The sequence below is a fragment of the Actinobacillus porcinus genome (genome assembly GCF_901764995.1).
Taxonomy (GTDB): Bacteria; Pseudomonadota; Gammaproteobacteria; order Enterobacterales; family Pasteurellaceae; genus Exercitatus; species Exercitatus porcinus.
Genome location: NZ_CABFKI010000001.1, coordinates 57,672 through 288,357 on the forward strand (window position 1 = coordinate 57,672; position 230,686 = coordinate 288,357).

The 230,686-nt window shown below is 41.5% G+C and carries 210 protein-coding genes, 3 tRNA genes, 2 pseudogenes and 1 riboswitch (2 of these 216 only partly in view); of the genes and pseudogenes, 113 read left to right on the plus strand and 102 right to left on the minus strand.

Annotated features, from left to right (window positions below; genetic code table 11):
- Nucleotides 1-605: the 3' portion of a 23S rRNA pseudouridine(1911/1915/1917) synthase RluD gene (gene rluD, locus E7T07_RS00250; protein ID WP_135708939.1), read on the plus strand. 370 nt of this gene lie to the left of the window's left edge; only the last 605 of its 975 coding nucleotides appear in the window; its start codon lies beyond the left edge, outside the window; its stop codon occupies nt 603-605.
- A 70-nt stretch (nt 606-675) separates the two neighbouring features.
- Here rluD and E7T07_RS00255 read toward each other — a convergent pair whose 3' ends face one another.
- The 18 genes from E7T07_RS00255 to E7T07_RS00340 all read right to left on the minus strand — a co-directional run bounded on the left by E7T07_RS00255 (nt 676) and on the right by E7T07_RS00340 (nt 12,131).
- Nucleotides 676-1,350 (minus strand): hypothetical protein, encoded by a 675-nt coding sequence (locus E7T07_RS00255; RefSeq protein WP_135708940.1) that lies wholly within the window; start codon nt 1,348-1,350, stop codon nt 676-678.
- 89 nt (nt 1,351-1,439) lie between these two features.
- Nucleotides 1,440-1,976, minus strand: coding sequence for a hypothetical protein (locus E7T07_RS00260; protein WP_135708941.1), 537 nt, complete (start codon nt 1,974-1,976; stop codon nt 1,440-1,442).
- Nucleotides 1,977-2,139: 163 nt separating this feature from the next.
- Entirely contained in the window at nt 2,140-2,397 is a 258-nt protein-coding gene (gene rpsQ, locus E7T07_RS00265; RefSeq protein WP_135708942.1) for a 30S ribosomal protein S17, read from the minus strand.
- Nucleotides 2,397-2,588 carry a 50S ribosomal protein L29 gene (gene rpmC / locus E7T07_RS00270; RefSeq protein WP_135708943.1) on the minus strand — a complete coding sequence of 64 codons (192 nt, stop codon included), beginning with the start codon at nt 2,586-2,588 and terminating at the stop codon, nt 2,397-2,399. Before rpmC ends, rpsQ begins: the two co-directional genes overlap by 1 nt.
- Nucleotides 2,588-2,998 carry a 50S ribosomal protein L16 gene (rplP, locus tag E7T07_RS00275; RefSeq protein WP_100289144.1) on the minus strand — a complete coding sequence of 137 codons (411 nt, stop codon included), beginning with the start codon at nt 2,996-2,998 and terminating at the stop codon, nt 2,588-2,590. The genes rpmC and rplP overlap by 1 nt, the downstream gene beginning before the upstream one ends.
- 13 nt (nt 2,999-3,011) lie before the next feature.
- Nucleotides 3,012-3,719: a 30S ribosomal protein S3 gene (rpsC, locus tag E7T07_RS00280; RefSeq protein WP_135708944.1), complete on the minus strand. Its 708-nt coding sequence runs from the start codon at nt 3,717-3,719 to the stop codon at nt 3,012-3,014.
- Nucleotides 3,720-3,739: 20 nt separating this feature from the next.
- Nucleotides 3,740-4,072, minus strand: coding sequence for a 50S ribosomal protein L22 (rplV, locus tag E7T07_RS00285; RefSeq protein ID WP_005754962.1), 333 nt, complete (start codon nt 4,070-4,072; stop codon nt 3,740-3,742).
- 11 nt (nt 4,073-4,083) lie between these two features.
- Nucleotides 4,084-4,359 carry a 30S ribosomal protein S19 gene (rpsS, locus tag E7T07_RS00290; RefSeq protein WP_005539416.1) on the minus strand — a complete coding sequence of 92 codons (276 nt, stop codon included), beginning with the start codon at nt 4,357-4,359 and terminating at the stop codon, nt 4,084-4,086.
- Between the two features lie 24 nt (nt 4,360-4,383).
- A complete protein-coding gene (gene rplB / locus E7T07_RS00295) occupies nt 4,384-5,205 on the minus strand; it encodes a 50S ribosomal protein L2 (protein WP_115636987.1) in 822 nt (273 codons plus the stop codon).
- A gap of 20 nt (nt 5,206-5,225) precedes the next feature.
- Entirely contained in the window at nt 5,226-5,528 is a 303-nt protein-coding gene (gene rplW / locus E7T07_RS00300; protein ID WP_174221922.1) for a 50S ribosomal protein L23, read from the minus strand.
- The gene (gene rplD, locus E7T07_RS00305) at nt 5,528-6,130 is read right to left on the minus strand and encodes a 50S ribosomal protein L4 (RefSeq protein WP_135708945.1); all 603 of its coding nucleotides are present in this window, start codon (nt 6,128-6,130) and stop codon (nt 5,528-5,530) included. The genes rplW and rplD overlap by 1 nt, the downstream gene beginning before the upstream one ends.
- A 15-nt stretch (nt 6,131-6,145) precedes the next feature.
- Nucleotides 6,146-6,772, minus strand: coding sequence for a 50S ribosomal protein L3 (gene rplC, locus E7T07_RS00310; RefSeq protein WP_135708946.1), 627 nt, complete (start codon nt 6,770-6,772; stop codon nt 6,146-6,148).
- A 16-nt stretch (nt 6,773-6,788) separates the two neighbouring features.
- Entirely contained in the window at nt 6,789-7,100 is a 312-nt protein-coding gene (gene rpsJ, locus E7T07_RS00315; RefSeq protein WP_001181005.1) for a 30S ribosomal protein S10, read from the minus strand.
- Nucleotides 7,101-7,507: 407 nt separating this feature from the next.
- Nucleotides 7,508-8,023, minus strand: coding sequence for an MltR family transcriptional regulator (locus E7T07_RS00320; RefSeq protein ID WP_135708947.1), 516 nt, complete (start codon nt 8,021-8,023; stop codon nt 7,508-7,510).
- Between the two features lie 74 nt (nt 8,024-8,097).
- Nucleotides 8,098-9,243 carry a mannitol-1-phosphate 5-dehydrogenase gene (locus E7T07_RS00325; RefSeq protein ID WP_135708948.1) on the minus strand — a complete coding sequence of 382 codons (1,146 nt, stop codon included), beginning with the start codon at nt 9,241-9,243 and terminating at the stop codon, nt 8,098-8,100.
- 52 nt (nt 9,244-9,295) lie between these two features.
- Nucleotides 9,296-11,170 (minus strand): PTS mannitol transporter subunit IICBA, encoded by a 1,875-nt coding sequence (locus E7T07_RS00330; RefSeq protein ID WP_135708949.1) that lies wholly within the window; start codon nt 11,168-11,170, stop codon nt 9,296-9,298.
- A gap of 323 nt (nt 11,171-11,493) precedes the next feature.
- Nucleotides 11,494-11,790, minus strand: coding sequence for an Arm DNA-binding domain-containing protein (locus tag E7T07_RS11230; protein ID WP_135708950.1), 297 nt, complete (start codon nt 11,788-11,790; stop codon nt 11,494-11,496).
- Nucleotides 11,791-12,036: 246 nt separating this feature from the next.
- Nucleotides 12,037-12,131, minus strand: a tRNA-Sec gene (locus E7T07_RS00340).
- A 98-nt stretch (nt 12,132-12,229) separates the two neighbouring features.
- Here E7T07_RS00340 and selA point away from each other — a divergent pair.
- From selA to E7T07_RS00355, 3 genes are all read left to right on the plus strand, one after another.
- Nucleotides 12,230-13,612, plus strand: a complete 1,383-nt coding sequence (gene selA / locus E7T07_RS00345) for an L-seryl-tRNA(Sec) selenium transferase (protein WP_135708951.1) — start codon at nt 12,230-12,232, stop codon at nt 13,610-13,612.
- On the plus strand, nt 13,609-15,465 hold the full coding sequence (gene selB / locus E7T07_RS00350; protein WP_135708952.1) for a selenocysteine-specific translation elongation factor: 1,857 nt from the start codon (nt 13,609-13,611) through the stop codon (nt 15,463-15,465). Before selA ends, selB begins: the two co-directional genes overlap by 4 nt.
- A gap of 182 nt (nt 15,466-15,647) precedes the next feature.
- On the plus strand, nt 15,648-16,247 hold the full coding sequence (locus tag E7T07_RS00355; protein ID WP_135708953.1) for a YagU family protein: 600 nt from the start codon (nt 15,648-15,650) through the stop codon (nt 16,245-16,247).
- A gap of 124 nt (nt 16,248-16,371) precedes the next feature.
- Here the strand turns inward: E7T07_RS00355 and E7T07_RS00360 are convergent, their stop codons facing one another.
- The 4 genes from E7T07_RS00360 to E7T07_RS00375 form a co-directional block, all read right to left on the minus strand.
- Nucleotides 16,372-17,676: a sodium ion-translocating decarboxylase subunit beta gene (locus E7T07_RS00360; RefSeq protein ID WP_135708954.1), complete on the minus strand. Its 1,305-nt coding sequence runs from the start codon at nt 17,674-17,676 to the stop codon at nt 16,372-16,374.
- Nucleotides 17,677-17,686: 10 nt separating this feature from the next.
- Nucleotides 17,687-19,498, minus strand: coding sequence for a sodium-extruding oxaloacetate decarboxylase subunit alpha (gene oadA, locus E7T07_RS00365; RefSeq protein ID WP_135708955.1), 1,812 nt, complete (start codon nt 19,496-19,498; stop codon nt 17,687-17,689).
- Nucleotides 19,499-19,512: 14 nt separating this feature from the next.
- Nucleotides 19,513-19,779 (minus strand): oxaloacetate decarboxylase subunit gamma, encoded by a 267-nt coding sequence (locus E7T07_RS00370; protein ID WP_135708956.1) that lies wholly within the window; start codon nt 19,777-19,779, stop codon nt 19,513-19,515.
- A gap of 121 nt (nt 19,780-19,900) precedes the next feature.
- Entirely contained in the window at nt 19,901-20,743 is an 843-nt protein-coding gene (locus E7T07_RS00375) for a DUF5718 family protein (protein ID WP_135708957.1), read from the minus strand.
- Between the two features lie 343 nt (nt 20,744-21,086).
- Between E7T07_RS00375 and E7T07_RS00380 the strand changes: the two genes are divergently transcribed.
- Complete coding sequence (locus tag E7T07_RS00380; RefSeq protein WP_135708958.1) at nt 21,087-21,341, plus strand: DinI-like family protein; 255 nt, start codon at nt 21,087-21,089, stop codon at nt 21,339-21,341.
- Between the two features lie 44 nt (nt 21,342-21,385).
- Here the strand turns inward: E7T07_RS00380 and glpX are convergent, their stop codons facing one another.
- On the minus strand, nt 21,386-22,399 hold the full coding sequence (gene glpX / locus E7T07_RS00385; RefSeq protein WP_135708959.1) for a class II fructose-bisphosphatase: 1,014 nt from the start codon (nt 22,397-22,399) through the stop codon (nt 21,386-21,388).
- A gap of 159 nt (nt 22,400-22,558) precedes the next feature.
- Between glpX and zapB the strand changes: the two genes are divergently transcribed.
- On the plus strand, nt 22,559-22,777 hold the full coding sequence (gene zapB / locus E7T07_RS00390; RefSeq protein WP_135708960.1) for a cell division protein ZapB: 219 nt from the start codon (nt 22,559-22,561) through the stop codon (nt 22,775-22,777).
- A gap of 64 nt (nt 22,778-22,841) precedes the next feature.
- Here zapB and tpx read toward each other — a convergent pair whose 3' ends face one another.
- The 13 genes from tpx to cysQ all read right to left on the minus strand — a co-directional run bounded on the left by tpx (nt 22,842) and on the right by cysQ (nt 35,609).
- A complete protein-coding gene (gene tpx / locus E7T07_RS00395; RefSeq protein ID WP_135708961.1) occupies nt 22,842-23,342 on the minus strand; it encodes a thiol peroxidase in 501 nt (166 codons plus the stop codon).
- An 86-nt stretch (nt 23,343-23,428) separates the two neighbouring features.
- Nucleotides 23,429-24,337 (minus strand): cation diffusion facilitator family transporter, encoded by a 909-nt coding sequence (locus tag E7T07_RS00400; protein ID WP_135708962.1) that lies wholly within the window; start codon nt 24,335-24,337, stop codon nt 23,429-23,431.
- A gap of 41 nt (nt 24,338-24,378) precedes the next feature.
- On the minus strand, nt 24,379-25,917 hold the full coding sequence (gene ilvA / locus E7T07_RS00405; RefSeq protein ID WP_135708963.1) for a threonine ammonia-lyase, biosynthetic: 1,539 nt from the start codon (nt 25,915-25,917) through the stop codon (nt 24,379-24,381).
- Between the two features lie 5 nt (nt 25,918-25,922).
- Nucleotides 25,923-26,756 (minus strand): ZIP family metal transporter, encoded by an 834-nt coding sequence (locus E7T07_RS00410; RefSeq protein ID WP_135708964.1) that lies wholly within the window; start codon nt 26,754-26,756, stop codon nt 25,923-25,925.
- Between the two features lie 63 nt (nt 26,757-26,819).
- The gene (ilvD, locus tag E7T07_RS00415; protein WP_135708965.1) at nt 26,820-28,664 is read right to left on the minus strand and encodes a dihydroxy-acid dehydratase; all 1,845 of its coding nucleotides are present in this window, start codon (nt 28,662-28,664) and stop codon (nt 26,820-26,822) included.
- 167 nt (nt 28,665-28,831) lie between these two features.
- On the minus strand, nt 28,832-30,286 hold the full coding sequence (gene gnd / locus E7T07_RS00420) for a decarboxylating NADP(+)-dependent phosphogluconate dehydrogenase (RefSeq protein WP_135708966.1): 1,455 nt from the start codon (nt 30,284-30,286) through the stop codon (nt 28,832-28,834).
- A gap of 56 nt (nt 30,287-30,342) precedes the next feature.
- Nucleotides 30,343-30,675 (minus strand): avidin-fold protein, encoded by a 333-nt coding sequence (locus E7T07_RS00425; protein WP_135708967.1) that lies wholly within the window; start codon nt 30,673-30,675, stop codon nt 30,343-30,345.
- A 5-nt stretch (nt 30,676-30,680) separates the two neighbouring features.
- Nucleotides 30,681-30,812, minus strand: a complete 132-nt coding sequence (locus tag E7T07_RS00430; protein WP_273404384.1) for a DUF1304 family protein — start codon at nt 30,810-30,812, stop codon at nt 30,681-30,683.
- Between the two features lie 8 nt (nt 30,813-30,820).
- Entirely contained in the window at nt 30,821-31,840 is a 1,020-nt protein-coding gene (locus E7T07_RS00435; protein ID WP_135708969.1) for a PDDEXK nuclease domain-containing protein, read from the minus strand.
- Between the two features lie 45 nt (nt 31,841-31,885).
- Nucleotides 31,886-32,494, minus strand: a complete 609-nt coding sequence (locus E7T07_RS00440) for a glutathione S-transferase family protein (RefSeq protein WP_135708970.1) — start codon at nt 32,492-32,494, stop codon at nt 31,886-31,888.
- A 41-nt stretch (nt 32,495-32,535) separates the two neighbouring features.
- Nucleotides 32,536-33,234 carry a 6-phosphogluconolactonase gene (gene pgl / locus E7T07_RS00445; RefSeq protein WP_135708971.1) on the minus strand — a complete coding sequence of 233 codons (699 nt, stop codon included), beginning with the start codon at nt 33,232-33,234 and terminating at the stop codon, nt 32,536-32,538.
- A 17-nt stretch (nt 33,235-33,251) separates the two neighbouring features.
- Complete coding sequence (gene zwf / locus E7T07_RS00450) at nt 33,252-34,739, minus strand: glucose-6-phosphate dehydrogenase (protein ID WP_135708972.1); 1,488 nt, start codon at nt 34,737-34,739, stop codon at nt 33,252-33,254.
- 54 nt (nt 34,740-34,793) lie between these two features.
- A complete protein-coding gene (gene cysQ, locus E7T07_RS00455) occupies nt 34,794-35,609 on the minus strand; it encodes a 3'(2'),5'-bisphosphate nucleotidase CysQ (RefSeq protein WP_135708973.1) in 816 nt (271 codons plus the stop codon).
- A gap of 155 nt (nt 35,610-35,764) precedes the next feature.
- Between cysQ and E7T07_RS00460 the strand changes: the two genes are divergently transcribed.
- A complete protein-coding gene (locus tag E7T07_RS00460; RefSeq protein ID WP_135708974.1) occupies nt 35,765-36,517 on the plus strand; it encodes an SDR family oxidoreductase in 753 nt (250 codons plus the stop codon).
- A gap of 136 nt (nt 36,518-36,653) precedes the next feature.
- Here the strand turns inward: E7T07_RS00460 and nudE are convergent, their stop codons facing one another.
- Entirely contained in the window at nt 36,654-37,250 is a 597-nt protein-coding gene (gene nudE / locus E7T07_RS00465; RefSeq protein WP_135708975.1) for an ADP compounds hydrolase NudE, read from the minus strand.
- 28 nt (nt 37,251-37,278) lie between these two features.
- Here nudE and hslR point away from each other — a divergent pair, with 28 nt between their 5' ends.
- The 13 genes from hslR (at nt 37,279) to purL (ending at nt 52,961) form a co-directional block, all read left to right on the plus strand.
- Nucleotides 37,279-37,692 carry a ribosome-associated heat shock protein Hsp15 gene (gene hslR / locus E7T07_RS00470; protein ID WP_135708976.1) on the plus strand — a complete coding sequence of 138 codons (414 nt, stop codon included), beginning with the start codon at nt 37,279-37,281 and terminating at the stop codon, nt 37,690-37,692.
- A gap of 58 nt (nt 37,693-37,750) precedes the next feature.
- Complete coding sequence (gene hslO, locus E7T07_RS00475) at nt 37,751-38,623, plus strand: Hsp33 family molecular chaperone HslO (RefSeq protein WP_135708977.1); 873 nt, start codon at nt 37,751-37,753, stop codon at nt 38,621-38,623.
- Nucleotides 38,624-38,824: 201 nt separating this feature from the next.
- On the plus strand, nt 38,825-40,438 hold the full coding sequence (gene pckA / locus E7T07_RS00480) for a phosphoenolpyruvate carboxykinase (ATP) (protein WP_135708978.1): 1,614 nt from the start codon (nt 38,825-38,827) through the stop codon (nt 40,436-40,438).
- Nucleotides 40,439-40,633: 195 nt separating this feature from the next.
- On the plus strand, nt 40,634-40,924 hold the full coding sequence (locus E7T07_RS00485; RefSeq protein WP_135708979.1) for a YfcZ/YiiS family protein: 291 nt from the start codon (nt 40,634-40,636) through the stop codon (nt 40,922-40,924).
- Between the two features lie 119 nt (nt 40,925-41,043).
- On the plus strand, nt 41,044-41,952 hold the full coding sequence (gene glyQ / locus E7T07_RS00490; RefSeq protein WP_135708980.1) for a glycine--tRNA ligase subunit alpha: 909 nt from the start codon (nt 41,044-41,046) through the stop codon (nt 41,950-41,952).
- Nucleotides 41,953-41,967: 15 nt separating this feature from the next.
- On the plus strand, nt 41,968-43,299 hold the full coding sequence (locus E7T07_RS00495; protein ID WP_425455024.1) for a histidine-type phosphatase: 1,332 nt from the start codon (nt 41,968-41,970) through the stop codon (nt 43,297-43,299).
- An 11-nt stretch (nt 43,300-43,310) separates the two neighbouring features.
- Nucleotides 43,311-43,577 (plus strand): hypothetical protein, encoded by a 267-nt coding sequence (locus E7T07_RS00500; protein WP_135708981.1) that lies wholly within the window; start codon nt 43,311-43,313, stop codon nt 43,575-43,577.
- A 138-nt stretch (nt 43,578-43,715) separates the two neighbouring features.
- Nucleotides 43,716-44,750: a PDDEXK nuclease domain-containing protein gene (locus E7T07_RS00505; protein WP_135708982.1), complete on the plus strand. Its 1,035-nt coding sequence runs from the start codon at nt 43,716-43,718 to the stop codon at nt 44,748-44,750.
- Complete coding sequence (locus tag E7T07_RS00510; protein ID WP_135708983.1) at nt 44,747-45,814, plus strand: PDDEXK nuclease domain-containing protein; 1,068 nt, start codon at nt 44,747-44,749, stop codon at nt 45,812-45,814. The genes E7T07_RS00505 and E7T07_RS00510 overlap by 4 nt, the downstream gene beginning before the upstream one ends.
- Before the next feature lie 100 nt (nt 45,815-45,914).
- A complete protein-coding gene (locus tag E7T07_RS00515) occupies nt 45,915-46,319 on the plus strand; it encodes a hypothetical protein (protein ID WP_135708984.1) in 405 nt (134 codons plus the stop codon).
- Nucleotides 46,320-46,336: 17 nt separating this feature from the next.
- Entirely contained in the window at nt 46,337-46,816 is a 480-nt protein-coding gene (locus tag E7T07_RS00520; RefSeq protein ID WP_135708985.1) for a hypothetical protein, read from the plus strand.
- 13 nt (nt 46,817-46,829) lie between these two features.
- Nucleotides 46,830-48,899, plus strand: coding sequence for a glycine--tRNA ligase subunit beta (gene glyS, locus E7T07_RS00525; protein ID WP_135708986.1), 2,070 nt, complete (start codon nt 46,830-46,832; stop codon nt 48,897-48,899).
- 168 nt (nt 48,900-49,067) lie between these two features.
- On the plus strand, nt 49,068-52,961 hold the full coding sequence (gene purL / locus E7T07_RS00530; RefSeq protein WP_135708987.1) for a phosphoribosylformylglycinamidine synthase: 3,894 nt from the start codon (nt 49,068-49,070) through the stop codon (nt 52,959-52,961).
- Nucleotides 52,962-53,023: 62 nt separating this feature from the next.
- Here the strand turns inward: purL and nhaA are convergent, their stop codons facing one another.
- The 7 genes from nhaA to E7T07_RS00565 all read right to left on the minus strand — a co-directional run bounded on the left by nhaA (nt 53,024) and on the right by E7T07_RS00565 (nt 60,861).
- Complete coding sequence (gene nhaA, locus E7T07_RS00535; RefSeq protein ID WP_135708988.1) at nt 53,024-54,190, minus strand: Na+/H+ antiporter NhaA; 1,167 nt, start codon at nt 54,188-54,190, stop codon at nt 53,024-53,026.
- Nucleotides 54,191-54,418: 228 nt separating this feature from the next.
- Nucleotides 54,419-55,321: an N-acetylmuramic acid 6-phosphate etherase gene (murQ, locus tag E7T07_RS00540; RefSeq protein ID WP_135708989.1), complete on the minus strand. Its 903-nt coding sequence runs from the start codon at nt 55,319-55,321 to the stop codon at nt 54,419-54,421.
- 3 nt (nt 55,322-55,324) lie between these two features.
- Complete coding sequence (locus tag E7T07_RS00545) at nt 55,325-56,437, minus strand: anhydro-N-acetylmuramic acid kinase (RefSeq protein ID WP_135708990.1); 1,113 nt, start codon at nt 56,435-56,437, stop codon at nt 55,325-55,327.
- Nucleotides 56,438-56,440: 3 nt separating this feature from the next.
- Nucleotides 56,441-58,285 (minus strand): ABC transporter ATP-binding protein, encoded by a 1,845-nt coding sequence (locus E7T07_RS00550; RefSeq protein ID WP_135708991.1) that lies wholly within the window; start codon nt 58,283-58,285, stop codon nt 56,441-56,443.
- A gap of 238 nt (nt 58,286-58,523) precedes the next feature.
- Entirely contained in the window at nt 58,524-58,994 is a 471-nt protein-coding gene (recX, locus tag E7T07_RS00555) for a recombination regulator RecX (RefSeq protein ID WP_135708992.1), read from the minus strand.
- A 95-nt stretch (nt 58,995-59,089) separates the two neighbouring features.
- On the minus strand, nt 59,090-60,163 hold the full coding sequence (recA, locus tag E7T07_RS00560; RefSeq protein WP_135708993.1) for a recombinase RecA: 1,074 nt from the start codon (nt 60,161-60,163) through the stop codon (nt 59,090-59,092).
- A gap of 101 nt (nt 60,164-60,264) precedes the next feature.
- Nucleotides 60,265-60,861, minus strand: a complete 597-nt coding sequence (locus E7T07_RS00565; protein ID WP_135708994.1) for an anthranilate synthase component II — start codon at nt 60,859-60,861, stop codon at nt 60,265-60,267.
- A gap of 96 nt (nt 60,862-60,957) precedes the next feature.
- Here E7T07_RS00565 and E7T07_RS00570 point away from each other — a divergent pair, with 96 nt between their 5' ends.
- A complete protein-coding gene (locus tag E7T07_RS00570) occupies nt 60,958-61,938 on the plus strand; it encodes an aminodeoxychorismate synthase component I (protein WP_135708995.1) in 981 nt (326 codons plus the stop codon).
- Nucleotides 61,935-62,516, plus strand: a complete 582-nt coding sequence (locus E7T07_RS00575; RefSeq protein ID WP_135708996.1) for an aminotransferase class IV family protein — start codon at nt 61,935-61,937, stop codon at nt 62,514-62,516. Before E7T07_RS00570 ends, E7T07_RS00575 begins: the two co-directional genes overlap by 4 nt.
- Here the strand turns inward: E7T07_RS00575 and E7T07_RS00580 are convergent.
- The 4 genes from E7T07_RS00580 to E7T07_RS00595 all read right to left on the minus strand — a co-directional run bounded on the left by E7T07_RS00580 (nt 62,491) and on the right by E7T07_RS00595 (nt 66,524).
- Nucleotides 62,491-63,339 (minus strand): Dam family site-specific DNA-(adenine-N6)-methyltransferase, encoded by an 849-nt coding sequence (locus E7T07_RS00580; RefSeq protein WP_135708997.1) that lies wholly within the window; start codon nt 63,337-63,339, stop codon nt 62,491-62,493. The genes E7T07_RS00575 and E7T07_RS00580 overlap by 26 nt on opposite strands.
- A 5-nt stretch (nt 63,340-63,344) precedes the next feature.
- Entirely contained in the window at nt 63,345-64,433 is a 1,089-nt protein-coding gene (aroB, locus tag E7T07_RS00585; protein WP_135708998.1) for a 3-dehydroquinate synthase, read from the minus strand.
- 20 nt (nt 64,434-64,453) lie between these two features.
- A complete protein-coding gene (gene aroK / locus E7T07_RS00590; protein WP_135708999.1) occupies nt 64,454-64,981 on the minus strand; it encodes a shikimate kinase AroK in 528 nt (175 codons plus the stop codon).
- Between the two features lie 190 nt (nt 64,982-65,171).
- Complete coding sequence (locus E7T07_RS00595; protein ID WP_135709000.1) at nt 65,172-66,524, minus strand: MFS transporter; 1,353 nt, start codon at nt 66,522-66,524, stop codon at nt 65,172-65,174.
- A gap of 283 nt (nt 66,525-66,807) precedes the next feature.
- On the opposite strand from E7T07_RS00595, the gene E7T07_RS00600 reads away from it, so the two are divergent.
- Genes E7T07_RS00600 through E7T07_RS11055 form a run of 4 tightly spaced genes read left to right on the plus strand, consistent with a single transcriptional unit; the run spans nt 66,808 to nt 71,213 of the window.
- A complete protein-coding gene (locus E7T07_RS00600) occupies nt 66,808-68,034 on the plus strand; it encodes an ABC transporter substrate-binding protein (RefSeq protein ID WP_135709001.1) in 1,227 nt (408 codons plus the stop codon).
- Between the two features lie 47 nt (nt 68,035-68,081).
- A complete protein-coding gene (locus E7T07_RS00605) occupies nt 68,082-69,968 on the plus strand; it encodes a sensor histidine kinase (RefSeq protein WP_246046045.1) in 1,887 nt (628 codons plus the stop codon).
- The gene (locus E7T07_RS00610; protein ID WP_246046048.1) at nt 69,958-71,061 is read left to right on the plus strand and encodes a sigma-54-dependent transcriptional regulator; all 1,104 of its coding nucleotides are present in this window, start codon (nt 69,958-69,960) and stop codon (nt 71,059-71,061) included. Before E7T07_RS00605 ends, E7T07_RS00610 begins: the two co-directional genes overlap by 11 nt.
- A gap of 32 nt (nt 71,062-71,093) precedes the next feature.
- On the plus strand, nt 71,094-71,213 hold the full coding sequence (locus E7T07_RS11055) for a helix-turn-helix domain-containing protein (protein ID WP_246046055.1): 120 nt from the start codon (nt 71,094-71,096) through the stop codon (nt 71,211-71,213).
- A gap of 125 nt (nt 71,214-71,338) precedes the next feature.
- On the opposite strand, the gene uhpT is transcribed toward E7T07_RS11055, so the two are convergent.
- Nucleotides 71,339-72,724 carry a hexose-6-phosphate:phosphate antiporter UhpT gene (gene uhpT / locus E7T07_RS00615; RefSeq protein WP_135709003.1) on the minus strand — a complete coding sequence of 462 codons (1,386 nt, stop codon included), beginning with the start codon at nt 72,722-72,724 and terminating at the stop codon, nt 71,339-71,341.
- Between the two features lie 270 nt (nt 72,725-72,994).
- Here uhpT and napF point away from each other — a divergent pair, with 270 nt between their 5' ends.
- The 7 genes from napF to E7T07_RS00650 all read left to right on the plus strand — a co-directional run bounded on the left by napF (nt 72,995) and on the right by E7T07_RS00650 (nt 79,537).
- Nucleotides 72,995-73,540 (plus strand): ferredoxin-type protein NapF, encoded by a 546-nt coding sequence (gene napF / locus E7T07_RS00620; RefSeq protein ID WP_135709004.1) that lies wholly within the window; start codon nt 72,995-72,997, stop codon nt 73,538-73,540.
- Nucleotides 73,540-73,803, plus strand: a complete 264-nt coding sequence (locus E7T07_RS00625; protein WP_135709148.1) for a chaperone NapD — start codon at nt 73,540-73,542, stop codon at nt 73,801-73,803. The genes napF and E7T07_RS00625 overlap by 1 nt, the downstream gene beginning before the upstream one ends.
- Before the next feature lie 93 nt (nt 73,804-73,896).
- Nucleotides 73,897-76,404: a nitrate reductase catalytic subunit NapA gene (napA, locus tag E7T07_RS00630; RefSeq protein ID WP_135709005.1), complete on the plus strand. Its 2,508-nt coding sequence runs from the start codon at nt 73,897-73,899 to the stop codon at nt 76,402-76,404.
- A gap of 127 nt (nt 76,405-76,531) precedes the next feature.
- The gene (napG, locus tag E7T07_RS00635) at nt 76,532-77,437 is read left to right on the plus strand and encodes a ferredoxin-type protein NapG (protein ID WP_135709006.1); all 906 of its coding nucleotides are present in this window, start codon (nt 76,532-76,534) and stop codon (nt 77,435-77,437) included.
- Nucleotides 77,438-78,331, plus strand: coding sequence for a quinol dehydrogenase ferredoxin subunit NapH (napH, locus tag E7T07_RS00640; protein ID WP_135709007.1), 894 nt, complete (start codon nt 77,438-77,440; stop codon nt 78,329-78,331).
- Nucleotides 78,332-78,488: 157 nt separating this feature from the next.
- Entirely contained in the window at nt 78,489-78,914 is a 426-nt protein-coding gene (locus tag E7T07_RS00645) for a nitrate reductase cytochrome c-type subunit (RefSeq protein ID WP_135709008.1), read from the plus strand.
- Between the two features lie 11 nt (nt 78,915-78,925).
- Nucleotides 78,926-79,537, plus strand: coding sequence for a cytochrome c3 family protein (locus E7T07_RS00650; RefSeq protein WP_108922577.1), 612 nt, complete (start codon nt 78,926-78,928; stop codon nt 79,535-79,537).
- A gap of 84 nt (nt 79,538-79,621) precedes the next feature.
- On the opposite strand, the gene E7T07_RS00655 is transcribed toward E7T07_RS00650, so the two are convergent.
- Nucleotides 79,622-80,542: a mechanosensitive ion channel family protein gene (locus E7T07_RS00655; RefSeq protein WP_135709009.1), complete on the minus strand. Its 921-nt coding sequence runs from the start codon at nt 80,540-80,542 to the stop codon at nt 79,622-79,624.
- 87 nt (nt 80,543-80,629) lie between these two features.
- Here E7T07_RS00655 and rluC point away from each other — a divergent pair.
- The 5 genes and pseudogenes from rluC to ispF form a co-directional block, all read left to right on the plus strand.
- Nucleotides 80,630-81,250 (plus strand): annotated as a pseudogene (gene rluC / locus E7T07_RS00660) (23S rRNA pseudouridine(955/2504/2580) synthase RluC); the annotation flags it as partial.
- Nucleotides 81,251-81,391: 141 nt separating this feature from the next.
- Nucleotides 81,392-81,526, plus strand: a pseudogene (locus E7T07_RS00665) (NapC/NirT family cytochrome c); the annotation flags it as partial.
- 119 nt (nt 81,527-81,645) lie between these two features.
- Entirely contained in the window at nt 81,646-81,924 is a 279-nt protein-coding gene (ftsB, locus tag E7T07_RS00670) for a cell division protein FtsB (protein WP_135709010.1), read from the plus strand.
- Nucleotides 81,924-82,619: a 2-C-methyl-D-erythritol 4-phosphate cytidylyltransferase gene (gene ispD / locus E7T07_RS00675; RefSeq protein WP_135709011.1), complete on the plus strand. Its 696-nt coding sequence runs from the start codon at nt 81,924-81,926 to the stop codon at nt 82,617-82,619. The genes ftsB and ispD overlap by 1 nt, the downstream gene beginning before the upstream one ends.
- Nucleotides 82,616-83,092 carry a 2-C-methyl-D-erythritol 2,4-cyclodiphosphate synthase gene (ispF, locus tag E7T07_RS00680; RefSeq protein ID WP_135709012.1) on the plus strand — a complete coding sequence of 159 codons (477 nt, stop codon included), beginning with the start codon at nt 82,616-82,618 and terminating at the stop codon, nt 83,090-83,092. Before ispD ends, ispF begins: the two co-directional genes overlap by 4 nt.
- 67 nt (nt 83,093-83,159) lie before the next feature.
- Here the strand turns inward: ispF and hslU are convergent, their stop codons facing one another.
- The 3 genes from hslU to aspA form a co-directional block, all read right to left on the minus strand.
- Nucleotides 83,160-84,485, minus strand: a complete 1,326-nt coding sequence (gene hslU, locus E7T07_RS00685) for an ATP-dependent protease ATPase subunit HslU (RefSeq protein ID WP_180338705.1) — start codon at nt 84,483-84,485, stop codon at nt 83,160-83,162.
- Between the two features lie 55 nt (nt 84,486-84,540).
- Nucleotides 84,541-85,062: an ATP-dependent protease subunit HslV gene (hslV, locus tag E7T07_RS00690; protein WP_135709014.1), complete on the minus strand. Its 522-nt coding sequence runs from the start codon at nt 85,060-85,062 to the stop codon at nt 84,541-84,543.
- A 149-nt stretch (nt 85,063-85,211) separates the two neighbouring features.
- Nucleotides 85,212-86,639, minus strand: coding sequence for an aspartate ammonia-lyase (gene aspA / locus E7T07_RS00695; RefSeq protein ID WP_135709015.1), 1,428 nt, complete (start codon nt 86,637-86,639; stop codon nt 85,212-85,214).
- A gap of 323 nt (nt 86,640-86,962) precedes the next feature.
- Between aspA and E7T07_RS00700 the strand changes: the two genes are divergently transcribed.
- Together E7T07_RS00700 and E7T07_RS00705 are read left to right on the plus strand one after the other, a co-directional pair.
- Nucleotides 86,963-88,285, plus strand: a complete 1,323-nt coding sequence (locus tag E7T07_RS00700; protein ID WP_135709016.1) for an anaerobic C4-dicarboxylate transporter — start codon at nt 86,963-86,965, stop codon at nt 88,283-88,285.
- Nucleotides 88,286-88,389: 104 nt separating this feature from the next.
- Nucleotides 88,390-88,536 (plus strand): hypothetical protein, encoded by a 147-nt coding sequence (locus E7T07_RS00705; RefSeq protein WP_180338704.1) that lies wholly within the window; start codon nt 88,390-88,392, stop codon nt 88,534-88,536.
- A gap of 69 nt (nt 88,537-88,605) precedes the next feature.
- Here the strand turns inward: E7T07_RS00705 and E7T07_RS00710 are convergent, their stop codons facing one another.
- On the minus strand, nt 88,606-88,947 hold the full coding sequence (locus tag E7T07_RS00710) for a YggL family protein (RefSeq protein WP_135709017.1): 342 nt from the start codon (nt 88,945-88,947) through the stop codon (nt 88,606-88,608).
- Nucleotides 88,948-88,970: 23 nt separating this feature from the next.
- Nucleotides 88,971-89,729, minus strand: a complete 759-nt coding sequence (gene trmB, locus E7T07_RS00715; RefSeq protein WP_135709018.1) for a tRNA (guanosine(46)-N7)-methyltransferase TrmB — start codon at nt 89,727-89,729, stop codon at nt 88,971-88,973.
- 90 nt (nt 89,730-89,819) lie between these two features.
- Here trmB and mutY point away from each other — a divergent pair, with 90 nt between their 5' ends.
- The 5 genes from mutY to E7T07_RS00740 all read left to right on the plus strand — a co-directional run bounded on the left by mutY (nt 89,820) and on the right by E7T07_RS00740 (nt 92,665).
- On the plus strand, nt 89,820-90,941 hold the full coding sequence (gene mutY, locus E7T07_RS00720) for an A/G-specific adenine glycosylase (RefSeq protein ID WP_135709019.1): 1,122 nt from the start codon (nt 89,820-89,822) through the stop codon (nt 90,939-90,941).
- Nucleotides 90,934-91,206 carry an oxidative damage protection protein gene (locus E7T07_RS00725; protein WP_135709020.1) on the plus strand — a complete coding sequence of 91 codons (273 nt, stop codon included), beginning with the start codon at nt 90,934-90,936 and terminating at the stop codon, nt 91,204-91,206. The genes mutY and E7T07_RS00725 overlap by 8 nt, the downstream gene beginning before the upstream one ends.
- A 12-nt stretch (nt 91,207-91,218) precedes the next feature.
- The gene (mltC, locus tag E7T07_RS00730) at nt 91,219-92,295 is read left to right on the plus strand and encodes a membrane-bound lytic murein transglycosylase MltC (protein ID WP_135709021.1); all 1,077 of its coding nucleotides are present in this window, start codon (nt 91,219-91,221) and stop codon (nt 92,293-92,295) included.
- Between the two features lie 214 nt (nt 92,296-92,509).
- Nucleotides 92,510-92,585, plus strand: a tRNA-Phe gene (locus E7T07_RS00735).
- A gap of 4 nt (nt 92,586-92,589) precedes the next feature.
- Nucleotides 92,590-92,665, plus strand: a tRNA-Asn gene (locus E7T07_RS00740).
- Nucleotides 92,666-92,772: 107 nt separating this feature from the next.
- On the opposite strand, the gene E7T07_RS00745 is transcribed toward E7T07_RS00740, so the two are convergent.
- Together E7T07_RS00745 and E7T07_RS00750 are read right to left on the minus strand one after the other, a co-directional pair.
- Nucleotides 92,773-93,066: a DUF5377 domain-containing protein gene (locus E7T07_RS00745; RefSeq protein ID WP_135709022.1), complete on the minus strand. Its 294-nt coding sequence runs from the start codon at nt 93,064-93,066 to the stop codon at nt 92,773-92,775.
- An 8-nt stretch (nt 93,067-93,074) separates the two neighbouring features.
- On the minus strand, nt 93,075-93,350 hold the full coding sequence (locus E7T07_RS00750) for an alternative ribosome-rescue factor A (RefSeq protein ID WP_135709023.1): 276 nt from the start codon (nt 93,348-93,350) through the stop codon (nt 93,075-93,077).
- A 93-nt stretch (nt 93,351-93,443) separates the two neighbouring features.
- Here E7T07_RS00750 and E7T07_RS00755 point away from each other — a divergent pair, with 93 nt between their 5' ends.
- From E7T07_RS00755 to fucO, 8 genes are all read left to right on the plus strand, one after another.
- Complete coding sequence (locus E7T07_RS00755; RefSeq protein WP_135709024.1) at nt 93,444-94,511, plus strand: AI-2E family transporter; 1,068 nt, start codon at nt 93,444-93,446, stop codon at nt 94,509-94,511.
- Between the two features lie 144 nt (nt 94,512-94,655).
- A complete protein-coding gene (locus tag E7T07_RS00760; RefSeq protein WP_135709025.1) occupies nt 94,656-95,408 on the plus strand; it encodes a DeoR/GlpR family DNA-binding transcription regulator in 753 nt (250 codons plus the stop codon).
- Between the two features lie 221 nt (nt 95,409-95,629).
- A complete protein-coding gene (fucI, locus tag E7T07_RS00765) occupies nt 95,630-97,390 on the plus strand; it encodes an L-fucose isomerase (protein WP_135709026.1) in 1,761 nt (586 codons plus the stop codon).
- Between the two features lie 87 nt (nt 97,391-97,477).
- Nucleotides 97,478-98,935 (plus strand): L-fuculokinase, encoded by a 1,458-nt coding sequence (fucK, locus tag E7T07_RS00770; RefSeq protein WP_135709027.1) that lies wholly within the window; start codon nt 97,478-97,480, stop codon nt 98,933-98,935.
- A gap of 13 nt (nt 98,936-98,948) precedes the next feature.
- Nucleotides 98,949-99,383: an L-fucose mutarotase gene (gene fucU / locus E7T07_RS00775; protein WP_135709028.1), complete on the plus strand. Its 435-nt coding sequence runs from the start codon at nt 98,949-98,951 to the stop codon at nt 99,381-99,383.
- A 10-nt stretch (nt 99,384-99,393) separates the two neighbouring features.
- Nucleotides 99,394-100,044 carry an L-fuculose-phosphate aldolase gene (locus E7T07_RS00780; protein WP_135709029.1) on the plus strand — a complete coding sequence of 217 codons (651 nt, stop codon included), beginning with the start codon at nt 99,394-99,396 and terminating at the stop codon, nt 100,042-100,044.
- A 45-nt stretch (nt 100,045-100,089) separates the two neighbouring features.
- Nucleotides 100,090-101,376, plus strand: coding sequence for an L-fucose:H+ symporter permease (gene fucP / locus E7T07_RS00785; protein ID WP_135709030.1), 1,287 nt, complete (start codon nt 100,090-100,092; stop codon nt 101,374-101,376).
- A 70-nt stretch (nt 101,377-101,446) separates the two neighbouring features.
- Complete coding sequence (fucO, locus tag E7T07_RS00790) at nt 101,447-102,598, plus strand: lactaldehyde reductase (RefSeq protein ID WP_135709031.1); 1,152 nt, start codon at nt 101,447-101,449, stop codon at nt 102,596-102,598.
- 77 nt (nt 102,599-102,675) lie between these two features.
- On the opposite strand, the gene E7T07_RS00795 is transcribed toward fucO, so the two are convergent.
- From E7T07_RS00795 to E7T07_RS00805, 3 genes are all read right to left on the minus strand, one after another.
- Nucleotides 102,676-103,083: a DUF2251 domain-containing protein gene (locus E7T07_RS00795; protein WP_135709032.1), complete on the minus strand. Its 408-nt coding sequence runs from the start codon at nt 103,081-103,083 to the stop codon at nt 102,676-102,678.
- Between the two features lie 73 nt (nt 103,084-103,156).
- Complete coding sequence (locus E7T07_RS00800) at nt 103,157-104,452, minus strand: surface lipoprotein assembly modifier (protein WP_135709033.1); 1,296 nt, start codon at nt 104,450-104,452, stop codon at nt 103,157-103,159.
- Nucleotides 104,453-104,518: 66 nt separating this feature from the next.
- The gene (locus E7T07_RS00805; protein ID WP_135709034.1) at nt 104,519-105,121 is read right to left on the minus strand and encodes a transferrin-binding protein-like solute binding protein; all 603 of its coding nucleotides are present in this window, start codon (nt 105,119-105,121) and stop codon (nt 104,519-104,521) included.
- 157 nt (nt 105,122-105,278) lie between these two features.
- On the opposite strand from E7T07_RS00805, the gene E7T07_RS00810 reads away from it, so the two are divergent.
- On the plus strand, nt 105,279-105,620 hold the full coding sequence (locus E7T07_RS00810) for a helix-turn-helix domain-containing protein (RefSeq protein ID WP_005824557.1): 342 nt from the start codon (nt 105,279-105,281) through the stop codon (nt 105,618-105,620).
- An 86-nt stretch (nt 105,621-105,706) separates the two neighbouring features.
- Here E7T07_RS00810 and eno read toward each other — a convergent pair whose 3' ends face one another.
- From eno to pyrG, 6 genes are all read right to left on the minus strand, one after another.
- Nucleotides 105,707-107,017 carry a phosphopyruvate hydratase gene (gene eno / locus E7T07_RS00815; RefSeq protein ID WP_135709035.1) on the minus strand — a complete coding sequence of 437 codons (1,311 nt, stop codon included), beginning with the start codon at nt 107,015-107,017 and terminating at the stop codon, nt 105,707-105,709.
- A gap of 152 nt (nt 107,018-107,169) precedes the next feature.
- Entirely contained in the window at nt 107,170-107,541 is a 372-nt protein-coding gene (locus tag E7T07_RS00820) for a YbaN family protein (RefSeq protein WP_135709036.1), read from the minus strand.
- 21 nt (nt 107,542-107,562) lie between these two features.
- Nucleotides 107,563-109,221 (minus strand): ABC transporter ATP-binding protein, encoded by a 1,659-nt coding sequence (locus E7T07_RS00825; RefSeq protein WP_135709037.1) that lies wholly within the window; start codon nt 109,219-109,221, stop codon nt 107,563-107,565.
- On the minus strand, nt 109,214-110,983 hold the full coding sequence (locus E7T07_RS00830; protein WP_135709038.1) for an ABC transporter ATP-binding protein/permease: 1,770 nt from the start codon (nt 110,981-110,983) through the stop codon (nt 109,214-109,216). Before E7T07_RS00830 ends, E7T07_RS00825 begins: the two co-directional genes overlap by 8 nt.
- A 79-nt stretch (nt 110,984-111,062) precedes the next feature.
- Entirely contained in the window at nt 111,063-113,420 is a 2,358-nt protein-coding gene (locus tag E7T07_RS00835) for a TonB-dependent hemoglobin/transferrin/lactoferrin family receptor (RefSeq protein WP_135709039.1), read from the minus strand.
- Between the two features lie 194 nt (nt 113,421-113,614).
- Entirely contained in the window at nt 113,615-115,246 is a 1,632-nt protein-coding gene (gene pyrG, locus E7T07_RS00840; protein WP_135709040.1) for a glutamine hydrolyzing CTP synthase, read from the minus strand.
- Nucleotides 115,247-115,403: 157 nt separating this feature from the next.
- Between pyrG and truD the strand changes: the two genes are divergently transcribed.
- Entirely contained in the window at nt 115,404-116,411 is a 1,008-nt protein-coding gene (truD, locus tag E7T07_RS00845) for a tRNA pseudouridine(13) synthase TruD (protein WP_135709041.1), read from the plus strand.
- 6 nt (nt 116,412-116,417) lie between these two features.
- On the opposite strand, the gene E7T07_RS00850 is transcribed toward truD, so the two are convergent.
- The 4 genes from E7T07_RS00850 to xylF all read right to left on the minus strand — a co-directional run bounded on the left by E7T07_RS00850 (nt 116,418) and on the right by xylF (nt 121,409).
- On the minus strand, nt 116,418-117,584 hold the full coding sequence (locus E7T07_RS00850; RefSeq protein WP_135709042.1) for a XylR family transcriptional regulator: 1,167 nt from the start codon (nt 117,582-117,584) through the stop codon (nt 116,418-116,420).
- Between the two features lie 99 nt (nt 117,585-117,683).
- On the minus strand, nt 117,684-118,811 hold the full coding sequence (locus E7T07_RS00855) for a sugar ABC transporter permease (RefSeq protein WP_135709043.1): 1,128 nt from the start codon (nt 118,809-118,811) through the stop codon (nt 117,684-117,686).
- 3 nt (nt 118,812-118,814) lie between these two features.
- Nucleotides 118,815-120,329 carry a D-xylose ABC transporter ATP-binding protein gene (xylG, locus tag E7T07_RS00860; RefSeq protein WP_135709044.1) on the minus strand — a complete coding sequence of 505 codons (1,515 nt, stop codon included), beginning with the start codon at nt 120,327-120,329 and terminating at the stop codon, nt 118,815-118,817.
- A gap of 81 nt (nt 120,330-120,410) precedes the next feature.
- On the minus strand, nt 120,411-121,409 hold the full coding sequence (gene xylF / locus E7T07_RS00865) for a D-xylose ABC transporter substrate-binding protein (RefSeq protein ID WP_135709045.1): 999 nt from the start codon (nt 121,407-121,409) through the stop codon (nt 120,411-120,413).
- A 248-nt stretch (nt 121,410-121,657) separates the two neighbouring features.
- On the opposite strand from xylF, the gene xylA reads away from it, so the two are divergent.
- Nucleotides 121,658-122,971 carry a xylose isomerase gene (xylA, locus tag E7T07_RS00870; protein WP_135709046.1) on the plus strand — a complete coding sequence of 438 codons (1,314 nt, stop codon included), beginning with the start codon at nt 121,658-121,660 and terminating at the stop codon, nt 122,969-122,971.
- Nucleotides 122,972-123,030: 59 nt separating this feature from the next.
- Nucleotides 123,031-124,479, plus strand: a complete 1,449-nt coding sequence (gene xylB / locus E7T07_RS00875) for a xylulokinase (RefSeq protein WP_135709047.1) — start codon at nt 123,031-123,033, stop codon at nt 124,477-124,479.
- A gap of 149 nt (nt 124,480-124,628) precedes the next feature.
- Here the strand turns inward: xylB and glgP (E7T07_RS00880) are convergent, their stop codons facing one another.
- Nucleotides 124,629-127,013 (minus strand): glycogen/starch/alpha-glucan family phosphorylase, encoded by a 2,385-nt coding sequence (gene glgP, locus E7T07_RS00880; protein ID WP_135709048.1) that lies wholly within the window; start codon nt 127,011-127,013, stop codon nt 124,629-124,631.
- Nucleotides 127,014-127,184: 171 nt separating this feature from the next.
- On the opposite strand from glgP (E7T07_RS00880), the gene malT reads away from it, so the two are divergent.
- A complete protein-coding gene (malT, locus tag E7T07_RS00885) occupies nt 127,185-129,848 on the plus strand; it encodes an HTH-type transcriptional regulator MalT (protein ID WP_135709049.1) in 2,664 nt (887 codons plus the stop codon).
- Nucleotides 129,849-130,006: 158 nt separating this feature from the next.
- On the opposite strand, the gene E7T07_RS00890 is transcribed toward malT, so the two are convergent.
- The 4 genes from E7T07_RS00890 to malE all read right to left on the minus strand — a co-directional run bounded on the left by E7T07_RS00890 (nt 130,007) and on the right by malE (nt 135,994).
- Nucleotides 130,007-132,061, minus strand: coding sequence for an alpha-amylase (locus tag E7T07_RS00890; RefSeq protein WP_135709050.1), 2,055 nt, complete (start codon nt 132,059-132,061; stop codon nt 130,007-130,009).
- 200 nt (nt 132,062-132,261) lie between these two features.
- Nucleotides 132,262-133,152, minus strand: coding sequence for a maltose ABC transporter permease MalG (gene malG, locus E7T07_RS00895; protein WP_135709051.1), 891 nt, complete (start codon nt 133,150-133,152; stop codon nt 132,262-132,264).
- Nucleotides 133,153-133,190: 38 nt separating this feature from the next.
- On the minus strand, nt 133,191-134,720 hold the full coding sequence (gene malF / locus E7T07_RS00900) for a maltose ABC transporter permease MalF (RefSeq protein ID WP_135709052.1): 1,530 nt from the start codon (nt 134,718-134,720) through the stop codon (nt 133,191-133,193).
- Between the two features lie 86 nt (nt 134,721-134,806).
- Nucleotides 134,807-135,994, minus strand: coding sequence for a maltose/maltodextrin ABC transporter substrate-binding protein MalE (gene malE, locus E7T07_RS00905; RefSeq protein WP_135709053.1), 1,188 nt, complete (start codon nt 135,992-135,994; stop codon nt 134,807-134,809).
- 338 nt (nt 135,995-136,332) lie between these two features.
- Between malE and malK the strand changes: the two genes are divergently transcribed.
- From malK to nlpD, 7 genes are all read left to right on the plus strand, one after another.
- The gene (malK, locus tag E7T07_RS00910) at nt 136,333-137,475 is read left to right on the plus strand and encodes a maltose/maltodextrin ABC transporter ATP-binding protein MalK (RefSeq protein WP_135709054.1); all 1,143 of its coding nucleotides are present in this window, start codon (nt 136,333-136,335) and stop codon (nt 137,473-137,475) included.
- Between the two features lie 65 nt (nt 137,476-137,540).
- Complete coding sequence (locus E7T07_RS00915; protein ID WP_135709055.1) at nt 137,541-138,836, plus strand: maltoporin; 1,296 nt, start codon at nt 137,541-137,543, stop codon at nt 138,834-138,836.
- 93 nt (nt 138,837-138,929) lie between these two features.
- Complete coding sequence (gene malM / locus E7T07_RS00920) at nt 138,930-139,826, plus strand: maltose operon protein MalM (RefSeq protein ID WP_135709056.1); 897 nt, start codon at nt 138,930-138,932, stop codon at nt 139,824-139,826.
- 253 nt (nt 139,827-140,079) lie between these two features.
- Entirely contained in the window at nt 140,080-140,820 is a 741-nt protein-coding gene (gene surE / locus E7T07_RS00925) for a 5'/3'-nucleotidase SurE (protein WP_135709057.1), read from the plus strand.
- A gap of 207 nt (nt 140,821-141,027) precedes the next feature.
- The gene (locus E7T07_RS00930) at nt 141,028-141,603 is read left to right on the plus strand and encodes a YqaA family protein (protein ID WP_135709058.1); all 576 of its coding nucleotides are present in this window, start codon (nt 141,028-141,030) and stop codon (nt 141,601-141,603) included.
- Nucleotides 141,604-141,613: 10 nt separating this feature from the next.
- On the plus strand, nt 141,614-141,799 hold the full coding sequence (locus E7T07_RS00935; RefSeq protein WP_135709059.1) for a lipoprotein: 186 nt from the start codon (nt 141,614-141,616) through the stop codon (nt 141,797-141,799).
- Nucleotides 141,800-141,814: 15 nt separating this feature from the next.
- Entirely contained in the window at nt 141,815-143,050 is a 1,236-nt protein-coding gene (nlpD, locus tag E7T07_RS00940; RefSeq protein WP_135709060.1) for a murein hydrolase activator NlpD, read from the plus strand.
- A gap of 274 nt (nt 143,051-143,324) precedes the next feature.
- Here the strand turns inward: nlpD and E7T07_RS11060 are convergent, their stop codons facing one another.
- Nucleotides 143,325-146,003, minus strand: coding sequence for an autotransporter outer membrane beta-barrel domain-containing protein (locus E7T07_RS11060; protein ID WP_246046056.1), 2,679 nt, complete (start codon nt 146,001-146,003; stop codon nt 143,325-143,327).
- Nucleotides 146,004-146,074: 71 nt separating this feature from the next.
- Nucleotides 146,075-147,556, minus strand: a complete 1,482-nt coding sequence (gene ilvC / locus E7T07_RS00950) for a ketol-acid reductoisomerase (RefSeq protein ID WP_135709061.1) — start codon at nt 147,554-147,556, stop codon at nt 146,075-146,077.
- A 138-nt stretch (nt 147,557-147,694) separates the two neighbouring features.
- On the opposite strand from ilvC, the gene ilvY reads away from it, so the two are divergent.
- The 4 genes from ilvY to ribB all read left to right on the plus strand — a co-directional run bounded on the left by ilvY (nt 147,695) and on the right by ribB (nt 151,757).
- The gene (ilvY, locus tag E7T07_RS00955; RefSeq protein WP_135709062.1) at nt 147,695-148,576 is read left to right on the plus strand and encodes an HTH-type transcriptional activator IlvY; all 882 of its coding nucleotides are present in this window, start codon (nt 147,695-147,697) and stop codon (nt 148,574-148,576) included.
- A gap of 105 nt (nt 148,577-148,681) precedes the next feature.
- Complete coding sequence (gene dprA, locus E7T07_RS00960) at nt 148,682-149,824, plus strand: DNA-processing protein DprA (RefSeq protein WP_135709063.1); 1,143 nt, start codon at nt 148,682-148,684, stop codon at nt 149,822-149,824.
- Between the two features lie 90 nt (nt 149,825-149,914).
- Nucleotides 149,915-150,655, plus strand: coding sequence for a pyruvate formate lyase 1-activating protein (gene pflA / locus E7T07_RS00965; RefSeq protein WP_135709064.1), 741 nt, complete (start codon nt 149,915-149,917; stop codon nt 150,653-150,655).
- Between the two features lie 79 nt (nt 150,656-150,734).
- Nucleotides 150,735-150,871: riboswitch (FMN riboswitch) on the plus strand.
- A gap of 241 nt (nt 150,872-151,112) precedes the next feature.
- On the plus strand, nt 151,113-151,757 hold the full coding sequence (ribB, locus tag E7T07_RS00970) for a 3,4-dihydroxy-2-butanone-4-phosphate synthase (RefSeq protein WP_135709065.1): 645 nt from the start codon (nt 151,113-151,115) through the stop codon (nt 151,755-151,757).
- Nucleotides 151,758-151,911: 154 nt separating this feature from the next.
- On the opposite strand, the gene E7T07_RS00975 is transcribed toward ribB, so the two are convergent.
- Entirely contained in the window at nt 151,912-152,664 is a 753-nt protein-coding gene (locus E7T07_RS00975) for a M48 family metallopeptidase (RefSeq protein WP_135709066.1), read from the minus strand.
- A 111-nt stretch (nt 152,665-152,775) separates the two neighbouring features.
- Here E7T07_RS00975 and E7T07_RS00980 point away from each other — a divergent pair, with 111 nt between their 5' ends.
- The 6 genes from E7T07_RS00980 to E7T07_RS01005 all read left to right on the plus strand — a co-directional run bounded on the left by E7T07_RS00980 (nt 152,776) and on the right by E7T07_RS01005 (nt 158,011).
- Entirely contained in the window at nt 152,776-154,338 is a 1,563-nt protein-coding gene (locus E7T07_RS00980; protein WP_135709067.1) for a glycosyltransferase family 2 protein, read from the plus strand.
- Nucleotides 154,339-154,512: 174 nt separating this feature from the next.
- Nucleotides 154,513-154,758: a 30S ribosomal protein S16 gene (rpsP, locus tag E7T07_RS00985; RefSeq protein WP_135709068.1), complete on the plus strand. Its 246-nt coding sequence runs from the start codon at nt 154,513-154,515 to the stop codon at nt 154,756-154,758.
- Between the two features lie 30 nt (nt 154,759-154,788).
- Nucleotides 154,789-155,316 carry a ribosome maturation factor RimM gene (gene rimM / locus E7T07_RS00990; protein WP_135709069.1) on the plus strand — a complete coding sequence of 176 codons (528 nt, stop codon included), beginning with the start codon at nt 154,789-154,791 and terminating at the stop codon, nt 155,314-155,316.
- Nucleotides 155,317-155,365: 49 nt separating this feature from the next.
- Nucleotides 155,366-156,103, plus strand: coding sequence for a tRNA (guanosine(37)-N1)-methyltransferase TrmD (gene trmD / locus E7T07_RS00995; protein WP_135709150.1), 738 nt, complete (start codon nt 155,366-155,368; stop codon nt 156,101-156,103).
- A gap of 36 nt (nt 156,104-156,139) precedes the next feature.
- The gene (gene rplS, locus E7T07_RS01000; RefSeq protein WP_115637077.1) at nt 156,140-156,490 is read left to right on the plus strand and encodes a 50S ribosomal protein L19; all 351 of its coding nucleotides are present in this window, start codon (nt 156,140-156,142) and stop codon (nt 156,488-156,490) included.
- Nucleotides 156,491-156,634: 144 nt separating this feature from the next.
- The gene (locus E7T07_RS01005) at nt 156,635-158,011 is read left to right on the plus strand and encodes a GntP family permease (RefSeq protein ID WP_135709070.1); all 1,377 of its coding nucleotides are present in this window, start codon (nt 156,635-156,637) and stop codon (nt 158,009-158,011) included.
- 76 nt (nt 158,012-158,087) lie between these two features.
- Here E7T07_RS01005 and rraA read toward each other — a convergent pair whose 3' ends face one another.
- Both rraA and E7T07_RS01015 read right to left on the minus strand, forming a co-directional pair.
- Nucleotides 158,088-158,588 carry a ribonuclease E activity regulator RraA gene (rraA, locus tag E7T07_RS01010; RefSeq protein WP_135709071.1) on the minus strand — a complete coding sequence of 167 codons (501 nt, stop codon included), beginning with the start codon at nt 158,586-158,588 and terminating at the stop codon, nt 158,088-158,090.
- Between the two features lie 132 nt (nt 158,589-158,720).
- Nucleotides 158,721-159,626, minus strand: a complete 906-nt coding sequence (locus tag E7T07_RS01015) for a 1,4-dihydroxy-2-naphthoate polyprenyltransferase (protein WP_135709072.1) — start codon at nt 159,624-159,626, stop codon at nt 158,721-158,723.
- 80 nt (nt 159,627-159,706) lie between these two features.
- Between E7T07_RS01015 and tsaA the strand changes: the two genes are divergently transcribed.
- The 3 genes from tsaA (at nt 159,707) to purB (ending at nt 162,476) form a co-directional block, all read left to right on the plus strand.
- Nucleotides 159,707-160,417 (plus strand): tRNA (N6-threonylcarbamoyladenosine(37)-N6)-methyltransferase TrmO, encoded by a 711-nt coding sequence (tsaA, locus tag E7T07_RS01020; RefSeq protein WP_135709073.1) that lies wholly within the window; start codon nt 159,707-159,709, stop codon nt 160,415-160,417.
- Nucleotides 160,418-160,478: 61 nt separating this feature from the next.
- Nucleotides 160,479-161,093, plus strand: coding sequence for a high frequency lysogenization protein HflD (gene hflD, locus E7T07_RS01025; protein WP_135709074.1), 615 nt, complete (start codon nt 160,479-160,481; stop codon nt 161,091-161,093).
- Nucleotides 161,094-161,108: 15 nt separating this feature from the next.
- Nucleotides 161,109-162,476, plus strand: a complete 1,368-nt coding sequence (gene purB / locus E7T07_RS01030; RefSeq protein WP_135709075.1) for an adenylosuccinate lyase — start codon at nt 161,109-161,111, stop codon at nt 162,474-162,476.
- A gap of 35 nt (nt 162,477-162,511) precedes the next feature.
- On the opposite strand, the gene E7T07_RS01035 is transcribed toward purB, so the two are convergent.
- The 3 genes from E7T07_RS01035 to E7T07_RS01045 all read right to left on the minus strand — a co-directional run bounded on the left by E7T07_RS01035 (nt 162,512) and on the right by E7T07_RS01045 (nt 166,114).
- A complete protein-coding gene (locus E7T07_RS01035) occupies nt 162,512-162,760 on the minus strand; it encodes a helix-turn-helix domain-containing protein (protein ID WP_135709076.1) in 249 nt (82 codons plus the stop codon).
- Between the two features lie 80 nt (nt 162,761-162,840).
- On the minus strand, nt 162,841-164,166 hold the full coding sequence (gene srmB / locus E7T07_RS01040) for an ATP-dependent RNA helicase SrmB (RefSeq protein WP_135709151.1): 1,326 nt from the start codon (nt 164,164-164,166) through the stop codon (nt 162,841-162,843).
- 283 nt (nt 164,167-164,449) lie between these two features.
- The gene (locus E7T07_RS01045) at nt 164,450-166,114 is read right to left on the minus strand and encodes a putative transporter (RefSeq protein WP_135709077.1); all 1,665 of its coding nucleotides are present in this window, start codon (nt 166,112-166,114) and stop codon (nt 164,450-164,452) included.
- Between the two features lie 165 nt (nt 166,115-166,279).
- Between E7T07_RS01045 and E7T07_RS01050 the strand changes: the two genes are divergently transcribed.
- A complete protein-coding gene (locus E7T07_RS01050) occupies nt 166,280-168,064 on the plus strand; it encodes an ABC transporter ATP-binding protein/permease (protein ID WP_135709078.1) in 1,785 nt (594 codons plus the stop codon).
- Between the two features lie 128 nt (nt 168,065-168,192).
- Entirely contained in the window at nt 168,193-168,471 is a 279-nt protein-coding gene (locus tag E7T07_RS01055; RefSeq protein ID WP_135709079.1) for a hypothetical protein, read from the plus strand.
- A gap of 154 nt (nt 168,472-168,625) precedes the next feature.
- On the opposite strand, the gene E7T07_RS01060 is transcribed toward E7T07_RS01055, so the two are convergent.
- On the minus strand, nt 168,626-168,883 hold the full coding sequence (locus E7T07_RS01060; protein WP_135709080.1) for a SemiSWEET family transporter: 258 nt from the start codon (nt 168,881-168,883) through the stop codon (nt 168,626-168,628).
- A 262-nt stretch (nt 168,884-169,145) separates the two neighbouring features.
- Between E7T07_RS01060 and polA the strand changes: the two genes are divergently transcribed.
- Entirely contained in the window at nt 169,146-172,016 is a 2,871-nt protein-coding gene (gene polA / locus E7T07_RS01065) for a DNA polymerase I (RefSeq protein WP_135709081.1), read from the plus strand.
- Between the two features lie 54 nt (nt 172,017-172,070).
- Here polA and ppx read toward each other — a convergent pair whose 3' ends face one another.
- The 5 genes from ppx to E7T07_RS01090 all read right to left on the minus strand — a co-directional run bounded on the left by ppx (nt 172,071) and on the right by E7T07_RS01090 (nt 182,839).
- Nucleotides 172,071-173,612, minus strand: coding sequence for an exopolyphosphatase (ppx, locus tag E7T07_RS01070; protein ID WP_135709082.1), 1,542 nt, complete (start codon nt 173,610-173,612; stop codon nt 172,071-172,073).
- Between the two features lie 13 nt (nt 173,613-173,625).
- Complete coding sequence (gene tamB / locus E7T07_RS01075) at nt 173,626-177,579, minus strand: autotransporter assembly complex protein TamB (protein WP_135709083.1); 3,954 nt, start codon at nt 177,577-177,579, stop codon at nt 173,626-173,628.
- Nucleotides 177,580-177,588: 9 nt separating this feature from the next.
- Nucleotides 177,589-179,499, minus strand: a complete 1,911-nt coding sequence (tamA, locus tag E7T07_RS01080; protein ID WP_246046059.1) for an autotransporter assembly complex protein TamA — start codon at nt 179,497-179,499, stop codon at nt 177,589-177,591.
- A gap of 104 nt (nt 179,500-179,603) precedes the next feature.
- Entirely contained in the window at nt 179,604-180,230 is a 627-nt protein-coding gene (locus tag E7T07_RS01085; RefSeq protein ID WP_135709084.1) for a response regulator, read from the minus strand.
- A 92-nt stretch (nt 180,231-180,322) separates the two neighbouring features.
- Entirely contained in the window at nt 180,323-182,839 is a 2,517-nt protein-coding gene (locus tag E7T07_RS01090) for a class I adenylate cyclase (protein ID WP_135709085.1), read from the minus strand.
- 165 nt (nt 182,840-183,004) lie between these two features.
- On the opposite strand from E7T07_RS01090, the gene hemC reads away from it, so the two are divergent.
- The 10 genes from hemC (at nt 183,005) to E7T07_RS01140 (ending at nt 194,122) form a co-directional block, all read left to right on the plus strand.
- Nucleotides 183,005-183,931, plus strand: a complete 927-nt coding sequence (gene hemC, locus E7T07_RS01095; protein ID WP_135709086.1) for a hydroxymethylbilane synthase — start codon at nt 183,005-183,007, stop codon at nt 183,929-183,931.
- A gap of 3 nt (nt 183,932-183,934) precedes the next feature.
- Nucleotides 183,935-184,690: a uroporphyrinogen-III synthase gene (locus E7T07_RS01100; RefSeq protein ID WP_135709087.1), complete on the plus strand. Its 756-nt coding sequence runs from the start codon at nt 183,935-183,937 to the stop codon at nt 184,688-184,690.
- A 13-nt stretch (nt 184,691-184,703) separates the two neighbouring features.
- Nucleotides 184,704-186,068: a uroporphyrinogen-III C-methyltransferase gene (locus E7T07_RS01105; RefSeq protein ID WP_135709088.1), complete on the plus strand. Its 1,365-nt coding sequence runs from the start codon at nt 184,704-184,706 to the stop codon at nt 186,066-186,068.
- A gap of 10 nt (nt 186,069-186,078) precedes the next feature.
- Nucleotides 186,079-187,323: a heme biosynthesis protein HemY gene (locus tag E7T07_RS01110; RefSeq protein WP_135709089.1), complete on the plus strand. Its 1,245-nt coding sequence runs from the start codon at nt 186,079-186,081 to the stop codon at nt 187,321-187,323.
- 266 nt (nt 187,324-187,589) lie between these two features.
- A complete protein-coding gene (gdhA, locus tag E7T07_RS01115; RefSeq protein ID WP_135709090.1) occupies nt 187,590-188,939 on the plus strand; it encodes an NADP-specific glutamate dehydrogenase in 1,350 nt (449 codons plus the stop codon).
- An 85-nt stretch (nt 188,940-189,024) separates the two neighbouring features.
- A complete protein-coding gene (locus tag E7T07_RS01120; protein ID WP_135709091.1) occupies nt 189,025-189,744 on the plus strand; it encodes a tRNA1(Val) (adenine(37)-N6)-methyltransferase in 720 nt (239 codons plus the stop codon).
- A gap of 212 nt (nt 189,745-189,956) precedes the next feature.
- A complete protein-coding gene (locus E7T07_RS01125; RefSeq protein ID WP_135709092.1) occupies nt 189,957-190,961 on the plus strand; it encodes an ornithine carbamoyltransferase in 1,005 nt (334 codons plus the stop codon).
- A gap of 8 nt (nt 190,962-190,969) precedes the next feature.
- Nucleotides 190,970-191,902: a carbamate kinase gene (arcC, locus tag E7T07_RS01130; RefSeq protein ID WP_135709093.1), complete on the plus strand. Its 933-nt coding sequence runs from the start codon at nt 190,970-190,972 to the stop codon at nt 191,900-191,902.
- A gap of 64 nt (nt 191,903-191,966) precedes the next feature.
- Nucleotides 191,967-193,484 (plus strand): YfcC family protein, encoded by a 1,518-nt coding sequence (locus E7T07_RS01135; protein WP_135709094.1) that lies wholly within the window; start codon nt 191,967-191,969, stop codon nt 193,482-193,484.
- Between the two features lie 170 nt (nt 193,485-193,654).
- The gene (locus E7T07_RS01140) at nt 193,655-194,122 is read left to right on the plus strand and encodes an Lrp/AsnC family transcriptional regulator (RefSeq protein WP_135709095.1); all 468 of its coding nucleotides are present in this window, start codon (nt 193,655-193,657) and stop codon (nt 194,120-194,122) included.
- A gap of 95 nt (nt 194,123-194,217) precedes the next feature.
- Here the strand turns inward: E7T07_RS01140 and bamC are convergent, their stop codons facing one another.
- Together bamC and dapA are read right to left on the minus strand one after the other, a co-directional pair.
- On the minus strand, nt 194,218-195,222 hold the full coding sequence (bamC, locus tag E7T07_RS01145) for an NlpB/DapX family lipoprotein (protein WP_135709096.1): 1,005 nt from the start codon (nt 195,220-195,222) through the stop codon (nt 194,218-194,220).
- Nucleotides 195,223-195,342: 120 nt separating this feature from the next.
- On the minus strand, nt 195,343-196,239 hold the full coding sequence (dapA, locus tag E7T07_RS01150) for a 4-hydroxy-tetrahydrodipicolinate synthase (protein WP_135709097.1): 897 nt from the start codon (nt 196,237-196,239) through the stop codon (nt 195,343-195,345).
- 121 nt (nt 196,240-196,360) lie between these two features.
- Here dapA and bcp point away from each other — a divergent pair, with 121 nt between their 5' ends.
- Nucleotides 196,361-196,828: a thioredoxin-dependent thiol peroxidase gene (gene bcp, locus E7T07_RS01155; RefSeq protein ID WP_135709153.1), complete on the plus strand. Its 468-nt coding sequence runs from the start codon at nt 196,361-196,363 to the stop codon at nt 196,826-196,828.
- 189 nt (nt 196,829-197,017) lie between these two features.
- On the opposite strand, the gene E7T07_RS01160 is transcribed toward bcp, so the two are convergent.
- Nucleotides 197,018-199,285, minus strand: coding sequence for an NADP-dependent malic enzyme (locus E7T07_RS01160; RefSeq protein WP_135709098.1), 2,268 nt, complete (start codon nt 199,283-199,285; stop codon nt 197,018-197,020).
- Between the two features lie 213 nt (nt 199,286-199,498).
- Here E7T07_RS01160 and rsuA point away from each other — a divergent pair, with 213 nt between their 5' ends.
- Together rsuA and E7T07_RS01170 are read left to right on the plus strand one after the other, a co-directional pair.
- The gene (gene rsuA / locus E7T07_RS01165; protein ID WP_135709099.1) at nt 199,499-200,194 is read left to right on the plus strand and encodes a 16S rRNA pseudouridine(516) synthase RsuA; all 696 of its coding nucleotides are present in this window, start codon (nt 199,499-199,501) and stop codon (nt 200,192-200,194) included.
- Nucleotides 200,191-201,402 carry a Bcr/CflA family multidrug efflux MFS transporter gene (locus E7T07_RS01170; protein ID WP_135709100.1) on the plus strand — a complete coding sequence of 404 codons (1,212 nt, stop codon included), beginning with the start codon at nt 200,191-200,193 and terminating at the stop codon, nt 201,400-201,402. The genes rsuA and E7T07_RS01170 overlap by 4 nt, the downstream gene beginning before the upstream one ends.
- 203 nt (nt 201,403-201,605) lie before the next feature.
- Here E7T07_RS01170 and E7T07_RS01175 read toward each other — a convergent pair whose 3' ends face one another.
- Genes E7T07_RS01175 through malQ form a run of 4 tightly spaced genes read right to left on the minus strand, consistent with a single transcriptional unit; the run spans nt 201,606 to nt 207,862 of the window.
- Nucleotides 201,606-203,273, minus strand: a complete 1,668-nt coding sequence (locus tag E7T07_RS01175) for a PTS transporter subunit IIBC (RefSeq protein WP_135709101.1) — start codon at nt 203,271-203,273, stop codon at nt 201,606-201,608.
- 10 nt (nt 203,274-203,283) lie between these two features.
- A complete protein-coding gene (locus E7T07_RS01180) occupies nt 203,284-204,075 on the minus strand; it encodes an endonuclease/exonuclease/phosphatase family protein (RefSeq protein WP_135709102.1) in 792 nt (263 codons plus the stop codon).
- A 9-nt stretch (nt 204,076-204,084) separates the two neighbouring features.
- Nucleotides 204,085-206,352 (minus strand): glycogen/starch/alpha-glucan family phosphorylase, encoded by a 2,268-nt coding sequence (gene glgP, locus E7T07_RS01185; RefSeq protein WP_135709103.1) that lies wholly within the window; start codon nt 206,350-206,352, stop codon nt 204,085-204,087.
- Nucleotides 206,339-207,862, minus strand: coding sequence for a 4-alpha-glucanotransferase (gene malQ / locus E7T07_RS01190; RefSeq protein WP_135709104.1), 1,524 nt, complete (start codon nt 207,860-207,862; stop codon nt 206,339-206,341). The genes glgP (E7T07_RS01185) and malQ overlap by 14 nt, the downstream gene beginning before the upstream one ends.
- 195 nt (nt 207,863-208,057) lie before the next feature.
- Between malQ and E7T07_RS01195 the strand changes: the two genes are divergently transcribed.
- Entirely contained in the window at nt 208,058-208,774 is a 717-nt protein-coding gene (locus E7T07_RS01195) for a GntR family transcriptional regulator (RefSeq protein WP_135709105.1), read from the plus strand.
- 194 nt (nt 208,775-208,968) lie between these two features.
- Nucleotides 208,969-210,159 (plus strand): ATP-binding protein, encoded by a 1,191-nt coding sequence (locus E7T07_RS01200; protein WP_135709106.1) that lies wholly within the window; start codon nt 208,969-208,971, stop codon nt 210,157-210,159.
- 125 nt (nt 210,160-210,284) lie between these two features.
- Here E7T07_RS01200 and folA read toward each other — a convergent pair whose 3' ends face one another.
- From folA to E7T07_RS01215, 3 genes are read right to left on the minus strand one after another with little or no spacing between them, the layout of a single operon-like run.
- Nucleotides 210,285-210,779, minus strand: a complete 495-nt coding sequence (gene folA, locus E7T07_RS01205; protein WP_135709107.1) for a type 3 dihydrofolate reductase — start codon at nt 210,777-210,779, stop codon at nt 210,285-210,287.
- Nucleotides 210,780-210,799: 20 nt separating this feature from the next.
- Nucleotides 210,800-211,264, minus strand: coding sequence for an Asuc_0715 family succinic acid exporter (locus E7T07_RS01210; RefSeq protein ID WP_135709108.1), 465 nt, complete (start codon nt 211,262-211,264; stop codon nt 210,800-210,802).
- A 1-nt stretch (nt 211,265) separates the two neighbouring features.
- Nucleotides 211,266-212,054, minus strand: a complete 789-nt coding sequence (locus tag E7T07_RS01215; protein WP_135709109.1) for a threonine/serine exporter family protein — start codon at nt 212,052-212,054, stop codon at nt 211,266-211,268.
- 137 nt (nt 212,055-212,191) lie between these two features.
- On the opposite strand from E7T07_RS01215, the gene proB reads away from it, so the two are divergent.
- Both proB and bioB read left to right on the plus strand, forming a co-directional pair.
- Nucleotides 212,192-213,298, plus strand: a complete 1,107-nt coding sequence (gene proB, locus E7T07_RS01220; protein WP_135709110.1) for a glutamate 5-kinase — start codon at nt 212,192-212,194, stop codon at nt 213,296-213,298.
- A 97-nt stretch (nt 213,299-213,395) separates the two neighbouring features.
- Nucleotides 213,396-214,406 (plus strand): biotin synthase BioB, encoded by a 1,011-nt coding sequence (gene bioB, locus E7T07_RS01225; RefSeq protein ID WP_135709111.1) that lies wholly within the window; start codon nt 213,396-213,398, stop codon nt 214,404-214,406.
- A gap of 196 nt (nt 214,407-214,602) precedes the next feature.
- On the opposite strand, the gene bamJ is transcribed toward bioB, so the two are convergent.
- Together bamJ and asd are read right to left on the minus strand one after the other, a co-directional pair.
- A complete protein-coding gene (gene bamJ, locus E7T07_RS01230; RefSeq protein ID WP_135709112.1) occupies nt 214,603-215,229 on the minus strand; it encodes a BamJ family beta-barrel-assembly machinery protein in 627 nt (208 codons plus the stop codon).
- A 20-nt stretch (nt 215,230-215,249) separates the two neighbouring features.
- Nucleotides 215,250-216,134 carry an archaetidylserine decarboxylase gene (asd, locus tag E7T07_RS01235; RefSeq protein WP_135709113.1) on the minus strand — a complete coding sequence of 295 codons (885 nt, stop codon included), beginning with the start codon at nt 216,132-216,134 and terminating at the stop codon, nt 215,250-215,252.
- A 71-nt stretch (nt 216,135-216,205) separates the two neighbouring features.
- On the opposite strand from asd, the gene bioA reads away from it, so the two are divergent.
- From bioA to E7T07_RS01305, 14 genes are all read left to right on the plus strand, one after another.
- Entirely contained in the window at nt 216,206-217,495 is a 1,290-nt protein-coding gene (gene bioA / locus E7T07_RS01240) for an adenosylmethionine--8-amino-7-oxononanoate transaminase (RefSeq protein ID WP_135709114.1), read from the plus strand.
- Nucleotides 217,485-218,651, plus strand: a complete 1,167-nt coding sequence (bioF, locus tag E7T07_RS01245) for an 8-amino-7-oxononanoate synthase (RefSeq protein ID WP_135709115.1) — start codon at nt 217,485-217,487, stop codon at nt 218,649-218,651. Before bioA ends, bioF begins: the two co-directional genes overlap by 11 nt.
- Nucleotides 218,648-219,316 carry a DUF452 family protein gene (locus E7T07_RS01250; RefSeq protein WP_135709116.1) on the plus strand — a complete coding sequence of 223 codons (669 nt, stop codon included), beginning with the start codon at nt 218,648-218,650 and terminating at the stop codon, nt 219,314-219,316. Before bioF ends, E7T07_RS01250 begins: the two co-directional genes overlap by 4 nt.
- On the plus strand, nt 219,313-220,062 hold the full coding sequence (gene bioC, locus E7T07_RS01255) for a malonyl-ACP O-methyltransferase BioC (protein ID WP_135709117.1): 750 nt from the start codon (nt 219,313-219,315) through the stop codon (nt 220,060-220,062). Before E7T07_RS01250 ends, bioC begins: the two co-directional genes overlap by 4 nt.
- 2 nt (nt 220,063-220,064) lie before the next feature.
- Entirely contained in the window at nt 220,065-220,706 is a 642-nt protein-coding gene (bioD, locus tag E7T07_RS01260; protein WP_135709118.1) for a dethiobiotin synthase, read from the plus strand.
- A gap of 84 nt (nt 220,707-220,790) precedes the next feature.
- Entirely contained in the window at nt 220,791-221,315 is a 525-nt protein-coding gene (yceD, locus tag E7T07_RS01265; protein WP_135709119.1) for a 23S rRNA accumulation protein YceD, read from the plus strand.
- Between the two features lie 16 nt (nt 221,316-221,331).
- Nucleotides 221,332-221,502 (plus strand): 50S ribosomal protein L32, encoded by a 171-nt coding sequence (gene rpmF, locus E7T07_RS01270; protein WP_005544470.1) that lies wholly within the window; start codon nt 221,332-221,334, stop codon nt 221,500-221,502.
- A gap of 21 nt (nt 221,503-221,523) precedes the next feature.
- Nucleotides 221,524-222,555 (plus strand): phosphate acyltransferase PlsX, encoded by a 1,032-nt coding sequence (plsX, locus tag E7T07_RS01275; protein WP_135709120.1) that lies wholly within the window; start codon nt 221,524-221,526, stop codon nt 222,553-222,555.
- 16 nt (nt 222,556-222,571) lie between these two features.
- Nucleotides 222,572-223,522, plus strand: coding sequence for a beta-ketoacyl-ACP synthase III (locus E7T07_RS01280; RefSeq protein ID WP_135709121.1), 951 nt, complete (start codon nt 222,572-222,574; stop codon nt 223,520-223,522).
- Between the two features lie 81 nt (nt 223,523-223,603).
- Nucleotides 223,604-224,542 carry an ACP S-malonyltransferase gene (gene fabD, locus E7T07_RS01285; RefSeq protein ID WP_135709122.1) on the plus strand — a complete coding sequence of 313 codons (939 nt, stop codon included), beginning with the start codon at nt 223,604-223,606 and terminating at the stop codon, nt 224,540-224,542.
- Between the two features lie 63 nt (nt 224,543-224,605).
- Nucleotides 224,606-225,331: a 3-oxoacyl-ACP reductase FabG gene (gene fabG, locus E7T07_RS01290; protein WP_135709123.1), complete on the plus strand. Its 726-nt coding sequence runs from the start codon at nt 224,606-224,608 to the stop codon at nt 225,329-225,331.
- A 214-nt stretch (nt 225,332-225,545) separates the two neighbouring features.
- Nucleotides 225,546-225,776 carry an acyl carrier protein gene (gene acpP / locus E7T07_RS01295; protein WP_115637124.1) on the plus strand — a complete coding sequence of 77 codons (231 nt, stop codon included), beginning with the start codon at nt 225,546-225,548 and terminating at the stop codon, nt 225,774-225,776.
- 241 nt (nt 225,777-226,017) lie between these two features.
- The gene (locus E7T07_RS01300) at nt 226,018-227,367 is read left to right on the plus strand and encodes an anaerobic C4-dicarboxylate transporter (protein ID WP_135709124.1); all 1,350 of its coding nucleotides are present in this window, start codon (nt 226,018-226,020) and stop codon (nt 227,365-227,367) included.
- A 121-nt stretch (nt 227,368-227,488) separates the two neighbouring features.
- Nucleotides 227,489-228,052 carry a manganese efflux pump MntP gene (locus E7T07_RS01305; RefSeq protein ID WP_135709125.1) on the plus strand — a complete coding sequence of 188 codons (564 nt, stop codon included), beginning with the start codon at nt 227,489-227,491 and terminating at the stop codon, nt 228,050-228,052.
- Between the two features lie 51 nt (nt 228,053-228,103).
- Here E7T07_RS01305 and pnuC read toward each other — a convergent pair whose 3' ends face one another.
- Nucleotides 228,104-228,784, minus strand: coding sequence for a nicotinamide riboside transporter PnuC (gene pnuC, locus E7T07_RS01310; protein ID WP_135709126.1), 681 nt, complete (start codon nt 228,782-228,784; stop codon nt 228,104-228,106).
- Nucleotides 228,785-228,974: 190 nt separating this feature from the next.
- Between pnuC and rapA the strand changes: the two genes are divergently transcribed.
- Nucleotides 228,975-230,686: the 5' portion of an RNA polymerase-associated protein RapA gene (rapA, locus tag E7T07_RS01315; protein ID WP_135709127.1), read on the plus strand. The gene runs 1,189 nt beyond the window's last position; 1,712 of the gene's 2,901 nt are visible here — the first part of the coding sequence; it begins with the start codon at nt 228,975-228,977; its stop codon lies beyond the right edge, outside the window.

Consider the following 230,686-nt stretch of genomic DNA (forward strand, 5'->3'; position numbering starts at 1 on the left):
AAATCGCCGAAGTGCCACGCGCCGGAATTGTGCATCGTTTAGATAAAGATACCACGGGTTTAATGGTGGTCGCCAAAACCATTCCCGCACAAACCCAGTTAGTGCGTGATTTGCAAAAACGTAAAATTACGCGCGAATACGAAGCGGTAGCCTTTGGCGTGATGACCAAAGGGGGGAAAGTGGACGAACCGATGGCGCGCCATCCGACCAAACGTACCGCCATGGCAGTTCATCCTATGGGGAAACCTGCTGTAACCCATTATCGCATTATGGAACATTTCCGTAATTACACCCGTTTGCGTTTACGTTTAGAAACAGGGCGCACGCACCAAATTCGTGTCCATATGGCACATATTGCCCATCCTTTACTTGGCGATCAAACCTATGGCGGCCGTCCGCGCCCGCCCAAACATGCCACAGAACATTTCGCGGAAGTGTTGCGTAACTTCCAACGTCAAGCATTACACGCCATTATGTTACGTTTAGAACATCCTATTACGGGGGAATTGATGGAATGGCACGCACCATTACCGGATGATTTCCGAGAACTTATTGCGGCACTGAAAGAAGATTATCAGTTGCATAAGGATGAGTTAGATTATTAAAAATAATGACCGCACTTAAAAAGCCCTAGCACAACGGCTAGGGCTTAACTTTATCTCAAGATGAAGGTTTTTAGGTATTCTTAGAAACTTTATCACGCCCAACCTGGAAACCATACATATCTATGATTTTAGCTTTTGAATAAGGGTAATTTGTTCGTTTTCCATCAAAACTAACCACATAATGTGATTGGCTTAAGGCATCAATTTCTGCCTTATTGGCTTGGTAAAATTGCGCAATAATGTCTAAAGATGTTTCATTAGGTCTAGTGAAACCACATGCTTCTCCCGCTATTTCGCTAAAGGTTTCCTTAAAGAAACGATCATAAGCAGGAATAATGGCAAAAACGCCTAATAACACTTTCGTCACGAGAGTCACCGCTTGATGGCTTTTCTCACCGATAAGATATGATTTGACTTGAGTATATAAAGATAAGATTTCCTTTTTCTTATCCGTGTAATCGTCAACATCAATAAGCCAAGTCGCTTGGGGTTGTTCATAGATCCATTTAACAAGCTCCGTTAAATAAGCAGGATTTTTCTGCATTAAGAAACTAGAACCACGCAACATTCCCCAGCTTGCTAAATAACTCCACAATACAAAGCAACTTTTTTCGATATCAATATTTCCGGTTTCTTTAGAATGACGGAAATGGGAATAGCAGAAATCGAAGCTGTAGTAGCGATGTTTTGCATCTTTTATCTCATTATCAAATTTTTTGATAACTTCACTAATATGTCTTATCACTAATGTTTTCCTTCATATAAATCAACATTGTCATACTTAATTTAGAGAAGAAACTATAACCCTATTTGATAACTTAGAGTAAATCCTAGTTAATTCGCTGTGGCACTACTTTTTGCATCTCTAATAAGTTCAGCCTTAAATTCCTCAAAAGATTGTCCTTCGTCTTTGCAATCCTCCTTATCATCCTCTGATAAGTTAGGAGTAGAAATAACTAAATCACATAATTTTTTTGATTTTTCGACATATTCTGTAGCTAATTTTTTCACAAAACATTCACGTTCTAAAACTTGTTCAATAGTGCTTCCAGCTTCTATAAGATCATAATATGCTTTCATTATTTCGCGATTTTTCTTCATATCACTAGATATGTCTTGTTTTAATTCTGGTCTAAGACTCGGAGCAATTGCACACATTGTCTCCATTTGTTCTTTTTGTTGGGGATTTTGATTTATTGATTGTTTTAATAACCATAACTGTTCTGCAGATATAGTAGGTGGATAGTCACTAGGATTTTCATACATATCAAGTAAATACTTACTGAATATTACTCCTTTAGGCTCACCCCATACAGAACCAGAAAGAAGTAAAAAACCTGCTGTTAGCGATAAGAATCTTTTTAATTTCATAGGTAATCCTTTTTTGTTTAACAATACATTTAACTTATTCTGTCAAGAATAAGTTAAAGGAGTATACTCCTTTGAAAATTGGCTATTTTTTCTTTAGTTGAGAGAAAACAAAAAAGCCCTAGCATTTCTGCTAGGGCTTAAGGTTTTAGATTAAATGTAGCGATTAAGCGATAGTTGCTTTTTCTACTACACGAACTAAAGTCCAAGATTTAGTTTTTGAAACAGGACGACATTCCTTAATTTCAACTACATCACCTTGTTTAGCTTCGTTGTTCTCATCGTGAACGTGTAATTTCGTTGTACGGCGGATAAATTTACCTAAAAGTGGGTGTTTCACTTTACGCTCGATGGCGATTGTGAAAGATTTATCCATTTTGTCGCTAATTACACGACCTTGAACAGTACGAATTTTATCAGTCATTACTCACCCGCCTTTTGATTTAATACAGTTTTTACTCGTGCAATATTACGGCGCACTTGTTTTAACTGGTGGGTTTGTTGAAGCTGACCGGTGGCTGCTTGCATACGCAATTTGAATTGCTCACCTAAAAGGTTTGCTAACTCAGCATTCAGCTCTTCAACATTTTTGTTACGTAGTTCTTGAGCTTTCATTACATCACCGTCTTAGTTACGAACGTTGTTTTAATCGGAAGTTTCGCCGCCGCTAATGCGAATGCATTACGTGCGATTTCTTCTGAAACTCCGTCCATTTCATAAAGTACTTTACCTGGTTGGATAAGTGCTACCCAGTATTCCACGTTACCTTTACCTTTACCCATACGAACTTCTAATGGTTTTTCAGTAATTGGTTTGTCCGGGAATACACGAATCCAGATTTTACCTTGACGTTTAACTGCACGAGTCATCGCACGGCGAGCCGCTTCGATTTGGCGAGCTGTTAAACGACCGCGACCAACCGCTTTTAAGCCGAATGTACCGAAGCTAACTTCTGTACCACCGGCGATACCACGGTTACGTCCTTTGTGGACTTTACGGAATTTTGTACGTTTTGGTTGCAACATCTAGCAGTTCTCCTTACTTACGACCTTTGCCGCGTGGTGCCTTTTTAGGCGCAGCCGGTTGTTGTTCTGGTTGTTGTGCAATTGCAGCCATTCCACCGAGAATTTCACCTTTGAAGATCCATACTTTAATACCGATTACACCGTATGTTGTATGTGCTTCTGCAGTGTTATAGTCGATGTCCGCACGTAACGTATGTAATGGAACGCGACCTTCACGATACCATTCAGAACGTGCAATCTCTGCACCACCTAAACGACCGCTCACTTCAACTTTGATACCTTTCGCACCAAGTTTCATCGCGCTTTGTACTGCACGTTTCATTGCACGGCGGAACATCACACGACGTTCTAATTGTGAAGCGATGCTATCTGCAACTAATTTTGCATCTAATTCAGGTTTTTTCACTTCAGCGATATTGATTTGTGCCGGAACGCCTGCGATTTTCGCGACTGCGTTGCGTAATTTTTCAACATCTTCGCCTTTTTTACCGATAACGATACCCGGGCGCGCTGTGTGGATTGTAACGCGAATGCTTTTAGCCGGACGTTCAATAGTGATACGTGAAACTGAAGCGTTCGCTAATTCTTTATTCAAGAATTTACGTACTTTGAAATCGCCGTCAAGATTATCAGCGAAATCTTGTGTATTCGCAAACCATGTAGAGCTCCAAGGCTTAACAATACCAAGGCGAATACCATGTGGATGGACTTTTTGACCCATTTTCTGTTATTCCTCTACGATTAACGATCTGACACAACCACTGTGATGTGGCTTGTACGTTTTAAAATGCGATCTGCACGACCTTTAGCACGTGGCATAACACGTTTCATGCTAGGACCTTCATCAACGAAAATCTTAGCGACTTTAAGATCATCGATATCTGCACCGTCATTGTGCTCTGCGTTAGCAATAGCTGACTCTAATACTTTCTTAACTAAAGCTGCTGCTTTTTTGTTTGTAAACGTTAAGATTTCTAAAGCTGCCGCTACTTTTTTACCACGGATTAAATCCGCAACTAAGCGAGCTTTTTGAGCTGAAGTGCGAGCGTAACGATGTTTAGCGATTGTTTCCATCTATTTACCTCTTACTTCTTAGCTTTCTTATCCGCAGCGTGACCGCGGTATGTACGAGTCGGTGCAAATTCACCTAATTTATGTCCGATCATTTCGTCTGAAACATAAACTGGAACGTGCTGACGACCATTATGGACTGCGATGGTCAAACCAATCATTGATGGAATGATCATTGAACGACGGGACCAAGTTTTAATTGGCTTTTTATCCCCGCTTTCCACCGCCTTCTCTACCTTCTTCAACAAGTGTAGGTCAAGGAAAGGACCTTTCTTGAGAGAACGTGGCATGGCTAATCCTCTTAATTAAATCTATTATTTGCCACGACGACGTACGATGTATTTATCAGTACGTTTGTTGTGACGAGTTTTCTTACCTTTAGTTTGAACGCCCCAAGGAGTTACCGGGTGTTTACCAAAGTTACGACCTTCACCACCACCGTGCGGGTGATCAACCGGGTTCATTGCTGTACCACGAACTGTAGGACGGATACCTCTCCAACGGCTTGCACCGGCTTTACCCAGTACACGCAACATGTGTTCAGAGTTACCTACTTCACCGATAGTAGCAACACACTCAGCTAATACTTTACGCATTTCGCCTGAACGTAAACGTAAAGTTACATAGTTACCTTCACGAGCAATGATTTGTACATACGCACCGGCAGAACGCGCGATTTGACCGCCTTTACCTGGTTTTAATTCAACGTTATGTACAGTCGAACCAACTGGGATGTTACGCATTGGTAAAGAGTTACCAACTTTAATTGGCGAGTTTGCACCAGCTTGGATTTGATCGCCTACAGACAGACCTTTAGGTGCTAAGATATAACGGCGTTCACCATCTTTATAAAGCACTAAAGCGATATTTGCAGAACGATTTGGATCATATTCAAGACGCTCAACAACCGCTGGGATATCTAACTTGTTACGTTTGAAATCGATTAAACGGTAATGTTGTTTATGACCACCACCGATATGACGAGTAGTGATACGTCCTAAATTATTACGACCACCAGTTTTAGATTTAGTATCTAATAATGGTGCGTAAGGTTTGCCCTTGTGTAATTCAGGGTTCACGATTTTAACAACGTGACGACGACCAGCGGAGGTCGGCTTACATTTAACGATAGCCATAATTCTTTATTCCTCCGTAATTACTCTGCCGCACCTTCAACGAAGTCAAGTGATTGACCTTCTTGAAGAGTAACATAAGCTTTTTTCCAGTCACTGCGGCGACCCATTTTATTACCGCGGCGTTTGGTTTTACCTTTAACAACAACTGTACGAACTGAATCTACTTTCACTTCAAAAAGTTGTTCAACTGCGTTAGCAATTTCAACTTTATTTGCATCTAATGCAACTTTGAATACGATAGTATTTGAGCTCTCTGCGTTGTTAGTTGCTTTCTCAGAGATATGTGGTGCTTTAAGCACTTTTAGCAAACGTTCTTGTTGAATCACGCTAACATCTCCTCAATTTGTTTCACTGCATCAACAGTAACAACCACTTTATCGAAAGCGATTAAGCTTACCGGGTCGATACCTTGCACATCACGTACATCAACTTTGTATAAGTTACGTGCTGCTAAGAATAGATTTTCATCTAAGCTTGCAGTGATGATAAGAGCGTCATTTAACGCCATATCTTTTAATTTTTGTGCTAATACTTTAGTTTTTGGTGCGTCAATTTCGAATTTCTCAACAACCACTAAGCGGTCTTGACGAACTAATTCAGAAAGAATGCTTTTGATTGCACCACGGTACATTTTTTTGTTTACTTTTTGGCTGTGATCTTGTGGTTTCGCAGCAAAAGTAACACCACCCGAACGCCAGATTGGTGATTTGATATCACCGGAACGCGCGCGGCCTGTACCTTTTTGACGCCAAGGTTTTTTACCTGAACCAGACACTTCAGCACGAGTTTTTTGTGCGCGTGAACCTTGACGAGCACCTGCTGCGTATGCAACAACTACTTGGTGGATTAACGCTTCGTTAAACTCACGTCCGAAGGTAGTTTCAGAAACAGTTAGTGCGTTTGCACCTACAACTTGTAATTCCATCTCTATCTCCTAGACTTATGCTTTAACTGCTGGTTTCACGATAACATCACTATTAGTTGCGCCCGGAACGGCACCTTTAACTAATAATAATTTACGCTCAGCATCTACACGAACAACTTCAAGTGATTGAACAGTTACACGCTCAGCACCTAAGTGTCCAGCCATTTTTTTACCTTTAAACACACGACCCGGAGTTTGGTTTTGACCAATAGAACCAAGTACACGATGTGATAAAGAGTTACCATGTGTAGCATCTTGAGTACGGAAGTTCCAACGTTTAACACCACCTTGGAAACCTTTACCTTTAGACGTACCGGTAACATCAACTTTTTTAACATCTGTAAAGATGTCAACATTAATTTCTTGACCTAAAGTGAATTCTTCACCTTCAGTACGAAATTCCCATAAACCGCGACCAGCTTCAACACCTGCTTTCACGAAATGACCTGCTTCAGGCTTAGTTACACGACTTGCTTTTTTTGAGCCAGTTGTAACTTGAACTGCAGTATAGCCATCGTTTTCAAGAGTTTTAACTTGAGTTACGCGGTTGGCTTCGATTTCGATAACGGTAACTGGAATTGACACGCCGTCTTCAGTGAAAACGCGGGTCATACCAACTTTACGACCGACTAAACCAATCATTGTAATAACCTCTTAATTAACCTAGGCTGATCTGCACGTCAACGCCGGCAGCCAAATCTAAACGCATTAATGCATCAACAGTTTTTTCTGTTGGCTCAACGATATCAACTAAACGTTTGTGAGTACGAATTTCATATTGGTCACGCGCGTCTTTGTTAACGTGTGGTGAAATCAATACAGTAAAACGTTCTTTACGAGTTGGTAAAGGAATTGGGCCACGAACTTGTGCACCAGTACGTTTAGCTGTTTCTACGATCTCCGCAGTAGATTGATCGATCAAGCGATGATCAAATGCTTTTAAGCGGATACGGATTCTTTGGTTCTGCATTAGACCAGAGCTCCAATAAAAATTTAGCTATAAAAAAACTGACACCATCACCTTTAACTTCTTAAATAAAGGGAAGTGCAGCAGACCTATGTAGTTCCCAAATCGGGAACATTTTATCTATTACATATCGTAATAGTGCGTTTAATAAATGATTACATTAAACGGCTTTCGTATTGAAAGCTTGTGAATTATACTCATCTCGGCATAAATTGCAAGCTTTTATAATAAAAATTTAAAGATGAAATGGCGGTTGGTGAGCTTGTCGAACCACGGTTAGTGAGCCTGTCGAACTATAAGACATTTCAGCGTTTACTGCACAAGACTTACGTTTCGACAAGCTCAACGACCGTCTTGCACAACTGTTATATAATCAAAAACCGGCTAAAAATAACCGCACTTTTTGCTGTTTACAGCGGACTTTCAATCGCCAACTGACGATAAATCTCAGTAATCGTCAAAATTAAACAAGAACGCACTAAATTTTCTTTACGTTGCTGTTTCATTTTGCCCACTAATGTCGAAAGATCCTCCACCATTTCTTCTGTCGGCAACAATGCTTTATCTTTAAAAGATTGTAGCTCGTGCGTAAAACTCAAAATCAGTTCATCGGCAAAATAATGCTCATCCACATCATTGTTAAGCTGTTCTTTTAATTGCAAAAATGCCGTAATATCTTCAAAGATATCCTGAGAAATAACACCCAACCCCAGCAACACTTTTAACCGAATACTCAAGGCTGCCAAAGGGCCGGAGGTTTCAAACAAGCTGTCCACCACAGACTTCACCGCAAAATCATTTTTGCGAAACACTTTATTGATCAGGCAATCCACCGCTTCATCAAACAATGCCACCGCTGCGGTCACAAAACCACGGATTGACGCTGCATCGTTGAGTTTTTCGTAAATAAGATCATCTGATAGCACAATAAAATCCTTTGAAAAAATGAAGATAAAGCGCGGTCAAAATCTCTTATATTTTTAACCGCGCTTTTTATTAGTTACGCATTATATGCCGCGGCAATACGCTCAATCACCGCATTATCTTGTAATTCCGTGTATTTTTTCACCGTTTCTACCACACCATTATCCGCCAAGGATTGTGCCAGTTCAATCGCTTGCGGATCATTTTCGTTACGATATTTTAATGCTGTTGCGATGGCGCGCACTAAATTATCATTCGGTAAACCATATTCCAAGGTTCCACGTAATGGCTTGATCAAACGATCGTTATAGCTTAATTTGCGTAATGGTTCACGCCCCACACGATCCACATCATCCACCAAATACGGATTAGCAAAACGTTTTAAGATCTTCTCGATATAAGCGGCATGTGCTTGTGGATCAAAACCATAACGTTTGATCAAAACAGCACCGCTTTCTTGCATCACCGATTTCACAAAAGCTTTTACATCCGCATCTTCAATACTCTCTTTGACGAACTGATAACCTTTTGATTTTCCATAATAAGAAGTCACCGCATGACCTGTATTTAAGGTAAATAATTTACGCTCAACAAAAGCCATTAAGTTATCCGTTTGCTCCATCCCGTTAATAGCGGGAATGTCCCCTTTAAACTGGGTTTTATCCACAATCCATTCGCTAAATTCTTCCACTGTCACCAATAAAGGATCGTTCTCATCAGGTTGCACAGGCGGCACAATACGGTCAACGGCACTATCCACAAAGCCAATTAAAGCATCAACTTGCTCTTTGATAGCCGGGTTTAAATGGGTGAAAACCTGCTCTTTTAAGAAAGTCGTGCCGCGCACCATATTTTCACAGGCAATAATATTTAAGGGTTTGGTATTGCCACTTGCCAAACGTGCTTCTAAGGCTTTTGCAACGGTGCCGGCAATAATTTTTAATACGTTTGGACCAACCGCCGTTGTCACCAAATCCACTTCATTAAATAACGCAATAATCGCCGCTTCATCTTTAGAATTAACTCCCGTGACATTTTTTACTTGCTCAACGGTATTCACACTGTCGCCGACAATTTTCACGCCATAAGTGCGGTTCGTTTTGAGCAAGTTTATAACGCTTTCGTTCACATCGGCAAAAATGACTTCTACGTTACTGTCCGCTAATAATTTTCCAATAAAGCCACGACCGATATTACCCGCGCCGAAATGTAATGCTTTCATTTAAATCTTCTCCGAAATTATGCGTAGGGCAAATTACATTTGCCCTAGCATCTTATGCTTTTAACAACTCAAGTACTTTATTCACATCATTGGTTGAGGTGAGTAATTCAATCGCTTCTTCGCTGTCTAATGCGTTTGTAATCGCTGATACGACTTGGATATGCTCATTGTTACGTGCCGCAATACCAATCACCAATTTCGCTACGCCGTCTTCATCATCGGTAAAACGTACACCGGCCGGATATTGGCAAACGACTACACCGGTTTTAAGCACCGCATCTTTGGCTTCAATAGTACCGTGTGGCACAGCGACCCCTTCGCCAAGGTAAGTCGAAACCAATTTTTCGCGCTCAAACATGGCATCCACATAGCTTGGTTGCACAAAACCGGCTTTAACAAGTTGCTCACCGGCAAAGCGAATGGCATCAAATTTGTCCGTTGCTTCTAAGCCCAAGAAGATTTGCTCAGGTTTCAAACTAAAGGTTGTGCCATTAACCGAAATTTCATCCGCTTTGGCTTCTGTCGCAGGGGCTTTTTCATCAAAATTCGCTTTTAAATCATTCACTAAACTGTCATAGAATTTGTTATCTAAGAAGTTTGTTAATGATAAATGCATGGCGTTTGGTACTTGTTTTTTCGCACGTAAGGTTAAGTCTTGATGGGTAATCACTAAACGCGCATCTTCAGGTAAATCGTTGATCGCACAGTTTGCTACTTCAATTGGTAAACCTGCATCTTTCACTTTTTTACGCAACATACTTGCGCCCATTGCGCTTGAACCCATACCCGCATCACAAGAAACGAAGATTTTTTTCAAGCCGTTGTAATCGGTCACTTGTTGTTGGCTCGCACCGCCTTTCATCGCTTTTGATGCCGCTTGTGCTTCTTCTAATTTGCCGGCATCTTCTTCTTTTTGTAATTTCACAAAGAATGAAGCAATCACAAAAGACACCGCAGTTGCCGCAATAACAGAGAGAATCACCCCCATGAAAGACGCTTTTGGTGTCATCGCTAATACCGCAATGATTGAACCTGGTGAAGCGGGTGCCTGTAAACCGGCATTGAATAACACTAATGTGAATACGCCTGTCGCACCACCTGCAATCACTGCAAGGATTAAGCGCGGGTTCATTAACACATAAGGGAAATAAATTTCGTGGATACCACCGAAGAAGTGGATAATCGCTGCACCGCCTGATGTTTGTTTAGCTGAACCTTTACCGAATAACATATAGGCTAACAACACACCTAGACCCGGGCCTGGGTTCGCTTCAATTAAGAAGAAGACAGATTGACCAAATTCTTGTGCTTGTTGGATACCTAACGGCGAGAAAATACCGTGGTTAATGGCGTTATTTAAGAATAGGATTTTCGCAGGTTCCACGAAGATTGAGGTTAACGGCAATAAGCCTGCGTTAACTAAGACATCCACACCGGCCGCTAACCAGCTAGAGATCACTTTTACTGCCGGTCCCACAACCCAGAAGAACAAAATAGCTAAAATCATCCCAATGATACCTGATGAGAAGTTATTCACTAACATCTCAAAACCACTTTTGATTTTGCCATCTGCCCATTTGTCAAAATGTTTGATTGCCCAACCGCCAGTCGGACCTGCAATCATTGCGCCTAGGAACATTGGGATATCCGTTCCCACAATCACACCTGCAGTGGTAATCGCGCCCACAACCGCACCGCGATCGCCGCCCACTAATTTACCACCGGTATAACCAATTAAAAGGGGTAATAAATACGTAATCATCGGCCCAACGAGTTTTGCCAATTGCTCATTCGGCAACCAACCTGTTGGAATAAAAAGCGCGGTGATAAACCCCCACGCAATAAATGCACCGATATTCGGCATCACCATATTTGATAGGAAACGTCCAAAACTTTGGATTTTCACTTTAGCACTTGCTGATAACATTTGATTTCTCCAATAAATAAGAAAACGGATTTTTGATGTGCTGAAAATAGCATAAGGAAAATCAAAGCCGAAATTGTTTTGATGAGATCTGTGATCCTGATCACAAAATATTTTTTGGTCTCTTTTTTAAAAATGTGACGAAGATCACAGTTTTAAATGATTAGCGAAAATTTTGTGATCTACATCACAAAAAAGCGCGGTGAAAAAACATTATTTTTCTACCGCGCTTTAAATGGTTAATAATATTCATATTTAAGAAATCCCTAGCAGGAATCGTGCTAGGTTCATTAAGCCCAGCCTCGCTGAGGCCGAAAAAAACACTATTATGTGACATTTGCACAAAGCTTAAATGACGGTTGGTGAGCTTGTTGAACTATAAGCCATTTGCCTAGCTTTTCATTCATTGCGCCCTGAAATGCGTCTTTAAATGCGTTATCCTGTTCTCGGTGTTGAACTGGGTCTATATTTTGCGCCAGTAAGGCGCGCGCCTGTGCGTGTCGTTCTCTTGCTTGCTTTAGGGATATTTCCGGATAAGCCCCCAAAGTAATGTTATTTTTCTTTTTGGTGTAAGGTCTGTTGTAGTTAAAAACAAAGACCTTTGAACCAGTTAGAACGCACAATTAAACGCAACCCGCCACCATCAGTAAGGGGATAATCTTTATCCTTGCTCTTGGCTTGCTTGATTTTTGTATCTGTTAGCTTGTATTGCATTGTGTTTTCTCATTGAAAAAGTAACAAGGATTTCAATATCAGCTCGTAAAAATTAACGTACTCTGAAGCCTGTTTGTAAAAGGGTCTATCCAAAAATAAGTAACAAGGAATTTTGCTATTTTTGTTGATTTCTGTTTACGTTAGGAAAGGTTTAGTGGCGGAAGGGAATGGGAGTCGAACCCACCCGAGAACGCTGGCGTCCTCAACAGGATTTGAAGTCCTGCCACCTCACCGGAGATGACGCCCTTCCGAAAGGTGACGTTACTCTAACCGATTATTTAAGTGCGGTCAAATTTTGCGATATAATGACATCCATTTTCAACACAAGATCAAAAAACGAGAGCCATGATGACCGCACTTTTTCGCCAACTGCCTTCTGTGGATAAATTACTCAAACTGCCGCAAGGCGAACAACTTATTGCTGAATTTGGGCATAGTGCCGTGGTCAATGTGTGTCGAAAACTCATTGAACAAGGTCGCGAAGCCATTAAATCAACGCAGCAACTTCCACCCTATTTTGCTGAAATTGACCGCACTTTGGCGGAAATTCAACGCCAATTAACCCAACAAAGCCAAGTTCAAATTCAAGCGGTACATAATTTAACCGGTACTGTATTGCATACCAACCTTGGGCGTGCTTTATGGGCAGAAAGCGCACAGCAGGCGGCATTGCAGGCAATGGGCGGCAATGTGGCACTGGAATATGATTTAGAAGACGGTCGCCGCAGTCATCGGGATAATTATATTAGCGATTTGATTTTTGCGTTGACGGGAGCGGAAGCGGCTTGTGTGGTGAATAACAATGCGGCTGCGGTTTTGCTGATGTTAGCGACCTTTGCGAAAGGCAAGGAAGTGATTATTTCTCGTGGCGAGCTCATTGAAATCGGCGGTGCATTTCGTATTCCCGATATTATGGCACAAGCAGGTTGTACGCTGGTGGAAGTGGGAACAACCAATCGTACCCATTTAAAAGATTATCGCAACGCAATCAACGAAAATACTGCCTTTTTAATGAAAGTTCATAGCAGTAACTACCAAATTTGTGGTTTTACTTCTGCGGTAGAAGAGGCGGAACTTGTCGCTTTGGGGCAAGAATTCAATATTCCCGTCATCAGTGATTTAGGCAGTGGCGCATTGGTTGATTTAAGCCAATATCACCTTCCCAAAGAGCCAACCGTACAAGAAAAACTCGTACAAGGCGTGGATTTAATTTCGTTTTCGGGGGATAAATTATTGGGTGGCGTGCAAGCCGGTATTATTGTCGGTAAAAAAGCATTAATAGATCAACTCCAAGCACATCCGTTAAAACGCGTTTTGCGCTGTGATAAAGCAATTTTAGCGGGTTTAGAAGCGACTTTACGTTTATATCTTCAACCCGAAAAACTCGCGGAAAAATTGCCTACTTTGCGTTTACTCACACAATCTCTTGATACATTGCAATATAAAGCGGAACAGGTTAAAGCGCGGTTAGAAAAACAATTAAATTCGGCGTATTCCTTGCAAATCGAAGCTAGTTCGGCACAAATCGGTAGCGGTTCGCAACCTATGGCGCAAATTCCCTCTCTTGCGGTAACCATTGCCGAAAAGAGTGGAAAATTAACCGCACTTTTAGCTCGCTTTAAAACCTTAACTACGCCAATGATTGCGCGAGTTGAACAGGGTAAAATTTGGTTAGATATGCGTTCTGTTGCGGATACAGATGCTTTATTTAAAACGTTGGAAGAACTATGATTATTGTCACAAGCGGTCACGTTGACCACGGAAAAACAGCCTTATTGCAAGCCCTAACCGGCACAAACACCGCCCATTTGCCCGAAGAAAAAAAGCGGGGAATGACCATTGATTTAGGTTATGCCTACTTACCCGTGGGCGACAACGTGCTGGGCTTTATTGACGTTCCGGGGCATGAAAAATTCTTGGCAAATATGTTAGCGGGGCTTGGGGGAATTCATTATGCGATGTTAATTGTGGCTGCGGATGAAGGGATTCAAGCGCAAACCCAAGAGCATTTAGCCATTTTGCGCCAATTGCAATTAGCACAAATTCTCGTGGTGATCACTAAGTCAGATCGCGCTGATTCGCAACAAATCGAAGATCTTAAAGCAAAGATCACGACAAATTATCCTTTTTTAGCGCATTCACCGTTCTTTGTTACTTCTGCCACCACACAACAAGGCATTGCGGAATTACGTGAATTTTTGACCGCACTACCAAATTTAGCGGATAGTACCAAACCTTTCCGTTATGCCATTGATCGAATTTTTACGCTCAAAGGCGCAGGCACGGTGGTCACAGGCACGGCATTTAGTGGCAAGGTTTGCGTGAATGACGAACTTTATTTATCCACAGGCGAAAAAGTCCGCATCAAAGCCATTCACGCTCAAAATCAACCCAATGAGCAAGGCATAGCGGGTCAACGGTTAGCCTTAAATATTCACGGAGAATTGGAGCGGGCAAGCATTGAACGCGGTGATTGGTTATTGGCAGAACAGCCGCCCGAACCTACGGATCGCATTACCGTTCAGCTCACCGCAGAAACCCCATTAAGCGAAAATCAGTCTGTGCATATTTATCACGCGGCTTCACGCTGTGTAGGAAAATTAGGCTTGCTCAATGTGAAATCAGCCCAACCGAATGAACAGGTTTACGCCGAAATAATATTAGAAAAACCCTTCTTTTTGACGGTAGGCGATAAAGTCATTTTGCGCAGTGGCGACAATAAACATCTCATTGCCGGCGGTCGTGTGTTGGAAATCCATTCACCGAAACGCCATAAACGTAGCGAAGTGCGGTTAAATTTTGTAACGAATTTAGCCCAAACCAACAATGCGGCAGAACGGATTGCGTTGTATTTGCAAGATCAAGCGGTCAGCGCGACCTATTTGCGTTGGGTTGAACAATTAACGGATCAGCAATTAAGCGAAATTCTTACGCAGAACCAACAAATACGTTTCCAAGATTGGTGTTTTAATCAAGATTATCAAACCCAACAAAACCGGAAAATGTTGACCGCACTAGGCTTTTATCACGCGCAACATCCTGATCAAATCGGTGTGGCTAAAGCGCGTTTGTATCGCATGAGTGCGCTAAATCAACCCGAAAAATTAATTTACTATTTTGTGGATGAATTATTGGCAACAGGCAAATTAGCCCAAAGTCGCGGTTGGTTACATTTGCCCGAACATCAATTGGCGTTTTCTGCGGAAGAACGTGAACATTGGAAAGCGGTTTTACGGGAATTTATTCAAGCCAACGGACAGCCATTGTGGGTGCGCGATATTGCCACCGCCTTAGCAATGGACGAAACGCAAATGCGTAATTTCTTATACAAAGCGGGCAAGTTGGGCTATTTAATGCCCATTGTAAAAGATCGTTTCTTTTTAACGGAGACGGTTTATGCCTATGCTAAACGCGTGAAAGAAATGCTCAAGGCACAAGGTGAAATCAGCGTTAACCAATTACGTGATGAACTTCAATTTGGTCGAAAACTCACCGTTCAATTGATGGAATATTACGATCGATGTGGCTTTTTACGCCGCAAAGGCAATGCCCATATTTTGCGTGATGGCGATATTTTTGACTAATAACGCATCAATTAATCTACCCCTTTGGGGGATGTTTTTCTTGACTATTTTGCTCAAGAGCATAAAATCTGCCCACTTCACCCGATTTGGGTAAGGAAAGGTGCCGTGTTTTACAGGATTGACTTTGAAGCAATTGAAAAAGCGCGGTTAAATTTTTAAATATTTTTACTTCGGAGCCAAAAATGGCATTATTTACAGAAACATCTCGCCGCCGTTATGGTGTTGCAGTTTTCGTTGGTATCATCGCCGGTATCATTTCAGCTTTCGTAAAATGGGGTGCTGAACACCCATTTCCACCACGTAGCCCATTAGATTTATTCGTTGCGGCATGCCAAGATCCATCACAAGCATTAGAAGTGTGTTCTCGCGCGGTATTAAACCCACCGGCTGTTTTTTTACGTGATTACCTTGGTCTTGATCCTTACCAAACTATCGCATTCACTTTTGCCGATCATCCGTTTAACTCAATCGGTGTAACACACATGATTTTCTCATTAGTGTTTGCGATCGGTTACTGTATCGTGGCTGAAATCTTCCCGAAAATTAAATTTTGGCAAGGTATCGGCGCAGGTATTATCGCGAACATCTGTGTTCACTACATCACATTCCCAGCCTTAGGTTTAACCCCACCGGTTGCAGAATGGCCATTATACGAACACATTTCTGAATTAGTAGGTCACATCTTCTGGTTCTGGTCAATTGAAATGATCCGCCGTGACTTACGCAACCGCATCACAAAACAACCGGATGCGGAAATTCCTTTAGATCAACCATACCGTTAATTTTTTAATTAACACAAGATATAAAGAAAAATAAAAAAACTGAGCTTGAGTCATATCAGCTCAGTTTTTTGTTTTTGCCTACTTATCGCTTTGATTTGATCGATCAGCTAAAGGGTAATGGGGGTTACATCATTGCTGTCACATATTTCAACATTACCCCTGCCGCGATAGCAGAGCCAATTACGCCGGCCACATTTGGGCCCATGGCGTGCATGAGTAAGAAGTTTTGGTTATCGGCTTCTAAGCCCACTTTATTTGATACACGTGCTGCCATTGGGACGGCAGAGACACCTGCAGAACCGATAAGCGGGTTGATTTTGTTTTTGCTGAATTTGTTCATCAATTTCGCCATTAACACACCGCTACCTGTACCGATCCCAAAGGCAATCACACCAAGTAATAAAATCCCTAAGGTTTGCGGTTGTAGGAATTTATCTGCAATCAGTTTGGAGCCTACAGATAAGCCCAACACAATGGTGGTAATATTAATGAGCGCGTTTTGTGTGGTATCGCTTAAACGATCGACCACGCCGCTGACTTTCATTAAATTACCAAAACAGAACATCCCCAATAACGGCGCGGCGTCAGGCAATAATAAACCAACGAGTAAAAGCAAAATAATCGGGAAGCAGATTTTTTCTGTTTGGCTGACGTTACGTAATTGCGTCATCCGAATTTTGCGCTCTTCTTCTGTGGTCAAGGCTTTCATAATCGGCGGTTGGATTAACGGTACTAACGCCATATAAGAATAAGCCGCCACCGCAATCGCTCCTAATAACTCAGGGGCCAGTTTGCTGGTTAAATAAATTGCCGTTGGGCCGTCTGCGCCCCCGATAATCCCGATGGATGCCGCTTGCGGTAACGTAAATTCGATAATCCCGAAATAATTTAACGCTAACGCACCCAATACGGTGGCGAAAATCCCGAACTGTGCCGCTGCACCAAGTAATAAGGTTTTGGGATTGGCAAGCAAAGGACCAAAGTCGGTCATCGCGCCCACGCCCATAAAAATCACCAACGGAGCTACGCCATAACTAATGGCGACTTTATAGAACAAGGCTAAAATCCCTGCGTTATAACCCATATCCACAGACATGGTTTCCAATTGGTTCATCACCGAAGCAGGTACGCTGGTCAGTGCGGTCTTAATGGCCGCGGGATCTGCTGCTACCCCCAAATGCGCCGCAATCGCGCCAATTTGCTCAGGCGAACCTAAATGCAACAGGTTTTCCAAGGCGGTCATCGCCAATCCGGCTTCAGGAATATTGGACAGCAATCCGCCGAAACCGATAGGCAATAACAAAAGGGGCTCAAATTTTTTGGAAATGGCAAGCCACAGCAACAGCACACTGATGGCAAGCATTACGGCTTGCCCCCATTCTATGTGCATAATGCCCATCCCTTGAATTAAAGCAATAATACTCTCCATGCTTTACTCCTTAAGCCAGGGTCATCACAGTGTCGCCCACCGCAACCGCATCGCCTGCTTTCACTTGAATACCGCGTACCACACCTGCTTGTGCAGCTTTCACTTCCGTTTCCATTTTCATGGCTTCGAGAATAAATAACACATCGCCCGCTGCAACAGATTGCCCTTCTGTGGCCACCACTTTCCAAATGTTACCGGCCATCGGTGCCGTTACCGGCACACCACCTGCACTTGGTGCCGGTGCCGCCGTTGGTTGTGCAGCTGCTGTTGTAGCTGGTGCAGTAGTTGGCGCAATATGGGTAATATCACCGCCTTCCGTCACTTTCACCACAAAGGCTTTGCCTTCTAATTCCACGGTATAAACAGCCGAACCTGACGCTTGCGTTGGTTTAGAAACAGCTTTATTTTCCACCGCACTTTTCGCAGGTTCTTCTGCCGTAGGTGCAGGTTCAAAAGCGGCAGGGTTGTCGCGATTTTCTAAGAATTTCCACGCAATTTGTGGGAATAACGCCACAATTAAGGCATCATCCACGGTGTTTTCAGCTAATTTCACACCTTTTTCTTTTGCTTGCGCCACCACATCTGCTTCAATTTTTGCCATTTCAGGGGCAATATGATCCGCCGGGCGGTCAGTGATAGGTTGTGCACCTTCCAATACGCGCGCTTGTAATGCGGCATCAACAGGCGCAGGAGTTTTACCGTATTCGCCTTTTAAAATGCCTGCGGTTTCTTTGGCAATGGTTTTATAACGTTCGCCCATTAACACATTGATCACCGCTTGGGTTCCCACAATTTGTGATGTTGGCGTTACCAATGGAATATAGCCCAAATCTTTACGTACACGTGGAATTTCTTCTAACACCAAATCCAATTTGTCGGTTGCATTTTGTTGTTTGAGTTGGCTTTCCAAATTGGTTAACATACCACCCGGTACTTGCGCAACTAAAATGCGACTATCCACGCCACGTAATTGCCCCTCAAATTTCGCATATTTTTTACGCACATTACGGAAATACGCGGCAATTTTCTCTAAACGCGGAATATCTAAACCGGTATCAAATTCGGTGCCTTGCAAGGTTGCTACAATAGCTTCTGTAGCAGGGTGCCCATAGGTGCCGGACATCGAAGAAATCGCCGTATCCACACCGTCTACGCCGGCTTCAATGGCTTTCAATAATGCCATTTCAGACATCCCCGTAGTGGCGTGGCAATGTAAATGTAGTTGAACATCAAAACGTTTTTTGATTTCACCGACCAACTCAGCCGCCGCCATTGGGTTTAAAATCCCCGACATATCTTTAATCACAAGGCTATCTACGCCAATTTCCAATAACTGTTCTGTGGTATCCAACCAAGTTTGCAAGGTATGCACCGGGCTTGTGGTATAACTTAATGTCCCTTGCGCATGCCCACCGTGTTTTTTCACCGCTTGCAATGCCGCTTTCATATTGCGAGGGTCGTTTAAGGCATCAAACACACGGAACACATCCATCCCATTTGCCACGCAACGTTCCACAAAACGCTCCACCACGTCATCGGCATAATGGCGATAACCTAATAAATTTTGACCGCGCAACAGCATTTGCAAAGGCGTTTTCGGACAGGCTTTTTTCAACTCACGCAAACGCACCCAAGGGTCTTCCCCTAAAAAGCGAATACAGCTATCAAAGGTTGCACCGCCCCAAGCTTCTAACGACCAATACCCAATATCATCTAATTCCGCTGCAATGGGCAACATATCATCTAAACGCATACGTGTTGCAAAAAGAGATTGGTGGGCATCACGTAAAACCACATCAGTAATTTTAATTTTTTTAGTCATAATACAATCCTTTATTAATTTAAGCCTTGAGAACGGCGATGATGAGCAATAGCCGCCACAATCACAGGGCGAAGACGCTCTAAATCAGACACAGAATCCGCAGAAAGTGCGGTGGATTTTGGTTGTGTTTTTGGAGTGGGAAGCGGTTCGGGGAAAAAACGGTTAATCAGTTTTGAACTCGCGCGAATTGCCCAAATTAAAATCAACAAAAAGAGCAGTACAAAGCCCATCCCTGACAACATCAGATTAATCCCTTCGCCAAACAACGCTGCTGGGGTCATATTTCATTTCCTTTATTACAAAATAACGTCCTTATTCTACTGAATTCGTTTCAGCAAAACTGTGAGCAAGATCACAATAAACAATAAAAAACGCAGTCAAATTTGACCGCGCTTTAGGATGTTATTTTACTTTTTGAACTAACGCTGAAACATCAGGCGAAAATTGTCCTTTTTCTGCCATTTCAACAATTTGAGCATGTTGATATTGTTTGCCGTTGTAAACCACAACCATTGAGGTGTCGCCCACTTGCAAGAAGTTTTTTTCACCAAATTCAGTATAACGCGTAGCACCAATACTAATAATGGCTTTGCTTGGGTAATCGGCTTGTTTCAGTAAAGTGGCAATATCATTCATTGGGCCTTCGTCAGGTTGATGATTCATTCTATCCACAATCCAATTCAGCAATTTTTCGTGGAAATAGCTGTAACCTAACGCTTGGCTATCAATGCCGTATTCCTTTAATTGCCCCTGACGTTGATGGAAACAAGCAATATGATAATCATCGATATTGCCCCCCAGTGTAAAGCGATCTAATGCAATCCAATGGGCAGACAACCCTTTTGAATTTGCGCCCCAATTCTTTTTCTCTGAAATTTTACGGGCGTTCGGACGGCGAATGGAACAATCGTTATAAGCCGCAAAATGAGTCGGTAAAAGTGCGGTCACTTTTTTCGGGGTTTCTTCGCTATATTGAATATCACAAATTAATGCAATTTCAGGCTCAATCTGCAAATTATCCGCATTCTGCGGAAAATTTAAGGTATCGGATGAAATAGGAAATTCGCTTAAAAATTGAGTGAGTGGGTCTAATTTTTCACCGGGTACATAAAACGGAAAAATAGCCTTTGGCTGCACCGCTTCTTGCGTTTTGACATTCACGAAATCCGCCGCTTCGCCCGCTTGCTCTAAATGCCCGGCAAAATTGCCGGCCACGCCTAAACCAATAAAGTGTTTGTTTTGCATGTGTTTTTCCTATTTGAATGAGTGATATCAAGAGAGTGGAAAATCTTATACTTGTGAAATTCTCGGTATTCTGTAGTACTTGCACAAAGCTGAAATGGCGGTTGGTGAGCTTGTCGAACCATAAGGCATTTCAGCAATCGCACAAGACTGAGGTTTCGACAGGCTCAACGATCGTCTTGTGCAACTACTACATAATATCGGAAATTCTAGCATAATACCAACCTCGTCATGTGTATATGAATAAATACAGTAAAACTGATATTTTTATCACTATTTATATTGACAGTATTTAATTTTGGATAATATAATAACTGTATATAAAATCAATTAAATGAGGTGATATATGAAACAAATTGACATTCGTTTTACCCAAGAAAAAGATCGAAAAAAAGCAGAGTATCAAGCGGCAATGATCGCTGTTTTGCAAGACCGTTTGCCGAAGCGTATTGCAGAGAAATTTGCCGATGTACAGGTTCGGATTCGCTTTTCGAGTTCTGCCGGGGTGGAAGTGACGGGCTTTAAAGATAAAGACGAAAAAAGTAAATTTATGGAATATTTGGAAGAATTGTGGGCAGATGATTCCTTAGTTGAGATTTAAAAGAGTGCGGTCAAAACACTTGATTTTTTGACCGCACTAGCATCTTATTCGCTTAATAACTCATAAATCTCAGCATCTTTTCGATCTAAATAATGCATCGATTGAATACGTCTAATAGTGCGAGATTTACCGCGGATGAGTAAGGTTTCCGTGGTGGCCAAATTATCTTTGCGTTGAATACCTTTTAGTAAGTCTCCGTTGGTAATTCCCGTTGCAACGAATACGAGATTATCATCTTTCACTAAATGTTCTAATGGCAGAACCGTATTGACTTCCACGCCGTTCTCTTTGCAACGTTGGATTTCCTGTTCTGCAATTTGACGATTTTCAGGGGTATCGCCTTTTACTAAATGACGTGGCAATAAACGCGCTTGCATATCACCGCCCAAGGCTCGGATTGCCGCCGCAGCGACCACACCTTCCGGTGCGCCACCAATACCATATAACATATCTACATCACTATCGGGTAAACAACATAAAACAGATCCCGCTACATCACCGTCAGGGATACAAATAACGCGTGCACCCAGTTGTTGAATTTGTTTAATTACATCATCGTGGCGCGGTTTGGCAAGTACCATCACCGTTAATTGACTAATAGATTTCCCAAGTCGGGATGCCACACGGCGGCAGTTTTGTTCAATATCTAAATTGAGGTCAATCATGCCTTTTAATTCCGGGCCTACGACTAATTTTTCCATGTACATATCCGGCGCGCGTAAGAATGTTTCGGCACCACCGGCGGCGAGTACCGAAATCGCATTGGCTTGCCCCATGGCAGTCATTCGTGTGCCGTCAATAGGATCGACTGCAATCGACACTTTCTCACCTTTTCCCGTACCGAGTTTTTCACCAATATACAGCATAGGTGCTTCATCAATTTCACCTTCACCAATCACAATCTCCGCATCCATATTGATGTTATTTAGCATAAAACGCATGGCCGTGACGGCAGCATTATCTGCTGCATTTTTATCGCCACGTCCTAACCAAGTAAAGCCGGCGAGCGCAGCGGCTTCAGTGATACGAGAGAATTCAATTGCTAATGATCTATCCATTTGATTGTCCTTATTTGGCTAAAATTTTCCGCATTTTAGCACTAGCGAAAACGATTGCGAAAAAATATTTTGCCATCAAATAAAAAATCTTTTTTAGGATTTTAAATTCCATGCAATCTAGGGTAGAATGATCACACATTTTTATTAAAGGAAATTATTATGTCATTAGAAATTTTAGATCAATTAGAAGGCAAAATTCGCCAAGCTGTTGAAACTATTCAATTACTTCAATTAGAAGTGGAAGAATTAAAAGAGAAAAATACTCAGGTGAACGCGGCAAACGAAACCCTTCGTAATGAAAATGAACAATTAAAAGCAGAACACAATAACTGGCAAGATCGTTTACGTTCATTATTAGGTCAAATTGATAACGTGTAATTGGTGTAGTCATCAAATTTCACTTCCAAAAAAAGCGACTTCCAAGTCGCTTTTTTAGTATCTCTTAGCTTAATACAGCCAATGCCGCATCATAATTAGGTTCATCTTTTAATTCTGACACCAGCTCACTGTGTAAGACGTTATTGTGCTCATCTAAGACAATCACAGCGCGAGCGGTTAACCCCGCTAACACACCATAAGTAATATCTACGCCCAATTGACGATGTAATTCTTTATGGCGGAAAGTAGAAAGGGTTTTCACATTTTCAATCCCTTCTGCACCACAGAAACGGGCTTGTGCGAAAGGTAAATCTGCTGAAATGCAAAGCACAACGGTATTGGCTAAGTTGGCGGCTTTTTCATTAAATTTACGTACTGATGTGGCACAAGTGCCCGTATCAATGCTTGGGAAGATATTTAAAACCTTGCGAACGCCTGAAAATTCAACTAATGACACATCATTTAACTCTTTTCCGGTTAGAACGAAATCACCGATGATATCGCCGACTTTCGGGAAGGTTCCTGCTAATTCAATGGGGTTGCCCATCATGGTTATTTGGCTCATTTGATCTCCTTTTTTGAGTGACTAAAATATTTGATATGATGTCATCATTACATAAGATTTACCTTTCCACAAGCTCAAGGGGCATTTTATTCAAGGATTTCATGGCGATGGCTATTTTCTTTTGCCACAACAGACTTTGGTTCTTGATGAACAACAATTTTGGCAGTCGGGAATTGGCTTAAAATAGCCTGTTCCACCTTATCAGCAATATCGTGTGCGGTAATTAATGGAAGATCATCATCCAGCTCCAAATGCAACTGAATAAATTTAATGTTCCCCACTTGGCGGGTGCCAATATCATGTACGCCTAATACCTTTTCTTGTGCTTCTGCCAGTTGAATCATTTGCTGGATTTCTTCATCGGGTAAGGCGCGATCTAGTAAGGTTTGAACCGCTTCCCAACTCATTTTTAATGCACTTATGAAAATATAGAGCGCAATAAGAATAGCAAAAATCCCATCGGCATAAATCATCCCATACATGTTTAACAGCATGGCAACGAGAATGGCGCTGTTCATCAGTAAATCTGTTTGGTAATGCAATTTATCTGCTTCAATGGCAGGGCTTTGGGTCAATCTAATGACCTTTCGTTGATACATTAACAAAGCCAAGGTCAATAAGATAGAGACCAAACTGACCGCAACGCCTAGGCCGTTATTTTCGATGTTTTCAGGATTAGCAATACGTTGACTGCCTTGTAGTAACAGAAACAATGCGGAACCTGTAATAAAGGCACTTTGCGCGAGTGCGGCAAGCGATTCGGCTTTGCCATGGCCAAAGTAATGATTTTTATCCGCAGGTTGTAACGCATAGCGTAACACCAGCATATTGGTGCAAGAAGCGAATAAATCCACAAGGCTGTCTGTCATCGCCGCTAAAATCGCCACCGAATCCGTGTACCACCAAGCAATACCTTTGATGATAATCAGCAATGTTGAGACCACAATTGCCAACATTGCTGCACGTTTAACATATTTGGAATATTGTTGTTCCATTCGCAAAACCTAAAGCATTTTCACCGCACTTTAATAGATGCTTAACTCAAGAAGTACTGATAAGCCGGGCTATTTGTCACATCTTGATAGGCGTAACCCAACGCTTCTAAATGTTGATTAAAGGCAGGCAAATCTTTTTCTTCAATTTGGAAACCCGCCAGTACATCGCCATAGTCTGCGCCGTGTCCACGATAATGGAATAGCGAAATATTGGCTTGTGTTGTGCCAAGGGTTTCTAAGAATTTTAACAACGCGCCTTTTTGCTCAGGGAATTCAAAACTATACAAACGTTCGTTTAATTGACTGCTTGAACGCCCGCCAATCATATAGCGAATGTGAGTTTTCGCGATTTCATCATCGGACAAATCTTCCACATCATAGCCACCTTGTTTAAGCTGTGTCAAAATGGCTACCTTTTCTTCCGCACCTGTAATACGAACGCCCACGAAAATACGTGCTTGTTTTTCATCGGCATAGCGGTAATTAAATTCTGTCACCGCATTTTGTCCTAAGATTTGGCAGAACGTTAAGAAGCTGCCGCGTTGCTCTGGGATGGTTACCGCAAAGACCGCTTCATTTTGTTCACCAATTTCACAGCGTTCGGACACATAGCGTAGTGTATGGAAATTCAAGTTCGCCCCAGACAGAATGTTAACCAAGGTTTCCCCTTTGATATTGTGTTCTTTCACATATTTTTTCAAACCCGCCAAGGATAACGCACCCGATGGTTCCGAAACCGCACGCACGTTTTCAAACATATCTTTCATCGCAGCACAAATTTCATCACCATCTACGGTAATCACTTCATCAATATATTGTTGGCAAACGCGGAACGTTTCATCGCCGATACGCTTCACCGCCACACCATCTGCAAATAAGCCAACACGTGCTAAATCAACAGGTCCACCGGCTTTTAATGCGGCAAATAAACAGGCGCTGTCTTTGCTTTCCACCCCAATTACTTTGATTTCCGGCATTAATTGTTTAATTAAAACCGCAACGCCGGCGGCTAAACCGCCACCGCCCACAGGGACAAAAACGCGATCAATATGGGTATTTTGCTGCAATAATTCCAAACCAATAGAACCTTGCCCCGCGATGACTGCAGGATGATCAAAGGGCGGAATAAAGGTCATATTTTGGCTTTTTGATAACTCGATAGCTTTGGCTTTGGCTTCATCAAAATTAGCGCCGTGTAATAACACTTCGCCCCCAAAACCACGCACAGCATCCACTTTAATGCTCGGTGTATTTTGTGGCATCACGATTAAGGCACGAATGCCCGCATTTTTCGCGGATAAAGCAACGCCTTGGGCGTGGTTGCCTGCGGAAGCTGTAATAACGCCGGCGTCTTTTTGCGCTTGGGTTAAGCCTGCAATCATGGCGTAAGCACCACGCAATTTAAAACTATGTACAGGTTGGCGATCTTCGCGTTTTACAAAAATTTGATTGCCGAGTTTGTCTGAAAGCTTCGTCATTGGCTGCAATGGTGTCACCATCGCTAATTCGTAAACTTTAGAGCTTAATACGGCACGGAGATATTCCGCACCTGTTGGTTGAGTTGGAAGAGTATGTGTCATGTTATTTATCCTAAAGCCACATCTAAAATCATCATTACCACAAACCCAAGTAATAAACCAAGGGTTGCACTATCGCTGTTTCCACCGCTTTGTGATTCAGGAATTAATTCTTCAACCACAACGAAAATCATTGCACCGGCCGCAAAGGCAAGGGCGTAGGGCAAAATATTAGTCATAGACATAACAAAAGCCGCCCCCATTACCGCGCCGATAGGTTCCACAATGGCAGACATTGCACCGTAGGCAAAGGCTTTTGTGCGACTTTTTCCTTCTGCACGGATAGGCAAAGAAAGTGCTGCCCCTTCGGGAATATTCTGCAAACCAATACCGAGAGCTAAGCTAATTGCCGCCATGACTGAAATATCCACATTGGGAACTTGTGAAGCTAATGCGCCAAAAGTGACACCCACAGCAAGACCTTCGGGGAAATTATGAATCGTGATCGCTAAAAAAAGTAAGGTAGATTTGGACAGTTTCTTTTTGTTGTAAAGCGCGCCACCTTCTGCTTCTGTAATGGGTTTGCTTAAATGCAGATGCGGCACAATATGGTCAATAAAACGTAAGAAAAATCCGCCGAACAAGAAACCGATGGTGACAGGTGCCCACGCAAATTTGCCATAATCCGCTTCCGCATAATCCAGCGCAGGGGATAGCAACGACCAAAAGGACGCGGCAATCATCACACCTGCGGCGGCACCCATTAAGATATCGAGTAACTTACGGTTAACATTTTTAAAGAAAAAAACGAATGCGGCACCAAAGGCTGTTAATGCCCAAGTAAATAATCCTGCGGCAAAGGCTTGGCAAACAGGATTAAGAGATAAGAAATAATCTACCATACGCGATCCTTAATATGGAAAGCGCGGTCAAAAAAGACAATATTTTTAACCGCGCTTTATGGATTACAGTTTGGTTTTATCGCGCACCGCACCTTTATCTGCGGATGTGGCAAAGTGACCAAACACTTTTAACGCGAAGGAAACTTCACGTTCGCGGCTAACGGGTTGCCACGCTTTATCACCACGCGCTTCCATTTCCCCTTGGCGAGCTGCCATTTCTTCATCGGAAATCGCAAGATGAATAGAGCGGTTAGGAATGTCGATTTCAATGGTATCGCCGTCTTGTACTAAGGCAATGGCACCGCCTGATGCCGCTTCCGGTGAAGCATGACCGATGGATAAGCCTGAAGTACCGCCTGAGAAACGACCGTCTGTTAATAACGCACATTTTTTGCCCAAGCCCATGGATTTTAAGTAGCTGGTTGGGTAAAGCATTTCTTGCATACCCGGGCCGCCTTTCGGGCCTTCGTAACGGATAACCACCACGTGACCTTCTTTCACTTTACCACCTAAAATGCCGGCTACCGCGTCTTCTTGGCTTTCAAACACAATGGCTTTACCGGTAAATTTCCAAATGGATTCATCTACGCCTGCGGTTTTCACGATACAACCGTCTTTGGCAATATTGCCGAATAATACCGCTAAACCGCCTTCTTCGGTCACGGCGTGCGCGCGATCACGGATACAACCCGTTGCACGGTCATCATCTACCGAATCCCAACGGCAATCTTGTGAAAAGGCTTCTGTGGTGCGAATACCGGCAGGGCCTGCGCGGAAGAATTTATGTAAATCCGCGTCTTTGTTGCGCATAATATCGTATTGGTTTAACTGTTCTTCCATGGTTAAACCCAGAATGGTTTTCACATTGCGGTGGATTAAACCGGCGCGATCCAATTCCCCTAAAATGCCCATAATCCCACCTGCGCGGTGAACATCTTCCATATGGTATTTATTGGTGTTTGGCGCGATTTTGCTTAAGCAAGGCACAATGCGTGATAAACGGTCAATATCCGCCATTTTGAAATCCACGCCGGCTTCTTGTGCGGTGGCAAGTAAGTGTAAAACGGTGTTACTTGAGCCGCCCATGGCAATATCCAAGCTCATGGCATTTTCAAAGGCATCAAAGGTCGCGATTGAGCGTGGTAATACGCTGTAATCGTCTTCTTGATAATGACGTTTGCATAAATCCACAATGCGGCGACCTGCTTCTAAAAAGAGTTCTTTGCGGTCTGCATGCGTGGCAAGCATCGAACCGTTACCCGGCAAAGATAAGCCTAATGCTTCCGTTAAACAGTTCATTGAGTTGGCGGTAAACATTCCTGAGCAAGAGCCACAAGTTGGGCAAGCGGCTTTCTCAATAGCGTCCACGTCTGAATCGGACACATTGCAGTCCGCACTTTGAATCATCGCATCGATTAAGTCTAAACGGATTAATTGGTCAGATAATTTGGTTTTCCCCGCTTCCATTGGACCGCCTGAAACGAAAATGGTTGGAATGTTCAAACGCATTGCTGCCATTAACATCCCCGGGGTGATTTTGTCGCAGTTTGAAATACACACCATCGCATCTGCGCAATGGGCATTGACCATATATTCCACGCTGTCGGCAATTAAATCGCGGCTTGGTAAAGAATAAAGCATACCGCCGTGACCCATCGCGATCCCATCATCCACTGCAATGGTATTAAATTCTTTTGCCACGCCGCCTGCTTTTTCGATTTCTTCCGCGACTAATTTGCCCACATCACGTAAATGCACGTGACCCGGCACGAACTGGGTAAATGAGTTCACTACGGCAATAATCGGTTTGCCGAAGTCGTTTTCTTTCATTCCTGTTGCACGCCATAACGCACGTGCGCCTGCCATATTGCGACCTTGAGTTGATGTCGCTGAACGTAAAACTGGCATAAGATTCTCCAAGTCAAATAAGGTTGTGTTTGATGCGCGATATTCTAGCACAGCTCGCGCGAAATAATAAAAAACTGTCGTGAGAAATTACGGATTATTTCGTTTAATAAAAGACCGCACTGGTTTAAAAGTGCGGTCAGTTTTGATGTTATTTAGATGACAAGAAACTACACATCATACGTAGTCGATGCTGTATTCCCGCCACGTCCCGTCCAGTTTGTATGGAAGAATTCGCCACGAGGTTTGTCGGTACGCTCATAAGTATGCGCGCCGAAGTAGTCACGTTGTGCTTGCAGTAAGTTTGCAGGCACTCGCTCAGAGGTATAACCGTCTAAGAACGTGATCGCACTTGCCATACAAGGCATTGGGATACCGACTTCAATCGATTTCGCTACCACTTTACGCCAGTCGCTTAATGCGTTTTCTAAAATGCCTTTGAAGTACGCATCTGACCCTAAGAAGATTAAATCCGGGTTCGCTTCGTAAGCATCTCGAATGTTGCCTAAGAAACGGCTACGAATGATACAACCTTCACGCCATAATAACGCCGTTGCACCGTAGTTGATGTCCCAACCGAAGTTTTCAGACGCTTCACGAATCAGCATAAAGCCTTGTGCGTAAGAGATAATTTTTGATGCCAATAACGCTTTACGCACCGCTTCGATCCAAACTTGTTTGTCGCCTTCAACTTTACCGATAGTTTTGTTGAATAATTTAGAGGCAGCAACACGTTGATCTTTGAATGAAGATACGCAACGAGCAAACACTGACTCAGTGATTAAAGTTAATGGAATACCGAAATCTAATGCGTTGATCCCTGTCCATTTACCTGTACCTTTTTGACCTGCGGTATCAAGGATTTTTTCCACTAACGGTGTGCCGTCTGTGTCTTTGTAGCCTAAAATATCGGTCGTAATGTCGATTAAATAGCTATCTAATTCAGTGTTTTTCCATTCAGCAAAGATCGCCTGCATTTCATCATAGCTTAAACCTAAACCGTCTTTTAAGAACTGGTAGGCTTCACAGATTAACTGCATATCGCCGTATTCGATACCGTTGTGTACCATTTTCACGAAGTGGCCAGCACCTTCTTTGCCCACCCAGTCACAGCAAGGCTCGCCTTTGTCGGTTTTCGCTGAAATTGCTTGGAAAATCGGCTTCACATATTGCCACGCCTCTTCATTACCGCCCGGCATAATAGAAGGCCCGTGACGTGCGCCTTCTTCACCGCCCGATACACCCGAGCCGATAAAGCGAATGCCTTTTTCCGCTAATGCTTTCACACGGCGGTTGGTATCTGGGTAGTTTGAGTTACCGCCATCAATGATGATGTCGCCCTCTTCTAAGTGCGGTAATAGTGCATCAATAAATTGATCAACCACTTCACCTGCACGCACCATTAACATTACTTTGCGTGGTTTTTCTAATTTCGCAGCTAAATCTTCTAACGAATACGCCCCGATAATGTTCGTGCCTTTCGCCGCTCCTGCTAAAAACTCGTCCACTTTTGACGTAGTACGGTTATACGCCACGACTTTAAAGCCGTTGTCGTTCATATTTAAAATAAGGTTCTGACCCATTACCGCTAAACCGATAACGCCGATATCGCCTTTTACTGACATTTTTTGCTCCTGTTGGATTGTTAAACTTATTTGCGGAAAATTAACCGCACTTTAAATTAAATTTCTTTAATTAACGAAGAACCTTGCTCAAGGGTATCTAACCATTGCCAATGTTCTGTCCCTATTAATTTGCCATTCTCTACTTCAAATGTTGTGACACAACGTCCAAGTCGATTTTCTAGTTTTTGGTTTAAATGTTGGTAAGTAAACTCAATTTGTGAGGCATTTATCCATTTTCCGATTAAAAAACCTTTTAAAATTTCACCACCCGAATATTCAGCCCAAATCATTTTATCTTGTTGATAATAATGAAATTGGGTTTGGTTGCTCACTTCACCTGTTTCACAATTTTGAAGTGCTGTAAAAACTTTTTGGTTTAAGTTCATTATTACCTCTATGTGAGTAAATTTGCCACTAACGCCAACATCGCCGGCAATCCCTGTTTAATCAAAATCCCTTTATTCTTCGCACTGATTGCCCCATAAACCGCCGCCATAATCACGCAACTTAAAAAGAATATTGACATCATTTTTCCTAACTATGATTTTGCTCAAAAATCATTTTCTGATTTTCAATTTCTCGTACCAACTCTTCTTCTGATGGTAAATATGCCATATATTTGCTGGCAAAAAGCTGCGAGCTATCGTTCAATACCGAATATTTCGCCACCACGCTATCGGTTTCGGTGCAAAGTAACAAGCCGATAGTGGGGTTATCATCAGGGCGTTTTTGCAAATCATCGTACATTCGCACATACATATCCAGTTGCCCAATGTCTTGATGTGTGAGTTTTTCTGTTTTCAACTCAACGATCACAAAGCATTTTAAAATGTAATTGTAAAAGACCAAATCAATAAAGAAATCGGACGTTTCGGTACGGATACATTGTTGGCGAGCTACGAAAGCAAAGCCTTTGCCCAGTTCCAACATAAATTGTTGCAGATTATCAATTAACGCTTTTTCTAGCTCTGCTTCGGTGTATGCCAAGTTGGTAGGCAAATTTAAAAACTCCAAAACAGTGGGCGATTTAATCAAATCACTGGCTTGTAATGGCACAGATTTTTCCAACATCTCCGCTTTGACGATGCTTTGATCTTGGCTTGCCAACAAGCGGTCGTAATACAGCGTAGAAATGTTGCGATCAAGGGTTCTTACCGACCAATTATTTTCAGCCGCTTCTTTTAGATAATAAAGACGAGCTTTGTCGTTACTGATTTTTAAAGTGCGTTGAATATGTGTCCACGTCAATTTGGAAATCACTGATTTCCAAATCTCTAAATCTTGGAACATCAAATAAAACTGGCGGAAATTTCGGATATTACGTTCTCCAAAACCAGCTCCAAATTCATTCGTTAATTCAAGGGAAAGATTTTTAATAATCTCTTTCCCATAAGCCGCTCGATCAGCGCCATTTTGTTCTTCCAAAACAATGCGTTCGCCAATTTTCCAATAGGCTTCAACCATTGCTGAATTGACTGCGGTATAAGCCTTTTGGCGTGCATTGGCGAGAATTTGTTTAATTTCTAAAAGATAACTGCTGTTGATTAAATCCATAGTTTACCCTGACAGTCGTTTGTTAGTTAAAACTTAATGCTACCTTTAGCTTTCCAACCACATTTTTAATGTTTCTAATGATAAAATTCTGTCTTGATATTTCAGTACTTGTGGACTGAAGTAACGATGTAAATCATAGGTTCTTATACGTAGCATAACAGGCACAAAAAAAGCATCCACAGCAGTAAAACGTTCACCAGCTAAAAAGTTGCCGCCAAATTGTATTAATCCCTGCTGTAATAATTCATTTAATCTTTCCAACTCTAATTCTAGTACCCGTGGTACTTCAGTGAGTGGGGTATGCGCTAGCGGATCAAAATTACAAATATTCCGTAAATGCTCAAACCCCGAATGCATTTCTGCACATGCCGATCTCGACCATGCTCGTACTATTTTATCTTCTGCCCAAATTTGCGGATAACTTTCCGCTAAAAATTCCGTAATGGCAAGACTATCCCAAATGATGACGCCATTTGCATGTAAAACAGGAATTTTGGCTGTTGGCGAAAAATTTTTAAATTGCTTATGTTGTTCATTCAAATCATCTAAATAACGCACAATTTTAGGTTCAAAGGAAATATTTAATTCTTTAAGCAAAATCCATATGCGTAATGACCATGAGGATTTGGGTGGATTAAAATAGAGTTGATACATTTGATTTCCTTTTAAAAATTGCTGATAAATTTAATTGTTTGTTACAACAACTTCGCCGCATCCTTATCCAAATACCATTCCGTTACGCCATTTTTCGCTTTAATTCTTGCCGCCGGGTAAGGCAGGTTTTCTGCCGGGGTGGTTTGGATTTCTTTGAGAATTTCCGCTTTGCTTGCCCCGGTGACTAAATAAGTAATGCGTTTTGCTTGTTCAATCAATTTAGCGGTTTTGGAAATGCGGATTTGCCCTGTTTCAGGGTGTTTGGCAATCACAGCTAAATTCGGATCATTGAAATCCGTTTGTTGTGGGAATAAAGACGCCGTATGTCCGTCTGTGCCCATCCCTAAAATAATCCAATCAAAAACACCATTCGAAACGACCGCACTTAGCTCTTGCTCAAAACGTTTAAGCTCTGATTCAACAGGTTCTTCGCCACGAATACGGTGGATATTTTCCGCCGGGATTTGGATATGATCGAACAGTAATTTTTGCACTTCGCCGTAATTACTTTCAGGATCTTGTGGTGGAACCATACGATCATCGCCCCACCAAAAATGGAGATTTTGCCATTGAATTTGGCTTTTATACGGCTCTTGAGCAAGGGTTTTAAACAGCAGTTTTGGCGTACTTCCGCCTGATAAAGAAATATGCACAGGGCGGTTTAATTGACTATATAACGCAAATTCTTGTGCGATTTTTTCCACCGCACTTTGTGCTGTTGGGAATGTGATGTAGTTCATATTTTTTTCTCCTGCGCTTACACTTTTTTCTTCATCATGCCTGAAGGTTTGCGCCATACGCGACCTTCGCGCGCAATGAGTTTATCTGCTTCTTTTGGCCCCCATGTGCCAGCTTCGTATTCGTAAACGCGACCATTTGCCGCTTTGTAATCCAAAATGGGTTGTACAAATTTCCAACAAGCGTGAACCGCATCTGTACGAGAGAAGAGAGTCGCATCTCCTTTCATCGCATCTAACAATAAGCGTTCGTATGCGGTCATTAAGTTTGCCGCCGTGCTTAAGTCAGAATAACGGAAATCCATGGAGACCTCTTTTGCCTCAAAGCCTGCGCCAGGTTGTTTTAATCCAAAACGCATAGAAATACCTTCATCAGGCTGAATGCGGATAATTAATTTATTTTCAGGCGCATTTTGGCTAAATACAGGGTGTGGCGTAGTTTTAAAATGAATCACCACTTCTGTGACGCGCGTTGGTAAGCGTTTTCCTGTACGCACATAAAATGGTACGCCCGCCCAACGCCAGTTATCGATTTCACAACGTAATGCCATATAGGTTTCTGTATTAGAATCGGCTGGTACACCTGTTTCTTGCAAATAACCATTGACCTGTTTACCGTCAATTTCTGCACCAATATATTGTCCCAACACAAGGTTATGTTTTAAATCATCTTCGCTTAATGGGTGTAAACAATGCAACACTTTTGCGACCTCATCACGCATAGAGTCCGCATTGATAATCGCAGGTGGTTCCATGGCTACCATCGCTAGCACTTGCAATAAATGGTTTTGGAACATATCACGCATTGCCCCTGAGCCATCATAATAACCACCGCGTTGTTCCACGCCTAAGGATTCTGCCCCTGTGATTTCAATATAATCAATAAAATTACGGTTCCATAATGGTTCAAATAACCCGTTAGAAAAGCGCAAGACGAGTAAATTTTGAACGGTTTCTTTACCTAAATAATGGTCGATACGATAAATTTGATGTTCTTCAAAGAAACGGTGAATTTGTACATCGAGTGCTTTTGCGGTTTTGATATCATAACCAAAAGGTTTTTCCACAATTAGGCGTTTCCAACCATATTCTTCCGTATTTAAACCATGAGCGGCTAAACATTCAGGAATGACACCGTATAGGCTTGGTGGCGTTGAAAGGTAGTAAAGCGTGTTGCCTGCCGTGTGATATTTATCATGTAAATCATCTAAACGCGGTAATAATTTTACGTAATCGGCTGCATTGGATGTGTTTACTGATTGGTAATAAAGATGTGAACAGAAATTCTCAAGGGTTTCACCTTCCGCTTTTTCATGTTCAATTAATGCCGCTCGCATCTTCTCACGAAAAATCTCGTCCGTCATATCCGTACGTGCCACACCCAGCACAGAAAAATGTTCTGATAAACGACCGATTTTGTACAGGTTGTACAACGCAGGAATGAGTTTGCGGTGCGTTAAATCGCCTGAGGCACCGAAAATCACGATACAATTATTTTCTGTTTGCATTCTTATTATCTCTGTTGTTTTTAAAATTCCGAGTTTGCGTATAATGCCTGAGTTTTATGGCTTTTGAAAGATTTTTTGCCAATTGATGCTATCGTCAGCACACATCATAAAATCGGGGTTAGTAAACACTTCTCGTTGATTATAGGTTAAGGGTGAAAAGGTGCGGTCAAAAATAATACCATTTGTTTCGCTCAAAATAACTTGCGCCGCCGCAGTATCCCATTCTCCTGTTTTGCCTAAGCGCACATAACAATCGGCAACCCCTTCCGCAACCTGTGCCCCTTTTAATCCACTGGAACCAAACACTTGAAATTCATAGTCAAAATTCGGATTTAAAAATGACCGCACTTGCTCTATTTTTTTGGCACTACCCACGGTAATTTTGATTGTTTTTGTTAAATCCAGCACTCGTTTAGGCAACGCGCTGTGGATTTTTGCCGTTTGTTTAAACGCGCCAAAACCTTTCATTGCGTAATAGGTGCAATCTAACATTGGCGCACAAATCACACCTAATACCGGTTGATTATGCTCAACTAAGGCGATCATCACGGAAAATTGCCCTGTTCGGTCAATAAATTGTTGCGTGCCATCTAAGGGATCAATGAGCCAATATTGCGACCATTTCACTCGTTCCTCCAAAGGAATATCACAGTTTTCTTCGGAGAGAACAGGGGTGTTTGGTGTGAGCAAGGTGAGTTGTTCTGTCACAAATTGACTTACAAATAAATCTGCTTCTGTCACGGGTGTATTATCTGATTTTTGATGAATTTCCACGGAATTAGCGTAAAATCGGCGGATGTGTTCGCCGGCTTGTTGAGCAATGGCAAGCACGGATTTGAGTAAAGCTTCGGAAAGGATAATTTGGGGCATAAAAGATCCTAAAATGGCGCAAAAGTGCGGTCAAGTTTAGCAAAATTTCACTAAAAAGGCGAATATGGATTTTTGCGATAGATTTATAAAATCCCACTTGACGCAAACGTTTGCGTATTGCTATTTTAATAAAACAAAATGACAAGGAGGAGATTATGGCGATTTTAGTTACAGGTGCATCAGCAGGGTTTGGTAAGGCTATTTGCCGTGCTTTTGTACAAGCAGGTTTTTCCGTCATTGGCGCGGCACGCCGTTTAGACAAATTGGAGACATTGAAAACAGAACTGGGAGAAAATTTTTATCCCTTGCAAATGGATGTGTCGGATACGGCAAAGGTAGATGCGGCGCTGGCAACCTTACCCACGGATTGGGCGCAAATTGATTTGCTTGTCAATAATGCGGGCTTGGCATTGGGGTTGGAACCTGCCCATAAAGCGAATTTCGATGATTGGTTAACCATGATCCAAACTAACGTTATCGGCTTGGCTTATTTAACACGTCAAATTTTACCGCAAATGGTCGCGCGCAATCAGGGGCATATCATTAATTTAGGCTCTATTGCGGGCACCTATCCTTACCCGGGCGGCAATGTTTACGGTGCCACAAAAGCCTTTGTGGAACAATTTAGTTTGAACTTACGGGCAGATTTAGCCGGCACCGCCATTCGCGTCACCAATGTGGAACCGGGCTTATGTGGTGGCACAGAATTTTCCAATGTCCGTTTTAAAGGAGATGATGAAAAAGCCGCAAGTGTTTATGCGGGCACACAAGCAATTCAGCCGGAAGACATTGCCAATACGATTTTGTGGATCTATCAACAGCCTGCTCATGTGAATATCAACCGCATTGAAATCATGCCTGTGTCACAAAGTTTTTCTGCGTTGAATGTTGCGCGTCATAGTGCGTGAATTTGACCACTCTACAAAGCTGAAATGACGGTTGGTGAGCCTGTCGAACCATAAGGCATTTCAGCATGTTACATAAGTCAGACAAAATATTCCCCAAAGGGGAATTTCCCTTTAATGTTCAAAATAAACGATATTTTCACCGCACTTTCAGACTACTCAAATAATCTCTCAGCGCATATAACGCCACCAAATTGCGCGCTTCCATAAAATCACTGTCTGCAAGCAATTTATCAATGTCGCTCAGGGGAACACGCACCGGTTCCAATGGCTCAGGTTCATCGCCTTCCAGTTGAGAAGGATAAAAATCACGCGCCACTAAAATATGCATTTGAGCATTCATAAAGGTTAAATTGGAATTAACGGTACGTAAAAAGGTAAATTCTTTCGCGCCTAAGCCCAATTCTTCTTGCATTTCGCGGTTGGCACTTTGCGCCATACTTTCGCCTTGTTCCATTAAACCTTTGCAAAAGCCTAGTTCATACCGTTCTGTGCCAACGGCATATTCGCGTACCATTAGCAAATCATCGCCATCAATAGGCAAAACCATCACCGCCGCACGCGTGGCAGGTCGAAAACGTTCATAGGTTCGCAATGCACCATTGGAAAATTTAAGATCAACAGATTGAATTTCAAAAATACGGCTTTTTGCCGCCACCGAGATATTCAAAATTTCGGGTAATTGTTTGCTCATTGATGTTCTCTTATTTGACAAAATTAGGAATAACGATACCATAAGCGACATTCTGCGTTAAGGAAAAGTTATGGCGAAAAACTCGAAAAATCTACAGGACGAAAAAGACGATGACGTCCGTTTAGATAAATGGCTTTGGGCAGCACGTTTTTACAAAACCCGAACTCTTTGCAAAGAAATGATTGACGGCGGCAAGGTGCATTACAACGGACAACGCACTAAACCAAACAAAACCGTAGAAATTGGCGCTACCATTAAATTACGCCAAGGCAATGATGAAAAAGAAATAAAAGTCACCGCACTTTCAACCCAACGCCGCGGCGCGCCTGAAGCACAATTGCTTTATGAAGAAACCGCACAAAGTATCGAAAATCGAGAAAAACTTGCCTTAGCCAGAAAAATGAACACCATGCCACACCCGGACCGCCGCCCGAATAAAAAAGAAAGACGGGATTTATTGCGGTTTAAGGAGTGGGGAGAGTAGTTTTTATTGGGTTTTGCCCGATGAACAAAAAACAGATTTACATTAGGAACAAACAAAAATGACTTATAAACAAGACAACGACAAACTTTACCGTTACCTATTCCAAAACCGCGCGGTGCGTGGTGAATGGGTGCGTTTAAATCAAACTTTTACCGATACACTGAATACGCATCATTATCCAAAACCTGTGCAAAATTTATTGGGCGAGATGATGGTGGCGACAAATTTATTAACAGCGACTTTGAAATTCAACGGTCATATCACCGTACAAATTCAAGGGGATGGTCCGTTAAAGTTAGCCTTGGTTAATGGAACTGATAAGCAAGAAATTCGGGCTTTAGCACGTGTTGATGGTGAAATTACAGAAGCAATGACCTTGCACCAAATGATAGGCAAAGGTGTGCTTGTTATTACTATTGCACCAAATGAAGGCGAGCGTTATCAAGGTGTAGTGGCTTTAGATAAACCAACTATTACAGAATGTTTAGAAGAATATTTTGTTCGTTCTGAGCAACTTCAAACTCAGCTGATTATTCGTACGGGGGAATTTGAAGGACAGCCTGTTGCCGCAGGGATGTTGTTACAAATTATGCCAGATGGACAGGGAACGCCTGAAGATTTTGAACATTTAGCTACTTTAACTGCAACAGTAAAAGATGAGGAAATTTTTGGTTTAACCGCTGAAGAAATGCTTTATCGTTTATATCACGAAGAAACGGTTGAAATTTATCCACCACAAGAGGTGAAATTCCATTGTGGTTGTTCTGCTGAACGTTCGGGGGCCGCATTAATGTTGATTTCTGATGATGAACTTGATGAAATTCTTGCAGAACATAAAGGCAGTATTGATATGCAATGCGAATGTTGTGGAACGCATTATTTCTTTAATAAAGAGGCTATTAATAAGCTAAAAGCACAAACGGAAGCGTAGGATATTGTCATTTCCCAAAGTGCGGTGATTTCAACCGCACTTTTCTTTTTATTTGAACAGAATTTATTCAAATCCACTCAAAAATTTTTTATTTCTTTTCAAAAATGAGATCTAGTTAACATTTTTTAGGTAGAAAACTCTATAGAATAGCACCCAGTTTCACAATTTAAATTTCAAACTTTTTAACTATAGAGGTGATGTATGACTGACCTAAACAAATTAATTAAAGAACTTGGTGACTTGGGCATTTATGATGTGAAAGAAGTAGTACACAACCCATCGTACGAATTTCTTTTTGAAGAAGAAACAAAACCTGAATTAGAAGGCTTTGAGAAAGGTGTTGTGACTACTCAAGGTGCTGTTGCGGTGAATACAGGAATCTTCACCGGTCGTTCGCCAAAAGATAAATATATCGTGTTAGACGAAAAAACCAAAGATACTGTTTGGTGGACGAGCGATGCAGCGAAAAATGACAATAAACCAATGAATCAAGCAACATGGCAAAGCTTGAAAGAGTTAGTCACAAAACAACTTTCAAGCAAACGCTTGTTTGTGGTGGATGCGTTCTGTGGTGCTAATGAAGACACTCGTTTAGCGGTTCGTATCGTTACTGAAGTAGCGTGGCAAGCACATTTTGTAACCAATATGTTTATTCGTCCAACCGCAGCTGAATTAGAAAACTTTAAACCTGACTTTGTGGTAATGAACGGAGCGAAATGCACAAATCCGAATTGGAAAGAGCAAGGTCTAAACAGCGAAAACTTTGTGGCATTCAATATTACAGAAGGTATTCAATTAATCGGTGGTACTTGGTACGGTGGTGAGATGAAAAAAGGGATGTTCTCGATGATGAACTACTTCTTACCATTAAAAGGTATTGCGTCAATGCACTGTTCTGCAAACGTAGGTGAAGACGGTGATGTAGCAGTATTCTTCGGTTTATCAGGTACAGGTAAAACCACACTTTCAACGGATCCAAAACGTAAATTAATTGGTGACGATGAACACGGTTGGGACGATCACGGTGTGTTCAACTTTGAAGGGGGTTGCTACGCGAAAACCATTAAACTTTCAGCTGAAAATGAACCTGATATTTATGGTGCGATCAAACGTGATGCCTTATTAGAAAACGTAGTGGTTCGCCCAGATGGTAGCGTTGATTATGACGATGGTTCAAAAACTGAAAATACACGTGTTTCATACCCAATTAACCATATTCAAAATATCGTGGTTCCATCAAAAGCAGGTCATGCAACAAAAGTGATTTTCTTATCGGCTGACGCATTTGGGGTATTACCGCCTGTGTCTAAATTAACGCCGGAACAAACCAAATATTATTTCTTATCCGGTTTCACAGCGAAATTAGCAGGTACAGAACGTGGTATTACCGAACCAACACCAACTTTCTCAGCGTGTTTCGGTGCGGCATTCTTAAGCTTACACCCAACCCAATATGCGGAAGTGTTAGTGAAACGTATGCAAGCTGCCGGTGCGGAAGCCTACTTAGTGAACACAGGTTGGAACGGCACAGGTAAACGTATTTCAATCAAAGATACACGCGGTATTATTGATGCCATCTTAGACGGTTCAATTGACAAAGCTGAAATGGGTTCATTACCAATCTTTGACTTTGCAATTCCAAAAGCGTTACCAGGTGTTGACCCGGCAATTTTAGACCCACGCGATACTTATGCAGATAAAGCGCAATGGGAAGAAAAAGCGAAAGACTTAGCAGGACGTTTCGCGAAAAACTTCGAGAAATATACCGTTACTGATGAAGGTAAAGCATTAGTGGCTGCAGGTCCTAAAGCGTAAAGATTTATGCACTATCTTTTATAAAAAAAGATAATTAAGGTGAACCGCACTGTCAAAGGGATTTGAGAGTGCGGTTATTTTTTTGTGTGATTTGCGAAAAAGTTTCGCTGAGTTAGGGCGTACAGGTAACAACTTGATCGCGAGCCATTTTCGGAGTAAAGTTAAGCCCTTAATTGAAAATAGGGTAGGAAAAATATGAAAAACGAAACTCCAATTGAATGCGTAGGTTGCAACACTTTTGATGTAGGCTCAATTTTAGATAACAGCGAAGTGGTCGCACCTTTTGAGCGTGTTTTTGAAACTCAAGCTGAAGCGGAAGAAGCGTTAGCAAAATTAACGCAAAAAGCCCGCGATACAGAAAGTGAGCCTTGCCAAATTGAAAGCGAAATTAGCCCGGTTGATGGCGGCTTCTTATTGAAAGCTACTTTCACATTCAGCTGCCAAGCGGAAGTGGTGATTTTCCAATTGGGTACGCGTAGTATTTAAGTGGAAAGTTAAATTTTTAAAGTGCGGTGAGAAAATATCTCTTTTTCTCACCGCACTTTTTGTTTGATTTAAGCTATAATAATCCACATTTTTTATAGCCTTTAGAAGATAAGAAGATTATGAGTACAAAATTTAACGTTAAAACTTTCCAAGGTATGATTTTAGCCCTACAAGATTACTGGGCAAACCAAGGTTGCACTGTGGTTCAACCATTCGATATGGAAGTCGGTGCGGGGACATCTCACCCAATGACTTGTTTGCGTGCGCTTGGCCCTGAGCCGATGGCGTTTGCTTACGTTCAGCCTTCACGCCGTCCAACTGACGGTCGCTATGGCGAAAACCCGAACCGTTTACAACACTATTATCAATTCCAAGTGGTAATCAAACCGTCACCGGATAACATTCAAGAACTCTATTTAGACAGCCTGAAAATGTTAGGTTTCGACCCAACGCAAAACGACATTCGTTTTGTGGAAGACAACTGGGAAAACCCAACACTAGGTGCGTGGGGCTTAGGTTGGGAAGTGTGGCTAAACGGTATGGAAGTGACCCAATTTACCTACTTCCAACAAGTGGGTGGTTTAGAATGTAAACCAGTAACCGGCGAAATCACTTACGGCTTAGAGCGTTTAGCGATGTATATTCAAGGCGTGGACAGCGTGTACGATCTTGTTTGGTCGGACGGCCCGCTTGGCAAGACCACTTACGGCGATGTGTTCCATCAAAACGAAGTGGAACAATCTACTTACAACTTTGAATATGCCAACACAGATTTCTTATTCTACTGTTTCGATCAATACGAAAAAGAAGCCCAAGAATTATTGGCATTAGAAAAACCATTACCATTACCGGCTTACGAACGTATCTTAAAAGCGGCACACAGCTTCAACTTACTTGACGCTCGCAAAGCGATCTCTGTAACCGAACGCCAACGCTACATTTTACGTATTCGCACCTTAACCAAAGGCGTGGCGGAAGCGTACTATGCAAGCCGTGAAGCGTTGGGATTCCCAGGTTGTAAAAAATAAGGAAGGGGGGAGAAAATGAAACTTTGGTACTCAACAACCAGCTCGTTCGCACGAAAGGCGGTGGCGACATTGAAATATCATCAACTAAAAGTATTTCCATATTTGACCGCTCTTTTCTGCACATCTGTGTTTGCAAATAGTGTCGTAGCCGAACAGCTAAATGATTTATCATTAGATGAATATGAGCTGGATAAAGTGTTGATCTTTAGCCGACACGGATTGCGTTCTCCAGTAGAAAAAGATCCTAAAGAAATGGAGAAGTATTCTCCTTATTCCTGGGCTAAATGGGATGTACCTTCGGGCTATTTAACGGCTAAAGGAACCATTTTAGAAACTTACTTTGGGCAATATATTGGACAATGGCTAGCTCAACAAGCATTACTGACAACAGAACGCTGTGCAACGGGTAAAGGAATTTGGGCTTATGCTAATAGCGTGCAACGTACTGTTGCGACTGGGCAAGCTATTATTGCTGGAGCGTTTTCAGGTTGTTCTGTTAATTTACAACATCAAGGTGAAGTGGGGACAGAAAAAGATCCCATTTTTGATGCTGTGGCTCATCAACCAGATGAAATACTTATTGAACAAGCTAAGAGTAATATTGATTTAACAGCATTACAACAGCAACTGAAACCACATTATGCCTTATTAAGTGAACTGATTGATTACCGCCATTCAACGAATTGTCTCCAAAAAAATCAGTGTGATTTAGGCGAAAAATCCGGTGAATATAGTATCAAAGATAATAAATCGGTAAAAATTACAGGGTCAATTAGTACCGCAAAGAAAATTGTGAGTGCATTGCTTCTTGCTCATTATGTTGGTAAACCTAGCTCTGATATTGCCCATGGAAAGATCGATACTCAAGAGAAATGGCAAGCAATTAACGAAATCAAAAATGCTTATTATCGAACTTTATTTAAAGGAAATCAGGCTCTAGCACAAAATGTTTCTCAGCCACTTTTACAACTTATTCAGCAACAATTAAACAGCGAGAATAAAATTATTTTACTGGTGGGACATGACTCTAATATAGTGGCTTTGCTCGCAGCGCTAAATGTAAAACCCTATGAATTAGAAAACTCGTTAGAAAATATTCCAATCGGAGGAAAATTGTTCTTTGAAGTTTGGAAACATAAGAATAGTGGACAGAGACAATTTCGCTTAGAGTACGTTTATCAAACAACAGAACAGCTAATAAACCTTACTCCGTTAAGTTTATCTACACCTCCTTATCGAGCAAGATTAGAATTAACGGATTGTTCATTGGATAGTAAAGGATTATGTGAATATGACCGCTTCCAACAAATTTTGCAGAACAGTTTAAAGGCTAAAGTGGAAAAATAATGGAGTTCAAGATGACCAAACCCGTTTTATATTTCGCCCATTGGTGCCCAGACACAGCCCCGTTTGTCGCTGAATTACAACGTTTAGGCGTGGACTACGAAGCGGTGGATATTACCCAAAGCGGTGCAAATTTTAAACCGTTTCTCAGATTGCGTGACCGCCACCCTGCTTTTGATCACGCCAAAGCAAATGGCTATATCGGTATTCCTGCTTTGGTGTTGGAAGATGAGAGAGTGGTGTTGGAGTTGGGGGAGCTAGCCCTAGCACTGACGTACTAGGTTAAGCATAGTGTTGTCGTTCTGCGACAAACAAAATAGGTTGCGGAGCAACCGCACTATGCATAACCCCATACGTCAGTATGGGGAAAAGAACAAGCGGTATAGTTTCATAGATATTTTGCAAATATAAATAACAAAATGAACGATCTTCAACTGACAAATGATCATTTAATTAGCAATATTGCTCAAATTATTCATCAAGCCCGTAGCCAAGTTCGCCAGACGGTAAATAGTGTTATGGTGCAAAGTTATTGGGAAATTGGACGGTTATTGGTTGAAGATGAGCAACAAGGTGAAGAACGGGCAAAATATGGTAAGTATGTTCTGAAAGACATTTCGGAACGTTTAACGGCTATGTTTGGTAAAGGGGTTGATGAAAGCAATTTACGCCGTATGCGCTTGTTTTATAAGGCGTTTCCAATTCGTGACACACTGTGCCACGAATTGAGTTGGTCGCATTACAGACGTTTAATTCAAGTAGAAAATTCTCAAGCAAGAGCGTGGTATTTGCGTGAAACTGTTGAACAAAATTGGTCTGTACGAGCCTTAGATCGCCAAATTTCGGTATTATATTATGAGCGTTTACTGGCAAGTCAAAACAAGGCGGTGGTTGTTCAAGAAGCTCAAGAGAAAACAGAGCCATTAAAAGAGAGTATTCAAGATTATTTGCGTGATCCTTATATTTTAGATTTCCTCAACTTGCAGGATAAAACTTATCAAGAAAACAATGTTGAGCAAGCGATTATCGGCAATTTGCAACAATTTTTACTGGAATTAGGCAAAGGCTTTGCCTTTGTTGAGCGACAAAAACGTATTCGTTTTGATGATGAAGATTTTTATATCGACCTTGTGTTTTATAACTTTAAGCTGAAATGTTTTTTACTTATCGATCTCAAAATCGGTAAACTGAAACATCAGGATATCGGGCAAATGGACACTTATGTTCGCTTGTTTGACGAACAATTTAAGGAAGAGAACGATAACCCAACCATCGGTTTAGTGTTATGTAGTGAACAAAGCGAAGCGGTGGCAAAATATTCGGTACTTGCGGATAGAAAACAGATTTTTAGTGCGAAGTACCTGCCTTATTTGCCAACGGAGTTGGAGTTGAAAGAGCAGGTGGAAAGGGCGAGGGAAAGATTGACGTTAAGCTCTAGTAAGGAAACGATATGACAGAAAAGCAGTTAATTACACAAGCTGAACATTCAAAAGCATTTATCAGTGAAATCAGCCAGTTAATTCATTCGTCTAAACAACGAATGGCAGTGGCTGTAAATGCAGAATTGACGTTACTCTACTGGCATATTGGCAAGCGGATTAATGACTATATTTTGCAGGGTGAGCGTGCAAAATATGGGGAAGATATTATTCCTAAATTATCTACCCATTTAACCAAACAGTTTGGGAAAGGTTGGAGTAAAAGAAACTTGGCTCAAATGGTGAAGTTTTCATCAACTTTTTCTGATATTCAAATTTTGCAGACACTGTCTGCAAAATTGAGTTGGAGCCATTTTGTTCAACTTTCTTATATTGATGAACCAATTAAACGTGATTTCTACGCCACAATGGCAGCACAGGAAAGATGGTCGGTAAGAACACTTGATGATCGTATCGGCTCACTGTTATTTGAACGTACAGCAATTTCCAAAAAACCTGATGAAACTATTGTGCAAGAGCTAGCGTTATTAAGAGAAAAAGGCGAATATAATCAATCATTAGTGTTAAAAGATCCCTATATTTTGGATTTTCTTGACCTTAATGATCGTTATATGGAAAAAGATCTGGAAGATGCGATTTTACGAGAGATCGAACAGTTTTTATTAGAATTGGGAGCAGGCTTTACTTTCATCGCTCGTCAAAAGCGTATTCAGATCGACAATGATGATTTTTATATCGACTTGCTGTTTTATAATCGTAAACTCAAACGCTTGATTGCCATTGAACTGAAAACCGAAGCCTTTAAACACGCCCATAAAAGCCAAATGGAATTATATTTGGCGTGGTTAGCAAAATATGAGCAAGAAGCCGATGAAAATCCACCGCTTGGGATTATTCTTTGCACATCGAAAAAGCAAGAGCAAGTGGAGTTGTTGGATTTAAAACAGTCAGATATTCATATTGCCGAATACACCACCGTCTTGCCAAGTAAAGAAGTGCTGGAACAACGGTTACATTTGGCGGTGGAAAGGGCGAAGCAGAGATTTACGGTACAACCTAGCACTGACGTACTAGGTTAAGCATAATGTTGTCGCTCTGCGACAAACAAAATAGGTTGCGGAGCAACCACACTATGCGTAACCCCATACGTCAGTATGGGGAAATAGTGGAGAAAATAAAATGCAAATTTCTAAAAATAAGATTAATGCAACAGGTTTAATTTTAGTCGTTAAAATTAAAAATGCTTTAGAATTATCTAAAAATGATAGCCTTAATTTTACATTGCAGAATTTTGATGACACTAATTTAAAATCTAGAACATTAGGAAATTGGATTTTAGCGAAAGAAAAAGCAGATAAAATTCAATATATTATCGGTGTAAATACAGGTGGCGAGAATTTAGTCGTATCTGCCTACAAAGTTACCCGCTATGAAAGGTTTCAGACAAAGAATGGTAGATGGAGATATCGTTTCCATTCTACTTCTAATAGTGATTCATTATTAAAAGAGTTAGGAATATATCACAAGAAAATCTATGATTTGAATTTTGGTCACGGAGCCGAAAAGACTTACATTGAAAATTAGGTATTATAGATATCAAAATGGTCATTCATTCATACGGAAAACTTACTTTTAGTGCTGATGATACATATGAATATAGAATATGGAATCGTCATATATTTAATCCAGAGAATTATGGATTTATTCTATCTCAACACCGTAGTAGAACTGATAGTTTTTTCTGCTTTTATACTGTATTAAATGATCAACTTTATCTTAGACATTTGATTATTGATTCAGAGAATTATCCAACTCTTAATAATGTGGTAGCTAAAGAGTCTTTCTTAATATATCAATATGATTGGATAAACTTAGATATTGGTGCCCAATGTGGATATTTTAATTTGAATCTAAAACTAGATTTCACTGGAACAATAGATGTATCTGATGAATTATCTGTTGAACCGAAGTATGAATTATTCTTTAAAAATGGAATATTTCAAAAAAAGAAAAAGCATAAAATAAATTTATACCCCTTAAATTTAAATAAATTAAAAAATTTTTTAATAAGACAGCTTTAATGAGAAATTAACAATGACAACACAAAACTTCCTCGCCGAGATCGGCACAGAAGAGTTGCCACCGAAGGCACTCAAAAAATTAGCGACCGCATTTGCGGAGAATGTTGAAGCGGAATTAAACCAAGCTGGTTTGAGCTTTGACAAAGTGGAATGGTTTGCGGCACCACGCCGTTTAGCGGTGAAAGTATTGGGGCTTGCGACTAGTCAGCCAAGCAAAGAAGTGGAAAAACGTGGTCCGGCGGTGTCGGTAGCGTTTGATGCGGAAGGTAAGCCGACCAAAGCAGCGGAAGGCTGGGCGAAAGGCTGTGGCATTACCGTTGAGCAAGCGGAGCGTATTGCTACCGATAAAGGCGAATGGCTGGTTCATCGTGCGGTGATTGAAGGTCAGCCGACCAAAAACTTGTTAGTCGGTATGATTAGCAATGCGTTGGCGAAATTGCCTATCCCGAAAACAATGCGTTGGGGCGATAAAACCGAGCAGTTCGTGCGTCCGGTTCACACGGTGACCTTATTGTTGGGCGATGAGCTGATTGAAGGCGAAATTTTAGGTATTGCAAGTGGCACGACTATTCGTGGTCACCGTTTCTTAGGCGAGCGTGAGTTCCAAATCAGCCACGCCGATCAATACCCTGCTTTGTTGAAAGAAAAAGGCTCAGTGGTTGCGGACTTCAACGAGCGTAAAGCGTTAATTCTTGCAAAAGCACAGGAAAAAGCGACCGCTTTAGGTGGCGTGGCGGATATTGAAGAAGATTTGTTAGACGAAGTGACTTCTTTGGTGGAATATCCGAACGTGTTAGCGGCGAAGTTTGAAGAGCGTTTCCTTGCCGTGCCTGCGGAAGCCTTGGTTTACACAATGAAAGGCGACCAAAAATACTTCCCGATTTATGATAAAGACGGAAAACTTTTACCGCACTTTATCTTTGTGTCGAACATCAACCCTGAAGATCCAAGCAAAATCATTGAAGGGAATGAAAAAGTGGTGCGTCCACGTTTGACCGATGCGGAATTCTTCTTCAAAACCGACTTAAAACAACGTTTGGAAGATCAGTTACCACGTTTAGAAACCGTGTTGTTCCAACAACAACTTGGCACGTTGCGTGACAAAACCGCTCGCATTGAACAACTGGCAGGCGAAATTGCAAAACAAATCGGTGCTGATGAAACCAAAGCGAAACGTGCCGGCTTGTTGTCGAAATGTGATTTAATGACCAATATGGTGTTTGAATTTACCGATACGCAAGGCGTAATGGGTATGCACTATGCTCGTCACGATGGCGAAGATGAAGAAGTGGCGGTAGCGTTGAACGAACAATATATGCCACGCTTTGCAGGCGATGAATTACCGAAATCACTGGTGGCAAGTTCTGTTGCATTGGCGGATAAATTCGATACGCTCACGGGGATTTTTGGTATCGGTCAGCAACCAAAAGGCAGTGCCGACCCATTTGCTTTACGCCGTGCGGCACTCGGTGCGTTACGCATTATTGTTGAGAAAAACTTACCGCTTGATCTGAGCGATTTAGTGGCGACTTCTGCGAAATTATTTGGCGACAAGCTCACCAACACGAATGTTGTGGAAGAAGTGGTAGACTTTATGCTCGGTCGTTTCCGTGCGTGGTATCAAGATGAAGGCATTGCGGTGGACGTTATCCAAGCGGTACTCGCTCGCCGTCCAACTCGTCCTGCAGACTTTGATGCCCGTGTGCGTGCGGTGTCGCATTTCCGTACTTTAGACAGTGCAGAAGCATTGGCAGCAGCGAATAAGCGTGTGAGCAACATTTTAGCGAAAGTAGAAGGCGAAATCTCATCAGAAATCGACCGCACTTTATTAGTGGAAGCGGAAGAAAAAGCCCTTGCAGAACAAGTAATTGCATTACAAGCAGAGCTTGCGCCACTATTTGAAAAAGGCGAATATCAAACCGCACTTGACCGCTTAGCCGGTTTACGTGAAGTGGTGGATAACTTCTTTGATAAAGTGATGGTTAATGCCGAAGATCCAAAACTTCGTCAAAACCGTCAAGCAATTCTGAACAACTTACGTAACTTGTTCTTACAAGTGGCGGATATTTCGTTGTTGCAGTAATCGATTGATTATTCAAATTTAGCCCTGTTTTTGCAGGGCTTTTTTCTTGTAAAATCAACCTACGCAAACGTTTCCCTTTATTCCAAATTTCCTTTATAATACGCGCGATTAAAAGGCGATAAGCCTTCCCAGTTTCTTATGAATTCTCAATTAAACAAGGAAATTCCTATGTTCCAAATCTTTCGTGGCTCTGCCGCTTTGTCTGACTTCCGTTTAAACCAACTTGCAACGCGTTTTCAAAATGCCAATTTGCCGGTGAAATCTTGCTATGCAGAATATATGCATTTTGCGAATTTATCCGCAGCATTATCTGCAGAAGAAACCCAAGAACTTGAAGAATTATTACATTACGGCCCAACCTTGGCGCAACATGAACCGAAAGGGGAATGTTTTGTGGTGATTCCACGTGTTGGCACCATTTCATCTTGGTCATCAAAAGCAACGGATATTGCGCACAACTGTGGTTTGGAAAAAGTGATTCGCCTTGAGCGCGGTTTAGCATTCTACTTTGAATTTGACCGCACTTTGACTGCAGATGAAGAAGATAAACTACGTTCGCATATTCATGACCGCATGATGGAAAGCGTAGTGCGTAAAGCAGAAGACGCAGCGAAATTATTTGAACAGCAAGAGCCAAAACCATTTACTACTGTTGATGTGTTGAATGGTGGTCGCAAAGCATTAGAAACGGCGAATGTGAATTTAGGTTTGGCGTTGGCGGATGATGAAATTGATTATTTAGTGGAAAATTTCACCGCACTTGGTCGCAATCCTGTGGATATTGAACTTTATATGTTTGCCCAAGCCAACTCAGAACACTGCCGTCATAAAATCTTTAATGCAGACTGGGTAATTGACGGTGAAAAACAAGAAAAATCTTTGTTCAAAATGATCAAAAACACCTTCGAGAAAACGCCTGAATATGTATTGTCCGCTTATAAAGACAACGCTGCGGTTATGGAAGGTTCAAAAGTAGGGCGTTTCTTCCCTGATCAAGATGGTCAATATCGTTATCACAACGAAGACGCGCATATTTTAATGAAAGTGGAAACTCACAACCACCCAACAGCCATTTCGCCATTCCCAGGCGCGGCAACGGGGTCGGGCGGTGAAATTCGTGATGAAGGTGCAACAGGTCGTGGTGCAAAACCAAAAGCAGGTTTAGTCGGTTTCTCCGTGTCTAACTTAGTGATTCCAGGATTTGAGCAACCTTGGGAAGCACCGCTCTCTAAACCAAGTCGTATTGCCTCTGCATTAGATATTATGATCGAAGGTCCACTAGGCGGCGCCGCATTTAATAACGAATTTGGTCGCCCGGCATTATTAGGTTATTTCCGTACTTATGAAGAAAAAGTCAACAGTTTTGGTGGCGAGGAAGTTCGTGGTTACCATAAACCAATTATGTTGGCAGGCGGCATCGGTAATATTCGCGCAGAACATGTGCAAAAAGGCGAAATCCCGGTTGGTGCTAAATTGATCGTATTAGGCGGTCCTGCCATGAACATCGGTTTAGGCGGTGGTGCGGCGTCATCAATGACTTCAGGTAAATCAAAAGAAGATTTAGATTTTGCGTCTGTACAACGTGATAACCCGGAAATGGAACGCCGTTGTCAAGAGGTTATCGACCGTTGTTGGCAAATGGGCGCAGACAACCCGATTTTATTTATTCACGATGTTGGCGCAGGCGGTTTATCTAATGCAATGCCTGAGTTAGTTCATGATGGCGGTCGTGGCGGTAAATTTGAATTACGCAACATTTTAAGTGATGAGCGCGGTATGTCGCCATTGGAAATTTGGTGTAATGAATCACAAGAACGTTATGTCTTAGCGGTTTCACCGGAAAAATTGCCATTATTTGAAGAACTTTGCCAGCGTGAACGCGCGCCTTATGCAGTAATTGGCGAAGCCACACAAGAAGAGCATTTAACCCTAAGCGATGCGCATTTTGGTAACAATCCCATTGATTTACCGATGAACGTATTATTGGGTAAAACACCGAAAATGACCCGAAATGTGGCATCAAGTGCGGTGGAAAATGCGCCGGTTTCACAAGATGGCATTAGCATTAAAGACGCTTTACATCGCGTGTTGCGTTTGCCTGTGGTGGCAGAAAAAACTTTCTTAATTACCATTGGCGACCGTTCCGTCACAGGGATGGTGGCGCGTGATCAAATGGTGGGGCCATGGCAAATTCCGGTTTCGGATGTGGCAGTGACCACGGCGTCTTTGGATAGCTATCACGGTGAAGCCATGTCAATGGGCGAGCGTGCCCCTGTGGCGTTGTTAGATTTCGGTGCGTCAGCGCGTTTAGCGGTAGCCGAGTCAATTACCAATATTGCCGCAACCAATATTGGCGATATTAAACGCATTAAATTATCGGCGAACTGGATGTCTGCGGCAGGTCACAAAGGCGAAGATGCAGGACTTTATGAAGCGGTGAAAGCGGTGGGTGAAGAACTTTGCCCAGCCTTAGGTTTAACTATTCCTGTGGGCAAAGACTCGATGTCAATGAAAACCACGTGGAATGAAAATGGCGAACAAAAAACCGTAACTGCGCCGTTGTCATTGGTTATTTCCGCCTTTGCCCGCGTAGAAGATGTACGCAAAACCGTTACCCCACAATTGCGCACCGACAAAGGCGACAGCCGTTTATTGTTAATTGACTTGGGCGAAGGCAAAAATCGTCTTGGCGCGACCGCACTTGCACAAGTTTATAAACAACTAGGGGATAAACCGGCGGATGTAGTGAATGTGGTGAACTTAAAAGGTTTCTTTGACGCTATGCAAACCTTGGTTCAACAAGAAAAATTATTGGCTTACCACGACCGCTCAGACGGTGGTTTAATTGCCACATTGGCTGAAATGGCATTCGCGGGGCATTGCGGTGTTTCTGTAGACATTAGTGCGTTGGGCGATAATGATTTGGCCGTGTTGTTCAATGAAGAATTAGGTGCGGTTATCCAAGTTCGCGAAAGCGATCTCAATACTGTGCGTGCGGTATTGGAACAACATGGTTTACTTGGCTTAACCAAAGAATTAGGTTCGGTACAAGCGAATGATGCTTTCGAAATTAAACGTGGCACACAGGTATTACTCAGCGAAAAACGTTCTGAGTTGCGTGGAATTTGGGCAGAGTTAACTCACCAAATGCAACGTTTACGCGATAACCCGGCTTGTGCAGATCAAGAATTTGCCGCGAAAAAAGAACCGAATGACAAAGGGTTCAGCGCGCATTTAACTTACGATATCAACGAAGATATTGCGGCACCATATATCGCCAAAGGCGTTAAACCGCGCATTGCAATTTTACGTGAACAAGGTGTGAACAGCCATGTGGAAATGGCAGCTGCCTTTGACCGCGCAGGTTTTGAAGCGATTGACGTACATATGAGCGACTTACACGCCGCTCGCCGTAACTTAAAAGATTTCAATGCCTTAGTAGCTTGTGGCGGTTTTTCTTACGGTGACGTGCTTGGCGCAGGTGGCGGTTGGGCAAAATCGGTGTTATTTAACACCGCACTTCGCGATCAATTTGAAACCTTCTTCAATCGTGAAGATACGCTAGCGATTGGTATTTGTAACGGTTGCCAAATGTTATCGAACCTAGCGGAAATTATCCCGGGGACAGAAAACTGGCCGCGCTTTGTGCGTAATACGTCAGAACGCTTTGAAGCGCGAGCAGCCTTGGTGCGTATTAACGAGAGCAATTCTGTATGGTTCCAAGGGATGGCCGGATCCCATATGCCAATCGCAGTGTCTCACGGTGAAGGTCGTGTAGAATTTAAACATGATGCTCAACTTCAAGGCTTACGTGAGCAAGGTTTAATCGTGGCGCAATTTGTGGATAACAATATCCAACCGACAGAAATGTACCCGGCGAACCCGAACGGCTCGGTGGATGGTATCACTGCATTGAGTAACGCCAACGGACGTGTAGCCATTATGATGCCACACCCGGAACGCGTATTCCGTACGGTCAGCAACTCATGGCACCCTGAAGATTGGAATGAAGATGGTGCTTGGATGCGATTATTCCGCAATGCACGTGTTGCGTTGAAATAATCAATATCGCTAATAAAAACACCGCACTTTAATTCGAAGTGCGGTGTTTTTTTACATCGTTTTTAAGCTTGTTTGGTAGAGGCTTTTAAAAGAATATAACCCAAGACTGCAGAGACGCAAGACCCCATTAAAATGCCAAGTCTTGATAATGTCGTCATGGTGCTATCTGATTCACCACCAAATGCCAGTCCTGAAAGGAACATAGACATGGTAAATCCAATTCCGCACAAGACTGCAATGGCAAAAATTTGTTTGAAATTAATACCATCCGGCAGTTTGGCAATACCGAGTTTTACCGCAAGATAGCAGAAACTAAATACCCCAAGTGGTTTGCCTAAGAATAAACCTAAGGCAATACCTAAAGGTAAGGCGGACATTATGGTGTCTGCGTTAATATTGCCTAGAGACACCCCCGCATTTCCGAAAGCAAATAATGGCAAAATAAAGAAGGCACTCCAAGGGGCAAGAGCGTGTTCAAATTGATGCAATGGACTTTCGCCGGTGCGATCTTTGAGCGGAATACTAAAGCCGATGATCACGCCCGCAAGGGTGGCGTGAACGCCTGATTTTAATACGGATGCCCATAAAATCGACCCTACAACAAAATAAGGGGCAATATGTCCGATTTTGAAACGATTTAGAGTGAATAAGCCGACAATGGCGATGGCGGCAAACATCAGCGCTTGCAGACTCAATTCTTCGGAAAAGAATAGCGCAATCACCACGATAGCCCCCAAGTCATCAATAATCGCTAATGCCAACAAAAAAACTTTCAGCGCCGTAGGAACTTGCTTGCTTAATAAGGCCACAATCCCTAAGGCAAAGGCGATATCCGTTGCCATCGGAATTGCCCAACCATTGTGCAGTTCAGGGTTGTTTTGTGTCATTAACCAATAAACGCCTGCAGGGATTAACATTCCTCCTAGAGCAGCAATGGCGGGGAAAACCGCTTTTTGTACGCTGGAAAGAGAACCTTCAAAGATCTCACGTTTTACTTCCATGCCCACCAGAACAAAGAACACCGCCATAAAGCCATCGTTGATCCAGTGGATTAAGGTTTTATGAATAATGAATGAGCCAAATTGAATGGCAACAGGAATATCGAGAAAATTAAAGTAAGTGGTTTGCAATCCTGAGTTGGCGAACACCATTGCCAATAGGGCAAAAGCAAGCAGTAAAATACCGCTAGCGGATTCCATTTTGAAAAAATCTTGGATGAACTTCAGCATAAAAATAACTCTCCTAAAAATATCATGTAAAAGGATACTATCACAAGTAGGGGGGGATTTGTTAAAAGTTTGTGATAGCCATTGTTGATAGCCATTAGTTGAATGGCAGGCGGAAATGGTCCATGGTTCGACAAGCTCACCAACCGTGGTTCGACAAGCTCACCAACCGTGGTTCGACAAGCTCACCCAATGCCATTTCTGCTTTATGGAATGATGAAATACGCAAGGTTACAGCAATAATTTACCCTGATTTTCTTGTAAGATTTTCACCGCACGTTCTTTATCTAAATTCCCCAAAATCATCATGATGGCTAATTTAGCGTTACCCTCTGCCGTTTGTAGCATTTTTTCCGCGGTTTCTTTTGAACATTCTGTGGCTTGCATAACAATTCGAATGGCGCGCGCGCGTAGCTTTTCATTGCTGGCTTGTACATCGACCATTAAATTTTGGTAGCATTTTCCCATTAGTATCATGCTGGCTGTTGTGAGCATATTGAGTACTAATTTTTGCGCTGTGCCTGATTTCATGCGGCTTGAGCCGGTTAGCACTTCCGCGCCCACTAGGGTTTCAATGGCAATATCGGCGATATTTGCCATAGCAGAATTCGGGTTGCTGGCAATGGAAATTGTGACTGCGCCCAATTCTTTCGCATAGTCCAAACCGCTCAAAACATAAGGCGTGCGTCCGCTGGCGGCAATGCCCACTAATACGTCTTTAGCACTAAATTCAATGGCTTGTAAATCTAGCTTGCCTTGTTCGCGGTTGTCTTCTGCGCCTTCAATGGGATGGCGCAAGGCACGTTCACCGCCTGCAATTAAGCCAACGACCATTTCCGGCGACACGCCATAGGTGGGTGGGCATTCAGAGGCATCAAGCACCCCCAAGCGACCACTGGTACCGGCACCCATATAAACCAAGCGTCCCCCTTGTTGAAAGGCAGCGACAATTTTCTCTACCGCTTGAGCAATCTGTGGTAAGCATTTTTCAATCGCGAGCGGAACTAATTTGTCTTCATTATTAATGAGTTGCACAATTTCTAAGGCGGAAGCGCGGTCAATCTGCATTGAGTTTGGATTGCGTTGTTCCGTGATCATTTGCCCTAGTGCTTGCAATAAATTCTGTTCTGTCATGATTTATTCCTTTGGATAAATTACCCCTAAACTCACCGCACTTTTTGCCCCTGTTACCGTTGGGGCGTTGCTAGGCAGATTGTGCATACGCTGATAAGCAAGCCAAGCAAAAGCCGCGGCTTCCACAAAATCCACATGCAAACCGAATTCTGTGGTGGTTGAAACTTGCCACGAAGGCAACAGCGCGCGTAGGCGTTCCATTAAAAGTGCATTATGTGCACCGCCACCACAAACTAATAATCGGCAAGGTAACGGCTGAGTGTGAAAGCTATGCAATTCATTGGCAATGCTGACTGCCGTAAATTCAAGCAAGGTCCGTTGGACATCTTGCGCTAAAAGTGCGGTGTGTTTTGCTAATTTTTTTGTTAACCAAGTTAAATTAAAGAGTTCTCGCCCGGTGCTTTTCGGTGCGGACTGTTGGAAAAAAGGCTCATCTAATAAGTCTGCCAATAATGACGTATTCACATTGCCCGAACGCGCCCAATCGCCATTTTTGTCGTAACGCTGACCTTGATGTTGCTCAATCCAGCTGTCCATTAGTGTATTTCCCGCCCCCACATCATAACCAATAAGCGGCTGATTGGGACTGAGAACGGAAATATTGCTGATCCCCCCAATATTTAACACCACGGTAAAATGCTGATGATCCGCCAAAATGGCTTGATGAAAAGCCGGAACAAGCGGCGCGCCTTGCCCACCCATTGCCATATCCTTGCGGCGAAAATCCCCAATAGTCGTAATACCTGTTTTAGCCGCCACCAAATTCATATCGCCGATTTGCATGGTGAACGGAAAAGTGGAATTGGGGGAATGCCAAATGGTTTGTCCGTGGCAACCAACGGCTTGAATTTGCTGTGCGGAAAGGGACTGAGTAGCAAGAAAACGATTGATGGCATCCGCATAAAGTAGCCCTAACTGATGATCAATTTCCCCTAAATGCTGTAAACGGGTTTCCCCGGAATGTAAAAGTGCGGTCAATTTTTGGCGTAAATTTTCAGGCATTGGGGTAAAATCGCTCGCCACAATTTTAGCGGGCGAACAATCAAAATCCACCAGTGCCAAATCTACGCCGTCCAGACTGGTGCCGGACATAATGCCGATATATAAATTCGTCATTTGTTATTCCGCCTGTTCACTCAAAAAGCCGCCGCTTTGATGTTGCCATAATTTCGCGTATAACCCATTGCGAGCCAGCAATTCTGCATGCGTCCCTTGTTCCACAATTTGCCCTTTATCCAGCACAATTAAGCGATCCATCGCGGCAATAGTGGACAGTCGATGGGCGATGGCAATCACCGTTTTATTTTCCATCATTTTATCGAGACTTTCTTGAATTGCCGCTTCCACTTCGCTATCTAATGCACTGGTCGCTTCATCAAGTAGCAAAATCGGTGCATCTTTTAACATCACGCGTGCAATCGCGATACGTTGACGCTGACCGCCCGATAATTTCACCCCACGTTCTCCCACGTGCGCATCATAGCCACGGCGACCTGCCGCATCGCTTAAAAGCGGAATAAAATCTGCCGCTTCCGCGCGTTTGGCGGCGTTAATCATTTCTTCTTCGGTAGCATTGGGACGACCGTAAATAATATTGTCGCGAACGGAACGATGCAGTAATGAAGTATCTTGAGTCACTAACCCAATTTGGCTGCGCAAACTTTCTTGTTGCACATCAAGCACGTTTTGCCCATCAATGGTAATGGTTCCTGCTTGGGCTTCATAAAAACGCAAAAGTAGGTTTACAATCGTGGATTTGCCCGCCCCTGAACGACCGATTAAGCCGACTTTTTCCCCTGCTTTAATGGTCAAATTAAAATCATTCAACAAGGTTTTTTCAGGGGAATAAGCGAAATGAATATGTTCAAATTTAATTTCTCCTTTGCTGACGCGCATGGGAACCGCATTGGGTTTATCCACAATGGTGTGCGGTTTGGATAGGGTTTGCATCCCGTCATTGACCGTACCGATATTTTCAAATAAACGCGCGGATTCCCACATAATCCAATGGGAAAGCCCGTTTACCCGCAACGCCATGGCGGTTGCCGTAGCAATTGCCCCAACACCAATGGCACCTTGATGCCATAAATAAATGCCCAGCCCCGCGGTAGATAAAGTCAGGAAAATATTGCTCGCATAGGTCAGTACATCCAATCCTGTGGCTAAACGCATTTGAGCGTGAACCGTGATCATAAATTCTTCCATGGAGCGTTTGGCATAGGCGGCTTCACGTTCACCGTGAGAGAATAATTTTACGGTGGTAATATTAGAATAAGCATCTGTTACGCGCCCCGTCATTAAAGAGCGCGCGTCTGCTTGGCGTTCTGCGGTTTTGGCTAATTTAGGAATTAACACATAGAGAATGCCGGCAAAAACAAACATCCACAAAATAAACGGCACCAGCAACCAGCCATCAAAGGCGACTAAGACCATGCCCGAAGTGATAAAGTAAACGCTAACATAAACAACCATATTGGCAACGGTTAATACCGTATCCCGCACGGCAAGTGCTGTTTGCATCACTTTTGCCGATACGCGCCCTGCAAATTCGTCTTGGTAAAAACTCAGGCTTTGCCCTAACATCAAGCGATGGAAATTCCAACGTAAACGCATAGGGAATATCCCTTGCAAGGTTTGTAAGCGCACGGCAGAGGTTAAAAATGTCCAGCCGATACTTAGCAAAAGGACAATAACCATACCGATCAAGTAATGCCCTTTTTCCGCCCAAAGTGTGGCAGGGGAATACGCCCCTAACCAATCAACGATTTTTCCCATAAACTGGAATAACATTGCTTCGATAACACCGACACCAATGGTTAAAAAAGCAAAAAATGCAATCCAAGCTTTAAGCCCATCTAAACTAGACCAAATAAAGCCCCAAAGTCCTTTTGATGGTGTTTGAGGTTCATCATCAGGATAGGCATCAATACGCGCTTCAAACCAAGAAAAAATTTTATTTAACATATGTCTCACATCTCAAGAAATAAAAAAGGCAACGTAAGCAATCTCTCTTAGTTGCCTAAAAGTGCGGTCATTATATCGTTTATTTTCGATATTATGTAGCAGTTGCATAAGACGGTCGTTGAGCCTGTCGAAACGTAAGTCTTGTGCAGTAAACGCTGAAATAGCTTATGGTTCGACAAGCTCACCAACCGCCATTTCAGCTTTGTGTAGGTGTAACATAATACTGTTTATTTTCTATCTAAAAATCATTCCCCGCACCAACAAAATCCGCAAAATCATCAGTATGAAACCCATGAGACATCATATAACGCCAGATTTTTTGTTTGGATTTGGGATCTTGTTTTTGCTGATAGTCAGGGAATTTTTTTCGCAAGACGGACAGCGCAATTTCTGACCAATCTATCTCACTTTCCAACAGCACATCTTCAATCACTTCCGATTGAATACCTTTTAATTGGCGTAATTCTTGTTTAATACGCGCCAAGCCATAGCCACGTTGTGCACGAAAATTAAGATAATTTTCCGTAAAACGATGATCATTTTGCCAATTTTTTTGTTGGCAATGAAGAATGGTTTTTTCTATATCTTCTTCACAAAAGGCTTTTTCTTGCATTTTGCAACGTATTTCAAATTCGCTGTACTCACGGCGTGCCAGTAGGTTGACCACATAACCGAGCGCGAGCGATGAATTTGCATTTTCGGACATCATAAGGTTGTTTAATCAAAGGGATGGATGAATAAAAGTGGTGTTAAGTTGTTGTGTAAAGCAAAAGTGCGGTGAAAAATTACCGCACTTTGGTTTGTTTATTCAAAATCTTCGCCGGCAAAATCATCTTCGGCATCGTCTTTCGCGCCTTCTAAATCGGCGATTAATGCTTTTTCCGGATTGGCTTGGAATTCAGCACGAATACGCGCTTCAAGTTCAGCGGCTTTGGCTGGATTTTCAGATAACCATTTCATAGCATTCGCTTTACCTTGACCGATTTTCTCACCTTCGTAAGAGAACCATGCGCCGGCTTTTTGAACCAATTTTTGTTTTACACCCAGCTCAATGAGTTCACCATTTTTTGAAATCCCTTCACCGTACATAATTTGGAAATCAACGGTACGGAATGGTGCAGCAAGTTTATTTTTCACCACTTTAACGCGCGTTTCGTTACCAATGATTTCATCACCATTTTTCACTGCGCCAACACGGCGGATATCTAAACGAACGGAAGAATAGAATTTTAATGCGTTACCACCTGTTGTGGTTTCAGGGTTACCGAACATCACACCGATCTTCATACGAATTTGGTTGATAAATACCACTAAGCAATTTGATGATTTGATTTGACCTGTCAATTTACGTAATGCCTGTGACATTAAACGCGCTTGTAAACCTACGTGAGAGTCACCCATGTCACCTTCAATTTCTGCTTTTGGCGTCAACGCTGCCACAGAGTCCACGATAATGACATCAATAGCCCCTGAACGAACTAAGGCATCACAGATTTCTAATGCTTGTTCGCCGTTATCGGGTTGCGAAATAAATAATTCTTTAACATCTACACCTAATTTAGCGGCATAAATAGGATCCAGTGCATGTTCCGCATCGATAAAGGCACAGACTTTTCCAGCTTTTTGAGCTTGTGCAATAACGGATAAGGTTAACGTTGTTTTACCTGATGATTCAGGACCGTAGATTTCCACAATACGCCCCATTGGTAAACCGCCGATACCTAAGGCAACGTCTAACCCGATAGATCCTGTTGAAATAGATTCCACATCCAAAGTTTGGGTATCACCCAATTTCATAATTGCGCCTTTACCAAATTGTTTTTCGATTTGACCTAATGCTGCGGCAAGTGCTTTTGCTTTATCGTCTTGAGATGCCATAATAAATTCCTTTATAAATGTCAGAGAGTTGAATGACTGTAAATTTGCGCATATATTATCTGTTATAAAAAACAGTATCAAGTATTTTTTGATCTTTTTTGTTAAATCGTGATCTCAGTTCCAAATTTAGGGAATTGATTGAGAAAATTCTGCAAAATTTGCTCACCATATTCAGAAATATAAGATTCAGGGTGGAATTGCACACCGTAAATAGGCAAGGTACGATGTTGAAACGCCATGATAATCTCATCTTCACAGGTTGCGGTAATTTGCAGCTCTGCGGGGAAATTCACCTCTGAAACCGCCCAAGAATGATATAAACCGATGCGGAATGTGGTGGGTAGCTGCGAAAATAACGGTGACATTGACCGCACTTTCAATTGACGCGCATAACCGTGGCGCACGTCCGTGAGATTGTACAGCGTGGCACCAAAAAATTCGCATAGGGTTTGATGACCAAGACATACCCCTAAAATGCATTTTGTACAGTGATATTGTTCCAGCATGGCAAAGAGTTGCGGGTACGCACGGGGGACATCAGGCCCAGGGGAAATTAAAAGGTGGCTAAAGTTTTCGACCTTATGAAGATTCAGTTGTTCCACATCCACCACATCAAATTCCACATTCAGGCGGCGAATTAAATCCACTAAATTGTAGGTAAAGGAATCGTGGTTATTAATAATAAGTAGGCGTTTCATGGCTTTTCCTAGAAGAACTTTGCGCTCAATTATAAATGATCTTTCCCGAAATTTCGGCTACACTGTGGCATTATTTTGTCCATTTTTCAGTTTAGTATGCGGTTACAACAATTCATTGAACAAGCCAATGCGTGGGGAAAGTCGCGCACGCCCTTTTTCTTTTTAATTGATTTTGAACAACAAAACCCGGTGATTTGCGCTTTTGCACAGGCAGCGGCATCAGGCATTTATTTTGATATCCAAGGAGAGAAAAATGCTTCGCTTTCTGTGGCAAAAAATACCGCACTTTTTCAGCTAAATCCGCAGCCTTTGCCCTTTGCTATTTATAAAAAAGGCTTTGAGTTAGTGCAAACGGCGTTACAAAAAGGGAATTCTTATTTACTGAATTTAACCTATTCTACCCCTATTTCTATCAATTATAATTTGGCGCAAATATATCAATCTTGCCAAGCAAAATATAAATTATTGTATGACAACAAATTTGTCTGTTTTTCCCCGGAATCCTTTGTGCAAATTCGCCATAATCAGATATTGACTTACCCGATGAAAGGAACCATTCGCGCGAATATCACCAATGCCGAACAGTCATTGCTGAATTCAGAAAAAGAGCAATGTGAGCATTATACAATTGTGGATTTAATGCGGAATGATTTAGCCATGGTGGCGCAAAATATTCAGGTTCACCGTTTTCGTTATGTGGAAAAAGTGGGCAATGATGAAAAAGCTGTTTTACAGACAAGTTCGGAAATTGTCGGTGATCTTACAGAAAATTGGCAGGAAAATATTGGATCGATGCTGATTAAGTTATTACCCGCAGGATCGATTAGTGGCGCGCCCAAAGAGAAAACCGTTGAAACTATTCAACAAGCAGAAGGGCAGCCACGTGGCTATTATACGGGGATCTTCGGTATTTTTACGGGCGATAGCTTAGATAGCGCAGTGGCCATTCGTTTTATTGAGCAGCAAGGGGCGCAATTTTATTTTCGTAGTGGCGGCGGTATTACGCGCCATAGTGTGTTGGAAGATGAGTACTTGGAACTACAACAAAAAATCTATGTTCCGATGGAGACACCATGACGAATTTCCCTTTTTTTGAAACCCTTTGCATTGAACAGCAGCAAATAAAAAATTGTGCGTATCATCAACAGCGTTATGAACAGACGTTGCGTCAATTTTACGGTGAAAGTGCGGTTAAAATTCACGATCTTTTTGACATTATTCATCATCAAGCCGATTTCTCAACGCTCTTGGAATTAACACGTTGCCGTGTTGATTACAATGCAACGACCTTTCAAATTCAATTTTTCCCTTATCAACGCCGTAAAATCGCTCGGTTTCAACCGGTGATTTGTGATGAAATTGATTATTCCTTGAAATATTCTGACCGCACTTTGTTAAACCAACTTTTGGCTCAACGGGGCGATTGCGATGAAATTATGATTATCAAGCAAGGCAAAGTGACGGATTGTAGCATTGGTAATTTGGCTTTTCGCTTGGGGGAGCATTGGTTTACCCCGGATAGCCCTTTATTGGCAGGCACACAACGCTGCGCTCTTTTGGAACAGGGTATTTTGCAAGAAATCCCTATTTTTGCCGAAGATGTGCTTAAGTTTGATGAAATTCGCGTGATTAACGCGATGAATGGGTTGGTTTAAAAACCGCAATCAATTCGCTGACTTTATGACGTTTTTTCGGGCTATGACTAATCGAACGTTGCACGCGAATTTTGCGGCATTTTGCGCCACGATAAATTTCACGGGTGAATTTCGTGTCGTGATTTGATATGAGTACCGTTTCGCAGCAATTTTTCGCCAATTCTGCTAACGCCTTTTGATCTTCCGCCGAAAATTCATTGCCTGCGTAGCTGGTAAAATTGCTGTCTTGAATTAATGGCGCGTAAGGCGGATCGCAATAGACCACGCAATCTTGTTCCACTTGTTCAAAAGTGCGGTGAAAATCTTGGCAAATAAAGACCGCACTTTGCGCTTTTTCTGCAAAGAAACGCAGTTCATCTTCAGGGAAATAATGGGTTTTGTATGAACCAAAAGGCACGTTAAATTCTCTTTTGGCATTGTAACGGCATAGTCCGTTGAAGCCAAAACGGTTGAGATAAACAAACAAAACAGAACGCTCAAAAATATCTTGCGACTGATTGAATTCATCGCGGCGTGCATAATAATAAGCGGCACTGTTGGCTTCAGGATGAAAGAAAATGGGTTTTAAGGCGGCAATATAAGCCTCAACATCCTGTTTGACGGTGTTGAATAAATTAATCAAATCCGGGTTGATGTCCGCCAAAATATAACGTTTAAACCGGGTGTTTAAAAAAACGGAACCCGCACCGACAAAGGGTTCAATAAGACAGGACTTGCGTTTGGGCAATAAACGGTTAATTTCGTCCACCACACGTAGCTTACCGCCCGCCCATTTCAAAAATGAGCGGTGTTTTTCAGTTTTCGTTTGGGGACGCTTTGCCATTGAGATTAGTCAAATTGCGTACAAGCGCGGATTGCATCAAGTACGAGGGATTTATCCGTATCGGTTGCCACATAGGCTTGACCGAGGGATTTGAGAAGGACTAAACGTAATTTACCTGCCAATACTTTTTTATCACGCATCATATGTGGCAAATAATCTTCAGGTTGCATCGTATCTGGGCTGACAGTCGGCAAATTCGCACGCGCCAATAATTTTTCTAAACGACCCACATCATTTTTGGATAAATCACCGAGCATTTCTGACAGTGCGGCAGCCATCATGGAACCAGCCGCCACCGCTTCGCCGTGCAACCAGTTGCCGTAACCAAGATGGGTTTCAATGGCGTGACCAAAAGTGTGTCCTAAATTCAGCAATGCGCGGTCGCCTTTTTCTGTTTCATCACGCGCCACCACATCCGCCTTGATTTGGCAACAACGCGCAATGCAATATTGCAATGGGGATTGTTCCAACGCAACCAGTTCATCAATATGTTGTTCCAGCCATTCAAAGAACGGTAAATCTAAAATAGCACCATATTTGATCACTTCTGCCAAACCTGCATTAACTTCGCGTTTTGGCAGGGTATTTAAGGTGGTGGTATCAATAATGACGGTAATTGGTTGATAAAATGCGCCAATCATATTTTTACCCAATTCGTGATTCACGGCGGTTTTGCCCCCTACCGAAGAATCGACTTGTGACAGCAAGGTTGTTGGGATTTGGATAAATTTGATACCGCGTTGGTAACTGGCGGCAGCGTAACCCGCGACATCACCAATTACACCGCCACCGAGCGCAATGAGCGTTGTATCACGTCCGTGATTTTCGCGTAAAAGTGCGGTGAAAATGTCGTTTAAAGAATCGAGGGTTTTATATTTTTCACCATCTTTGAGTTGAACGCTGCTAACTTGGCACCCTAGAGATTCAAGGGTTGCAGTGACAGTGGATAAATACAAGGGAGCAATGGTTTCATTTGTCACGATCATCACTTTATCGCCCGATTTCAGCGGATAAACAGCAGGATTTTTGAGCAAATTTTCACCGATATAAATTGGGTAACGGCGTTCTTTTAATTCCACATTTACACACAACATATTTTGCTCCTTGCTTTATGTTAGATTTGCGTATTATCAATTAAATCAATAATTTGATTTGCCATTACCTTGGCGCTTTGTTCATCTGTCGGCAAAGTAATGTCTGCCACTTCTTCATAAAGTGGATTGCGAATTTTAGCCAATTCTTCTAACACTTGACGCGGATCTTCCACATCTTGTAATAAAGGACGTTTTTTATCGCGTTGCGTACGTTCAAATTGTTTATCCACAGTGGTTTCTAAGTAAATAACAATACCACGTGCGGATAAATGATTGCGGTTATCCTTTGATAAGACCGCACCACCACCCGTTGAAAGAACAATGCCTTGTTTTTGTGTTAATTCATTGATGATACGTTCTTCACGCTTACGGAAACCTTCTTCACCTTCGATATCAAAAATCCAGCCAATATCTGCGCCCGCACGTTCTTCGATAACGCTATCGGAATCCACGAATTCCATTCCTAATTGTTGCGCCAATTGACGGCCAATTGTGCTTTTACCTGCCCCCATTGGACCGACTAAGAAAATATTACGTTTTTCTGCCATTGTTATTTTTCTGCTTTCACAATCATTAAAAATAGATCCTAATTTGCCAAAATCAGGTAGCAAAATAGAGATCACCTAAACTGAAGAATTATCGGCTAAAAGCCCCTTTTTTTCAAGTTTATTCGGGATTTTATCTGTAGATAAAATAAAAAATGCACGGTGGTCGTGCATTTTTAAACTTTATTTCAATTTATTTGATACTAACAATTTTTCTTTTCTTCTCTAGGCGTAATACACCCAAATGAGTCATATAACAACAGAAAATACAGCCACATACGGCGAATAATAGAAGATAGAAACCAGCATCCCAACCAAATTTTTCTGCTAAAATACCGAATAATGCTGTACCGGAAAAACTACCTAAAATATAACTTAATAAGCCACGCAAACCTGTAGCTGAACCGGCTGCAAACGATGGAACTAATTCAATGGTTTGTAGTGAAGATAGAAACATTGGTACATAAATCAAACAACCGATAATCCCTGCGCCGATAGTAACGGTTAACAGATCGTTACCTCCCCAATACACAAACATTGCGATACCGACCCCCGTTAACGTAATAATAGCTAACGGCATGCGTCGCCCTTTAAAGTAAGTGTCAGTCAACCAGCCAGCCAATAATGTGGATGGAATCGCAGCCCACTCGAAAATAGCAAATGCCGTTGCCATTTGTCCTTTAGAAAAACCTTTGGTTTCTAATAAGTAAAGTGGTAACCAAGTCAATACGCCGAAACGAATCATGTAGGTGAATACATCGATAAAAGAAACAAACCATACATTAATGTCTTTCACAATGTAATCGCGAAAAATTTCCCATGTGGTTAATTTTACTTCTTCAGATTTGGTTACAACTAATTCATCTTGTTCTGTACCAAGAATTTGAGCTGTTGGTGGTAAACCTTCATTATAAGTACGACCCGCACCATAAATATAAAAGATAAGCGCAATCACAGTAGCAATAGCTGTTGGTACAATAAAGTGTGCGGCTTGCCAATGTTCACTACCTAACCACGCAATACTTGCTCCAGCAATTGGTGCTACTAGACCACCGCCCACATTATGAGAAACATTAAATATCGCTGTGATTACCCCTCGGGATTTACGCGGAAACCAGTTTGCTAACACTACATAAGCAGGCCCTGCCCCCATTCCTTGGAAAATTCCGTTCAAAATACATAAAAACAAGAATACCCAAAAAGATGCACTGAAGCCCATCATTAGGTTAACCAATCCTGACATAACCAGACCAAAAATCATGAAATGTTTTGGGTTGGAGTTATCTGCAAAGGCTGACATAAAACCTTTACTTAAACCGTAAACCACCAGCATTGTTCCGGAAATAAATCCAATATCTTTTTTGGTAAATCCGAAATCGCTGATTAATTCAGGAGATGAGAGTAAAAAGTTATTGCGTAGAATATAATACGCAGTATAACCAATAAAAATACCAAATAGTGCCTGCCAACGTAATCGGTTATAACGTTGACGAATTTCTTCATTTGGCACAGGTTGGCCTGGCTTCGAGGCTAAAAAGGAAATCATAATATTACTCCATAAATAAATTATTGATTAAAGATTTGTATTTCTAATGTTAGAAATTAGATGGTATGTTAATATGGGTTAGAGCAAAGTCAATATATTGATTTTTAAGTCAAAATTGTCTCATTTATTAAGATTGCGTGTCAAAAATGACACAAGTTAGAATATTTTAAATCCATAAGTATTAATTCTTAATTAATTGGGGCAAAATTGGGGTAATAATAGATTTGTAAATTTTTAGAAAATTTTTATTTTGTGATCGGAATCACATAAAAAGGCGACAAAAATGAAGAAATTTTGTTTAATACTTATTTTTCTTTTAAATATATTCTTTCCAGTCAAGGCAAAAGAGTTAGTCATTGCAACTTCATTTTCCCCTGATACCAGTGAATACTTAGCTCAACAATGGCAAGCTATCTATCCTGATAAAAAGATTAGATTAATAAATCGAACGGTGAATTCATTAACACAGTTATTAACGCGATCCAATGTGGAAGATGTAGATCTTATTATGAGTTCTTCACCTTTCCTATTTCAGCGATTACAGGATTCTCAACGTTTATTGATTTTACCGGAAAAATTACAGAAAAATCATCACTGGGTGCCTAAAAGCCTGGCAACCACCACGACCACTGTCGCCTTTTCCGGTTATGGCATTTTTTACCACAAAGAACTCTTAAAAACACTGAATTTACCCGCACCGACGGACTGGGACAGCCTGATGAATTCAAACTATTTCAATAAGTTATTAATCAGCTCGCCCTCTCGTTCAGGAACTAATCACATCATGTTGGAAATGTTGCTACAACAACGCGGTTGGCAGCAGGGATGGCAGGATTTTCTCACGCTGGCAAGTAATGTTTCTTTAATTTCATCCCGGAGTTTTAACGTGGCGGAAAAAATTCAAATGGGATTAGCCGCGGCAGGATTAAGTATCGACACCTATACGACTTATACTCACGACGATCCCCAGGTCGGATTTGTTTATTTTCCGCGTTCCGTTATTTCGCCGACATTTATTGCTATCCATAAAAACAGCCGAAATATTGAAGATGCACAAAACTTCATTAGCTATCTGCTTTCGGACAAAGGACAAAAAATCGTGGCCGAACACCGTTTCGCCAAATTTCCCGTTGTGGATTTACCGAAAAATGACCGTTTATATGCGCAACAACAGAAATTATTGGCGGAACCTTTATTGGATTATGATTTATTACTGGCCCGCCAATATTTAGTCGAAAAATTATTCGATATCGCCATTACTTTCCGCTTAACTCAATTAAAAGAAGCCTGGGCGGTAATTTATGCAAAAGAGAAAAAAACAAACAAAAAACTGACCGCACTTCGTCAAATTTTAACAGCGATTCCCGTTGACGAAAAACAAGCCAATGACGAAATTTACTTATCCCGATTAAAAAATGATCGCAGTTTTGCCGTTCAACAGGAAAAGCAATGGGCAATATTCTTTCAGCAACAAATTAATCGGGTATTAAGCCAAATTGAGGAAGAATAACAGTGAATAAATCCGGTATTATTAAAACTCTAAAAAATGCTTTAAATATGGGGTTATTATTTACCTGCATTATCGGCACCGTCAGTTTAATTTCATGGTATCAGCAGCATAAACAGGTGAATTACATTTTAAATGATTATTTTCCTAAAACGAACCTAGCATTAAAGTTAGATGACAATGTCAATTCTTTTATCAACGAATTGGATCGTTTTTCCGCCGTGAAAAATAATCCGGTTCGTCAGACTATGTTTAAACAACTTAATCTGCAATTAATCGAAATTGAAAAAAACGCTTTAGCGTTAACAGAACCTGATAACCAAACAATACTTTCCCAAAACATATCCGATTTGAAATCATTAATCGGTCAAATAGACAATAATATTTCGCAATATTTTTATATTGAACAAAAGAAACAGGAATTATTTACTAAAATTCAATGGCTGCATGACGATTTTAATAATGAAATTGTGGCGTTAGGGCAAGAATTAAACTGGCAGCAAATCAACTTTACCGAGCCGGGCGAACGCGCACGAAAGACCTTAATGCTGAATCTACAAGATGAATTACAAAGCATGACCAAATTAAAAAATATGGAAGAACAAATAAAAAATGAAATCACACAATTTATTTATTCATTGGAACAACAAAATATTAGTGAAGGATATCAAAATCTAAAAAACATCATTCTGAATATTTATTTAAACGAACAAAAGAAACCGAATAAAGCCAGTCTGGCGACTTTACAACAAATGGTAGAAACGCTGGTTAATATTACTAAACCGGGAGAAGAATTAGATCTGTTAATTACCAATATAAATAACCATCAGCAATCTCTGAATAATATTGCTTCGCATCAGGAAAAAATATTGTATGCTATCCGTAATTTGACCGATAAAATCTTATCGAAAACAAAAGATAAATTCAGCATGCTGAATGGTCAGCTGAAAACTCAAACGGAAATCAGCGGAATGATTATTTTGATGTCCTTAATGATTATTTTATTATTTATTTGGCTGTTTAATCGTTTTTATTTACAAAAACATTTAACCAAACGTTTTGAAGAATTAATTGAATCCGTCAAATTATTAAACCAAGGAAAAGAAGATCCGCCTATTCAAATCATCGGTAACGACGAAATTTCAGAAATTAATCGACTATTAAAGAAACATACCGAAATTTTGCAGGAACGACGGATTATTCAACAAAATTTACAGGATACGCAAAACGAATTAATTCAAACGGCAAAACTCGCGGTGGTCGGGCAAACCATGACCATGCTGGCGCATGAAATTAATCAGCCGTTAAATGCGATGTCTATTTATCTGTTCAATCTGAAAAAAATGCTGCAACAACAAGATTACCACCAAGTGGCGGATTATACGGCAAAAATTACCGGACTAACGGAACGAATAGGACGCATTGTAAAAGGCCTGCGCCAATTTACCAAGCGGACTAATCAAATGGAACCTTTGCAACCCATCGATCTGCATACGGTGATTAACGAAGCCTGGTCATTACTTGAATTGCGTCATCAACCGCTGCACGCGATCTTATCCGTTCAGGGAAATGCGACGATATTGGGTAATAACCTGCTGTTGGAACAGATTTTTGTCAATTTATTCAACAATGCGTTGGAAGCGTGTAAAAGCCGACCGCATATTTCGGTGAAAATCACCTCCGAGCGACAAAAAACTTATGTTTATGTGGAAGATAACGGTATCGGTTGGCAAACCGATAATATCAATAAATTGTTACAACCTTTTTACAGCAGTAAAGAAGTCGGTTTGGGCTTAGGATTAACAATCTGTCGCCATATTATGAACCAATTCAACGGAAACCTTTATATCGCTTCCAGTTTTCAACAAAGTGCGGTCATTATTTTAGAATTTCCGCAACTATATCAAAAAATTACGGGTAACCATCATGAAAAATAAAAGCCAAGTGTTGTTAATCGACGACGATCCGGATGTATTGCAGGCTTATCAGGCATTGCTGGCTTTAGAGAGCGACGAAAAAGGCTATGAAATTATCGCACTGAATAATCCGTTAGACGCTGAATCCATCATTACGGAAGACTGGCAAGGCGTGGTGGTGAGCGATATTTATATGCCGCAATTGTCCGGCTGGCAGTTGCTTGAACGGTTGCACGAAAAGGATAAAAATCTCCCCGTCATTTTAATTACCGGACACGGCGACGTACCAATGGCGATCGACGCCATGCAAAAAGGCGCGTTTTATTTTATCGAAAAACCGGTGGATCCCGAACGTTTGCTGCAACAAATCGATCTGGCGTTAACCCAGCGTCAGGCGCAATTGGCGTTAAAACATTGGCAACAACAAGAGCTGGAAACTCATCTTATCGGGCAAAGTAAATGGATAAAAAATTTACGCCGGCGTTTACAGCAATTATCGCAAACGGATTTACCCATTTTTATTTTCGGCGAAATCGGCACGGGAAAAACCTTGACCGCACATTATCTGCACGAATTGGCTAAAACGCGTTTTCCGCAAAAACAAAGTCTCGAACTTCTCGGCGAATGCGATACCGAAGAATTGCAATCTCAATTAAACGCCGCGCAAAATACGACGTTCATTATCAAAAATATTGAATATTTGACCAATGCAGCGCAAAAATTACTGGCTCAGTTTATTTTACGCAACCCCAATGCCAGAATTATTGCCCTCAGCCAATATTCCCCGCAACAATTATTGGCGCAGGCCAAATTGTTGCCCGAATTGTTTTATTCGTTTTCCCTGACCCAAATCGAATGCCTGCCGTTATCTCATCGCACGTCGGACATTGAGCCCTTGTTCCGTCATTATCTCGCCGTCACCTGCGATAAACTGAATAAGAAAAAGCCCGCCATAACGGAAGCATTCATCAAGCAATTATTGTCCCAACAATGGCTGGGAAATATCAGCCAACTGATTCATACGGCGGAACTTTACGCGGTGGGCATCACCGTACAGAACGATAATTTGCATTTCACGCAAGATAAGAAAGCGAATTATCGCTCGACAGTTTAATTGAAGAGTATGAAAAAAATATTATCGCCGACGTGTTAGACCGCTTTCAGGGCAAAATTAACGATGCCGCCGCTTATTTGCAGATTCCCCGCAAAAAACTCTATTTGCGCATGAAAAAATACGATCTCAACAAAGAAGATTATAAAGAATAGAGATTACCTATCTTTAATGGTTTTTACTGCTTGTCAGATAAACTTTTCTTGTTATAACGGTAGAAAATACCCCAGTATCTTATGATTAGCTAAAATACTGGGGCATTACGAGAGAATATAGAGAATTAAGCTTGTGCTTTTAATCTTTTTTCGCGGCGGATTTTTTTCTCTTCTGCGATGGCGACAAAGCCCAATAAAATTAAACAGGCAATCACAGAAATATCTAATGCCGCAAAGGTGCCCGCCCATCCTGTTAAACCGAAAATTGGTGTACCGTCAGCGATCATGCCTAAACCTAATTTTGCGAAGCTATCGCCGATTAAGTAAGCGAACGTGCCTTTAACGCCATCAGCGACAGCGATACCACGTTTTGGTACGAAGCCTACCGCGGCTACGCCGATAAGTAATTGAGGGCCGAACACTAAGAAACCTAAGATGAATAATGCACCTAAATACATATATTCATTGGTCGCGTGTTGGTAGAACTCAAGCATAAAAATGATTAATCCTAAGGCGATACAAGCCGTTAAGCCACGGCGACCATTCGCTAAATCTGACAAATAACCCCATAAGAATGTGCCTACTAAGGCGCCCACTTCAAATAAGGCGAAGCCTGAGATGGCTGCTTCTTTGGTGAAACCCAGTTGTTCGTAAGCATAAACAGGTGACCATTGGTCGATACCGATACGCACGATATAAAGGAAAACGTTGGCAAAACAAAGTAACCAAATGACTTTATTTTTTAATACGTAATTCACAAAGATTTGCCATTTGGTGAGCTGTTCTTTTTCCGCATGAAGATCTTCTTCAGAAATTTCTTCGCCGAATAATTCTTCTGCTTTACCTAAGCCGTAGGCTTCTGGTGAATCGCTTCCGTAACGTAAGCCAATAAAGCCGATAATCAATGCCACAATCGATGGGAAGATGAACATACCGATAACATGACCATTAAAGACCACATTCGCACCAAATAACGCCACACCTGCCGCTGCCGCACCACCTACGTTGTGCGATAAGTTCCAGAAACCAAGGAAGGTTCCGCGTTTTTTGCGTGGTGTCCATTTGGTAATGGTCGAGTAGCTTGATGAGCCGCCTGTGGATTGGAAGAAACCACTTAACGCATAGAACGCCACCATTAAGAATAATGATACGCTGCCATGCCCCATGCTCGCGCTAAAGCCAAGCATACAAAGTGCGGATAAAATGAGCATAAACGGCACAAATTGTTTCGTATTTTTACCGTCTGCATAGTAAGAAACAACGGTTTTACCCACACCGTAAGTAATTGAAAAACCTAAACCAATTAAACCTAAGTCGGTTTTTGTTAACCCGTAGGTTTCAATCATATCATTTTGTGCAATGTTGAAATTTTTACGAATTAAATACATTGCCATATAACCGAAAAATACCACCAAATAAGATTGCATAAACGGTTTAAACCACATTTTACGGCGTTCTTCCACAGGAAGATCCAGCGTTGGTTTTCTTACTTCTTCAAGAAATTTAAGCATAAGAGAATCCTAAAATAATAGTTGTTTTATTGTCTTATATAAAGCCATCTATAAAGGATAGATAGACCCTAAAAGAGCGCGAATGATCTACTAATTTTGTTTGCTTTGCAATAGGGGCGGTTTATATTTATCAAAAATCTGAATGTCTTTTTTGATTTAGCGCAAGGAAAGTTTTAATGATTTCCGAAATACCTAAAACAGGGTAATAAAAACTAACCATTCCTATTTTATAATTTAAGTCAGTAAAAAAGCCTTTCAGCAGGAGCTAATTTGACGGAGAAACACCTACCGCGCCGCCGGTTTTTACGTGGGGAATTTTTCACTGCGTTGCAATCAGACAGCGTTAAAACCCAGGGTTTTCAAGGTATTCGCCCCCCTTGGTCGAAATCGGAAGAAGACTTTGTGGCAGGTTGTACACGCTGTGGTGATTGCATTGCTGTTTGTGAAACACAAATTTTGGTTAAAGGCGATGGGGGTTTTCCTGAAGTTAAATTTGCGCTGGGTGAATGTACTTTTTGTCAGAAATGCGTAGAAGTTTGTAAACAACCTATTTTTCGACCGCACTTTTCTCAACCAAACTTGGGCGAGCAAGCAGAGCAACCTTGGTCACATAAAATTGAGATACAAAGTCGCTGTTTGGCATTTCATGCGGTGGAATGTCGGGCTTGTGAAGATAACTGTGAAAGCCGCGCGATTCGATTTAAGCGTGAAATAGGTGGGGTAGCCAAACCGCAGGTCGATTTAGACCGTTGCAACGGCTGTGGTGCCTGTATAGGTGTTTGCCCTGTCAGTGCGGTGAGAATATTGAGAGAATGATGAGTAATTTTGATTTAAACAAAAGCTGGTATGTGTGCAGCCTTGTGGTGCAAGCTAAACCTGCAAAACTTGAGCAAGTTCAAGCAGATATTTTGAACATTCCGCACAGTGAAATTCACGGTGTGAAAGAAGAGGAAGGCAAGATTATCGTGACCATTGAAAGCGATAGACAACTTGCGCTAGCAGATAGAATTGATGAAGTAAAAGAAATTGATGGAGTGATTGTCGTTTCGTTAATTTCGAACTATCTCGATGAGAAATAATTGTGGGGATTTCGATCCTCCACTGCTATCAAAACGGACACACGCAGTGTGTCCCTACAAGCGGTTTAATTTTTAACTTAAGTGGGAAACATTATGGAACTTAATCGTAGAGATTTTATGAAAGCTAATGCGGCGATTGCAGCTGCTGCGGCTGCTGGTATGACGATCCCTGTGAAAAACGTCTATGCGGCTGATGATATGGGGATTAAGTGGGATAAAGCACCGTGCCGTTTCTGTGGTACGGGCTGTAGCGTATTAGTGGGTACAAAAGATGGGCGTGTTGTGGCAACCCAAGGCGACCCGGATGCAGAAGTAAACCGTGGTTTAAACTGTATTAAAGGCTATTTCTTATCCAAAATTATGTATGGTGCTGACCGTGTTCAAACGCCATTACTACGTATGAAAGACGGTAAATTCCACAAAGAAGGGGACTTTACGCCGGTTTCGTGGGATCAAGCCTTTAGCATTATGGCAGATAAAATCAAAACGATTTTAAAAGAGAAAAAAGATCCAAATGCAATCGGTATGTTCTCTTCTGGTCAAACAACGATTTTTGAAGGCTATGCCAAAGTGAAACTTTGGAAAGGTGGTTTACGTTCAAATACCATTGACCCGAATGCGCGTCACTGTATGGCTTCGGCAGCGGTTGCCTTTATGCGTACTTTTGGTATGGACGAGCCAATGGGCTGTTATAACGACATTGAAAAAACCAATGCTTTCGTGCTTTGGGGTTCAAATATGGCGGAAATGCACCCAATTTTATGGAGCCGTATTTCTGACCGCCGTTTATCTGATGACAAAGTGAAAGTTGTGGTAATGTCCACTTTTGAGCATCGTTCTTTTGAACTTGCGGATACACCAATTATTTTTAAACCGCACTCAGATTTAGCGATTCTCAACTATATCGCCAACTACATTATCCAAAACGATAAAGTGAATTGGGATTTTGTGAATAAGCACACCAAATTCAAACGTGGCGAAACCGATATTGGCTACGGCTTACGTCCGGAACATCCGTTACAAAAAGCGGCGAAAAATGTGAAAACAGCGGGCAAAATGCACGATTCTGATTTTGAAGAATTCAAGAAAATCGTTGCACCTTATACCTTAGAAAAAGCCCACGAAATTTCAGGCGTGCCAAAAGATCAGCTTGAAGCGTTAGCAAAAATGTATGCGGATCCAAACCAAACAATGGTTTCTTTCTGGACAATGGGCTTTAACCAGCACACTCGTGGCGTATGGGTAAACCATATGATTTACAACGTGCATTTATTAACCGGTAAAATCTCAACCCCGGGTTGTGGCCCGTTCTCATTGACCGGTCAGCCGTCCGCTTGTGGTACTGCACGTGAGGTGGGGACTTTCGTACACCGTTTACCGGCGGATATGGTGGTAACTAATCCGAAACACGTAGAAATCGTAGAAAAAGCGTGGAAATTACCGAAAGGTGCGATCCCAACCGTACCAGGTTACCCTGCGGTGATGCAAAGCCGTATGTTAAAAGACAGTAAGATGAATTTCTTATGGCAACTTTGTACTAACAATATGCAAGGCGGCCCGAATATCAATGAAGAAATTTTCCCGGGCTGGCGTAATCCGGACAACTTTATTGTGGTATCAGACCCTTATCCGTCTGTAAGTGCGGTCGCTGCGGACTTAATTTTACCAACCTGTATGTGGGTGGAAAAAGAAGGGGCTTATGGTAACGCAGAACGCCGTACTCAATTCTGGCGTCAGCAAGTGAAAGGCCCGGGCGACTCTCGTTCAGATTTATGGCAAATTGTCGAATTTTCAAAATACTTCAAAACAGAAGACGTTTGGAGCGAAGAGCTATTAGCACAAATGCCTGAATATCGCGGCAAAACCCTTTACCAAGTGCTGTATGAAAATGGCGAAGTGAATAAATTTGAAACGCCGAAAAATGTTCCAGGCTATTTAAATGATGAAGCAGAGCACTTCGGTTATTACCTACAAAAAGGCTTGTTTGAAGAATACGCACAATTTGGGCGTGGACACGGACACGACTTAGCGTCATTTGATACTTATCATCAAGTGCGTGGTTTACGTTGGCCGGTGGTAAAAGATGAAAAAACGGGCGAGTTCAAAGAGACACTTTGGCGTTACCGTGAAGGTTTCGACCCTTATGTAAAAGAAGGGGAAGGCGTGGCATTCTACGGTTATCCGGATAAGAAAGCGATTATTTTAGGCGTGCCTTATGAAGGTCCGGCAGAAAGTCCTGATGAAGAATATCCGTTATGGTTATGTACCGGTCGTGTGCTTGAACATTGGCATACAGGGACAATGACACGCCGTGTACCTGAATTACACCGTGCATTCCCAAATAACCTCTGCTGGATGCACCCTGCGGATGCGAAGAAATACGGCTTACGACACGGCGATAAAGTGAAATTAATTACCCGCCGTGGTGAAATGATTACTCACTTAGACACCCGTGGTCGTAATAAATGTCCGGAAGGTTTAATTTACACCACCTTCTTTGATGCAGGGCAGTTAGCTAATAAATTAACGCTAGATGCAACGGATCCAATTTCAGGCGAAACCGATTTCAAAAAATGTGCGGTTAAAGTGGTGAAGGCGTAATAAAGTGCGGTCAAAATTGGCAAAATTTTTTGAAAATTTGACCGCTTGTAGGGGCAAATTACATTTGCCCCAATAAGGAAAGGGCGAAAAATATTTCGCCCCTACAAAAATTACGCAGGATATGACTATGAAATTAGATCCAAATCGCCGTCAGTTTCTCAAAAATGCCACCAGAACGGCGGCGGGTGTTTGTGGTGTTGGAGTGATCTTAGGGTTACAACAACACCAAGCGAATGCCAAAGAGGGCGTGGCACTTCGTCCACCGGGGGCGTTGCCTGAAAGTGAGTTTTTAGCCGCTTGTACCCGTTGTGGGCAATGCGTGCAGGCTTGTCCTTACGATATGTTGCATTTGGCGAGTTTGCTTTCGCCAATGGAAGCGGGCACACCTTATTTTGTGGCACGGGATAAACCTTGTGAAATGTGTCCGGATATTCCTTGTATGAAGGCTTGTCCAAGCGGTGCGTTAAGCGAAGAGTTGAAAAACATTAATGACGCAAGAATGGGGCTGGCTGTATTGCTCGACCACGAAACTTGCTTGAACTGGCAAGGCTTGCGTTGTGATGTGTGCTATCGTGTTTGTCCGTTGGTGGATAAGGCGATTACCCTTGAGCGTATTCATAATGATCGCACCGGTATCCACGCCAAATTAATTCCAACCGTACATTCCGATGCTTGTACAGGTTGTGGAAAATGTGAGCAGGCTTGTGTGTTGGAAGAAGCTGCCATTAAGGTGCTTCCAATGGATTTAGCTAAAGGCTTACTCGGTCGTCATTACCGATTGGGTTGGAAAGAAAAACAAAATGCTGGCAAAGCGTTGTTGGAAGACCAACACCCTGACGGCTTACGCCCAGCCTTTGAAGCACGTATGCCGGAAGGTATGAATGAGCCGGTTTATCAGCCGATGCAAGTTCAGCCAAATCTTAAAGTGGCGACACCGAGCCGAGCAACGCAAGATTATGTGCCGAAATCGACAACGGTACCTGATGCCGAGCATTTCCCTAATTTAGACTTAAATATCAAAGGGGTGAAATAAATGGTTGAAGTCAAAACAACACCGAATCGCCCACAAGATGCAGGCTTAGAAGCCCGTCAGAAATTAGGTTGGTGGAGAGCTTATCGCTTTCTTATTTTACGCCGTTTAAGCCAACTGGCGATTATTGCAATGTTTTTAAGCGGTCCATTTTGGAATGTTTGGGTTTTGAAAGGGAATTACAGTGCAAGTTTATTATTTGACGTTATTCCCTTAACGGATCCGCTCATTACCGCCGAAAGCCTTGCAACAGGCTATTTGCCGGAATGGAGCACGATTTTAGGGGCGTTAATTATCATCGCTTTTTATGCGCTGGTGGCGACCAAAGCCTTTTGTAGCTGGGTTTGCCCAATGAATATGGTAACCGATGCAGCGGCGTGGTTACGCCGAAAATTGGGTATTCGTCAGAGTGCAAAATTACCAAGAGGGCTACGTTATGCCATTCTTGCGATGATTTTGGTGGGAAGTGCTATTTCCGGCACGCTTTTGTGGGAATGGATCAATCCTGTTGCAGCACTCGGTCGGGTCTTTGTATTCGGTTTAGGTGCAACGTTATGGTTGGTGGCAATCGTGTTCTTCTTTGATCTTTTAGTGGTCGAACACGGCTGGTGTGGACATCTTTGCCCAATCGGGGCAACTTATGCCTTAATTGGTCGTAAAGCACTGATTAAAGTAAATGTGGTTGATCGCAATCGCTGCGACCGTTGTATGGATTGCTACAATGTGTGCCCTGAACCACAAGTGTTACGCTTACCATTGCACGGCAAACCCGAAGATAGCCAAATTGTGTTATCCCAAGATTGCATCAGTTGCGGACGTTGCATTGACGTCTGCCCTGAAAAGGTTTTTGCCTTTGGGAGCCGATTTGAGAAAGGGATTGATGTGAAAAATATATAAACCGTAATAATATTTGCGTAGGGGCGGGTCCTGTGCCCGCCCGAATATACAGGACCCACCCCTACAAAAAATTTTATAAATTAACCGCACTTTATGTTCATTTTTATGGTGCGTTAGCAAACGCACCCTACTAAAATTAAAAACGGAGTGAATTCCAATGAGAAAAATTTTAACCCTAATTTTGACCGCACTTGCAGGTGTTGCGGTGGCAAATACGCAAGTTGCAACGGATATAAACAACACGGCAGAAAGTGTTGCGCCGGCATTTACGAACCCTTATAAAGATGCAGGGAACATCCCGATTACCTTCCCTCATCAACCACCGCTTGTGCCTCATAGCATTCGTGGTTTGCAAGTCACCAAAAATACCAACCAATGTTTAGGTTGCCATTCTCCAGAAGTGGCGCAAACGACAGGTGCAACACGTATTCCTGAAAGTCATTTTATGGATCGTGATGGCAAACGCACAGAGGGCGCATCGCCTCGCCGTTACTTCTGTTTACAATGCCACGTGCAACAAACAGATGTAAACCCGATTATTCAAAACAAATTTGACACAATTCGCCAAACGCAAGGTAAATAAGGAGCAAAACAATGTTTAAAAAATTTTGGAATTGGTTTCGTACACCAAGCAAAATGGCGGCAGGAACAATTATTTTAATTTCAGCCATCGGCGGTATTTTAGCCTGGGGTGGTTTCAACAAAGGCTTAGAATATACCAACACGGAACAGTTCTGTTCTGATTGTCATATGAATGATGTGGTACCTGAATATCAAGCTTCTGTTCACTTCAGCAACCGTTCTGGTGTGAAAGCGATCTGTTCCGATTGCCACGTGCCACACGAATTTTTACCAAAATGGAAACGTAAAATTCAAGCATCAACAGAAGTTTACGCACATTTCACCGGCAAAGTGGATACCAAAGAGAAGTTTGAAGCGCACCGTTTAGAAATGGCAGAACGTGAATGGGCGCGTATGAAAGCCAATAATTCACAAGAATGCCGTAACTGTCATAACTTCGATGATATGGACTTTACCCAACAAAAAACCGTGGCACAGCAAATGCACGCCATGGCTCAAGAGCAAAACAAAACCTGTATTGACTGCCACAAAGGGATTGCTCACAATCTTCCGCATATGGAGAAAGTTCAGAAATCGTTTATTCCTGAGGATATGATTGAGAAAAAAGAACCTGCTTCAAAATAAGATTTAGTGAGAAAAGTTAAGCGGTTGAATTTAACAGATTTTTTGCAAAATGTTTGTTAAATTCAACCGCTTGTTTATTTAAGATTAGTTATATTTTTTCTTTTCAAGAGCGATAGTTTCTTCGCTTGTGATATGAATATCCATCTGATTATATGGAATAGCAATGCCCGCTTCATCAAAGGCTAATTTCACCTTTTCCATAATGCCCCAATAAGTTGCCCAATAATTTGGCGTGTTTACCCACGGGCGTACAACAAGTTGCACGCTGTTTGCCGCCAAAGCGCTCACGGCAATAACCGGTGCAGGATCTTTTAAAACGTTCTGCTCGTTCGCCAAGATATCAGCAACAATGCTTTTTGCCTGCGCAATATCGGCATCGTAAGAGATGTCAAAAATAAAGTCGATTCGGCGTGTTTCGTTGGCAGAGTAGTTCACAATGCTATCAGAGAATACTTTGCCGTTAGGAATAAGTACCGTTTTATTATCGCCGGTACGAAGTTCTAGCACTAATAAACCCATTTCTTCAACCGTACCACTCATACCTCCGGTTTCGATCAAATCTCCTTTCTTGAAAGGTTTAAAGATCAATAACATAACACCAGCTGCAAAGTTTTGTAACGAGTTTTGTAGTGATAAACCGATAGCTAAACCGGCAGCACCGATAAGCGCAACAAGGGAGCTGGTGTTGATTCCTAGTTGCGATAGTGCTGCAATGACAACAATTAAAAGCAATAAGAAGTAGCTTATTGAGCGAACGAAGCTTTGTAGCATTTCGTCTTTGGTTGAAGCTAGCACCGCTTTTGCTAATAATCTGCTGATAAATTTTGCTAAGGATTTGCCGATCACAAAGATCGCAATGGCAAGTAGAATTTTTGTGCCGTAGGGAATAAGCCAATCATGGAGTATTGTTTCAAAGTTCATTGAGCTGACTTTAGTGATCACTTTTTCTGTTTCTGCAATGACATTAACATTTTTAACCGCTTGTTCGGTGGTTTGTCCTGACATTTGATTTCCTCATTAAATGAATAATTACCCCGAAGCCGAGGCGTTTGTGTTAAAATTTGGGATAATATTTTCCCAAAGCAGCAGAATATGACAACAGAAAAAGTAATTAGTGCCCAAGTTCAATTCTTTTCTATTTCAGAAGATGAAGCTGGACAGCGTTTAGATAATTTTTTATTGGCAAAACTCAAAGGCGTGCCAAAAAGCCTGATTTACCGTATTGTGCGTAAAGGCGAAGTACGAGTGAACAAAGGGCGAATTAAACCCGAATATAAGTTACAAGCGGACGATATTGTGCGAATTCCGCCTGTGCGAGTGGCAGAAAAACATGAAGCCCCGATTTCGACCAAACTCAACAAAGTCGCCGAACTCGAACATCAAATTCTCTATGAAGATGATGTGATGTTAGTGATTAACAAACCGTCCGGCATTGCTGTTCACGGCGGTAGCGGTTTAAGTTTTGGTGTGATTGAAGCCTTACGAGCGTTACGCCCACAAGCCCGTTTTTTAGAGCTAGTTTATTGTATTGCCCGAGATACATCGGGGTTGTTGTTAGTGGCAAAAAAACATTCCGCATTGCGTAATTTGCACGAACAGTTGCGTGAAAAAGTGGTGCAGAAAGATTATCTCGCACTCGTGCGTGGGCAGTGGCAATCACACGTTAAAGTGATTAAAGCCCCGCTATTGAAAAACGAATTAGCCAGTGGCGAATGGGATGGGGGAGATTTACAGACGAAAAAAAGGAGTGAGAGAATGATGAGCCACACAAGGTAAAATATATGAAAAATCAAATTATTTCACTCGCCCAAGCCCTTATTCAACGTAAATCTATCAGCCCAAACGATGAAGGTTGCAATGGCACAAGAGCAAAATAAAACCTGCATTGACTGCCATAAAGGGATTGCTCACAATCTCCCGCATATGGAGAAAGTTCAGAAATCATTTATTCCTGAGAATATGATTAAAAAAGGAGACGATAAAAAATAATTAATCTGAAGACCGCACTTTTTAGCTTGCGGTCTTTTTTTGCCTGCTATTTTCCCCTAAACTATAGGGAATTTTTTTCACCGGTATAAATACCGCACTCTATATATTTCAGGTCAATTATGCGTTTACTTATTTTTGTTTTGGCGTTAGTGCTGTTACTGTTTCAATATGACTTATGGTTTGGTAAAAACGGCTATGTGGATTACAAAGAAACTCAAGAACAAATTGAAATTCATAAAGCAGAAAACACGAAATTATCGCAACGAAATCAAGTGATTGCTGCCGAAATTAAGGACTTGAGAGACGGCGTGAATGCGATTCAAGAACGTGCGCGCTTGCAATATGAGATGATCAAGCCGAATGAAACTTTCTATCGTATTACAAAAGAGCATAAATAATGACCGCACTTTGTTATGAAATTGTGGCAGTCGTACCCGCTGCCGGTGTTGGCGCGCGTATGAAAGCCGATAAGCCCAAACAATATTTAACTATTCAAGGCAAAAGCATTTTAGAGCATACCTTGAATGTGCTTTTAACCCATCCAGCGGTGAGCCGAGTGATTTTGGCGGTGGCAAAAGAGGATCCTTATTTGCCAACCTTGCCCATTACACAACATCCGAAAATTCAAATTGTGGAAGGGGGGGAGACGCGCGCAGAGAGTGTGTTAAATGGTCTCAGAGCGATTTCTCATCCAAGTCGAACACGTGTGTTAGTGCATGATGCGGCGCGCCCTTGTTTAAGACATACTGAATTGGATCAGTTGCTGAATATTGACGATGAAAATGGGGCAATTTTAGCGTTGCCTGCGATTGATACCATTAAGCGAGCGGATTCCTTCAAACAAATTGCAGAAACCCAAGATCGAAACTTTATTTGGCTTGCTCAAACGCCACAATATTTCCGTGCGGATTTGCTCATTCAGGCATTAGAACGTGCTGAACAGCAAGGGTTTGTTGTGACGGACGAAGCATCGGCGATGGAATTAGCCGGATTTCGACCGCACTTAGTGGAAGGTGTGAGCAGCAATATTAAGGTTACGCGCCCTGAAGATTTAGCATTGGCAGAATTTTACTTAGGAAAACAGAAAAAATGATCAGAATTGGACATGGCTTTGACGTTCACGCTTTCGGCGAAAATCGCCCTTTGATTATTGGTGGCGTTGAAGTGCCTTATCACACCGGATTTATTGCGCATAGTGATGGCGATGTTGCATTACACGCGTTGACAGATGCCTTACTGGGGGCGGTGGCACTTGGCGATATTGGCAAATTATTTCCTGATACGGATATGCAATTTAAAAATATCGATAGTCGTATTTTACTGCGTGAAGCGTTTCGTCTTGTGCAAGAAAAAGGCTACAAGATTGGCAATGTGGATGTTACTATTATTGCGCAAGCACCTAAAATGCGCCCATACATTGACGCGATGCGCGCTGTGATTGCGGAAGATTTGCAATGTAGTATTGAGCAAGTCAATGTTAAAGCCACCACCACGGAAAAACTTGGTTTCACAGGGCGTGGCGAAGGGATTGCTACAGAAGCGGTCGCGTTGTTGCTTAAAGCATAATTGGCATCATTCAGACCATAAAAAAAGTGCGGTTGAATTAACCGCACTTTAACCTCGCATGAGAAGCTTAGAGAATAAAACGACTCAAATCTTCGTTTTCCACCACATCGCTTAATGCGTCAGAAACGTATTTTTCGTCAATCGTAATTTTCTCGCCCGCACGTTCGCTGGCATCAAAAGAAATACCATCCATTAGGCGTTCAAGCACCGTATGCAAACGGCGAGCACCGATATTCTCGGTTTTCTCGTTTACACGGAACGCGGATTCAGCAATTTTGCTAATACCGTCTTGGGTAAATTCAATGTCAACGCCTTCTGTTTTCATTAACTCTTTGTATTGCAAAGTTAATGAGGCATTTGGTTCGGTTAAAATACGCTCAAAGTCTTCTTTAGTGAGTGATTTCAATTCAACGCGAATTGGCAAACGCCCTTGTAATTCGGGTAATAAATCTGACGGACGAGCCACTTGGAATGCGCCTGAACAGATGAAGAGAATATGATCCGTTTTGATCATACCGTGCTTGGTGTTCACCGTTGAGCCTTCAATAATTGGTAACAAGTCGCGTTGAACGCCTTCGCGCGAAACATCACCACCGCTATGTTCACCTTTTTTACAGATCTTGTCGATTTCATCAATAAACACGATCCCATTTTGTTCAACAGCTTCGATCGCTTGTTGTTTTAATTCTTCAGGATTGACCAACTTCGAGGCTTCTTCATCAATCATCACTTTTAACGCATCTTTGACTTTCATTTTGCGCTTTTTCGTTCTGTTTGGCGACATTCCCTCAAAGAGCGATTGCAACTGCGAAGTCATTTCTTCCATGCCCGGCGGTGTCATAATTTCGACGCTGACTTGAGCGGTGACATCAATTTCAATTTCTTTATCATCAAGTGAACCTTCGCGTAGTTTTTTACGGAACACCTGACGGGTTGATGCATTATCGCTTTCTTGCACATTGCCCCACTGATCTTTAGCTGGTGGCAATAATACATCTAAAATACGATCTTCCGCGGCATCCTGCGCTTTCATACGGTTTTTCTCTACCGCTTGAGAGCGCACGAGTTTCATCGAAACATCCGCCAAATCGCGGATAATAGAATCTACTTCTTTACCCACATAGCCCACTTCGGTGAACTTAGTGGCTTCTACTTTAATGAACGGCGCATTGGCTAATTTCGCTAAACGGCGAGCGATTTCGGTTTTACCCACGCCGGTCGGTCCGATCATTAAAATATTTTTAGGTGTGACTTCTTGGCGTAATTCTTCAGGTAATTGCATACGGCGCCAACGGTTACGCAAGGCAATAGCCACCGCACGTTTTGCTTCATTTTGTCCAATAATATGCGCATCTAATTCAGATACAATTTCTCTTGGGGTCATTGACATAATGTATTCCTAATTATCAAAATTCTTTAATTTTTAACCGCACTTCAGAAATTTAGTCTTAGATTTCTTCGATGACGTGATTATGGTTTGTGTAAATATCAATATCACCGGCAATTGTTAATGCTTGTTTCACAATGTCTGCTGCCGTTAAATTATTTTCGGTGCGTAACAAAGCTAGTGCCGCGGATTTCGCATAATTACCACCCGAACCAATAGCCAATACATCAAATTCAGGTTCAATCACATCGCCGCTACCCGAAACTAATAAAAATTCGCTTTCGTTTGCCACGATCATCATCGCTTCCAAACGGCGCAAAGAACGCTCTGTACGCCATTCTTTTGCTAGTTCTACTGCCGCTTTGACCAAATGCCCTTGGTGCAATTCTAATTTTTTCTCGAATAGATCGCGCAAAATAAACGCGTCCGCCGTTGAACCGGCGAACCCGGTGACCACTTTATCTTTATATAAACGGCGCACTTTACGTACTGTGCCTTTCTCTACGCAATTTCCTAAGGTGGCCTGACCATCACCACCAATCGCCACTTTGCCATTCTTACGAACGCATACAATCGTTGTCATTATTCTGTCCTTTTTCAAGTGAAAGTTGTAAAGAAGATTGGGATAGAAAGGCTGCATTTCAAGGTCAGGTTGTGAGAAATTCTTTGGTGGCCCGTAGAATGAAAAAGGGCAGATATAAAACCTGCCCTTAAAATTACAACCACGATAAATTATTCTTCATCCGTAAATTTCGCCGCTTTGTAAGTCGGTTTCATTAAGTTTTCTACTGAAAGAATATCGTCTAATTGTGCTTCGGTGAGTAAGCCTTTTTCTAACACAACTTCACGTACGCTACGACCTGTGGTTGCACAGATTTTGCCAACGATGTCGCCGTTGTGGTGACCAATAAATGGATTTAAGTAAGTCACAATACCGATTGAGTTAAATACGAAGTTTTCGCAAATTTCTTTGTTTACGGTAATACCGTTGACACATTTATCTTGTAAGTTAATGCACGCATTGCCTAAAATTTCGATTGACTCAAACATGGCTTGACCGATAACAGGTTCCATTACGTTCAATTGTAATTGACCAGCTTCTGCAGCAAATGTTACGGTTGTGTCATTACCGATTACTTTGAAACATACTTGGTTAACCACTTCAGGTACCACCGGGTTAACTTTTGCTGGCATAATTGATGAACCTGCTTGTAATTCCGGTAAGTTGATTTCATTTAAACCTGCACGTGGACCTGAGGATAATAAACGTAAGTCATTACAAACTTTAGATAATTTCACTGCAGTACGTTTTAATGCACCGTGAACCATTACGTAAGCACCACAGTCTGAAGTAGCTTCAATGAGGTTATCTGCAGGAACGCAAGGTAAACCTGTGACTTCTGCAAGATATTTCACGGCAAGTTGTTGATAACCTTCCGGAGTATTTAATGCAGTACCAATTGCGGTTGCCCCTAAGTTGACTTCAAGTAATAAATCCGCTGTACGTTTTAAGTTTTTCACTTCTTCTTCAAGCAATACGGCGAATGCTTTGAATTCTTGACCAACCGTCATTGGCACGGCATCTTGTAATTGGGTACGACCCATTTTTAGGATATTGGCAAATTCTTTTGCTTTGCTATCAAATCCATCGTGTAAATATTGGATTTGGTCAATGAGTTTTAAAATGCTGTTATAAACCGCAATACGGAAACCTGTAGGGTAAGCATCGTTAGTTGATTGGCTGGCATTAACATGGTCCATTGGGTTGATCACGTTGTATTCACCTTTTTGATGACCTAAAATTTCTAATGCAAGGTTTGCCACCACTTCGTTGGTATTCATATTTACAGATGTGCCGGCACCGCCTTGATAAACATCAGACGGGAATTGATCCATGCAACGACCGTTCACCAAGATTTCATCACAAGCTTGAACGATAGCTTTTGCGATTTTTTTCGGAATGGCACCTAGTTCACCGTTAGCCAGTGCGGTGGCTTTTTTTACCATTACCATACCGCGTACAAATTCCGGTACGTCAGAAATGGTGACGTTAGAAATATTGAAATTTTCCACCGCTCTTAAAGTGTGAATACCCCAATAAACATCATTTGAAACTTCGCGTTCGCCTAATAAATCAACTTCAATACGAGTGTTGCTCATTGTTTTCTCCAAAAAATAGGGATTAAATTCGTGGCGGATCATACCCCGATTTAGGGATAATAAATTTGATCTCTGTCAAGTTTTTAAGATTGAATTCAAGATATAAATTTATTCTTCGCATTATAAAATTTAGGTTGTAATTTATTCAAATAAGCCTACTCTAAACTACCTTTTTAGGGTTATCTGCATGGTGTATATAAAAAACCTTGCAAAACACGGGATTTTTACTAAAATTCACCTTCGAAAAAGTGACGCAAACGGTTAAATGTAAAAGCAGTATCACTTTTTGAACCGATTTTTTTATTATTATGGAGAAATAGAACATGTCAGCAATGTTCCTTATTCAATTTGCCATCGTACTTTTATGTATCTTGGTAGGGGCTCGAGTTGGTGGTATCGGCTTGGGTGTGTTTGGTGGTTTAGGCTTAGCCATTTTATCCTTTGGCTTTGATTTAAAACCGGCGGGTCTTCCTATTGACGTTATGTTTATGATTATGGCAGTGGTTTCAGCGGCAGCAGCGATGCAAGCGGCTGGCGGTTTAGATTATATGATCAAAATCGCAACTAACATCTTACGCCGTAATCCAAAATACATTACCTTTATGGCACCTGCAGTAACTTGGACTTTCACTGTGTTAGCAGGTACAGGCCACGTAGCTTATTCTGTATTACCTGTGATTGCAGAAGTAAGTCGTCATAACGGTGTGCGCCCTGAACGTCCACTTTCAATGGCGGTAATTGCATCACAATTTGCGATTGTTGCAAGCCCGATTGCGGCAGCGGTAGTTGCTGTGGTGAACTATCTTGAACCACAAGGCATTACGCTAGGTTCAGTGCTTTCTGTTACAGTCCCTGCAACAATTTTAGGTATTGCGTTAGCTTGTGTATTTGTAAACAAAATGGGTAAAGAATTAAAAGATGACCCGGAATATCAACGCCGTTTACAAGATCCAGAGTACATCAGAGAAAACCACACTGATGTAAAAGTAGATGAAATCAAACTCAAACCAACCGCGAAATTATCTGTCGGTTTATTCTTATTTGGTGCATTATTAGTGGTATTAATGGGTGCGATGCCTTCATTACGTCCGGCATTTGATGGTAAACCAATGGGTATGGCGCACACGATCGAAATCGTGATGTTAACCATTGGTGCATTAATTATCTTATTCTGTAAACCGGATGGTAATGAAATCACTAAAGGTTCTGTATTCCATGCAGGTATGCGTGCGGTAATCGCTATCTTTGGTATTGCATGGTTAGGCGATACCTTAATGCAAGGTCATATGGATGAAGTAAAAGGCATGGTAACAGGTTTAGTAGAAACTGCACCATGGACATTCGCTTTCGCCTTATTCGTGTTATCTGTATTAGTTAATAGCCAAGGTGCGACAGTGGCAACTTTATTCCCATTAGCGATTGCTTTAGGTATTCCTGCACCAGTCTTAATCGGGGTATTCGTTGCTGTTAACGGTTACTTCTTTATCCCGAACTACGGCCCAATCATTGCGTCAATCGACTTTGACACAACGGGTACAACGAAAATCGGTAAATTCATTTTCAACCACAGCTTTATGCTTCCGGGCTTATTAAGCATGGTATTCAGTATTGCTTTTGGTTTGTTATTTGCGAATATGTTCCTGTAATATCGCAAGTATTCTATATTGATTGAGGGCGGGTTTATTACTCGCCCTTATTATTTAGGACTTGGCTATTATTAGCGCGTGCGAAACCTAAGCTAAAAATCAATGTGGTTGATATTGGTAATGCAAAAGCGGCAAACTACGCGGCTCGTGTGACGGGAGGCAAAGTATTCACTACCAATAATCCATCACAAGTAACCAAAATGATTAATCAAGCGATCAAACCAATGGAAGTCGAAGAAGAGTGTAAATAGGCATTTTGTTAGGAACTGAAAGGTGTAATAGACAAATTTGTTCATTACACCTTTCCGAAAGCAAAACAATTAACCTTTAGTCGGATAGTCCCACCAAATATCGAATAATTCGCTGATTTCGATTTGTTGTAAACCGTTATTTTCTAGCCAAGTTTTCACTAAAGTGCGGTGAGATTCGTCACATTTTCCTAATTTTTCAAGGCAAACCAAACCTTCCCAATGTAAGTAACCACTGCCTTCATAGGCTAAACCATTAGGTTGGATGACTTCCGCAATAAAACGATCAACTGTAGCATCGATTTGGTCGATAGCCGTTCCTTCAGCAAATTGCCAGTTCACTAAAAAGCCCAATTCTTGGAATTCTGCCAAGTGCATTTTTTTGCGTTGGCGTGCATTACGTTTAATAGCCATAATATTCTCCTATTATGTGTTGGTTAATCTTTTATAAAATATAAATCCCAAACGCCATGCCCGAGTCGGTGACCGCGAGCTTCAAACTTCGTTAATGGACGAAAGTCAGGGCGGGGAATATAGTCATTGGTTGCTGATGTATTACGAATTCCCACCGTATTTTGCATTGCTTGTAATACTTCCAACATATGCTCAGCATAATTTTCCCAGTCCGTTGCAAAATGAATAAAACCACCAGCGGATAATTTTTGGGCTACGGTTTCTATAAAGTGCGGTTGAACAATGCGGCGTTTATGGTGTTTTGCTTTATGCCAAGGATCAGGAAAGAAAAGTTGCAACCCGCCAAGCGATTCGTCAGCAATACAATCACGTAAAATTTCCGTTGCATCGTGGCAAATAACTCGTAAATTCTTTACCCCTTTTTCAATGGCATAGGCGAGACAAGCTCCAACGCCAGGCGTATGCACTTCAATACCAAGATAGTTTTTATCTGGGTTTTGTTCTGCCATTTCAACCAAGGATTTGCCCATACCAAATCCGATTTCTAACACAACAGGGTTGGTATTACCATAAATCTTTTCAAAATCAAAAGGTTCCGTTTGATGATCTAAGCCGTATTCAGCCCAATTTTCATTCATCATATTGCGTTGGAATTCGCTTAAACGCCCTGTTCGTAGCACGAAACTCCGAATTTTACGCTTATAACGTCCGTCTTCAGTAAACTCAGCAGTTTCTACGGTTTTACGTTTTTGATCGGCAAAAGTTTGTTTTTGTTCTGTCATATTTTCGATAGCTCAAATTAAATCGCAGTGAATTATAAGCGGTTATTATGCTAAAATCTATGCTCATTTTTAACCGCACTTAAGTTCTTTATGCAAGCAACATCTTCCGCTACAGCCCCTTTTGCTCACAGCGTTTTAACTTGGTTTGAGCAGTTTGGACGCAAACATTTACCTTGGCAACAAAATAAAACCCTTTACGGTGTTTGGTTGTCGGAAGTGATGTTGCAACAAACACAAGTGGCAACGGTGATTCCTTATTTTGAACGATTTATCAAAACCTTTCCAACTATCACCGCACTTGCCAATGCGAAACAAGACGAAGTGTTGCATTTATGGACAGGCTTGGGCTATTACGCCCGCGCGCGCAATTTGCACAAAGCTGCCCAACAAATTCGCGATCAATTTCATGGTGAATTTCCCCAAGATTTTGATCAGGTTTTGGCATTATCTGGCATAGGACGTAGCACCGCTGGTGCGATTCTCTCTTCGGTTTTGGGGCAGCCTTATCCCATTTTGGATGGCAATGTAAAGCGTGTACTTTCTCGTTATTTTTGTGTGGAAGGTTGGGCTGGAGAGAAAGCGGTGGAAAATCAACTTTGGGCGTTAAGTGCAGAAGTGACACCACGTGATCGTGTGGCTGATTTTAACCAAGCTATGATGGATATTGGCGCTTTAGTTTGTACTCGTACAAAACCCAAATGCGATCTTTGCCCGTTGAAGCAAAAGTGCGGTGCAAATTTAACGAATTCTTGGGCGGAGTTTCCGGCTAAAAAGCCGAAAAAAACGTTACCTGAACGTAAAAGCTATTTTTTGATTTTGGCTCAACATAACAAAGTGGCGTTGGAACAACGCCCTAGTTCAGGACTGTGGGGCGGATTGTATTGCTTCCCGCAATTTGAGACAAAATCAGCGTTACTCACTGAGTTGCAGCGACAAGGTATCCGGCAATATCAGGAATGGACTATATTTCGTCATACCTTTAGTCATTTTCATTTAGACATTTATCCTATTTATGCGGAACTTGATGGTGATAATTTTGACCAAGATCGTTGTAACTGGAAAAAAATCGAAGAAATTCAGGCGGAATATCAATCTTCAGTACAAAGTGCGGTTAAATATTGGTATGATCCGCAAAATCCTGAGCCAATTGGGTTGGCTACGCCAGTAAAAAATTTATTATTAGAATTTCAGAAAGGACGTAAGAATGGCTAGAACTGTATTTTGCTCTTATTTAAAACAAGAAGCTGAAGGGTTGGATTTTCAGCTTTATCCCGGGGATTTAGGGAAGCGTATTTTTGAGAATATCAGCAAACAAGCGTGGGGCGAGTGGCTGAAAAAACAAACCATGCTGGTGAATGAAAAAAAATTGAATATGATGAATGTGGAACATCGCCAATTATTAGAAACAGAAATGGTGAATTTTCTTTTTGAAGGAAAAGAGGTCAAAATTGACGGTTATACGCCTCCTGCAAACTAATGAGTAAAAATAATGAAGCTTACTTTAAGAAAATTATTGGTTTTAGCGATTGTGCCATTTTTGTATGCTTGTTCTTCAAGCAATACCGAACTGGATGATGTCTTTTCAAAAGATACCCATGGTTTAGATATATTAACGGGGCAGTTTTCGCAAAATATTGACCAAATTTGGGGGGTTAATGAACTGCTTGTGGCGAGTCGCCAAGACTATGTGAAATATACGGACAGTTATTATACGCGTAGCCATATCAGCTTTGATGATGGTCGAATTATCATCGAAACCTTAGCTGATGCGAATCGTTTGCATAGTGCTATTGTGCACACTTTGTTGATGGGTTCTGATGCCAAAGGCATTGACTTATTTGCTTCAGGTGATACACCGATTAGTAGCCGTCCTTTCTTAGTTGGGCAAGTGGTAAATAATTTCGGTCAGTCCATTACAGATGTGAATATTGCCAATAATTTTGCAACCTATTTGATTCAAAATAAATTACAGCAACGCCGTTTGTCTAATGGGCGTACTGTGCAGTTTGTGGCAATTCAAATGATTGCAAACCATGTCAATGTCCGTGCGCGTAAATATTTGCCTTATGTGCGTAAATCCTCGCGTCAATATGGTATTGATGAAAGTTTGATTTTAGGTATTATGCAAACCGAATCGAGTTTTAACCCTTATGCGATTAGCTATGCTAATGCCATGGGATTGATGCAAGTTGTACCGCATACCGCAGGTCGTGATGTGTTTAAAATGAAAGGTCGCAGTGGTCAGCCAAATAAATCATATTTATTTGATCCGGAGAAAAATATTGACGCAGGCGTCTCTTATTTGTGGCTGTTGAAAAATGAATATTTGGCCGGTATTGAAAATCCAACATCTATGCGTTATGCCATGATTTCTGCTTATAACAGTGGTGCAGGTGCGGTATTGCGTGTATTTAGTAATGATTTAGATGAAGCGGTTGAGATCATTAACAGAATGCAACCAGAGCAAGTTTATCGCATCTTAACGACAAGCCACCCATCAGCGCAAGCGCGTAATTATTTGGTGAAGGTAGATAAAGCTCAACGTGGTTATCGTAGAGCGCAGTAATTCCTAGTAAAAATCCTTATGGTGAAAATCATAAGGATTTTTTGTCGCTTAAATTGGCGTAGAGAATGAAAAACGATACGTTCTTTGAGTGTTTTGTATTCATTCTGAATATTAAACAAGCAAACAATTAAAAAATTGAATTTTTTTGAAAATAACAGTTGACCCGCAAGTCGAAATCCTTATAATACGCCACGTGTTAACGCGATAGCGTAACGCCTCGATAGCTCAGTCGGTAGAGCAGGGGATTGAAAATCCCCGTGTCGGTGGTTCGATTCCGCCTCGAGGCACCACTCTTCCTCCTTAGTTCAGTCGGTAGAACGGTGGACTGTTAATCCATATGTCGCAGGTTCGAGTCCCGCAGGAGGAGCCATATTAAGAAGCCCTGATAACGAAAGTTATCAGGGTTTTGCTTTTTTGTCTATTACACCTATGAAATTAAAAAAGGATGCATAAACATCCTTTTAGTCATACTTATATTTATTTTGCCAACCCTAGTTGCCCAATCTTGACGCCTAAATTGCCTAATGAAACAGGATCTAAATAATCCGCCAAGAAAATAAAGAGTTCATTTAAATCAGTAAAAGTGCGGTGAATTTTCACTTCGTTTTCCACTTTACGCGTAAATTCATATTGCACATTGTCGCCATGAATATGCGCTTCCAGAGTGATGTAAATAGTTTCAAAAAAGTGGCTGGTTGCCCCTTCTTCACCTGGGTCACTAATGCGCACATTCCAGTTATTACTATATAAAAGTTCTGTTTTTACTGACATAATTACCTCTAATGTATTGTTGTATTCACTGTTAAAAACCCGATTATAAAATCTCTCAAAACAGATATTTTATGATCGGGCTTTTCATAATAACGATGGCTATGCTTAGCTTTACGCTGATAACTTCCTTTTCCTTTTAATTTTTTCTCAACGCGATGACGAAATAATCGATCATGCAATAATGCTTGAATAGCATTATCTCTAATTTCACCACGAGTATGTTGATAAGAGATGTTACCTTGAATATAGGAATGTTCAAGGCATATGTTTTTTTGTTTTGCCATAGTTTCCTCCAAATAAACGGGGCTCATTATATATGTAATTCCCTGGAATTTTAACTTATAATCAATAAAAATTTTGATTGAGAGAAAATTAAGATGATTGATTTATTTAAAAGTTGGTATAAACGTCGATTTAGTGATCCTCAAGCGATGAGTCTTGCGGCAATTTTGTTATTTGGATTTTTTTCTATTTATTTTTTCAGTGATTTGATTGCACCATTGCTCATTGCCATTGTTCTTGCTTATTTGCTTGAAATGCCTATTAAGTTTTTAAACCAAAAACTCAAAGTACCACGAATGCTTGCCATCACCTTCATGCTTGGTGGTTTTATTGCATTAGTGTTGACGATTGTATTGGGTTTGATGCCGAGTTTAGTTAATCAAACGATAAAATTACTTAGCGACTTACCTAATATGTTTAACCGTTTTCATGCTTGGATGGCAACCTTGCCTGAAAGTTATCCCGAATTAGTGGATTATCAAATGGTGGAAAGTATTTTTAGTTCAACTCGCGAAAAAATCTTACTATTTGGGGAAAGTGCGGTGAAATTTTCCTTAAGTTCGATTATAAATTTAGTTTCTATCGGGATTTATGCTTTTTTAGTTCCGTTAATGATGTTTTTTATGTTGAAAGATAAAGAGTTATTAATCGGTTCATTAGTGCGTTTTTTACCTAAAAATCGCATGTTAGCGTTTAATGTTTGGGAAGAAATGCAACAACAAATTGCAAATTATATTCGTGGTAAATTGCTTGAAATCGCGATTGTGACCGTAGTGACGTATATCATTTTCTTATTCTTTGGCTTGAATTATGCGCTCTTATTAGCGGTGGCAGTAGGGCTATCCGTCCTGATTCCTTACGTAGGCGCGGTGCTCGTTACCATTCCTGTTGTTGCCCTTGCTCTTGCTCAATTTGGTGATCATTCCACATTTTGGTATTTGCTCATTGCCTATGTGGTGTCCCAATTGCTGGACGGTAACTTACTCGTTCCCTTCTTATTTTCCGAAGCGGTTAACTTACACCCCTTAACTATCATTGTTGCCGTCCTGATTTTTGGCGGATTATGGGGCTTCTGGGGCGTATTTTTTGCTATTCCTTTGGCAACGTTAGTGAAAGCGGTGGTGAATGCGTGGCCTGATAGTATGGAAAATAGAACAGTTTAGTTTTATTTTAGGCTGATTTTTGAAGTGCGGTTGAAATTAACCGCACTTTTTTTATGAGCATTTGTAAGAGAATTATTTGGCAAGTTGATTGATATGGAGAGTATAATGAGATGACCGTTTTGACCGAATTGACGTGAGGTTTTTATGCAAAAACGTGAAGAAATGATTTTGCAACGAATTAATACACTGGGCAATGTTTCGGTAGCGGCATTAGCCGCAGACTTTTCTGTTTCAGTGGAAACTATTCGCCGAGATTTGAATTCGTTGGCACAACGTGGGTTGATTTATCGTACCCATGGCGGCGCAGCGGGTGTAAAAGCACGAGATATTGGACGCTCTTTTCAAACTCGCCAACGAACCAATGCAGAGATCAAACGTATGATTACGTTAAACGCCATAGATTATGTTTTTGAAGGCTCTGTAATTGGTTTAGATGCCAGTTCAACCAGCTGGCATTTCGCGCAACAAATACCCGATATTCCTTGTACCGTTGTCACGAATTCTATGCACAACATCACGGCATTAGTGAATAAACCTAATATTAGAACCATTGCAACTGGTGGTGTCTATTCCAGTAAATATGATGCTTTTTATGGGCCATTATCTGAAAAATTATTAGAACGTTTGCATATTGATATTGGGATTTTTTCTTGTACCGGCATAGATAGCCAAGGCAAAATTTGGGAGAGTAATGAAGTAAATGCCTCTTTAAAACGAAAAATGCTGGATGCTTCAGGGCAGAAAATTCTGATTGCGGATAGTTCTAAATTTGAAAAGAAAAATTTGATTTTATTAGGGGAGCTTTCACAAATGGATGTGATTTCAACAGATAAACCCCTTCCTTATGAGTTAGAAAAGTATTGTCATGAATACGATATTTTAGTTTTAACAGCATAATGAGATTGTACTAAATGCCCGATTTGTTTTATTTCTTGAACAAATCGGGCATTTCATATGTGTGTTTTTGACCGAAATATGTGATCTTTGTCACAAAAATCATGCAAAATTGAAAAAATATTAGGTTCTTTCTTTGTTGACGGTTAACAATATTCTCAAGCAGTACAGAGTACTAACAATCTTGTTAGCTGAGTAATCAATCATTAAGAAGGAATAAGTCTATGATTAAATCAACTCCGATTAGAATTGGTATCCGCCCAACCATTGATGGTCGCCGTATGGGAGTTCGTGAATCTTTAGAAGAGCAAACCATGAATATGGCGAAGTCTGTTGCAGAATTATTACAAACGCATATTCGTCATACAGATGGCTCTTTTGTGGAATGTGTGATTGCTGATACTTGTATCGGTGGTGTCGCAGAAGCGGCTGCCTGTGCTGAAAAATTTAAATTAGCCAATGTGGGGGCGGTCATTACAGTGACGCCTTGTTGGTGCTATGGTTCTGAAACCATCGATATGGATCCCCATATGCCGAAAGCCATTTGGGGATTTAACGGTACCGAACGCCCAGGCGCCGTTTATTTAGCGGCAGCATTGGCAGGCCATTCACAACTTGGTTTACCTGCATTCTCTATTTATGGTACAGAAGTGCAAGAAGCAGACGACACAAGTATTCCTGCGGATGTACAAGAAAAATTATTGCGCTTTGCCCGTGCCGCACTCACGGTAGCAACCATTCGCGGTAAATCTTATCTTTCTATCGGTTCGGTTTCCATGGGGATTGCGGGATCTATTGTAAATCAACCGTTCTTCCAAGACTATCTTGGCATGCGTAATGAATATGTGGATATGACGGAAATTAAACGCCGTTTGGATCGCCATATTTATGATGAAGAAGAATTCAAATTAGCCTTTGACTGGGTGAAAGCACATTGCCCTGAAGGCGTTGATGTGAATACACCGGAACATCAACGTACACCGGCAGAACGTGAAGAACTTTGGGCAAATGTGGTGAAAATGACCATGATTGCCCGGGATTTAATGGTGGGTAATCCACGTCTTGCCGAGTTAGGTTTTGGGGAAGAAGCATTAGGTCATAATGCCATTGCGGCGGGTTTCCAAGGTCAACGTCATTGGACAGATCATTTACCAAATGGCGATTTTATGGAAGCCATGCTTAACTCAACTTATGACTGGAATGGTGTACGTCCGCCTTATATTCTCGCCACCGAAAATGACTCACTCAACGGCGTATGTATGCTATTAGGTCATCAACTCACCGGACAAGCGCAAGTCTTTGCGGATGTGCGTACTTATTGGAGCCAAGATTCTGTTGAACGCGTCACCGGATTCCGTCCTGAAAGCGGGTTCATCCATTTAATCAACTCAGGATCCGCCGCATTAGACGGTAGCGGTCAGCATCATTATGCGGATGGTAAACCAACCATCAAACCGGCATGGGATGTGACACCGGAAGATGGCGAACGTTGTTTAGAAAATACCAAATGGTGTCCTGCGGTACATGAATATTTCCGTGGTGGTGGCTATTCTTCTCAATTTGTCACCAAAGGCGGTATGCCGTTTACGATGCACCGTTTAAATATCATCAAAGGTTTAGGCCCTGTTTTACAAATTGCAGAAGGGTGGTCCATTGAATTACCTGAAGACGTCCATGAAACCTTAATGAAACGGACGAATGAAACCTGGCCTTGCACTTGGTTTGTACCACGTTTAACAGGCAAAGGCGCCTTTACCGATGTGTATTCTGTGATGGCGAACTGGGGCGCAAATCACTGTGTGGCGACTTATGGTCATATTGGTGCAGATCTCATTACCTTAGCGTCTATGTTGCGGATTCCGGTTTGTATGCACAATGTGGATGATCAACAAGTATTCCGCCCAAGTGCATGGAGTGGTTTTGGTCAAGATAAAGAAGGTCAAGATTACCGTGCTTGCGAGAATTTTGGGCCACTTTATAAATAACTTAACAACATAAGACGGTGGGCGAAGCTGCCCACCTATAAATCAAAAAAATCATCCATTTTTGACCGCACTTTCAAGGAGTCTAATATGAAATTAGCCCTAATTTTTGATTGTGGTGCCACCAATTTACGCACCATTGCCATGAATGAGAAAGGCGAAATTATCGCAGCACATCACCTTGCGAATAATACGCAAACAGGTACAGAAAGCCCGGATTACCATATTTGGGATTTTGATGAAATTTGGTCAAAACTCACCTTGTGTGCGGAACAAACCTTAAGCGCCTTAAAAGCAAAAGAGATTGATCTTGCCAATATTGTGGGTATCGGAGTGACCACCTTTGGTGTGGACGGTGCGCCTTTTGATCAACAGGGCAATCAGCTTTATCCCATTATTTCGTGGAAATGCCCGCGTACATTGCCAGTTATGCAAAAGCTCGACCATTATTTTGATGTAAAAGCCTTATATGAACGCAATGGCATTGGGCAATACAGTTTCAATACCTTATTTAAACTTATTTGGCTCAAAGAAAATCAGCCGGAGATTTTTGCGCAAATGGATAAATGGGTATTTATTTCTTCCATGCTCACTTACCGTTTAACAGGGGAATTGACCACGGATCGCACCATGGCGGGGACATCGATGATGACCCATTTGCAAGCCAATGATTGGGATGTGGAGGTGCTTTCTAAATTAGGATTAACCCATTCTCATTTTCCACCAATGAAAAGCGCGGGCGAAAAAATTGGTGTTTTACAGACCGCACTTTGTGAACTATTTGGGTTAAATCCTATTCCCGTAATTTCCTGTGGCCATGATACCCAATTTGCCGTTTTTGGTTCAGGCGCGGCGTTAAATCAACCGGTGTTAAGTTCGGGTACATGGGAAATTCTGATGGCTCGCACACAACAAGCAGAACCACATTTTGAATTTGTGCCACAAGGTTTAACCACCGAATTTGACGCACAAGCAAAAACCTATAATCCGGCGGTGCAATGGGTGGGGTCAGGCATTATGGAATGGATCGGTAAATTGTTGTTTGCCGATGTGGCAGGAACGGATCGTTATTATTCCACCATGATTGCGGAAGGTGAAGCACAGCCGGCAGGCGCAGGCGGTATTTCCTTACAAGGCGTGTTTAATTCTGATCACCATTGCGGAGTAGGGCAAATTGTCGGGCTTTCTATGCACAGCCAACGGGGGCAAATTTACCGTGCCGCATTGGAATATATGGCTTACCAATTAAAACAAGGATTGGATGTGCTTGAGCAAGTTAGTCATTTCAAAGCGAAAAGCCTAATTTGTGTCGGTGGCGGTTCAAAAAATCGGTTATGGAATCAAATTCGCGCGGATGTTTTAGGCTTGCCGATTGATGTGGTCGATGTGGCAGAAAGTACGGTGTTAGGTGCCGCGATGTTCGTGTTTGCAGGCGTTGGCGTGTATGCCAATGCAGAACAAGCACAGCAAGCCATGCAAGCGGCTAAAAAACGCATAATGCCATCAGAAAATACCGCAATTTACACCGCACTTTTACAACAAAATTAACAAGGAGCGAAAAATGTTAAAAGGTATTCATCCGGCGATTTCGCCTGAATTATTAAAAGTGCTCGCCGAAATGGGACATGGCGATGAACTTGTCTTATCGGACGCTCATTTCCCTGCACATCAACTTCATCATCGCGTCATTCGCGCAGACGGAATTGGTGTTGCCACTTTGTTGGAAGGGATTAGTCCATTGTTTGAATATGACGCTTATGTGGACGCGCCACTGATTATGATGCAAGCCGTAGAAGGCGACAGCTTGGATCCTACCGTAGAAGAACGCTATCTTGCCGCCATTAAAAGTGCGGTGGGAAATGTACCAAATTTACAACGTATTGAACGTTTCGCTTTTTATGATCGCGCTAAAACGGCTTATGCCGTGGTGATTACAGGCGAATTGGCGAAATACGGCAATATTATTATTAAAAAAGGTGTGACACCTGTGAAATAAGGAATCTACTATGAATCGTAAAGAACTCTCTCGTCAAATTATTTCTACTTGTTTAGAAATGACTAAGCTCGGTTTAAATCAAGGAACTGCAGGAAATGTGAGCGTGCGTTATCAAGACGGTATGCTTATTACACCAACGGGGACACCTTATGAAGAAATGACCGAAGATTCTATTGTTTATGTTGATAAAAACGGGCAACACGAAGATGGCAAATTGCCGTCCAGTGAATGGCAATTTCATTTAGCTGTGTATGAAGCTCGTCCCGAAATGGACGCTGTTGTACATAATCATTCACGTAATTGTGCCGCGGTTTCGATTCTTGGCGAAGCAATTCCAGCTATTCATTATATGATTGCTTGTACGGGAACCGATCATATTCCATGTGTCCCTTATGCCACCTTTGGTACCCATCAATTAGCAGATTATGTGCGTGATGGTATCAAGCAAAGTAAAGCTATTCTATTGGCTCACCACGGCTTAATTACAACCGATAAAACCTTAGACAAAGCGTTGCATATCGCGCATGAAGTGGAAGTGATTTCAGAATGGTATTTGAAATTATTAGCTACAGGTAAGCCGATTCCGGTGTTATCCCAAGATGAAATGCGTTTTGTGTTAGAGAAATTCAAGTCTTACGGGTCTTGGGTCGAAGAAAAATGAGAATGTGTTGCAAATGACAGGTTAAACGTTTAGAAGGAATATTCTATGAGTGCTAAAGTGCTTGAGAAAAAATTTATCGTCCCCTTTATTTTAATTACATCGTTGTTTGCGTTGTGGGGATTTGCGAATGATATTACTAATCCGATGGTGGCGGTGTTCCAAACGGTCATGGAAATTCCAGCCTCTGAAGCGGCATTAGTGCAATTTGCTTTCTATGGTGGCTACGGAACAATGGCGATTCCTGCGGCATTATTTGCTAGTCGTTATAGTTATAAAGCGGGTGTTTTATTAGGTTTGGCGTTGTATGCGGTAGGGGCATTCTTATTTATTCCTGCTGCAATGTTTGAGCAATTTTCGTTCTTCCTATGGTCGCTTTATATTCTTACTTTTGGCCTTGCGTTTCTTGAAACAACTGCAAATCCTTATATTTTGTCTATGGGTGATCCAAGTACCGCCACGCGTAGATTGAATTTTGCGCAATCCTTTAACCCATTAGGATCGATTACGGGAATGTTTGTAGCATCACAAATTGTCTTAACTAACCTTGATTCAGAAAAACGTGATGCGGCAGGTAATCTTATTTTTAATACCTTGTCAGCGGCTGAGAAAGCAGTGGTGAAAACCCACGACTTGGCGATGATTCGAAACCCTTATGTGGTCATTGGATTAATTGTATTGGCGGTGTTTATCATTATTGCACTTTATAAAATGCCGACAACGAAAGCGGATGAATCTGCACATATTTCACCTAAAGAGGCATTTAAACGCTTAATTGTTAATGAAAAATATCGCGAAGGTGTAGTTGCACAAGTATTCTATGTCGGTGTACAAATTATGTGTTGGACATTTATTATTCAGTATGCTGAACGCATTGGTCTTACCAAAGCAGAAGCACAAAACTGGAATATTGTTGCGATGGCATTATTTATTTGTAGCCGTTTTATTAGCACAGCTGTGATGAAGTTTTTAAAAGCAGAAGTGATGTTATTCTTGTTTGCTGTTGGGGGATTTTTCAGTATATTGGGCGTTATGTTCATTGATGGGATCGTAGGACTCTACTGCTTAGTATTAACATCCGTATTTATGTCACTGATGTTTCCAACGATTTATGGTATTGCCTTGGATGGACAGCGAGAAGAATCTGCTTTAGGTGCGGCTGGTTTAGTTATGGCGATCGTGGGCGGTGCATTAATGCCACCATTGCAAGGTATGATTATTGACCAAGGTGTTGTGGCAGGCATGCCGGCAGTGAACTTCTCATTTGTTCTTCCACTCATCTGTTTCATTGTTATCGCTATCTATGGATTCAGATGCTGGAAAGTGTTGAAATAATTATCTTAAAAGTGCGGTCGTTTGGCGGCACTTTTTATTTGTTCATTATATGAAGTAAGGAGAATATATTATGGCAAATCGAATGATCCTTAATGAAACCAGTTACCACGGTTCTGGTGCCGTGCAGAATGTGGTTACCGAGGCGCAACGTCGTGGGTTTAAAAAAGCACTTGTCGTCACTGACAAGGATTTAGTGAAATTTAAAGTAGCGGAAAAAGTTACCACACTTTTGGAACAAGCTAATTTGGATTATGTGCTTTTTGATGAAGTTAAAGCGAATCCTAGTGTGGATATTATTAAACAAGGTGTGGAAACCTTTAAACAAGTTGGCGCAGACTATTTAATCGCCATTGGTGGTGGTTCACCAATTGATAGTGCGAAAGCCATTGGGATTATTATTAATAACCCCGAATTTTCCGATGTACTTTCTCTTGAAGGTGTGGCGCCAACTAAAAATAAATGTGTGCCTATTATTGCGGTGACGACAACGGCAGGTACTGCAGCAGAAGTGACCATTAATTATGTGATTACCGATGAAGCCAAAAAACGTAAATTTGTTTGTGTGGATGTGAATGATATTCCTGTTGTCGCTATTGTTGATCCCGATATGATGTCATCGATGCCAAAAGGATTAACGGCAGCAACGGGAATGGATGCTTTGACCCATGCTATCGAAGGCTATATCACAAAAGGTGCTTGGGAGTTAACGGATGCATTACATTTGAAAGCGATCGAAATGATTTCTCGTAGCCTACGTGGGGCAGTAGAAAATACGCCGGAAGGACGTGCAGGTATGGCATTGGGGCAATATATTGCAGGCATGGGATTTTCTAATGTCGGGCTTGGTGTTGTGCATAGTATGGCTCATCCGCTTTCCGCCTATTACGATACGCCACATGGTATTGCGAATGCGGTGTTATTGCCTTATGTGATGGATTTTAATAAAGATTTTACCGGTGAAAAATATCGTGAAATCGCACGAGCTATGGGCGTTCAGGGGGTTGATCAAATGTCACCGGAAGAATATCGCAATGCGGCGGTGAATGCGGTAAAACAGCTTGCCAAAGATGTGGGTATTCCGGAAAAACTTTCTGCGATTGGTGTCCAAGAAGCGGATCTTCCGGCGTTATCTGTGGATGCTTTTAATGATGTGTGCACTGGTGGAAACCCTAGAGATTGTACTGCTGAAGAAATTCTGGATGTATATAAAATCGCATTTTAACTGTTATTATGTAAGTCATATTCAAGCATTATGCAACCAATAAAGTAAGGGCTTGATTGCGTATCAAGCCCTTGTTCTTATAAATTCAACCACTTCTTAACTAAATCTTCGTTGATTTCTTCTCTTGACCACATACTACCAAATTCCGGTGTTGGGAATTTACTGTGGTTGTAACCCACTAAGCGTGTAAAATCAAAGGATGCGTGAGGATAGCCGTTAATCAGCAGGAAAGCTTGATTGCCATCTTCGCTCCAACAAATTTGTAATTGGCGCGCTTCGTGTTTGTTTTCGATGTCATTGCTGCTGTAAACAAATAAGCTATCAACAACAGGGCTTTCTTGGTTGCGTAGATCTAACGCGTAAAAATAACCTGTTTCGCCATCATCTTCAAACATCACCACAAAATGCTCGTGAACCGTAGAATGCGCCCCTTGGCGTTTCGCTTGACCAAGCAAATGTTTATCTTCTAAAACTAAATGTAACATAAGGTTTCCTCTTTTAAATTTTGCGATATTTTAACATATTCTAGTCGAGGAATGCTTGGGCTATCTGTGGACGTTAAAAAGTCTTTTCAAAAGCGAGTGTAACGTTATGCATTTTGTAGGAATAAAGCGTATCCAAATTGCTTTTCTGTTTCCGCCATTCCAAATTTAATTTAGGTGTAATGCCCCATAAATGCCAATCTCGTTTCCACACTTGTGCAAAAACTGAATAAATATGATCTTGACGAATTTTGCCGAGTGGCAAGATACCACCCAGTATCGCTTGATCTTTAAATTGGCGATGGGTAAAAGAGAGATTTAATTTTGTTGAAATCCCAAAAGCGTATTCTTGCAACCAACCTAAACGTAAATTCTGAATATCAGAGCTGTATTGTCGCTCTTGTAAGCGTTGCTGAGAAAAAGCTGCTCCGAGATAAAAAATTTGTTCGGGGTTTCGATACCAAATCAACGTTGTTGAAGCTGTTCGAATATTCCCAGCCTGCGGGTTATCTTTGAAAAAACGGCGTTTTTCATATTCAAGTGCGGTTTGGCTTTGCCAATTTTGTGAAAGCCAAAAACTGTAACTGATTTCTGCGCCATTTGACCAATGAAATGAATTGCCTCCATACCAGCGTTTTTCATAAAAGGGTTGTAATCGCAAAGTCGTATCATTCTTTTTGTAAGCATAACCGATAAAAGTGCGACTAAAAAGATCGTCATATTGGTGGTTATCCCAATAGGTTTTGCCGTAGGTTTCATTACTCACGCCGAGATAATGTGAACCTATTAGATTAAAATCACGATTAATGCCCAAATTATAGGCAACCCCCTGTGCTTTTTGCGGCAACATTCCCGCACCTTTTACAAATCCCGTATTTTCAATGACTGAAGATGATGAAACATTTTCGACATTATCCGTTTTAAGATAGGAAATGCTCGCATCAAATTGCCAACTATTTCTTGAATTGAGAGCATCAATATAACGTTCAATAAGTTGGTATGCCGAAGATGGTAGATTTTTGACACTTTTCACTTTATCAAACTGCACTCTTGCTGCGCTATCTTGTCGATCGGCAAAGAGTACTTTTGCCAATTCCATTCGAATTGAATTGAGTTCAGGTCGTTCGCTCAATATTTTTCGGTAAATACGAATAGCAACGTCATAGTTATGCTGTAAAGCGGCTAGCTTAGCTTCTGCATAAGACTTTAATGTCAAATCTTGCTGAGGCTGCTGTTGATATTGGTAAAGTAAAGATTGAATTTGACCGCTATTATTTTGGTAAATAGCTTGTTTTAATTGCTCTTCAAGTGTTGTTACGGAAGCAAAAACAATATTAGAACAACATAAGGCGAGTAAAAAGAAAGAACGCATAAGAATGGTAAAAGTTATATTCAAACCTAGCACGCAAATGCGAACTAGGTTTAACTGCTCAAAGAATTAGTAACGAATACCACCGAATGAAGTATCGTAGCTGTTATCGCCACTGAAAGTTGCAATACCTGCTGCTTCTTTTGCTCCATTACCGAACAAGCCACCTTCATAAGTGCCTTCCTGTAATAGAGTGGTTGCTTTGCCGCTGAAAGTGGTACCGTTTAATTGGGTTTTGTGCAAGGTAATATCTTGTGCACGACCATCGGTTAATAGGCTAAATTCAACTTTTCCATCTACCGTTTTCTGATCAAAATCTACATTTAATGTAGTTTTACCACCTTTGGATGGCTGCCCTGTTGCACCACTTACCCAATAAGCATCGCCTAAGTAAGTTGCGCTACCAGAAGGTAAATTTGTTGCTGCTGTTCCTTGATAACGAACTTCTTTTAAGGTTTTGCTATCGTTTAACCAAATACCATAGAAAGAGTCATTGCTGTTTTGACCATACAGTTCTCCATCAGTAGTTTTAGCACCAACATCCCCTTTCGGGCTGTTGGTTAAATCAACGTTAGAATTATCCAGTGTTGTTGCTGTACCGCTACCGCCACCGCCGCCACTACAAGCGGTTAATAATCCAGCCAAAATTGCAGAAAGAAGTAATTTTCTCATAAGCACATCCTTTGATAAGTAGAAATAATCAGAATCTTCTGATTCTTAGTTAATAAATAAGTAAACAAAGGCAATTTTACTCATTTATAACTCTGTTTTCAAGTGGAAAAATGCTCAAAATGTGAATAGATGAGTATGAATAGATAAAAGGATTAAAATGGCACAACTTCCTGCAGAAATGACAGATAAACTAATTGGGCAGCGTATTCAACAAAAGAGAAAGGAATTTGGCTATTCAGCGGAAAAGTTGTCAGAATGTATTAATTTATCTCAGCAACAACTTTCACGCTATGAGAGAGGGGCAAGTAAAATCAATGTTAATCACTTGATTGATATAGCTATTTTCTTTAAAACACCGATTAATTGGTTTTTCCAAGATTGTATTCCGGCCAACTTTACAGAGAAGGAATTAAAAGAGATAGAAATAAACCAAAAATGGGATAGTCTATCTTCTATTCAAAAAGAGGCATTTATCACTTTTCTTGAAACATTAAAATAATATTCAGAAAATCAAAAAATTAGGTGTAAAAAAACACCGCACTTTTCAAAAGTGCGGTGCAATTTTATCGTGCTTTAGGAAGCAGATTACGCTTGACCTTTAACTTCTTTTAAACCGTTAAATGGTGCTGGTGTACCTGCAGCTGCTAATGCTTCTTCGATACGGATTAATTGGTTGTATTTCGCAACGCGGTCTGAACGGCTCATTGAACCCGTTTTGATTTGACCTGCTGCTGTACCAACTGCTAAATCAGCAATTGTTGCATCTTCAGTTTCACCAGAACGGTGTGAGATAACCGCTGTGTAACCTGCATCTTTAGCCATTTTGATTGCTGCTAAAGTTTCAGTTAATGAACCGATTTGGTTGAATTTGATTAAGATTGAGTTTGCGATACCTTTTTCGATACCTTCTTTTAAGATTTTGGTATTGGTTACGAATAAGTCATCACCTACTAATTGTACTTTGTCGCCAAGTACTTTAGTTTGGTATGCAAAACCTTCCCAGTCAGACTCATCTTGACCATCTTCGATAGACACGATTGGGTACTCTTTGCATAAGCCTTCTAAGTAGTGAGTAAATTCTTGAGAAGTGAATGATTTACCTTCACCTTTCATTTCATATAAACCGTTGTCTTTGTTGTAGAACTCAGAAGACGCACAGTCCATTGCTAAAGTGACATCTTTACCTAAAACATAACCAGCTTTTTCTACTGCTTCTTTGATACATGCTAAAGCGTCTGCGTTAGATGCAAGATTTGGTGCGAAACCACCTTCATCACCCACAGCAGTATTTAAGCCTTTCGCTTTTAATACTTTAGCAAGATTGTGGAATACTTCAGCACCGATACGTAATGCTTCTTTTAATGTTTTAGCGCCAACCGGTTGAATCATGAATTCTTGGATATCAACGTTGTTGTCTGCGTGCTCACCACCGTTGATGATGTTCATCATTGGTAATGGCATAGAATATACGCCCGGAGTACCGTTTAATTCTGCGATGTAAGCATATAATGGTAAACCTTTAGATGCTGCTGCTGCTTTAGCTGTTGCTAAAGATACCGCTAAGATTGCGTTTGCACCGAATTTAGATTTGTTTTCTGTACCGTCTAAATCGATCATGATTTGGTCGATTTCAGCTTGTGCAGTACCTTCTTTACCAACAAGTGCGTTTGCAATTTCGTTATTTACTGCTGAAACTGCTTTTAATACGCCTTTACCTAAGAAACGAGATTTGTCGCCATCACGTAATTCTAACGCTTCACGAGAACCTGTTGATGCACCAGATGGAGCTGCTGCTAAACCTACGAAGCCACCTTCTAAATGAACTTCAGCTTCAACAGTTGGGTTACCACGAGAGTCGATGATTTCACGACCAATTACTTTAACGATTTTTGCCATTTTATTTTCCTTCTATGGTTAATCTAAAATAGGTTTTTAAACGTGCGATATAGTAAAGCTATTTGGCGCGTTTGTCTTGTAAAAAATGACTTTTTTTTGATTTTAGTCTAAATCTTGATGAAAATAAGGTTTCTTTAAGCTATATCCTGTCTCTATTTCACTTCAGCTTTTTCTGTTTTCAAATAAAACAAGAAAACCCAGTATTTTATGGCAAGTATGACTAAAATAGCGATTTTGGCGTGATAACTTGTCGTGTAATAGCATGCAATGCCAAGCATTATTGTGACTAAACATAAAATATTACATTTGCTTTTCGCCGGCAGACTTCGTTTTTCTTTTATTGGTTTTAAATGTTGATTATAGATTTTGGTATGAATAAACCAATGATGTAATCGCGTTGAACCTTTCGTGAAAAAGAGCAAGGATAGAAATAGAAAAGGGGTTCCTGGCATCATCGGCAAAATAATGCCTACAACGCCAAGTCCTAGAAAGAAAAATCCCAGTAAAACATAGATAATTTTCATATTGTATTTCCTTAACCGTACCTACGACATTCTTCCATTCTCAATTTTAACTACCTGATCACAAATTGCCATGGTGGAGGCTCGGTGGCTGACGAGAATAATTAATTTATCGCTTTTCACCTTTAACAACGATTGCAATACGATAGATTCATTCAGGCTGTCTAAATTACTGGTAGGCTCATCTAATAAAATAATAGGGGCGTTATGTAGAAACGCTCGAGCAATGCCAATACGTTGTTTTTCCCCATCCGATAAGCTGCTACCCAATTCAGCAACTTTGGTGTCATAGCCTTGGGGTAAACTCATAATAAACTCATGAATCGCTGCTTTTTTACTTGCCGCAATGACTTCTTCATCACTGGCTTCACGTCTTGCCATTCGTATATTTTCGTAAATACTTTCGTTAAAAATATAGGTTTGCTGCGTAATATAAGCCATATTGTTACGCAAACTTTGCGTATTAATTTGCCGTAAATCCTGTCCGTTGAGTTCAATATGACCCGCTTGCGGATCATAAAAACGCATCAGTAATTTTAATAATGTGCTTTTTCCGCTACCGCTCCGCCCATAAATTCCCAAGATTTCTCCTTTTTTCAGACTTAGGGTCAAATGGGATAAGATTTGTTCATTAGCATAAGCAAAACTCACATTTTTGACTTCAATTTGTTCAATATCTGTCAAATCCTCACCATTTTCTACGTCTTTTAAGGTCGGCTCTTCCTCTAACAAGGCTAAAACACGTTCACCGCTGGCGAGAGTTTGCAATAAATTATTAGATAAATTACTTAATGCAATCACGGGCCCATAACTGGACATCAACAAAATCACAGCGATAAGCAAACCGGCAAAGGTGATTTGATGATAAGCATAAAGCCCCAATCCTATAAATAAAATCAATATGTTAAATATTGAAACTGCCCATTCGGTATAAACACGAATTTGGCCTTCTTGTTGTTTTATCCGTAAAAATGCCTGATCGATAGCTTGGCTGCGTAAATGAATTTGTGCTAAACGAATTTTTTCGTGATTGAATAATTGGATTTCTTTCATGCCTCGGACGCTATCTAAGAAATAATCATTCATTTCTCCGACTAATTCACGGTATTTTCTGCCCTCTTCCCGTGCAAGTTTGGTGGTGAAAATCGGTAATGCAACACCGATAGTCAAATAGGCAAAAAATGCGATTAACATTAACCAAGGGGAAATATGTCCGAATACAATCAACAAAATCCCCGATGTAAGAAAAGCGATGACAATCGGGGCAATGGTATGCGCATAAAATACTTCTAATAATTCAATGTCATTGGTGACTAAAGATAATAATTGCCCTGCTTGCTTATCCTGTAATTTCACAAACGCCAATTTTCTTAAGGCGGTAAAGACCTTATCTCGTAACAATGCCAATAGTTTGAAGGCGATATAATGCCCCGACATTTGTTCTAAATAACGCAATATGCCGCGTGCGACGGCTAGCACAATAAGTGCGGTCAAAATTTGTGGCAAAGTGAGATGAATCGGGAAGTCCAAGAGGCTCATTAATCCCATTGCCCCTAATACCATAATGAAAATTGCCGCAAGAAAACCGAGTACGCCCATGATAATGGTAAAGCTCATTATATGTGCCAATGGGGTGACTAACTTAAATAGTTGCCACATAATAACAAAACCATTTTTACGCATATTCCCCTCCAATCGCCGCAGTTTCATTGTGATTTCTAATATTTTCTAACTGTTTCTGCTGATTAAACATGTGGCAATAAATATCCTGTTTTGCCATCAGTTCGGCATGGGTGCCTTGTTCTGCCAATTGCCCTTGTTGCAACACATAAATACAATCAGCCTGTACCGCATTGGCTAAGCGATGAGAAATCATCACAATGGTTTTTTCCTGTTTTAAGCGTTGGATCAGTTGCAAAATAATCTCTTCACTTTCTACATCAATATTACTGGTCGCCTCATCAAAAATGTATAACGCCGCATTATGCAATAAGGCTCGTGCTAAGGCTAAACGTTGAATTTGACCGCCGGACAAATTGCTGCCACGACTAAGTAAATTCATCTCCAATCCCCCATTTTCACGCACAAAATTAGCCAAATTCACTTGCGCTAAACAAGCATAAATTTCGTTGTCCGTTGCATTGGGATTGGCCATTTGCATATTCTCGCGCAAGGTGCCTTTGAAAATATAACTACTATGGCTTACCAATGACACATGACGATAAAAGGAAGTGCGGTCAATTTCTCTTTGATTTTGTTGATTAAATAGAATGTTTCCTTGTTGCGGTGAATAAAAGCCCATCAGCAAAGAAACTAAGGTAGATTTTCCACAGCCGCTTTTTCCCACAAAAACCGTCAGCCGGCGAGGTTCAATTTTCAAATTTAATCCCTTGATTGCGGCTTTTTCCGGGCTATAAGCAAAATGCAGGTTCTGAATATCCACTTGAATGGGATTTTCTGCCACAAAACCCACCACACTTTGGGGCTGTTCAATCGGCGTATCCAATAGGGTAAAAATCTTATCGGAGGCCGCTTTGCCATTCATCGCAACATGAAAGAAAGATCCCAATAATCGTAAAGGAATAAAGAATTCAGAGGACAACAAAATAAATAAAATCACAGCACAAATACTTAAATGACCGGCTTGATATTGTAAAAGTGCGGTTAAAATACCGACTGCCGCACCGCCATAAGCTAACAAATCCATAATAGACACAGAATTAAGCTGCATCGTCAGCACTTTCATCGTAATTGAACGGAAATTTTCTGCCTCAATATCCATTTGTTTGGCTTTGTAAGCATCGTCTTGATAGATTTTTAACGTGACTAAGCCTTGTAAATTATCTAAGAAACTGCTCCCTAACCCCACATAAATCGACCAATATTTATGCAATAATTTTTTCGCAATTTTGTTGACGGCAATAATAGAAAGCGGAATTAACGGCACGCACACCAATAAAATTAATGCGGTTGGGGCGTTGAAAAATACTAGAAAAGCAAACAAGGTTAGCGGCGCGAGCAAGCTGTAAAAAAGTTGGGGCAAATAGCGACCGAAATAAATTTCCAATTGCTCCACGCCTTCTGATGCCACCTGAATAATCGATGAAGTGGATTGCTGTTGAATTTGATTTAACGGCATGGCTGATAATTTTTGGTAAATCAGGGTTCGCAATTGATGCTTAACCTTGGTACTGGCTCGATAAGAGGCATTAACCGCCATTTTCCCTGCCCAAGCACGCAAGACAAGTGCGGTCAATAAAATCAATAAAAAAATCACCGCACTTATCAGGGTTAGTTCCCGTTCAAAGGCTTGTTGCAAAACCCAAGCAAATACCACCGCACTTACTATACCGGCAAATAACGCCACCCAATTCCATAACACATTGACCGCAATCCATTTTTTGCTGTCTTCCACGGTGTTGATTAGTCGTTTGTCGATCATCATAAAATTATCCTGACTATTTAATAAAACAAACTTGAGTGATTCAACGACCCACTCAAGTTTGTCACAAGCTGATTTTTTATTAAAAACGTATTTCTACTGAGGCACTATAATTTCTACCCGGTGCATAATATCGCTCTAAACCTAGCCCATCACGATCGACAGAATTGGTTGAGCTATGAGCATTAATACCACGTAATGCATCCCAAGTATGGTATTTTTTATTAAATAAATTATATACCCCAGCACGCAGGGTAATATCGTTGTTCAGTTTATAGAATCCAAATAAATCAAAGACATAAGCAGATTTATTAAGGTATTTATAGGTTTCTACAGTTTGATAAAGTTCATCTTTCATACAAATATCTTGACCAAACCAAGGATCAAATACCCATAAAGCACAACGTTTTTTGTTCTCAAAGGTTTGTGCATCTTTTGCTTTTTTACCGCCTAAATAGGTTAATCGGCTAAAAATCCCCCATTTTCCATTAGGATCTTCGTAGTCTAAACCGATAACGGCTTTTATTGGTTGAATAGAGAGTAAGCTAGCGGCATTAGATAATTTCCCTTTGCTATAACCTAATGCACCATATAGCTTAAGACCTTGCGGTGTTGGCAATATCTGAGCTAGATTGAGCAGCCCTTTGACTTCAATACCATTAATTCGTGCGTTGTCGATATTTACCATTTGCTGCATAGGTGTTTGGTATGTACGGCCATATTCGGTTTGCTCAATAATACTTTCTTGCTCAAAAAGAAAATCTTTATAACGGCTTTGGTATAAATTGAGATCGAAATAACCTGTATTATTTTCAGCTTTAACAAAAATGGTATGCGTTTGACTGCGCTCTGATTGCAAATTTGGATTGGATTTCCACGTACCATAAACATTTTTAAAACTAAAATACATTTCTGTTGCAGTTGGAATACGATAGCCTGTGCTTGCTTGATAACCGATTTTCCAAACGTCATTCACTTGCGCATCTAGCCCAATAAATCCGTTCCAATTATCAAAATGGCTTTGAGCGGGTTCGCCTTCAGCAAGACAAGCAGGACTACATTCCGCATTTAATGCTTGTGGTTTTAGTTTGGCATAATCATAACTTAGCCCTAAATGTGCAGAAAAAGTAGGTCGCCAACCATTTTCAAATATAGGATGCCACACAATGTCATCTTTTATGCCAATACTATATTGTGTGGTTTTAACTGGACGCTGAATCGTGTACCAACTATCCAACCCCCATCGATTGGTATCATGATTGATATTTTTGAATTCACGATCGCTCATATAGGTTTTAAGAGAAAGGGTATGTTCCCCGCCGGTGAGTAAAAAAGGCATCGTTTCTAATTTTAAGGTCGCTCGCTTAAATTCTGTTTTCATTCTGCGATCAAAAATTTCATCGAGCTGCTTTTCATCCGTTTGCCAATGTCTGCCACCTTTATAATTTACCGCGGCTAAATCTGTTTTTTGATAATCTAAATCTATTTGGGCAAGAGCTAAATAATCCGATTTAGGGGTGTAAACATAATGTAAATTGGCGTTAATTCGTTTATTTTCATCATCTGCAACGCGCCATTGACTGCCGAAAGTCGTATAGCTACGTTCATCAGTATATCGATTACCCCATTGCCCATTCACGCTTACACCTAATTGATGGGATTCATTAAATTGATAATTTAGTTTGGCTAAATAACTATGAAAACGATGAGATGAGGGATCGGGGTGTTGGCTACTCGAAAATTGAGTTTCTGGACCATCTCCGTTACTTTTCATTTCATGCCCTGTTCGTTGAGAATATAGTACAATCGCTTCTGTTTTTTCGCCAATATATCCCAAACCTACCGTTCTTACCCATTCGCTATTTTTACTTGTATACCCCCCGCGTAATATACCTCCAAAGCGATTACCTGATTTCACCAAATCTATAGCTTCCAGTGTACGATAATCAACGGTTCCGCCCAATGCGCCACTTCCGGCATTAAAAGAGTCAGCACCGCGCACAATATCGATATTTCGCACTAATTCTGTATCAATACTTAAACGTGATGCATTGAAATTCCCATATCTGGCATAAAGAGTGTTTTCTTCACTATCCGGTAAATTGACGCCATCAATACTGATTCCCACCCGATTTCCTTCCACACCACGAATGGAAAAGCCCTTTAAAAATCGACCATTATCGGAAATCCCAACGTCTGTGGTATAACGAACAAGATCTCTAGTGTCTCGAATCATTTCATTTTGGATACTGGTGTTATTTTTTTGAACTGTGGTGACCGATTTTATTTTGTCATTGTTTAATTCTTCATTGACAACAACAGTCTCTAATTCTGTGGTGGTTTCTTGCGCATTTTCAGCCCAAGCCAACTGAGAAAAACAGAGTAATGCGTATGTGATGGCGGAATATTTAAATGGTTTTTGTGCAAAATTTATGTTCATGTGTTTTTCCCCTATCAATGTCATGTTCGGGAAAATATACAAAACCACCTATAGGATTGCAAATAATAATTATTATCAATAACTGGATTTGTGAGAGAGATCACAAAATGAATTTGATTGATGAATGGGATACAACAAAAAAGGCCGTCCAGTCACGCGACTGACAGCCTTTTTATCGTTGATTTTAGGATAAATTAATTTTTACCTTGATTTTCCTTTGCGGCTTTCACAAAACCTGCAAATAACGGATGTCCGTCACGTGGGGTTGAGGTGAATTCCGGGTGGAATTGTGCAGCGACAAACCATGGGTGGTTTGGAATTTCGATAATTTCCACTAATTTTTTATCCGCACTTAAGCCAGAAACGCGTAAACCTGCCGCTTCGATTTGCGGTAGTAATTTATTGTTCACTTCGTAGCGGTGGCGGTGGCGTTCTTCGATGGTGTCTGAACCATAGACTTCGCGCGCTAAAGAGCCTTCCACTAAGTGACATAATTGTGCGCCTAAACGCATTGTACCGCCTAAGTCAGAATCTTCGCTACGTTGTTCTACATTACCATCAGCATCTTGCCATTCGGTGATCAAACCAACTACAGGTTCAGGGCAATCTTTATCAAACTCTGATGAGTTCGCTTGTTTTAAACCTGCCACATTGCGTGCGTATTCGATTAAGGCAATTTGCATGCCTAAGCAAATGCCTAAGTAAGGGATATTGTTTTCGCGAGCATATTGTGCGGTTAAAATTTTGCCTTCCACACCGCGATAGCCAAATCCGCCCGGAACCAAAATCCCGTCTAAACCTTTTAAGATTTCTGTTCCTTTGGTTTCTACATCTTGTGAATCAATATATTTAATATTGACGTTCAAACGGTTGGTTAAACCTGCGTGTTTTAAGGCTTCGTTTACCGATTTGTACGCGTCCGGCAATTCAACATATTTGCCCACCATACCAATGGTGACATCGCCTGTTGGGTTTGCTTGACGATACAATACTTGTTCCCATTCACTTAAATCCGCCGGTTTCGCGTTTAAGTGGAAACGTTGGCAAACGAAATCATCTAATCCTTGTGATTGTAACAGCGCAGGGATGCGGTAAATGCTGTCCACGTCTTTAAGGGAAATTACCGCTTTTTCCGGTACGTTACAGAACAACGCAATTTTTGAACGTTCATTAGCAGGGATCATGCGATCTGAACGGCAAACTAATACATCCGGTTGAATACCGATTGAAAGCAATTCTTTCACGGAATGCTGTGTCGGTTTGGTTTTCACTTCGCCTGCGGTTGGGATATATGGCACTAAGGTTAAGTGCATGAAAATAGTTTTTTCACGACCCACTTGCACCGCCAATTGACGCAATGCTTCTAAGAATGGCAATGACTCGATATCGCCCACAGTGCCGCCCACTTCAATAATCGCCACATCGTGTCCCGCTGCGCCGTCAATTACGCGCGCTTTGATTTCATTGGTAATGTGTGGGATAACTTGAATGGTTGCGCCTAAATAATCGCCACGGCGTTCTTTACGTAATACTTCCGAGTAAATTTTGCCTGTGGTGAAGTTGTTGCGCTTGGTCATTTTGGTACGAATAAAACGCTCATAGTGACCTAAGTCTAAGTCCGTTTCAGCGCCATCTTGGGTCACGAATACTTCGCCGTGTTGCGTAGGGCTCATTGTGCCCGGGTCAACGTTGATATAGGGGTCGAGTTTCATAATGGTCACATTCAAACCGCGCGCTTCCAATAGCGCAGCCAGTGACGCCGCTGCAATACCTTTCCCTAAAGAAGAAACTACACCGCCTGTAACAAAAATATAATTGGTAGCCATAATTTATAACCTAAATAATGTTGGGGGATAAAAAGAGTTGATATGTATCAAGACGGGACACTAGTTTACAGGAAATACGGGATTAACTCAAAGAATTTCTATTCAGAGTGCGGTCTGTTTTGATAGAATTTAGGCAAAAATTTCTAGGGTAAAAACAATGTTAGATCTTGCTTATTTACAAACGGCACCAAAACAAACCGCACTTTTAAAAGCCGAATGTGCCGATTTTATCGTGAAAGAACATCTCGGCTATGACATGTCGGGTGATGGCGAATTTGTGGCATTAAAGGTCAGAAAAACCGATAACAACACCCTTTATGTGGGCGAAAAATTAGCGGCGTTTTGTGGTGTGCCTGCTCGAAATATGAGTTACGCAGGCTTAAAAGATCGCAAAGCCATCACAGAACAATGGTTTTGTATTCAAATGCCGGGCAAACCCACTCCCGATTTCAGCCAATTTCAACCGGACGGCGTAGAAATCCTTGAAGTTACCCGCCACAATCGCAAAATCCGCACGGGCAGTTTAGACGGTAATTATTTTGACATCCTATTACGCCACGCCACAGAAACCGATGAGCTAAAAGCGCGGTTAGAAATTGTCAAGAAAATCGGTTTTCCCAATTATTTCACCGAGCAACGTTTTGGGCGAGATGGGCATAATTTAACCGAAGCAATGCGCTGGGCAACGGGCGAGATCAAGGTGAAAGATCGCAAAAAACGCAGTTTTTATTTATCAGCTGCACGAAGCGAAGTGTTCAATTTAGTGGTGTCTGAACGCGTTAAATTAGGTTTAGCCACCCAAGTTTTACCCAATGATATTCTACAATTAAGCGGTACACACAGTTGGTTTAAAGCCGACCAAAATGAAGATTTAAACGCACTACAAGTGCGGTTAGAAACGCGTGACATTTTGCTCACCGCCCCACTTATTGGCGAAACAGAACAACACGCCAACGACATCGAAAACCAAATCGTGGCACAACACCAAGCCTTGCGCGACTTGATGAAACAAGAACGCCTAAAACCCGCCCGCCGCCCATTATTAATGCAAGCGGAAAACTTCAGCTGGCAATTTGAACCTGAGGGTTTACGCTTAAAATTCTATTTACCCGCAGGCAGCTATGCTACGGCGTTGGTGAGAGAGTTGGTGAATGTTGGGGATTGAATATCCCTAATTTTTCCCATCTCGATATTCTTTGGGCGTTCTTCCACATTCTTTCTTGAATACGGTGTAAAAATATTGCAAGGACGGATAACCGCAAATATCCGCCACTTCTTGCAACGGAATATCGGTATTTTGTAACATATGTCTTGCTCGCGCTAACTTCACTTCATGAATAACTTGGTGAATGGTCTTATTCATCTCCGTTTTAAAGCGTTGTTCCAAATTAGAGCGCGAAATTTTGAGATGATCCAAAACCTGATCCGCCTTAATACCTTGCGTGGCGTAATGGCGAATATAATGCATTGCCTGAATAACTAAGGGATCCGTTAAGGATAAATAATCGGTAGAACGGCGTTGTTCCACCCGCAACGGCGGAATTAACATAGGCTTATGATTAACAGGCAAGCCGTTTAACAAACGATGCAATAATTTTGCGGCTTGATAACCGATACGCTTTGTTCCTTGCACCACGGAAGATAAAGAGACACGTGATAAATATTGGATCAGTTCTTCGTTATCAATCCCAATAATACAAAGTTGATCCGGCACCGCCATATTGAGATATTCACAAGCTTGTAGCAAATGCCTTGCGCGCGCGTCCGTCACCGCAATAATCCCGGTGTGTTCAGGCAATTGGCTCAGCCATTCACACAATTGAGATTGCGCTTTAAGCCAGTTATCCGAATTGGCTTGCTCACCCAAATAAAGCTCGAAAGGGTAACCTTCCTTTTGCATAATTTGTACAAAGGCATTTTTACGCTCATTTGACCAATGTCTTTCCATGTCACTTTGCAACCCATAAAACGCAAATTTATGGATGCCTTTTTGTTTTAAATGAAGAAAAGCCGCTTCAACTAACGCGAAATTATCCGTTGCTACATAGGGATGATTCGGGTAAAAGGCAGGGTTTTGATAAGAACCACCCACCGCAATAATGGGAATCGTGGTATTTTCAAGCAGCTTCGCCGTTTCAGGATCATCGAAATCAGCAATAATGCCATCAATATCAAGTTCATGAATACTTTCTTTACGATAAGTAAAGTCATCTTCAATAAAGATATTCCACAAGCATTGAGACGCCTGAATATATTGCCCAACGCCTTCAATCACACTACGGTCATAAACCTTATTTGCATTAAATAAGAGAGCAATACGCGCATATTTCGATTCCATGATTTCTCATCCATTATTACCACTTTCCGCTTACTATACCGCAAAATGGCCATAAAAATAACCGCACTTGGGAATGAAGTGCGGTTGTTTTAGAGAGGGTTATGCTTTTTTCTTCGTCATCGTATCCATCCAAACAGCAAGCAACAAGATCGAACCTTTGACAATATATTGCCAGAATGTTGGTACATCAAGCATGCTCATTCCATTGTCTAATAAGGCAATTATTAATGCGCCAATGACCACACCATAAACACTACCAATACCACCAGCCAAACTTGCGCCACCAATAACACAAGCCGCAATGGCATCAAGCTCGGCATTTTGCCCTGCGGATGGCGCGCCGGCACCTAAGCGAGAACTTAGGATTAATCCTGCAATTGCCACCATAAAGCCATTGATAGAGAAAATCATTAATTTAATTTTTTCCACATTAATGCCGGATAATCTTGCGGCGTCAATATTGCCACCGATCGCGTAAATATGGCGACCAAAAGCGGTTTTACGGGCGATAAACATACCTGCAACAGCAAGGACCGCAAGCAGTAAAACCGGGAATGGAATACCGCGATAATCATTTAAAAGGTAAATCGCACCTAATACCCCAATGGCAAATAAGCCATATTTCATGGTTTCTTTACCCACATTTGGCACAGGTAAGTTTAAATTTTTACGTGCGTTACGTTGATATGTTCCCCATAAGAAAAAGCAAATAATGGCAACCGTACCTAAAATAAACCCTGTTGTATCAGAGAGATAACCTTGTCCTATTACGGTCATTTCTTTACTAATCGGCGATACGGTTGTCCCATTTGTTGCGCCGACTAACATGCCGCGGAAAATGAGCATACCTGCAAGGGTAACAATAAACGAAGGCACTTTGCGGTAAGCCACCCACCAGCCGGTACAGGTACCAAAAATGATCCCAATAGCCAAGGTGACAATAATGGTTAACGGCAATGGCCATCCCCACCATACATCAGCAATGGCGGCAAATCCACCAAGTAAGCCCATCATTGAGCCAACGGAAAGATCAATTTCAGCGGAAATAATGACAAAAATCATCCCGATAGCCAAAATGCCCGTAATGGATGTTTGCCGCAATAAATTAGAAATATTGCGTGCACTTAAATAAGCGCCATCAGTCGCAACAAAGAAAAATGCGAGAATAGCGATAATGGCAATAAACATCACATACACTTGTAGATTTATTGATTTTAATTTAGACATAGGTTACTCCTTAAGTGCCGCTTCCATTACTTGCTCTTGTGTTAGATTATGATTAATTAAATCTGCTTTAATCTGTCCTTGGTGCATAACCAGTACGCGATCACTAATTCCTAAAACTTCAGGTAATTCTGAAGAAATAACAATGACCGCCATTCCTTCTTTCGCTAATTGGTTGATTAATTTATAAATTTCATATTTAGCGCCTACATCGATTCCACGTGTTGGTTCATCTAAAATGAGAATTTTAGGATGCAATAATAAACATTTTGCAAGAATTGCCTTTTGTTGATTACCGCCACTTAAGCGTCCAATGGCTAATTCAGGTGAAGAGGTTTTCACCTTGAGCTGTTCAATGGATTGATTAATGATGGTTTCTTCTAAGGCATCATTAATGATTTTTCGACCAAAGCAGCAATCACGTAGGGATGATAGTGTGATATTTTTACCTACGCCCATAATAGGAATAATGCCGTGTTTTTTTCTGTCTTCAGGCACCATAACAATATTGTTTTGAATGGCTTCGCTACAATTTTTGATTTTAACTTTCTGATTGTTAACAAAAATATCGCATTGGTATTTTCCTTGGTAAGAACCAAAGATACATTGAGCCATTTCTGTTCGTCCTGAGCCAACCAAACCCGCCACACCCAAAATTTCGCCTGAATGAAGTGTGAAGTTCGCATTATTAACGCGTTTAATATGTGTATTAATGGGATGCCAAGCCGTGAGATTTTCTATGCGTAAAACTTCTTCACCAATAGTGTGTTCTTCATGGGGATAAAGAGAGGTAATTTCACGCCCTACCATCATGGTAATGATGTCATCTTCTGACATCCCTTCAGCTGAGCGGGTACCAATATGTTCACCATCGCGAATGACACAAATTTTGTCCGAAATCGCTTTAACTTCATTCAGTTTATGGGAAATATAGATACAAGCGATATTATGGGCGCTTAAATCTTTTACTAATGCTAATAAAATGCCAGTTTCTTTTTCTGTCAGTGAAGCGGTTGGTTCATCTAAAATTAATAAACGAACTTGTTTATTTAAGGCTTTAGCAATTTCGACTAATTGTTGTTGTCCAAGCCCTAATTCGCCCACTTTTGTGTTTGGGTCTATATCCAATTGCACTTGTTGCAACATTGTTTTGCAACGTAGATACATTTCATTATCATCAGTAATCCCCGCTTTCACCATTTCGTTACCTAAAAACATATTTTCAAGTACGGTCATATTTTTGACTAAGGTTAATTCTTGGTGAATGATGGAAATGCCTTTTTCTTCCGTATCTTTAATGCCTTTGGCGATGAGTGGTTCGCCTGAAAAATAAATTTCGCCTGTAAAATCGCCATGTGGATAAATTCCACATAACACTTTCATTAAAGTTGATTTACCCGAACCATTTTCACCACATAAAGAGAGAATTTCGCCCATTTCTAGGGTAATGGAAATATTGTTTAATGCTGTGACATCACCAAATTTTTTGGTGATATTTCTCATTTCTAATAATTGAGCCATAACAATATCCTTTTATTACTTTGAAAGTGCGGTCAAAACTGAGTCCGTTTAAACCGCACTTTGAGACGTTAATTAGCGAGATTATTTATAAATCGCCTCTTTTTTATGGAAACCATCTTTAACAACGGTTTCATTAATATTTTCTTTGGTAACCACAATGGGTTCGAGCAAGTAGGCATCAACGTCTTTCAATCCATTGTTTAATTTAGCATTAGGTTCAGGTTTTTCATCTTTACCTAATGCAACGGCAATCTCTGCAGCTTTATCTGCAAGGTTATTGATTGGTTTATACACGGTCATTGTTTGTGTACCATCAACGATACGCTTAATTGCAGCTAAGTCCGCATCTTGCCCCGAAATAGCGACTTTACCTGATAAACCTTGAGCGCTTAATGCTTGGATTGCACCACCAGCCGTAGCGTCATTCGAAGCAACGACCGCGTCAATATTATTTTTATTGGCAGTTAATGCATTTTCCATGATTTGCAATGCTTTCTCAGCAAGCCAGCTGTCTACCCATTGATCGCCAACGACTTTAATTTTTCCACTGTCAATTAAAGGTTGTAATACTTTCATCTGACCTTTACGGAATAATTTCGCGTTATTGTCCACCGGTGAACCGCCCATTAAGAAATAATTTCCTTCAGGTTTTTTCTCAATAATGGCTTGAGCTTGTAATTCACCCACTTTTTCATTATCAAATGAAACATAGTAATCAATTTCGGCATTATTGATTAAGCGGTCGTAAGCTAAGACTTTAACACCCTCTTTTTTCGCTTCTGCAATAACGTTGCTTAACACGTCACCATTGTGCGGAATAATCACTAACACATCGACATTTTTATTTAACATATTCTCAATTTGTGATATTTGAGCCGCATCATCGCCATTTGCCGATTGAACTAAAACTTTTGCGCCTAATGCTTCTGCTTTTTTGGTGAAAATATCACGATCTTTTTGCCATCTTTCTAAACGTAAGTCATCAATAGACATACCAATGGTTAACTCTTTAGCTGCAACGGGATTTAAGCTGATTGCAATAGCGGCAGCAAGAGATAATAAAGCAGTTTTTATTTTCATATAGCACCTCAAATGTTGGGTTAATAATCAGTAGAGCAACACTAACAACTTCGCTCAACCTGAAGTTTGAGCGTCTTGTTTTCTGAATTCAATTATTAGATTTCACAACGTCTTTACGTTTTTTCACTTTTGTGATCGTTCGCACAATAACCAATTATCGCAATACAAAAACAAAATAACGTAATTGCGCGAAGCAATGTTTTTGTCGATTATGCTCACGAAAAGCAAATCCACCTAGGAGAAATACTATGAGTAATTACTTCAATAAAATCGAAAAAGTGCAATATGAAGGCGTGAATTCCGGCAATCCATTTGCCTATAAACATTACAATGCCAATGAAGTTATTTTAGGTAAAACCATGGCAGAACACTTACGTTTAGCGGTGTGTTATTGGCATACATTTTGTTGGAATGGGAATGATATGTTTGGTGTGGGATCGCTGGATCGGAGCTGGCAGAAAGTGTCTGATCCGCTAGAAGCGGCGAAACAGAAAGCCGACATTGCTTTTGAATTTATTCAAAAATTGGGTGTACCTTATTATTGTTTCCACGATGTGGATGTCGCGCCTGAAGGCAATTCTTACACGGAATATGTGAAAAATTTTAATACCATTGTAGATATTTTAGAGAAAAAACAAGCAGAGACAGGTATTAAATTACTGTGGGGGACAGCAAATTGTTTTAGTCATCCACGTTATATGTCGGGCGCGGCAACCAATCCGAATCCTGATATTTTTGCTCGCGCAGCGGCACAGGTTTTTAATGCCATGAATGCCACAAAACGTTTAGGCGGTGAAAACTATGTATTATGGGGTGGACGTGAAGGCTATGAAACCTTGCTAAATACGGATTTACGCCGTGAACGTGAACAAATTGGTCGTTTTATGCAAATGGTGGTGGAACATAAACATAAAATTGGTTTTAACGGCACCTTATTAATTGAACCTAAACCACAAGAGCCGACTAAACATCAATATGATTACGATGTGGCAACGGTTTATGGGTTCTTGAAACAATTTGGGTTGGAAAAAGAAATCAAGGTGAATATTGAAGCCAATCACGCAACATTGGCAGGCCATACCTTCCAACATGAAATTGCTACCGCGGCGGCGTTAGATATTTTAGGTTCTATTGATGCTAATCGTGGTGATCCACAATTAGGTTGGGATACGGATCAATTCCCTAACAGCGTGGAAGAAAATACCCTTGCGCTTTATGAAATTTTGAAAGCGGGCGGTTTAACAACAGGTGGCTTTAATTTTGATGCCAAAATTCGCCGTCAAAGCACGGATCCTTACGATCTTTTCCACGGTCATATTGGCGCCATTGATGTTTTAGCGTTGTCATTGAAACGTGCGGCAAAATTATTGGAAGATAAGGTGCTGGAAAATGTGGTGGAACAACGTTATGCCGGTTGGAATGGCGCATTAGGTCAACAAATTCTAAATGGTCAATCATCATTAGAAGCCTTGGCAACTGCGGCTTCAAGCCTTGATCCACAACCTGTTTCAGGACAACAAGAGTATCTTGAAAACTTAGTGAATAATTATATCTATCGTTAATTTTGAAGTGCGGTCAGAAATGAGAAAAATTTTGACCGCACTTTAATTAAGGAGCTTTTATGTATATTGGTATTGATTTAGGCACTTCGGGTGTAAAAGTAGTGTTACTTGATGAAAATCAGCAAATTATTGCCACTACTCAGCAAGCTCTTCCTATCTCTCGCCCACAACCACTTTGGTCGGAACAAAATCCTGAAGATTGGTGGTATGCGGTTAATCTGGCGATGCTCGCCCTTGCTCAACAGCAGGATTTATCTGCCGTTAAAGCCATTGGGCTCACAGGGCAAATGCATGGTGCTACTTTATTAGATAATCATGATCATATTCTTCGCCCTGCCATTTTATGGAATGATGGGCGAAGTGCGGCTGAATGTGCGGAATTAGAAACACAGGTGCCGAATTCTCGTGAAATTACGGGTAATTTAATGATGCCGGGTTTTACGGCGCCCAAATTAAAATGGGTAAAAAACAACGAGCCGGCTATTGCAGAAAAAGTGCATAAGGTATTGTTACCGAAAGATTATTTGCGTTTGGTAATGACGGGGGAATATGCTTCCGATATGTCCGATGCTTCAGGGACCATGTGGCTTGATGTGGGGAAACGGAGTTGGGATACGTCCTTGCTTCATGCTTGTGGTTTAGATGAAAGCGCCATGCCGAAGTTGTTTGAAGGTAATCAAATTACCGGTTATCTTCGCGCGGAATTAGCGAAAACTTGGAAAATGAATTGTGTGCCTGTCGTGGCAGGGGGCGGCGATAATGCCGCCGGTGCAATAGGGATTGGTTTATATCAAGCAGGACAGGCAATGCTTTCCCTTGGCACTTCAGGTGTGTATTTTGTGGTAACGGATAAATTTACGGCGAATCCACAAAAAGCGGTGCATAGTTTTTGTCACACGTTACCCTATCGTTGGCATTTAATGTCCGTTATTTTGAGCGCAGCTTCTGCGGTAGATTGGGTTAAAAAAGTGACGGGCATGGCAGATGTTCAAACCTTATTTAAACAAATCGAACAAAGTGCGGTGAATTCTGAAGCGATTTTCTTGCCGTATTTATCAGGCGAACGCACGCCCCATAATGATGCCTACGCCAAAGGCGTATTTTGGGGATTAACCCATAATGATAACGCGGTCACTCTCGCCAAAGCGGTCGTTGAAGGTGTGAGTTTTGCCATGGCAGATGGCATTGATGTGTTACACGAAACGGGCGTTGTAGCGGAGAATATTGCACTGATTGGCGGCGGCGCAAAAAGTGCGTATTGGCGGCAATTGTTGGCAGATATTACTGGACGAACCATGGAATATCGCACAGGCGGAGATGTTGGCCCTGCCCTTGGTGCCGCCAAATTAGCCCAAATCGCATTACATCCAAATGAAGACCTTGCCAATTTCTGCCAACCATTACCCTTAGAAGCGGTTTATCAACCTAACTTAGCCAAAACGGAATTTTATGCAGAAAAACGCGCAAAATATGGTGAAATTTATCAGCGGTTAAAAGGTGGATTTTAGAATTAGTAGCGTTGAACGGGGCGATAATGTATCGCCCCTATTACCGTCTCTATGGTCGATTTAACAGACATTTCTTAATTTCTAGCGTGGCAACGCCACGCAATTATACCTAACCGATTACGCCGTAGGCGTTGTCGGGTAATAAGCCCCTATTTCTTCAACCAAATGCGCTCTTGGTAATCGCGGATTGAGCGGTCGGAGCTGAAGATGCCTAGGCGTGCGGTGTTTAAAATTGCGCTGCGCACCCATTGGGCCTGGTCGAGATAAGCTTTACCAATGGTGTCTTGGGTTTGGCGATAGCTGTCGAAATCCGCAAAGACTAAGAATGGGTCGCGTTCAATGAGACTGTCTAACATAAGTTTGAACTCATCTTTATTGCCGGCAGAAGCATGACCATGTGCTAAGAAATCTACTGCATTTTTCAATACAGGGTTGTTCAAATAATAGTCTTTTGCCACATAGCCGTTGGCTAATAATTCGCGTACGCTTTCTACGGTATGCCCGAAAATAAAGATATTTTCATCGCCTACCATTTCTGCAATTTCAACGTTGGCGCCGTCAAGTGTGCCTAAGGTTAATGCGCCGTTTAGGGCGAATTTCATGTTACCTGTGCCTGAGGCTTCTTTGCCTGCCATAGAAATTTGTTCGGACACATCTGCCGCAGGGATGATTTTTTCGGCCAAGCTGACGCGATAATCAGGTAAGAACGCCACTTGTAGACGGTCGTTCACTTGTTTATCGTTGTTGATAATGTCTGCCACGTTGTTAATGGCGTGAATGATATTTTTCGCCAAATAATAACCCGGCGCCGCTTTACCGGCAAAGACGAACACGCGTGGTGTGTAGTCTTGGTTTGGGTTTTCTTTCAATGATTGATAAGTGGCAATAATGTTCAATAAGTTCAAATGTTGACGTTTGTATTCGTGGAAACGCTTGACCTGAACATCAAAAATGGCATTGGGATTGACATTTAAGCCTAAAGTTTTGTGGATTTCATTGGCTAACACAATTTTGTTGTCGTGTTTAATTTGGGCGTATTCTTGGCGGAAGTTGGTGTCGTCCGCAAATTTTTCTACGCCGGCAATTAAATCCAAATGTCTCGTCCAATCGCCTTCAACTGAACGGTCAATTAAATTGGCCAATTTCGGGTTAGCTTGGCGGATCCAGCGGCGTGGTGTGATGCCGTTGGTGACGTTGCAGAACTTGGTTGGGAATAAGCGGTGGTATTCCGGGAATAAGTCAGATACCAATAAGTCAGAATGTAATTGTGCTACGCCGTTTACCGCAAAACAGGTCACAACGCAAAGGTTCGCCATGCGGACGCGGTGGTTGAATAAAATAGCGACTTTTTCCCAAACCTGTGGATTCTCGCCAAATTCTGACCGCACTTTTTGCGCAAAAAGGGTGTGAATTTTTTCCACGATTTGGAAATGGCGTGGTAATAATTCTTTGAATAATTTTTGATCCCATTGTTCTAAGGCTTCCGGTAACACTGTGTGGTTCGTGTAAGCAAAGGTTTGTGAACAAATTGCCCAAGCGTCATCCCAGCTGTAATCGTATTCATCTAATAAAACACGCATTAATTCAGGGATGGCTAAAGTTGGGTGGGTGTCGTTTAATTGAATGACTTGATATTTCGCGAAGTCTTTTAAGGCACGACCTTGCGCCAAATGGCGATCTAAAATGTCTGCCACGGAACAAGCGCAGTGGAAATATTGTTGCATTAGGCGTAATTGTTGCCCTGCATGGTGGTTGTCGTTAGGGTAAAGCACCTGCGTTAATGCCGCGGCGTTCACGATTTGTTTGTCGGCATTTAAGAAATGACCGTCATTAAAGGCGCTGAGATCGAAGCATTGATCGTTGTCAGCGTGCCATAAACGTAAGGGTTGGATGACGTCATTTTGATAGCCTACAATGGGCAAATCAAAGGCTTTGCCTTGAATGGTTTGTGCCGGTGTCCATTGATATTTATCGCCTGACAGGCATGTGCTTTTACCGCCAAAACCGATGATTTTGGTTTTTGACGGATTAAAACGTTGCCAAGGGTAACTGTCTCTTGACCAAGTGTCCGCACTTTCTTTTTGTTTGCCATCTTCAAAAGATTGTTTGAATAAGCCATATTGATAATGTAAGCCGTAACCTGTGGCGTTTTGTCCTAAGGTTGCCATGGAATCCACAAAGCATGCCGCTAAACGACCTAAACCGCCGTTACCTAATGCCGGGTCGCGTTCTTCTTCTAAGACGTCCACTAATTCAACGTCATATTGTGCCAAATAGTTTTTTACGTCATCGTAATAGCCTAAGTTCATTAAGTTATTACCGGTTAAACGCCCCACTAAAAACTCTAATGATAAATAGTTAACGTGGCGGGTTTCTGTGGTTGGCGCAACAGGTTTGCTGTAAGCCAAGGCTAACGCGCCGTTGGAAACAATGTGATACCATTGTTGTGTGGTTAATTGTTTCGGCGAAGCCACATCATAGTTGTGGCAGTATTGTTCAACGATTTTTGAAAACGCTGATGTTGAGAAAGACATAGATAACTCCTTGATATGATTAATTTGGTCAATTCCGTAATAAATTTGTGGTTTATTATGTTTTATGCATTTCAAATAAAATCATCTTTGTTATAATTTCATGAGTATGAGATCTAAGACGTAATTACGCCCTAGGGGGCGTAGAAGTGTAGTTTTAAGGAAATTCATCATATGCTCATCCCATCGAAGTTCAATGTTGCACCACATTCGCCCAAAAATGTATTGCGTTCAAAACTATTGTCTCTATTAAAGCAAGCCAAAAATTATTCACTTACCTTAGTTCAAGCGCCGGCAGGTTATGGCAAAACCACCGCGCTCTCGCAATGGGCGGCGCAACAACCCCATTTATGTTGGCTTTCCTTAGATAAAATGGATAACGATCCGGACACCTTTTTTCAGTATTTTCATGCCGCCATTCTTCGCGCTTGCGGCAAAACGGATCTTCCGTTATTGCACGAAAAAGGCGATCTTTTTCAGCGCATGAATGAGTTCCTCATTCATGTTTCTACTGTAGAAACAGCGTTTTCGGTGGTGTTAGATAATTTTCATTGCATTACGCAACCTGAGATCCTGCGGGCATTAAAATATTGGCTGGAACATCAGCCTGACAGCATGTCCTTAGTGATTTTAACGCGCCAAGGTCCGGCTTTAGGTATTGCCTCATTGCGTGTCAAAGAAAGGGTATTAGAAGTGGGGATGAGCGAGTTGGCATTTTCGCCAAATGAAAGTGTGGAATTTATTCATCAGCGTTTATCTCAAGCGATTCCCGATAAAACCATTACCGCTTATCACCAAATTGTCTCAGGCTGGCCGACCGCACTTTGTTTAACGGAAGTGGTTTCGACCGCGGCGCAGACGAAAGCATTGCAGCTGAATGTCAATTATTTGAGCGATTATTTGCAAGATGAAGTTTGGGCGGATTTGAGTGAAAATGAACAACAGTTTCTTTTACATTGCGGTTTGTTGCGTCAATTAGATGAAAGCGTGCTTTCTATTTTACTCGGCGATATGACGATTCATCAAAAGCTGTCTCAATGTGAAAAAAAAGGCGTTTTTTTGCAGCAATCCCCGTCAGGACAGTGGCAATTCCATGCGCTTTTTCATGATTTTCTGCGCCAACAAAGTGCGGTGAATTTGGGTGAACAATTTGATCTGTTGCATTATCAATTAGCGGAAATTTGGTTGCAACGCAATGAACTCACTGAAGCCGCTTATCACGCAATGCAACTGAAAAATAACGAAACCTTATTGAAAATCTTGGAAACCCACGGTTGGAATTTATTTCATCAAGGGGAATTAGCCTTATTGGAACAAGGGCTGAATAAGCTCAACGATGTGGTGTTAAAAGAAAAAATTGATTTAGTGTTATTACAAGCTTGGGTGATTCAAAGTCAACATCGTCACGGGGAAGTGATGTCGATTTTAAATAATATTTCCACCGCACTTTCCACGAAAACCCTTTCCTTATCCGTTGAACAGCAAGCCGAATTAGACGTGCTACGCGCGCAAGTAGTGATGAATGACGGCGATGACAAACAAGCTTTTACCTTAGCCGATAATGCCATCAAACATCTTTCGCCGAAAAGCTATTACGCCCAAATTGTCGCCATGTCGCTGTTAGCGGAAGCCTTGCATTGTCAAGGGCAGTTAGCCGATGCTTTAGTGCGTTTCCAGCAAACGGAAAAAATGGCACGCCAATATCATACCTATCAGCATATTTTATGGCCGTTGTTACAACAATCGGAAATTTTACTGGCTCAAGGTTTTCTGCAAGCCGCTTACGATAATTTAGAGAAAGCGGAGATTTTCGTGCATGAAAATCACTTGGAGAAATTCCCTATGTATGAGTTTGTGCTGCGCTTAAAAGGGAAGATTGCTTGGGAATGGTATGATCTTGAAACCGTAGAACGGGTGGCAAATGCAGGGATGGCGGTGTTAACGAAACCCTCAGAACGTCTTCAATGTTTGGCGTTGTTGTGCAAAAACTCGTTGGTTCGTGGCGATTTGGATAACGCACAGCGTCAGTTAAAAGATATTGTCGCATTGCAAAGTATGCATAATTATCACCCCGATTGGTTAGGCGCGGCAAACGAAGCGCAACTGTTGATGTGGCAAATGCACGATAATAAAGAAGTGGCGCAAAACTGGGTTATTCAAGTGAATCCACCGAGTTCGGATAAAAACCATTTTAGCCAACTACAATGGCGCAATTTAGCGCGTGCTTATATTCTCATCAATGATTTTGAGAAAGCCAAAGCCATTCTTGATCGGTTGATTGACACTGCGCGAGCCATTAGTTTAACGAGTGATTTAAATCGCGCCTTAATCTTGCGCAATCGGCTTTATTTTTTACAAAATGAGAAAATCTTGGCGCAAAATGATTTGCTTGAAGCCTTAAAGCTCACGAGACAAACGAATTTTATCAGTGCCTTTGTGGTGGAAGGGGAAATGATGGCGCAACAAATTCGCCATTTATTGCAATTGAATGTGCTAGATGAAATTGTGTTACATAAAGCCCAATTTATCTTGAAGCATATCAACCAATTCTACCGCCATAAGTTTGCTCATTTTGATGAAGAATTTGTGTCTAAATTATTAAATGATTCAAAAGTCCCTGAATTGCTGAAAATCAGCCCATTGACCCAGCGCGAATGGCAAGTTTTGGGTTTGATTTATTCGGGTTACAGCAATGATCAAATTGCAGACGAATTACAAGTCGCACCGACCACCATTAAAACCCATATTCGTAACTTATATCAAAAAATTGGCGTCCCAACGCGCCAAGAAGCGATTAATTATACGAGAGAGTTGTTGAGTTTGATGGGGTATCATTAGTGAAATACGATGTTAGATAGTCACTGCACAAGGCTTACGTTTCGACAGGCTCAACGACCGTCTTGTGCAACAGCCATATAATAGCGAATTTTTCAGCCCCAGCGGGGCTGGGTTTAAGGAACCTGGCACGGCGCGTGCTAGGTGATTTTTATTGCAGCTTATTTCCCACCCCAAACCACAAACACTTTATCATCGCCTAAAGTGCGGCTAAAAGCGTAATAGTTTTGGGTTGAGCGATCTTGGTGTTCGCCGGCGCCGATGGCTTGATGACGTTGGCGGAATTGTGCCACTTTTTGCCAATGCTGTTGCAAGGCTTGTTTGTCTGCATTGGTTTGCAACTCATTCCAGTTCATATCAGAACGCGTGCCTTGTACCGCATCGGATCCTGTGGCACCAAATTCACGTCCGCTTTCATCGCCATAATAAATTTGAACCGCCCCTGACGCCAACAGCAATAAATCAGCCGCGGTTTTTTGTTTGGTTAAATTTTGTTGGCTGTCAGAATGGAAAAATAACCGCGTATCATGGGATGAAAGATAGCTTAACACATTGGAATCTTTTAATTTATGATTCATTTCACCATAAACAGGTTCGATATTGGCAAAGCAGTCTAAGGCGTTTTTCGCTTGATCTTGGAAATCAAAATTAATCATGGCGTCAAAACCATTTTGGTAATAATCGCTTTTGAATACGCCATGTCCCCAAGCTTCGCCCGTCATCCAAAATTTATCACCAAAACTTTCTTTCGGATTGGCTTGTTGCCATTGGGTTAGGGCTTGTTGTGCTGCTTGTTTTAACGCCAACCAAGTGGATTTTTCCACGTGTTTTGCGGTATCTACGCGAAAACCATCTACGCCATATTTACGTACCCAATCTGACAACCATGTAATCAAGTAATCGCGTACGTTGGCGTTTGGTAAGTCTTTGGCGTGAGTATCCTTATGTTGGAAAAATACAGGTAATTTCACCGCACTTTCGCTCTCGGTTTTCAAGTCAGGCAAGGCAGAAAGGGACATTTGTAAGTCATCAAATTTTGGGCTGTCGTAATCCCCCATATCGGCACGCACCCAATCTTTGCCCCACCAATGTTGCCATGCTTTCGCGTCGCCAAATTTGATGAAATCATTAAAACTATGCCAGTTTTGTCCTGATTTGGGTTTCCAATTTGTCCATTTTTCCCCAAGCTCGGCTTTCATTTCTTCAGGTTTGAGATAAAAATCGCCGAACTTAAACTCTTGCATATCTGCTAGCGTTGCGTAGCCTGTATGATTCATGACGATATCAAATAAAACCCGCATACCACGTTTGTGTGCCTGTTGAATAAAGTTTTTCAGATCCGTTTCGGTACCCATATTGGCATCTACTTTGGTCCAATCTAAATGATAGTAACCGTGGTAACCATAATGCGGAAAATCCCCCTTATTGCCGCCACCAACCCAGCCGTGGATTTGTTCCAATGGCGAGCTAATCCAAAGCACATTAACGCCCAATTGTTGCAAGTAATCTAATTTTGCCGTTAAGCCTTTTAAATCACCACCGTGGAATGTACCGATTTCTTGCATACCGTCTTTGTGACGACCATAGCTATTGTCATTGCTTGGATCGCCGTTGTTAAAACGGTCGGTTAACACAAAATACACCGTGGCATTTTTCCAATCAAAAACCGCATTATTTTTCACCGCACTTTTCTCTAATAACAACAAACCGTTGGCATTTTTCTCAGGCATAAAGGTCACTTTGCCATTTTTCACTGTGGCGGTTTTTCCCGAGTAAAAATCACGTACTATTTCGCCATCCGCAAAGGTGGACGACACATCAATTTCAATCGGTTGTTGATTCCAAACAGGGCATTGTTTCACCGTGGTTTTATTTTCTTCTTTGACCTGCTCAACGCTAATTCTCAACGTTGGAGTGCCACTACGCATATCAATTTGCGCGCTGTAATTTCCCTTACGGAATAAACGTAGTTGTGGCGTATCAGAGGTGCAAGGAATAAGAGAGGTAGTTTGATTGAGTTTAATAGCGTTTTGCGGTTGGTAACATTGATTGTTGAAAGTGAATTTTAAGGGGTAGCTCCCTTTTTCTAATTGACTTTGGGCTTGGAATAGGTTGCTTTCAATTTCGTTAAAATGCGTAAATTCATTATGTTGCCAAGATTGACCAAAGGCATGAGTTGCACAAAATAAGCTGAGATAGAGAATGGATTTCTTCATGGAATGGAACCTGTGTGATTAATACTGGTAGATATATGAGAACTGTGTACTGGAATGTTGACCACCCTATACGAGCCGTATAGGGTTCATTAATCTGAGCCGCTCTGCGGCTCTTCCTTTCAGCCCCAGAGGGGCTGGGTTTAACGAACCTAGCACGGCGCGTGCTAGGTTTATTTTTCTGATATTATGCCATTACCCCATTACCCCTTCACACCACCTGCAGTTAATCCACCGATTAACCAACGTTGTGCTAATAAGAACACAAGGGTAATAGGAATGGCAGATAACACGGCAGCCGCCGCAAAGTCGCCCCAGAGATAGTTTTGTGGGTAAAGATATTGTTGCATACCTACCGCAAGGGTGTAGCTTTCCACATCACGCAATAATAAAGACGCCACAGGGACTTCAGTGATTGCAGCGATAAAGGAAAGAATGAACACTACCGCTAAAATTGGCACAGACAGTGGTAATAAAATTAAGCGGAATGCTTGCCATGGTGTTGCACCGTCAAGTGCAGCCGCTTCTTCCAATGAACCATCGATGGTTTCAAAGTAGCCTTTAATGGTCCAAACATGTAACGCGATTCCGCCTAAATAGGCGAAGATTACGCCGCCGTGGGTATTTAAACCTAAGAACGGAATGTATTGACCTAAACGATCAAATAAGGCGTACAAGGCAACTAATGAAAGTACGGCAGGGAACATTTGGAAAATTAACATGCCTTGTAGGATGGTTTTTTTACCTTTGAATTTCATGCGCGCGAAAGCGTAAGCACAGGTTGTGGATAAGGTCACAATGCCTATAGATGTCACTGTGGCAACTTTAATTGAGTTCCATAACCAGGTTAATACAGGGAATGGCGGCGGTGTGACTGTACCGTCCGGATGAGTCACATCAAATCCCAATGCGGCTTGCCAATGTTCCCAAGAAATTTGAGTAGGAATAATATCACCGATAGCTAGGTTACCGGGGCGCAAAGAAATACCGATAACCATAAGTAACGGAAAAATAATTAATGAGAGAAATGCGATTAAAACTAAATGGGTTGCCCATACTTTATAACGCATTGATTTAGATTGAACAATCGCCATATAAACTCCTTAAAACGCAAGGTTTAATTCAATAATGCTTATAATTCCATTTTGGTGGCTTTGATATTTAACAAGGCTAAACCACCCACCAATAAGAAGATAATCGTTGCAATGGCTGCGGCTAAACCAAAGTCTTGTGAGCCACCCCCTTCAAAGGCGATACGGTAAGTGTAGCTGACTAACAAGTCGGTATAACCTGCCGGTGTGGTTGTGCCGATCATATCCGGGCGACCATTGGTTAATAATTGAATTAACACGAAGTTGTTAAAGTTAAATGCAAAAGAGGCAATCATTAATGGTGTTAATGGTTTCAACAATAATGGGAATGTAATTTTGCTGAAGTTTTGCCATGTTGATGCGCCATCCATGGCAGAGGCTTCATAAAGATCTGCCGGAATTGCTTTAAGTAAGCCCATACATAAAATCATCATATAAGGATAACCCAACCAAGTATTGACGATTAAAATCATCACTTTGGCTAGGAATGGATCGTTAAACCACTCAGGGCTAATACCGAAGAGATGATTTAAGATCATATTGATTTCACCAAAGCTCTGGTTAAATAATCCTTTGAAAATCAAAATAGAAATAAAGGATGGTACGGCGTAAGGTAAGATTAATAATAAACGATAAACGGCACGACCTTTTAAGGCTTCCCATTGAACTAAACAGGCTAAAATCATCCCTAAAATTACCGTGAATACAACGGTTAATAATGAGAAAATCACTGTCCAAATAAAGATTTGAATAAAGGGTTTTTGAATGCCTTCATCGGTAAAGATTTTGACGAAATTATGGAAACCTGTCGTCACCGTATAACCCGGTTCTAAGGTTTCAGATAACCATTCGCCTGAGGCATTAACCGCTTGGAAGAAACCAATATCATCATTGGCGCGATAGGTTTTGCCGTTTTCGTTATTGGTTAATAGTTTGCTTTCCGCATCAAAACTATAACGGGCTTTTTGTTCAGAGAATTGACGTAAAGAACTCATGGTCAATTCATTGTTATTTGGCAGAATCACTTTCATCGCCTGAAGTGCGGCGCGATTTTGTGTAATAACTTTAAGTGGCGCGACTTCGCTTTCCGGTGCCGCTTGTTCCGTGACTGTCACCTCTTTAGCATTTAAAGCGATATTCTCTGAAACAAAGGTTTGTGCTGTGGCGGAATTCGTTAAGGCAATTTTATATTGACCATCCGCTTGCGGATAAAGTTTAAAGTCATATTTATCGCCCGCAAAATAGCGTTGTTCTGTAAGCACAGAAACCGCACGGTCAAAGGCTAATTGGTTTGAACCGCTGTAATTGGTAAAGGCGATAGCAATGGTTGCCACTAAGGGGAACAGAATGAAAATCGTCATCCCCATAATACCCGGGTAAACATAACGCCAAGCATACACTTTTTTGCTGCTAAAAATGTAGATACCCGAAGTTAAAATGATTAAGGTTAGAAGGGCAAAAAGGTATTCGCCTTGAGAGTAGATTAAAAAGACAAAATAGAAGTCAATAAATAGAATCAGACTGACTAATGCTTTTTTGAGCCAACTGAGTTGATGTGATTGTGCAGACATAAAAACACCTCGAATTTAAACCGCGCTTTAGGGGTGATTTTGTATTTGTAGGATGAGCAAAAGTACCCATCCTACGAATTTATATTTTATTGTTTTTGGATACGCGCACGTGCGTCATCTAAGGCTTCTTTCACCGTTTGACGACCGGTTACCGCATTGTTAATCGCTGATTTTTCAGCATACCAGAATGCAGTCATTTGAGGGATGTTCGGCATAATTTCCCCTTTTTGTGCATTTTCCATGGTTGCCGCAATGCGAGAGTCTTTCGCTAACACTTCTTGATAAGATTTTAATGCCACCGCGCCCAAAGGTTTATCTTTGTTGACAGCATCTAAACCTTCGTTAGTTAATAGATAGTTTTCTAAGAACTCTTTGGCTAAGTCTTTATTTGGGCTGGCTGAGTTAATCCCTGCGCTTAATACGCCTACAAACGGTTTAGATGCTTGACCGTTCAAAGTTGGTAATACCGCTACGCCGTAATCGATACCGCTTTTCTCAATATTGCCCCAAGACCAAGGACCATTAATGGTTAATGCGGTTTGACCTTTATTGAATGAGGCTTCCGCAATCGCGTAGTCCATATCCGCGCTGATATTTTTGTTTTTCACCATATCAACAACGAATTGAAGTGCTTTGATAGAACCTTCATTGTTCACACCAATATCGTTAACGTCATATTTACCGTTGGCAAATTTAAAGGCGTAACCACCGTTAGAAGCCACCACCGGCCATGTGAAGTAAGGTTCAGAAAGGTTCCACATAATGGCGTTTTTGCCTTCTTTTTTGAGTTTTTTATCTAACTCAAGAATTTCTTCCCATGTTTTTGGTGGGGTTGGAGTGAGTTTTTTGTTGTAAATTAATGAAATTGCTTCAATCGCTACCGGGTAACCAATCACTTTGCCGTTATAGGTTTCCGCATCCCAAGCGAAATCCACGAATTTATCTTTAAATTCTTTGCTCGGAGTCACTTCCGTTAATAAACCTGATTGTGCATAGCCACCAAAACGGTCGTGCGCCCAGAAAATTACATCAGGGCCGTCACCTGTTGACGCCACTTGCGCAAATTTTTCTTCTAAACGATCCGGGTGTTCCACTAAAACTTGAACACCGGTGTCTTTCTCAAATTTTTTACCCACTTCCGCTAAGCCGTTATAGCCTTTGTCGCCGTTAATCCAAATAACCAGTTTACCTTCTGTCATTTTTGCCATTACAGAAGTAGATAAAACAGCGGCTGCCACTGCAGTTAATGTTAAAGTAAGAATTTTCTTTTTCATAATTGACTCCTAGTCAGACAGAATAAAATTGGGTTCATTATGATGAATAATAAACCATTGTTATCATCCCCCTTTCTACGCCCCCACGCCAATAAATTTGAATTAGATCGCATTTTTGCGAGTATGACGGAAAAAGTGTGATCTGTGTCACAAAATTTAGCGATTAAAATGTGACCTAGATCACAAAAATGCCGATTAAAAATAGAAAATATTTTTTTGGAGCGAAAAAAGCTTCAATTTGTTTCAGCCTAAGATTTTTTTGTAGAGGATGATTTTTTCCTGTCTCAAAAGGGTCATCATTCAGCAAAAATTGTGTTCCAGTAATTAGAGGTTCAATTATGGCAGATGTCGTTTTACGTAATGTTGGTAAGTCTTACGGTGATGTGCATATTACAAAAGGCGTTAACCTTGATATTAAAGAAGGCGAATTCGTGGTTTTTGTCGGCCCGTCCGGCTGTGGTAAATCAACCTTGTTAAGAATGATTGCAGGGCTTGAAGATATTACCGCAGGTGAGCTTCATATCGGTGAAAAATTAATGAATGACATCGAGCCGTCTAAACGTGGTATCGGTATGGTGTTCCAATCCTACGCCCTTTATCCGCATTTAGACGTAGCAGAAAACATGTCTTTTGGACTTAAATTAGCCGGCGTAAGCAAAGCAGAGCGCGATCAACGTGTAAACGAAGTGGCGGAAATTTTACAACTTGCCCACTTATTAGACCGCAAACCAAAAGCCTTATCAGGCGGTCAACGTCAACGTGTTGCCATTGGTCGTACGCTGGTTTCTCAACCCGAAGTTTTCTTACTTGACGAACCCCTTTCAAACCTTGATGCCGCCTTACGTGTGCAAATGCGTGTGGAAATCTCAAAATTACACAAAAAATTAGGTCGTACTATGATTTACGTGACCCACGACCAAATTGAAGCCATGACTTTGGCGGATAAAATCGTGGTGCTTCAACCGCTTGGCAACGACCCAACTATTACGACCAACGTAGCACAAGTGGGCAAACCATTAGAGCTTTACCACTACCCGGCAAATCGTTTCGTTGCGGGCTTTATCGGTTCGCCAAAAATGAATTTCTTACCGGTCAAAGTGGTGGCGGTAGAAAAAGAAAGAGTGAAAATCGAATTACCCGATGCAAATCATCATAATTTCTGGATCCCTGTGGTGGGGGATGGCGTGCATGTGGGGCAAATTTTATCCTTAGGGATTCGCCCAGAGCATTTGGTTCCTGCAGATCAAGCGCCGGTTTCCTTACACGGTATTGTGAAAATTGTGGAAGTGTTAGGGAACGAAACCCAAATTCACTTAGAAATTCCGGAAATCAAAAAACCGTCTCTCGTTTATCGTTGTAGCGACATTATGTTAGCGCAAGAAAATGACGAAATGGACATCGGTATCGTGCCGGAACGTTGCCACCTATTTAAAGAAGATGGAACGGCTTGTCAACGCTTACACAAGGAAAAAGGCGTTTAATTTCAAAGGCGTTAAATCTTTTTGATATAACCTAAGAAAATTGAATACTCAAAGTGAGGTCTATTATGAACAGCAAAAAAACTCTTCTAGCACTTGCTATCGGTTCAGCAATGTTTGCTACAAGCGCAGCAGCGGTTGATTTCCACGGTTACGCCCGTTCAGGTATTGGCTGGACATCAGGTGGTGGTGAGCAAATGGCTCTTCAAGCAAATGGTGCACCTAAAAAATACCGTTTAGGTAACGAAACTGAAACCTATGCAGAATTTAAATTAGGTCAAGAGCTTTACAAAGATGGTAACCAATCTATTTATTTAGATACCAACTTAGCTTACTCGGTTGATCAACAAGTTGACTGGGAATCAACAAGCCCGGCATTACGTGAAATTAACGTTCAATTTAAAAACTTTGCCGAAGGTGTATTACCGGGGGCTACATTATGGGCAGGTAAACGTTTCTACCAACGTCATGACGCACATATGCTTGACTACTACTACTGGGATATTTCAGGTCCTGGTGCAGGGGTTGAAGGTATTGATTTAGGCTTTGGTAAATTATCTCTTGCAGTAACACGTAATACTGAAGCTGGTGGTACCGTAAACTACGGTAAAGATAAAGTTTACTACATTGATCCAAAAGACGGTCAAATCAAAGACAAAATCGAAGAACGTAAAGCTAATGTTTATAACGATGTATTCGATATTCGTTTAGCTGAATTAAATGTCAATCCAAATGGTAAATTAGAAATTGGTTTTGACTACGGTAACGCACACACTCAAAACGGTTATGAATTTGAACCAAATGCAAGTAAAAACGGTTATATGATTACATTGGAACACACTCAAGGCGAGTTCTTCGGTGGTTTCAATAAATTTGTAGCACAATATGCAACTGACTCAATGACTTCATGGAATTCAGGTCACTCTCAAGGTTCAAAAGTGGATAACAATGGTCATATGTTGCGTTTTATTGACCATGGTGTTGTTCAATTTAGTCCAAAAGTAGAGATGATGTACACATTACTCTATGAAAAAACAGATTTAGATAACAAACAAGGTAAAACTTGGTACTCAGCAGGTATCCGCCCAATGTATAAATGGAATAAAACCATGAGCACATTGTTTGAAGTGGGCTACGACCGCGTTAAAGACCAAGCAACAGGTAAGAAAAACGACCTAGCGAAAGTGACCCTTGCACAACAATGGCAAGCCGGCGACAGCATTTGGGCGCGCCCTGCTATCCGTGTATTCGGTACTTACGGACACTGGAACGACAAATTTAACATCACAGACCGCACAAATGCAGGTTACAAAGCAAAAGATGCTGAATTTGTAGCTGGTGTACAATTTGAAGCTTGGTGGTAATCATCAACAGATGATCTCACCAAAGGGACAGGGATTATCCCTGTCCTTATTCCCATATAACCCAAATAAAACCCTTTAATCCCCGAGGTTAATATGAAAAAAGCATTATTTTCGACCGCACTTTTGTTAACTAATATGTTTGTTGTTTTACCGAGTATGGCAAATAGTTCTGTCGGTACACCCGTTCATATTAACTCAACAGAATTAGCGCAAGTTCAATGGCAAGATATCGCCTTTGACCAAACCTTAAAAACTACGTTAACAGAGCAACAAAAACAAGCCTTTACTAATTCATTTGCCGGCGTTGCCAGCCCAGTGGCAGCCTATCGTATCCCGGCAAACCAAGGCACCGTGGAAATTGAAATCGAAAGCCCGGTATTAGAAGACCACGTTTTTGTCCCAACGGCAGTGGTTTTAGATAGCCAATTTAATGTGGCAGCCACGTACCCTTCTAGCGAATTCAAATTTAAAGAAGAAGGCGGCTTTAAAGGCAACCGCTTTGTTGCCGACTTAAATCTCACCCCGGCGGCAGGACAAGATTATTTATATTTATTGGTTTACACCACACAACAAGATTTAGCCAAAACTACCATGGTGCCGCACCCTGCGAAAGTGTATGCGAAAGCCACAGGCAAACAACCGCCCGCCATTAACGATATTGAAGTAAAACATAGCTTAAACGGTGAAATTAGCTTAAATGTAAGCAATTCTAACGGCACCAAATTTATCGGTTTACCGACCGCGGTTTTCACCGGCAATAAACCAAGCAAACAAGTGGGCGCCACACAACCTGTTGCCCCACAAGCAACTCAAGCCCAAGCGGTTACCACTGCCGTGGACAAAGACACGGAAGCGTATTTCAATCAAGCTGTGACCAAAGCGTTAAAAGCGAACGATGTCAATAAAGCATTAAATTTAGTGAACGAAGCAGAAAAATTAGGCTTAAAATCCCCACGCCAAATTTTCTTAAAACAGGTTTCATCTAAATAAACATTCATAATCGCTACTTATTGTTTTTTTCGATGTGATTTTGCCACTAGGAAACTAGTGGCTTTTTTATCGCGGGCAGTCAAGGATTATGGTTGTAGGGGCAAAACATTTTTTGCCCCAAAATCATCGGCAATATCGGGGCGAAAAATATTTCGCCCGTACAGCCACATCAAAAAATCCCATGTAAAAAATAGCACAACCCAATAAAATCCTTTACACTTAAACGCAAGCAAATCCAAAAAAGGTCTTAAAGATGAATATATTACTTTCTAATGATGACGGTTATCATGCCGAAGGCATTCAAATTCTGGCGCGCGAATTGCGGAAATTTGCGGATGTGATTATTGTTGCGCCCGATCGCAATCGCAGTGCCGCATCTAATTCTTTAACGTTGATTGAACCCTTGCGCCCACGCCAATTGGACAATGGGGATTATTGTATCAATGGTACGCCGGCGGATTGTGTGCATTTGGCATTGAACGGTTTTTTAACGGGTAAAATTGATTTGGTGGTGTCGGGGATTAATGCCGGCGCCAATTTGGGCGATGATACCCTTTATTCAGGCACGGTGGCAGCCGCGTTTGAAGGGCGTTATTTAGGATTGCCTGCGGTGGCGGTGTCCCTTGATGGTCGTCAACATTATGAAAGTGCGGCGAAAATTGTGTGTGATTTAATTCCACGCTTGCACGGCGAGCTGTTAAATTCACGGGAAATTATCAATATTAATGTGCCTGATTTGCCTTATGAAGACATTAAAGGGATCAAAATTTGCCGTTTGGGAAACCGCACTTCTGCTGCAGAAATTATTAAACAGCAGGATCCACGTGGTGAAAATATTTATTGGATTGGACCACCGGGATTGCCTGAAGATGCCGGCGCGGGAACGGACTTTGATGCCGTAAAAAACGGCTATGTTTCCATTACCCCGATTCAAGCGGATTTAACGGCACACCGTTCAATTCAATCTTTACAAAATTGGTTAGAAAGTGAATAATAATGCGTTTTTTCGGTATTATGTAACCCTTGCACAAAGCTGAAATGGCGGTTGGTGAGCTTGTCGAACCACGGTTAGTGAGCCTGTCGAACTATAAGCTATTTCAGCGTTTGTTGCACAAGACTTACGTTTCGACAGGCTCAACGACCGTCTTGTGCTACTGCTACGTAATATCGCGTTTGTTTTTACTTGATAAAGAGATTTCTAATGAAAATTTTTGGTGCGATGTACGATAAAACCATGGAATGGTCAAAACACCGTTTAGCGGCGTTTTGGTTGAGTTTTGTGAGTTTTATTGAAGCCATTTTCTTCCCGATTCCGCCTGATGTGATGTTAATTCCAATGTCGATGTCAAAGCCACAAAGTGCGGTGAAATTTGCTTTATTTACCACGGTAGCTTCTGTGTTGGGTGGTATGATTGGTTATGCTATCGGTTATTATGCGTTTGATTTTGTGCAAGAATATATTATTAAGTTAGGTTATCAAGCCCATTGGGATACGGCGATTTCTTGGTTTAAGCAATGGGGCGTGTTAGTGGTATTTGTGGCAGGCTTCTCGCCGATTCCTTATAAGGTTTTCACCATTGCGGCGGGGGTGATGCAAATGGCGTTTCTTCCGTTTGTGGCAACCGCCTTTGTTTCGCGTGCTGCGCGCTTTTTGTTGGTGGCAAAATTAGCCGCTTGGGGTGGCGAAAAATTTGCGGCAAAACTTCGCCGTTCTATCGAAGTGATTGGTTGGTCAGTGGTTGTGCTAGCCGTGATTGCTTATTTAATTTTACGTTAAAGGATATAAGATGAAAAAATTTGCTTTTTTGTTGTCTATAACGGCTGTGTTGGCAGCTTGTTCTTCGCCAAAACCTGTTGATCCGGATGCGTTGCCGGATGGCATTATGCAACCGGTGGATGGTACCGGCGCGGTGGAAGGCGGTGGTTTTATGCCTGAAGTGGAACAAAGCAGTATGCCTGCAAATATGAAATAAATGAGAGAGCGCAGAATGAAAAAGACATTTTTATTATTACCTATTGCAGCAGCGATATTAGCCGGCTGTACATCATCATCGCCGGCCCCTGTTGATAGCGTGGATGGAACTTTATCACCACAACCGATCCAACCTATTGAGAGCACAGGTGGAAGTGCTTGGGAGCCACAGGTTCAGCAAAGTGCTATGCCGGCGGGCATGAATGCCCCGGTGGTGAATCAGCCTATTGCCAATCAAGTAGGCACCATGGCACCGGCGGTCAATCCACAACCGCAGTTTAACCAACAAATTAATACTCAACCGACCACGACTACAAAAACCGTATGTAAAACCGTTCAAAAAACCAAACCGGCGGCGGGAAATCAAAGTCAAAATGTGAACATTCCACGTAATGCACAAACCAACGCGCCGGATTACAGCAAAATTGACAAGGGCTTTTATAAAGGGAATGAATATACGGTGAAAAAAGGCGATACCATGTTCTTAATCGCCTATATTGCGGGTATTGATGTAAAAGAATTGGCTACCTTAAACGGTATGAAAGAGCCTTATAACTTAAAAGTGGGTCAGACTTTGAAAGTGTCCAATGGGGCGGCATCAAGCACCACGACAACGGAACAAGTGTGTAATGAAGTGACGGTGCCGGTTGAGCCACAAGTAACCTATACGCAAGCCGCAAATGGCACGCAATATGGTTCGGATGGCACGGTAACGGGCCCTGTTAAAGCGGCGGCAGGCTCTGCCTCTGCGGTAACCAATACCGTTTCAACCGGTGTGAAAGCAGGCGTTGGTACAGCAGCGACAACCGCCGGTGTTGTGGCGGCAGCGGGTTCGCCAAGCTATTCAAGTTCCACAAGCCAAACGACTGCGCCGGCATCCGGCATTAATTGGCAATGGCCAACAACAGGTAAAGTGGTACAAGGCTTCTCAAATTCAGACGGCGGTAATAAAGGGATTGATATCGCAGGGTCAAAAGGTCAAGCGGTTTACGCTGCGGCACCCGGTCGTGTGGTTTATGCCGGTAACGCCTTACGCGGTTATGGTAATTTAATCATCATTAAACATGATGATGATTTCTTGAGTGCTTATGCGCACAACGACAGCATTTCTGTCAGCGATCAGCAACAGGTTAGCGCAGGTCAACAAATTGCGAAATTAGGTAGCTCGGGCACAACCAGCAATAAACTCCACTTTGAGATTCGCTACAAAGGGAAATCGGTGGATCCAACGCGTTATTTACCACGCCGTTAATGTGAAGAGATTGTCATAGCTAGAAATAAAGTGGTGTAATAGACAAATTTGTTGCTAAAAACTGGCTTAAGGCCTTATAGTACAAGGCTTTAAGCCCTATTTTTGAAATATAAACAAAAAATTGCCCATTTTGCCAAAATCCGAAAATAAAGAAACATGGTGTAATAGCAACAAATTTGTCTATTACACCTAAACATAACCTAATAAAAAACCACAAGTCAGGATATCTTGTGGTTTTTGTGTTTATAGATTATGAAATAGCTCGCTTAGCCAGTTACCAACTATAACGATAAACCGCTTGGACTTTATACGGCTGATCTAAGTATTTACCGTTAGTAATTTCACCTTCTAAGCCAAATCTATGATTGCCTACGGCAGCGTTCACCCCTAAAGCCGTTTGGAATCTTCCTTTGCCTTCCTCTACATCAGAAACTTCAAAGCGATGTTGGTTTACACGAACCTGATTGTTATTCGTCTGTGTAGTAATGCCATTCACTTCCGCATAAGGTTGAAGTTTCCAGCCATCGAACTCAATCGCTTTCGCCACACGCACACCGGCACGGGCGGTTAAGGCAGATAAGCGTTCTTCATCGCTTTGGCTGGATAATTTTGTCCACGCTGCTTGAATTTGTGGGGTAACCGTCCAGCCTTGACCTAGCTGATGAATGCGACCGATTTCAGTAGAAAGGGTGTAGGCATTGTATTTGCGTTTACCTGTGCTTGCTGATTCGGATTTCACATATTCATATTTTGCCACGTTATCCCAGTAGAAGCCGTTGTTGGCAAGGTAAGTGCCGTAAAGACCGAGGGATTGAGTTTTTACTTTGCCTGAACCGTATTTTCCATCAAAATCCACATCAGAACGTGCGTTACCTACAAAGCCACCTAAGCGGATATTGTCGGTTAAAGCGGCATCTGCACCCAGTTGAACGCTGTGAACATCTTGCTCAAAGCCTGATGAGTGCGAATCGCTTGCGGTACGGGTCGAGTCAAATTTATTGCGTGAGTTTACATTACGCACCCACACATTGCCTTTTTCGCCATTTTTCAACTCACCTAAACGTTGGTGCAAGCCTTCCAGATTGCTTTCCACTAAAGCAAGTTGTGCTTGGCGAAGGGAAACAAGGGCGTTGGATTTTTCGCTGAGAGCGACTTGAGGTGTCGCTGTTGAGCCTGATCCTGAGCTTGTACCAGTACCAGCATTTGAACCAGTATTTGTACTTGATTGACTATTCCCTTGATTGTTAGATGAAGAAGATTGGGAATTTCCACCAGCTTGGTTATTTTCTTGGTTGGTTGATGAGGAAGATTGCGAATTTCCTCCCGTTTGGCTACTTCCTTGATTTGCTGATGTAGAAGGTGAGGCTTGTTCACCTGCTTTATTAGAAAGCACCCAATTATTCCCTTCTTGATTTAAATGATAGCGATACGCACCGGCATCGACATAATCTTTGCCTAACAAGGCAAATTTTGCGGTACCTGTTGCGGTTTCAACAAGCGTTACTCGACCTTTTGCAGCATTAGGTTCATTGCCTGAATCCTTAATGTTTAAACCAAATGAACCGCTATCCGATCCGGTTACCACAATTTTGTCGGATTGTTGGCTGGCAAGATCGGTATTCAATGTAAAGTTTGCGTTACCGATGAGATCAGTAATTGCTAATGTTTTAAAAGCAGAGCTAGATGGCTCAAATGTAATGTTAGATTTAGATACAGCAAGAAGATCAACTTCGCTATCGTTGTTGATTGTCCACTGGCTGTTTTTCAGAGTCATTGATACATTATTTTTAAACCATTCTGGTGTTTGAATATCATCGGAATAGGTATTTGTTTTGACTGCACCGTAAAGGTTACTATTTTCAGCATTTAATGTCGTGCTATGCGCCATAAACTGATCTACATCAGGGTTTTCATCCGTATCTGGATTAACTGAAAGTAGCGCGTCTCGCCCAGTAAATGTACTGTTTGTAATGTTAATAACATTATGATTACCTGTTATAGAGCGATCTTGTCCTGTATAACCAAAAGCATCGGCAGTAATTGCATATTGTGCTTCAATTTGACTATTATTTACTTCAGCTTTACCGCTATATAAGTTGATGCCTGAAGTTAAAGTGTCGTTAGTTAAGGAAATTGAGCTATTATTTACTTGAACGTAAGAGTTTGGGTAGCCTATACCAATACCTGATTGATTATAATTGCTGCCAGAGATACTAACATTATTAATGATTGCTTGTGCACCACTATTAATTTCAATACCCCAAGCTTCAGCACTATTGAGTGTAATTGTGTGATCTTTTGCAGTTAATTTTGCTTCGTTGTCTATATCAATACCCGTTGCTTCGGTTGCATTAACAATAATATCAGCAGAAGTAGTTACGTTCGCATGTTTACCGGTGGCATGAATAGCATTTGAAAAATAACTATCGTCTAAATCATATTTTTCTTCAAAGTTTGGCTCTAAAGTAAATTTTACCCCTTTTTCTATGACGGCATTCACATTAGCAAGATTCAAAATATCTCCATTTCCTGATAATTCTGATAATGTTGCTGTTGTGCCGGTTGGAATAGTAATATATGCGTTATTTAGGGTTTCTTCCCTTTTGTCAGTGATAGGATTAAAGTCTGCATAATTTGAAACAGAAATTAAATAGGTAGAATAACTAGGAGTAGTAGTGGACTCTGTTGCCGCTGTATTTTGATAGTGCTGTGGAACAACTCTAGCTTTTAAGTTATCTTCATAGACACCTAATGGGGCTTCTGTATTACTATTTAAAATCCAATATCTGTCAGTTTTACGTTCATTTGTAGATAGGTTTGTATATCCCTTATAGAACAACCCATAATTACACTGCGTTTGATCATTACAAGTATGATTAATATCTGCCGCATAAGCATTTGAAAAAGCAAACATTAAACTTGCTGTAATTGCACTAAGTTGAAATTTTTTCATATCAAAATATCCTTAAAGAAAAAACATAAAAAGCCCACTATTTCCATAGCAGGCTTTTCAATCACTAAAAATTAGTCGCCAACAGCGATGCGTTTCATATCTGTCATATAACCACGCAATTCTTGACCGATTAACTCAACCGGGTGGTTGCGGATTGCATCGTTAATATCACGTAAGTACACATTGTCGATTTCAACGGTTGGTGTTGGTTCGCCTAAATCGCCTTTTTGTAACATCGGGATTAATTTCTCTGCAAGAATTGGCGTTGCAACGTGTGAGAATAAGTAGTTACCGTATTCCGCTGTATCTGAAATGACCACGTTCATTTCGTATAAACGTTTACGAGCGATAGTGTTTGCGATTAACGGAAGCTCGTGTAATGATTCATAGTATGCAGACTCTTCGTAGATACCGCTTGCCACCATTGCATCGAATGCCATTTCAACACCCGCTTTCACCATTGCAACCATTACTACGCCGTTATCGAAGTATTCTTGTTCAGAAATTTTGATACCGTCTGCTTTTGGTGAATTTTCGAACGCTGTTTTGCCTGTTTCTTCACGCCATTTTAATAAGTTTGCATCGCCGTTTGCCCAGTCAGCCATCATTGTTGATGAGAACTCACCGCTGATGATGTCATCCATATGTTTTAAATATAAGAAGTTTAACTGTGCTTTGATTTCTTCCGCTAATTCAAAGGCACGGATTTTCGCTGAGTTAGAAAGACGATCCATCATTAATGTGATACCGCCTTGTTTTAACGCTTCGGTAATGGTTTCCCAGCCGTATTGAATTAATTTGCTTGCATATGCCGGATCTTTACCATCTGCCACTAATTTGTCGTAGCACACGATAGAACCTGCTTGTAACATACCGCAAAGGATAGTTTGCTCACCCATTAAGTCAGATTTTACTTCTGCCACGAATGAAGACACTAACACGCCCGCACGGTCGCCACCTGTCGCACTTGCCCACGCTTTCGCAATCGCCATACCTTCGCCTTTCGGGTCGTTTTCAGGGTGAACAGCGATTAATGTCGGCACACCAAAACCACGTTTATATTCTTCACGCACTTCTGTACCCGGGCATTTTGGTGCTGTCATCACAACAGTGATGTCTTTACGAATTTGCTCGCCTTCTTCAACAATGTTGAAACCGTGTGAATAACCAAATGCAGCGCCTTGTTTCATTAATGGCATAACATCTGCAACGACTTTTGAGTGTTGTTTATCCGGCGTTAAGTTAATCACTAAATCTGCAGTTGGGATTAACTCTTGATATGTGCCAACTTTAAAACCATTTTCTGTTGCACGTGTGAATGAAGCACGTTTTTCTGCAATCGCTTCTGCACGTAATGCGTAAGCAATATCTAAACCGGAATCACGCATATTTAAACCTTGGTTTAAACCTTGCGCACCACAACCTACGATCACGATTTTTTTGCCTTTTAAGAAGTTGCAACCGTCAGCAAATTCGCTGCGATCCATAAAACGACAACGACCTAATTGGTCAAGTTTTTCACGTAAGTTTAATGTGTTGAAATAGTTAGCCATTTTGTTTTCCTTATGAATAAATGGTTTGTTGAAATCGCGGTTATTATACGCTTTTTTTATATTGCGTAAATTGATATTATTGAAATTGTATATTGCGTATATTGCAAGAATAAAAAATGGAAGTGCGGTGGAAATGTTATGAATTTTGATGACCTAAAAATATTTCTTCATTTATCTCAAACTCAATCTTTTACCAAAACAGCGACACAGAATCATATGTCCCTTTCTACGCTTTCGCGCCAAATTCAGCGAATGGAAGAAGAAATTGGACAGGCCTTGTTTATTCGTGACAATCGCAAGGTTTTGCTCACTGAAATCGGGACGCATTTTTTACAGTTCGCCCAACAAAACTGGGCAAATTGGCAACAGTTTAAGCAACAAGTGCGGACAAATTCGGAAGAGTTATCGGGGGAATTGAGATTATTTTGTTCCGTGACCGCAGCTTACAGCCATTTACCGCAAATCTTGGAAAAATTCCGCGTGCGTTATCCCAAAGTGGAAATTCAACTGACCACGGGAAATGCAGCGATGGCGGTGCAACAGGTGCAAAGCCAACAAGCAGATTTGGCGTTAGCAGGTCGCCCTGTTAATTTTCCTAATACGTTGGCTTTTCACCATATCGATAATATTTCGCTGTCATTTATTGCCCCAAGGGTTGCTTGTACCGCCACACAATTGTTGCAGCAAGATCCTATAGATTGGCAACAAATGCCCTTTATTTTGCCGGCAGATGGCATGGCGCGTCAGCGGATTGAGCAATGGTTGCGCGAAAAGAAAATCAAGCATCCCAAAATTTACGCTACAGTATCGGGACACGAAGGTATCATGCCTTTAGTGGCATCAGGTTGTGGGCTTGCCTTGCTGCCTGATGTGGTGATTAAAAACAGCCCGTTACATTCGCGAGTTTCCGCCTTGCATTTAGATTTGCCTATTGAGCCTTTTGAACTCGGTATTTGTACGCAAAAACGTAGTTTGGATTTGCCTATTATTAAGGCATTTTGGGACACCTTGCAACATTAGTTTTGTGATCGCCATTCCAAAATGAACATAAAAGACTCGCTAAATTTCACCGCGCTTTTATAGTGATAGGATGTTATGCAGTTGCGCAAAAGTGCGGTGAAATTTATGACAGATTACACAGAAATTTTTCTTCGGTTACAACAAATTCCACGGTTAGGATCCAATGCCATTAATGAGTTATTAACACAAGTCAATGTTACGGATTTGTTGGATTATGACCAAGATGCCTTTCGGGCAATGGGGTGGAAACCGGCACAAATTCAGCGTTGGTTTCAACCTGAACAGAAATTTATTCAACCTGCTTTAGAATGGGCAACACAGCCACAAAATCATATTCTGCATTTTTTACACCCGGATTATCCTTATTTGCTCAAGCAAACTGTGGATGCGCCTGTTGTGTTATATGTTCAAGGGGATGTTTCCATTTTATCTGAGCCACAAATTGCGATGGTGGGCAGTCGCTATTGCAGCAATTATGGCGAATATTGGGCGAAATATTTTGCCGCTGAACTTTGGGCGGCTGGGCTCATTGTAACCAGTGGGTTAGCGTTAGGAATTGATGGGTTTAGTCATCAAGCGGTGGTGGACGTTAAAGGCAAAACGATTGGCGTGTTGGGCAATGGTTTACAGACTATTTACCCGAACAAACACCGCAAATTAGCGCAACAAATACTGGAATATGGCGGTGCTTTAGTGTCGGAACTTGCTCCAAATCAACCGCCCATTCCTGCCAATTTCCCGCGGCGAAATCGCATTATTAGCGGTTTGTCTTTGGCGACTCTAGTGGTGGAAGCTACGGAACGAAGCGGCTCGCTGATTACCGCACGTCTCGCCTTAGAGCAAAATCGCGATGTATTTGCGATCCCGGGCAGTTTACAAAATAGCTTTAGCCAAGGTTGCCATAAATTAATTAAGCAAGGGGCGATGTTGGTGGAAAATGTAAAAGATATTTTGGAAAATTTGCCGACTTATTCCTTTATCTCTAGTCATTTCTCTGTTTCGCCAAATTCGCTCACACCACAAAGTGCGGTAAAAAACCCCGAACTTTCTGCGCCAAAGGCTCGCCCGTCCCTGGTTGAGCCTGACCATCCTGCGTTATTTGAAATGATTAACCACGAGTTGATTAGCGTGGATGAGTTGGTGGTCAAAAGTGGGTTAGATGTGAATGAATTACTGACCCAATTATTGGATTTAGAATTGCAAGGCTTAGTGGTTTGCGAGAACGGTTGCTATCGTAGGAATTGGTAATCTCATCAAAAAAGCACATAAATTTTCTGAAAAAAGTTTAAATATTTGTTACAATCATGCCAATTTTTTTAGATATTTAGGACGTAATTTATGGCACTTTTAGGAAGATATCATTCCTTTGAATCATGTGGTACGGTGGATGGCCCCGGCATCCGTTTTATTATGTTTTTCCAAGGTTGTTTGATGAGATGTTTATATTGTCACAACCGTGATACTTGGGATTTGGAAGGCGGAAAAGAAATTTCCGTGGAAGAACTGATGAAAGAAGTGGTGACCTATCGTCACTTTATGAATGCCACAGGTGGCGGTGTGACGGCCTCAGGTGGTGAAGCGGTGTTACAAGCTGAATTCGTGCGTGATTGGTTCCGTGCGTGTAAAGCGGAAGGTATTCACACTTGTTTAGATACCAATGGTTTTGTGCGTCATTATGATCATATTATTGATGAATTACTGGATGTCACCGATTTGGTGATGCTTGATTTGAAACAAATGAACGACCGTGTGCATCAAAGTTTAATCGGCGTGCCGAATAAACGTGTGATTGAGTTTGCGAAATATTTGGAAAAACGCAATCAACGCACGTGGATCCGTCACGTAGTGGTGCCGGGTTACACGGACAATGATGAAGATCTTCATTTATTGGGGCAATTTACTCAAAATATGAAAAATATCGAGAAAATTGAGCTGCTTCCTTATCACCGTTTAGGCGCGCATAAATGGGCGGTTTTAGGTGATGAATACAAATTGGAAGATGTAAAACCACCAACAAAAGAATCTATGGAACATATCAAAGCTTTGCTTGAAAGTTATGGGCATGAAGTGAAGTATTAAAATACAAAGGGTGTGTTGCGCACCCTTTTAAATTTTCTCATTAATTCCTTTTCTTTATATTTCCCTTTCTCTATAATAAGTCCGTTCTCAGGGCAGGGTGTAATTCCCTACTGGCGGTCAAGCCCGCGAGCGTTTGTGTATAACCCATACACAAAGTCAGCAGATTTGGTGAAATTCCAAAGCCAACAGTGAAAGTCTGGATGAAAGAGAATAAACAAGTTTAGAGTGATGACAAACCCTATACGAGCCGTATAGGGTTGCATAATCTGAGCCACTCTGCGGCTCTTCTATTCAGCCCCGGCGGGGCTGGGTTTAACGAACCTAGCACGGCTCGTGCTAGGTGGCTTCTCAAAGATGAACTTTGTCAGCAATCTGACAAGTTTTGTCCAAAACTTGTTTTTTGTCATTTCTTACGCCCTGATTCTGGTATTTCATAACATTAAAAAAGGTATTTACTATGAATCAGTCTTTATTAGCTCAATTTGGCACAGCAGAAGAGCGTGTCATCAATGCAATCAATGCTTTCAAACAAGGCAACGGTGTTCTTGTTTTAGACGATGAAAATCGCGAAAACGAAGGCGATCTTATTTTCCCCGCGGAAACTATCACCGCTGAACAAATGGCAAAATTGATTCGCTATGGTAGCGGTATTGTCTGTTTATGTATTACGGATGAATTATGCCAACAGCTAGATTTGCCACCGATGGTTTCTGATAACACCAGCGTAAACAAAACCGCGTTTACGGTTACCATTGAAGCGGCGACAGGAGTGTCAACCGGGGTTTCCGCTGCCGATCGTGTGATGACCATTAAAGCGGCGATTAAAGACGGTGCCAAACCGCAAGACTTACATCGCCCAGGTCATATTTTCCCGTTACGTGCAGCAAAAGGGGGCGTATTTACCCGTCAAGGACACACGGAAGCCGCAGTGGATTTAGCGCGTTTAGCAGGGTTTAAAGAAGCGGGGGTGATTTGTGAAATTACAAATGATGACGGCACTATGGCAAGAACGCCTGAATTGGTGAAATTTGCTCAAGAATTTGGTTACGCCATAATGACTATCGAAGATTTAATTGCTTACCGTCAACAACATCATTGCTAGGCTTTATATCTCTTAAACAAAAGCCCCTATATGCAGACTTCATATAGGGGGCGAATTTTTTGTAATGTCATGTTGCACTAGTACAAGGCGGTCGTTGAGTTTGCCGAAAAATAAGTCCTGTGCAGTCAACGCTGAATAAGAAAATAATATCTCACTATATTCTAGGCTTGTAATATTTCATCGCTTCTGGCAATAAGCGCTGTAAGTTTTCTTGGCGAGATTCATCGCTTGGGTGAGTAGAGAAAATACCACCGCCGCCAGAACCTGACGCTGCTTGCATTTTTTTCCATAAGTTTGGCGCGGCTTGAGGGTTGTAGCCTGATTTTGCCATTAAAATTAAGCCCACTTCATCGGCTTCTGTTTCATTGCTACGGCTGTAAGGCATATCTACGCCTAATTGAACGCCTGTGCTGATTAATCCGCCTGTGTCCGCTCCGATGGCGACAGAAACAGCAGCATCCGCAACTGTGCCGAGAATGCTGGTGGCGATACCTAAATTTTGCGCAGATTTACTATGTTCTTGCAACGCATGCGCCATTTCGTGCCCCATCACGACCGCAATTTCATCATCTGTTAACTTTAATTTTTCCACTAATCCTGTGTAGAACATCATTTTTCCACCCGCCATTGCCCAAGCGTTCAATTCATCGCTTTTGACCACGGTCATACGCCAATTGAATTTTTCCCCGGTTTTGTTTTCTTGGTCGGCATAAGGCACCATGGTACGGAAGATGGTTTGGATGCGTTTGGCTGTTGGTGAGTTGTAATCTACAAGGTTTTTATCTTGCGCTTGTTTGACGACAGAAGCGTAATCGCCTTCGGCTTGTTGATTCATTTGTGCGCTTGATATACAAGCTGCCAGCAAAGCTACCGCGCAAAGTGCGGTCAGTTTTTTCATTGTTTTCATAACATTACCTTTAATGAGAATGATTTGGCGATTATAAAGGTTATTGGTTGGTTTTGCTATAAAGTGCGGTTAAAATAGCGAGCATATTAACCGCACTTTATAGAGAATACTATGAGCAAAATCCCTGTTTCTGTCACGATGTTAGTGAAAAATGCTGAGAAGTATTTGCCGGCTGTGTTAACGGCGTTGGCAGATTTTGATGAAATTATTTTATTGGATAACGGGTCAACCGATAAAACCTTAACTATCGCTGAGCAGTTTGATAATGTGAGCATTCATTTTCACGAGTTCAACGGTTTTGGGCCGATGAAAAATTTAGCGGCTGGTTTTGCGCGTAATGATTGGATTATTAATATTGACAGCGATGAGATTTTCCCGGCGGAGTTGGTGAATGAAATTCGTCTGTTGAATTTTGCGGATGTGAATAAGGTGTATTCCATTTTACGTATTAATCATTATCGTGGCAAACCGATTAAAACCTGTGGTTGGTATCCTGATTATGTGAAACGTTTATACAATCGCACTGTGGTGACGTTTAATAATAAACAGGTTCACGAATGCTTAGAGATTCCGCCGAATGTGGAATTGGTGAGATTGCAGCATAGTTTTAATCATTATTCCTTTGATAGTGCGGTGGGATTAATCAATAAAATGCAGCAATACACATCGCTGTTTGCGGAACAACAAAAATTCCGCAAACGCGCGTCAGTACTTTCTGCCATTGGACATGGGCTGTCGGGATTTGTTAAAAATTATTTGTTAAAACGCGGGTTTATGTCGGGGGCTGACGGTTTTGTGATTAGCTTTGCGAACGCCAGCGGTGCCTATTATAAATACGTGAAATTAGCGGAAGCCAATCAGGCGTTAACCACATCATTAATTATTACCACTTATAATCGCCCTGACGCGTTGCAATTGGTGCTGAATTCTGTGCTGGCGCAGCGTGTTTTGCCTGATGAAGTGATTGTGGCAGATGATGGTTCGAGAGAAGAGACCAAAGCGGTGATTGATGCGTTTGCGGCGCGTTGTCCTGTGCCGGTGAAGCACGCTTGGCAACCTGATGACGGTTTTCGTTTGGCAGAATCGCGCAATCGTGCATTGGCAATGGCGAGCTGTGATTATGTGGTGATTATTGATGGCGATATGGTGATGCATCCTGAGTTTATTGCCGATCATAAAAATGCGGCGAAAAAAGGTGTTTATGTGCAAGGTGGACGTATTGTTTTACCTGAAGCAAAAACAGCAGAATTATTGTCCGCACTTGATTGCTATCGCCCGTTGAAATGGTATGAAAAAGGCTTGGAAAAACGATTTGAAAAACGCTTTTCCGCAATTCATAGTCCTTTGTTAGCCAATGTTTTGTTGAAAAAAGAAAAGCGTCATTATTATAAAAATATCCGTGGTTGTAATATGGGCTTTTTCCGTGAAGATGCTTTGGCAATTAATGGATTTAATAATGACTTTGTGGGTTGGGGGCGTGAAGATAGTGAATTTGTGGCGCGTTTCTTTAATAACGGCGGCAAAATTGCCACGATTAAATTTGCCGCCATTGCTTATCATTTGTGGCACAACGAAGCCCCGCGCGCATCATTGCCTGAAAATGATCGTTTGCTGGAAAATGCTATGAAAAATGGCGTGATTCGCGCGGAAAATGGGGTGGCGGAAATTCGTTAAAATTTAACCGCACTTTTGTCATAAAAGCAGAACAAACACCACATAAATCTTGATTTTTAGCCCGAAAAATGTATAATTCTCGGGCTTTTTGTCTATATATACAGAGAAAAAAGTAAGCATTCCTGCTCCTTCGATGCAGGTTTTCTTTTATTATTAAATACTTAGAGGAAGGTTATGGTAACCATTCGTTTAACTCGTGGCGGAGCTAAAAAACGCCCATTTTATCAAATCGTTGTAGCAGATAGCCGTTCACCACGTGACGGTCGTTTTATCGAACGTATTGGCTTTTTCAACCCATTAGCAGCAGGTCAAGCTGAACGTTTACGTATCGATTTAGATCGCGTTAACCACTGGGTTGGTCAAGGCGCATCTTTATCAGATCGCGTTTCTGCATTAGTAAAAGAAGCGAAAAAAGCTTAATTTCTAATCTAAACGATAATAGGTGAAAACATGGAACAACAACGCATTGAAGTAGTCGGCAAATTAGGCTCAACTTACGGTATTCGTGGTTGGTTGCGTGTTTATTCATCAACAGAATATGAAGAAAGCATTTTTGATTATCAGCCTTGGTTTTTAAAAATTAAAGGTCAATGGCAGCAAACTGAGATCGAAAGCTGGAAACATCATAATCACGAGTTGATCGTAAAGTTGAAAAATGTCAACGAACGTGAAACCGCACAAACGCTCGCCAATGTTGAAATTGGTGTAGATTTGTCTGTTTTCCCGGAATTGGAAGAGGGCGATTTCTATTGGCACGATTTAATCGGTTGCCAAGTCGTGAATTTGCAAGGCTACCAAATGGGCACGGTGCGTGAAATGATGGAAACAGGCTCAAATGATGTCTTGGTTGTGCGCGCTAATGCAAAAGATGCTTTCGGTAAACAAGAGCGTTTAATTCCGTTCTTGTATGAACAAGTAGTTAAAAGAGTCGATCTCACCACAAAGACGATTGAAGTGGATTGGGACGCTGGTTTCTAATCTCAGGTATGCGGTTGCGCTTTAGTATTAGCATTTTGGAATGAACAATATGAAGTTAGGGATCGTCACCCTGTTTCCCGAAATGTTTAAAGCAATCACCGAATTTGGGGTAACAGGACGAGCTGTAAAACAACATCTCTTAGATGTGCGTTGCTATAATCCCCGTGATTATACGCATGATAAGCACAAAACTGTGGACGATCGCCCTTATGGTGGTGGGCCGGGTATGTTGATGATGGTACAACCATTGCGTGATGCCATTTTACATGCTAAAGCAGAGATAGGGGATGAGGCGAAAGTCATTTATCTTTCGCCGCAAGGACGTAAACTTGAGCAATCCGGCGTAAAAGAGCTCTCACTAAATGAAAAAATGATTTTAGTGTGTGGACGTTACGAAGGAATTGATGAGCGATTGATTCAAACTGAAATTGATGAAGAATGGTCAATCGGGGATTACGTTCTAACAGGTGGGGAATTACCTGCGATGACGTTAATTGACGCGGTCGCAAGATTTATCCCCGGGGTATTAGGCAAACAGGCATCCGCAGAAGAAGATTCCTTTGCTGACGGCTTATTAGATTGCCCACATTATACCCGACCTGAAGTGTTAGACGGTTTGACTGTGCCTCCTGTGCTGATGTCGGGCAATCATGAAGAAATTCGCAAATGGCGATTAAAACAATCTCTTGAGCGAACATGGTTACGGCGCCCTGAGCTACTGGAAGAACTAGCTCTGACTGACGAACAAAAGAAACTGTTAAAAGAAATTAAATCCGCTAACAGTTAATTCAGTTTAATCTAGTTAATTATTAAAGGTTTAAAAATGAGCAACATCATTAAACAACTTGAAGACGAACAATTAAAACAAAACGTACCTAGCTTCCGTCCAGGTGACACATTAGAAGTTAAAGTATGGGTAGTTGAAGGTTCTAAAAAACGTTTGCAAGCATTCGAAGGCGTGGTTATCGCAATTCGTAACCGCGGTTTGCACTCTGCATTCACTTTACGTAAAGTATCAAACGGTACTGGCGTTGAGCGTGTTTTCCAAACTCACTCACCGGCAATCGACAGCATTTCTGTGAAACGTAAAGGTGCAGTACGTAAAGCGAAACTTTACTACTTACGTGAGCGTTCAGGTAAATCTGCACGTATCAAAGAACGTCTTGGCGCGTAATCTTCGGATTAGCGTACAAAAGGCTCGGCGTGATCCGAGCCTTTTGTTTTTCCCCTTTTTATTTCATATTGTGATCCACTTCTAATTTTTCTTTTTTCAGCTTTGGTAATATGCATCTAAATTCACATTAAAAAGGAGTTTAGTATGAGTGGTATTGCTTTAATCATTAGCTTTGTCATCGCCATTGCTATTATGATTTGGATGATTTCAAAACTCAAAGTCCATCCTTTCCTTGCCTTAATGACCATTTCTCTTGCGCTTGCTTTGGTTGCGGGTATTGATCTTGCCAAAATCCCCGCGATGATCGGTGATGGTTTTAGTGGAACATTTAAAAGCATTGGTATCGTTATTATCTTTGGTGCCATTATCGGTACGGTGCTGGAGAAAACAGGGGCGGCGCTCAAATTAGCGGATATGGTTGTCAATGTGGTGGGCAAAAAACGTCCTGAATTGGCAATGCTGATTATGGGTTGGGTTGTGGGGATTCCCGTATTTTGTGATAGCGGATTTGTGGTGCTTAACCCCATTCGGGAAGCGTTGCGCCGTAAAATTGCCGCCAACCCCGTTGGTATGGCGGTGGCATTGAGTGGTGGTTTATATGCATCACATGTATTTATTCCACCAACTCCCGGCCCGATTGCTGCTGCCGGTGCTGTCGGTGTTGGTAATAACTTACTGCTTGTTATTTTAATGGGTGCCGTGGTGTCTATTCCTGTGTTAAGTGCGGTCTATATTTTTGCCAAATATATCGGAAAACGCGTGCAACTAGATGAAGCCAATGCCGATGCTGTGATTTCACAAAGTTATGAAGAACTCATTCAACATTACGGCAAATTGCCAAGTGGTTTCTTAAGCCTTGCACCGATTTTAATGCCGATTATTTTTATGGCATTGGGTTCTATTGGTAAAATCATCGGGGTGGGCGGTTCAATCGGCACCTTAGTTCAATTCCTTGGTAATCCCATTATTGCTTTAGCGGTAGGTGTGGTTTTTGCCGTCTTCTTATTGGTTAATACGAATAAAATAAGTGAATTCAATGAGTTAACCAATGAAACCTTAAAAATTGTTGGCCCAATCTTATTTATTACTGCAGCAGGCGGTGTGTTAGGTAAAGTGATTACCGTGGCGGGTTTTGTGGAATTTATCAAACAAAATGCGCAAGTAATTAGTATGGCAGGTATTTTCTTCCCATTCTTAATTTCCGCTATTTTGAAAACTGCGCAAGGTAGCTCAACGGTAGCAATTATTACAACAGCGTCTATTATGGGCATGTACACCAGTGGCGATAGTATTATGGCAGTGCTTGGTTTTACCACAGAAATGGCAGCGGCTCTTGTGGTCATGGCGATTGCGGCAGGTGCCATGTGTGTGTCTCACGCGAACGACAGTTACTTCTGGGTGGTGACTAACTTCGGTAAAATGACGCCACAACAAGGTTATCGCACACAAACAGCCATGACATTTATCATGGGCGCTGTGGGAATGATGACGGTGTATGTGTTGTCGTTGATTTTATTGTAACCAGATAGGGTTGATAGGCTCTTATTAGCATAAAGCGCGGTTAAACTTGACCGCGCTTTGATGTGATTATATTGAATTATTCTTCATTTAATTCGTTTAAGTCCAATTCTTCTTGTGAAAGAATGATCCCAGTTAGATCGGCATAAACATAATCTTCAGGGAAGAAAGTCACACCACCAAAATTCACAGGGACATCACTTTCCCCTTGAGTTGATTCATCGGCGCCAACAGGAATTGGTGCGAGAGCTTGGATACCGATATCAATATGCTCTAAGTCTGCGATTTGGCGTACTGCACCAAAAACCACGATGCCTTCCCAATGATTATCTGCGGCAAGCTGTGCTAAATCTGCATCAATTAATGCACGGCGTACGGCACCACCACCGTCCACCACTAAAACTCGACCCGCACCATCTTCGCTCAGGATTTCTTCAATTAATCCATTATTTTCAAAACATTTTACCGTAGTAACTTTGCCACAAAAGCTATTATTACCGCCAAAGCTGGAAAAGATCGGTTCAACCACATCAACTTGGTCGAGATAAATATCACAGAGTTCAGAAGTATCAATACGCATAGGAATATCCTTTTGAAATTATTTCTATTTCACCGAACTTCGTAGGGACAGGGTTTATCCCTGTCCAAGAGAATACATTCCATCAAAATTCAGCGATTTAAAATGCCTTATTATTTACCTAGTATATGCCTGTTACGGCAGAATTAGCAAGCCTAAACTAAATAGAACCGTGCTAATTAATGCTAACATAGACATTTTTCCCAGCATTGGGCGTAATGCTATTGGCTCTTTATTGATATAAACAAAACGTGCGTGTTTTGCGAGTAATAGTGCAATCAGAGCAATGATAGCCAGCAGCAAAGGTTTGTGCTGTAAGGCAAAAATACCATAACAAATCACCGCACTTGCTAATAAAACACAATGATATTTGCGTCCATTCTCCGCACCAATGCGCACGATTAAGGTGTTTTTTCCGGCTTTTTTATCTTGTTCAATATCTCGTAGGTTATTGATATTTAAAACTGCGGTGGAAAGAAAACCACAGGCTGCCGCCGGTAGAAAAATATCGGCACTCAGGCTATGAGCTTGTAAATAATACGTGCCACATACGGCTAATAAGCCGAAAAAAAGAAAAACAGAAATATCGCCTAAGCCTAAATAGCCATAAGGTTTTTTGCCTACGGTATAGGTAATTGCTGCCACAATGGCAAGAATGCCAAGCACAGCAAAAGCGATTAAATCATTGATGCTTTCATACGACAAGGCAATGAGTGAGGCACCAGAAATAAAGCTAGCAACAATGACGGCAATAAGCCCATTACGAAGTTGAGTGGCAGTAAGCTTACCTTGTTGAATACCGCGCAAAGGCCCGATACGTTCTGAGGTGTCTGAACCTTTTTGATGATCACCGTAATCATTAGCAAAGTTAGAGACGATTTGTAGCAAGGTCGCGGTTAACAAGCAAAGAACCGTAATGCCTAAATGGAATTGCCCACGCCATTGAGCAAGAGCTGAACCCGTAAGAATAATTGCCACAGCAAGGGGTAAGGTTTTTGGTCGAGCCGTTTCGAACCAGGTTTTTAATGTTGGATTTGCCATAAATTTCTTCAAAAATTGACCGCACTTGTCTGCGGTTTCAGGTATGATAAGGTCACGAATTTTAACATAGAACGAAAACAATGTCTGATCTGACTTTAACGCCTGTGGCAATTATTCATACTCCGTACAAGGAAAAATTCTCTGTGCCGCGTCAAGCGAATTTAGTGCAAGATGGTACTGGTATAGTGGAATTATTGCCGCCATACAATACCCCTGAAGCAGTGCGCGGTTTGGAACAATTTTCCCATATTTGGCTGATTTTCCAGTTTGATAAAATCCTCACCGGGAAATGGCAACCAACGGTGCGTCCACCACGTTTAGGGGGCAATCAGCGTATTGGTGTTTTTGCCTCGCGCGCAACTCATCGCCCCAATCCTTTGGGATTATCCAAAGTCGCACTAAAACAAATTGAATGTCGTGATGGCAAGGTGTTACTGCATTTAGGCTCCGTCGATTTAGTGGATGGCACGCCGATTTTTGATATTAAGCCTTATATTGCTTATGCCGATAGTGAACCCCATGCACAATCAGGCTTTGCACAAGAAAAACCACAGACCCATTTGAACGTGATTTTTTCTGAGGCGGCGCAAAGTGCGGTGCAAAAACAGGTAAAATTGCGACCGCACTTTCAGCGGTTTATCACGGAAGTCTTACAACAGGATCCTCGCCCGGCGTATCAGCAAGGGCAATATAATGAGAGGATTTATGGTGTGAATTTGTACGAATTTAATGTGCGTTTTCAATTTGTCGATGAAAACACGGTTTGCGTGATCGATATTGAACGAGTTTAAGTGCCAATTTTGCTAAAACTATGCTAAAATCCACCGCACTTTGAAACCAGATAAATAGAATATGGCAAACGATTACCATAACATTGCATTATCACTTGCAGGCGTATGTCAAGCTGCTCATTTAGTGCAGCAATTCGCCCATAGCGGTCAAGCAGACAAAAATGCTTTTGACACATCAATGAATAGTTTATTAAAAACATCGCCAACTAGCGTGTTAGATGTTTATGGTAATGATACGGCAAATTTAAAGTTAGGGTTAAAAAGCTTATTAGAACAGCTAAATGGCGAAAATGTTGAGTTGGCTCGTTATTGGTTAGGCTTATTAGCTTTATCAGGTAAATTAGCTAAAAATGCTGATGCCAAAGCAGAATTAGCGCGTCGTATTCAATATTTACCTACGCAATTAGAATTTCATCAGTTATTTGATGATGAAATGCTCAATATTATTGCCACCATTTACACTGACATTATTAGCCCTTTAGGTAAGCGGCTTTTAGTGCAAGGTAAGCCCTTATATTTGAGCCAAGAGAAAATTCAAAATCGTATTCGCGCGTGTTTACTTGCCGGCATTCGTTCTGCTCTGTTATGGCAACAAGTGGGCGGTTCAAAATGGCAAATTCTTTTCTCGCGCCGTAAGATTTTCAATGCGGCACAAGCTATCTACAATTCACTTTAATCGGAGTAAATTCCTATGCAACTCAATGCGTTAACAGCAATTTCCCCAATCGATGGACGTTATCAAGATAAAGCGACCGCACTTCGTGGTATTTTTAGCGAATTCGGGTTATTAAAATTCCGCGTCACGGTGGAAGTGCGTTGGTTACAAAAATTAGCGGCTACGGCAGAAATCAAAGAAGTGCCTGTATTATCGGCACAAGCGAACGATTATTTAAATCAAATTGTCGCCAATTTCAGCATTGAAGATGCTCAACGCATTAAAGAAATTGAACGTACTACAAACCACGATGTAAAAGCGGTGGAATACTTTTTAAAAGAAAAATCCACCGCACTTCCAGAGCTCGAAGCGGTATCAGAATTTATCCACTTCGCTTGTACATCGGAAGATATTAACAACCTTTCCCATGCGTTGATGTTAAAAACGGCACGTGAAGAAGTGCTTACACCGGAATGGCAAAGTTTGATTGATGAAATCACACGTCTTGCCAATGAATATAAAGACATTCCATTATTGTCGCGTACTCATGGTCAGCCGGCGTCGCCTTCTACCGTAGGGAAAGAAATGGCGAATGTGGTGTATCGCTTACGCCGTCAGTTCAAACAACTACAAAATATTGAGGTGTTAGGCAAAATTAACGGCGCAGTGGGGAACTACAATGCCCATTTAAGTGCTTATCCTGATATTGACTGGCATAAATTTAGCGAAGAATTTGTGACTTCATTAGGCATTACCTGGAACCCGTACACCACTCAAATTGAACCGCACGATTACATTGCAGAGTTCTTCGATTGCGTGGTACGTTTCAACACCATTATTATCGACTTTGACCGCGATTTATGGGGCTATATCGCATTAAATCACTTCAAACAACGCACTATCGCCGGTGAAATCGGTTCATCTACCATGCCGCATAAAGTGAACCCAATCGATTTTGAAAACTCAGAGGGTAACTTAGGCGTGGCAAACGCAGTAATGACACACTTAGGTCAAAAATTACCAATTTCACGTTGGCAACGCGACTTAACTGATTCAACAGTATTGCGTAACTTAGGTGTCGGTTTAGGTTATTGCTTAATTGCTTATGCGGCAACACGCAAAGGTATCAGCAAATTAGAAGTGAACGAACAACACTTACGCGATGAATTAAACCAAAACTGGGAAGTGTTAGCCGAACCAATCCAAACGGTTATGCGCCGTTATGGTATTGAAAAACCATACGAAAAACTGAAAGAGTTAACGCGCGGCAAACGTGTGGACGAACAAGCAATGCGCGAATTTGTGGAAAAATTAGAGATTCCAGCGGAAGAAAAAGCGCGTTTACAACAATTAACCCCAGCAACCTATATTGGTGATGCGGTGAAATTGGTGGAAAAACTGTAGATAAAAAATAAGGGGCATACTGCTGTATGTCCCTTTTAAATTAACGCTTCTAATTGCGTAATCACTGCTTTAGGATCTAATTCTAAGGCGTGGCAATATTCAATAAATTCAAATACATCCAAACGGCGATCGCCCGTTTCAATTTTCCCGATCACAGAGTAAACCACCCCCATTCTCTCCGCCAATGCGCGTTGAGATAAGCCTAACTGTTGTCGTTGCGTAATAAATAAATGACGCAATGCCTGCTGTTCTGCAGAATGAATGGATGCTCTTAATGTTTTCATTGTACCTATGCTTCAGGTCTGTAATAAATTAATCCAAAGAAAGCCCCATGACTTGCATGGGGCTTGTTATATCAAGCAAATTAACTGTTTTCCAGTTCCGCTTTCGGTTTGCGGCGTTTGCCGATATTTTTGGTGTCTTTGTGGCGCAATTTGATTTTTTTCTTTTGTTCCGCTTTTTTCTTTTCCGCCAATTTTTCTTTTTTGCGTGCTTTAGCTTTTTTCGACACGGTTTTGATTTCGCCGTCTTTTGGTGGGCTGGTGCGTGGTTCTAAGCCTTCAATAATGCGCGGTTTGAGTGCTTCTTCGGTGTAACGTTTGATTTTGCCGAGTAAGCGATAATCGTGACCTTCAACAAAAGAAACAGCTGTCCCTTTTTTACCTGCACGCGCAGTGCGCCCAATGCGGTGCAAATAAGTGTCCGCACTGTAAGGCAAATCGAAATTCATTACGTGGCTCACATCATCAATATCAATACCGCGCGCTGCCACATCCGTTGCCACCAAAATGGTCACCACGCCATTTTTCAGCTTATCGATGGCATTATTACGTTGTGTTTGTGCCATTTCCCCTTCTAAATAGGTAGAACGAATACCGCGCTTGCGCAAGGTTTCTGAAATTTCGCGCACGTCTTCACGGCGGCGCGCAAATAAAATCCCTTTGCTGACGTTTTCTTGGGCAACAAAACGCGCGACCAGCTTAATTTTGTGTTCTACGCTGTCTGCATGATAGTACCATTGATTAATTTTTTTGCGCTCACGGCGACTAGGTTCGGCGTCCACTTTCACGGGGTCATTTAAAATACGTTCCGCAAAATCCGTTAACAATTCGCCTTCAAGGGTGGCAGAAAATAGTAGGGTTTGCTTGCGCCAACGGGTTTCCGCTGAAATTTTTTCCGCATCTTGCCCAAATCCCATTTGTAACATTCTGTCCGCTTCGTCAAAAATCAGCATTTCTACCGCGCGGCAGTCAAAGTTTTCTTCTTTGATGTATTGCAAGAGACGCCCTGGGGTCGCCACGACAATATCTTGATTTTTATTAAACACTTCACCGTGGTTTTGATAGGCAACACCGCCTGTAATGGTGGCGATACTGAGTTTGGTAAATTGCGCCAATTCTTCAGCTTGTTCCGCCACTTGCATGGCTAATTCACGGGTTGGGGTTAAGATCAAAATGCGTGGTGCGCCAGGTTTGCGGCGTGGGTAATCCAATAAATGTTGAATGGCCGGAATTAAAAATGCCGCGGTTTTCCCAGTGCCGGTAGGCGCAGAGCCTAACACATCTTGCTCTTCCATTGCTGCGGGAATAGCTTCTAATTGAATTGCCGTTGGACGGGTATAGCCTTTTTGGGCTAAGGCTTTGAGTAATTCGGGTGATAAGTCAAAATCGTCAAAGATAGGTTGTGACATAAAGTTCTCGATATAAATAGACTGTGTAAAATTGGGCGAAATTATACCGCACTTTCCGCCTGTCGTGGGCGAAAAAGTGCGGTTGATTTTGGGAAGGTTTTGTGCACGTTTTTCGATGTTATGTAGCCGTTGCCCAAGACGGTCGTTGAGCTTGTCGAAACGTAAGTCTTGGGCAGTCACTGAAATGTCTTATGGTTCGACAAGCTCACCAACCGTGGTTCGACAAGCTCACCAACCGCCATTTCAGTTTTGTGCAAGTACTACATAATACCGTCTGTCTAAATCACGCCATTGTCCACAGTAAAATAGCCAGCAACTGTGGCGAAATGATCCGCAAGAACATCACTAAAGGATAAACGGTGGCGTAGGAAAGTGCTGACGCGCCGCTTTCTTCTTTAATCGCATTAGCGAAAGCAAGGGCTGGCGGATCCGTCATGGAACCCGCGAGTAAACCGCAGATGCTGAGATAATTCATATTGGCATATAAGCGCGCCAAAATGCCGACTGCCATCAGTGGCACAAAGGTAATTAAGGCACCATAGCCCATCCATTCTAAACCGCTGCCGTTCATCAATGTATCCACAAAGTTACCGCCTGATTTTAAGCCGACTACGGATAAGAACAAAACAATGCCGATTTCGCGTAAGGCAAGGTTAGCACTTGGTGGCATGAACCAGTAGAGTTTTCCGATAGAGCCAATACGCGCCAAAATTAAGGCAACCACTAACGGCCCACCTGCCAAACCTAATTTTAATGCCACAGGGAAGCCAGGAATATGAATCGGTAAAGAGCCTAATAACACCCCTAAACCAATACCGATAAAGACCGGTAGCATTTGCACTTGTTGCAATTTAGATTGCGCGTTACCCAAAACGGCGATGGCACTATCCATCATATCCGCATTGCCCACAATATGTAGTACGTCACCAAATTGTAGGGTGGAATTTGCCGTTGGTACCAGTTCAACCCCTGCACGGTTTAGGCGCGAAATCATAATGCCGTATTTTTGGTGAATGGCTAAAGTGCGGATTTTTTTGCCTAACACATTTTCATTGGTCACCACCACGCGTTCCGAGCGAATGGTACCGGTGTGGAATTGGCTTTTTTCCACTTCGATTTCTGTCCCCACAATGAGTTGCATTTTGCGCAAACTTTTTGGATCGCCCACTAAATGCAACAAGTCATTAAGATGAATTTCTGTGTCAGCTTGTGGTACACAAATTTCTTCTTCGCGTTTCAATCGCGTACAAACTACGTCTTTGGCGCCGTCAAAGCCTAAAATTTCTTTTAGTGCCAACCCGTCTAAGTTCGGGTTGTTCACTTTAAGGTTCATTTTTTTCAAGCTCTCTTTATCTTTGCCGGTTTCGCGATCAAATTGAGCTGCTTCTTCGTCAACTTTGACACGGAAGAATAAACGGACAAGCCACATGGAAAGCAAAATACCGCAAATCCCGAAAGGATAGGCGATAGCATAAGACATCCCCATGGTTTCGGTGATATTGGTCATTCCTAATTCAGCTAAAATTTGTTGCCCTGCACCAAGAGACGGCGTATTGGTTACCGCCCCCGAATAAATCCCTAAAATGACATCCAATGGGACATCGGCAAACTTATGTAGCAAGGCGACAATCACTGAGCCGAGTAACACGACCAATACCGCAAAGCCATTAAATTTTAGCCCTGATTTTCGCAGCGATGAGAAGAACCCCGGCCCCACCTGAATACCAATGGTATAAACAAAGAGAATTAAACCAAATTCTTGAATAAAATGAAGGGTGTGTGTATCTAATTTTAATCCATATTGATTGGTAAAATGAGACACCAAAATCCCACCGAATAACACACCGCCAATACCAAGACCTACGCCTTTAATTTTCCAATGGCCCATCCACAACCCGACAACCGCGACGAGTGCGAGTAAGCTCATTGTTATTGCCACATCTGACATAACTACCTACCTTGGGTGATAAAAATTCATTCAAACATTATAGCTATCTGATTGAAACAGCCAATAAGCAAGATCAAAAAGTGTAATCTTCGTCACATTTTTCTTGCACTTGATTAGGTTTTGCTGAAAAATAATCGCTTATTTTTTAACGGATTTGCAAATTTTATGAATTATTCTCAAGAATTATTAACGTCCCTATTTTGGATTGTAAAAGCGATGAGCATTACCGCGCTATTTTTCTCTTTTACGGTATGGGCGTTGGTTAAAACCACCCGTTGGGGGCATCAATTTTGGTTGTTAGCGCGCGGCTATCTTTTGCCGAAACGCAGCTTAAAACCCCTAACCTATTTTGTGGTGATCGTCTTTTTTAATTTGGTTTCAGTACGTTTGGATATTCTTTTTTCCGAATGGTACAAAGCCATGTACGATGCCTTGCAAAAAATGGATGCCAATGTCTTTTGGATCCAAATGGCGGTGTTCTCAGTTTTAGCGGCAGTGCATATTGGGAATATTTTGCTCACCTATTACTTAACCCAACGTTTTACGATTCAATGGCGCACTTGGTTAAATGAACAAATGGTGGAAAAATGGACACAAAACCAAGCCTATTACAAGTCGCAATATGTTTATAATCAATTAGATAATCCCGATCAACGTATTCAGCAAGATGTGCAATCTTTCGTCTCATCCTCTTTAAGTTTTGCTACAGGCGTGATTTCTTCTGCGGTTTCCATTGTGGCATTTACCCAAATTTTGTGGAATTTATCCGGGCCGATGACCATTTCAGGCGTCACCATTCCCCATGCGATGGTTTATTTAGTGTTTATTTATGTGCTCGTGACCAGTGTTATCGCCTTTAAAATCGGTCGCCCATTAATTCATTTAAATTTTGCTAACGAACGTTTAAACGCGAACTATCGTTATTCTTTAATCCGTGTGAAAGAATATGCGGAAAGCATTGCGTTTTTCCGCGGCGAGAAAATGGAAAAATCTGTGCTATTTAAACAATTTAATCAGGTTATCGATAACGTGTGGAAAATGGTGTATATGACCTTAAAACTCTCGGGTTTTAACGTAATGATGACCCAAATTTCCGTGATTTTTCCCTTTATTATTCAAGCCGGCCGTTATTTCAGTAACCAAATTCAGCTAGGGGATTTAATTCAAACTGCGCAATCTTTTGGTCGCGTTCAGTCGGCGCTTTCTTACTTCCGTAATGCTTACGATGATTTTACAGGCTATCGTGCGGTGCTTGATCGTTTAACCGGCTTTCATACGGCAATTACCCAAGCCACAGCCGAAAGCTGCGTTGTCATCAAAGACAGCGAAAGTGCGGTGATTTTTGATCAACTTTTTGTGAAAAAGCCAACGGGTGAGGTATTAATCAAAAATTTAAGTTTAACCTTACCGCAAGGCGCGTCTGTATTAATTAAAGGCCCATCAGGGGCAGGAAAAACCACATTATTGCGCACCCTTGCCGGCTTGTGGTCCTTCTCTGAAGGCACAGTGTCTTACCCTTTACATCAGGCGTTATTTTTATCGCAAAAACCGTATTTACCCCAAGGTCGTTTAATTGACGCCCTTTATTATCCGGCAGTTGCCCCTGACAATGTGAACTTAAATCAAGCGGCTGAAATTATGCGTGATGTGCAACTTGGACATTTAGCGGATAAATTGAAACAAGAAAATGACTGGACGCGCGTGCTATCTTTAGGCGAACAACAACGTTTATCTTTCGCGCGTATATTAATACACCAACCCGCCGTTGCCTTTTTAGATGAAGCAACTGCAAGTATGGACGAAGGCTTGGAAGATGCCATGTACCGCTTAGTGCGTGAACGCTTACCAAACACCAGCATAATCAGTGTCGGCCATCGTTCAACCTTACAAATACATCATCAACAACAGCTAGTGATTAATCCTGATAATCAGAGTTGGGCGTTGGTGTAAATATAGCGTAGTTATTTATCTGGTATAGCTCTAAATTTGTGATCTGTATTCCAAGATAACGATAAAATATTTGGCAAGTTCTTTAATAATGGAAAAATTCCATTTATTTCATTATTGGAGAACTTTCTATGTTATGGTTAAAACGTAAATTACTCCCTAATTTAAATCCATTTCGTCGCCCAATTAAAAAGGAAACTTTAGATGGTTGGGCTAAGGCATTTGAAGATGGCGCGAAGGTGTCATTGTTTACAATTCCAGTTGTATTTTATTCATCACCCGAGCCAATTTGGGTAAAAGCATTTACAGTAATAGGCTTGATTTTTTGCATATATTGGTGTCTAATTTTGACAAGATTTATACGTGAAAAACAAGAGATTTTTATGAAAGTTAAAGGAGAAGAAAGATGATTGGTGCAGTTTTATTTGTCGCTTTTTTTCCATTAGTTTTTTTGGCACTTTTGGTTTTATCTAATTGGGATTTGTTTTTTACAACAACCAACAATAAGCAATAAACATGTTAAAGCACGAGATTTTTTCTCGTGCTTTTTTATTTCAGAACTCATCACATCGCAGTAAAAAATGCCGTCAGTCCCAGTATCACCCCAGGTGGATTGGCAAGTGCAACAGGATAGTCTCGTTTTTCTTTCATTAAACCGTAGGTTACCCATAAGAAACAGTTAATGGCGGTGGCGATAGGTTGAATTAATCCCCCTTTCATTCCAGCCAAATTGAGATTAATTTGTTCTAAATAAGACACGTACATGCATACGGCGGTGAAGGTGGCGATCCAGCCTAAAATAGATAAATAACGTTCGTTCATTTGCTCTCCTAAAATTTAAAAAAATGTAGCATTCAATAATTTAATCTATATTATTATGCTACATAAATATTTTTTTTGGGTGTCAAATTCAAAGGGTTTTTAATGATTTTTTTGTAGCTTGATTATATGATTTTGTTGGCATCGATATACAATTTGGGTTGTACCGAACAACTGATTTTAGCGAGAAATACGTTGTTTTTTGTTTACACTCAAAATTACGTTATAATCCACCGCACTTTGTATTGATTAACCGAGAAATATTATGGCTCAGATCGCACCTAACCCCCTTGTTCTTGTTGACGGTTCCTCTTATTTGTACCGCGCGTTTCACGCATTTCCGCCTTTGACCAATTCCCAAGGTGAACCCACTGGGGCGATGTATGGCGTGTTGAATATGCTTAAAAGTTTGATTGCGCAGGTGCAACCGAGCCATATTGCGGTGGTTTTTGATGCCAAAGGTAAAACATTCCGTGATGAAATGTTTGAGCAATATAAATCGCACCGCCCACCGATGCCCGATGATTTACGCGCGCAAATTCAGCCGTTGCACAATATTATCCGTGCTTTGGGTATTCCATTGCTTTCAGTGGAAGGGGTGGAAGCGGATGATGTCATTGGGACATTAGCGGTTCAAGCGTCAAAACAAGGAAAGAAAGTGTTGATTTCTACGGGCGACAAAGATATGGCGCAGCTGGTGGATGACAATATTATGTTGATCAACACCATGAATAACACCTTGTTGGATCGTGATGGTGTGGTGGAAAAATACGGTATTCCCCCTGAGTTGATCATTGATTATCTCGCCTTGATGGGCGATAGCGCGGATAACATCCCGGGCGTGGCGGGCGTGGGCGAGAAGACCGCGTTAGGCTTGTTGCAGGGGATTGGATCGATGGCAGAGATTTATGGGAATTTGGATAAAGTGGCTGATTTGCCTATTCGTGGTGCGAAAAAATTAGGCGAAAAATTAGCCGCGGCGAAAGCGGATGCGGATTTATCTTATGTGTTGGCGACCATTAAAACCGATGTTGAGCTCGAAGTGCAACCTGATGATTTAACCCTTGGCACGGCGAATAATGACGAGCTTGCGGTGCAGTTTGGACGTTATGAATTTAAGCGTTGGTTAAATGAAGTGTTAACCGGTGAAAGTTCCGTCACTAAGCCGGCGGAACAAGCCATTAAGGTCAATCCTTATCAAGCAACGCCGTCCCAACCGATTGAAAGTGCGGTGAAAAAAACGGTTAGAATTGACCGCACTTTATATGAAACCGTTACCACGGACGAGCAACTAGAACGTTGGATTAACGCCATTGAGCAAGCCAAGCTAGTAGCTGTGGATACGGAAACCAACGCCCTTGACCCAATGCAAGCGGAATTGGTGGGCATTTCTTTTGCCTTAGAAAACGGCAAGGCTTGTTATATTCCGTTGGCACATCTGCACGAAGTGGCGGTTTCATCAGTTGCTGAGCAAGGCGATCTTTTCGCCGAACAAGAGCCAGAAAAAGGCGATCTGCGCTGGGAATTGTGTCCAAATCAATTGAATAAAACGGAAACCTTGGCGCGTTTAAAACCTTTATTGGAAAATGCAGACATTCAGAAAATCGGCCAAAACCTTAAATACGATTTAACGATTTTTGCCAATAACGGCATTGCAGTGCAAGGTGTGGCTTTTGATACCATGCTGGAAAGCTACGTATTAAACAGCACAGGGCGTCATAATATGGATGATTTGTCCGAGCGTTATCTTGGGCATAAAACCATCGAGTTTGAAGAATTGGCGGGCAAAGGCAAAAATCAGTTGACCTTCGATAAAATTGCATTGGCGCAAGCAGCGGAATATGCTGCAGAAGACGCAGATGTCACCATGAAGTTACACCAAACATTATGGTCGGAATTAGAAAAAACGCCTGAATTGGTGGCATTATTCCGTGACATTGAATTGCCATTGGTGAATGTATTGTCGCGTGTGGAACGCAATGGTGTATTGATTGATGCTAAAGCATTATTAGCGCAGTCAGAAGAAATTAGCCAAAGATTAACCGCACTTGAAACGCAAGCTTATGAATTGGCAGGGGAAAAATTTAACTTGGCTTCACCAAAACAGCTGCAAGAAATTTTGTTCAACAAGTTAAATTTACCTGTATTACAAAAAACACCCAAAGGCGATCCTTCAACCAAAGAAGAAGTGTTGGAAGAATTGGCGTTAGATCATGAATTGCCGAAATTGTTGGTGGAACACCGTGGGTTGGCGAAATTAAAATCTACTTACACCGATAAGCTGCCGCAAATGATAAATCCAAAAACAGGGCGCGTACACACGTCTTATCATCAAGCGGTCACCGCCACAGGGCGATTGTCTTCCAGCGATCCGAATTTACAGAATATTCCTATCCGCAATGAAGCCGGTCGCCGTATTCGCCAAGCCTTTGTGGCGCGCGAAGGTTATCAAATCCTTGCCGCGGACTATTCGCAAATCGAACTGCGCATTATGGCACATTTGTCAGGCGACAAAGGCTTAACCACCGCCTTTGCCGAAGGCAAAGATATTCATCGCGCTACCGCAGCAGAAATTTTTGGTTTGCCTTTGGATGAAGTGACGAGCGAACAACGCCGCAGTGCCAAAGCCATTAACTTTGGTTTAATTTACGGTATGTCGGCCTTTGGTTTGTCGCGTCAATTGGGAATTTCCCGCGCCGATGCGACCAAATATATGAACTTATATTTTGAGCGTTATCCCAATGTGCAAACCTTTATGACAGATATTCAAGCCAAAGCCAAAGCGCAAGGCTATGTGGAAACCCTGTTCGGACGCCGTTTGTATTTGCCTGAAATCAACTCAAGCAATGCGATGCGCCGTAAAGGGGCTGAGCGTGTGGCGATTAACGCGCCAATGCAAGGCACCGCAGCGGATATTATTAAATTAGCCATGCTTGCCATTGACCAAGAAATTGGCGATAGCGATGACATTAAAATGATTATGCAGGTTCACGATGAATTGGTGTTTGAAGTGCGGTCAGAAAAAATCGAGTTTTATCGCCGGCTGATCAAAGAAAAAATGGAAAACGCCGCCCAATTAGCCGTGCCATTGATTGTGGATGTCGGCGTGGGGCAAAATTGGGATGAGGCGCATTAATCTAGGATAAGATCTATTCATATTGTAGGGACAGGCCTTATGCCTGTCCTGGTTCTAAAAATCCAAATCCAACCCGATTTCAATCAGTATTTTTTGTTCAGCGCGTAATTCATTGAGTACCAATGGATTATGGGCAAGATATTGATTGTCGAAGTGCAGTTGCCATAAAGTGCGGTCGGTTTTGAGTGTGATTTGTTCGCACACTTCTGTAGCTTGGCGGGATTTATTGAGCAGCACCGCAAGGCGTAATAAGCGAATTAAGGTTTGTACATCTTGTGGTGTATAGCGCGCGAATTGACCAATTTCGTCCATATTGAATGGATTAATATGATGACGCACTAAGGTGGCGAGTAGTCGTTGTTGTTCTTTGTCAAAACCGGGCAATTCCATATTGGCGAGAATATAGGCTGAATGGCGTTGAACATTTTTATGATTAATCACAATGCCCACTTCGTGCAATAAGGCTGCCCAAAGGAGAATTTCTTCCATTTCTTCTTCAAATTCATCCGCTTGCCAATCGTGAATTTGTTGCGCTAAACGCACCGCACTTTTGCATACACGTTCCGCTTGCGCGCGGTCAATATTAAATTGTTCCGCCAAAGCTTCCGCCGTACGCTGGCGAATGTTCATCACTTGGAAGTTTTGATCTAACCCATACATGACGCCTTCGCGCAATGCACCGTCAGAATAGCGCATTTGTGCAATGCCAAAGGTTTCAAATACGGCGCTTAAAATGGCAAGCCCGGGAACAAACACATCTGCACGTTCTTCATTTAAGCCTGCAATTTTCAATTCATCAAAACGGCTGAATTTTAGGGTGCGTTCAATGAGAAAATCTAAACGACCTGCAGTAATAATACCGTCAGGATCAAGGGTAGCCGCAATCACTTGATGCACGGTTTTAATGGTGCCGGAAGAACCGAGTACATATTCCCAACCTAACTGTTTATATTGTGGCGCAAGATCCGCAATACGGCTTAATGCGGTTTGGTAGGCGTCTTCAAAATGTTGTGGTGAAATTTCGCCTTTGGGAAAAAATTGTTTGGCAAAGCTCACGCAACCCATGTTGCGGCTGTTGGCGATGATCGGTTCGAAATTATCGCCAATAATCATTTCCGTTGAACCACCACCAATATCGATAACTAATTTGCGTCCGCTTTCAGGTTGAGTGTGGGAAACGCCGGCGTAGATCATTTTCGCTTCGGTTTCGCCAGCGATAATATTGATTGGGTAAGGGAAAACTGCCTGTGCTTGACGTAAAAATTCGTCATTATTCACCGCACTTCGTAACGTATAAGTGCCGACTACGCTGACATTTTCCGCTTTAAATCCCTGCAAACGCTCGCCAAATAAGGCGAGACAGTTAACGCCGCGTGTAATAGCGTCTTGATCCAGTACATTGTTTTCATCCAAGCCCTTTGCCAGTTGTACCTTTTGCTTCAAACGAGACAAAATTTGAATGGAGCCGTTAACAATGCGTGCCACAATCATATGGAAGCTGTTAGAGCCTAAATCAATTGCCGCAATTTCGCGCACCGTGGGTTCATTTTGAATCGAAAGTGCGGTGGCTTTTTGAATTAAATTTTCGTTATTCATAATCATCAAAATCCTAAAATTCAAATTGATAAATGACATCAAATGTTTGGTTGGTGCTTGATACGGATTGCAAGAATAGCTGTGGTAACAAGCGATAGCGTAGGGTAATTTCGGCTAAACCATCAAATAATCCTACGCCGTATTTAATTTGTAAATCTTTGGTGAGATTGCCGCTGACAACCACTTTTGAGCTGTCCCCAACGCCTGCGGTGCCAAGGTTTAAATTGGATATTCCAAAGACTTCACCAATTTTGCCCACGGCTTTACCGCTTTTGGCTAATCCCATGCCCAGTAAGGCAGCCCCCACTGAACCGCCAGATCCTGCTTCACCGCTGTTTTCAAGGGAACGCCCTGTTAACAGATAAGATAAGGCTTGATCCTGCGGCAAGCTAGGCTCTGAAAAAACGGTAACATCAGGGCTTTCCGCTAAGCCAATCACTTTCACCCCAGCCAGCACCTTGCTATCTTCCATGGCTTCAGGATTACGAATGGCTTCAATGTTCAGCATTGGCTGTGACGGAATACCGGAAAACGTCACTTGCCCTTTACGAATTAAGAGATCCTGTCCAAAAGAGGCGTAGCGTCCCTGTTTTAAGTCAATGCCGCCATATAAGCCGAGTTTGCCTTTTTCCTGTTTGACCATTAAACGCCCTTGTAAATGGCTGTTAAGTCCATAGGCATTGACGCTAACATCGTCCCCGATAGTAATCGTTAAATCCGATTTAATCGCCAAACCGTCTTTGCTTTCTGCGGGCAAAGGCAACATCGTCCGTTTGGTTTTTTTATCTAAAATCACTTCATCACTGCTCACAGAAACCGCACTTTCAGGCAAACTTTCGATAGCAATGCGTCCCCAAGGAATATCGACCGTTCCGGTTAAATCCAGCAATGTTGGCGTTGCTTTTATTTCAACATTCGGGCTGATTTTGAGTTTGGCAATGGAGGGCACATTTAAATAAAACGCTTTTGCTCTGGCGCGGACGCGCGTTCGCCAATGTTCAAGCTGTTGCCAATTGGCGTCACCATCTAAATCAAGGCGGCTTTCAGCGGTTTGAATATAGCCTGTCATGGTGGAACTTGAGCCATGAAAACCTAGCATTAATTCCCCCTGATTAATATCAAACGGCATGGCATTTAAAATGGCTTTTGTATTATTGAGATTCAACGAACCATTTAATAACGGTGCGTTGAGATTGCCCGCAAAGTTTAAATGCCCATTGATGTCCCCTGAGATCTTTTCACCGCCGGCTAATAATTGATTGAGTATATTGAGATTAATGCCTGTGATTTTTAATGATCCGCCTAGTTTTCTTGTTTGTAGCAGATCGCTCACTTTTAATTCGCTTTCAATACGCCCTTGGTTTTGCAAATAAATATTGGCATTGGCGGTTAGGTTGTTGTCATTAATTTGGGTATTTACACTAAGTTTGTTGATTCCGAGTTTAAAGGTTCGGTAATCTATTTTTTGTGCAAAATCAATGGTATCCCCATTTACTTTTACGTCTAATTTAAACGGCTTATCTTTAAACCAAGAGAATTTCCCTTGGCTGTTTAAATGACCTTTAAATGTCTCATTTTCCGTCAGTTTATTCACTAACTTAAGATCTAATTTTTTGAGATCAAAAGGAATTTCTCCACTGTTACCGACATTAAAGGCTTGGGGAAAACAGAGTTCAATGTCGGGATGTGTCCAACAATGTGCCGAAATTTGGGCATTAATGTTGTGATTGTCATAAGCAATATTAAATTGATTATTTTTCAGCTCACCCATTGGGGATTTTATGGCGGTGCGATTAAAGCTACCTTTCCATTGTTGCAAAGTGCGGTCAAAATTCCCTGAAAAATCTAAATCCAGTGTAAGGGGGGCCCCTTGTGAATGTAACTGAATTTGGTGATTTTTTTCATTCCCTTTCGCCATTAAGGTGACGGAATCCAATTTGATTTTTTCGCCATAGCGGAAGCCATTTAAGGTTAGGTCAATATTGCCTTGTAGTTGTTCATTTGAGATCAGCTTGCTTTTGGCACTGATTTTATTGAGATGCAAATCCTTGAATTGGATATGATTGCCCGCTAAATCTAAATCAAGATTCGGCGCGGAAATATCCCCCGAAAGATTGATATTGCCGTTCAATGATGCGGTGAAATTAGGCAATAATCCACGTAAATTAGGTGCCTGAATCGCTAATTTAAAATCAGAATGGGTATCTAAGATCCCATTAGCGGTGAGCTTGTTTTCACCATAGATGAACAGCAGATCAGAAACTTTTAAAGGCGTTTCTGCACCGGTTAATATATGACCTTTTAAGCTCAATGGGCGTTGATGAATTGAGCCGGTAAGATCCACATTTGTGGTTTCAGATAACCAGCCCTTTGAGCCGCCGGCAAAGCCTGATGAGCTCGCCGTTCCTGAGAGAATGGCTGGAAAATCTTTGAGTAAATTGACGTATCTTGCGTAATCGCTCACTTTGACCTTGTCAAATTTAACTTGGCTTTCCCAAGCCGCACCGTCTTTCCAATCGACTTTGCCTTGTATTTCCGCCGCACCATTGAGGGCTTTAATATTGAGCTTTTCAACATCTGCTTCATAGAGCTTGCCCGAACCCGTTAACTCTACATGGCTGTTAGTCGGTACCCAAAAGCCATCGGCTTGTCCTGTTAAGGTGACACGATAATCTAATAAATTGCCGCTCACATTGAGATTGATATCTTTGAGCTTTAAGGGATCCCCGGCTACAAAAGCGTATTGCGCACTTTTACCGGTTAGGTTTAGCTGCAACGGTAATTTTTCTTTGTTAAGTTCCACTTGCCCGGTTAATTCAGCATTGATCTCACCTTGCATTTTTACTGAAAGTGCGGTGATATTTTTCAATGCCCCCGACAGTTGAACTTCGGCATGGGTTTGAGGCCAAATGAGTTCGTTTTCTGATTTGACTTCGGCAATATCCGTGTTGAGCTTAAGATTAAGTGGCATTTCGCCGGTGAGATTTATGCTTCCCACGGCATCAATACTGCCTAATGAGCTTTCGACAACAAAGTTTTTTATGTCTAGTTGACCTTCTTTGAGCTGCGCTTGAATTTGCCCTTTGGGTAGGCTAATTTCTTGCTGAATATGGTTTTCAACGCTGACTTTATAATCGCTGTTTTTGATTTGTAGATCTTCGATCTGTATATCAAAAGGCATGTTGATTTCTTGAACATTTCCCAATATGGCAGGGGTTAAGCCTTGTTCAATAGCCGCCCAATCAATAGGAGTTGTGTCTTGGGCTTCTTTGAGCGCTTGTTGCGCTTCTTCTTTTTGTTGTTGCTCAAATTGCGCTTGGGTTAAAAGGGTTTGCACATGAAATCCGTCAATCAGGGTTGGCGCAAGGGTGAAACCTGAATGAGAATTTAAACTGAGCGCAGTTTGGAATTTTTTGAGCGAGATCTGATGGTGATCGATTTGTAGCTGAGTATTGTCAATGCGGATATTTTTGATTTTTACAGCAAGGGGCAAGGAAATCGCACCTGTGCTAGAAGATGCCGTTTGTGTGTCTTCAGAAGCAGGGGATGACATTGTCGTCATCTTGACCTTTGTATTTTGAATATCAATATCTTCCACACAGATTTCGCTTTGAAGTAAGCAACTGAAGTCAAGGTGTAAATAGGCATTATCCACATTGACATCTACGCCATTGTTGACGAATTTGACCTTTTTAAGGGTTAACCCGTTTTGCAATTTTCCTTGCACTTCACCGATGCTAAAACCGTTGATGACATTTTCAGCCAGCGAAAACGCCCAACGCGTGCCTTTTTCTGTACCGATAATCCCTGCTATCGCGCTGATAATGATTACGAAAAATGCCGCAATGCTCATGAAAGTGCGGTAAAAAAAACGCGATTTTTTCTTCTCTTGAACGTTGTTAGGCGTAGATGACCCCGTGGTTGGATCTGCCATTGACGGCGTTTGCTTTTCTTGTTTTATCGTCATGATGTCATCCTAAAGTTCAGTGCCTAAGCCAATGTAAAATTGAATGTTTTTGCTATCATCTTTGTCGCGTACAGGGGTGGCAATATCAAATTTTATGGCACCAATGGGTGATGCCCAGCGTAATCCGGTTCCTGCCCCATAGCGTAATTCTTCTTTTTTAAACTGATTTGCCGCCATACCTGCATCAAAAAAAGTCGCGAGCCACCAATCGTCCATAGCCTGATATTGGTATTCTAATGTGGCGGTGGCTAAACGTGAAGCACCGAGTAATTGCCCTTGTCCATCCTTAGGGGAGATTTTTTTGTAACCATAACCGCGCACACTGCGATCACCGCCGGCAAAGAAGCGTAAAGTTGGCGGCATTTTATTAAATTCCTTTGTGTGTAAATAGCCGATTTCACCGCGCGTTAAGATACGGTGATTGTGTGTAAAACGTTTGATCCAACCTGCCGTTGCACGTATGCGGTAAAAATCCGCATCGGATGTCCAAAGTTTACGCCCAAGATCTACCGTAAGACTGAGAATATCTGCGCGATCGGGAAATGAACCACCACTTATTCGCGAACGGCTGATCGTTGTCGTTGGATAAAGCAACCAAGTATTTTCGCTAAAATTGGCTTGGGTAAATTTATCTAAACGCGCTCGAATACCGAGAGAATATTGCCACCCTGTTGGGTTATTCCAATAACGCAATGCAGCCGCGGTTGCTGCTGTGGATTGGGTATCGGTTTGGCTATCATTTTCTTTTTCAAAACCGAGAGCGTATTCGTAATAATAATTGAGTGGGTTCTTCAATAATGGCATTTTATAGGTGGCTTCAAAGGTTTGTTTCGGTGACGAAAGATAGAGATTTGAGCGCACGCTATGCCCACGGCTGTTAATCCAAGGACGAGTCCAGCCGATTTGACCATGTATGCCCGAATCGGTGGCATAACCAATCCCCAATTCCATGCTATTTTTCTTTTTCGGGTACATTAAGACATCCAAATCAACAGATTTGGTTTTTTCGTTTAAGTTAGGTTTGACTAAAACCGACTGAAACCAGTTAGAAGAAGAATAGTCACTTGTCATGGTTGAAATATCGTTAATCAGGTAATGTTCCCCTGATTTGATTTTCAAAATATTTTGTAAATAGTCTTCACGAATTTGTGAATTTTTAAAGGAAATCGTGCCATAGCGATAGCGTTCGCCACTATTAAATACCAGATTCCACCAACCTTGGTGAGTGGATGGCATAACTTGTAACTGGTGAACAGGAAAATCCGCATCAAAATAACCGCGCTGTTGGGCGAGTTTTTCTAATGATGTTTTATAGTTTTCATAAGCCTCATGCTGAAGAATATCTCCTTTTTCAGGAATATATTTTTTGAGTTGCTGAAAGGCAGGATCGTCAACGGCTTCACCGGTGATTTCAATATTCGTGCCTTCGATTTTGACAGGTTCACCTATATTCACCGTGACAACCAATGTAGGTTTGGGATTCGTTTGTTGTAATTCAAAATTAATCTGACTGTTGTAATAGCCAAAAACGCGAAGGGCTTTGTGAATAGTTTCGGCTAAAATATGTTGATGATATTCAGAACCGTCAAACTCTGTTTTATCCATGGACGCCAAATAAAGATTCACATTATTTTGCAACTGAGCTTGTTGAATCCCTTGAATTTTGACATTCACTTTGGCTTCAGGTTTCGGATCCTGTTGGTTGTCATCGACAGAATGAATCACATTATTGACCGCACTTTCCACGGCATCCGTGGTTTTCTCTGCCATGCCATCTAGTTTTTGTACCACCGTATTGGCTTTTTTCATTACCTTTTCTTTTAAAGACGCACTCTCAGCTGAATCCATTTCAGCAGCAAAGGTTATATTTAATGTGGTTAATAAAATAAAGAAAGTAAAAAAGCGCGTTAATAATTTCATTGAGATGGCTCAGCAATAAATAAAATCGCCGTTATTTTATCATAGATATGACGCAACAAAAAAGCACGCGAGCCGGCGTGCTTTTATGGAAAGATAAATAGACCCTAACCTTTTTGTTCCAAATATAATACCGTTGCCGCTACGCGAGAATGGACGTTAAGTTTGCGCAATAAATTGCGGATATGGACTTTGACGGTTTCTTCAGAAATGAACAATTTCCCGGCAATTTGTTTATTGGATAAACCGGTGGCAATTAATTGTAATACACCCATTTCGCGATCGGTTAAAGAATCTAATGGGCTCTGTGCAGAATGGCGTTCAAGCAATAGATTTTTGATGCTTTCGCTTAAAACCACTTCTCCGTTGGCAATGAGTTTGAGTTGAGAAAGCAAGACTTCAGGTTCGGTATCTTTTAATAAATAGCCGTCTGCACCGGCATCAATGAGTGCAAAAATATCATTTTTCGCATCAGATACGGTTAAGATCACAATGCGTGCGTCAACGCCTTCTGCCCGTAAGGCTTTTAAGGTATCCAAACCTGATAAGCCTTTCATATTGAGATCAAGAATAATCAGATCAGGCTCTTCTTTTAACGCTAAGGTAATACCGTCATTGCCATTTCCTACATCACCGATCACCTCAAAGTTGGTGTCTAATTCCACTAATTGTTTGATCCCACGGCGCATTAGTGGGTGATCATCGATAAGCAATACTTTTTTCTTTTCGGTCATAATTACGTTACCTTTGGCGGTTATTTTTGCTAATTATAGAGTAGCAGTGATGATTTTCAATAGTTAGGCAGGGGTATTTAAGTTACCCCTAGTTAAGTTAAATGCTGGAACGGGATAATTTTTGTATGATCCGCATATTGTTTTAAGCGATAAAACTGTGGATAGTTAAAATTCCGCTGAACGATACCATAGGGATTTTCGCCATCTTTGCCCGCATCGGCATAAATCTGATTAATTTCACGGATTTTTTGCTCTTGAGAACCATCGCAATGGCGATAAACTTCAATGCGATTTTGTTCATCTAAAATATAAACGTTGAAGAAGCCGTGATCGCTGTCTTCAAAGAAAAATTGTAAAAAACCTTCTGTGGCAAAAGCATCCAATTCCGGGGGATAAAGGAGTTTATTGGCTTTAATCGGTTTTTTATGGGCGCGATTAAAGTGCGGTTCATTTGAGGCGACTTTTTGGTGTAGCTCATTATCCAACTCCAATTCTGTTGACGGGATAGCTTGCGGCATTTCTTGTAAGCTAATACCGCGTTCTTCAAAGAAAAATTTCCAGTTTTTCCCCGCAACACGCAGTAAATTATGGACTTTAGGTGCTGTCTCTGACCCCACTTGAATGTTAATACATTTATTAACTAAGGATGAAACCGCATGACCTAATGCATGACGATATTTTTCACTATAGCTAAAAATATGCACGGTTTCAGGCGTTGGCGCACCACGATGGATTTTATTGGACAAGACTTTGAGCGCGAGCAAAATGGCATTTGCCCCTTCAAAATGCAAGGTGCGGATTTCGTTCCAAACATTGCGGTAAATTAAATCAATACTGCCCACTAAACTTTGCTCATTGATACCATAGCTAAATAAATCGCTTTGCTGTATTTCCATGCGCGTTGATGACAAATCCACCGTGGGGTCTGCGACCAAATTAACCGCTACCATTAATTGACGAATTTCACAGGAATGATGTAATTCTTCGCTGGTCGGCGCAGGGACTTGCACAGGGAAAGTATTGGCTAAATCCGCAATAAATTCTTTTAGCACAGACAACCCAATATGTTCGCTATAAATATGCACGGCGGTATCCGGCGTGAGCAATCCATTGAAATAAGCCCAAGCGATTAATTTATGTAAATGCGCGTTGTATTCCACATGTCGTGCTTGGGCAAACCCTGAGATGTCAGGCGATTGATTAACTAAATACCAACCGGCTTTATGTACTTTTGTGTTTTTGGGAATTTCAATAAAGGTAATATGCGCTTCCGCCAAGTTTACCGAGAGTTGTGGGTTAATCAGCATCACTTTGCCCGGTAATTCTTCAAACACCGTATAGATCTTGCGGGTTAAGATGCCCACATCCTGTGGCATGATCATGGCATCAACATTATTTTTACGGGCAAAATTAATGAGATTGCGATAACTCAGCATCAAGGTTTTCACAATTTCATTATAAGATTGCGTCACGCGGCGAATTTTCCAGAATGGACGTAAATTCAAATCATCGATTTTATTTTGATCCCAACCCCATTGCCGTGTTAAGTCTTTCAATAAATCAAAACGCCAATTGGAACCTCGGGAATACCATAAATCTTCCGTTGCTTTGACATAAAAGCAACGTCTTACAAAGTCAAGTCGCTTAAATTCTTTGCGGTAGTTTAGATAGGCGGTTACCCGATCCAACATTTCTAAATAAGGATCGAAATGATGATCTTCGGTGTGATCCATCAATAGATGAAATTTAAAATCAGAAGAAATCAGACGCGTATTCGGGTATTCCCAAGAATAAGCTTCTAAGAGCAGAATTTTAATAATGGATTTATAAGGAGCATCAATCCCTTTGTAAAGTTGCCATAAACTGGCACCAAAATATTCATTGGCAGAGAATTTGCCTAGACCGCCAAAATCAACCCAGTCTTGCGGATTGATTTCTTTATTTCTAATCAGTTCTTCCACTTCGCTTTCGTAGTTTTTTTCGTTTTCTACCAATAAATGTAACCATAGCAATGGTTTACCGGCTAAACGAATGGCAGAACGATAAAACTCATCGAGCAATAACATATATTGCGCTGAACCACTGTTTTCCGCCGTCATGGATTCTGAATAACGGAAATCACGAAAACGCATTTCATCCATTAAGAACAAGTTGAGTTCGATTTCTTGTTGTTTTGCCCAAGCTTGAAGTGCGGTGGTTTTTTGTTGCAATTTTGCGAGTTCGTCTGTATTCAGATCTTCACGATGACAAACCCAAATATCCAAGTCAGATGATGTTGTTTGAGCAATGGACGCAATACTTCCCATAATATACACGCCATTAATTGACAAAAACGGCTGTTCAGAATGGGGAAGGTAATCTGGAATCGAGCGATTGCTATCGATTTGTTGAAGATAATTCTGTTGGTAATCGTTTAATTTGAAGTCAGCAATGCCATAGGGGGCATCTTCGATGAACCCTGGCAAATGGGGATGGTTGCAGTGTAGTAACAATGAAATCAGCTGGAACACATGCTGAAATTCTTTTGTTGTTCCCGATAACGCTCGCACTGTGCGGTAGTGTTCGAGATCAGACACTTGTTTTCGCGCAAATTCAATATCGTACTTCAATGGATTACCTATTTAGGTCATTCATTTAAATTTCGTGGGTAATCTATCATTTTGAAATCAGGAAAGCAATTGACCAAAGTCAATGAAAGTGCGGTTTATTTTTGGCAGTTTTCGTTAAATTTGTGATAGGATAGTTAAATCTATCAATAGCTATATCAATTGTTTATGCAAAATGTTCTCAAAATCGCCACACGTCAAAGCCCCTTAGCATTATGGCAAGCTAATTTCGTTAAAGCACGTTTACAAGCCCTTTATCCTGAATTGCGCATTGAACTGGTTACTCTGGTGACAAAAGGCGATGTGATTTTAGATACGCCATTGGCTAAAATCGGTGGAAAAGGCTTATTCGTGAAGGAATTAGAAACCGCATTGTTAAATGGCGAAGCGGATATCGCGGTACATTCGATGAAAGATGTGCCGATGCAATTTCCGGCAGGGTTGGGATTAAGTGTGATTTGTAAACGCGAAGATCCACGCGATGCTTTTGTTTCCAATAAATTTTCTTGTTTGGATGAATTGCCGTCTGGGGCAACGGTGGGAACTTCAAGTTTACGCCGTCAATGTCAATTGAAGGCGTTACGCCCTGATTTAATGATTCAATCTTTACGTGGCAATGTGGGAACGCGTTTAAGCAAATTAGATAACGGCGACTATGATGCGATTATTTTAGCCTCAGCCGGTTTAATTCGTTTAGGTTTGCCGGAGCGTATCGCTTCTTTTATTGAAACCGATGTGTCATTACCCGCAGCGGGTCAAGGCGCGGTGGGGATTGAGTGCCGCTTAAATGATACGCGTGTCCAACAGCTTTTAGCCCCACTTGCGGATACAGAAACTACCGCTTGTGTCTTGGCAGAACGCGCGATGAATCATCGCTTGCAAGGCGGATGCCAAGTGCCGATTGGTGGTTTTGCCGAGTTAAACGGGGATAAATTGTTTTTACGTGCCTTAGTCGGCGCGTTAGACGGTTCGCAGATTATCCGCGCGGAAGGGGAAAGTGCGGTGGAAAATGCGGAAGTTTTAGGTGTGCAAATTGCCGAGCAGTTATTAGCGCAGGGTGCCGATAAGATCTTAGCTGAAATATATCACGGATAGCCTATGGCAGTGTTAGTGACCCGCCCTGATGCACAGGGTAGTGAATTAGTGGATACCTTGAATAAAGCAGGGATTGCAGCGATTCATTTGCCTTTATTCAATATTGTGGCAGGACGCGAATTAAACGAACTCCCGAATAAAGTCAATCAACTCAAAGCGGGGGATGTTATTTTTGCGGTATCTAAAAATGCGGTGAAATTTTCCGCGGAAACCTTGAAAAGTATCGGTTTTCATTGGCGAAATGATGTACAATATTTTGCTGTAGGACAAAGTAGTGCTGAGTATTTTGCCGGCAAAGCAGAGCAAGCGGTGATTTATCCTTTTGGTCAGGAAAATAGCGAAGGTTTATTAAATTTACCTGAATTGCAACAATTGAATGGTAAAACGGTCTTAATTTTACGTGGTAATGGTGGCCGTGAGTTATTTCCTGAGCAGGCGGTTCTACGTGGTGCAAATGTGGAAATTATCGAATGTTATCAACGTGTTCCTATCGAATATGCGCGCGTTGAACAAACTGATTTATGTAAACGGGCAGGTGTTTCGACAATGGTAGTAACGAGTGCTGAAATATTGAAAGCACTCATTGACTTTGTACCAAGAGAAGAACATGATTGGTTAAAAAGTTGCCGGCTTGTCACGGTGAGTCGCCGAATTGCGAATTTGGCGATAAAGTGCGGTTGGAAATTAGAGCAAATTGTAATTTCACCGCGGGCGGATAATGCAAGCTTAGTGCAGACATTGGTTCAAACTAGACCTTAAAAAGGACAAGATAATGAGCAAGAAAAAGGATATTCAAACTGACGCAGTAGAAGCTGTTGTGAGTGATGAAAAAATTGAAAAATCAGTGGATACGCCAACAGAAGCGGTGAAAGCGGAATCGGTAAAAACGGAAACCGTAAAAACCGAAACTGTTGTAGTGAAGAAAGGCGGATCGGGATTCGCATTTTTGGCCTTATTGGTCGCTTTAGGTGTGGGCGGAGCAGGCTATTATTTTGGTCAACAAGAAGTGGCTAAAATCAACCGGAAATTCACTGAGTTGGAAGGCAAAATAGGCAATTTGCCTGTGGCAACGTCAATTGCACCCACATCAACTTCACCTATGGCAGTGGAACAAGATACTCAGCAGATTTCAACCTTGGTTTCTCGTTTAGATGAGACGGACAAAAAGCTTTCTGCGCTTGAAGTTACCTTGTTAGATAAAGAAAAAAACTTAAACGCGTTACAAACTGAAATCGCGAAAATGGGGCAAGGTGCCGCGGCACAACCCAATGATTGGTTATTGTCAGAAGCAGATTTTTTATTAACCAATGCGTTACGTAAATTAGTGTTGGATAATGACGTTGAAACGGCAATTTCATTGTTAAAAATTTCAGATGAAGTGTTAACGAAAGTTTCTGATCCGGCGGCGAAAACCGTTCGTGCAGCCATTAATAATGATTTGAAGCAATTGTTATCTTTAAATCGCGTTGACCAAAATGCCTTAATGCAGAATTTATCGCAATTAGCGAATAGTGTTGATGAACTGGTGGCATTAAATGTGAATTTTGGCGAACAAACGGAACAGGAAAGCGATAAAGTTTCTGATAATGTATCCGATTGGAAAGCAAATTTAGAGAAAACCGCGACATCCTTTATGAACCATTTTATCCGCATTACGCCACGCACCGATAATGCTTCCCAAGCATTGCTTGCGCCAAATCAAGATATTTACTTGCGTGAAAATATTCGTTTGCGCTTACAAATTGCCATTATGGCGGTGCCGCGTCAACAAAATGAATTGTATAAGCAATCTCTTGAAACCGTAGCTGCTTGGGTTCGTAGCTATTTTGATACCAATACCGAAGTGGCAGTCAATTTCTTAAAAACGGTTGATGAGTTAGCGGAACAATCTATTTATATTGATGTGCCCACTCAGCTATCCGGTTTAACGGTATTGGATAAAATCTTGAACAAGCCTGTATCTGAAGTTCAAAAGGTGGAGATTTCCGCAGATAAAGGGTTAACGGAAGCCAATGCTGTGGCGGAAAAAGAAATAAAAGCGGAAGAAAAGGCGGCGGATGGCTCTGATGCATCTAAAGCGGAAACACCTAATACTGATGCGCCGAATTCAGTAGAGACGAACACAGAGCAACAATAAGGACGGCAACATGTTTAGAGCTTTATTTTTAATGCTTATACTGCTTGCGGGCTTGATTGCAGGTCCTTATCTTGTAGGTAAGCAAGGTTATGTTTTAATTCAAACTCAAGCCAATAACTACGAACTGTCGATTGTTAGTTTGGTAGTGCTGTTTGTCATTGGTATGGCCATTGTTTATGGTATTGAGTGGTTGGTGACGCGTTTCTTGCGTTTAAGCAATAATACGTACAGTTGGTTTAGTCGCCGTAAACGTTTAAAAGCGCAAAAACAAACCCTTGAAGGGCTAATGCGCATGAACGAAGGGGATTATTCCAAAGCGGAAAAATTGATTGGGAAAAATGCCAAACATTCTGATGAGCCGATTTTGAATTTTATTAAAGCCGCTGAAGCCGCTCAGCAACGTGGCGATGAATTTGCCGCCAATAAATATTTAATGGAAGCCACCGAGTTAGCCGGTTCGGATAATTTGTTAGTGGAATTAGCACGTACACGTATTTTATTGCAACAAAATAAATTGCCGGCTGCGCGAAGTTCTGTGGATAGTTTATTAGAACTTGCACCGAAAAACGCGGAAGTCTTGAAATTGGCGGTGGAGATTTATAAAAAATCGAAAGCCTTTGCCGCACTCGATAATATTATCGAACAAGTGGAAGGATTGTATCCGGATGCGGAATACACCGCGCTGGTGCAGGAGATGGAAGACGGCTTGTTAGATGAGAAAATGAATGAAGAAGGGGCGGATGGATTATTAGCGTGGTGGCATGAACAATCCCGAAAACGCCGTAATGATAACTATGTCCGTATTGGCTTAATTCAGCGTTTAATTGATTGTAATGACCATGAAAATGCCTATGAACTAACCCTAGAAACCTTCAAAAAAGTAGAAGGCAACAAAGCGTTAAGCGGGGCATTGTACGCGCAAATCACGCGCCTACAACCGATGGATAGCACGAAATTAATTAAGTTACTTGAGAAACGTGCAAACTCATCTGCAGAAGAAGCGGAATGTTGTATCAACCGCGCTTTGGGGTATTTACATGTTCGCCAGGGCGATTTTGTCAAAGCCAGTGATGCATTTAAGAAAGTGTTAGCCAATAAATCAGAGATGAAACAATATGATGCAACGATGGCAGCTTATGTGTTTGAACAAATTGGCGATCTGGTTACCGCGAAACAGGTTCGTGATGAAATGCTGAAATCTGCGATGGCGATTAAAGAAGCGGATGAAACGGTCGAACAAACCACCGCACTTTAGCCGTGAGAAAATAGGGCAACTTAAGGGGGAATGAATATTTCCCCTTTTTTTTATATCACTATAAATTATTCAATTTGCCCAATTAAAAATAGCGGTCAATTTGATTTTTTTTATCAAAACAAACAGATAAATGAAAATAATTTAATCAATCTGTTATTTTATAAAATATTCGCTAAAAACACTTGTGTTTTATTGATGTTTTGTTGCATATTGTAGTGGAACTTAATAATAACAATTTGTAAACATTAACATAGAAGGAACACATTATGTCTCAAGTCTCATCTTTAGAAGAATTCTTAGCTTTAGTTGCACAACGTGATGGTAACCAACCTGAGTTTTTACAAGCGGTGCGTGAAGTTTTCACTTCCATTTGGCCGTTCTTAGAAAAAAATCCACAATATCGCTCGCAAGCTTTATTAGAGCGTTTAGTGGAACCGGAACGCGCTATCCAATTCCGTGTGGCTTGGACAGATGATAAAGGTCAAACACAGGTTAACCGCGCGTTCCGCGTACAATTTAATAGCGCGATTGGCCCTTACAAAGGCGGTATGCGTTTCCACCCTTCAGTCAACCTTTCGATCTTAAAATTCTTAGGATTTGAGCAAATCTTTAAAAATTCCTTAACTACATTGCCTATGGGCGGCGGTAAAGGCGGTTCTGACTTCGATCCTAAAGGTAAATCTGACGGTGAAGTGATGCGCTTCTGCCAAGCGTTAATGGCGGAACTTTATCGTCATGTAGGCCCGGATACAGACGTTCCGGCCGGTGATATTGGTGTTGGCGGTCGTGAAGTAGGTTATTTAGCGGGCTATATGAAAAAACTCTCTAACCAAGCGGCTTGTGTATTTACAGGACGTGGATTGTCCTTTGGTGGTAGCTTAATTCGCCCTGAAGCAACAGGTTATGGTTTAGTGTATTTCACCCAAGCGATGTTGGCAGAAAAAGGTCAAACCTTAGCCGGTAAAACCGTTTCTGTGTCCGGTTCAGGCAACGTGGCTCAATATGCTATTGAAAAAGCGTTACAACTCGGTGCAAAAGTGGTGACTTGTTCAGACAGCTCAGGTTATGTGTATGACGAAGCGGGCTTTACCCCTGAAAAATTAGCGGCGTTATTAGAAATCAAAAATGTAAAACGTGGTCGCGTGAAAGATTACGCTGAGCAGTTTGGTTTGCAATATGTAGAAGGTCAAAAACCTTGGGGCGTGAAAGTGGATATCGCCTTACCTTGTGCAACACAAAATGAATTAGATTTAGACGCCGCGAAAACCTTGATCGCTAACGGTGTTCAATTAGTGGCAGAGGGCGCGAATATGCCAACCACCATTGAAGCAACGGATGCATTCTTGGCCGCCAATGTGTTATTCGGACCAGGCAAAGCCGCGAATGCAGGCGGTGTAGCGACTTCAGGTCTTGAAATGGCACAAGGTTCACAACGTGAATACTGGACAGCAGAAGTGGTGGATCAAAAACTTCACGATATTATGTTGAACATTCACGCCAACTGTAAAAAATACGGTCAAGTGGAAGGTCAAGAAAACATCAACTACGTGGTTGGTGCAAACATTGCAGGCTTCGTGAAAGTGGCAGATGCGATGTTAGCGCAAGGTGTTTACTAATCCCTAAAACAAGATAAAATGAAGCCGCACTTTGTCTATATCACGCAAAGTGCGGTTTTTTATTTGTACGTTTAACAAAAATATTATGGCGAAATCTCAAGGCTTTACCTTTAAACAATTTCACATCAATCATCATCGCTGTGCAATGAAAGTGGGCACTGACGGGATCTTATTGGGCGCGTGGGCAGATATCAAACAAGCTCAACACATCTTAGATCTTGGTACGGGAACCGGGTTGATTGCCTTAATGTTGACACAACGTAGTCATCACAGCACGCAAATTGTTGGTGTAGAAATTGACCCCGAAACCGCAGCCCAAGCACAAGAAAATGCTGCTAATTCCCCTTGGGCAACGCGTATTCAAATTGTGCAACAGGATATCGCTGATTTTGCGACAAAGTGCGGTGAAAATTCATGGCGTTTTGACGTAATTGTAGCAAATCCACCTTATTTTGAATCAGGTGTAAATTGCCGAACGGAACAACGTAATGCCGCACGTTATACTACGTTACAAAGCCATGTAGATTGGTTGAATCTTGCTGAAAAATGTTTAGCCGAAAATGGGCAAATTCACTTTGTTTTACCCACTGACGAAGGCGAAACATTGATAAAATCTACCGCACTTTATTGCGTTAAGCGTTGTGATGTGGTGACAAAAATGGGCAAACGACCACAACGTGTGCTATTAACCTTTCAACGGAATGCTCAAAAATGTGAACATTCCGAATTGGTCATTTATGATGAACAAAATCAATATACCGCTGAATTTAAAACATTGACGAAGGATTTTTATCTTAAATTTTAAGAAGATGAAGAGATATTCTTTATAAACAAAATGTTTTATCGTCATCCTTGAATTAATTATTCATTTTTTCCCATTTATTCGAATTTTATTCGAAACTTTTTTATACATTCCTGAAATACGCAACCAAATTCTATTGCCACTCTTTTATGATATTGACAACTTAATACAGCGTTATTAAGTCGCACCAATAACAAAATAAAGGAGAAATTATTATGGCTTTCAATATCAAAAATAGACATTTATTAAGTCTAGTTAATCATTCTCAACGTGAAATCAACTATCTACTTGATTTATCTCGTGATCTCAAACGTGCCAAATATGCCGGCAATGAAGTACAAACCTTAAAAGGTAAAAATATTGCGCTCATTTTTGAAAAAACATCCACCCGCACCCGTTGTGCCTTTGAAGTTGCTGCTTATGATCAAGGCGCTCATGTTACTTATATCGACCCAACGTCATCTCAAATTGGGCATAAAGAAAGCATGAAAGATACAGCTCGTGTGTTAGGTCGTATGTATGACGCCATTGAATATCGTGGTTTCAAACAATCTGTGGTGAATGAATTAGCGGAATACGCGGGAGTTCCTGTTTTCAATGGCTTAACCGATGAATTCCATCCAACACAAATGCTCGCTGATGTATTAACCATGATTGAAAATTGCGAAAAACCATTAACACAAATCAGTTATGTCTATATTGGCGATGCACGCAACAATATGGGTAATTCCTTATTATTGATTGGAGCCAAACTCGGTATGGATGTACGTATTTGCGCGCCGAAAGCGTTATTACCTGATGCGGAATTAGTGGCTATGTGTCAAAAATTTGCGGATGAAAGTGGCGCTCGGATTACCGTGACCGAAGACATTGATACCGCAGTCAAAGGCGTTGATTTCGTTCATACAGATGTGTGGGTTTCTATGGGGGAACCGTTAGAAACATGGGGTGAACGTATTGATTTATTAATGCCTTATCAAGTCACACCTGAATTAATGAAACGCACAGGTAATCCAAAAGTGAAATTCATGCACTGCTTGCCTGCGTTCCATAACAGTGAAACTAAAGTGGGCAAACAAATCGCTGAAAAATATCCTGCTTTGAAAAACGGGATTGAAGTCACCGAAGATGTGTTCGAGTCACCAATGAATGTTGCCTTTGAACAAGCAGAAAATCGTATGCATACCATTAAAGCCGTGATGGTTGCAAGTTTAGCCTAGGGGGAAATATGAGAATCGTTATTGCATTAGGGGGAAATGCGTTACTTCGCCGTGGTGAACCACTATCGGCAGAGAACCAACGTCAAAATGTCCGCATTGCCTGTGAGCAAATTGCCAAAATTTACCCGAGTAATGAATTAGTCATTACACATGGAAATGGCCCACAAGTCGGGTTGCTTGCATTGCAAGGGGCTGCTTATAAAGAAGTTTCAACTTATCCTTTAGATGTATTAGGCGCAGAATCAGTGGGGATGATTGGCTATATGATCCAACAAGAATTGGGCAATCTTGTTCCATTTGAAGTGCCATTTGCAACTCTACTTTCTCAAGTCGAAGTCGATCCAAAAGATCCAGCATTCCAGAAACCAACAAAACCAATTGGTCCTGTTTATAGTAAAGAAGAAGCAGAAAGATTGGCAAAAGAAAAAGATTGGACTATTGCACAAGATGGTGACAAATACCGCCGAGTTGTACCAAGTCCATTACCTAAACGAATTTTTGAAATTCGTCCAGTCAAATGGTTACTTGAAAAAGGTAGTATCGTTATTTGTGCAGGTGGTGGCGGTATTCCGACTTATTATGACGAACAAGGTAATTTGCAGGGCGTAGAAGCGGTGATTGATAAAGATCTCTGTTCTGCACTTTTGGCAGAAAATCTTGACGCTGATCTTTTTATTATTGCCACAGATGTTGCTGCAACCTATGTTGATTGGGGAAAACCAACGCAAAAAGCGATAGCCAAAGCTTCGCCAGAGGCTATTAGCCAAATGGGATTTGCTGCAGGTTCAATGGGGCCAAAAGTACAAGCTGCCGTAAACTTCGTCAAACAATCCGGTAAAGACGCCGTTATTGGCTCGCTTTCAGATATTGTTGAAATCGTAGAAGGAAAAGCCGGTACAAGAATTACAACGAAGGTATCCGATATTGAATATTATGAATAATTAAATAGGGCGTATCTTGTTTTCAGAGATACGCCTATTCGCCAAGATGGCAAAGGAGTTTCTTATGAGCGAGAAAAAACTATTCCGATTTCCTACAGCATTTTCCATTTTATTTATTATTTTAATTATTGCTGTAGCTCTCACTTGGATTATTCCGGCCGGCTCTTATTCCAAGTTAATTTACAACGCGGCAAATAATCATTTTGTCGTCAAAACCTATCAACAACCCGATAAAATATTACCCGCAACCAAAGAATCCCTTGATAGCTTAAACATCAAAATCGATCTCAATAACTTTACCGAGGGAACTATTCGTAAACCTATTGCGGTTCCCGGGTCTTATCAACGAGTAGAACAAAATCCGAAAAATGTCCAAGATATTGCCATTAGCATGGTTGAAGGGACGATTGAAGCGGCAGATGTCATGGTATTTATCTTCGTACTGGGCGGGATGATTGGGGTTATCAATCGAACAGGATCATTTAACGCAGGATTGACCGCACTTGCTAAACGAACGAAAGGGAATGAATTTTTCATTGTATTTAGTGTGTGCGTACTGATGGCAATAGGCGGTACGACGTGCGGAATTGAAGAAGAAGCCGTGGCGTTTTATCCAATACTTGTGCCGGTATTTTTAGCCTTAGGGTATGATGCCATCGTTTGTGTTGGTGCCATTTTCCTTGCCTCTTCAATGGGAACTGCATTCTCAACGGTTAACCCATTCTCTGTGGTAATCGCCTCCAATGCCGCAGGTATCCAGTTCACCGAAGGCATTATGTTCCGTACTATCGGTTTAATTCTTGGTTCTGCCTGTGTTATCTGCTATATGTATTGGTACTGCAACAAGATCAAAGCGGATGCTAGTTTTTCCTATACCTATGAAATTCGGGAAGAATTTTATAACCGTTATATGAAAAACTATGACCCAAATACAGAATTAGAATTTAATGTTCGCCGTAAAATTATTCTCGCTATATTCTGTATTGCATTCCCAATTATGATTTGGGGGGTAATGGCGGGGGGCTGGTGGTTCCCTGAAATGGCAGCGTCCTTCTTAACCCTAACCATTCTTATCATGTTCATTTCAAAACTCAAAGAACAAGAAATTATCGATGCCTTTACACATGGAGCATCTGAATTAGTTGGGGTTTCCTTAATTATTGGTTTAGCACGTGGTGTCAACCTTGTGCTTGATGAAGGTATGATTTCAGACACAATTTTAGCCTACATGTCTGATATTGTTGCAGGAATGCCAATCACTGCGTTTATCTTAGCGCAATTAGGTATTTTCATTATATTAGGTTTATTTGTACCGTCATCTTCAGGTCTAGCTGTACTCTCCATGCCGATTATGGCGCCGCTTGCTGATGCTGTAGGTATTCCAAGACATATGGTTGTTTCTGCTTATAACTGGGGCCAATATGCCATGTTATTCCTAGCACCGACAGGATTAGTCTTAGTAACCTTACAAATGCTACATATACCGTTTGATAAATGGGTTAAATTTGTTATGCCAATGATTGGTGCCTTGCTTCTTATCGGCGCGACATTACTGATTATCCAAGTACAAATTTACACCTAAAAATAGCCAATACAACCTGTAGGGATGCTAACAAGTATCCCTACCCAATGACCAAAAAAGACAATAAAAGTCTGCATAAGATCACATTTTTGAACATATAGACTTTACAAGTGCCTGACTTTACTTATTATAATTGATTAAAAATTGCTCACGGATAAGAGAATCTTATTATGGTTAATAAAATTTTAGACAACATTGATACCAGAATTCTAAGAGCATTACAACGAAATGGGAAATTACAAAATAATGAATTAGCTAATGAGGTTGGTTTGTCTAATTCTGCTTGTTTAAGGCGAGTAAAATTATTAGAAGACTCTGGAATCATTCAAAAATACACCGCACTTCTGAACCCGAAGAAGCTCAATTGTAATTTTACCGTTTATATTTTAGGTTCATTTATGGACGAAAATATCACAATGAGAGAACATTTTATTTTTGAAATGAAGCTCATTCCCCAAGTCACAGAATGCCATTTAATGGCTGGAGATTATGACTTTATATTAAAATTACAAGTGGCCGATTTAGATGAATTTTATGCTTGTAAAAATAAATATTTAACCAAAGAATTGGGAATTAAAAATTTAAAATCAGAAATCATATTAAAAACAGTAAAAAATACAACTGAGCTCCCTTTGTAAGAAGTTTAGAATATAAACCTTGCCTTATTCTGAAGAACGTTTTGAATAACAAAGCCCACAATATTGAGTATTGTGGGTTTTGTTTCTAGTGAGGTCTATTTTGTCATTAAATTAAGCAAGGCTTGATAAACCGCCTGAGCTTGTTCGCCTGAAAGGGCTTCTTTGTCTTCGTTTGAAATAACCACTGCACTTTGGTTGCCGTATGCGCTTAATTGCATGCTGTATTCCCCATTTTCCAATTCAGGTTGGTTTGTACCGAAGCGTGCCCATTCTGTAGCGTCAATGGCTTTATATTTTAATAGGCGATAACCTCGACCTACGGTTTCTTCTTTAATTTCAAAGCCGAGTTGCGGTAATGCGTCAGCTAATTTTGCCCAAGATTGGTTGAAATTAGAGGATAATCCTAAGGCGAGATGACCGTTGGCGTCATTGACTATTGCCCCTTGGATTGGGCCTGTGGTTTCAGGTAATGCCGTTTCTTGTTGTTGTGTGCGGTAAGCGGTATTGAGCTCACCAACTAAACGGTTAAGTAAATCTGAAGCATAAAGCTCTTTTGCTTTGGTGCTTGGGATGGTCACAATATCATCACGTTTCATGTCTGTGACGGCGACAACTAATGCGTTGGCGTCTCTGGCATGAACTTCTTCGATAATGTAGCGAATTTGAGTATTTGCGCCGTCATCGTTACGTTCCGTGTTTGTCCATTCTGTTTGAATTTGGTTGCCATTGGCGGTAAAGGCAATATTTTTTTCCGTTAACAAACGTTGAACTTGCTGAATGTTGTAAACATCTTGGCGAGTGCTTGGATACACTATAGATGCACGCTCACCATCAAATTGGGCAATGGAATTGGTGATGATTGCCATCGGGGCTGATGGTGGGCGAATGTCTAAGGCTTCGCCTTTTTTGATGTCTTTGGTGGGTAATTGGTAAGTGTTATCCGCGCCAATAATGGTTAAACCCGCCGTGTCTAACGTGGTGAATTCGGTGGTGTCCGCGGCGTGTTTGGCGTAGCTGTCATTGGCTAAACGGCGGCTTTCTGGACTTGAACAAGCAGTTAATGTTGCTAATACGGTAATGGCAATGGCCAATTTTTTCATAATTTATCCCTTTGAACTAAATTTTTGTATATTGTCAGACAATAAATTGATAGCAAAGTTTACGTGATAAATACAACAAAGTCCACGCATGGACGTGGACTTCTCATAGATTAAATAAACTTAAATTAAACCGGCTACTTTTAATGCTGCTTCGACTTTAGGTTGTGCGCTTTCGCTTAATGTGGTTAATGGTAAACGCAATACCGGTGCTTTAATTAAGCCTAAGCGATAAGCCGCCCATTTCACCGGAATTGGGTTGGCTTCAACGAATAAATCGTGGTGTAAGGCATTTAAGCGTTCATTAATTTTGTCCGCTTCCGCAAAGTTGCCTTCTAGTGCAAATTTACACATTTTTGCCATATCTGCGGCAGCAAGGTTGTTTGTCACGGAAATCACGCCTTGACCGCCTAATTTCATGCTTTCTAAACCTGTTGCATCGTCACCGCTTAAGAAAATAAAGTCTTCACCGGCTAATTCTTTAATGGCTTTAACGCGACTTACATCGCCTGTTGCTTCTTTGATACCCACAATATTTTTGATTTTCGCCAAACGACCTACGGTTTCAGGTTTCATATCTGAGCCTGTACGACCCGGTACGTTATAAAGGATTTGAGGTAAATCCGTACATTCTGCAATTGCTTTGAAATGTTGGTACATCCCTTCTTGGGTCGGTTTGTTGTAATAAGGCACAACGCTTAAACAGCCTGCTACGCCGCTGCCTTGCAATTGTTTTGTCATGGTAATCGCTTCGCTGGTGGCGTTGGCACCTGTTCCGGCGATAACAGGAATTCTGCCGGCGGCAAATTCTACGGTTTTTAAAATCACCTTCACATTTTCATCAATACTTAAGGTCGCAGATTCTCCGGTGGTTCCTACGGCAACAATAGCATTGGTGCCTGCGGCAATGTGAAATTCCACTAATTTGCGTAATTCTTCGTAATCAACTTCACCGTGGATATCCATCGGTGTAATCATTGCGGTAATACTTCCGTAGAATAAAGGTTGTGTTGCTGACATAAAAAACTCCTAGTGTCTTTTTATTATATGAATTAGCGTTAAGGATTGCTAAAATATGAACGCTTTGCAAGTCTTTTTTTCGCTTTTTGCGATTTAAGTCAAAAAATAGGAAATTTTTATGATCAATCCATTAAAACAAGGTGAAAAAGCACCGCACTTTTCATTATTAAACCAACACAACGAAACAGTTTCGTTAGCGGATTTTAGCGGGAAAAAAGTGTTAGTTTACTTTTATCCTAAAGCGTTGACCCCAGGTTGTACCACGCAGGCATGCGGTTTGCGTGACATTAAAGCAGAATTGGATGCATTAAATACGGTTGTACTTGGTATTAGCCCTGACGCACCGAAAAAGTTAGCCAATTTTGAAGAGAAAAAAGCGCTGAATTTCACGTTGCTTTCCGATGAAGATCATCAGGTGGCTGAACAATTTGGTGTATGGGGTGAAAAGAAATTTATGGGACGCGTGTACGATGGCGTTCATCGCATTAGCTTTTTAGTGGATGAAAACGGTGTCATTGAACGAGTTTTTGATAAGTTCAAAACGGGCGAACACGCGGATGTGGTGTTGGATTATTTGAAGAATAAGTAGTGAATCAGGAAGTTGGCGATAAGCTCACCAACTTCCTTTTTTATTTGATGTTATGTCACACTTATACAAAGCTGAAATGGCGGTTGGTGAGCTTGTCGAACCATAAGACATTTCAGCGACTGCACAAGACTTACGTTTCGACAGGCTCAACGACCGTCTTATGCGACTGCGACATCATATCTTTTAGCCTTAACCTTGCGCTTTCACGGCGGCTAACGCCACCATATTGATAATACGGCGGACAGAAGACGCAGAAGTGATAATGTGTGCAGGTTTGTTCATTCCCATTAAGATTGGCCCAATGGTAATCGGCTCAGCCGTACCTTGAAGAATGTTTAAGCTAATGCGTGCAGTTTCCATATTTGGCATAACCAATAAGTTGGCAACACCTTTTAATGGGCTGTCAGGCATTAATTCTTCGCGTACTTTTGGCAATAACGCCGTATTAGCGTGCATTTCACCATCAATAGAAAGCGTTGGATCCTGTGCGCGAACGAGATCTAAAACTTGGCGCATTTTGACCGCACTTGGGGTGTTTAATGTGCCGTAGTTTGAGTGTGAAATTAACGCCACTTGTGGTTCAATCCCGAAACGGCGCACTTCTTCTGCCGCCATGAGCGTAATTTCCGCTAATTCTTCAGCGGTTGGATCTTGGTTAACGAACGTATCCGTAATAAAGAGATTGCCGCTTTGCATCACTAAACCATTCACCGCAGCAGGGACTTTGACATTATCTTGAACGCCAATAATTTCTTTGACGACCGCAAGATTTGCCGCATAAGTGCCTACAAGACCACCCACCATGGCGTCAGCATAGCCCAATTCCAACAACGCTGAACCGATAGCGATAGAGTTAGTTAACATACGGCGTTTTGCCATGGCTTCCGTCACGCCGTGGCGTTTTTGTTTGGCGTGATAAAGCGACCAACATTCATCATAGATTTTTTCATTGTCGGTATTGAGAATTTCAAAATCTTTACCGTTTTTGAGTTTTAAGCCTAATTTTTTGATTTGCTCTTCAATGACTGCAACACGTCCCACTAACACAGGGAAGGCAATGCCTTGGGTGACGATTTCTTGCACGGCATACAATACACGAGATTCTTCGCCGTCTGTGAGTAATACGCGTTTTTTGTTTGCTTTAGCTTGATCGAAAACCGGTTTCATAAACAAGCTGGTTTTGTACACGAATTGCGTTAATTTTTCGATATAGGCATTCCAATCAGTAATTGGACGTGTAGCCACACCGCTATCCATTGCCGCTTTGGCAACTGCTGGTGCAATGCGGACGATTAAACGTGGGTCAAATGGTTTTGGGATAATGTATTCAGGACCAAATGACACTTCGCTGCCACCATAAGCGGAAGTCACCACTTCATTTTGTTCTTCAAGCGCCAAGTCCGCAATAGCGCGCACTGCCGCCATTTTCATTTCTTCGTTAATGCTGGTTGCGCCAACGTCTAAGGCACCGCGGAAAATGAATGGGAAGCAAAGTACGTTATTTACTTGGTTCGGGAAGTCAGAACGGCCTGTACAAACAATGGCGTCAGGGCGTACGGCTTTCGCTTCAGGTGGCGTAATTTCCGGATTTGGGTTTGCCAATGCCAAAATTAATGGGTTTGGCCCCATGGTTTTCACCATTTCTTGGGTTAATGCACCTGCTGCAGAACAACCTAAGAAAATATCCGCATTTGGAATGGCATCAGCTAAAGAACGTGCGCCCGTGTCTTTTTGTGCATACAATTTTTTTGTCGCATCCATTTTGTCATCACGACCTTCATAAATGACACCTTTAGAGTCACAAACCGTGATATTTTCACGTTTCATTCCCAATGACACTAACAAATTTAAGCAAGCAATAGAGGCTGCACCTGCGCCTGAAGCCACTAATTTCACGTCTTCGATTTTTTTGCCAATAATGCGTAAACCGTTTAACACGGCTGCTGAGCTGATAATGGCTGTACCGTGTTGATCATCGTGGAACACAGGAATGTTCATACGTTCACGTAATTTTTGTTCGATGTAGAAACATTCCGGTGCTTTAATATCTTCTAAGTTAATACCGCCAAAAGTGGGTTCTAAGGCAGCCACAATTTCAACAAATTTTTCAGGATCTTTTTCATCGATTTCGATATCGAAAACATCCACGCCAGCGAATTTTTTAAATAAAACCCCTTTTCCTTCCATCACAGGCTTACCAGCTAAGGCACCGATATTGCCTAACCCTAATACTGCAGAACCATTTGAAATGACGGCTACTAAGTTGCCGCGTGCTGTATAACGATAGGCTTTGGCAGGATCTGCTTGAATTTCTAAACAAGGCTCGGCAACGCCCGGTGAGTAAGCCAGCGCAAGGTCGCGCTGTGTTGCGAGTGATTTGGTTGGGGTGACTTCAATTTTTCCCGGTTTTGGAAATTCGTGAAAATCTAAAGCGGCTTGACGTAAATCTGACATAATGTTGCATCTCCTGTTGCAGTTGTTGTGAATGTGCTTTTCATGTTGAATTCGTCCATTATACGCTTAAAAATCTTGAAATCTCTGATCTAGTTCAAATTTTCACAAAAAATTTACAAATGTGACACAAAATAAATTTTTTCCTGACCGCACTTATGTTTCCCTTGAAATAGGGTAAAATGAACGCTCATTCATTAGACAGTAAGCAAGAGTAACATGCGTTTAGATAAATTTTTAGCGGAACAAACAGGATTGACGCGTTCGCAAGCGGCGAAAGTATTGCGTCAAGGTGCGGTGGAAATTAATGGCGAAATTGAAAAATCAGGGGCGGTAAAGGTTTCGCCTGCGGATGAGATTATTTTTGATGGCGAACGCCTTGAGTGGGTGGTGGGCAATCAATATTTTATGCTGAATAAACCACAAAATTGTGTTTGCTCGCACGATGACGGCGATTATCCTACGGTTTATCACTTCTTTGATTACCCCTTAGCCGGCCGACTCCATACCGCTGGGCGTTTAGATGCGGATACCACAGGTTTAGTGTTATTAACGGATGATGGCCAATGGTCACACTGTATCACTTCACCCAAACATCATTGCGAAAAGACCTATTTAGTGACGCTGGCAGATCCTGTGGAAAGCCATTATCAAACAGCTTGCGAACAAGGGATTTTATTGCGTGGTGAAAAAGCGCCGACCAAACCGGCTAAATTAGAGATTTTAGATGATTACAACGTGAATTTAACCATTAGCGAAGGGCGTTATCATCAAGTGAAGCGGATGTTTGCGGCGTTGGGAAATAAAGTGGTGGCGTTACACCGTTGGCGCGTGGGCAATGTGGTATTGGATGAACAATTGGAAGAAGGCGAATTTCGCCCATTAACGGAAGAAGAAATAGCGAGTTTTCTATGAGTAGTGATGTAAATATTAAACCCGAATATAAAGCAAGTGCGATCTTTGTGGCAACGCTGGGTATTTTGTCTATGTTGCCACCTTTAGGGATTGATATGTATTTGCCGTCCTTTTTATATATTGCGCAAGATTTAGGCATTACCCCTGAGCAAGTGCAATTCACCTTGACCTTTTTCAGCTACGGTATGGCGGCAGGGCAGTTATTTTGGGGGCCGGTTGGCGATAGTTTTGGGCGAAAACCTATTATTTTGCTCGGCGTGAGCGTGGGGGCAACGGTGGCGTTAATTTTGACGCAGATTAATTCTATTGAAAATTTCACCGCACTTCGTTTTATACAAGGTTTCTTTGGGGCTGCCCCTGTGGTGTTGGTGGGGGCGTTGTTGCGAGATTTGTTTGATAAAAATGAACTGTCGCGGATGATGTCAATGATTACCTTGGTCTTTATGGTGGCACCGTTGCTTGCGCCGATTATCGGTGGACAGATTATTAAATACTGGCATTGGCATATGATTTTTTATGTGATTGGTTTTATGGGGTTATTGAGCTTATCTCTAGTGTCCTTCATTATTCCTGAAACTCATCAAAAAGAGCATCGAATTCCTTTACGTTTGAGCGTGATCATTCGTAACTTCGCGACCCTATGGAAACAAAAAGAAGTGTTGGGTTATATGTTTTCATCGGGCTTAGGCTTTGGCGGTTTGTTTGCCTTTATTACCTCAGGCTCTATTGTGTATATTGGGCTTTATGGCGTTGCGCCTGAAAATTTCGGTTTCTTCTTTATGTTGAACATCGGCATTATGACCTTCGGTTCCATAATGAATGGGCGTTTTGTGCGTAAAATCGGCGCAGAACGAATGATGCAAATTGGCTTATCTATTCAGTTTATTTCTGCAATTTGGCTCATTTTAACCGCACTTTTGGATCTCGGTTTTTGGAGCATGGCAATCGGTGTGGCGTTTTTTGTCGGTCAAAACTCGTTGATTTCATCTAACGCCATGGCATCGATTTTGGAAAAATTCCCGACTATGGCAGGTACAGCCAATTCTGTGGCAGGTAGCGTACGCTTTGCCCTTGGTGCAACGGTAGGATCCCTTGTGGCACTAATGAAAATGGATAGCGCGGCACCAATGCTTTATACCATGAGCGCTTGTTCGCTAGGTGCGGTATGTTGTTATTATTTCTTGACTTATCGGACGATTAATAAATAGAAAAGATTGGATGGTGTAAGGACAAAATATTTGCCCCTGATTACCACCCTATACGAGCCGTATAGGATTATTGAATCTGAGCCGCATTGCGGCTCTTTTTTCAGTCCCGGCGGGGCTGGGATTAATGAACCTAGCACGGCTCGTGCTAGGTTATTTATCAGTAGTTGGGGCAAAAATATTTTGCCCCAATATATCTTTGTTATCTAACTTTTCGGGATTTCTACACCGGATGAAAGTAGATCTTGAATATCAGATTTCAATACATCGGCTTTTGGCCCGTAGATAGCTTGGATACCTGTGCCTTTGATGATTAAGCCCATGGCTCCGGCTTGTTTCCAACCGGCTTCATCGCCCACGAGTTCCGCATTGTGAACAGTGATACGCAAACGTGTCATACAGGCATCCACATCGGCGATATTGTTACGTCCGCCCAGTAAATTCACGATTTGTATCACTTGTGCGCTTGCGTTAGCAACGGTTGGCTCGTTGCTTGAGCTGTTATCATCGGCATTTTTCGCATCGTAGTTACCGTTACGACCGGCTGTGGCGAGATTGAATTTCTTAATCATAAAGTTAGCGATAAAGAACATCACTACGGCGAAAAGGATAGAGACCCAAATAAAGTTGATCACATCCATGCCAATTCCCGCTTTTATCGACATTGGTGTACGGGTTAAAAACTCGATATTACCGAATGAATGTACACGTAAATCCACAATATCCGCCATCGCAAATGCAGCACCTTGCATTAAGGCATAAACAATGTAAAGCGGAAGTGCCACGAACATAAACATATATTCAATTGGCTCGGTTACGCCGGTTAAGAACACCGCAAGAGCAGAAGAAAGGAAGATCCCTTTGTAGATATTTTTCTTATCTGCATCTACGTTGATATACATGGCTAAGGTTAAGCCCATTAAGATACCGCTTGAGCCAATCATTTGACCCACTTTGAAGCGCGCCGGCGTTACCGTTGAAAGCAAGTTGTTGTATTGGTCTAGGCTTCCCGCATCTTTAAGGTTAATTAAGTCACTGATCCAAGCCAGCCATAATGGGTCTTGACCAAATACTTGCGTACCTTGATGTGCGCCTGTTAAGAAAGTGTAAGTACCGCCCAATGAGGTGTAGTTCATTGGAATGGTGAGCATATGGTGTAAGCCAAAAGGTAACAATAAACGCTCTAATGTACCGTAAATAAATGGCGCAAGAATTGGCGCGGTATTTTGTGAATTTGCAATCCATTGACCAAAGTGGTTAATCCCTGTTTGTACCAACGGCCAGAAAATAGACAAAATTAACGCCACAATTACAGAACGATAAATCACCACGAAAGGCACGAAACGTTTACCGTTAAAGAACGTGAGTACTTCAGGTAATTTGCGGAAATTGTAGTATTTGTTGAACGTTGTTGCGCCCACAAAACCGGCAATAATCCCCACAAACACCCCCATATTTAAGGCAGGTTGTCCGAGTACATTAACGAAATAGTTTGCTACAGGAATATCGCCCGCTAACAGTGTGCTAACGTGTGCATTTGGATCGCTAAGCATATCAAGCTTCACGCCAAAGAAGTTACCGGTAATTAAGTTGATTAAGATAAACGCAAGACCTGCTGCAAAAGCACCGCCGGCACGTTCATTCGCCCAGCTACCGCCAATAGCAAGCGCAAATAAAAGATGAAGATTACCGATAATCCCCCAACCGATTTGGGCGATAATATTGCCGAGACGTAGCACCCATTCGGCATCACTGAGTAACGGCAATGAATTACCGATACTTACCATTAAACCCGCGGCAGGCATTACGGCAATAACCACCATCAGGCATTTACCAAATTTTTGCCAGAATTCAAAACTCAGTAGTTTTTTCATGTTTGTACTCCTAGAAAATGAGATCGACTTCCACACCAAAATGGTCGGAAACCACCGCTTTATTTTTGCCATTGAAAATCACTTGGCTTGATAAAACGCGTTTTGCTTGATTTAAAAAAATGTAATCTAATCGCTTCTCTTCGCTATGGTCACGCCAACCATCAATGGCTTTTTCTACCGTAATCCCCGAATCTTTTTGTTCCGCAAGATCGTAAGTATCAATTAATCCAAGGGATTTAATATTTTCATAGGCTTGCGGATTGGTGATGGCGTCCGTATTAAAATCACCCATTAGAATTTTGAGATGATGGTTTGATGTGCGCTCAACAATATTGCGAATATTTTCAAGCTGATTTTCTTCTTTGCAATCAGGAAGATTAATATGGCAGGAATAACATTCCACCAACTGTCCTTGATATTCCACCGTTAACCCTAAGATTTTACGGGAAAGAATGGAATCTAAACGTTGGTGTTGGCTGCAATAAAACGGATCCACATCGTATACAGGTAAGCGCGTTAAAAAGGCGATTCCTTCATCATATTTATCGTAGCCAATGTGTGAGTTGCTCCAAAACAGCGAATATTTTTGCTCAACCTGTTGGTTAATTTGGCGTAATAAAATTACGCCATAATTATCTTCTTTTAAGCTAGCGGAAAGAGCAGGGGCTGACATTAGTTGATTGACTTCTTGCAAAGCAATCACATCGTAGCCCTTTTCCACAATGGTTTGAGCCAGTGTTTGGATTTTATCCGCTTGGTTGTCCTCCAACCAAGCGTGTACATTGAGGGTGAGTAATTTCATTTTTCCCCCTTAGCCCTCACAATGCCAAATATCTGCATTATATTGCGCGATAGTGCGGTCTGAAGAGAAGAAACCTGCTTTCGCAATGTTGCAAATCACTTTTTGGTTCCAACTATCTTGGTCTTCGTAATCTGCCAAGATTTGCTCTTTTGTCTCTACATAATCATTGAAATCAATCAAGGTCATAAACCAGTCTTTATTCAATAACTCATTGTAAAGACGCTCTAAGCGCGTTTGATTACCCAATTTGACCAACGCAGGATCTAGGATAAAATCCACCGCTCTTTTGATGTTGTTGTCGTTGGTGTAGTAGTCTTTTGACACATAACCTGCGGTTTCGTAAAGTTTGATGATGTGATCAGCATCTTTACCGAAAGTATAAATATTTTCCGCACCGGCAAGCTCGGCAATTTCTACGTTCGCGCCATCCATTGTGCCAAGCGTTAAGGCACCGTTGAGCATAAATTTCATATTACCGGTACCCGAAGCTTCTTTTGAAGCAAGTGAAATTTGCTCAGAAATATCCGTTGCAGGAATAAGTTTTTCTGCCACGCTCACATTATAGTTTTCCACTAAATGCACATTTAAATATTGATTGACTTCAGGATCATTGTTAATCAATTCAGATAAACAAAGAATTAAGTGGATAATATCTTGTGCAATAATATAAGCCGGTGCTGCTTTACCACCAAAAATGACCGTAATTTTACGTTTTGGTAATTTACCCGCTTTAATTTCAAGGTATTTATGAATCACATAAAGTGCATTCATTTGTTGACGTTTATATTCGTGGAAACGTTTAATTTGCGTATCAATAATTGAATTTTCGTCTAACTCAATACCTTTATTTTCTTTCAGGTATGTTTTTAACGCCAATTTATTTTGGGATTTAATTTCCGCTAATTTTTGATGGACTTTTTTGTCATCTTTAAATGCTAACAATTTTTCTAATTGCGTTGCATCTTGCAAATAACCATTACCGATTAATTCTTTAATGTAAGCGGCTAATGGTTGGTTAGCGAATTCTAACCAACGGCGGAATGTAATCCCATTGGTTTTATTATTAAATTTCTCAGGATAAATTTCGTAAAAAGCTTTTAATTCTGAGTTTTTCAAAATTTCAGTATGTAATGCCGCTACGCCATTCACCGCATTTGAGAAGTGAATATCCATATGCGCCATATGTACGCGATCTTGCTCATCAATGATTTGTACTGCCGGATTGCTGTATTTAGCACGCACTAATTGATCTAATTGTTTAATGACAACCACTAAGTGCGGTACAACTTCATCTAAATAAGCAAGTGGCCATTTTTCAAGGGCTTCCGCAAGAATGGTGTGGTTGGTGTAACCGACCATATTGCGAACGATATCTACCGCTTCTTCAAATTTAATACCGTGTTTTTCCGTTAATAAACGGATTAACTCAGGGATGACCATTGATGGATGGGTATCGTTAATTTGAACGTACGCGTAATCCGCCAAATCATGTAAATTACTACCGCGCTCAATCGCTTCATCAATCAATAATTGTGCCGCATTCGACACCATGAAGTATTGTTGATAAATACGTAATAATTCACCGTTTTTAGTTGAATCATCCGGGTAAAGGAATAGAGTTAAGTTCTCTTCGATTTTAGTTTCATCGAACTCAATCCCTTCTTTGATTAAATTATAATTTAACCCTTTAATATCAAATAAATTTAAATAATTTTTAGTGTCTTTTTGATAACCTAAAATATCAATGCGATCTAATTTTGATTTTAAGGTGAAGTTTTTAAACGGCACTTCATAGCTAATCTCTGTTGGAATTAACCAAGCATCTTGTTCAATCCAGAAGTTTGCTTCTGTGTGTTGTTCATTGCGTTTGAATACTTGTTTGAATAAACCACAGTGATAATTTAACCCCACACCTTCTGCGTTTAAACCAAGGGTTGACATTGAATCAATAAAACAAGAAGCTAAACGACCTAACCCGCCATTACCTAAAGAAGGTTCAGGTTCAATATCTTCAATATGGCTTAATGATTTGCCCGCTTCCGCTAATTCATTTTTAATTTCTTCATATAAGCCTAAATTGATTAAGTTATTCGATAATAATTTACCAATCAAAAACTCGGCAGAAATATAATAAACTTTACGTTTACCGTTATTTTTTGCTTTGTTTGCGGCAATTTCTTTTACGAAATTTAATAATTGAACATAAATTTCTTTATCGCTTAATTCTGCTAAGGTTTTGTTCGTGTTATTTTTTACAAAAGAATTAAATTGTGTCATTTTGAGTTCCTTGTTTATTTTTTCGTTGATATAACGAAGTCATTTGAGTTAAGAAATCTTTTTTATCTTGGGTTAAATCGCTTTCCAGCATACGCCATTCCCAATTACCGCCAATGGTAGACGGCATGTTCATTCTTGAGCTCTTTGGCAAATCCAAGAGATCTTGCATGGTGACAATTGCCGTATTGCTCACGGTGGCAAACAGTTGGCGAATCATTGCTTGGCTGAGTGATTCCTTTTCACCACGATGGGTATAATCGTTGATGTATTGCTGTTGCTCCGCATTTAAATCCGCATACCAACCATTCAACACATCGTTATCATGTGTGCCGATGTAAGTAATGGAATGTGGAATGTTGTAATGTGGGCTATCGAAGCTTTCGCCTGTCACATCTTCAAAACCAAACTGCAGAATTTTCATACCGGGATAGCCACAGTCAGATAAGAGTTTTCTCGCTTTATCATCAATATTGCCTAAATCTTCCGCAATAATCGGTAAATCGCCTAATTGCTGTTTCACCGCTTCAAACAACGCATAGCCCGGACCCGGTTGCCAGCTTCCGTCTTTTGCCACAATCGCATCACCGTCCACTTGCCAGTAATCAGAGAAACCTTTGAAATGGTCGATTCGCAATACATCATAAATTTTAAAGCTCTCTTCAATACGATGAATCCACCAGCTATAACCTTGTTTTTTATGCTCCGCCCAATCATAAAGCGGGTTGCCCCAAAGTTGTCCTGTTTCGCTAAATTGATCCGCCGGTACGCCTGCTACAAAAAGCGGTTTACGTGTTGCGTCTAATTGGAAAAGTTCCGGTTTTGTCCAAACTTCTACGCTATCCGCCGCCACATAAATCGGCATATCGCCAATAATTTGAATCTTGCGTTGGTTCGCATAAGCCTTTAATGCCAACCATTGTTGGAAGAAAAAGTATTGGGTGACTTTGAAGTATTGGATGGTATCTGCCAGCATTGCACGATATTTTTCAAGGGTTTTCTCATCGCGAGCAACGGCTTTTTTATCATCCCATTCTTGAATGGCTTTATTGTCAAAATGCTCTTTAATCGCCATAAATTCCGCATAATCATCTAACCAAGTGCGGTTATTTTTCTCGAAGTTTTTATAATCCGCTTGGTATGCCGCATTTTTAACGAAATTTTTAACCGCACTTTCTAATATAGGACGGCGAGCATAAAAGATACGTTCATAATCAATTTTGGCAGGGTCATCACCAAAATTAACATTCACGTAATCTTCCGCTTTCAACAGACCTTGTTTGGCTAATAAATCAAAATCAATTAAGTGCGTGTTGCCGGCAACGGCAGAAAAAGATTGGTAAGGGGAATCCCCATAGCTTGTGGTGGTTAATGGCAAGATTTGCCAATAAGTTTGCTTTGTTTCCACTAAAAAATCCACGAAATCGTACGCAGATTGCCCGAAAGAACCAATACCATAAGGGTTTGGTAATGAAGTGATGTGCATTAAAACACCGCTTGACCGAGTGAACATAACATTGCCTTTATAAAGTAAAAAACGCGGCTAATTTAAACCTAAATTTTCCTTTCTGCAACAACTTTTACGTAAAAGATGAAATTTAATCGTAAAAATATGACGTAGATCACAAAAATTTACGTATAAGTTGTGAAATTTATGTTATTCTATGCGTCAAGGAATTAAAAAATGAGCAAAGGGAATGGGTAGGAAATGAGCAAATATAAGAAAGTTTATAACGATATCAAAAATAAAATTCGCAGCGGTATTTTAGGCGCAAATCAAGAATTAGCCAGCGAAGGCGAATTGATGCAAGAATATGGTTTTTCCAAAGATACCATCCGCAAGGCATTGTTTTTATTGGAAATGGATGGTTATATTCAAAAGCAACAAGGTCGAAATTCCATTGTGTTAGCGAGAGATCTAACCAAACCGCAAATGCTTTCGGAAATCAAAACCGTAGGGGAATTAAACCGCGGTTTAACCCATCAAGTAAAAACGACACTCACGAGCTTGTATATTGTGCAAGGTGAGCCGGAATTGATGCGCATCTTTAACGTAAATGATCAGATTGATTTTTATCGTATAGGTCGTACGCGTGCCATTAACGGCGAAAATGTGGAATACGAAATTTCTTATTTCGACCGCCGCATCGTGCCTTTTATCAGCCGCGATATTGCCGAACATTCAATTTATCATTATTTAGAAAGTGAATTAGGCTTGAAAATCAGCCATTCACAGCGTGAAATCAGCTTCCGCTATGCCAATGACGAAGAGAAAAACACTATGGATTTAGGGGAATATGAGATGGTGGTCAATGTCACCAGCACCACCTATTTATCCGATGGAAGCCTGTTCCAATACGGCAGCATCAGCTACCGCCCCGATAAAATCACCTTTGCGTCAACGGCAAAACGGCACGTAGAGTAGGGTTGATATGAACTTATCCGTATAAGTTTACAAAAGATTATTAAGGGTGGCATCGCTCATTTATTAGAGCGATAAATCTCATAGAATTGGAAGCCAATTTCCATTTTTATGAATTATTTAAACAATTGGAAGTTTATTTCCAATTTATGTATAATTTATAAAAACAGGAGCTTTACTTCCAATTAGGTGATCTTATGATTTTGCGTGAAAACTATCTACAAGAACTCATTCAATTTAAAGATACAGACTTTATCAAAGTGATTACAGGCGTTCGCCGCTCTGGAAAATCGGTATTGCTGATGCAGTATCGTGATTATCTACAAAATCAAGGCATTGCCCCTGAAAATATTATTTATCTCAATCTTGAAGGTTTTGAATATCAAGGGGTCAAAAATGCTGACGATTTCCAATTGTTGATTCAAGAAAAACTGCCTGATTCTCAAAATAAAATTTACTTTCTGATTGATGAAATCCAATTTGTGGAAGGCTGGCAGAAAATCATCAATGCAATTCGAGTGAGTTTTAATGCGGATATTGTAATTACGGGTTCAAACGCTAATTTACTTTCGGGAGAGTTGGCTACCTTGCTCAGTGGGCGATATGTTGAAATTAAGCTTTATCCACTCTCTTTCAAAGAGTTTTTGCTTGCTAAAAATGTGGAGAGTCATTCTCGAATGGTAGATAAGTTATATCAGGAATATGAACAATACGGCGGTTTCCCAAGCATTGTGATGTCAGCGGAACCGCTAAAAGACACCATTCTTTCAGGCATTTTTGATTCCATTGTATTGAATGACATTGCACATCGAGCAGGGGTAAAAGATACGCATATATTAAAAAGTGTCATTTTATTTTTAGCCGATAATGTGGGGCAATTGGTCAATCCGACAAAAATCAGTAATACACTCACATCCGAACGAGTGCCCACTTCTAACCATACTATCAGTAAGTATTTGGATTTATTAGAAAATGCCTTCTTATTTTATAAAGCGAAACAATATGATATTCGTGGCAAAGGCTATTTAAAAACCAATGCGAAATATTTTATTGTAGATAATGGTTTAAGACGGCACGCCATTGGTAAAAAAGGGGCAAATTACGCTAACCGCTTAGAAAATATTGTGTCTATCGAACTGCTACGCCGTGGCTATACGGTTGATGTGGGTAAATTAGACAGCAAAGAAATTGACTTTATTGCTCGCAAAGCCGATGAAATTTTGTATGTGCAAGTGGCATATGAAATCCCAGATAATACCCACGAAACGGATAATTTGTTACATATTAAAGATAACTACAAAAAAATTCTGATCACAGGCAGATATTACGATCAAAACGAAATTGATGGCGTGCAAGTGAAATATATTGTGGATTGGTTGTTGGAATAGGGGATAAATGGCTATTCAATCCTACCTAGCACGGTTTGACCCTATCCCCACTTTGCAACTCATTGATAGAAATTTGCACCTTAACTAGTTGGTTGTTTAGTTTAACTTTTAAGGTGCAGCACCACTCACCCTAGGTTATTTTTTCTCACCAAAATCAAAAATCGCAGATCATAGGCGTTGTTTTCATCGGCGGGGCGATATGCTTCGTATTCGATTTGCCATTCATCCCAATTTAAGGTAGGAAAAAAGGTGTCGCCTTCGATTTCGGCTTGAATTTGGGTGAGATATAATTTATCTGCTTGTGGCAAATATTGTTTGAATAATTCGCCGCCGCCGATAAGTAAAATTTCTTCTGAATCTTTCACCAAATCCACCGCACTTTCAAGGCTGTCTTTCCAAATCACACCATTGTGTTCAAAAGGTTTGCGTGATAGCACAATGTTAATGCGTTTTGGTAACGGGCGACCAATGCTTTCAAAGGTTTTTCGTCCCATAATGACCGGTTTTCCGGTGGTGTTTTGGCGAAACCAAGCTAAATCGGCAGGCAAATGCCAAGGCATTTGGTTGTCTTTGCCAATGACGTTGTTGAGGGTTGTGGCGACAATTAAGCTGAATGTCATAAGAATCCTTTTTTATGTGGTTATACGACCGGTTTTTGGCGATAGAATAACAGACGCGGCAACGCAAGTCCAAATACTAATGCCCCCAGTAAAAAAGCGGTTTTGACAAAATTATCCATCATTTGCTGGAATAATTCATGAGATGAACCGTAATAGTTAATTTGTACGACCGCAATCATTGCTTTATAGGCGTAAATCCCCGGGATCATTGGAATAATGGCGGCAACGGTAAAGACTTTGGGATGAGCCAAATAACGTTGCGCAATTTGAACACCGATAAAGCCCACCAAGGCGGAGGCTAAGAATGTGGCGAGAACAAGGGATGTGCCGAAGTGTAGCAAAGCGGTGCGAAAACTATGCCCAACTGCCCCGAGAATTGCGCAGTAAATTAAGGCGCGTGGGGGGACGTTAAAAATTAAGGCGAAGCCTACGGCTGGGATTGCGGCGAAAAACATATCGTCCAACAGAATGAGAAATAGCTCCATTTTAGTTTCCCCATTGTGAAATATTCAGTAGATTGAGAGCGAATACAATGCCCATACAAGCCCCAAAGGTAAGAATGGTGGCAAGCGTCCAGCGCGCGATGCCCATATTGAGATAACCTTTCAGCATATCCGCTAAGGAATTGACCAGTGGAAATCCCGGTACCAGCAATAATACACTGGAAGCGAGCGCGATTTGTGGTTGGTTGCCTAAATTGAATTTGAGCGCAAGCCCTGAAATTAACGTGGCAACAAAGGCGGTAATGGCGAAGACAATTAATGGATTAAAATGGCGATGGATAAATTCTTGACGGATAAACATCCCAATGGCGGAAGCGATAAAGGTCATGGCAAAAATGATCCAATCGCCACCGGATAAATGAGCAAAGCACGCGCAGGATAACCCAATCATAAAGACCACAAGCCAGCGATTATATTTAAAGGGTTTAATATTTTCTAACTTTTGGCGTACCAATTGCGTGTCATAAATATGATGTTCCGCCGCAATGATAATATGTTGCACTTCCGTGATCACGTGCATATTTAACCCTTTGTCGGACACATTGCGGGATGTGGTTAGGCAATGCCCTTTAATGCGTGTGGTGACAATAACCGCATTTGGCGTTAGCGCACATTCTACGCTGTCCATGCCCAAGGCAATCCCGAGTCGTATGGTCATTTGCGCTACCTGCGCGCTTTCTAAACCATGTTGCAGTTGTAATGTAGCAACCTGTACACACAGGCGCGTGACTTCCCGTTGTTCGGGGCTGGCGACCAATAAACTTTCTGTCATTTTGTCTCTCCCAAATTTGTACTGTTTGGCATTATATGCCTATTTAGTGGCAGTACAAAGTGCGGTCAGATTTTTCGTGATTTTTGCTGAGTTTAGTGCTAATTTATTCAAAATTTTTTAATTTAGGTCAATATTTTATGAAAAATATGCAAAAAACGATTGTAGTGAAATTTGGCACCAGCACCTTAACGCAAGGAACGCCAAAATTAAACCGTGCTCATATGGTTTCTATCGTGAAGCAAATCACAGAGTTACACAATGCGGGTTTTCGTGTAGTAATCGTGACTTCAGGGGCAATGGCAGCGGGGCGCGATTATTTAGGACATCCACAATTACCGCCAACCATCGCGTCTAAACAAATGCTCGCCGCTGTGGGACAAAGCCAGCTAATTCAAACGTGGGAAAGTTTATTTGATATTTATGATATTCGCATTGGGCAAATTTTGTTAACGCGCGCGGATATTGAAGATCGCGAGCGTTTTCTTAATGCCAGAGATACCTTGCACGCGTTGTTGGATAACCGTATTATTCCGGTGATTAACGAAAATGACGCGGTAGCAACGGCGGAAATTAAAGTGGGCGATAACGATAATTTGTCTGCGTTAGCGGCTATTTTAGTGCAAGCGGATCAACTTTATTTGCTCACGGATCAACAGGGCTTATTTGATAGCGATCCACGTAAAAATCCTGATGCCAAACTGATTCCCGTGGTTGAACAAATTACCGATCATATTCGTTCTATTGCGGGCGGTAGCGGAACCACGTTAGGAACAGGCGGCATGTTCACAAAAATTACCGCAGCCGATGTCGCAACCCGTTCGGGGGTGGAAACCATTATTGCCCCGGGAAATCAGCCGAATGTGATTGTGGATTTGGCCTATGGTCAAGCCATTGGCACCAAATTCACCGCGCAAACGGATCCCTTAGAAAGCCGTAAGCAATGGTTATTTGCCGCTCCAGCTGCCGGTGTTGTAGTGATTGATGACGGCGCAGAAAGTGCGGTGTTAATTCAGCACAAATCTTTATTACCGGCAGGGATTGTGGCGGTTGAAGGGCGTTTTTCTCGTGGCGAAGTGGTTAAAATTCGCACCCAAAGTGGAAAAGACATTGCGCTAGGGATGCCGCGTTATAATAGCGATGCCTTAGCGCAAATCAAAGGCAAAAAATCCACGGAAATTGAGCGTATATTAGGGTACGAATACGGCTCGGTGGCGGTGCATCGGGACGATATGATCGTAAGATAATCGCTAAAAGTGACATCAGATGAGTGGATGCCTAAATTTAAAATAGTCGCCGGCATCGATATAATGCCGGCACTTAATATTGAGAAAGGAAAGTTTTATGACGCACTATCATTTGCACTTAAAGGCAAAAGAAGAACTAACGCCCCATGCTACGGTGCAATATTGGCGAAAATGCCAAGTTGAAGAATTATTTAATATGCCTTTTATGGATTTAGTTTTTAAGGCAGCACAGGTACATCGTGAGAATTTTAATCCCAATGAAATCCAACTTTCCACCTTGCTTTCGATAAAAACAGGCGGCTGTCCGGAAGAATGTGATTATTGCCCACAATCGGCGCGCCATGATACCGGTGTGCAAAAGCAAGCGATTTTGGATGTGGATTATATTGTAGAAAAAGCCAAAATCGCGAAAGCGCGCGGCGCAAGTCGTTTTTGTATGGGCGCGGCATGGCGTGGGCCAAAACCAAAGGATATGGTATTGCTTTCTAACATTATTAAAGCCGTCAAAGAGCAAGGGCTTGAGACTTGCGGTACCTTTGGCATGTTGGAAGAAGGCATGGCTGAGGATTTAAAAGAAGCCGGGTTGGATTATTATAACCATAATTTAGACACCGCCCCTGAACGTTACAATCAAATCATTCACACGCGTTCCCATGATGATCGTATGGACACTTTAGGCAAAGTGCGCGATGCGGGGCTTAAAATTTGTTGTGGTGGTATTGTGGGGATGAATGAAACACGAGCCGAGCGCGCGGCGTTTATTGCGAGCTTGGCAAATCTTAGCCCACAACCTGAAAGTGTGCCGATTAATCAATTGGTCAAAGTGGAACATACCCCGTTAGCGGAAGCAGAAGAGCTGGATTGGACCGAATTTGTTCGCACCATCGCGGTAGCGCGTATTACGATGCCGCAAAGTTATGTGCGTCTTTCTGCAGGGCGCACGGATATGCCTGAAGCTATGCAAGCCTTGTGTTTTATGGCGGGCGCAAATTCTATTTTCTATGGGGACAAATTACTGACCACAGAAAACCCTGAACAAGATCATGATCGCGCTTTAATGGAAAAATTAAATTTATATCCATTGGCAGTGACGGAAGCGCAGGGATAACGGTTTATTATTTGGCAGGAGTTGTACAAGACGGTCGTTGAGCCTATTGAAACGAAAGTCTTGTGCGGAAAACGCTGAAATTCCTTATGGTTCGACAAGCTCACCAACCGTCATTTCAGCTTTGTGCAGTTACTACATTATACTGCTTACATGAAAAAGCGCGGTCAAATTAACCGCGCTTTGTTGTTTCTTGAAATTAAAGAATATCTAATAATTCCACTTCAAACACTAATACGCTGAACGGTGGGATTGATGCGCCCGCACCACGTTCGCCGTAAGCCAAGTTGTGTGGAATGGTTAAACGCCATTTTGAACCTACCGGCATTAATTGTAAGGCTTCTGTCCAACCCGCGATAACGCCGCTTACAGGGAATTCCGCAGGTACGCCACGAGCCACTGAGCTATCAAATGTTGTGCCGTTGGTTAAGGTTCCTGTGTAATGTACACGAACGCTGTCTGAACGCGTTGGTTTTGCACCGTTGCCTTCCACTAACACTTCATATTGAAGACCCGATTCGGTGACATTGACGCCATCTTTTTTCGCATTTTCTACTAAGAAAGCACGACCTTCTTCTTCAATGGCTTTGAATTGTGCTTGTGCCGCTTCTTGTGCTTCTTGTTGTAACTGTTGTAACGCTGCGCTCACTTCGCTTAATTCAAGCGCAGGCGGATTTTGATTTAAAACATCATAAATCCCTTTAGCAACAGCTTCCGCAGAGACTTTTAAACCGCTGTCGGCAAGCTGTTGACCAATTTGCAGACCAACACCGTAGCCGCCTTTTTCACCTGTGGTTTCTAATTTTACTGAATCAAAAATTGACATGTTTTTTCCTTTTTTGTGAGTTATTTTTTATGCGCTAACACTTCGCCAACACGGGTGACGGTGTCAACATCAAGATTGTCGGCAAGTTTCACTTGATTCGCTTGGAACAAGTTAATCACTGTGGATCCCAATAAAAACGCGCCCATTTCTTGACCTTTGGTCAGCGTTACTGCGTTGTCATTGTAATCCCACGTTTTGATTTCATTCGGACGCGGTGGGTTAATCACGCCGGCCCAAACAGTGCTAATACTTGCGGTAATAGTTGCGCCCACTAAAATTTGGATCATTTTTCCAAATTCCGTCTCAAATACGCAAATTACACGTTCGTTACGCGCTAAGAGATTCGGTACGTGTTCGTTTAAAAACGGATTGACCGAAAATAAATCCCCAGGCACGTAAATCATTTTGCGTAATGTTGCATCGCAAGGCATATGCACGCGATGATAATCGCGCGGTGATAAATAAGTGGTGGCAAAGGTGCCATTTTTAAAGTCCGCAGTTAATGCTTCATCACCGGCTAATAAATCGCGTAAGCTAAAACTATGACCTTTCGCTTGCAACATAGTCTCGTCTGAAATGTCGCCGCATTGGCTAATTTTTCCATCCGCCGGCAAGCAAAGTGCGGTGGGATTTTCATCAATTTTACGCGCCCCTTCTTTTAATTGGCGGATAAAAAATTCGTTAAAGGTCGCGTAGTCGCTGAAATTTTCTTTTGCAGCTTCGGACATATTAATGCCATATTTTTTAGCGAAAAGTTTGATGATGAAATGAGTGACGATACCCCATTTTTGTTTGGCTAACCAACCTGCACCTTGGGTCAGGTATTTTTGTGGCATCACATATTGAAAGGCGATTTTTACGCGCTGCCAATAGGTTAAATTAAGCGTTTTTTCTAATAGATTCATCGAAAAGAGCCCTAGTCTTTATGTTAGAATGAAAGGCGATTATAACGATTTATTTACGTAGTGCAATTATTATGAATGAACAACAACTTTTGACCTTTGATCATCAGCATCTCTGGCATCCTTATTCAGCGATTTATTCCACTATGCCGATGTATGCTGTTGAACGTGCAGGTGGGGTGATGATTACCTTAAAAAACGGTCAACGTTTAATTGATGGCATGTCATCTTGGTGGGCCGCGTTGCATGGCTATAATCATCCACGGTTAAATGCGGCAGCCACGGAACAATTAGCGAAAATGAGCCATATTATGTTTGGTGGCTTTACTCATGAACCGGCGGTGAAATTAGGCAAAAAATTGACCGCGCTTTTACCGCCGGAACTCAATAAAATTTTCTTCGCAGATAGCGGCTCTGTGGCAGTGGAAGTGGCCATGAAAATGGCCGTGCAATATCAATATGCTTCGGGTAAACCGACACGCGCTAAATTTGCCACGATTCGTTCCGGGTATCATGGTGATACTTGGCATGCGATGTCCGTTTGTGATCCTGAAACAGGGATGCATAATTTATTTAACCGCAGTTTGCCGGTGCAATATTTCTTGCCACAACCCTCGGTCAAGTTTGATCAACCTTGGGATGATGAAGCGATTAAACCACTAGAAGATTTGTTGGCGGAAAAACATCAGGAAATCGCGGCCTTGATTTTAGAACCCATTGTCCAAGGGGCAGGGGGCATGTATTTTTATTCGCCGCATTATTTAGTCAAAGCACAGCAATTGTGCAAACAATATGGTATTTTGTTGATTTTTGATGAAATTGCCACAGGTTTTGGGCGAACCGGCAAGATGTTTGCCTTTGAGCACGCCGGCGTGATTCCCGATATTATTTGTTTAGGAAAAGCATTAACGGGGGGATACTTGACTTTATCTGCCACCGTTACTCAACATCATATTGCGGAAACCATTTGCAACAGCGAAGCAAAATGTTTTATGCACGGTCCAACCTTTATGGCGAATCCACTGGCTTGTGCGATTGCAGCAGAAAGTTTAACATTGCTATTGGAAAGCCCTTGGCAGACTCGTGTAGCTCAAATTGAACAACAACTCAAACAGGAATTACAAGAAGCAATACATTTAAGTGCGGTGAAAGAAGTCCGTGTTTTGGGGGCGATTGGGGTGATTGAAATGCATGAACCTGTCAATCTTGCCACATTACAACCGCGTTTTGTAAAACAAGGGATTTGGGTCAGACCATTTGGACGATTGGTTTATATTATGCCACCATTCATCATTGAACCGGCACAATTACATCAGCTCACACAAGGGTTGATTAATGGCATTAAGGAAGAATATGGCACTTAATTTTTTTACGCAAACCTTAGAACAGCTTAAACAAGCAGGGCAGTTACGGCAATTACCACAATTAGAACATCAAGGTAAATGGATTGTTCGTGCGGGTAGAAAAATGCTGAATATGTCATCGAATGATTATTTAGGCTTGGCAAGTGATGAGAGATTGCGTGGGCAATTTTTACAAAAATATCAAGAAAATTTACCGCACTTTACTTCTTCCTCTTCTCGTTTATTAACCGGCTCTTTTCCTATTTATGATGAGTTTGAGCAATTACTTGCGCAGCGGTTTCAGCGACAAGCCGCTTTGCTTTTTAATAGTGGTTATCACGCCAATATTGGGATTTTACCGGCGATAACAGATAAAAAAACGCTGATTATTGCGGATAAACTCGTTCATGCCAGTTTGATTGATGGTATTCGTTTAAGCGAGGCAAAATATATCCGCTATCGTCATAATGATATGGCACATTTAGCTGATCTTTTGACTAAAAATCATCAGGATTTTGATCGAATCATCATTGTAACCGAAAGCATTTTTAGTATGGATGGTGATTATGCGGACTTAGTTCAGTTGGTGGCATTTAAGCAAGAATTTGAAAATGTCTTGTTGTATGTAGATGAAGCGCATGCCATTGGTGCTTGTGGTAAAACAGGATTGGGTTTAGCAGAAGAATTAGGTTGTATTCAACATATTGATTTTTTAGTGGGAACCTTTGGCAAGGCGTTAGCTTCTCAAGGGGCTTACGTGGTTTGCGACCAAGTGGTGCGTGATTATTTAGTGAATAAAATGCGTCCACTGATTTTTTCCACGGCACTGGCACCATTTAATGTGGCTTGGACGCATTTCCTTTTTGAACAATTGCCGTCTTTTGCTGCGCGCCGCCAACATCTTAATCAATTAAGTGAGCAATTACGTGAGCAATTAGCTCAAATGATGCCATCAACTATGCCGAGCCAAAGCTATATTGTGCCTTATATTTTAGGGGATAATCATCGTACGCTCAGTGTGGCGCAACATCTACAACAGCAAGGCTATTACTGTTTACCAATTCGTCCCCCTACAGTACCGAAAGGAACATCACGCATTCGTTTATCACTCACTGCTGATATGAAGGAAACTGAATTGGCCCAATTTTTGGATTGCCTACGCAAGGGAATAAAATGAAAACACATTTAATCATGCCTCAGTCAACACCGGCAACACATTTGCTTGTTTATTTTGCAGGTTGGGGAACACCAATCTCTGCGGTGTCGCATTTGACCTTGCCTGAAGATTATGATTTATTGATTTGTTATGATTACCAAGATCTTCAGTTGGATTTTGATTTTTCAACCTATGATCAAATCCGCTTGGTGGCTTGGTCAATGGGCGTTTGGGTAGCGAATCAAGTGATGTCAGCGATTCCATTGGTTTCCGCCGTGGCGATTAATGGCACAGGCTTACCTTGCCACGATCAATTTGGTATTCCTTGCGACATCTTTGAAGGCACATTAGCGGGTTTAAATGAAGAAAATAGAATCAAATTTGAACGCCGAATGTGTGGCGATAAGCAAACCTTTGCCTATTACCAATCCTTGCCCGAGCAACGTGATTTGCAGGAAATTCACGCAGAATTGACCGCACTTTATGACATGATTAAGGTCAAATCTTCTCAATCTATTCAATGGACAAGGGCTTGGATTGCCGAACAAGATCGCATTTTTCCGATGACAAATCAACTTGCTTATTGGCAGTCAATTTCTGTGAATACGCAATTGGTTAAGGGCGCGCATTATTGGTTTTTATCATGCTCTCATTGGGCGGATTTATGGGAGTGTGACGCGAAATGATGAGTAAAACGCAAATACAAAAGTGTTTTACGCAGGCACACGCCGTTTACGATCAGCAAGCGTTGGCGCAGCAAGAAATTATTCGCCGGCTCACCGCACTTTTGGCAACACAGGGACGACACTTTGATTATTGCCTTGAAATTGGGTGCGGGAGCGGTCAATTGACGCGAGCGTTGGCGCAGCATTTTTCTATTCAGCGTTGGGATTTGAATGATTTATGTGAGCCACATCAGGCATTATCCCAAATTTTACAGCACAAACCCTTTCGATTTATGCAAGGGGACGCGGAACAACTTTGTTTACCGCAACAATATGATTTAATTGCTACGGCTTCTACGATGCAATGGTTTGAACATAAGCCGCAATTTTTAGCGCGTTGTGCGGCGCATTTATTGCCGAATGGGTTGCTGTTATTCAGCACTTTTGCACCAGAGAATTTATTTGAAATTAAGCAGTTAACCCAAATTGGGTTAGATTATCCTGAATTGTGGCAATGGCGGCAATGGTTGGAAGATGACTTTGAAATATTGCATCTATCAAGCGATAAGATCATATTGGAATTTGATAGCCCGAAAGCGGTTTTGTTACACCTTAAGCAAACAGGCGTAACCGCCACCCATCAAAGCATGTGGACGAAGAAGAAATTACAAGATTTTTATCAAAATTATGAAAAAAATTACCGCACTTCATCGGGCAAAGTGCGGTTAACTTATGCGCCGATTTTAGGTTTAGCCAAGAGAAAATAACCATGGGACAAGTGATTTTTGTATCAGGCATTGATACGGATGTTGGGAAAACAGTGGCAACAGGTTGGTATGCGAAAAAACTGATGCAACAAGGTTTTTCTGTGATCACGCAAAAGATGATTCAAACAGGTTGTGAAGGCATTGCCACAGATTTATTGGTACATCGCCAAATGCAGGGAATGGCAATTTTGCCTGAAGATCAGCAAGGAACGACTTGCCCTTATGTTTTTCGTTATCCTTGCTCGCCACATTTGGCGGCAAAGCTAGAACAGCGCGAAATTGATCCGCAAAAAATTCAGGCGGCAACGGCGTATTTGGCGCAAAAATATGATTATGTGTTGCTGGAAGGAGCAGGTGGGTTACTCGTTCCCTATAATGAGTGCCAAACCAGTTTGGATTATGTACAACAACAGGGCTATCCGGTGATTTTAGTCACATCGGGGAAATTGGGGAGCATTAATCATACGCTATTAAGTTTGGAAGTCTGTCAATCTCGCCAAATTGCCGTACATTCAGTGATTTATAATCAATATCCTGAAGTGGATGAGATAATTGAAAAAGAAACCCAGCGATATTTGCAGCAATATTTGGCTCGTCAATTTCCCACAACGTCATTTGAATTATTGGGGGTATTGGGAAAATAATTTTTGCGTATTATGGATTTTTTCCGGGGAAAATGATAATTTTCCTTTGACTAATTCTTTCTCAAAAGGTAATATGCACGCCCTATGCAAAAGGTAAAACTACCCCTAACTGTTGACCCGGTTAAAGACGCACAACGCCGATTGGATTATGATGGCTATTATGCTATTAATCAGCTTGAGCGTTTATCTGAGTCAGTAGTCAAAGTGCTCAGCGATGCACAGGTAACAGTATCGTTTTTCGTTGATCCGCAGAAATTAGTGGTGTTTAAAGGCAAAGCAAGTATTGATGTTGAAGTTGAATGTCAACGTTGCAATCAACCTTTTAAACAAACCTTGGAATGTGAATTTACTTACAGTCCAATTTCTAATTTAGATAAGATCGATGAATTGCCAGAGATTTATGAACCCATTGAATTCAATGAATTCGGGGAAATAGATTTGATTGGTACGATTGAAGACGAACTGATTTTATGTCTGCCGATTGTGCCGATGCATTCATCTGAACACTGTGAAGTGTCCACGCAGGAACAGGTCTTCGGGCAATTGCCTGAAGAATTGGCTAAAAAACCAAACCCGTTCGCTGTATTAGCTAATTTAAAAAAGAACTAACTTAGGAGTATAGCCAATGGCTGTTCAACAAAACAAAAAATCTCGTTCACGTCGTGATATGCGCCGTTCACATGATGCGTTAACCACTGCTGCAGTATCAGTAGATAAAGCAAGTGGTGAAACTCACTTACGTCACCATGTAACTGCTGATGGTTACTATCGTGGTCGTAAAGTAATCAACAAGTAATTCCTTTTATAAGGTATTCACTTGAGTCGTCTAACCCTTGCGTTAGATGTGATGGGCGGGGACATTGGTCCCCGTATTACTATCCCCGCATCTCTAAAAGCGTTGGAAGCTGATCCAGCGTTATCCTTATTATTATTTGGCGACAGCCAAAAAATCCAATCTGAATTAGATATTTCCTTAAAAAACTTCCCGTCAAATTTACGTGATCGTTTGGAAATTCATCATTGCTCTCGCGTGATTGGCAACAATCAACATCTTACCGATGCTTTGCGTCATAGCAAAGGAACTTCTATGCGCTTAGCGATTGAAGCGGTTCAAAATGGTGATGCGCAAGGTTGTGTCAGCGCGGGGAATACAGGTGCATTAATGGGATTGGCGAAAGTGATTTTGCAGCCACTAAAAGGTATTCAACGTCCTGCTCTTATTTCATTGTTACCCACGATGGATGGGGGTCATTCTGTGATGTTGGATTTAGGGGCGAATTTAGAATGTAGCGCAGAAAATCTCTATCAATTTGCGCTTATGGGTGCAATTTTCGCAGAAAATCGGCTAAACTTAGTCTTTCCACGGGTTGCTTTGTTGAATATTGGCGTAGAAGAAATTAAGGGGCATAAGTCTATTCGTGAAGCGGCAGAAATGCTGTCAAAAGACACCGCACTTAATTATATCGGTTTTATTGAAGGGGATTTATTGCTCAACGGTAAAGCAGATGTTATCGTCAGTGAAGGATTTGCAGGCAATGTGGCGTTAAAAACCTTGGAAGGTGCGGCGAAAAATGTAATTGGATTGCTAAAAGGGAAATCGCGCAATTATTTACTCAAACCTTTATTTGGCAGTTTAATGAAAGTCTTGTTTAAAGACAGTTATCAGCGTTTAAAGGACATTAACCCCGATCAATATAATGGGGCATCTTTAATTGGATTAACAGCCGTTGTGGTCAAAAGCCACGGCAGTGCCAATGTTGAGGCCTTTGCTAATGCAATTAAAGATGCGGCATTTCAAGCCCGTCAAAACATTCCACAAAAAATTTTAGACGGCTTAAAGAAATATTAAAAATAACGAGATAAGTATGAATAGCAAAATTTTAGCAACAGGAAGTTATTTACCTGCTCAGATTCGTACCAATGCGGATTTGGAAAAAATGGTAGATACTTCAGATGAATGGATTTATACCCGCTCAGGCATGAAAGAGCGCCGCATTGCTGCGGCAGATGAAACCGTGGCAACAATGGGAACACAAGCTGCGCTTAAAGCATTAGAAATGGCGAATTTGGATCCGCAAGAGATCGATTTAATTGTGGTGGGAACGACCACAAATTCCCATGCTTATCCAAGTGCCGCTTGTCAAATTCAAGGTGCATTAGGGATTAAAGATGCCATTTCATTTGATGTGGCAGCAGCATGTACAGGGTTTGTGTATGCGCTTTCTGTTGCGGATCAATTTGTACGCACAGGACAAGTTAAAAAAGCCTTAGTCATCGGTTCAGATTTAAATTCTCGCCACCTTGATGAAACGGATCGTGGAACGGTGGTGTTATTTGGCGATGGTGCAGGCGCGGTGATTCTTGAAGCAAGCGATGAAGCGGGCATTATTTCCACGCATTTGCACGCTTCGGCAGATACAGAAAATATGCTGGCGTTACCACAATCTGAACGTGGCAATGCACAATCAGGTTATATTTCGATGCAAGGCAATGCGACCTTTAAATTAGCGGTGGGTCAGCTTTCAAGTGTCGTTGAAGAAACTCTTGAAAAAAATAATTTGCAAAAGTCAGATTTAGATTGGCTTGTGCCACACCAAGCGAATATTCGTATTATTGCGGCAACCGCGAAGAAACTCGATATGGATATGTCGCAAGTGGTGTTGACAGTTGAAAAATACGGCAATAACAGCGCGGCAACCGTGCCTGTGGCATTGGATGAAGCTGTGCGTGATGGACGTATTAAACGTGGTCAGCTTTTATTATTAGAAGCGTTTGGTGGTGGTTGGACTTGGGGTTCAGCTCTCGTGCGTTTTTAGTATAATAAGTGCGGTGAAATTTAAGAAAGTTTTAAAAGGTGCGTTTTAACGCGCCCTTTTCATCATTAAGAAGGACGAAAAATGAAAAAATTTGCAATGGTTTTCCCCGGTCAAGGTTCTCAAGCGGTGGGAATGTTAGCGGAGTTAGCAGAACAATTTCCTGTTGTTACCGAAACGTTTAAACAAGCATCGGATGTTCTAGGTTACGATTTATGGGCATTAACGCAACAAGGTCCGGCAGAAGAACTTAATAAAACATGGCAAACTCAGCCCGCACTTTTAGCCGCATCAGTGGCGATTTATCGTGTATGGCAACAACAATATCCGGCGTTAAAACCTGAGGTTATGGCCGGTCATAGCTTGGGTGAGTATTCTGCTTTAGTTTGTGCAGGTGCAATGGATTTCCAAGATGCCATTAAATTAGTGGAATTACGCGGTAAATTAATGCAACAAGCGGTGCCGGAAGGTACGGGTGCAATGTATGCTATTATTGGGTTGGATAATGAAAGCATTATTAAAGCATGCAAAGAAGCAGAACAAGGCGAAGTGGTTTCAGCTGTAAACTTTAACTCACCGGGTCAAGTGGTGATTGCGGGAGCAAAAGCGGCGGTAGAACGTGCGGCGGCGGCTTGTAAAGAAGCGGGGGCGAAACGTGCATTACCATTAGCCGTTAGCGTGCCATCACATTGTGCCTTAATGAAACCGGCAGCGGATCAATTAGCCGTGTCATTAGAAAGCATTGCCGTGAAAACACCGGAAACGGCAGTGATTAACAATGTTGATGTTAAAACTGAAAACGAAGCGGACGCAATCCGTAACGCCCTTGTGCGTCAACTTTACAGCCCTGTTCGTTGGACGGAAACGGTGGAAAAAATGGCGACAAACGGCATCGAAGTTCTCGTGGAAATTGGCCCGGGCAAAGTATTAACCGGTTTAACAAGCCGTATTGTTAAAGAGCTTGCTGCCGGTGCAGTAAATGATGTGAAATCATTGGACGCAGTAAAAGAGTTATTCGCTTAATTTTAATAGGGTAGGGGCGTTCGAAAACGCCTTCTACACAGAAAACACAATAGGAAGGATAAAATGCAAGGCAAAATCGCATTAGTGACAGGCGCAACGCGTGGTATTGGTAAAGCAATCGCGGAAGAATTAATGTCTAAAGGTGCAACCGTTATTGGTACTGCAACTTCAGAAAAAGGTGCAGAAGCTATTTCGGCTTATTTGGGTGAAAAGGGTAAAGGTTTTGTACTCAATGTCACAGACGAAAATTCTATTGATGAATTATTAAAGCAAATTAAAGCTGAATTTGGTGATGTTGATATTTTAGTCAATAACGCAGGTATCACCCGCGATGGTTTATTAATGCGCATGAAAGACAGTGATTGGTTTGATATTATCCAAACAAACTTAACATCCGTTTATCGTTTATCTAAAGCGGTACTTCGCCCAATGATGAAAAAAGGCGGTCGTATTATTACTATCGGTTCTGTGGTGGGTTCAATGGGCAATCCGGGTCAAACAAACTATTGTGCCGCAAAAGCAGGTTTAATCGGCTTTTCTAAATCACTGGCTAAAGAAGTAGCTTCACGTGGTATTACGGTTAATGTGGTTGCGCCGGGTTTTATTGCCACAGATATGACAGATGAACTTAACGAAGATCAAAAAAATGCCATTTTGAGCCAAATTCCGGCAGGTGAATTAGGTTTACCGAAAGATATTGCAAAAGCAGTGGCATTTTTAGCATCAGATGACGCACGTTACATCAATGGCGAAACATTGCATGTTAACGGTGGGTTGTATATGAACTAATCTGCTAACCAGCCCTAGCCAAACTCAATAGGATTTGTTAGAATTTTGCTCGTTTGCATAATTCGAGTATGTACTTAGTTTGGCGAAATATGCTTTTTCGAATATGCTATGTTGTTTTGTGGTTAGACCAGTAAAAAAAATGGCTTGCAACTTCGGAAAAAATACATACACTATTACCCCAATCGCATTGTGCGAGAACTACAAGGAAACAAAAATGAGCATTGAAGAACGCGTAAAAAAAATCATTGTTGAACAATTAGGTGTTAAAGAAGAAGAAGTAAAATCTGAAGCTTCATTCATCGAAGATTTAGGTGCAGACTCTTTAGACACAGTTGAATTAGTAATGGCTTTAGAAGAAGAATTCGATATCGAAATTCCAGATGAAGAAGCTGAAAAAATTACAACAGTTCAATCAGCGATTGATTACGTACAAAACAATCAATAATTCTTAGTTAGGCGGTTTTGAAACCGCCTAATTTTTTTCCTGCAACAAAGCAAATTCCTTTAATTTTTACCGCACTTTATTAACCCCATTATTTTTCCCCCCTTTGGGTGCGAACTGATTTTGATCCAAAATAAACTTTTATCAAATTTTTTTATAAATTTTCATAAAAAAGATTGTGCATTTTCATAGTTCCAGTATGATCGCCACGGTTTTTTTTATTAACTCTTTATGGTGATAGCTTATGCTTTATTTAGAATTTTTATTTCTATTATTAATGCTCTATACCGGTAGCCGTTTTGGTGGTATCGGTTTAGGGGTTATTTCAGGTATCGGTCTTGCGATCGAGGTTTTTGTGTTGCGTATGCCTTTAGGTAAAGCGCCGATTGACGTAATGCTTGTTATTTTAGCCGTAGTAACCTGTGCGTCTGTGCTTGAAGCAGCAGGTGGTTTAAAATACATGTTACAAATTGCAGAACGTATTTTACGTAGCAATCCAAAACGCGTAACCATCCTTGGTCCAATCGTCACCTATGTTATGACCTTTATGTTAGGTACGGGTCACTCAGTGTATTCTGTGATGCCAATTATCGGTGATATTGCACTGAAAAATAAAATCCGTCCTGAACGCCCAATGGCGGTATCTTCAGTGGCATCACAATTAGCCATTACTTCAAGCCCATTATCAGCGGCAATTGCGTACTATTTAACGCAAATCACAAAAATCCCGGGTTATGAACACATCACCTTATTAAATATCATTTCGGTGACTGTGCCGGCGACTTTCTTAGGTACCATGGCAATGGCAATTTATAGCTTACGCCGCGGTAAAGAATTGGAAGATGATCCGGAATATCAACGCCGTTTACAAGATCCTGTATGGCGTGAGCGTATTCTAAATACAACCGCAACTTCATTAGATGCAGAATTACCACAATCCGCAAAACTCTCTGTTTGGTTATTCGTGCTTTCATTAATTACAGTGGTTGTCATTGCGATGTTACCGGAAATCCGTACCGTTGGTGTGCCGGTGGATGGTAAAGCAGTTAAACCGATTTCAATGTCTTACATCATTCAAATGATGATGTTATGTTTCGGTGGTATTATCTTAATTGCCACTAAAACCAACCCACAAACTGTACCGAATGGCGTGGTATTTAAATCCGGAATGGTGGCGTGTATTGCGATTTTTGGGATTGCATGGATGAGTGATACTTACTTCTCTTATGCAATGCCTGAATTTAAAGCGGCTGTAACCAGCATGGTAGAACATTACCCTTGGACATTTGCATTTGCGCTCTTTGCCGTATCTGTGGTAATCAATAGCCAAGCGGCAACGGCGGTAATGATGTTACCGGTAGGTATTCAATTAGGTTTACCGGCCCCTGTATTAATCGGTTTAATTCCGGCAACCTATGCTTACTTCTTTATTCCTAACTATCCGTCAGATATTGCAACCGTAAACTTTGACGTAACAGGAACAACCAAAATCGGCAAATACTATTTCAACCACAGCTTTATGGTGCCGGGTTTAATCGGTGTGGTAGTCGCTTGTTTAGTGGGTTACACTATCGCGCATATGATTATTGTGTAATCGCCCATTTTTTCAAAACAGCCAAGAGTTTTCTTTTGGCTGTTTTTTTTATTTTAGGCTGAATAGATTTTGCCAAGTGCGGTGTATAATAGCTACGTTTTTTTATTTTTGAGATATGACTATGTCCGATTATACCTTGTGGGTGATTGCCTTTGGTTTATCAATGGATGCCTTTGCGGTGTCTGTGACCAAAGGTTTATGTTTAATTGAATTTTCGTGGAAATTTGCCTTACGTATTGCGCTTTGTTTCGGTATTTTCCAAGCTTTAATGCCCGTGATTGGCTATTATATTGGTTTGAATTTCAGCGAATACATTACCGAATTTGATCATTGGATCGCCTTTATCCTACTTTGCTTAATCGGCATTAATATGATACGAGAATCCTTGAGCGAAGATGATGAAGATGATGATCCCACTGATTTCAGCGTCAAACATCTCATCACGTTAGGCATTGCCACCAGTATCGATGCTCTTGCTATGGGCGTTTCTTTTGCTTTCTTACAAGTGAATATCGGCATTACGACCGCTATGATTGGTGTGACAACGGCTGTTTTATGTTTAATCGGCGTTAAAGCCGGGCATTGGCTGGGCGGAAAAATCCGTAAACATGCGGAATTATTGGGAGGCATTGCCCTGATCGGCATTGGTATTCATATTTTGTATGAGCACCAAGTGTTTGGTTAGGAAAAATGGGGCGAAAAATCTTTCGCCCCTGTAATGTATTCTTTTCTTACACTAAACCGTTTTCTTCGCTAATTTCGTCCAGTTGTAATAACCATAAACGGAATTCAATAAATAAGCACCATACATTAAATACATCGCGGGGGTTTCCGCCCAAAGCCAGATGGAAAGAATGTTGATGATAATCCAGAGAATCCATTGTTCGCTATAACGCAAAATCATTAAAAGTTGCGCCGCAACAACCAGCACCGTGGTGACACCATCAAGACTGACGGATTGCCCATCGGTGGTTTTCAAGATGCTGATAAAGGCAAGAGAGCCAATTAAAACGGCACTAATTAAGGTGAGCCAGCCTTTTACGGTAAGAAATTTGGCTTCAACCACTTCCACTTTATCTTGGCTTTGCATGTTTTGTTTCCAAAGGAAATAGCCAATAAATTGCGCAGGGATGTAAACATAAAGCGTGGTGGTCATTTCACCATAGAATTTGTTGTCCAACGCTACATAAAAATAGGTGTAAGCAAAAATAAGCCCAAATAAGTAGTTACTGATTTTCCCTTTCCCGACAAAGACCACGCACAAAATCCCGGCAATCCCTGAAATCATTGCTAATAATGAATCGGGCGCTTGAACGTAAGCAAAGATTTGCGCTGCCAAAAAGAGAAACAACCAAGCTAATTCAAAGGGTTTCCAACCGCCGAAAAATTCGTCTTTGAGTTTGTTTACAAGAGTCATAGTACATCCTTCTATTAAAAAATTTGTTTGATTTTTACACCGCACTTTTTTTAAGTCAAGAATAAATTACATTTAACCCTAAAAAATGTGATTTAGATCTCATATTTGTAAAATATTTGATACATAGCATTATGCGCCGGAAATCGGTAGAATAGCGCGCTTTTGAGTAGGTTAGCGGAGAGAAAATAACGTGGAATATGCAGTTGGGCAACGTTGGATTAGCCATAGTGAAAATGAATTAGGATTGGGGATAATTACTGAAGTGAACGCGCGCGTGGTGCAAATTTATTTCCCCGCCGCCGATGAAACACGGATGTATTCAATGAGCGAAGCACCATTAACTCGCGTGCTGTTTTCAGTGCAAGATACGGTAACGCATGTGGAAGGCTGGAAAGCGCAAGTGGTTGACAAAATGATGAATAATTTAACCGCACTTTATTTGGTTAAACGTTTGGATAATGGCGAAGAGTGCGTGATGAAAGAAATTGAGCTTGCCCATCAAATTACCTTCAGCAAGCCACAAGATCGTTTGTTTACCGCTCAAATTGATCGTAGCGATCGCTTTGCGCTGCGTTATCGTGCGTTACAACATCAACAGGCACAATTTCAATCGCCGTTACGTGGGTTGCGCGGTATTCGTGCGGGACTAATTCCACACCAATTGCATATTGCTAACGAAGCCGGTCGCCGTATTCATCCGCGCGTTTTGTTAGCAGATGAAGTGGGGCTTGGGAAAACCATTGAAGCCGGTATGATTTTGCAACAGCAAATTTTTGCCGGACGCGCGGATCGAGTGCTGATTATTGTGCCGGAAACCTTGCAACATCAATGGTTAGTTGAAATGCTGCGCCGTTTCAATTTGCATTTTTCGCTGTTTGACGAAGAACGTGCGGCAGATTTTGCACCTACGGAAGACAGCGAAGCGCGCAATCCTTTTGAAAGCGAAAATTTGATTATTTGTTCGCTCAATTGGTTGGTGGACAATCCGCAGCGTGGCGAACAAGCGTTGGCGGCGCAATTTGATATGCTGATTGTGGATGAAGCCCATCATTTGGCTTGGTCGCCAACTGAAGCGAGCGTGGAATACACCTTAGTGGCGCGCTTAAGTGCGCAAATTCCATCCGTGTTGTTATTGACCGCCACACCAGAGCAACTGGGGCAAGAAAGCCATTTCGCACGCTTAAAATTATTGGATGCGGATCGTTTTTATGATTATGACGCCTTTGTAGCGGAGCAAAAAAACTATCAGCCTGTCGCGAATGCGGTGCAAACCTTGCTGTCCCATAAGGCGTTAAGTGCGGTGGAAAAAAACGCGATTTCTGATTTGTTGGAAGAGCAAGATGTAGAGCCGTTGCTGAAAGTGTTGGATAGCCAAAATGAAGAAGAAAAAGCCGCGGTGCGTCAAGAATTGATCAGTAGCTTAATTGACCGCCACGGCACAAGCCGCGTGCTATTTAGAAATACGCGCCAAGGGGTGAAAGGTTTTCCGCATCGCGTTTATCATCAGGTGAATGTTGCCTTGCCGAAGCAATATCAGAATGCCATCAATGTGTTGTCGATGTTGGGCGAGTTAAAAACGCAGGATCTTTTCTATCCTGAACAAATTTTCCAGCAACTCAACCCTGAAGCAAAATGGTGGGAATTTGATCCGCGCGTGGAATGGCTGGCGGATTTCTTAAAACTGCATCGCCAAGAAAAAGTGTTGGTGATTTGTCGTTACGCCACAACAGCCATCCAGTTAGAACAGGCATTACGCGAAAAAGAAGGGATTCGTGCTGCGGTTTTCCACGAAAAGATGTCCATTGTGGAACGAGATCGCGCCGCGGCTTATTTTGCGGACAGCGAACAAGGGGCACAGGTGCTGTTAAGCTCAAGCATCGGTTCTGAAGGGCGAAATTTCCA

What these genes read in the sequence shown, in the direction of transcription:
- E7T07_RS00260 (WP_135708941.1), bottom strand. Translation starts at nt 1,976, where the DNA reads ATGAAATTAAAAAGATTCTTATCGCTAACAGCAGGTTTTTTACTTCTT.
- rpsQ (WP_135708942.1), bottom strand. Translation starts at nt 2,397, where the DNA reads ATGACTGATAAAATTCGTACTGTTCAAGGTCGTGTAATTAGCGACAAA.
- rpmC (WP_135708943.1), bottom strand. Translation starts at nt 2,588, where the DNA reads ATGAAAGCTCAAGAACTACGTAACAAAAATGTTGAAGAGCTGAATGCT.
- rplP (WP_100289144.1), bottom strand. Translation starts at nt 2,998, where the DNA reads ATGTTGCAACCAAAACGTACAAAATTCCGTAAAGTCCACAAAGGACGT.
- rpsC (WP_135708944.1), bottom strand. Translation starts at nt 3,719, where the DNA reads ATGGGTCAAAAAGTCCATCCACATGGTATTCGCCTTGGTATTGTTAAG.
- rplV (WP_005754962.1), bottom strand. Translation starts at nt 4,072, where the DNA reads ATGGAAACAATCGCTAAACATCGTTACGCTCGCACTTCAGCTCAAAAA.
- rpsS (WP_005539416.1), bottom strand. Translation starts at nt 4,359, where the DNA reads ATGCCACGTTCTCTCAAGAAAGGTCCTTTCCTTGACCTACACTTGTTG.
- rplB (WP_115636987.1), bottom strand. Translation starts at nt 5,205, where the DNA reads ATGGCTATCGTTAAATGTAAGCCGACCTCCGCTGGTCGTCGTCACGTT.
- rplD (WP_135708945.1), bottom strand. Translation starts at nt 6,130, where the DNA reads ATGGAATTACAAGTTGTAGGTGCAAACGCACTAACTGTTTCTGAAACT.
- rplC (WP_135708946.1), bottom strand. Translation starts at nt 6,772, where the DNA reads ATGATTGGTTTAGTCGGTCGTAAAGTTGGTATGACCCGCGTTTTCACT.
- rpsJ (WP_001181005.1), bottom strand. Translation starts at nt 7,100, where the DNA reads ATGCAGAACCAAAGAATCCGTATCCGCTTAAAAGCATTTGATCATCGC.
- E7T07_RS00325 (WP_135708948.1), bottom strand. Translation starts at nt 9,243, where the DNA reads ATGAAAGCATTACATTTCGGCGCGGGTAATATCGGTCGTGGCTTTATT.
- E7T07_RS00330 (WP_135708949.1), bottom strand. Translation starts at nt 11,170, where the DNA reads ATGTTATCAGCAAGTGCTAAAGTGAAAATCCAAAGTTTTGGACGTTTC.
- selA (WP_135708951.1), top strand. Translation starts at nt 12,230, where the DNA reads ATGACCGCACTTTTTCGCCAACTGCCTTCTGTGGATAAATTACTCAAA.
- selB (WP_135708952.1), top strand. Translation starts at nt 13,609, where the DNA reads ATGATTATTGTCACAAGCGGTCACGTTGACCACGGAAAAACAGCCTTA.
- E7T07_RS00355 (WP_135708953.1), top strand. Translation starts at nt 15,648, where the DNA reads ATGGCATTATTTACAGAAACATCTCGCCGCCGTTATGGTGTTGCAGTT.
- E7T07_RS00360 (WP_135708954.1), bottom strand. Translation starts at nt 17,676, where the DNA reads ATGGAGAGTATTATTGCTTTAATTCAAGGGATGGGCATTATGCACATA.
- oadA (WP_135708955.1), bottom strand. Translation starts at nt 19,498, where the DNA reads ATGACTAAAAAAATTAAAATTACTGATGTGGTTTTACGTGATGCCCAC.
- E7T07_RS00370 (WP_135708956.1), bottom strand. Translation starts at nt 19,779, where the DNA reads ATGACCCCAGCAGCGTTGTTTGGCGAAGGGATTAATCTGATGTTGTCA.
- E7T07_RS00375 (WP_135708957.1), bottom strand. Translation starts at nt 20,743, where the DNA reads ATGCAAAACAAACACTTTATTGGTTTAGGCGTGGCCGGCAATTTTGCC.
- E7T07_RS00380 (WP_135708958.1), top strand. Translation starts at nt 21,087, where the DNA reads ATGAAACAAATTGACATTCGTTTTACCCAAGAAAAAGATCGAAAAAAA.
- glpX (WP_135708959.1), bottom strand. Translation starts at nt 22,399, where the DNA reads ATGGATAGATCATTAGCAATTGAATTCTCTCGTATCACTGAAGCCGCT.
- zapB (WP_135708960.1), top strand. Translation starts at nt 22,559, where the DNA reads ATGTCATTAGAAATTTTAGATCAATTAGAAGGCAAAATTCGCCAAGCT.
- tpx (WP_135708961.1), bottom strand. Translation starts at nt 23,342, where the DNA reads ATGAGCCAAATAACCATGATGGGCAACCCCATTGAATTAGCAGGAACC.
- E7T07_RS00400 (WP_135708962.1), bottom strand. Translation starts at nt 24,337, where the DNA reads ATGGAACAACAATATTCCAAATATGTTAAACGTGCAGCAATGTTGGCA.
- ilvA (WP_135708963.1), bottom strand. Translation starts at nt 25,917, where the DNA reads ATGACACATACTCTTCCAACTCAACCAACAGGTGCGGAATATCTCCGT.
- E7T07_RS00410 (WP_135708964.1), bottom strand. Translation starts at nt 26,756, where the DNA reads ATGGTAGATTATTTCTTATCTCTTAATCCTGTTTGCCAAGCCTTTGCC.
- ilvD (WP_135708965.1), bottom strand. Translation starts at nt 28,664, where the DNA reads ATGCCAGTTTTACGTTCAGCGACATCAACTCAAGGTCGCAATATGGCA.
- gnd (WP_135708966.1), bottom strand. Translation starts at nt 30,286, where the DNA reads ATGTCAGTAAAAGGCGATATCGGCGTTATCGGTTTAGCGGTAATGGGT.
- E7T07_RS00430 (WP_273404384.1), bottom strand. Translation starts at nt 30,812, where the DNA reads ATGTCAATATTCTTTTTAAGTTGCGTGATTATGGCGGCGGTTTATGGG.
- E7T07_RS00435 (WP_135708969.1), bottom strand. Translation starts at nt 31,840, where the DNA reads ATGGATTTAATCAACAGCAGTTATCTTTTAGAAATTAAACAAATTCTC.
- E7T07_RS00440 (WP_135708970.1), bottom strand. Translation starts at nt 32,494, where the DNA reads ATGTATCAACTCTATTTTAATCCACCCAAATCCTCATGGTCATTACGC.
- pgl (WP_135708971.1), bottom strand. Translation starts at nt 33,234, where the DNA reads ATGAACTACATCACATTCCCAACAGCACAAAGTGCGGTGGAAAAAATC.
- zwf (WP_135708972.1), bottom strand. Translation starts at nt 34,739, where the DNA reads ATGCAAACAGAAAATAATTGTATCGTGATTTTCGGTGCCTCAGGCGAT.
- cysQ (WP_135708973.1), bottom strand. Translation starts at nt 35,609, where the DNA reads ATGCCCCAAATTATCCTTTCCGAAGCTTTACTCAAATCCGTGCTTGCC.
- E7T07_RS00460 (WP_135708974.1), top strand. Translation starts at nt 35,765, where the DNA reads ATGGCGATTTTAGTTACAGGTGCATCAGCAGGGTTTGGTAAGGCTATT.
- nudE (WP_135708975.1), bottom strand. Translation starts at nt 37,250, where the DNA reads ATGGTATCGTTATTCCTAATTTTGTCAAATAAGAGAACATCAATGAGC.
- hslR (WP_135708976.1), top strand. Translation starts at nt 37,279, where the DNA reads ATGGCGAAAAACTCGAAAAATCTACAGGACGAAAAAGACGATGACGTC.
- hslO (WP_135708977.1), top strand. Translation starts at nt 37,751, where the DNA reads ATGACTTATAAACAAGACAACGACAAACTTTACCGTTACCTATTCCAA.
- pckA (WP_135708978.1), top strand. Translation starts at nt 38,825, where the DNA reads ATGACTGACCTAAACAAATTAATTAAAGAACTTGGTGACTTGGGCATT.
- E7T07_RS00485 (WP_135708979.1), top strand. Translation starts at nt 40,634, where the DNA reads ATGAAAAACGAAACTCCAATTGAATGCGTAGGTTGCAACACTTTTGAT.
- glyQ (WP_135708980.1), top strand. Translation starts at nt 41,044, where the DNA reads ATGAGTACAAAATTTAACGTTAAAACTTTCCAAGGTATGATTTTAGCC.
- E7T07_RS00495 (WP_425455024.1), top strand. Translation starts at nt 41,968, where the DNA reads ATGAAACTTTGGTACTCAACAACCAGCTCGTTCGCACGAAAGGCGGTG.
- E7T07_RS00500 (WP_135708981.1), top strand. Translation starts at nt 43,311, where the DNA reads ATGACCAAACCCGTTTTATATTTCGCCCATTGGTGCCCAGACACAGCC.
- E7T07_RS00505 (WP_135708982.1), top strand. Translation starts at nt 43,716, where the DNA reads ATGAACGATCTTCAACTGACAAATGATCATTTAATTAGCAATATTGCT.
- E7T07_RS00510 (WP_135708983.1), top strand. Translation starts at nt 44,747, where the DNA reads ATGACAGAAAAGCAGTTAATTACACAAGCTGAACATTCAAAAGCATTT.
- E7T07_RS00515 (WP_135708984.1), top strand. Translation starts at nt 45,915, where the DNA reads ATGCAAATTTCTAAAAATAAGATTAATGCAACAGGTTTAATTTTAGTC.
- E7T07_RS00520 (WP_135708985.1), top strand. Translation starts at nt 46,337, where the DNA reads ATGGTCATTCATTCATACGGAAAACTTACTTTTAGTGCTGATGATACA.
- glyS (WP_135708986.1), top strand. Translation starts at nt 46,830, where the DNA reads ATGACAACACAAAACTTCCTCGCCGAGATCGGCACAGAAGAGTTGCCA.
- purL (WP_135708987.1), top strand. Translation starts at nt 49,068, where the DNA reads ATGTTCCAAATCTTTCGTGGCTCTGCCGCTTTGTCTGACTTCCGTTTA.
- nhaA (WP_135708988.1), bottom strand. Translation starts at nt 54,190, where the DNA reads ATGCTGAAGTTCATCCAAGATTTTTTCAAAATGGAATCCGCTAGCGGT.
- murQ (WP_135708989.1), bottom strand. Translation starts at nt 55,321, where the DNA reads ATGACAGAACAGAATTTATTGCAAGCACTAGGGCAAATGATCACGGAA.
- E7T07_RS00545 (WP_135708990.1), bottom strand. Translation starts at nt 56,437, where the DNA reads ATGACGAATTTATATATCGGCATTATGTCCGGCACCAGTCTGGACGGC.
- E7T07_RS00550 (WP_135708991.1), bottom strand. Translation starts at nt 58,285, where the DNA reads ATGTTAAATAAAATTTTTTCTTGGTTTGAAGCGCGTATTGATGCCTAT.
- recX (WP_135708992.1), bottom strand. Translation starts at nt 58,994, where the DNA reads ATGATGTCCGAAAATGCAAATTCATCGCTCGCGCTCGGTTATGTGGTC.
- recA (WP_135708993.1), bottom strand. Translation starts at nt 60,163, where the DNA reads ATGGCATCTCAAGACGATAAAGCAAAAGCACTTGCCGCAGCATTAGGT.
- E7T07_RS00565 (WP_135708994.1), bottom strand. Translation starts at nt 60,861, where the DNA reads ATGAAACGCCTACTTATTATTAATAACCACGATTCCTTTACCTACAAT.
- E7T07_RS00570 (WP_135708995.1), top strand. Translation starts at nt 60,958, where the DNA reads ATGCGGTTACAACAATTCATTGAACAAGCCAATGCGTGGGGAAAGTCG.
- E7T07_RS00575 (WP_135708996.1), top strand. Translation starts at nt 61,935, where the DNA reads ATGACGAATTTCCCTTTTTTTGAAACCCTTTGCATTGAACAGCAGCAA.
- E7T07_RS00580 (WP_135708997.1), bottom strand. Translation starts at nt 63,339, where the DNA reads ATGGCAAAGCGTCCCCAAACGAAAACTGAAAAACACCGCTCATTTTTG.
- aroB (WP_135708998.1), bottom strand. Translation starts at nt 64,433, where the DNA reads ATGTTGTGTGTAAATGTGGAATTAAAAGAACGCCGTTACCCAATTTAT.
- aroK (WP_135708999.1), bottom strand. Translation starts at nt 64,981, where the DNA reads ATGGCAGAAAAACGTAATATTTTCTTAGTCGGTCCAATGGGGGCAGGT.
- E7T07_RS00595 (WP_135709000.1), bottom strand. Translation starts at nt 66,524, where the DNA reads ATGATTTCCTTTTTAGCCTCGAAGCCAGGCCAACCTGTGCCAAATGAA.
- E7T07_RS00600 (WP_135709001.1), top strand. Translation starts at nt 66,808, where the DNA reads ATGAAGAAATTTTGTTTAATACTTATTTTTCTTTTAAATATATTCTTT.
- E7T07_RS00605 (WP_246046045.1), top strand. Translation starts at nt 68,082, where the DNA reads ATGGGGTTATTATTTACCTGCATTATCGGCACCGTCAGTTTAATTTCA.
- E7T07_RS00610 (WP_246046048.1), top strand. Translation starts at nt 69,958, where the DNA reads ATGAAAAATAAAAGCCAAGTGTTGTTAATCGACGACGATCCGGATGTA.
- uhpT (WP_135709003.1), bottom strand. Translation starts at nt 72,724, where the DNA reads ATGCTTAAATTTCTTGAAGAAGTAAGAAAACCAACGCTGGATCTTCCT.
- E7T07_RS00625 (WP_135709148.1), top strand. Translation starts at nt 73,540, where the DNA reads ATGAGTAATTTTGATTTAAACAAAAGCTGGTATGTGTGCAGCCTTGTG.
- napA (WP_135709005.1), top strand. Translation starts at nt 73,897, where the DNA reads ATGGAACTTAATCGTAGAGATTTTATGAAAGCTAATGCGGCGATTGCA.
- napG (WP_135709006.1), top strand. Translation starts at nt 76,532, where the DNA reads ATGAAATTAGATCCAAATCGCCGTCAGTTTCTCAAAAATGCCACCAGA.
- napH (WP_135709007.1), top strand. Translation starts at nt 77,438, where the DNA reads ATGGTTGAAGTCAAAACAACACCGAATCGCCCACAAGATGCAGGCTTA.
- E7T07_RS00645 (WP_135709008.1), top strand. Translation starts at nt 78,489, where the DNA reads ATGAGAAAAATTTTAACCCTAATTTTGACCGCACTTGCAGGTGTTGCG.
- E7T07_RS00650 (WP_108922577.1), top strand. Translation starts at nt 78,926, where the DNA reads ATGTTTAAAAAATTTTGGAATTGGTTTCGTACACCAAGCAAAATGGCG.
- E7T07_RS00655 (WP_135709009.1), bottom strand. Translation starts at nt 80,542, where the DNA reads ATGTCAGGACAAACCACCGAACAAGCGGTTAAAAATGTTAATGTCATT.
- ftsB (WP_135709010.1), top strand. Translation starts at nt 81,646, where the DNA reads ATGCGTTTACTTATTTTTGTTTTGGCGTTAGTGCTGTTACTGTTTCAA.
- ispD (WP_135709011.1), top strand. Translation starts at nt 81,924, where the DNA reads ATGACCGCACTTTGTTATGAAATTGTGGCAGTCGTACCCGCTGCCGGT.
- ispF (WP_135709012.1), top strand. Translation starts at nt 82,616, where the DNA reads ATGATCAGAATTGGACATGGCTTTGACGTTCACGCTTTCGGCGAAAAT.
- hslV (WP_135709014.1), bottom strand. Translation starts at nt 85,062, where the DNA reads ATGACAACGATTGTATGCGTTCGTAAGAATGGCAAAGTGGCGATTGGT.
- aspA (WP_135709015.1), bottom strand. Translation starts at nt 86,639, where the DNA reads ATGAGCAACACTCGTATTGAAGTTGATTTATTAGGCGAACGCGAAGTT.
- E7T07_RS00700 (WP_135709016.1), top strand. Translation starts at nt 86,963, where the DNA reads ATGTCAGCAATGTTCCTTATTCAATTTGCCATCGTACTTTTATGTATC.
- E7T07_RS00710 (WP_135709017.1), bottom strand. Translation starts at nt 88,947, where the DNA reads ATGGCTATTAAACGTAATGCACGCCAACGCAAAAAAATGCACTTGGCA.
- trmB (WP_135709018.1), bottom strand. Translation starts at nt 89,729, where the DNA reads ATGACAGAACAAAAACAAACTTTTGCCGATCAAAAACGTAAAACCGTA.
- mutY (WP_135709019.1), top strand. Translation starts at nt 89,820, where the DNA reads ATGCAAGCAACATCTTCCGCTACAGCCCCTTTTGCTCACAGCGTTTTA.
- E7T07_RS00725 (WP_135709020.1), top strand. Translation starts at nt 90,934, where the DNA reads ATGGCTAGAACTGTATTTTGCTCTTATTTAAAACAAGAAGCTGAAGGG.
- mltC (WP_135709021.1), top strand. Translation starts at nt 91,219, where the DNA reads ATGAAGCTTACTTTAAGAAAATTATTGGTTTTAGCGATTGTGCCATTT.
- E7T07_RS00745 (WP_135709022.1), bottom strand. Translation starts at nt 93,066, where the DNA reads ATGTCAGTAAAAACAGAACTTTTATATAGTAATAACTGGAATGTGCGC.
- E7T07_RS00750 (WP_135709023.1), bottom strand. Translation starts at nt 93,350, where the DNA reads ATGGCAAAACAAAAAAACATATGCCTTGAACATTCCTATATTCAAGGT.
- E7T07_RS00755 (WP_135709024.1), top strand. Translation starts at nt 93,444, where the DNA reads ATGATTGATTTATTTAAAAGTTGGTATAAACGTCGATTTAGTGATCCT.
- E7T07_RS00760 (WP_135709025.1), top strand. Translation starts at nt 94,656, where the DNA reads ATGCAAAAACGTGAAGAAATGATTTTGCAACGAATTAATACACTGGGC.
- fucI (WP_135709026.1), top strand. Translation starts at nt 95,630, where the DNA reads ATGATTAAATCAACTCCGATTAGAATTGGTATCCGCCCAACCATTGAT.
- fucK (WP_135709027.1), top strand. Translation starts at nt 97,478, where the DNA reads ATGAAATTAGCCCTAATTTTTGATTGTGGTGCCACCAATTTACGCACC.
- fucU (WP_135709028.1), top strand. Translation starts at nt 98,949, where the DNA reads ATGTTAAAAGGTATTCATCCGGCGATTTCGCCTGAATTATTAAAAGTG.
- E7T07_RS00780 (WP_135709029.1), top strand. Translation starts at nt 99,394, where the DNA reads ATGAATCGTAAAGAACTCTCTCGTCAAATTATTTCTACTTGTTTAGAA.
- fucP (WP_135709030.1), top strand. Translation starts at nt 100,090, where the DNA reads ATGAGTGCTAAAGTGCTTGAGAAAAAATTTATCGTCCCCTTTATTTTA.
- fucO (WP_135709031.1), top strand. Translation starts at nt 101,447, where the DNA reads ATGGCAAATCGAATGATCCTTAATGAAACCAGTTACCACGGTTCTGGT.
- E7T07_RS00795 (WP_135709032.1), bottom strand. Translation starts at nt 103,083, where the DNA reads ATGTTACATTTAGTTTTAGAAGATAAACATTTGCTTGGTCAAGCGAAA.
- E7T07_RS00800 (WP_135709033.1), bottom strand. Translation starts at nt 104,452, where the DNA reads ATGCGTTCTTTCTTTTTACTCGCCTTATGTTGTTCTAATATTGTTTTT.
- E7T07_RS00805 (WP_135709034.1), bottom strand. Translation starts at nt 105,121, where the DNA reads ATGAGAAAATTACTTCTTTCTGCAATTTTGGCTGGATTATTAACCGCT.
- E7T07_RS00810 (WP_005824557.1), top strand. Translation starts at nt 105,279, where the DNA reads ATGGCACAACTTCCTGCAGAAATGACAGATAAACTAATTGGGCAGCGT.
- eno (WP_135709035.1), bottom strand. Translation starts at nt 107,017, where the DNA reads ATGGCAAAAATCGTTAAAGTAATTGGTCGTGAAATCATCGACTCTCGT.
- E7T07_RS00820 (WP_135709036.1), bottom strand. Translation starts at nt 107,541, where the DNA reads ATGAAAATTATCTATGTTTTACTGGGATTTTTCTTTCTAGGACTTGGC.
- E7T07_RS00825 (WP_135709037.1), bottom strand. Translation starts at nt 109,221, where the DNA reads ATGCGTAAAAATGGTTTTGTTATTATGTGGCAACTATTTAAGTTAGTC.
- E7T07_RS00830 (WP_135709038.1), bottom strand. Translation starts at nt 110,983, where the DNA reads ATGATGATCGACAAACGACTAATCAACACCGTGGAAGACAGCAAAAAA.
- E7T07_RS00835 (WP_135709039.1), bottom strand. Translation starts at nt 113,420, where the DNA reads ATGAACATAAATTTTGCACAAAAACCATTTAAATATTCCGCCATCACA.
- pyrG (WP_135709040.1), bottom strand. Translation starts at nt 115,246, where the DNA reads ATGGCTACCAATTATATTTTTGTTACAGGCGGTGTAGTTTCTTCTTTA.
- truD (WP_135709041.1), top strand. Translation starts at nt 115,404, where the DNA reads ATGTTAGATCTTGCTTATTTACAAACGGCACCAAAACAAACCGCACTT.
- E7T07_RS00850 (WP_135709042.1), bottom strand. Translation starts at nt 117,584, where the DNA reads ATGGAATCGAAATATGCGCGTATTGCTCTCTTATTTAATGCAAATAAG.
- E7T07_RS00855 (WP_135709043.1), bottom strand. Translation starts at nt 118,811, where the DNA reads ATGTCTAAATTAAAATCAATAAATCTACAAGTGTATGTGATGTTTATT.
- xylG (WP_135709044.1), bottom strand. Translation starts at nt 120,329, where the DNA reads ATGGCTCAATTATTAGAAATGAGAAATATCACCAAAAAATTTGGTGAT.
- xylF (WP_135709045.1), bottom strand. Translation starts at nt 121,409, where the DNA reads ATGAAAATAAAAACTGCTTTATTATCTCTTGCTGCCGCTATTGCAATC.
- xylA (WP_135709046.1), top strand. Translation starts at nt 121,658, where the DNA reads ATGAGTAATTACTTCAATAAAATCGAAAAAGTGCAATATGAAGGCGTG.
- xylB (WP_135709047.1), top strand. Translation starts at nt 123,031, where the DNA reads ATGTATATTGGTATTGATTTAGGCACTTCGGGTGTAAAAGTAGTGTTA.
- glgP (WP_135709048.1), bottom strand. Translation starts at nt 127,013, where the DNA reads ATGTCTTTCTCAACATCAGCGTTTTCAAAAATCGTTGAACAATACTGC.
- malT (WP_135709049.1), top strand. Translation starts at nt 127,185, where the DNA reads ATGCTCATCCCATCGAAGTTCAATGTTGCACCACATTCGCCCAAAAAT.
- E7T07_RS00890 (WP_135709050.1), bottom strand. Translation starts at nt 132,061, where the DNA reads ATGAAGAAATCCATTCTCTATCTCAGCTTATTTTGTGCAACTCATGCC.
- malG (WP_135709051.1), bottom strand. Translation starts at nt 133,152, where the DNA reads ATGGCGATTGTTCAATCTAAATCAATGCGTTATAAAGTATGGGCAACC.
- malF (WP_135709052.1), bottom strand. Translation starts at nt 134,720, where the DNA reads ATGTCTGCACAATCACATCAACTCAGTTGGCTCAAAAAAGCATTAGTC.
- malE (WP_135709053.1), bottom strand. Translation starts at nt 135,994, where the DNA reads ATGAAAAAGAAAATTCTTACTTTAACATTAACTGCAGTGGCAGCCGCT.
- malK (WP_135709054.1), top strand. Translation starts at nt 136,333, where the DNA reads ATGGCAGATGTCGTTTTACGTAATGTTGGTAAGTCTTACGGTGATGTG.
- E7T07_RS00915 (WP_135709055.1), top strand. Translation starts at nt 137,541, where the DNA reads ATGAACAGCAAAAAAACTCTTCTAGCACTTGCTATCGGTTCAGCAATG.
- malM (WP_135709056.1), top strand. Translation starts at nt 138,930, where the DNA reads ATGAAAAAAGCATTATTTTCGACCGCACTTTTGTTAACTAATATGTTT.
- surE (WP_135709057.1), top strand. Translation starts at nt 140,080, where the DNA reads ATGAATATATTACTTTCTAATGATGACGGTTATCATGCCGAAGGCATT.
- E7T07_RS00930 (WP_135709058.1), top strand. Translation starts at nt 141,028, where the DNA reads ATGAAAATTTTTGGTGCGATGTACGATAAAACCATGGAATGGTCAAAA.
- E7T07_RS00935 (WP_135709059.1), top strand. Translation starts at nt 141,614, where the DNA reads ATGAAAAAATTTGCTTTTTTGTTGTCTATAACGGCTGTGTTGGCAGCT.
- nlpD (WP_135709060.1), top strand. Translation starts at nt 141,815, where the DNA reads ATGAAAAAGACATTTTTATTATTACCTATTGCAGCAGCGATATTAGCC.
- E7T07_RS11060 (WP_246046056.1), bottom strand. Translation starts at nt 146,003, where the DNA reads ATGAAAAAATTTCAACTTAGTGCAATTACAGCAAGTTTAATGTTTGCT.
- ilvC (WP_135709061.1), bottom strand. Translation starts at nt 147,556, where the DNA reads ATGGCTAACTATTTCAACACATTAAACTTACGTGAAAAACTTGACCAA.
- ilvY (WP_135709062.1), top strand. Translation starts at nt 147,695, where the DNA reads ATGAATTTTGATGACCTAAAAATATTTCTTCATTTATCTCAAACTCAA.
- dprA (WP_135709063.1), top strand. Translation starts at nt 148,682, where the DNA reads ATGACAGATTACACAGAAATTTTTCTTCGGTTACAACAAATTCCACGG.
- pflA (WP_135709064.1), top strand. Translation starts at nt 149,915, where the DNA reads ATGGCACTTTTAGGAAGATATCATTCCTTTGAATCATGTGGTACGGTG.
- ribB (WP_135709065.1), top strand. Translation starts at nt 151,113, where the DNA reads ATGAATCAGTCTTTATTAGCTCAATTTGGCACAGCAGAAGAGCGTGTC.
- E7T07_RS00975 (WP_135709066.1), bottom strand. Translation starts at nt 152,664, where the DNA reads ATGAAAACAATGAAAAAACTGACCGCACTTTGCGCGGTAGCTTTGCTG.
- E7T07_RS00980 (WP_135709067.1), top strand. Translation starts at nt 152,776, where the DNA reads ATGAGCAAAATCCCTGTTTCTGTCACGATGTTAGTGAAAAATGCTGAG.
- rpsP (WP_135709068.1), top strand. Translation starts at nt 154,513, where the DNA reads ATGGTAACCATTCGTTTAACTCGTGGCGGAGCTAAAAAACGCCCATTT.
- rimM (WP_135709069.1), top strand. Translation starts at nt 154,789, where the DNA reads ATGGAACAACAACGCATTGAAGTAGTCGGCAAATTAGGCTCAACTTAC.
- trmD (WP_135709150.1), top strand. Translation starts at nt 155,366, where the DNA reads ATGAAGTTAGGGATCGTCACCCTGTTTCCCGAAATGTTTAAAGCAATC.
- rplS (WP_115637077.1), top strand. Translation starts at nt 156,140, where the DNA reads ATGAGCAACATCATTAAACAACTTGAAGACGAACAATTAAAACAAAAC.
- E7T07_RS01005 (WP_135709070.1), top strand. Translation starts at nt 156,635, where the DNA reads ATGAGTGGTATTGCTTTAATCATTAGCTTTGTCATCGCCATTGCTATT.
- rraA (WP_135709071.1), bottom strand. Translation starts at nt 158,588, where the DNA reads ATGCGTATTGATACTTCTGAACTCTGTGATATTTATCTCGACCAAGTT.
- E7T07_RS01015 (WP_135709072.1), bottom strand. Translation starts at nt 159,626, where the DNA reads ATGGCAAATCCAACATTAAAAACCTGGTTCGAAACGGCTCGACCAAAA.
- tsaA (WP_135709073.1), top strand. Translation starts at nt 159,707, where the DNA reads ATGTCTGATCTGACTTTAACGCCTGTGGCAATTATTCATACTCCGTAC.
- hflD (WP_135709074.1), top strand. Translation starts at nt 160,479, where the DNA reads ATGGCAAACGATTACCATAACATTGCATTATCACTTGCAGGCGTATGT.
- purB (WP_135709075.1), top strand. Translation starts at nt 161,109, where the DNA reads ATGCAACTCAATGCGTTAACAGCAATTTCCCCAATCGATGGACGTTAT.
- E7T07_RS01035 (WP_135709076.1), bottom strand. Translation starts at nt 162,760, where the DNA reads ATGAAAACATTAAGAGCATCCATTCATTCTGCAGAACAGCAGGCATTG.
- srmB (WP_135709151.1), bottom strand. Translation starts at nt 164,166, where the DNA reads ATGTCACAACCTATCTTTGACGATTTTGACTTATCACCCGAATTACTC.
- E7T07_RS01045 (WP_135709077.1), bottom strand. Translation starts at nt 166,114, where the DNA reads ATGTCAGATGTGGCAATAACAATGAGCTTACTCGCACTCGTCGCGGTT.
- E7T07_RS01050 (WP_135709078.1), top strand. Translation starts at nt 166,280, where the DNA reads ATGAATTATTCTCAAGAATTATTAACGTCCCTATTTTGGATTGTAAAA.
- E7T07_RS01055 (WP_135709079.1), top strand. Translation starts at nt 168,193, where the DNA reads ATGTTATGGTTAAAACGTAAATTACTCCCTAATTTAAATCCATTTCGT.
- E7T07_RS01060 (WP_135709080.1), bottom strand. Translation starts at nt 168,883, where the DNA reads ATGAACGAACGTTATTTATCTATTTTAGGCTGGATCGCCACCTTCACC.
- polA (WP_135709081.1), top strand. Translation starts at nt 169,146, where the DNA reads ATGGCTCAGATCGCACCTAACCCCCTTGTTCTTGTTGACGGTTCCTCT.
- ppx (WP_135709082.1), bottom strand. Translation starts at nt 173,612, where the DNA reads ATGAATAACGAAAATTTAATTCAAAAAGCCACCGCACTTTCGATTCAA.
- tamB (WP_135709083.1), bottom strand. Translation starts at nt 177,579, where the DNA reads ATGACGATAAAACAAGAAAAGCAAACGCCGTCAATGGCAGATCCAACC.
- tamA (WP_246046059.1), bottom strand. Translation starts at nt 179,499, where the DNA reads ATGAAATTATTAACGCGCTTTTTTACTTTCTTTATTTTATTAACCACA.
- E7T07_RS01085 (WP_135709084.1), bottom strand. Translation starts at nt 180,230, where the DNA reads ATGACCGAAAAGAAAAAAGTATTGCTTATCGATGATCACCCACTAATG.
- hemC (WP_135709086.1), top strand. Translation starts at nt 183,005, where the DNA reads ATGCAAAATGTTCTCAAAATCGCCACACGTCAAAGCCCCTTAGCATTA.
- E7T07_RS01100 (WP_135709087.1), top strand. Translation starts at nt 183,935, where the DNA reads ATGGCAGTGTTAGTGACCCGCCCTGATGCACAGGGTAGTGAATTAGTG.
- E7T07_RS01105 (WP_135709088.1), top strand. Translation starts at nt 184,704, where the DNA reads ATGAGCAAGAAAAAGGATATTCAAACTGACGCAGTAGAAGCTGTTGTG.
- E7T07_RS01110 (WP_135709089.1), top strand. Translation starts at nt 186,079, where the DNA reads ATGTTTAGAGCTTTATTTTTAATGCTTATACTGCTTGCGGGCTTGATT.
- gdhA (WP_135709090.1), top strand. Translation starts at nt 187,590, where the DNA reads ATGTCTCAAGTCTCATCTTTAGAAGAATTCTTAGCTTTAGTTGCACAA.
- E7T07_RS01120 (WP_135709091.1), top strand. Translation starts at nt 189,025, where the DNA reads ATGGCGAAATCTCAAGGCTTTACCTTTAAACAATTTCACATCAATCAT.
- E7T07_RS01125 (WP_135709092.1), top strand. Translation starts at nt 189,957, where the DNA reads ATGGCTTTCAATATCAAAAATAGACATTTATTAAGTCTAGTTAATCAT.
- arcC (WP_135709093.1), top strand. Translation starts at nt 190,970, where the DNA reads ATGAGAATCGTTATTGCATTAGGGGGAAATGCGTTACTTCGCCGTGGT.
- E7T07_RS01135 (WP_135709094.1), top strand. Translation starts at nt 191,967, where the DNA reads ATGAGCGAGAAAAAACTATTCCGATTTCCTACAGCATTTTCCATTTTA.
- E7T07_RS01140 (WP_135709095.1), top strand. Translation starts at nt 193,655, where the DNA reads ATGGTTAATAAAATTTTAGACAACATTGATACCAGAATTCTAAGAGCA.
- bamC (WP_135709096.1), bottom strand. Translation starts at nt 195,222, where the DNA reads ATGAAAAAATTGGCCATTGCCATTACCGTATTAGCAACATTAACTGCT.
- dapA (WP_135709097.1), bottom strand. Translation starts at nt 196,239, where the DNA reads ATGTCAGCAACACAACCTTTATTCTACGGAAGTATTACCGCAATGATT.
- rsuA (WP_135709099.1), top strand. Translation starts at nt 199,499, where the DNA reads ATGCGTTTAGATAAATTTTTAGCGGAACAAACAGGATTGACGCGTTCG.
- E7T07_RS01170 (WP_135709100.1), top strand. Translation starts at nt 200,191, where the DNA reads ATGAGTAGTGATGTAAATATTAAACCCGAATATAAAGCAAGTGCGATC.
- E7T07_RS01175 (WP_135709101.1), bottom strand. Translation starts at nt 203,273, where the DNA reads ATGAAAAAACTACTGAGTTTTGAATTCTGGCAAAAATTTGGTAAATGC.
- E7T07_RS01180 (WP_135709102.1), bottom strand. Translation starts at nt 204,075, where the DNA reads ATGAAATTACTCACCCTCAATGTACACGCTTGGTTGGAGGACAACCAA.
- glgP (WP_135709103.1), bottom strand. Translation starts at nt 206,352, where the DNA reads ATGACACAATTTAATTCTTTTGTAAAAAATAACACGAACAAAACCTTA.
- malQ (WP_135709104.1), bottom strand. Translation starts at nt 207,862, where the DNA reads ATGTTCACTCGGTCAAGCGGTGTTTTAATGCACATCACTTCATTACCA.
- E7T07_RS01195 (WP_135709105.1), top strand. Translation starts at nt 208,058, where the DNA reads ATGAGCAAATATAAGAAAGTTTATAACGATATCAAAAATAAAATTCGC.
- E7T07_RS01200 (WP_135709106.1), top strand. Translation starts at nt 208,969, where the DNA reads ATGATTTTGCGTGAAAACTATCTACAAGAACTCATTCAATTTAAAGAT.
- folA (WP_135709107.1), bottom strand. Translation starts at nt 210,779, where the DNA reads ATGACATTCAGCTTAATTGTCGCCACAACCCTCAACAACGTCATTGGC.
- E7T07_RS01210 (WP_135709108.1), bottom strand. Translation starts at nt 211,264, where the DNA reads ATGGAGCTATTTCTCATTCTGTTGGACGATATGTTTTTCGCCGCAATC.
- E7T07_RS01215 (WP_135709109.1), bottom strand. Translation starts at nt 212,054, where the DNA reads ATGACAGAAAGTTTATTGGTCGCCAGCCCCGAACAACGGGAAGTCACG.
- proB (WP_135709110.1), top strand. Translation starts at nt 212,192, where the DNA reads ATGAAAAATATGCAAAAAACGATTGTAGTGAAATTTGGCACCAGCACC.
- bioB (WP_135709111.1), top strand. Translation starts at nt 213,396, where the DNA reads ATGACGCACTATCATTTGCACTTAAAGGCAAAAGAAGAACTAACGCCC.
- bamJ (WP_135709112.1), bottom strand. Translation starts at nt 215,229, where the DNA reads ATGTCAATTTTTGATTCAGTAAAATTAGAAACCACAGGTGAAAAAGGC.
- asd (WP_135709113.1), bottom strand. Translation starts at nt 216,134, where the DNA reads ATGAATCTATTAGAAAAAACGCTTAATTTAACCTATTGGCAGCGCGTA.
- bioA (WP_135709114.1), top strand. Translation starts at nt 216,206, where the DNA reads ATGAATGAACAACAACTTTTGACCTTTGATCATCAGCATCTCTGGCAT.
- bioF (WP_135709115.1), top strand. Translation starts at nt 217,485, where the DNA reads ATGGCACTTAATTTTTTTACGCAAACCTTAGAACAGCTTAAACAAGCA.
- E7T07_RS01250 (WP_135709116.1), top strand. Translation starts at nt 218,648, where the DNA reads ATGAAAACACATTTAATCATGCCTCAGTCAACACCGGCAACACATTTG.
- bioC (WP_135709117.1), top strand. Translation starts at nt 219,313, where the DNA reads ATGATGAGTAAAACGCAAATACAAAAGTGTTTTACGCAGGCACACGCC.
- bioD (WP_135709118.1), top strand. Translation starts at nt 220,065, where the DNA reads ATGGGACAAGTGATTTTTGTATCAGGCATTGATACGGATGTTGGGAAA.
- yceD (WP_135709119.1), top strand. Translation starts at nt 220,791, where the DNA reads ATGCAAAAGGTAAAACTACCCCTAACTGTTGACCCGGTTAAAGACGCA.
- rpmF (WP_005544470.1), top strand. Translation starts at nt 221,332, where the DNA reads ATGGCTGTTCAACAAAACAAAAAATCTCGTTCACGTCGTGATATGCGC.
- E7T07_RS01280 (WP_135709121.1), top strand. Translation starts at nt 222,572, where the DNA reads ATGAATAGCAAAATTTTAGCAACAGGAAGTTATTTACCTGCTCAGATT.
- fabD (WP_135709122.1), top strand. Translation starts at nt 223,604, where the DNA reads ATGAAAAAATTTGCAATGGTTTTCCCCGGTCAAGGTTCTCAAGCGGTG.
- fabG (WP_135709123.1), top strand. Translation starts at nt 224,606, where the DNA reads ATGCAAGGCAAAATCGCATTAGTGACAGGCGCAACGCGTGGTATTGGT.
- acpP (WP_115637124.1), top strand. Translation starts at nt 225,546, where the DNA reads ATGAGCATTGAAGAACGCGTAAAAAAAATCATTGTTGAACAATTAGGT.
- E7T07_RS01300 (WP_135709124.1), top strand. Translation starts at nt 226,018, where the DNA reads ATGCTTTATTTAGAATTTTTATTTCTATTATTAATGCTCTATACCGGT.
- E7T07_RS01305 (WP_135709125.1), top strand. Translation starts at nt 227,489, where the DNA reads ATGTCCGATTATACCTTGTGGGTGATTGCCTTTGGTTTATCAATGGAT.
- pnuC (WP_135709126.1), bottom strand. Translation starts at nt 228,784, where the DNA reads ATGACTCTTGTAAACAAACTCAAAGACGAATTTTTCGGCGGTTGGAAA.